Below are 230,686 nucleotides of genomic sequence, written 5' to 3' on the forward strand. Positions count from 1 at the left end.
ATTTTCAGGAAGGGGCTACAACATCCAGAGTATCTGCGGAGCACCGACCCATGATCCGGCGGTATCCAGGATAACCATTAAAACCAATGCAACCCCGCCCCAGCTTGACGAGATTATGAAGCAGCTCAACCGCCTTATTGATGTCATCAAGCTCCGCGACATGACCCATGACGAAGCGGTAAGAAGAGAAATGGCGTTGATAAGTGTTGCCGTCACTCCAAAAAACAGAACAGAGCTGGTGCAGACTGTTGAAATCTTTGACGCCAAAGTGGTAAGTGCCGGCACTGATTCTTATATTGTAGAGGTGACCGGCACTGAAGGAAAAATTGATGCCATGATAAAAATATTGCGCCCCTTGGGTATCAAAAAGCTTACCCGCTCAGGCATACTTGCGCTGTATAGAGAACTGGACGAGACCCATATGGATAACTAGCCAACGGCACTTTCCGCCTTTATTCTCTCTTTGTTTCAGGAGATTGCTCTTTCTTCTGAAACAAAGGTTTTATGTACAATTTGAACACAAAATAGACAATAATGGGAGCAGTGCAGACCGTGACCATGCCAAATGGGTTTTCAATATAGGCATTAATACTTTCCATGTAGCGTGTAAATTGATCCATACACCTCTCCCTAGTTGTGTGTCTGCGTAGATTTTTTAAACTTTTTATTGATGGCAGCTTTTCATATAGCGCACGTCATGACAGTTTGCCACTTTATCTTTAAAACTGCAGAGAAAACATACGCTGTAGAGCGCATCCCTTTCTGCTACAGGATAGCTTACCATGGATAATAAACACAAATTTAATTTTGTTTACACCATCATTGCTGTTTTCGGCATTCTTCTTCTTCACGAACTCTGGGTCCAACAACAAACCATACAGCCGGTTCCTTACAGTGAACTGGAAACGCTGCTCGAACAGGGGAAGGTTGCCGAACTGACTGTCCGCGAGAAATTTATAACCGGTCAACTCTACGAACCTGACGAACACGGTAAAAAAATCGTTGTCGCCAACCGAGTCGACCCTCGCCTTGCAGAGCACCTTTCCAAATACCAAGTTCCTTACACGCAGGTTAACGAAAGTAAAGTGCTCGTGACCCTGCTCTCCTGGATTGTCCCTGCCCTTGTTTTTGTAGGCATCTGGCTCTTTATCATGCGCAAATTTGCTGAGAAACAAGGCATGGGTGGCGGCTTTATGAACATTGGTAAATCAAAGGCCAAGATCTATGTTGAGCAGGAAACAGGGGTCACCTTTGAAGATGTTGCAGGGGTAGAGGAGAGCAAAGAAGAGCTTGAAGAAATTATCAACTTTCTCAAAGCACCGGCTGATTACGGCAAACTTGGGGCCCGAATGCCCAAAGGCATCTTGCTGGTTGGCCCTCCGGGTACAGGAAAAACGCTTCTTGCGCGCGCTGTTGCCGGGGAGGCTAGTGTTCCTTTTTTTTCCATCAGTGGCTCCGAGTTTGTAGAGATGTTTGTTGGAGTTGGAGCAGCACGCGTCCGCGATCTGTTCGAACAGGCCAGAAAATCGGCACCGGCGATCATCTTTATAGATGAGCTGGATGCTCTTGGTAGATCCAGAACGGCTGCAGGCATGGGCGGCAATGATGAAAGGGAGCAAACCTTGAACCAGTTGCTGGTGGAACTTGACGGGTTTGACCCAACCAGCGGAGTCGTTTTGCTGGCTGCTACCAACAGGCCCGAAGTGCTTGACCAGGCATTACTTCGTGCCGGACGTTTTGATCGTCAAGTCCTGGTCGACCGGCCTGACAAAACAGGCCGAGTAGCCATCCTGAATGTGCACATGAAAAAAATCCAGTTAGCCAAAGATGTGGATGCCGGGCAGATTGCAGACCTGACAACCGGCTTCTCAGGAGCAGACCTTGCCAACCTTGTCAATGAAGCTGCCTTGCTTGCCACAAGACGCCATGCTGAAGATGTATGCATGGTCGATTTTACCCAGGCCATTGAACGAATAGTAGCAGGCCTTGAAAAGAAAAACCGACTGCTCAACCCAAAAGAGCGGAAAATCGTCGCCTACCACGAAGTTGGCCATGCCCTTGCAGCCTTGGCCTTACCAGATATGGACCCTGTTCATAAAATATCTATCATTCCAAGGGGTATAGGCGCATTAGGCTACACTCTACAACGTCCCACCGAAGATCGTTTTTTAATGACCAAAGAAGAACTGGAATACAAAATCTCTGTCCTTCTTGGCGGGAGAGCAGCAGAACAGATCGTATTTCATCATCTTTCCACCGGTGCTTCCGATGACCTTCAGCGGGTAACGGATATTGCCCGCAGCATGGTCACCAAATACGGCATGGACGAAACTCTTGGACATGTGGTGTACGAGGAGAGTAAACAAACCTATCTTGATCAGCAGGGGCATTTGGGGACCAGCATGAACTGCAGCAACCAGACAGCGGAGCAGATCGACACTTCAGTGCGAACCATTATAGATGCAACCTTCACCAAAACCATTGAACTCCTTGAAAACAACAGAGACATTCTTGAAAAATGCGCCCAGGAGCTTCTGACTAAGGAAACCCTGGTTGAGGAAGAATTGCGCGAACTGACCAAAGACTTAAAACGGGTGAGTCCGAATGTCTCATGAACCTTTTGACTCTGAACTCAATCAATTGATATTATTACTTTAAAAGTGATTGCACAATTAACAGTCTGTTTTTCGGTTTAGATCAAAAAGTGCCCCCTTCGGATTAGTTGAAAGCCTGGCTACCAGCGGAGTAGCCAGCGAAGGGTAATGATCGGTTCAATGCTTCGCAGGACCTGCAACGGATAGTGGGTACCGCGCCACCATATTCCTTTGTCCTTAAGGGTTACGACAGTTGCCTTCACTGAAATATACAATAAAATATACGGGGCAAGGAACGCGAACAGGCTGCAACCAAGAGAAACCAGCATCCCCCGAGCATTCATGACAAACGCGCACCAGCGGCAACAGACTGCAGCCGCGCACAGTATTTGCGCAGGCCCGTTTAACACGAACATTCCCCAAAAAGGCAGAATACTGAACCCGATGATAACGGCTGCTCCGGCAAGGGAGAAGAAAATATTATAATTATAGAAGGCAAAAACATTCTTCATCAACCCCTCTACCATTTCCCCGAGATCAGCGTACCAGTTGACCGAAACAAAGCGTTCTCCGCGCAGGCACCCCTGCCTGAATCCAGCCTGCTTGATAATTTTTCCTAAAATAATATCGTCTATGGGATGCATAGGGTTGCGCGCATGCCCACCAACAGCCAGATAGGCATCCCTGCGGACTAGATTAAAAGCACCAATCCCTATAAAATATTTACTCCGAGGATCTGAGACCTTCCATGGCTGCAATACAAGCAGCAGGCCGGTCATAGCCTCCACTATCACCGCATTCAACAAACCACCAGGTGTAGTATTTCTAAAAAGGAGGGTCAAGTGGTCAAGCTGTTGCGCTTTCATCCAGCACACTCCCCTTGCAATGGTTGTTTTTTCAAACCGGATATCTCCATCCGTGAAAAGGAAATACTCTCCAGATGCCTGGGAGGCCCCAAGCTGCAATGCGTGATTCTTCCCCAGCCAGCCGCCTGGCAGCGTCTCGACATGCAGGGTCTTTACCTGGGGATGCAAAACGGCAAACTGCTCTATTACCTCACCGGTCCTATCAGTGGAGCGATCATTAATGACCACAAGCTCAAGGCTCGGATAGTCCTGGGCCAGCAGCGTAGAAAGAGTCGTGCCAATATGTTCACCTTCGTTGCATGCAGGGATGATGACCGATACTGTGGGTGTCTCGTCACTGCCGGCTTTGCCGCAAGGGACAACGTTTTCCAGCCGCAGTAATTTTCGACTGCAAATCCAGGAATAAATCAGGATAGAGAGTGCCGACCCCAATGCCACCGCTGCCCAGAAAAGCATCAGGCTCTACCACGAGTAGGCAATGAATCATTAGGGCCGGGCTGGGCAAGGCCCCAAACGGGTATTTGCTCTACATCCGAAAAAATAACCGACACTGCTTGTTCTGTTCGGATTAACCCAGACATGTTCCATTGATTATTCATAGATGACGACCGCTCTCAGCAAAAAAAAACGGCCGGGATCAACCGACCGTAAGTATCATAAGAAAAAACCGACAACACAGTTTCTTTTAGCCCATAGCTGACTTTGGTAAATAAGGGGTCAAGTCTTTTTCATACTTGGTAAGCACCTTAAATCCACCCTTTTCCAACGCCAGTACAGCTTTTGCGCCTTCGTCTCCAGCTATACGAAGAACCAGATGGGTCACCCCTGGATGATCTTTGGTGGGCCAGCAGAAAAGACTCTGAATATTGATATGTTCCTGACTCAGAATATTCGTCACCTCAGCCAGCCTGCCAATGCTGTCGTCGACAAAAACCCCTAAACGCACACTATCATCGCTCATCCCGATGGCCCTGAGCAAAACCTCCATGACATCGGTACTGGTAATAATACCAATCAGTTCGCCATAATCCGTTACCGGCAGCGCACTTATATTATTGGTCTGCATGATATAGGCAGCTCGTTCAATGGTTGTATCCGGCTCAACAGTTATAACGGTTTTCACCATGATCATGCCTACCTCTACTTTCTGCAGCAGATAGTTCAACTCATGGGTGGATAGCGCTGTTGCAGGGGATGCCCAGTTCTGTTTTAAATCCCTGTCGGACAGGATTCCAACCAGCTGCCCTTTTTTATTGACCACCAATAAGTGATCTATGGATCGTTCAGCAATAAGATCACGAGCTTCAACCAGGGTGGTTTCCGGGGTAACAGTCACCAGGTCTGTGTGCATTATTCTGCCAATATACATAGTAGTCTCCTTGATTATTAGTGGTGGCGAGCCTGAGCTAGATTAAACGTTATACCTGAGCCCGTTGATTTACTGTCTTTTCGCCCAATCTTTTCGTTATGCTGAAAAAATAATCCTCGGAATATCAACTATATGCCTGTGGTTATTTTTTAAGCATGCCTTGACCTTGAACGAAAACCCTAGTAAATCAACAGACTCATACCTACACTACAAAAAAATACTTCTTCTAACCAAATCCAAAATTGCTTATTACCTTATCTTTGTTGTTATCATAACACCACTTTCCGGATGTCGAAAACGAATTTCTCCCCGAAGTTGCTTTGGATTTACAGGTTTGGAAAAGTGCATCTTCAATATATGGTTTCCTGGGCCGGCATGCTTAAAAAGCCATTTTACGGAGGACGCTCCTTGTCCTTTGCCGGAAGGACGAGGATTGGCGGAGAGGAGTTCTATCCCTTGGGGCAAATGCTGGAGCACGATAAACGCCATGGGTGGTGGCTCCGAAACCTTGATCTTTATTGTGACATGCTGCCCCCCCCCATGCAGGTATGATCCTGACACATCAGTTTTTGCATGCAGCACAAGTGGGGTCAGTAAAAGCCCTATGAAAACAAGGAAAAATATTCGCCTGATCATTGGTTGTCTCCTTGTGATTGACGACTTCCCGGATCGGGAACAAATGTTTGTTTATGTTCATCCCAGCGATATTTTCCTGCAAGCCACAGGCTTTCCAGATCACTGAAATCGACATCAATATTCCCAGGCAATGAGTAGTGCTCATATGCATCCAGAATTTCATTATCGGTAAGAGTAAAATCCTTATCTGTATCTGCCCAGTGAGCCATTTCAATGCGCACCGACTGCAGACCGACAATCCGGGTTCCTTTCTTATTCACCTTGCCGGAAACACAATCACCTGCAAAGCTCAACAGTTCTCCCAGCTGCATCCCTTGATCAGGATGCACCATGTACAAGAAAGCAGCCTCACCCTGAACAAGCCGACCAATCCAGCGAGGATTTTTACCATACTCCTGCATAGTCGAAGGCATGATTGTTTTTATGGCTGTAGCAGTTGCTCTGCCGGTAATAGTTTCCCGGAGCAAAATCGGGGTATCTACCGAGGTGCTTGCTTTAAGCCTGATAATAACAGGAAAAGAGAGGTTAGGAGCGGTATGAGGTGGCAGGATTCTGGTGGCGGCAACAGTGGGTTGCCGACTGATTTTCATCCAATAATATCCACCAAACAGCACCATCAGGATGACAAAAAGTGCACCAGCAAACACCCCTTTTTGAGAAATAAAAAGCGGTTTACTCTTTTCAGTTCTCCATTCTTGCTGGCCGGTACGGATAGCATCTGCTTCCACTTGATCTGAATCAGCATGCTCAAGGATAGCCTCCAGTTCAACTCCCAGAGCCTCAGCTAATCGCTGTGCATTTTCATGTTTTATGGATGGGTATCTTTTATTTTCCCAGCGGGAAATCGTATCCGTAGTAACACCGACCACCGTCGCCAGGTAAAGCTGCGTCAGTTCCTTTTGTTCCCGAAACTCTCTGATGGCACTGCCGTTGATGTTGACGCTGCTCATGATTCCAGTCTTACAATCATTAATAGTGACGTTGTAAAAATACGGCGACCAACCTACCCGGAGCTGCTTGAAAAACAATGCTCATAGTTAGCTCTTTCGATGCACAGGTATGCCGCTGAGGCGCAGGCATTTCTTCTCTTTACGTCTTTTTCTCACCTATACCATTTCCTCCTTGATAGTTCCCGTTTTTATCACGATGTCGGGTCGACATCACCCTATATCGCCCCGAATGTCCATATATGTCGACTGACAGCTTTTTTTCAGTCCCTTAAGGTGTTGAACAGAAGAAGCCCAGTTCGCATGATCGACATGAACAATAACCAAGGAGGCACATTTCATGAAAACTACTCTCACAGCATTAATCATCAGTCTTACGCTTACAGTGGGGACAGGTATAGCCGTTGCCAAAAAGCTATCTTGTACCGTTGTCGAGGTAGGAGACGACATTGTGACCCTGCAATGTAAAAGCGTTGACGGGTTAACAGAAGGGGACACAGTAAAAATAAAAACCACTTCGAAAAAGAAGGCCATAGAAGGTTGTTAAACGTTAAAGATGCTCTTCAATTATCAGAACGCAAGGTGTAAATCATGAAAAACAGACGATATACAACATTACTGGCATCTGCTCTGTTGAGCTTTTTACTGGTATCACCACACATGGCCACAGCAGGTCACGGTAGACAGGGAGGTGGGGACAACTCCACCTTGAATATAGGGATTACGTTCCTCAACCCAGGTTGGTCCTCTCCTAAACATCGCGTGGTTGACCGCCGTGTCCACTACGTTCGAGACAGACACGGACAACCTGTCGTGTCCCATCGGGTCCATGTTTATGAAAAACAGCATAAACATGGACGTCACTTCCTTAAGGCAAATTGGTGTAAGCAACATCACCGTCACCACCGGCCCCACAACTACCACCGTCCACATCATTATTACTGGTAACCTTTCTTCCCATATTTTCCATGTCGAGTGCTGAACTCTTTCCGCACTCGACATTTTGATTACCGCGTTAGCATTAAGAGCTTTTTTTTTACGCACCGCACCTTGCCTGATAAAGAATTATGTCAATACTATATATGTATATCTCAACCGTTTAATTCCTTCTTGGCCAGGACAACAATGACCAGATACTTTTTCCTTACCGCATTTATTCTTGTCGCCTTTGTCCCCGTACATATCCAGGCAACGACCATCCTTTTTCTTGGCGACTCACTTACAGCAGGCTATGGAGTAGCAAGCGAGCAGGCTTATCCGAATCTTATCGAAAAAAAAATGAAACATGATTACCCGACACCGGCTCAGGTTATTAATGGCAGTATCAGCGGCTCCACATCCGCCAGTGCGTTATCGCGCCTCCGCTGGTACCAGCAGAGGCAGCCTGAGATTCTGTTTCTCGCCCTGGGAGCAAATGACGGGCTTCGAGGCCTTGACGTTAAGCAGTTGACTGCAAATCTGGAGAAAGTAGTCACAGTTGCACACCAAAATGACATGATCGTCATCCTGGCCGGCATGCAGATGCCTCCAAATTACGGCGTTGAATACACAGCAGCCTTCAAAAACGTGTACCCGCAGATAGCAGAGAAATTTCACCTCATTTTTGTTCCATTTCTCCTCGACGGTGTTGCCGGCAAGGCAACATTAAACCAGGCCGACGGGATTCACCCTAATGCTGCAGGCCACCGACACATCGCCCAACTCGTCTACCCATACATCCAGCAGGCACTCCAGCACCTTTCCCTTCTCCCCATAGCCCCTACAGCTTCTCAAGCCATCCGCCAATGATACTCAACGCGACTCAGCTCCACAAAGCATACCGCCAGCCAGGGAAGCCCGATCTGCAAGTGCTTACCGGTACTGACTTCACCCTTGACGCAGGCGAGACAGTCGCCATAACCGGACCTTCCGGAAGCGGTAAATCAACGCTGCTAGCCTTGTTAGCGGGCTTGGATCGGCCCGATAAGGGAACCATCTCTATTGACGGCAATGATATCACCAAGATGGACCAAGAGAGCCTGACAACGTTCAGGGGAAAAAATATTGGTATTATTTTTCAACAATTCCACCTCATGCCCCATTTGAGTGCTGCAGAAAACATCAGCCTTCCCCTTGAAATCCACAAAAGCGACAAGGTGGAGCAAAAGGTAGCATCCATATTGGATAAAACCGGCCTGACAGACAGGAAACATCATCTTCCCCGGCAATTGAGTGGCGGCGAATGCCAACGGGTAGCCATTGCCAGAGCCCTGGCCATAGAACCAAACCTCCTCCTTGCCGATGAGCCAACCGGCAACCTGGATACAACAACCGGAGCGACCATTACAGAACTCCTGTTTCAATTGGTGGAGGAAATCGGCATGACCATGGTCGTCGTCACCCACAATCCGTCCCTTGCCAAACGATGTGCAAGAAGCGTCACTCTTTCCCAGGGGAAGCTGGTATGACCCACTGGCTCAAACTGGGATGGCAGGATCTTTTCCGCCATAAACGGGTGACATTGCTGTTTATAGGCAACCTGGCAATAGGCCTGATCGGCCTGATAACCATAGGCTCCTTGGAAAACTCCTATATCTCCTATCTTAAACAGAGTCTCCAGGAAATCCTTACCGCCGACCTGATGATCTACAGCAGCAGGCCGATCGAGCAACAGGAACAGGAAATTATCGACACAGTTCTCGGCGATCAGGTCACAGTTTCCAGGCAGGTAGCCTTTTATAGCATGGTAAAAGGTACCAAGAAATCGGTGCTGGCGCGGATTGTTGCCATAGACGAAAACTACCCCCTCTACGGGGCATTCCATTATCCGGGTGATCAGCCTTTTCAAAAAATACGGCAGGCCTTGCTCGGGTCACCGCTGACAACAATGTCGCAACAGACTGCCGGAACGTTGTATTTGGACGAAGGAGACAGCGTACAGATTGGCCGGACCAGCTTCCAGGTTGCGCCTTTTTTTGACAAGGCCCCAGGTAGCGATATAACCACCATTGAGCTGGCCCCAAAAATTTTCATAGGCCTCTCCCAACTCAACAAAACAGGCCTGCTTCAATTTGGCAGTCGACTAAGCTACAGTACGTATTACCGTACCGCGAATAACGTTGATGCAAAGCATCTGGCAGACGTGCTGCGAAAAACCCTGGACCAGCATGCTGATGGAGCCTCCACCCTCAGAGTACTTGATACCCATAATATCAACAGCCGCCTCGGGAGCATTGCTGGTCATTTTTTTGGATACATGGGACTTGTGGGAACCGTAGCACTCTTTTTGGCCGGGATAGCAGCATCATATCTTTTCAGGGGCTATTTTCAAAGCAGAGTAAAAGAAATTGCCATCCTGGTGAGCCTCGGCGCGCAACGCCGCTACTGCATACTCCTTTTTCTGTTCCAGCTTGCGGTCATGGGAGCGCTGTCCGCTGTGTTGGCCATACTTATCACTTCGTGCATGCTCCCGCTCATCCCTCTCCTTTTTGCCGGCCTGCTCCCGGAAGGCCTGCACATTACGCTGCATAGCGGCAGCATGGTAATGGCCCTTGCTCTTGGGATTTCATGCAGTTTCCTCTTCTGCCTCCCTGAATTGACCAAACTGAGAGCGATCCAGCCACTTCACCTCCTCCATGAAGGTTCCGTATGGAATATGCCTGTAACGGCCTCCAGCAGGTTACTGTGGTGGCTCAGCCTTGTGCCGGCAATATTAACATTCCTGCTTCTTACCGTTTTTCTGACCTCATCAATGGTCCAGGGTATTCTTTTTACCGGGGGGGTGGCCGTCACCATGCTCTTTTTCGGTATTATCGGCAGGCTCCTTCTTACATGGTGCAAACATCTTTCAAATACCTTCCACGGGCTACCAAAAATCGCTCTGCGCAACCTGTACCGCAACCGTTTCCCTTCACTCTCCATCTTTATTACCATTGCAACCGGTGTATTTCTAATAAATCTCATCCCCCAACTCCAGAAAGGACTCGAACAGGAATTCAGCCACCCGATCGGCTTGAAAATACCGATTTTCTTTTTGGTTGATATTCAAGAAGAGCAAATAAATGGGCTCCAAGATTTTTTTAAACAGCAACCAAGCCACCTTTCCAATATCTCGCCCATGGTCAGGGGACGCATACGCTCGATAAACGGAACCTCTTTTCACCAACGCCGTATCGAGGCAGATCAGGAAGGAAGGGGCAGTTTACGAAGAACCGAATTTAACTTCTCAAGCCGCGATGAGCTGGACCCATCAGAGACCGTGATCGAGGGCAAGGAGCTGAGTACAAGCACCTGGTCTTTTCAAAGCGGTATTCCTTTTGAAATTTCGGTTGCTCAACGTTTTAGCAAACGATACGACCTCCAATTAGGCGACAGGATAGTCTTTGACATCCAAGGCATTGAGGTTGAAGGAATGGTCGCCAACGTACGCAAAGTACGGTGGAACAGTTTTCAGCCTAATTTCTTCCTGCTTTTCCAAAAAGGGGTGTTGGAAAATGCCCCCAAAACCTACCTGGCATCTATCAGCCAGGTTAGTCAAACAGACAAGCAACCACTCAAGGAGCAGATCGTTAACCAATTTCCAAATATTTCCGTGATTGACGTCGCCTCAACCATTACCAGCATCATCGAGCTGACCGAGCGGCTTATTTTTGCTATCAAATCCATAGCACTGCTGGCCATTGGTGCCGGTCTGATGGCGCTTTACTCCATCGCAGGCAATGAGGCATTTCGCCATGCCCCGGAGATTAACCTGCTCAAAGTACTGGGAACACGCTTTTCTGATATCCGGCTGCTGACTGTTCTTCAGTTTGGGCTGCTCGGCTGCACTGCCGGCGTTTTTTCTGTTTTTATCAGCACCAGCCTCTCCTACGTGGTTTCCTGGTATTTTTTTGATAGAATATGGGGCCTGGATATGTTCTCCAGCATATGGATTGTTCTCTGTACGACCCTCACCTGCATTTTCACGGCTGCCCTTGCCACCCGATCAGTTATCCGCCAAAACCCGGTTACCTTGCTTCATTGAAGTGTAGTATCGCGGCAAAAGTTTCCTTAGAGGCAACACCCGCAATCCTCCCAGCACCATTTGTCATCGCGTACCCCTTCGCAAGGAAGGAAAAACAACTTACACTCAAGATATGGCAGACCTCCGTCACCAAGAAAAAGTTGACAAAAAGAGAACTCCCAGTATGATCGTTTCCGTTTAACCCGAATTTCTCATGAGCATTTTGCCATTTGTTGAAAAACAAATCATTTCAGAGCTATGCATCAAAATTAACAAAATGCTCAATGCAGGTCAGTCCACGCGGTGCCATCTTCTTCAGTATTTTGGTAGTGAATATAGCCTACTATGATTCACTACCAAAAACTTTGAACCTGCCACCGCCTGAACTGATGACAAATCCGGGTAGCTAACTCCCTATTTACAAACGAACGAGACTGTCATGAAAAACAACCTTGCTGGAACACTTACCACTCTACTTGTCTGCGCAATAGCCGTAACCCTGCTAACGGAATTTCCGTCGCCGGCAGAGGCTGCAGTTAAATTTGGCCATGTAGCGCCTCCTTTTCATGGTCAATCAAAGGGTGTCGATGCCTTTGCCGCGTATGTAAAAGAAAAGACTGATGGCAGAATAGACATTGCCACCTTTCCGGCCGGGCAACTGGGCGGGGAGCGCTCCATGGCTGAGCAGGTACAAAGCGGTACCCTCCAGATGGCGACCATAACTACCGCTGTAATGCAAAACTTTGTCCCCCAGTCAGCGGTTATGGATCTACCCTTCCTTTTCCCCAACCGGGCAACGGCCTATGCGACCCTTGACGATGCGGAATTACAGGAAAAATTCTTCTCCTATTTCCCTAAAAAAGGATTCATTGCCATTGGCTGGACAGAAAATGAGATTCGTGACTTCTCCAACAGCATCCGTCCGGTTCGAACCCCCGAAGATATAAAGGGATTGAAGGTACGGGTCATGAACTCTCCTGTTTACCTGGACACCTTCAAGCAGCTGGGAGCTTCACCGGTGGGCATACCCTTTCCGGAAATCTACAATGCCCTGCAGACCGGGGTTATCGATGCCCAGGAAAATCCAATTCTCACCACGGTGCTCGCCAAATTTAGTGAAGTCAATAAGTATATCACCCTTACCCAGCATACGGTCACAGAGTGCGTTATCATCGTCAGCATTGATTACTGGGAAACACTCTCTGCCGGCGATCAGCAAATTTTTCGTGATGCCGCAAAAATAGCCATTAAAACCAACCGGGCGGTCAATGCAGAGTTGCACCAAAAGCTTCCTAAAAGCGGCATATCCATTGAACAGTATGCCAAACAAAACGGGGTCGAGATCATCTCCCTTACCCCCCAGGAGCGTGAACAGTTTCGCAAAGCCATGCTGCCGGTGTGGGAAAAATACAGAAAAAAAATCGGCAATGAGCTGTTTAACCTGGTGCAGGAAAAAATAAAGGCTCACAAACAATAACTAACAACAGCATAAAACAATTCCCATGGCCCAGGTTTTTCTTTTCCTGGGCCATATTTATGAGTCTGTTGATTTAATAGGATTTTCGTTCAAGATCAGGTAAGCGAAGACTCCGAGGCATGTTGTAAAAATAACCACAGGCATATAATTGATATTCCGAGGATTATTTTTTCAGCATAACGAAAAGATTGGGCGAAAAGACAGTAAATCAACTGGCTCATTTATTAAAAGATGTCCTGGAGTAGATACAGTGGCCGTTAAGAAATTCGGGGCCTTGCTTAATCGCCTGGAAGACACCGTTCTGGTGTGGACAATCCTTGGTCTGGCAATTCTAGGCTTTGTCCAGGTCGTGACCAGATATGTATTTAACTACAGTTTTACCTGGTACGAAGAGTTGGGACGCTACCTGGGAGTGTTTATCACCTTTCTTGGCGCAGCTATCGGGGTCAAAACCGGCAGCCATTTCACCATGGACCTTTTGGTCACAAAACTCGCAAAACCATGGCAGCAATTCCTGCAATGTGCCACCTCGATCCTGTCAGGCAGTTTCTGTCTCATGGTTGTCTATTACTCCTTTAAGATCGTCATCCGCATGCACGGATATGAAACGACGTCGCCGACCATGGAGATACCAATGTATCTCGCCTACCTGCCAATCCCTGTTTTTTCTCTGATAATGGGCTTTCGTTTTTATACAGCTGCAGTTCTCTTCTTACTTGAACTGAAAAAGGAAAACATACAGAGAGAAAAAATATGATTGCCATTATCTGTGCCTGCTTTGCGGTCCTTTTAGTGGCCGGGGTTCCCATTGCCATCATCTTAGGGATAACCACAGCCCTCTCTCTGACACTCTTTACCAGTACTCCGCTCCATATCATCGCCCAGCAATTGTTCAATGCACTGGACAAGTTTGTTCTCCTGGCAGTCCCTTTTTTCATTCTTGCCGGATCCATTATGACCCATGGCGGGATTGCACGACGTCTCATAGCATTTGTCAATGCCCTGGTGGGGTGGTTTCCAGGTGGCCTGGGTATGGCAGGCATCCTTGGCTGTATCTTTTTTGCAGCCATCTCCGGTTCGTCACCAGCCACTGTAGTAGCGATCGGCTCGATCATGATCCCGGCGCTCATCAAGGCCGGTTATGAGGAAAAGTTCTCCCTTGGCCTGATAACGGTCTCTGGTTCTCTAGGTATAGTTATCCCTCCCTCCATCCCCATGATCCTCTATTGCCTGGTGATGAATGTGTCTGTAGCCGAGATGTTCATGGCCGGAGTGATACCGGGAATGCTTATCGGGTGCGCATTGATTGCGTTTACCTATATCATTGCCAAGCGTTGTAACTGGAGAATTGAAAAAAAAGCATCCCTTACCGATATAGTAACCGCCGGCAAGCAAGGTTTCTGGGCCTTACTGTTGCCCTTGGTAGTCCTTGGCGGGATTTATTCAGGCCTGTTTACACCCACCGAGGCGGCTGCAGTCAGCGTAGTGTATGCCCTGTTTATTGAACTTTTTGTCTACAAAGAGTTCACATGTCGTGAAATAACTAGTATCTGCCGGCAGGCCGCTGTCCTGTCCGCTTCGCTGTTGTTTATTTTAGCCTGTGCCATGACCTTTCTCTGGCTGCTCACAGCAGAACAAGTCCCGCAGCAACTGGCAGACATCATTATCAACCACATTCACAGCCCGTGGATGTTTCTCTTGTGTGTCAATCTGCTGTTTCTAATCCTCGGCTGCTTTATGGATGATGTGAGCGCAATGCTCATCCTGGCTCCCCTTTTTTACGAGACCTTGAATCGCTATGAGATTGACCTGGTACACTTCGGCATCGTGATGATACTCAATATTCAAATGGGCATGCTCACCCCACCTTTTGGACTCAATCTCTTTGTAGCGTCCGGGCTCACCAAACGTCCGCTGGTAACCATTGCCCGAGGTGTTCTTCCCTTTTTAGGGATCATGCTGCTCTGCCTGATGCTGGTGACATATATTCCCAGTATCTCACTGTTTCTCCCCAATCTGTTGCTCCGCTGATAAGGATCGCCAATGCTCTCGGAAAATATCAAAAACCAATTGGTCGCTGTAGTCGGTAAGGACCGGTTCGTCGATGAAATCGAAATACTTTTCTGCTACTCCTATGATTCTTTTCTGGAAGAATCCCTGCCCGAGGTGGTGCTGTTTCCACAAACCACCGAAGAGGTCTCCGCTATTCTGAAGATTGCATCAGCAGAGGCCATCCCGGTAACCGCACGAGGGGCAGGAACAAGTGTTTGCGGAGCGCCGATACCGGTAAAAAACGGAATCGTGCTTTGCTTTTCCAAAATGAATAAAATCATTGAGATCAACACTCGTGACCGGTATGCCATTGTCCAGCCAGGGGTTATTAACGGAGACTTGCAGCGCGCGCTGGCCCCTTTTGGTTTTTTCTTCCCGCCCGACCCAGGTTCTATGGAATTCTCCACTCTAGGGGGCAATGTCGCCCTGAATGCCGGGGGACCACGCTGCCTGAAGTACGGTGTAACCGTTGATTATGTGCTGGGAATGCAAGTAGTCCTTGCTTCTGGAAAAATTATCCGGTTTGGCAGCCGAAATATAAAAGATGTCAGCGGCTACAAGCTCTCCGCCCTCTTCTGCGGCTCAGAAGGCACCTTGGGCATGGTCACCGAGATCATTCTTCGGGTTATTCCGGCCCCTGAAACCACCCAAACCTTGCTCGTCACCTTTGATGATCTGGACAACACTGCCCAAGCAGTCTCTGATATCATCGGCTCGGGCATTTTACCGGTTTCCATGGAGCTCATGGATAAAATGACCTTGAATGCCATCGAGGACTCCGTCCCGCTTGGCCTCCCCAGGGAAGCAGAAGGGTCGCTGCTGATTGAAGTGGATGGCATAAAAGAAGCCTGTGACCGGGAACGGGAACGTATTGTGGCTAAGGTTCAAAAACATGGAGCCGTGTCTGTGCAGCAGGCGCAATCAAGTGAAGACCGGGACCGCCTCTGGGCGGCAAGAAGAGCAGCTTATGGCGTGTTTGCCAAAATTGCGCCGGACATTCTTTCCGAGGATGTCACAGTACCGGTGAGCCGGGTACCGCAGATGATAAAAAAAATTAATGCAATCACCTCCCATTACAAGCTCAAATCAGGAGTGCTTGCCCATGCAGGAGATGGCAACATGCACCCATTGATCTGTGCGGACCGAAACAATAGTGAAGAATGGGAACGGGTAGAAAAAGCATTCCGTGAAATCTTTGCAGCTGCCGCAGAACTCAACGGGACGCTTTCCGGTGAACATGGAATAGGTCTTGCCAAGGCTCCCTTCATGCCGCTGATCATGGATGACGATACCCAGGACTTTATGAAAGTCATTAAAGAAGCTGTTGATCCCGGCCAGATACTGAACCCTGGTAAATTCGTATGAACCTTGAAAAAGGCGGTACCTGCGGGAAGTGCGGCATATGTTTAACGGTCTGCCCTGTTTTTAAGGTACTCAAAGAAGAACAGGCCTCGCCACGAGCCCGCATTCAGCTTATTAAGGCCTTTACAGACAACAAACTCACCTCCTCTCCCCTGCTCAAAGAGCTGATCAGCAAATGCCTGATGTGTGGTAATTGTGCCGCCATCTGTCCTTCCGGCGTGGATCATGAATCCCAATTTATGGAAATGCGCTCCCGGCTCAGCAAGCAGCAGGGCGAACGACTCGAAATAAAAGGGCTTGTGTATCTCCTGGCCAGGGAGCAACGTTTGCGGTTGGCTGCAGGCCTAGCCCGTCTCGGACAGGAAATACTCCCGGATTCTTTTCAAAGAACACACGACCTGGGCAATATCCCAATCCGTAAATACCCCAGGCTCAACCGCAAACCTTTCAGAAAAACCGTACCCGAGATCAATCCACCAAAAGGCAAACCAAGGGGAACGGTACTTTATTTTACCGGCTGTGCAACCAACCATCTCTATGCTGAAACAGGGGAGGCCACCCTGCACCTGCTCACAAGTATGGGATACACGGTGAGCATCCCTCAAAAGCAAACCTGTTGCTCCATCCCCATGTTGTTGCACGGCGGGGAGACCCAGGCACAACAAAACATTCAACAAAACATTGACTGTCTGCACCAACAGGACGTTGAAGCAATTATCGTTGACTGCCCGACCTGCGGCGCTGCCCTGAAAAACAAATTTCCTGCCATGATGCGAAAATACGGCCTGGAGGACGGCCCCGCAATGGAGGTAAGCGCCAAGGTTGTTGACCTGATGTCTTTTGTGTACGAGCGTCTCGATCAGCTGGACAGAAAAAAAACAGCCACAAAACTTACCGGGCAAAAGCCGGTTACCTACCATACTCCCTGCCACCTGAAAAACAACTTCACCTCAGCAGCACGGGTTTTAGAGACGATACCCGAGATAGAGTACCATCCTGCTGCAGACAGCACAGCCTGTTGCGGTGGCGGCGGCACCTTCTTTTATGAATATCCGGAAGTCTCAGCAAAGATGGGACGTTCCAAAATTGAGAATGCCCGCAAAACCGGCGCAAAAATATGGCTGACAGACTGCCCGGTTTGCCGCCTCAACCTTTCCGGTCAGCTCGATGATGGCGATACCATTACCATGATGCACCCGGCCATGTACATTGCCAAGCTTTTTGACGTATAACCTAAATCCTGCAATTGCCAAGTTTGCCGAAGGTGCGAGGCTGCGTACGATTAAAAACCATGGACGAAAAAACAATCGCTGAAAACATTCAGCACTCCCGCAAGCAGCAAAAGATGACCCTCCAGGAACTGGCCGACAAAACCGGCCTGACCAAGGGATATCTATCCAAAATAGAACGATCCAAGAAGGCACCGCCCTACTCGACTCTCAACAAAATTACATGTGCCCTGGGGGTAGAAATAACGGATATCTTTCAGAAAGACATTGGCACCACCCAAGAAAAACCTATTGTAATCGGCAAAAAAAAGGAAGGCAGGATCATCCGTGAAAGCTCCCGCTATGTCGGCTACGACTACATGGTTCTGGCTGCCGATAAACCAGGCAAAAACATGGAGCCCTTTTTCATTTTTGCGCCGTTTGAATTTCCCCAGATGTTTCGCCATGAAGGCGAAGAGTTTATCTATGTGCTGGAAGGGACCATGGAATTTAAATATGGCGAAAAAACCTACATTATGGAAGCAGGAGACCACTCTTATTTTGATTCCCGTACTCCACATACCGGACGCAGCATCGGTGACAAGCGGGCTAAACTGATGGTTGTAATTTACTTTTACAAGCGCAGGTAACCTTTACCCTGAAGTAAATGCGTTGCCTACAAGAGCATGATACACACCATGCTCATCATTTGATGGGGTCAACAGATATCTTTCCAAGAGTTCTTGAGGTGCATTGGCCACCACATAACTCAGCCGAGTAAAATCGAGCAAGTCTATATCGTTATAATCATTACCAATGCCTATTGTTCGATCAACTCTAAGATCGAGATATTCACACAGCCACCTTGCTGCAGCACCCTTTGACACACCAGGAGGATAAATCTCCAACCAGATGGAACAATGATCAAGAGGGGAGGTGGCCCGGATCACCTGGAATTGATCAAAACAGGCAGCAACCCTGTGAAAAAGAGAAGGATCATCTGGGAGTATAGCAATAATCTGCGCCGAACGTGCAGGCAACTCAGAGTTGCACCTTAACGGCCTGCAAAAATCCTGATAAGCTTCTATCCTTCTCTGGAAATCAGGATTGTTATTACCGCTCTGATGATAAACAAAATGATGGTTCTCCGGGACCTGGCCATGGACCATAAAGTCGAGCCCCTGGGCCATCAACCGACTGCTTATGGTCTGGATATCACTGTTGGTAAAGGGTCGGCAAAAAAGGAGTTGTCGAGTCCGCATTTCCACGATACCGGCTCCGGAAGAAACAATCAGATAATCAGCCGGAAAATCATCGGCAAGAACCTTTTGCAGGGAAAAATAAGACCTGCCGGTGGCAATTACCCTTAATACACCTCTGGCTTTCAATGCATGAAAGAGCTCAAGCGTTTGCCTGCTGACCTGTTTTGCAGAGTTTAACAGGGTTCCATCCAGGTCGGTAAAAACGATATCAAAATTCTCTGCCATATCTCCTCGTTAAAAACACGATAGAAAAAATCCTATGGGCATCTGGAGTAAATCAGCAACGAAAATTAACATGCTCCCAGCCAGGCTGCAACACCTTAGCCCGAGCCGGCTGCTCCTGTACGCCAGCTTTCCTCGTTCCGATAAAGACTTTCCAGTAAGTGATCAGCGAAACATTAACAAATCCCTTTTACAACGTGCTTGCCCATTGGGTTCAATTTTGGTAGAGAGACTCTCTTTTTTTCGACACTATCAATTCTTACAATTGCAGCTCTGAAAATACATAATTTTAGATGGTAGTTGTTTAATAACCAAATACATTCATTGCCTCAAGTTAACCTGAGATTATCCCATGAAATTCCACTCCATTCTTCTTGCACTGCTTACTGTTTGCACCTTAACTCTGGACCCTGCAAAGGCTGTGGAGGAACAAACCGCAGCACCCGAGCCTGAATTTACTAAACCGCTGTATAAACCATTTATTGAAAGATACGTTTTAGATGAACTGAAACAGCTCAGAATAGGCCAGCAAGAACTGGAAGTACGGGTCACGGAAAAAGTGGCAGGAGCCAAATTGGAGGCTTCTGACCGGGCGATTCGCTACACTGCTGATACCACTAACAATATTTTTTACATTATCACTGCTGCGGCAACCATGCTGGTGCTCTTTGGCTGGAAATCAGTACGCGACGTGCGGGCTTCAATGGAAGACATTACCACTAAAAAGATTTCGGAACTGGTTGAGGAATATGAAAAGCGACTGGCGGAAATCGAGAAAAAAATGAGAAAACGCTCTGAACAAATCCTGACCAACCAGGAACAAATTGCCCTGACAAATAATATCCACTCGTTATGGATGAGGGCCGGCCTGGAAAAAAGTGAACAGGAAAAAATCAACATTTACGATCAAATTCTTGAGCTACGACCAGATGATGTCGAGGTTCTGACCTATAAAGCAGATGCCCTGCTTGAAATCGGTGAAAAAAAGTGGGCCTTATCCCTGGCTGATCAAGCACTGGAACATGACAACGAATACTCACTGGCCTATTGGCAACGTGCATGCGCTAAATCGGAAATTGGCTTGGTGGACGAGGCAGTAGAGGACCTGGAAACGGCCATTGACCTTTCTGATACGTTAAAAGAAGAAGTCGCAGAAGAAAAATCATTCAAAAACTTAGCAGGCAATGAAAAATTTGAACAGATTCTCAGCAGTGCCGGGTAAGGGGTTCCACAGCGGATTGTGCAACCGTAGAGCCCATTTCCGGTCCAGGTATTCTTGAGCTACTGTACACTTGATTGCTTCTTCCTGAATGCGCTAAGTTTGTTTTTATATCCTTCAGCATCTCCGTATTCGAGAAATGAATGATATCTTGAGTGGGGATCCTTTGTTTTTTTTGCATGCTTTATCGGGCACCAGAATTCTTCAGTTTTTGAACCAATTTCGAGTGCATAGGAAAGAAGCCCATTTGCGTAGCCGCAGTATATGCAGTTGGCTTTTTCTATCATATTGAGGTAGGCAAGGTGCTGCCTGTCAACTATAACGTATTCACTTCTCTTCACTTTTTTAATCTTATAAACAGGGAAACAGATAAACTGGTAGAGTGTCAGGACTAGGTCGAGCAAAAAAAGCGGAAGCGCTAGTGAGTAAATGACGGGGCTGGTCAGGACAAACAGGAAATTTGAATCACTGAAGTAATGGTACACATTTTCTTTCAAAGCCTTATGGGTGGCCAGTGCCCCCTCCTGAAAACGTATTTTTCCACGTTCTACCCTGTATCTAAACTGTTGCTGGATATTGCTTAGCTCATTTTCAAGCTCAAGGGACAATTCATTTTCCAACTCTTTGATACGCAAAATGAGTTCATCAATTCGTTTCATCATGGTTCCCTCGATAAAGGTGTTGATAATGAGCGTCCGTTATAGTGCATAAACCAGGACATCTCCATGTTTCATCATAGCAAAATTTGCAGCCGGACAACAGCAAGCAGAGACCTGTGTGAGAAGAAAAGTAATAATTGCCGCTACCCGTAGCTGGTCTTTTGTTCTTCACTTCTCTGTCAGAGTCCAAGTGACAACAGACATGTTCCCTTGTATAGTCACGGCCTGGCTAGAGCTCGGAACATATTTATTTTTTTTGCTGTCCCACATTTACACGCATCCTTAAAAGAGCAAAACATGCATGGAATCATCACGCTCCTTCCTTTTCTTAAAATTCTAAGTACATTTATTCTCATCCTGGTCTGTATTCGCTTAAAGCTTGGTCTCTGGCTGTCTGTGCTCGGCGGCGCCCTTTCAATCGCACTCCTCTTTGGACTTGGTGCAGGGGAATGGCTGCAAGTCAGTGTTGCCGCTCTCGGCAAAGAAAAATTCCTCTTTCTGGTGTCCATTGTCGGCCTCATCCTTATACTTTCCGACGGACTTGAGCGATCGGGACAGTCGCAAAGACTGATGGACGCCCTTTCCGGATACCTCCACGACAATCGGCTGCGTCTTATATTTTTTCCTGCACTGATAGGTCTGCTGCCCATGCCCGGCGGAGCTGTTTTTTCCGCCCCTATGGTCAAGGCAGTATCAGCGGATATGCCTATTCAGAATATTGACCGCGCAATCATAAATTACTGGTTCCGCCATGTGTGGGAACTTGCATGGCCGCTTTATCCAGGAATAATCTTGACCGTGGCCCTTGCCGAGATTCCCCTCTCAGCTTTTATCTCCAAAAGCTGGCCAGGTGTGGTTGCCATGTTTTTGTTCGGCTGGCTTTTCCTCCTCCGCCCAGCTACTCGGGGTAAATATTTTTCCGAAAACACAGTCGATGTCACCAAAGAGCGCAACATCAAGCGAGTACTCAAAGAGGCGACACCATTGCTCATCGCCATAGTAGGGGCAATCGGTCTAGAGAGCATCCTTGCCCGGTTCGCACACCATATCCCCTTTGAATGGGGGGTACTGGCAGCCCTCTGTGTAGCGGCTATGAGCGTTATGATGCAGAATAATCTTCGTGGTGATTACCTTGTTCACATCCTCACCAAAAAAAGCCTCTGGTCAATGCTTGCTGTTATTGCTGCTATTTTCATTTTCAAGGACACCATGCAGGCCGCAGGAGTGGTCGAAGCAATGGCCGAAGCGAGTGGTGAAAAGGCAGCCCTCTTTGCAGCAGCCATTCTCCTTCCCTTTCTGGTCGGGATGGTCTCCGGAATCAATGTTGCCTTTGTCGGGGCGACCTTTCCCCTCCTGCTTGGTCTGCTTGAAATTATGCACCTGCAGCATCAAAGCGTACCTTACCTTATCCTTGCCACTTTCAGTGGTTTTACCGGGGTTATGATTTCCCCCATCCATATCTGCTTTATGCTCACCTGTGAATACTTTGCAACCGACCTAGTTGCCACCTGGAAAAAACTGGTCCTTCCCTGTACCGGTTTTGCACTAACCGGCATTGGCTTATTTTTCATTCTTATTTGATAATATCACACGTGCTGTGATATTCTGTATAGAAAACACAGCTCATCCAAGGAGTTCCGTTATGATTGACTTGCCCATTTCACCAGTACTGGTCTGGTTTTTGATAGGCATTGCCTTTTATGGCATTGAACTGGCGCTACCAGGCTTTGTCGTTTTCTTTTTTGGTATTGGTGCGTGGTGCACGGCTCTTTGCGTGTATATATTTGATGTATCGTTGGCGACTCAACTTGTTCTCTTCCTGACGACTTCCGTTCTTTCTCTTCTCGTGCTTCGCTCATACCTGCAAAATGTCTTTTTAGGAGGCGCAAAGGAGGAAGAAGATAGCCTTAATCTCAATTCCGCTCCCTCGAATGGGACAGTAACAGAAGAAATAATTCCACCGGCAGAGGGTAAAGTTAAATATGCGGGTTCTTTCTGGCGAGCTTCAGCAGAAGAATATATTGCTGTCGGCACGGTGGTCAGGATAGTCGAACAACACGACCTTCTGGTAAAAGTTTGTCCTATAACTCAACAAGGAGAAGAATAATGGATAATATGCTCGTTGGTGTTGGAGTGCTGGTTGCTTTTGTTATTGTTGTCTTAGTGAAAACAGCTGTCGTAGTCCCACAGCGTAGTGAATTTGTGATCGAACGGCTGGGAAAATATAGAACAACTCTGGAAGCTGGTTTCCACATCCTCATTCCTTTCTTGGACAAGGTGGCATACAAACGAAGTCTTAAAGAAGAGCCTATTGATATTCCGGCACAAACCTGCATCACCTCAGACAACGTTACCATGGAGGTTGACGGGGTCCTCTACCTTCAAGTCGTTAACACCAAACAATCTGCCTATGGTATTGATAACTATCATTTTGCGGCAGCTCAACTTGCTCAGACAAGTCTTCGTTCGGCCATTGGTAAAATTAGTCTTGATAACTCCTTCGAGGCCAGGGAAGTGTTGAACCAGCAAGTGGTTAATGCTCTGGATGAGGCTGCCCAGAATTGGGGGGTCAAGGTGCTTCGTTACGAGATAAAAGACCTGCAGCCGCCACGATCCGTGCTTGATGCCATGGAAAAACAGATGAAGGCGGAACGGGAAAAACGCGCAGATATTGCCAGATCAGAAGGGGAACGCCAATCATTGATCAACCGGGCCGAGGGAGAAAGGGCTGAGGCAATTGCTCTGTCTGAAGGTGAAAAAATGAAAAGAATCAACGAGGCAGAGGGGCGTGCCGAAGAGATACTCAAAGTTGCCGAAGCAACTGCTGCGGGTCTTCGCAGTGTCGCCGAGGCATTAAGCGCCCCTGGCGGTCATGAAGCAGCTAACCTGGATGTTGCCAAAAAATATTTGGAAGAGTTCGGAAAACTGGCCAAGGAAAATAATACCATGATCGTACCCGGCAACCTCACCGATGTCTCTTCCATGGTTGCTACCGCCATGTCTACTCTTGATCATACCAAAGTAAAAAAGGCTGCAGAAAACACTACCGCCTGATTTGTCCGCCTCGCTTCTCTTATAGTACAAGACTCTCCTGCCCAAGGGCCTTTTAGAAAAAAGGCCCTTTTCCTTTCTTTACTTGTATTTACATCAGCTCTATGATGATGTATATTTACGTCTCTTCAGTAAGAATAGTTTTCATTACCACCATAACAGATCGATGCAAGGGACAATTTTTGCCATAAAACGTTATGCACTGCATGACGGGCCCCATATACGAACGACTATATTCCTGAAAGGGTGCCCGCTTTTCTGCAGATGGTGTCATAACCCTGAAGGAATCAGTCCGCAACCACAGCTCGTGTGGTCTGCTGACCGATGTATCGGGTGCAGCACCTGTATAACTCGCTGTCCACACAAGGCATTACACTTGACCAACGAACAGATGGAACGTGATCTTGAGCGCTGTGACGGTTGCGGTGAATGTGTCCGCCTCTGCCCGGCTCTGGCGCATGAGGCAAATGGATGGCAGGCAACTGTTGACGAGGTCGTAACAGAGATTAAAAAAGATATTCCTTTTTTTGATCAATCTGGCGGCGGCGTCACTTTTTCAGGCGGCGAGCCCCTGATGCAGCCCACATTCCTCCTTGCCCTGCTTCAAGAAGCCGGAACACTTGGCATCCATCGCGCAGTAGATACCTCAGGTTATGCTGAACGGGAAGTGATCAGCACCGTTGCCGAGCATACCGACCTGTTTTTATATGACATCAAACACATGGACAACAACAAGCACCGTCTATACACAGGGGTGGACAATCGAAGCATCTTAGACAACCTCCGGTACTTGCATAACAAGGGGGCAAAAGTCCAGGTCCGGTTACCGCTTATACCCGGAATTAATGACGATCATGAAAATATTGTCCAAACCGGTACCTTTCTCCGTGGCCTGCCCCAAATAAACGGGCTTGATGTACTGCCATACCATCCCTCTGCTAAGGCTAAATACAACAAACTGCATCTCAACTACCCTGGCGAGCACATCCAGGTCGCAGACCAAGCATACATTCAGGAAATCGTTCATAACCTTGAGCAATTTGACCTGTCAGTTCGAATAGGTGGATAACCATGAACCAACGCATTGAGCAGCTACGAAAAGAAAGTTTTGAAGCACGACCTACCATCTCCATTGAAAGAGCATTGTTGGAGACAGCGTTCTACCGCGAAAACAACGGCAAATATTCACAACCGGTTTTGCGGGCCCTGTTTTTCAAACATTTATGCGAAAACAAGACGCTTTATATCGGTAAACACGAACTGCTGGTAGGTGAACGCGGACCGGCCCCCAAAGTTGTGCCAACCTTTCCCGAACTGACGTGCCATTCCGCTGACGATTTACAGGTCCTCAACAACAGGGCCATGACCAATTACGATGTCAGCCAACAGGATATAACGATTTATGAGCAAGAGGTCATTCCCTACTGGCAGGGACGCTCAATGCGGGACAGAATATTCAGTAATGTTCCCCAACAATGGAAAGACGCGTATGAATGCGGCCTTTTTACCGAGTTCATGGAACAACGGGCTCCGGGGCACACGGCTCTTGACGGTTCCATCTACCACTATGGTATGCTTGGCCTCAAAGAACGAATTGCAGATCGCATTAAACGGCTTGACTACCAAAACGACCCTGAGGCAGCTGACCGCTTTGAACAGCTCACAGCCATGGATATCGCCTGTGACGCTGTCATTCTCTTTGCCCACCGTCATGCACAACTTGCAGAAAAACTAGCCGCCAAAGAGCGAGATACAGTTCGTAAACAGGAATTACTCACCATTGCCCAGGTCTGCCGCAGGGTTCCTGAGTATACACCACAGACCTTCCATGAAGCGATCCAGATGTACTGGTTCACCCACCTTGGTACCATAACCGAACTCAACGGATGGGATGCCATGTCACCGGGTCACCTTGACCAGCACCTTGCCCCTTTTTACGAAAAAGAGCTGGCAGAGAACACGCTCACCCGTGAACAGGCAAAAGAACTCCTGGCCTGCCTCTGGATTAAAATCAACAACCAGCCTGCCCCGCCAAAAGTTGGAGTTACAGCCAAGGAAAGTGGTACTTACAACGATTTTACCCAGATCAACCTTGGCGGACTGCTCAAAAATGGGAGCGACGGAACCAATGAGGTTTCCTATATTGCTCTGGAAGTGGCTGACGAATTGCACTTGCTCCAACCGCAACCCTCAGTACACATAAGCAGCAAGACGCCGGACCATTTTCTCAAGGCTGCCTCGCGGGTAATCCGCAAAGGCTATGGCTATCCATCCATTTTTAACACCGACACCGTTATTATGGAACAGGTGCGGGTGGGTAAATCCATTGAAGACGCGCGTGAAGGCGGCACCAGCGGTTGTATCGAAACCGGTGCATTCGGCAAGGAGGCCTATATCCTTACCGGGTATCTTAATGTGCCGAAAATCCTTGAAATAACCCTGAACAATGGACGAGATCCATTAACCGGCAAGCAGGTTGGTTTACAAACAGGCGATCCCAGAGCATTTACTTCCTACGAGGCGCTCTACGATGCCTTCACTCAACAACTGGAACACATCGTCGCCCTCAAGATAGAGGTAAATAATTATATCGAACGAATGTATGCCAAGTATTCTCCGGCACCTTTTTTGTCTGTGGTCATCAACGACTGCATTGAAAAAGGCAAGGACTACTACGACGGTGGCCCGCGCTATAACACCAATTATATCCAATGTTGCGGCATCGGGACCATCACCGACAGCCTGTCGGCAATTAAAACCCATATCTTTGAACAAAAAACTTTTTCCTGGGAGCAACTGCTTGACGCCCTGGCCAATAATTTCGCAGACAATGAACCGCTTCGACTGACCCTGTGGAACAGGACTCCCTTTTTCGGTAATGATGATGATCGGGCAGATACTATCATGCAACAAATATACAACAGCCTGTTCACCGCCATTGACGGTAAGCCCAATACCAAGGGAACGGAGTATCACCTCAACATGCTTTCCACCACCTGTCATGTCTATTTCGGAAAAATGCTCGGTGCCACACCCAACGGCAGGTTTGCCCATCAACCCGAGTCCGACGGCACGTCTCCCTCCCATGGAGCAGACCGAAAGGGACCGACAGCGGTGGTTAAATCTCTGAGCAAAATGGACCAATCAAAATCCGGCGGCACCCTGCTCAACCAGCGTTTTCTGCCCAGCGTGCTCGCCAGTGAACAGGATCTTGACAAACTCTGCGGCCTTGTCCGCTCCTATTTCAATCTGGGCGGGCACCATGTTCAGTTCAATGTGGTCGATACCGCAACCCTTCGAAAAGCGCAACAGACCCCGGATGAGTATCGAAACCTGCTGGTCAGAGTTGCTGGATACAGTGACTACTTTGTCGATCTTGATCTCGACCACCAGGAAGAAATCATCAAACGAACCGAGCAAGAGCTATATTAACCAGTAATCCTGAAGCGGAGCCCCTACATAGAGCGTTCTCCCTTCTGTACTGTGGACCAGAATGCCTTGATCAAAGGATTATCCATGTTCTTTTTCGCCGTGCAAACACCGATGGTAAAAGGTGTCAAGATGGGTGCATTTTCCAGAGTAACAACTTCATGGTGGATCAGGCTTTTCTCCAGGACAAGCTTCGGAATTACCCCTACCCCGTACCCCAGCCCAACCATGGTCAACAGGGCCTCGTTTCCCGCAACCTGGGCATACACATTGGGCTTTATACTGTTTTCCCGAAACCATTTGTCCATCCGCACCCTGCTCAACCCTTTTTCCGGGAGGATGAGAGGTGTGCTTTCCCAGTCAATTTCCCCCTCTCTATAAACAATAAGCTCCTGGTGACCTGCAGGAGCGACAAACACCAACGGTGTCCTGATGATCTCAATGAAGGTTATAGAGGCGGGAAGTTTTTCCGGCAGCGCCGCAATGGTTACATCAGCGGCCTTATTTTGTAATTGATCCAAAGCCATGGCCGCATCTCCTGTCTGCAGATGGAGTTGGATTCCTGGAAAATGGGCCCTGAACGTCTTGAGTATTGCCGGCAAAATACCATTGGCCGCGGTCACAGAACAGTAAAGGGAGATATTTCCCCGCAGTTCCACCTCTGCGGCCAACCTGTTTTGCAGCGCATTCCACCGCTGTTCCGTTTCCTCAGCATACTCCTTAAAGAGCATACCCGCCGGCGTGAGTGATACGGACCGCCTGTCCCTGCGAAACAGCTGTTTTCCTACTTCCGCCTCTAGACGCTGCACCAGGCGGGTGAGGGTTGAAGGCGTCATATGGTACGCCCTGCTGGTTTTACCAAAATGAAGTGATGCAGCCAGCGAATTAAATATCTTTATGCTTCTAATATCCATGGCAGAGTACAAGATGTGTGCTTAGCCCGAATTTCTCATGAACTTTTTTATTTTTGATTACGTACAAAACTCAGCCAATTATCTATCGAAACAGACAGGGGACTGATTTTATTTCTCTTTTTTAACCCGGGAGACAGATTAATTTTCATAAAAAACCATGAAAAAAAATCAGTCCCCTACCTCAGTACTGAGAAATTTAGGTAAGCGAAGACTCCGATCTGTCTCCCGAGTCCCAAAAAAAAATGGCTGAGTTTCATGGGTAATCAGATTTTTATTTTAAACTCAATTAACTGATATTATTATTTAAAGAGTAATTGTACAATGAACAGTCTATTTTTCGTTTTCAATCAAAAAGTTCCCCCTTCGGGTCAATAGATTTTTCCGCAGGATCTGCGTTACAAGCCACTTGCGGTAGTGTACTATCGGAGTCTGCGCTTACCTGCTACGGGGCTTGTGCCTTGCCCTGCGAAAAACTTTATTGATGAGAAATCCGGTCTGAGTATACTGATACTTTTCAATAACCGTGTGTTGCCATAAAAGCAACACAGAATTGCAATCAATTCACTTTCCGCAACAGCAAATTGCATATATGTTATGCACAAAATATAACGTGAACTCAAACTGAAAGAATAAGGAGATTGAAAATGGGAGAAAATTATTTTAACACCCTGCCACTGCGCCTGCAGCTCGAGGAACTTGGCAAATGCCGTTTTATGGATGCCTCGGAATTTGAAGGTGTAGGTAAACTGCAAGGCAAAAAAATTGTTATTGTCGGCTGTGGTGCTCAGGGACTCCACCAAGGGCTCAACCTGCGTGACTCCGGTCTTGATGTTTCCTATGCTCTGCGCGACAGTGCCATTGAAACCAAGCGTCAGTCCTGGAAAAATGCCACTGAAAACGGCTTTGCTGTGGGTAATTACGATGCAATGATCCCTACCGCTGACCTGGTAATCAACCTTACCCCGGATAAACAGCACACCAACGTTGTCTCTTCTGTAATGCCGCTCATGAAAGAAGGGGCTTGCCTCTCCTATTCCCACGGTTTTAATATTGTCGAAGAAGGTATGCAGATCCGGGAAGACCTGACAGTTATCATGGTTGCCCCAAAATCTCCAGGAACAGAAGTACGCGAGGAATACAAGCGCGGCTTCGGCGTTCCCACCCTGATTGCAGTGCACCGTGAAAATGACCCTAAGGGTGAAGGCTGGGATATCGCCAAAGCCTATGCCTGTGGCATTGGTTCCGACAAAGCAGGCGTACTCCAGTCATCTTTTGTGGCAGAGGTTAAATCCGACCTCATGGGCGAACAAACCATTCTTTGCGGCATGCTCCAGGTCGGTTCTCTCCTCTGTTTCGATAAAATGATCGAACAGGGCATGGATGCCGGATATGCTTCTAAATTGGTTCAAATCGGATGGGAAACCGTCACCGAAGCACTGAAGCATGGCGGTATTACCAACATGATGGACCGATTGTCCAACCCGGCAAAAATCAAGGCCTACTATCTGGCCGAAGATATCAAAGAAATTCTTACCCCCCTCTTTGAGCAGCACATGGACGATATCATGTCCGGCACCTTCTCCTCCACCATGATGGAAGACTGGGCTAATGACGATGCCAATCTGCTCAAATGGCGTGCCGAAACCAGTGAGACTGCCTTTGAAAAAGCCGTTTCCACTGATGCTGCAATCAACGAGCAGGAATACTTTGACAATGGCATCCTGATGGTAGCCATGATCAAGGCAGGGGTTGAGCTGGCTTTTGACACTATGGTCTCTGCCGGCATCAAGGAAGAGTCAGCCTACTACGAGTCACTCCATGAGACACCACTCATTGCCAATACCATTGCCCGTAAAAAACTTTACGAGATGAACGTAGTCATCTCCGATACTGCTGAGTACGGCTGCTACCTGTTCAACCATCGCGCCCTGCCGTTATTGCAGGATTTCATGAAAGGTATCTCCACCGATGTCATCGGCAAAGGGCTGGATGTTACTGATAACGGTGTTGACAATATCGAGCTGATTAATGTGAACGAAGAGATTAGATTCACCCAGGTTGAAATGATCGGTGAAGAGCTGCGTTCTCACATGGGTGCGATGAAGCCAATCCTGTAATCCTCTCTATACTTTGCGCTGCTGCACAAGCAAACCCCCTTCAGCCAGAGGCTGAAGGGGGTTTTTCTTACCTCATAGAGTTTTTCATCCATCACTCAAAAGAGCGCCCCCCCAGATTGCCGTATCTGTGATAGTTATCACAGATGGACTGTTGCTGGAAATACTGGAGCAACTCCAGGCGCCCTTCCATAAACACCGGCGTCCTTGAAATATAAAAACCAATTTCGGCAGCAGCGGTAAATAATTCACCGGGCACCCGCTCCTGAGCAGCATACCGAATACGATCAATTGCCCCTATTCGCCCTGCCAATTCGCTATCGGTTTCCCGTAGTACCTTTACCTCCTGTAAAAGCTGCCGCCCATAATGAGTTTCAAGAAACCCGGTCACACTATTTTCCAACGAAGTAGGTATGCTCAGCGTTGTCCTACAGCCTGCCACCCTGGACGCTGCAATGCGGGCAAACGTTTCAAACGCGGAGTCTTGCGGATGAACGCGAATCACCATATTGGTAATCGGCCGGTAGCGCAGAATATTATCCTGGCCCCGCAGATGAAAATAATCCTGCTCCTGACCAAAACGCGCTTCCATATTATAGAGATAGCTATTGACGGCACTGATCAATTTTTCCACGTCTTCTCTGATATCAGCCATTTTTCCCCACTGAATCAGCTGCCGCCACTCCTGCGCTAACTGCAACAACTGGTAATCTTGGCCAAGACGTTGCTCTGCAGGGTGTGCGACCTCTTCAACATGCATAAACTGGGCAACATAGTCAGGACTACCAGCCTTTATTCCCGGCCCCAGTGCGGATTTCCCCATTCCACCAAATGGCTGACGCAAAACAATGGCCCCGGTTGTACCGCGGTTAACGTACAGGTTGCCGGCAAAGATCTTCTCTTTCCAAATTTCCTGCTCCCGGTGATCCAGGGTTTCAATACCCGAGGTCAGGCCATACCCGGTCTGGTTAACCAGCGAGATGGCATGCTCCAGGTTATCGGCACGCATAACACCAAGCAGCGGTCCGAAAAACTCTGTCATGTGGGTGTAACTTCCCGGCTGCACGCCGTATTTAATCCCCGGAGACCAGATAAAGGGGTTGTCGTCAACCATTTCCGGTTCCAGTGCCCATTCTTCGCCGGATTCCAAGGTTGTCAACCCGCGCTTGAGATCTCCACTGGGCGGTTTAACCAGGGTTGCGATTTTGCTGCTGAACGTCCACGCAGGACCAACCTTCCAACTGGCCGCTGCATCTACCAGTTGCTGCCTGAAGTGCGGATCATCATAAATGGTCTTCTCCAGTACAAGCAGGCTGGTTGCGCTGCATTTCTGGCCGCAGTTACTGAATGCTGAATGAATGACATTTTTAATGGCCTGGTCACGATCCGCCATATCGGTGACAATGGTCGCATTTTTGCCGCCGGTTTCCGCTGCAAGATAGACTCCCGGCGTCTGCTTCAGAATCTGGAGACCTGTATCCGTCCCACCTGTAAGAATGATGAAGTCCACGTCCTCACTTGCCGTCAGTAGTGGCCCCACCTTTGCGCCGGAGCAGGGAACAAACTGGAGGGTATTCTTTGAAATGCCTGCACGCCAGAAGCACTGGCATAAATTCCATGCCGTCATCACCGCATCCGATGCAGGTTTAAATATCACCGTATTACCGGCTGCCAGCGCAGTCACCACTCCTCCGCAGGGGATGGCAATGGGAAAGTTCCAGGGAGAAATAACCAAACCAACGCCCCGGCCTTTGACTTCTATATTCTCCATATCGTCAAGTTGTCTTGCGGTCAGAGGATAATATTCTGCAAAATCAATAGCCTCAGACACCTCCACATCGCCTTCCGTAAAAATCTTTCCAGTGTCGCCGGCTGCCGTACCCAACAATTCTCCTCGAGCTGCCCGCAATTCAAAAGCAGCCTTGGAAAGCGCCTCATGCCGCTCCTTGGCAGATAATGCTCGCCAACCGTCAGGATCCTGCTTTGCCGTTTCAATGGCTTTGAGTGCGTCCTCTTTGTTTGCTAAGGCAAATTGGGCCACACACACCTGCTGCTGTGGATAGTTAGGATCAATCACGTCCTTGATGTCACGACCCTCGTATACCTCCTCCCCGCCAATCACCACTGGAATCTGCTGAGGGGTATTGCCGGCTGATTGCTTATACTCCTCTCTGATACCCTCAGCCCACTTTCGATTGGCCGCCAGGGACCAATCAGTATCAGCCTCATTGACAAATCGGTTGGAAAAATACGTGGAAGCCGACTCGGAAAAGGTTTCCGTTGACCGGTCCTGGATCCGATTGGGTCCGTCCTGCGCTTGCTCTTGATACGAACAGGAGCTGAGGAAACTCTTTTTAAGATAGGTCCATTCGTTGGAGCCTACAGAAAGATCCGGTGAATAGCGTAAAAAGTTTTCCGGCGCAGTATTCTCATCCAGGCGGCGAATAAGGTAGGCAATGGCATTAATGAATTCATCTTTCGAGGCCACCGGGGCATAGAGCAACACGTCACCGTCCCCCTCACTCAGTGCCCTGCGCACATGATCAGCCATCCCTTCAAGCATCTCAAAATAGAAATAGGGATTCAGATTATTTTTCTTGGCCAGTACAGCGGCATAGGCAAGTTCAAAAAGATTATGGGAAGCAACGCCAAGATTGACGGCTTTAATATTCTCTTCCTCCATGCCATAGGTAACCATCCGCTTGTAATTGGCATCCACCTCAAGCTTGTTGTCGTACGGAGCAAGCGGCCAGTTAAAGAGAGCTGATTCAAGTTTTTCCATCTCCATATTAGCGCCTTTCACGATTCTCAACTTGACCGGCGCACCACCGTTTGCAACTCTCTCTTTAGCCCAGTCGGTCAGCTTTCGCTGCATCCCGAAACTGTCGGGCAGGTAGGCCTGGAGAACAATCCCACCGGAATAGTCTTTGAATTCTTCCTGACTCAACGTCTCAGTAAAAGCGGTATAGGTAATTTCCAGATCCCGGTACTCTTCCATATCCAGATTAACAAACTTAGGTACCTTGGTTCCATCGGGGCGCACAAAGTAATTAACCTTGGCTACTCGATAAATCGCAGCCAGTCTATCTTTTAAGATTGCAACAGTCTCGTCAAAGGCCAGAGAATTGATCTGGGAGTAGATGGTGGAAATTTTAATCGAAATATACTCAACATCCGGATCTTCCATATCTTTGATATAGGTTGCCAGACGATGGCCGGCTTCCTTTTCACCAAGAACAGCCTCACCGAGATGATTGATGTTCATCCGGATGCCCTGACCTTTGCGCTTCTGCAGGTGAGCATGCAACTCTTTATGCTCTCCAGGAATAATAGCTCGACTACTGCCTGCCCGCATCTGATCGATCATGGTCGGCACAGCCAGTGAAGAAAAATGTTTTCCCACCCCTTTAAACATCTGGATAAAAAGTTTTTCTATGCGACTGAAAAACTCGGGAACCCCTTCCTCATCAATCAGGTGGCTCATCTGATCTGCAACCCGCTTCGAGTTGTGCGATCGAAAACTCTGATCGATCATTTTACTGAGGAGTACCTTGTCATTAGGATTCGTCAGGAGCCTTTTCATCTGGTCCTGAATATGCTTCTCTTCCTTGGTTAACAGTTCATTGGCTCGGTTCTGCCATGATTCCGCCAATGCAACGGCCTGAGCATAGATTTCTTCATTGTGAGTAGCCATCCTGAAACTCCCTTCAGCTCTATACGGATTACAGTTAAATGGGTTAAACTAGCCCGACTTTCCCATAAAATTTTTAATTTTAAACTCAACCAATTGATATTATTGCTTAATGAGTAGTTGCATATTTGACAGTCTGTTTTTCGCTTTAAATCAAAAATTTTCCCCTTCCGGTCTAGCGTTTCTTCTGTTTCATATATTCGGCAAAACGGCGTACATGCTTCTTTGCCATCCTGCTTGCAGTTTCACTGTCATGATTAGCAATTGCGTCAACAATAACGCGCAGATCCTGGTAGTTTTCCTCCAGTTCATGAGGCCCTACAAATAAAAACTTGTCATAGTACCGGCCAATATTTGTATGCACACTGGTGAGAACAAAACTATACAGTGGATTACCCGCAATTTTGGCAATGGCTTGATGGACTTTTTCATCCACGCGAACAAAGCTGCCCCATTCTTTTATACCCTGTTCACGGCATTTCCCGGCTTCTTCCATCAGTGCCTCAAGCTCTTTGCAGTCCAAAGCAGATGCCCGCTGTGCTGCCAACCCACTCACGGCGCCCTCCACTCCTTCACGAAATTCAGCCAAATGTTCCAGAGAAACAGCATCCGACTGAATGAGCATGGCAAGGTTTTCTGCGATAAGCTCAGCGTTGGCATCCTTGACAAACGCACCGCCGCCGGCACCAAGACGAATTTCAATAAGGCTCTTCTGCTCTAATATACGTAATGCTTCCCGCAAGGTTCCCCTGCTGGTCTGGAACATTTCACACAGGTGTCGCTCAGCAGGCAGCTTACTCCCCTTGGGTATTTCACCACTGAGAATGGCTGTCTGGATCTGATCCACGACATCCTGATAAACACGTTTTTGCTCGGCCTTATGGAAGATATTTTTCATTGGTTGCTTGACACAAGTAAAATTTTTTATAACATTATAATGGTTAAACCATTGATGTCAATGAAATGCGCCACCAATCCAGACAAAATGTTAGCAGGCGCAAGCAGTACTACAAAGTATTTGCCATAAGAATTGCTTCAGAAGCGCATAATCCGGTTTGAAAAAGAGGGGGTACCAACATCGGCGATGTTTCAACCAAAGTGACATATAGGCGAAATTGCAGGGGCACCCTGCTGATAAATTTATACAGCAAAAAAGTAAAGAATATAATATCAGTAGAGTCGCTGTATGCAGTTTACGACAACCTTTTAAGAGCAAAAACCTTAAAAATCTGTAGGGAAGACGAAAATTAAATAACAGTGCGTTACCACTTAGACTGAACTACAGATAAACAAACACTTGACGTGGAGGAAAGTATGTTGCGAAAAAGAGCTTTGTTTATGTCTTTACTGAGTTTTTCCCTTTTTGCGGGAACAGTAAATGCCGAAGATGTACTGAAAGTGGGTGTTCAAGCGCCGATCACCGGCAGCTATGCCAATGAAGGACAGGGTATTGAAAACGGTGTTCGCCTGCTGGCCGAACAAATCAATGCCAAGGGCGGTGTGCTCGGTAAAAAGATTGAAGTTATTACCTGCGATGATCAGGGAACCGCAATGGCTGCAGCGATTTGCGCCAAAGACCTGGTCAACAAAGGCGTCAAAATGGTTATTGGTTCCTACACTTCCACCTGCGCTGAAGCTGCGCAAAAAACATACTTCAAAGCCGGTGTACTGCAAACTTCGGACGGCACCGCCGACAGCCTGACCGAAAAGGGCTATTGGACCTTCCTGCGAAACTCCTTTCCAAACAGTGCGGAAGCCGAATTCGCAGCCAAATACCTGGTTGAAGTCAAAAAGTACCAGCGTATTGTTGTTCTCTCCGACTTCTCCACCTATGCCGACGGTCTGGCTAACGCCACTGAAGAGGCAATCAAGAAGCTGGGCGGCAACGTTGTTTCGCGCGACAAAATCAAGGCTGACTCCCAGAACTTCACCCCGGTCCTGACCAATATCAAGTCCAAAAAACCTGACGCTATCTTCTTCGCCGGATACTATTCGGATGGTGGTCTGCTGCGTGCCCAGCAGGTTGCTCTCGGCATCAAGGCCGACTTCTACGGCGGCGACGCCAACGATAACCCAGACTTTGTCAAGCTGGCCGGTTCTGCTGCCAAGGACGCTTTCATCATTAACGTTCCTGAGCCCGCTGCCCTGCCGACTCCTATTGCCAAGTCCTTCATCGCCGATTACCAGGCAAAATACGGTGAAATGCCTCCATCCATCTGGGGTCTGATGAATATCGACGGCATGCGCGCCATCATCCACGCCATGGAACAAAACGGCGACTTTGACACCAAAAAAGCCGCTGATTACCTGCACAACATGGACAAGCCTCTGGACGGCATCACCGGTCCCATCGCCTTTGCCAAGGATGGAAACCGCAAGGGCGGCGCCTACGTCGTCAAGCGCATCCAGGAAGACGGCAGCTACTCAAACGAGTACGTTCAATAGCTGACGCATCGTTACACAAAGGGCGGGAGAAACTTTTCTCCTGCCCTTGCTTTGCCCTGAAATCACCACCAGAAAAAACCGGAACCTCTGCCCTTCAGGCGCGAGTAGAGGACAAAGCCCTCCTCCCCTGGCTCTAGAAAGGCAGCAGTCATCAACCCCGGAGAAATTTTTTATGGACATTTTTCTGCAACAGCTTGCTAACGGCCTGACCATCGGCAGCATGTTTGCCCTGGTTGCGCTCGGCTATACCATGGTTTACGGCGTCATGAAGCTGATCAACTTTGCTCACGGCGACATGGTCGCGGCCTCAGCCTTTGTTGGCCTGACCATCTATACCCATGTCATGGGCCAAGCCACATCGCTCTTTGCCGTCATTACCATTTTCCTACTCTCTGCCGCTTCCATGGCCTGCGTCGGTATTATTCTCGAACGGGTCGCTTACCGCCCGCTGCGCACTGCCCCCAGACTCTCGGCCGTGGTTTCTGCCCTGGGTGCCTCAATGATCATCCAGAATGGTATCATGCTCATCTGGGGACCGCGCATGCGTATATTCCCAGAACTGGTACCGCAGGTTTACTGGGATTTCGGCGGCGTTGTCATCAGCCTGATCCAGGTCATCATCCTGATCCTGTCCTTGGTTCTGATGGTTGCCCTTTACCTGTTCGTCGAAAAAACCCGCATGGGCGCAGCCATCCGGGCCTCATCAATCGATCAGGATGCAGCTAGACTCATGGGGATCAACGTCAACAACGTCATTGCCCTGATCTTTATCATCGGCTCCTCCCTCGGTGCTGTCGGCGGTCTGTTCATAGGGCTCTACTATCGCGGCATCACCTTCAACATGGGCTGGCAGTACGGCCTCTACGCCTTTATCGCGGCGATCATGGGCGGCATCGGCAACATTCCCGGCGCCATGCTCGGTGGCATGCTCCTCGGCCTGTTCAATGCCTTTATCTCCGGCTATGTTTCCAGTACCTGGGCCGACGCCTTTACCTTTATCCTGTTGATCGTAATCCTGATTGTCCGTCCCACCGGTATTCTTGGTGAGCGGGTTGCGGAGAAAGTCTGATGGAAATACTCAAACGTTTCAGCCTTCCTGTCTTTATTGTTTTGATGGCAATCCTGCCTCACCTGCTTAACGATCGCTGGCAGGCGGTCGCCATCACCTTTCTGGTGTTCACGGTCGTGGCCCTGTCCCAAGACATTATTCTCGGTAAGAGCGGTATGTTCCATATGGGACAAGCCCTGTTTTTCGGCATGGGTGCCTATGCCACGGCCATCCTCAACAGCCAATTCGGCTGGCCGATTCTTGCCACCATCCCGGTCGCCATCCTGGTTCCGGCCCTGTTCGGTATTCTGCTTGCAGGCCCCATCGTTCACTTGCGCGGTGACTACCTGCTGGTCGTCACCATTGGCTTCAATATCGTCTTCGTGCAGGTTCTACAAAACAATCTCGGCGGTGTCACCGGCGGCCCCAACGGCATCTTCGGCATCGATTCCTTAAGCTTTTTCGGCACTGAGTTGATGAGCCAGATCGCAGTCTATTATTTTGCCTTTATCGTGCTGCTTATTACCTTCTGGGTCATGCACAATCTTGAGGGCAGCAAGGCGGGCCGCGCTCTGCACTATTTGCGCGAAGATCCGTTGGCAGCGGAAAGTATCGGCATTAACACCCGCGTATACAAAATTTTCGCCTTCAGCCTGGGTGCCGGTCTGGCCGGCCTGGCCGGAACCGTTTTTGCCACCCAGTACGCAGCGGTCAGTCCTGAAGCCTTCGACTTTATCCAGTCGGTCCTTTTCTTCAGCATTGTCATCGTGGGCGGTTCTTCGATTCCGGGAATCCTGCTCGGGGTGTTCGTGATGTTCGTTCTGCCCGAGATTTTCCGCGAGTTTGCGACTTGGCGTTATTTCATCTTTGGCTTTGCAATGATCCTGGCAATGATTCTGCGTCCCCGTGGCATCGTCCCAGCCACCTTTGGCAAAATTCCAAAGTTTTTGATCAAGGGAGGCAGCCATGGAGCATAATGAACTGATCCTGACCAACGTCACCAAACGCTTCGGCGGCCTGACCGCTGTCGATGACCTGACCATGAAGGTCGAAGACGGCCAGATCTACGGCATCATCGGCCCAAACGGAGCCGGCAAGACCACGGTCTTCAACTGCATTACCGGTATCTACAAATCAGAAGAGGGCTCGGTTAACTGGCGCGGCGAGGAGATTCGCGGCCTGACCCCGTACCAGATTGTTGACCGCGGCATTGTCCGAACCTTTCAAACCATCCGTCTATTCAGCCAGATGTCAGTGGCCGAGAACATCATGAGTGGCCGCCACATCAAGAGCAAGCAGAGCTGGTGGCACGGCATTATCCCCACGCCGGGAAAGGCTCGTGACGAGATGGAGAACTGGAAGAAGGTCGAGGAACAGCTCGATTTCTTCAAGCTGAGCGAATTTGCCGCCACGCCAGTAGGATCCCTGCCCTACGGCATTCAGCGCCGGGTCGAGATGGCCAGGGCCATGGCGGTCAATCCGACCCTGCTGATCCTTGACGAACCGGCTGCCGGGCTCAATGACAAAGAAACTCTGGGACTACTTGAAACGATCTTCAAGATCCGTGACAAAGGGGTCACCGTGTTGCTGATTGAACACGACATGGATATGGTCATGGAGGTGACTGACTACCTAACGGTCATCAACTTCGGCCGCAAGATCGCCGAAGGAACACCGACGGAGATCCAAAAGGACCCGGCCGTTATCGAGGCCTATCTTGGAAGTGAGGATGACGATGAGTAACGACGCCCTGTTTGAAATAAAAGACCTCGAAGTCTCCTATGGCAGTATCGCCGCCATTAAGGGAATTTCTCTTGAAGTGCGCAAAGGGGAGATCGTCACCATCTTAGGTGCCAATGGGGCCGGTAAAACCACCACCATGCGCACTATCAGCCAGCTACTCAAGGCCAAGTCGGGCTCAATCACGTTTAAGGGCCAGGAGTTGACCCAACTGCCAGCCCACAAGATCGTTCAGCTTGGTATCAGCCACTCGCCCGAAGGTCGGCGGGTGTTCGGCATCCTTACGGTGGAAGAGAACCTGATGCTCGGCGCCTTCAGCCGCAGTAAGATGAATAAAGAGACCTTGAAATGGGTCTATGAGCTGTTTCCGCGTCTTGAAGAACGACGCAAACAGCTGGCCGGTACCCTCTCGGGTGGAGAGCAACAGATGCTCGCCATCGGCCGATCGTTGATGAGCGACCCGGAGATGTTGTTGCTTGATGAGCCTTCTTTGGGTATCGCCCCCATCCTGGTCAAAGCGATTTACGAGCAGATCAAAGAAATCGCCAAGAGGGACGTTACCGTCCTGCTGGTAGAACAAAATGCCAAGGCTGCATTAAAGCTGGCTGACCGAGGCTATGTACTTGAAGTCGGAAAAATCGTCTTTTCCGGAACCTCGGCAGAGCTGCTGAGTTCACCGAAAATCCAGGAAGCGTATCTGGGCAAAAAAAGGCATTAAGAGAGACAAACCGTATCAATCATCACGCAAACTACACATCAAACCGGTACCAATCATGGTGCCGGTTTAGTCTATCTCAACAACCTGCACAGCCCCCACCTGCTTGACACCAGTCCAGGTGATCCTTGCTCCTTCAACAATACCGATAACGTCACCCTTCCTTATATAGCCCCACTCTTTTGCCAATACCATTGAACGGTGCACCATTTCGTTGCGATTGAGTTCCTCCCTGATAATCAGCGGAAAAATATTATTATACAGACACGCGTGGCGAGCGATATGCACGGACTTGGTTATCAGCAGGGTCGGCACCCTTCTGTTCCACTTGGAAAGCGAAGGATAAAGAACGCCATCAGGATCAAGTAAAAGGGTGGCTCGTATATTGGCCAGACTGGTAATAGCGGCAAGAGCGGGATTAACCGAGGTATCACCAGTCACCTGCCGATAATGCTCAGGAGATGTATCCTTATATTGCTCTTCCTCGCAAATAATGGAAGCCATGGTTCGCACCACATTCACCGGATCCACCCCGACAGCTGTCTCCTGAGAGAGCATTACCGCATCTGTACCTTGCTTGATAGCCATACTCACGTCAGTGACTTCAGCCCTTGTCGGCCTTGCGTTGGTTGTCATCGAATCAAGCATTTGCGTGGCAGTAATAACCGGCGTACTCTGTTCCCAGCACAACTGGATAATTCGTTCCTGGATTCGCGGCACCCTTGCTGCGGGTAACTCCACCCCCATATCTCCTCTGGCAATCATAATAGCATCTGAGACAGCTATAATTTCCTTAATGTTCTGCACGGCCTCGGGTCGTTCAATTTTGGCAACGACCTTGATATTACGCTTACCTGATCGGTGGATGAACTGCTTGACCTCATTCACTTCATCAGCCGTCCGTACAAAAGAGAGTGCCACATAATCTACAGAATGAACCAGTCCCCACTCCAGATCCTGCCAATCTTTCTCCGTAAGACTTGGCAGTGATAGGTCGGTTGAAGGCAAGTTGATCCCTTTACTCGATTTCAATGTTCCCCCACAAACCACCTCGCATTGAGCTTCTTCGCTGTTTGCTGTTATAACACGCAGCTCAAGCAGACCGTCATCCAGGAGAACAGGGTCGCCTGGACGCAGGTCACCGAGTATTGACGGCATTATGGTAGAAAAACGTTCAGTGCTCCCTGTGATCGCTTTTGCCTGGATCGTGATTTTGGCTCCCACTCGCAGCCCTATGGATCCCCCCACCATGGGACCAGTCCTGATCTTAGGTCCGCAGAGATCCTGGATTACGGCAATGGGTTTGTCCCACAGATTTTCGGATTCCCGAATGGCACACAGGTTTTGTCTGTGTTGCTCATAAGTGCCATGGGAGAAATTAAGCCTGGCCACATCCATCCCGGCAAGCATCATCTTCCCCAACACATCAGGAGAATCGCATGCAGGCCCGATCGTGCAGACAATACGAGCCATCTTGTTGACACTGGTATGCGATTGGGGGGTAATAGTTGCAAGCACGGCAAACAGCGCTTCAAAATCAACAGGTTTAGAAAAAACATTGACAACGTTCCGACTCTTACTCAGCCTGTGGATAATGTCCGCGTCTTCAGAGGCCGCGGTGATAATAATCAGTGGTAATTGAGGACAAATAACCTGGATGGCATCAATAAATTTAAATCCATCCCAATGGGGCATCCGGATATCACTGATGATGGCATCATAGGCATTGGATGCTGCCAATTGAAAGCCCTGGTGACCATTGGTAACAGCCTCGACCTCGTACCCCGCCTTTTCCAATCTTACTTGTAATATTTTCTGAACAGGTGCATTGTCTTCCAAAATAAGAATGCGCATAGCGGATGCTCCGGCAATGAGTTACTGATTGAATACATATATTATTTATAGCATAGTGCAATCATCAGCAGATTGGAAATAGAACACTTACGAAGGCTTCTTTTCGGCACCAACAGCCTCTCGCAAAAAAATGGAAGAGCAACTGTATGAGGGATGATATGAACGTAATAATGGATCTTTGCCTGGTACCCATCGGGGTTGGTGTTTCCGTCTCAAAGTATGTGGTGGCTTGCCACCAAATCCTGGAGGATGCGGGGCTTAAGACAGAACTTCATGCCTATGGCACCAACATTGAGGGTGAATGGAATACGGTAATGGATGCTGTCAAAAAATGTCACCAACAGGTCCATTCCATGGGAGCCCCCAGGATAACGACCACCATCAAACTCGGTACCAGGAATGATCGAGAACAGTCCATGGAAGACAAGGTGCAGAGTGTTCGAACGCAAATGCCCTGACCGGCCGGGACCGGATTTTTCATAAAATGAGAAAATGCTCATGAGAAATTCGGGTTATATCTCACTCAATGCAAGGAGGAGCAAGAGATGCAAGTATCCAAATTTGGAAAAAACAGTGTTTTATTACTTACAGGAGCGTTGAGCATGCTCGCCATTTTCCTGCTCACTGGAGCAGTTACCCAGGCTCCTCCTGGAAAATACGAGATGGAGGTAGTGGTCCGAGACCGAAGTACTCAAATTTACGTGCTCGACACAACAACAGGGGCAGTCAAATGGGTGGATGCAATGAACACACCTTTTGAACAAATGAAGGGAGACTGACTTACGACTGCCGCCAACAAAGCGTTTGCCTTTCTTTGCAGGCAACTGCCTTACACTTAGTTTTGCTTAAAACCTTCCGGCTTACACGGCCCGTATGTTGGTTCGGCTGGCGGAAAAACCTCGATCTTACCTGGCTCCGCTATTCTGACTGAGGTCAAATGCCATTTTGCATACCAGTACCCAGCAGCTGTACCATCTGGAGCCTTGATCACAGCACCGGAGAAAGTGCACATGCTGTTTCGTTGTTGTCTGGTGTTGTTTATCAAGGAGGCTAGTTGCTGCTCCGGTTGCTTAAGCGATGTCCAGAGGCGTGATACCAGCTGATACTTTTGCTGTAGGGCAATAATGGCTACCGGTGATTGCTGGCGCCCATAATAATAATAATTGTGTCCTGGAATAACTGTTGCCGACGAAAAAAGTTTCTCCACCGCACTGTCGACAACGACCTTTCCCCGAGGAGCGGAGGCACACCCTAAGAAACAAGCAGGAGCGACCAAAACCAGCAACAGATGACAGATGATGTATTTCATACCCATAAACCATTTCCTATAGTTGTGAATGCTATCGTCCAACCCTTTATCAATAAGTTACTAAGTTGACGCCCTACACCACCATAGCCAAGAGGATAGAGATGCCGAAACACCATTTTATAAGACATTTGATAATCATCGCCCTGCTTTTAGTGCTTTTCGGATGCAGCCCTTCAACCAAGATTACCTCTTCATGGGTACAGCAACCTCCCCCCGCAGCAAGTATAAACAAAATCCTTATTATCGCTCTTTCCAGAGATACAACTTCTCGCAAGCTCTGGGAAAACAGTTTTGCAGAACAATTTGTACGTAGAAATACGCAGGCCATTGCCAGCCACACCATTACCGAAGAGCCCATAGCACCGCAAGAGGAGGCTATTCTACAAATTATCCAACAGTCAGGTGCAGATACGGTGCTGATCACTCACTTAATTGATAGCGAGACAACAACCAAGTGGCATCCAGGAACTGTCCACTATGAACCATCCTTCTATTCGGGCATGTATGGCTATTATGGCCACGCCTATCAGGCGGTATACAGTCCGCCAACAATAACCACCCGAACAGTTGTAAGCCTGGAAAGCAATATGTATGATGTCGCCACAAAAAACCTTGTCTGGGCGGCCCAATCAGCCACAGTTAACCCCAAGCTGCTGAAAACTGATTTTGATTCGGTGGTGAAAACACTCATGACAGATCTACAGCGAAAAGGCATGCTGAATTAAAAGGAGGGTCCCTTGATTTTGTTGTTTATCTGCTCACCCCAGAATAAACACATGGGACCCCGTCGTTAAAGGGTAATGTCCTCACAAATGATTCCCTCTTTGGATGTTGGAAAAAGTCAGGACGTGGCCCGCCTTCTTAACGCTGACATATTTTTTATTCTTTTCGGAAGAGATATTTTTCATGGGATACACTTTATAGATCCCCTGATTATCACCCACCAAATAACCACAGGAAGGGCCGCTCCCCCACACTCGTACATTATTTATAACACACAGAGTGTCATCCTTGTTCACAGACCAATTAAAAAACTCGGTTTCACCATCAGGATGTTGGACACGAATGGTTCCATCAGCAGCAAAATAGGCTGCATAAGAAAGGGTCTTGCCTGTTTTTTTATTTTTTTTAGCTTCAGTTACCTTTATAGTTGTATCCATCAACAGCGAGGATATTTCCCCTGCTTTCAAAACTGAATCCATGGCAAGGGATTGCGTGCACCATACGAAAAACAACAAAACAGCGCTTATACAACCAATTATTTTTCTCATCATTTCCTCCAGTTTAACGTAGAGTACCACATTGTAATAACAGATAGTTATCCTCTCTCTTATCCGTTATCACAGATCGATCGTAACTGCCAATAATTATTATTATCTCGCCCAGCCCTGATTTGAATTCTACCTTGCAGGCGGAGCTGAAATGACAATACTCCTTGGCAATACGACGGAAAATACCTTGTGAATATCGTGCTCAGGAAAAATGAGCTTAGAAAAACCTATAAAACAGGAAAAGGCCCTTAGCAAATTTGCTAAGGGCCTTTATATATGGCGTCCCCAAGGGGATTCGAACCCCTGTTGCCGGCGTGAAAGGCCGGTGTCCTGGACCTGACTAGACGATGGGGACAGGTCTTTATGTTAAATGGTGGGTCGTGCGCGGCTCGAACGCGCGACTCTCTGCTTAAAAGGCAGATACTCTACCGGCTGAGTTAACGACCCTCCGGTTGGAGCGCTTTTTTTTACATGTTTTTTTTCACTGTGTCAATATAAAGTACGACTATTCACACGAAAAATTTTGGTGCTCAGGAAATGGATGGAAAAAGACGTTATCAGTTTTGCTTCAGCCCCCATGAATATATGCTGTATTCATTAACAACTCCCCCCTTTCGATGGCTTCCAAATCTGCATTCGCCGGCCAATGGCAAATTTGCACCTCAAAGAATGAGCTCATGAGGAAATGATCGACAAAAAAAATGATCAGGAAAAAATGAAGTAGAAAAATCCCATAAAACAGGAAAAGGCCCTTAGCAAATTTGCTAAGGGCCTTTATATATGGCGTCCCCAAGGGGATTCGAACCCCTGTTGCCGGCGTGAAAGGCCGGTGTCCTGGACCTGACTAGACGATGGGGACAGGTCTTTATGTTAAATGGTGGGTCGTGCGCGGCTCGAACGCGCGACTCTCTGCTTAAAAGGCAGATACTCTACCGGCTGAGTTAACGACCCCCGTTTGGAGCGCTTGTTTTTACATGTTTTACCCAGGCATGTCAATATAAAAAGCACACTCCCATTGTTTTTTTTTACTTACCCAAAAAAGCTTTTTCTAAATACCTTGTTCCCCTGGAACAGGTTTGCTATATTTTTAAGTATTACCATCTTGGACGCTATCAAGACATAATAGACCAATACAAAAGGATTACAAAAGGTTATGGGACTTATTTCCGGTGCTGCATCGTTCACCAGGTTTTCAGTTGTGGGCGAGCTGCCCGATCATTTTTGGGACTTTGTAGCCGATCGGGTAGCTGCAAACAGTTTTCGCGACATTGACGACACCATAGATGAATACTCCATTGGCTGGGTATCTGTTGCCGATATGTTTGATGCTGATTTTGCCTACAGCTCCTATGCTGCTGGAGATTATGTAGTGCTGACCATGCGCACGGACGAACGAAAGGTTTCCCCTGCTGTGCTAAAAAAATATACGATGAAGGAAGAAGCACGTATTAAACGGGAAAAAGAAATTCCACGCCTCAGCAGGGCAGCCCGCCTGGAGATAAAAGAGCGCATTCGCGCTGAACTTATCCGCAAATCCGCTCCCATACCTGCCACCTACGACCTATGCTGGAACCTCTCAGAAAACACGCTTCTTTTCTTTTCCACCAGCAAAAAAGCCATCGCACTACTGGAAGACCTCTTTAAAGAAACCTTTGCAATGTCTCTTATTCTGCAAATTCCCTGGCTGACCGGCTTAGACATGATCAACGAAGACGCGACTGAAAATTACGAAGCAATGCGTCCGGCAGTCCTCCTCTAGTAGATTTCCACCGCACCTAACACCGAACGGAGACACCATGAACAGCATTATCCTTGCAGTCATTGCCATTATGGTCGTACTTGGCGCCACCTTGTTGGTGAAAAAAATAAGCAGTAAAAAAACTGAGGAAACGCTCCCCACCTCAACCGGTGAGCAGGATACACAAGAACAAGAGGCAATAAAAGCCAGCAAGGAGCAAGAAGAAGCGGCACCAGCTCAAGAACCTGTTGAGCAAGAGGAGCCCCAGCTCGTTGAGCCGACACCGATCTTTCAGGAAGCATCGCCGGCACCTGTGGCTGAAAAGAAACTGCAGGAACCAGAGGAAGTCGCCGAGGAAATACCTGTAGAAACTGAAAAAGTTCAGTCCATGGAGATGGAGGAGACTGAAGCTTCTCCCCTTGACATAGAGTTGGAGTCGGAAGAAGCAGCCCAGCCGGCAGAAACGATTGTCTCCCCAGTGAGCCTGGAAATGGAGAGCAGCCCTCTCCCGGAAAAAACCGAGACAGGAGAGCCCGAGCCTGGGCAAGAACCAGCACTCCATCCGGAAGCTGATGAGCAAGAGGCAGCGATTCTTGACCAAGGTGCGCCTAAAGCAACAGATGCCACTGACGAACCGGCAAAGAAGGCTCAACCCGCCCTCGACATTATAGAACCGGAAGAGCCTGATGCAGTCAAACAGGAACAGATCGCTGAAGAACCGGTTTCTCCCGCTGTGGCAGAGGAAGAACAGCAGGAACCAAAGCGGGTCGATGAACAATTAACGACAGAACCTGCATCGGCGACGCCCATTGACACAGAGGAAATTGCAGCTCAAGTCGCGGTTGCCACCATAAAGCTGACCCTAGAACAATATGCAGAGCGACTCAACCAACAGGAAGAACAACAGCGCGAAGCCCTGCAACAGGCGATAGCAACTCAGCAGGACCAAAAAAGGGATACCCTCCAGCGCGAGCTGGTGTTGATGAACGAAAAACTTGCGGTGCTTGATGAAAGCTACCAGGAGGAACTTTCCTGCTATGACAATGTGCTCCAGGCACTGGAAGAACTAGAAAACAGCCTTGGACAGGAGGCCGTTGCTCAAGCAAAAAACGACCTTATCGCCGGCAGACCTGAAGCAGCAGAATCACTGCTGGCTGACCTAATGAATGCATCAGGTACCGCAAAAGGTGTTGGAGCTTTTTACAGCGGCATGCTTGCAGAACATCGATTCGACCTTTTGACAGCTCTCCAGCGCTACCAAACAGCAGTGGAAGCAGACAGCGAGAACTCCGACTACCTTTATGCTGCAGGACTTACCGCTCGACGACTTTTCAAATACAATGATGCCGTGAAATGGCTGGAGCAATATGTAACCATCTGTGCCGGGACGTATAAGGACGATCCGGTCCTGCTCGCTCAAGCCAAGCGCGAACTGGCATACACCTACGTGACCAGCGGTCAACATAAAAAAGCAGGTCCGATGTATAAAGACGCAATGACGGGGTTTAGTAAACATTTAGGACCGGAGAGCCCGGAAATGGCCATCAGCTGGTTCCAGATTGGAGAACTCCAGGAAACGCTGGGAGAATACGACAAGGCAGCGGCACTCTATAAAAAAGCCCTTGCAATCCTGGAAAAAAAGCAAGGCAAAGATCATCCAATGCTCACCGGCGTGCTGGACAAACTTGCGGCCCTTTGCATGGAGCTGGAAATGGAAAAGGAAGCAGTCCCTCTTTATGAACGTTTGGTTGCCATACGCAATAAAACACTCCGCCCCAACCATCCTCAGCTAGCAATGAGCCTTAACAATCTTGCGGAGTCATACCGGCTGCAAAGACAGTATGCTGAAGCAGAGGGATGCTACCAGAAATCCCTTTCTATTGCAGAGCAGACCCAAGGCAAAGACCATCCAAGTGTGGGGGCAATTCTCCAGGAGCTTGCCAAATTATGCTCTAACCAACGTAAAAATGACGAAGCAGAGAAATATCAGACCAGGGCTACGGCTATTTTTGAAAAAGCAGTGGCTGCAGAGGAAAAACGGTCTAAAAACACTTCTCTTTCTCTGGATTTATGATTAAGTGCAGGGCATTTTAATAATCCCTCACACCGACTATAGGGTATCTTGAGCAAAAAGAATTTTCGCCAACGCTTGAAGCAAACGAAAAAAAATGCTGCAAGATGACCTGAACATGATGAGTTAAAACTATGGATCTTGTCGATCTTATACAGGAAAAGCGCTTCCTTGGTCAGGAATTCCTGGCCTGGCTATGGTACAAATCCGAAGAACGAGGAGGCAGTGTTGAGCTTCCTGAAATTGGAGATATCCTGGTCGTCTTTGAAAAACATATGCTGCTGGAATACGGCGAAGGCGATGCCAGCGAAAAAGTAATCTGCCGAGGTCTGCAGACTGAGCTCAAAGAAGCCCGTGAGGGAATGCGGCTTGCTAAAAAACCAGAACAGGCAAGGCTGCGCATTGCCCGCGGTGATCACGAGTACGGGGTAACCCTAACTGCAAGCGTAATGGAATTTCGGAATGTCCGCCTGCCGAAAACCGCAGGAACAGAAGACGGCAACGATGCCGACAGCCTGGAAGGGCAGATCCTGGAAAGAATTGTCCTGTTTGAAGAGCTGACTTTTCTTGTCAACGAACTTTTTCGGATGTTTATCAATATCAGAGTGTCTGATAGCCAGTGGGCCGAGGAACTGATATTAATACGTCAATGGGTTGGAGAAGGACTCACGTAAAACACATAAGCATCCGTTTTTCATGTACTAAAAAAACGATATATACACGAGTAGGAATTTCATGGAATTTGAAACCGTAATCGGGCTGGAAGTCCATGCCCAGATGAAAACCAAGAGTAAAATATTTTGTGGATGTTCAACCGAATTCGGCGCACCACCCAACACCCACACCTGTCCTGTTTGCTTGGGAATGCCCGGTTCCCTGCCAGTACTCAACAAGCAGGTCGTTGAGTCAGCCATCAAACTCTCACTGGCAACAGACTCGAGCCTAAACCGCGAAAATATATTTGCTCGAAAAAATTATTTTTACCCGGACCTGCCCAAAGGGTATCAGATTTCACAATTTGAGCTGCCCATTGCCGAACACGGCAAACTGGAAATAGACGTCGACGGTACCTTGAAAAATATAGGAATCACCCGGATCCATATGGAAGAAGATGCCGGAAAATTGGTCCATGACGAGCTGGAACCGGTTAGTTACGTTGATCTCAACCGTACAGGAACGCCGCTTTTAGAAATTGTCAGCGAACCTGACCTGCGATCACCGGAAGAGGCTGCAGCCTACCTGAAAAAGCTGCACGCCATAGTCAGGTATCTGGATATATGCGACGGCAACATGCAGGAAGGGAGTTTTCGTTGCGATGCCAACATCTCCCTAAGACCAATGGGGCAAGAAGCGTTGGGCACCCGGACCGAACTGAAAAACATGAACTCTTTCAAGAATGTTCAGCTTGCCCTTGAGTACGAAATAAGGCGTCAACGAGATGTCCTCCTTGATGGCGGCAAGGTCGTCCAGCAAACCCTTTTATGGAATCCGGACAAGAACCAGACCGAAACCATGCGCGGCAAGGAAGAAGCCCACGACTACCGATATTTTCCAGACCCTGATCTCGTCCCCGTGGTTGTTGACAGTCAATGGATCGACACCGTTCGCAAACATTTACCCGAACTACCCGACAACAGAAGAAAGCGTTTCACCGATGAACTGGAGCTCAGCGACTATGATGCCGAGATATTAACCAGTTCACGTGAATTGGCGGATTATTTTGAAGCAGCCCTTGGGGAATATAGCAACGCAAAAAAACTGGCGAATTTTCTTGGCACCGAGCTGCTGCGTGAATTCAGTGCGGAAAATATTGATGCCTGCCCTGTCAAGCCTGTTCAGCTCGCTCGCCTGATGAACATGATCGAGGACAACACCATTTCAGGCAAAATCGCAAAAACGGTATTTGCGGAAATGCTTGAATCCGGAGCAGATCCTGATCTGATCGTCAAAGAAAAAGGCTTAGTACAAATGAGCGATGCAGGTGAACTGCAGGCCATTATCCAAGAAATAATTGCCGCCAACCCCGGACAGGTTCAGCAGTTCCGTGAAGGCAAAACCAAGGTTATAGGCTTTTTTGTGGGCCAACTCATGAAGCGTACCAAGGGAAAAGCCAACCCTCAACTGGCCAACAAGCTTTTCCAACAGGAACTCAATAAACAATAGCTGTTGAACAGTGGACAAACAACAGTGGCAGGAAAAAGGCAAGGGCCATCGTCAACGCTTGCGCGATAAATTCCTGGAGCAAGGGATAGCAGCCTTCTCAGACAGCGAAATCATCGAGCTGTTGCTGAGCTTTGGCACGCCCCGTTCCGACTGCAAAGATCCGGCGCGCTCTGCCCTTGAGCATTTTGGCTCACTACCGGCGGTACTGGACGCTCCAGCTGCTCAATTGCAGGAGATAAAAGGATTGGGGGCAAAAAACATCTTTGCCCTCCAATTCATACAGGCAGTTGCCAGACGTTACCTGCGACTTCGCCTGGCTGGAAAACAGTATATCAGCTCATCAAAAGAGGTTGCCGACTACCTGATCCACACCATGCGCGGCTTAAAGCGCGAGGTACTGACAGTTGTTTTTCTTGATGCTGCCCATGCGATTATCGACACTGAAATTGTTGCTCAAGGAACAGTAACCGTTAACACCGTTTACCCCAGAGAACTCATTGCAATGGCACTGGAATACAATGCCAGTGCCATGGTCATCGCACACAATCATCCCTCGGGTAGCCTCCAGCCTTCCCCCCAGGACAAACAGCTGACGACCTCCCTTCATCTTGTCTGCTCGTTCATGCATATTCAGTTACTGGATCATATCATTGTCGGCTCTGGTGAGCGAGTGTTCAGCTTTGCCGACCATGGGCTCATGGATTCGATCCGTGAGCAGTGCAAAGGCACACTGGCCCGACTTAACCAGCATGGATAAAACCGGTCCAGGCGTATACCTGCACGTCCCTTTTTGTTTAAGTAAATGCAGCTACTGCAGCTTTTACTCCTGCACAGCAACCGATACAGGTATTCGGCAATATCATGCAGCCGTACTTAAGCGGTTGAACACTCTTCGCCACCACGCTCCCTGGAAATCCCTCACCTTTACCACCATTTTTTTTGGCGGAGGAACCCCGTCCATCCTCCCGGTTCCACTGCTCGCTGAACTGCTCGCCCGTATCAAAGAAAGCTTCTCTATCACCAGTGATCAGGCTGAGATTTCCATTGAAGTCAACCCTGCCACCATTGACCAGGAAGGGCTGGGCAAACTTCGCCACGCCGGCTTTAACCGGCTTTCCATAGGTTTTCAGTCTCTTGATGACCAGCAGCTTAAACGTATTGGTCGCCCCCATTCAGCAAATGATGCCCTGGAAACGTATGTGGCGGCAAGAAAAGCCGGCTTTAGCAACATCAGCATCGACCTCATGTATGGTCTGCCCGACCAAACGCCTGAACAATGGAAAAAAATACTGGGCCAGACCATGGAGCTTAAACCGGAACACATATCCATGTACGAACTCACCCTTGAGCCTGGTACGCCTTTAGCCTCTGCTGTCGACAGGGGAGAAATATCCCTGCCCGATGAAGATGCAGTAATGGAGATGATGGAAATAACCCGGGAAACTATCAGCCACTCGCCTTTCAAACGATACGAAATTTCAAATTACGCCCGTCCTGGGTTCCGTTGCCGGCACAACCTTAATTACTGGAATAACGGCAGTTACCTGGGAATCGGACCGGGAGCTGTTTCTGCCTTTGAAGGAAAAAGGTGGAGCACCAGGGAAGATCTTGCTCAATTTTTAGATGCTACAAAAACACCTCTCTCCATAGAAGGAGAAGAGGAGGTGCTGAATCATGAGGCCTATTTTCGCGAAACCGTTGTAATCGGTCTCCGCTTGACAGATGGGATAGATCTGAAAAAACTGCATGATCGATTCAGCATTGATCCAATGACCTACTATGACAAAACACTAACCCACCTGATTGCGCAAAAACTGCTCAAACTTGAAGGCTGGAATCTCAGTTTAACCAAACATGGGCTTGCGTTGGCCAACACCGTTATGGCAGAACTGGTATAGTAATTTCAGTTGATGCAGCTCTCCTATTTTCAGGAACGTCAACATCTTTAACAGCAGCTCCTCCTTCCTCCTTTTGCCCATCTTCCCCTCTTTTTCTGTTCTTCCGGGGAAACAATGACAGCATAGCGGTCTTGGGTATCTTCTTCTACAGCATCAAAGAACATCATCTGCAGCGTAGCACTTCTGCCTGCCCTGCCGGCTTCTTTTTTGAGAAACGTAGGGCTCACCGACGACCCCAGTTGCAAAAGAAAAAAAGCAAAAAGTTTTTTTCATCATGCTCTCTTAAATAATAAAGGGTAGTTTAATCGGTGAAAATCATAATTAATGCCAGTAGGCTTAACACCAGAGCCATAAGGAGGACAAGTAGATGCAATGTGAATGTACGGTGCTATGTGAAAATTCAGTTGCCGGCTCATTAGGATTCATCGGCGAGCATGGATGGGCTGTCCACATCAAAGCGGGCGACAAAAATATTTTATTTGATACCGGCCAGGGATTAGGGCTGATCCATAACAGCAAACTCCTGGATATTGATCTGAAAAAAATAGACGCCATTGTCATCAGCCATGGTCACTATGACCATACTTCCGGGCTGCCGGATGTCCTACACATGACAGGCAACAAACAAGTATTTCTCCACCCGGATTGTTTCACCAACAGATACTGGACCAAGGATGGCGAGTGCAGAGAAATCGGCATTCGCTACAAAAAAGAGTACCTGGAATCACTGGGTGCTGTGTTTGTGCCCAATACCCAGTTGACCGAAATAGCTGATAATGTATTCCTTACCGGCGAAATACCTCGAGTCTCTTCATTTGAACAACCTGACCCCTTCATGAAAATAAAAGGCCCGAAAGACGAATGGCAACAGGACAACCTTCTCGATGATCAATCCCTGGTGATGCGTACCGACAAAGGACTAGTCATCATTCTTGGCTGTGCCCATGCCGGCTTGATAAACATCCTTACCCATGTCAACAAACAGTTTCCAGGAGAGAATATATATGCAGTCTTTGGTGGGACTCACCTTGGCTTTGCCGATGATGAGCAGTTCGAGGCCACGGTAGCAGCACTTGACGACTTCAGTATTCAAAAGATAGGTGCTTCCCACTGTACCGGCCTCAGCAACACTGCCAAATTGCACCATCGATTCGGTGAGCGTTTTTTCTTCTCTTCAGTAGGGTGCCGATTCAATTCCGACTGAGACCAATATGAATCATCATTCACCGCCATTATCCGGTTTTTCCAGGAAAAAATAACTTTATTCAGCCTGCCTCTTGCCTTTGTCCCGCGAGCGGAGTAAAAAAGGATGGCTGTGAACGTTAGGTTCCATTATCTCCCATATATCGGGAGATAATGGCCCGACGTCATGTTGTTTTCTAGTGCCCGGCCACAAATGGTATTTAGGCCCGACAGCAGCGTTATGCTTACAATTTTATCCTCGCAGGTACGCGGAGACTCCGATATCAAACATATGCCTGTGGTAAAATTGAAAGCATGCCTTGCTTTCAAACCAAAATTCTCATTTCCGGCAGACACTATCTAAAAAGGGGGGTGAACCTTTTTGAATATCCCGGTTTGTAAACAACCGGTTCCACTTTATTCAACGAACAAGGAGTAACATCATGGCAGACTTTGTGTACCAAGATCCGTTCCCACTGGGAAAAGATGAAACCCAATTCAGAAAGCTCGAAGGGTCTGAAAAATACGTTTCTGTAGAAGAGTTCAATGGTGAAAAAGTGCTGAAAGTTGCACCGGAAGGCATCAAAGAACTGTCCAACACGGCAATGCGTGAAGTATCCTTTTTACTCAGGCCGGCTCACAACGAAAGTGTTGCGAAAATTTTCAGCGACCCTGACGCCTCTGACAATGACAAACAAGTGGCTCTGGCAATGTTGAGAAATGCGGAAGTCTCTTCAAGCTTTGTCCTTCCTTTTTGTCAAGACACAGGTACGGCGTGTGTTGTTGCGAAAAAAGGCCAGAATGTATGGACAGGATGTGACGATGCCGAGCAGATTTCAGCAGGGGTCTACACCACGTATACCGAAGAAAACCTGCGTTACTCTCAGAATGCCCCGTTGAACATGTATGATGAGGTAAACACAAAGTGCAACCTGCCTGCACAAATTGATATCTACGCGACGCAAGGCGATGAGTACAAATTCCTTTTCATTGCCAAAGGTGGCGGCAGTGCCAATAAAACCTATCTCTATCAGGAAACAAAAGCATTGCTCAACCCAGGAACTTTGAAAAAGTTTCTGATCGAAAAAATGAAAACCCTGGGCACCGCGGCTTGTCCTCCTTACCACATCGCTTTTGCCATTGGTGGCACCAGTGCTGAATCCAACCTGAAGACAGTCAAACTTGCTTCCGCCAAGTACCTTGACAATCTCCCCACCAGCGGCAATGAGCATGGTCGCGCGTTCAGAGACCTGGAACTTGAAGCAGAGCTGCTTGAAGCTGCCCAAGGACTTGGCCTCGGTGCTCAGTTCGGCGGTAAATACTTTGCCCATGACATCAGAGTCATCCGCATGTCTCGTCATGGGGCCTCCTGTCCTGTGGGTATGGGCGTGTCCTGTTCCGCAGACCGTAACATCAAGGCCAAGATCAACAAAGACGGTTTCTGGCTTGAACAAATGGATGCAAACCCTGGTCGTCTGATTCCAGATGAATACCGAAATCGTGATTCATCACAGGTGGTCAAGATCGACCTGAACCAGCCCATGGAAAAAGTGTTGGCGGAATTGACCAAGCATCCGGTTTCAACCGCACTCTCCCTGACTGGAACGATCATTGTTGGTCGCGATATCGCCCATGCCAAATGGAAAGAGTTGCTTGACAGCGGCAAACCATTGCCTGAGTACCTGAAGCATCACCCTGTTTACTATGCCGGCCCGGCTAAGACACCCGAAGGTAAGCCTTCCGGTTCTTTCGGCCCAACCACTGCCGGCCGTATGGACTCCTATGTGGATCTGCTTGAGAGCAAAGGCGGTGCAATGGTCATGATTGCCAAAGGTAACCGTTCTCAGCAGGTAACAGATGCCTGTAAAAAGCACGGCGGATTCTATCTTGGCTCCATCGGTGGCCCTGCAGCACTGCTGGCTGAAGAGAACATCACCAAAGTAGAATGCCTCGATTATCCTGAATTGGGCATGGAAGCAGTGTGGAAAATTGAAGTTGTGGACTTCCCTGCTTTTATCCTGGTTGATGATAAGGGCAATGACTTCTTTGAAGGATTGTTATAATATAGTGTAATAGATTACTAGTCCCGGCGGATTTCTCTGCCGGGACTTTCCCTTCATTGGTTACACTATGGATGATCTGAAGACTTCCGAAGCCTGGCGGATTTTCCGAAGCCTGGCGGAATTAACAGACGGCATTGAATCCCTTAACGATATCGGCCAAGGCGCCTCGTTTTTCGGAGGTGCTCGTTTTAAAAAAGATTCACCCTATTACCAGGCTGCAATGCAAACGGCCTCCCTGCTCACTGCAAAGGGATTAACCATTATCACCGGCGGCGGGCCCGGCATCATGAAAGCTGCTAACCGTGGATGCATTGAGGCTGGCGGCACCTCTGTCGGGCTCAATATTGAGCTCCCCCGCGAGCAACATCCCAATCCTTTTCAAAGCGTCAGCCTCAATTTTCGTTACTTCTTTATTCGCAAACTCATGTTTGTCCGCTATGCCATGGCCTCTATCATTTTTCCCGGCGGCTTTGGTACCATGGATGAATTTTTCGAATCTCTTGCCCTGATACAGACAGCAACATATAAACAAAACACCCTCACCGCAATTGCGGCACAGCGCTGTTTCTTTTTCAACAGGCAACAGAATCAACTATTTCAATAATCACCATAGAGAGGCTAGCTGATGGCGTCTGAAAAAAGAAAATTCACTCGTATCCCGCTCCCATTTGAGCTGACTCTCATCCTTGAAGACGGCTCCTCCCACAAAGTAAATCATTTTGATAACGTCAGTGTAGGGGGTTGCCTGGTCTCACTGCAGCCCGAATATGCAGATCACACAACATGTACCGTAAAAATAGAGCTAGGTCAGGATCAAGAACAGGAGCCTACCATCCTGGCCCATGGCAACATTATCCGTCACAATGATCACCAGCTGGCAATCCAGTTTACCTCAATAGACCCTGACAGTCTCTTTCACTTGCAAAATCTTATCCGATACAACTCGCCGGATCCCGACAGGGTAGACAGTGAAATACAGCTGCACAAAGGGATACTGTAAGGCTTTTAGCTGTTGAGTGATCACTAGGACAACGCTTTACGGATGTAATCAATGGACTGCCGTTCTTTTTCCCGGGAGTATAGCCGGACCGGCGACAAGCAGCACTATCCCTACAAAAAGCAATCCCATCCCAAAATATTCCATGACCATTAATCGTTCGTGGAGGACAGCGATCCCCAAACATGTTGCGGTCAGGGGCTCAGCAAGGGACAGGGTAGCGGCAGTACCGACATTGACATCTTTCAACCCTTTGGCAAACAACCAATAGGAAACGGCGGTGGTCATGATACCTAAGTGGAGCGCCACAAGCAGTCCACCGGACGAAAAGATCCAGGAAGCATCATAGAGAAACAAAAAAGGTGCCAATAAAACTGCTGCCAAAGAAAAAACCAGAGCAACGACCGCATCCGCAGCACACTTCTCAAGCAGCCCCTTCATGGTGACCGTATACCCGGCATACGAAAAGCCGGCACCTGCGGCAAGGAGTATACCATTAAAATCGGCGTGCAGCCCCTTTCCCGGCAACACCAGCAACAGACAACCAGCCACTGCCATCAGGGTGGACAGGCCCCACACAATTCCCAGCCGTTCCTTACGAATAAAATATCCTAAAATACCAGCAAAAACAGGCGCGCTGCCTATGGCAACCATTGTTCCTACGGCGACACCTGTCTTGGCAACGCCTGAAAAAAAACACAGCTGATACGCTGCTACAAAAAAAGCAGAGACGCCAACCAGAAATACCGACCACTCACCCTCTTTTCGAAAAGAGCCACGGAAAAGAGAAAAAGCCAGCAGCGCCAACCCGCCAACAGCCAGCCTGGCCGCTCCAACAGATAGTGGATTCGCTTCAGCCGGCGCCAACCCCTGGGTAGTCCCGGTCGTGCCCCAAAGCATTGCGGCCCCTAGAATAAGCCAGACACCCGCGAGTTCCTTCTTTTTGCTATGTGTTGACAAAAAAGCCTCCCTTTCTCCACTTCACCAAAAAAAAAATTCCTTCCCTCTCTTGAGCAGCCTTTACTTACCTTATTACGGGAACAGGGTAAAACTTTTTCCCCGGGAAGGACCAATTAGAAAGAAATTGTGGCATAACGTGTGTCTATGTCAAACCACAATAATAATGTTTCATCGCTTCCCGAAAAATATGCTGCATATAGGCGACAGGCATATATTGATGCACTACTTGCCGGCACTCACAATCTGGCTGCTGGTTTTTGTGTTAATGGTAAAATACAGGAAACGTTTGCCCTTTTGGCTTTGAGGTGGCTTCAATCTAGTATACATAAGGTTCCTTATACGATAGATCATATGGGCCAATATAACCGGGTTCTCGACAGCAAAAAAGGAATGGAACGACATCGCAGTGTAGACTCGCCGAAGTTATGATCGGAAAGGGTGCTTGAAGAAACGAAAAATGGAGGGCTATTTAATGAATAACAAATGTAACTATTCAGCGAAGATCTAAAAACTGTCAATTTACCCCGAACTGTAACTTTTCAGCAGTGCTCCAAATGTTCACAAGCTGACCGATTAGCAGATAAGCCCCGACTTCGGTACATCGGTATGCTGAGCGGGCAGATCGTGGAGAGTTGGGGTGCTGCTGAATAGTTACTAACAAATAACCTCGCTTTCCCCTCTGTCGGTAACTGGTTAGCAACGTTCCAGAGGCGTACAATCATCCGGGATTACGAGTAATACTCCTTTTTCCTGACTGATCGTACGCAAAGGTGAGTATAGACGCCGTGAAGTGCAGCTCAACAGTTACCCGAAACAGCTCATAAACACTTTTCTGATTACGTACAAAACTCAGCCAATTCTCTACCGAAACAGACAGGGGACTGATTTTATTTCTCTTTTAAACCCGGGAGACAGATCGAAGTCTTCGCTATCTAATTTTCATAAAAAACCATGAAAAAAAGATAGCGTAGACTTCGATCAGTCCCCTACCTAAGTACTGAGAAATTTAGGTAAGCGAAGACTCCGATCTGTCTCCCGAGTCCCCAAAAAAATGGCTGAATTTTATGGGTAATCAGAAATACTTTTGTATCCCATAAACACATGACGCTATGATCGCACTGAGTAAATAGACATTTAAGGAAAACATACCACTAAACAGAGAGGCCCCGAGCACCTGTAGCCGCTCGTTAAAAGAGGCATCACCGCGGACAATTCTATGCTCTGCAATACCCAGGCTTATTGTCGGCCGTTTTTTGTATAAAACTTTTGTGAACGCCGACAAAAATGCTCGTATGGTTAGAACTGCTAACAGTACAGGCCATGCTATCGATACCCACTCCATGTTGCCCTCCTTTTGTTTTTTACCTTCCCCCACAACTCAAACAAAAAACCAAGCACAGCAATACGCAACGCATACCAATAAATTTACAACTTGCCATACTCAATGGCAATCATTGATTTTATACGAACAGCCGGCCCGAGGAAGGGATGCGAAAAGGAAGATCCGACAGCGTAGGAGCAGCAGAGAGTATACCGCTCTAAAAATCGTAGAAAAATAGTCCTCGCCTTTTTCAAGTACATTGCAACAACGGCGTGAGAGAGACGAACACCGAATATTCACTGTCGAACTCCAGGCTTTACAACGGTTAGCAATCCTTTTACTCTCCCTAAAAAAAACAGCCCTCCACAGAAATCCGGAAACAATATCACCAACAAGAAGCATACAATGAACATCAGCAAAAAATATTTTCTTCATTTCGCATGGGTTTTCGTCGTTAGCCTCCTCCTGGCCACAGCATCGCCTGCGACCACAACCTTTCACCTCACGACCACAAACGCTGTACACGATATTGAATGTGATTACCTGGAAATTGACAACAATCAGGTCATGTGTACAGCCAACAACCTCCTTATCACCTATGATCTCACCAAAGTAACAAGTGTGAAAGTCATGTCACCGGACAAATCGTATTATACCCAGCGCTTCACCCCGGAGACGATAACTAAAATCAACAGTCTCAATTATGAAAAATTATCCGGCACCAAGGCAACACATGCTGAGACCTCGCCTCTTTCAGCGACAGCTCACCACTTATCCCTTGACTCTTTCCAAGAGTTCTTCCAATCGTTAAAAAAGCGATACACCAATCAGATTGCCACCAGCACGTTGCACCTTATCCTGGTAGGGGCAGGAGTTGTTCTATTTGTCATTGGCGGTATCTGGTACATCATTGAAACATTTCGCACAGGCATTGTATGGGGCCTGAGCTGCTTGTTCCTCCCGCTTGTTTCCTTGATTTTTCTTTTTGTGCATTGGAAAGTTGCAGCTAGACCTTTTTTGGTATCAATGCTTGGTATAGCACTGCTCGTTTCGGGGACACTCTTTGTGCCTGCAAGTGAGGCCATCCCAAACATTCATACATCGCTATCGACTCAACGGGTAATCAAAAAGGCAACCTCTGGGACCTATCAATGCAAGGGCAAAGTGTATTGTTCGGAGATGACATCATGTGCCGAGGCAAAATTCTATCTGCGCAATTGCCCCGGCACAAAAATGGATGGCAACCATGATGGCATTCCCTGTGAAAAACAATGGTGCAATGAGTGAAAACGAACAAAGCCAATCACTTTGCGCGTGATTGGCTTTGTTCAGCAACAAAAAAATATACATTTTTCAATGAAGAACGAATTAAATACCATCCTCAAGAACAGAACCCGGCCCGGCTAACGGTCTAAAAGTTTTCTTGGATGAACCGCAAAAAGGACATTGCCAATCATCGGGTAAATCCTTAAAAGCGGTGCCGGCAGGTGTATTTGTTTTAGGCTCTCCTTTATCTGGATCATAAACATAGCCGCAATTGCTTACCTGACATTGATACATATCTTTAGGGTCAGCCATTTACTTCCTCCTCTTATGAATTTATCTAAAGGATCACTGATCAAACACTAACAATATTTATTATCAACAACAAGCCTAAAAAGACTCGTAACTATTTAGCCTGGATTTCTCATCAGTTCAGGCAGTGCCAGGTTCAAAGTTTTTGGTAATGAATAGGTAAGCGTAGACTCCGATAGTCGCCTATATTCATTGCCAAAATACTGAAGAAAATGGTGCTGGATGGACTGACCTTTGGTGAACATTGTGAAAAACTTTCAACTTCATCTTAGTTTGTATAACATATAAAAATTATTTGTAATTTGACAGATTGCCACAATTTTCATGAGGAATTGGGTTAGAAGCAACCAGGTCCGATACCCTATCAAATCGTTCTACTTCAAACCCGGCAATCCCAACCTCTGGTTTTTTACCCTGCAGCAGTGCGCTGACAACCTGGCCAACCATTGGCGAAAGGGCAAAACCATGTTTGGAGAAACCGCAGACATGGAACAAACCCGGCACCTTGTTTGAGTACCCAATAATTGGAAAATGATCAGGGGTTTCACCATCAAGCCCTGCCCATGAACGAACAATGGTTATATCATCGGTGACAGCAAAAAGATCGTAGGCGACTTTGGCGCAGGCCTGCAGTTCATGAAAATTCATACGGGTGAGCCCTTTTTCCATGTCAACATCTGCCAGATAACCACCACAGATTAACAAGGTTCCATTTCGTGCCTGATTAAACCACAGCTTTCTCCCCTGTACGGCCACAAAGGGATGCAGCAATCTCGGCATTCGTGCTGTAACTAAAACACTTGCGCCAACAGGCTCAACAGGTAACGTATCACCAATCATATGGGCCAGCTTACCTGCCCAGGCACCAGCGCAATTGACAACCTGCTCTGCGTAGAGTTTGCCTTGCGAGGTGGTATGCACACAAAATCCATTTTCAACTTTCAAGCAGGCTGAAAAGGCATTTAATTAAGACACTCCTGCTACTCTCGGTAATGATACAGGATTACCCCTGCCACTTCTTCCTCAAACGCCTCTCCGAACAAAACATTGAGCCCTCACCGTTCCCACTACCTCGGCAAAAAAATCACCACGTCTGAGCACAGACAATTTCCTCATACCTTGAAAAACAATTGAATTATACGGATGACAGCTGTATCGTTCAATTCATTGAATTTATTCTATAAGTGTCATTTTCAACCACAATGTAGCAGACCATTAAGTTCTCTGTGCAAGGACAATGCATGGCATTGCAGCGAGTCAAGAGACAATCACTGCATTTTTCCCTTCCTTAAAAGCGAGAGTGTCTGCATATCGCGTGAAACATGTTGAGCGATAAATCAGAATAGGAATCATCATGTGTAACAACACACACTTCGTTACCTCTTTTCTACTGGCTGGTCTATTGAGCAGCCTCTTATGCACACCGCTTTCTTCCTCAGCCGGCAACCAAATGACCCCAGGCGACCCTATGGTCAAGATCACCACAATGCCTACAACTCTAGATCTAAACAAGACCATGGCGAAGATAAGTGCGGACGTAGTTAAAGAGACTGGGCTACCTGAAACGTTTGTGACCTATTACTGGCAATTTTTCCAAGACATGTACTGTCCTGGATGTGAAAAAGCTGGTGTAAAAGAGGTTGTCTTCATTGACCTGTACACACCTGGCTTTCTGGACAGTAAGGATAGGCAAATCTTTATGACCAGCTTAGCCAAAGCAATCGCCACTCACACTCCATATGGAATCAAAGACATCTATCTTCACACCCACATAGCCGAAAAGGACCAATTATTTATCATGGGTGATATAATTACCAATTGGAAGCAGGTTGGAGGCCCGGACGACGGTAGCGACATTAAATAATGAAGCAACCGTTAGAGTTCAAATAGAGTGGAAAGATGTTGACTTTGACCGGGGAGGATTTTCCTACGTATTCTGTGTAGAAACCTTCACAGAAAGTAATGATAATTTGCAGAGACTGCAGACCGAGTTGACATTACCAGAGATGATCTTTATTCTGATATTTACAACAGTACTGTTTTTCTGGTGGCTGATTATTGCCCCACAGTAAACAGGAAAGTTGGACTCTTCGTCTGATTGCAGTTCCATTGGAATGGGACTAACATTTACGCTCCCTTAGGAGGAAAGGATGGGAATCTTATCATGGATAATTATGGGACTGATAGTTGGTGCTTTGGCAAAAATGATAATGCCCGGTGATGATCCCGGTGGATTCATTGTCACTATCCTGATAGGAATAGCTGGTGCCTTTGTAGGAGGATTTATAGGGTCAAGACTTGGCATCGGTGATGTTACCGGCTTCAATTTTGGAAGTATTGGTATCGCAATTGGTGGAGCAATTCTGCTCTTATTTGGATATCGACTCATTAAAAAATAATCCGGGGCATCTCTTTTGGTTTAAGTCAAATTCGATTTTCTCGTGCTTCCTTACCTTAAACCGCCTGAGTTCCATGTAAATTTCAGTTTCTTTTTTCAGGCAAGGGTAACCCGTCGATCATCGCATGCCGGTCAGGCAATGTCTAGTACCAGGAAAAAAGCTCTGCTTGAGGATAATTTAGAGACAAGCCACAGTAAGCAGCGAAGTTTTGGTGGCTAGCATGGTGGCGGTTTTAACTCAGCCCCATGAGCTTTTAACGTAAATCCTGTAAAGAGCACCTCGCTAACCCCGCACTATACTAGGCTAAAAATTCAGTGCATTGGGAGTAGGCATGCCAAATTGTTTTATTTGCGCCCTGGTCTGACAGCTCTTCGTATATTTCCTGTTTATATCTGATCTCTAAAACTCCAGATATCTCCTATAAATATTGCAAACCACAACTCCAAGAGGAAACAAAAATGAACGACATCATAAAAATAATATGTGCGATTATCCTCCCACCGCTGGCAGCTTTTCTCCAGGTAGGGTTTGGTAAACATTTTTGGATTAATCTCGTGCTAACATTTTTAGGTTTTATACCTGGAATGATTCATGCCATCTGGATAATTGTGAAGAATAAACAATAAATAAACAAGCAGCATTGATTTGCACGGTACGACAACAATACCCAGAGGGCGAACATGTTTTTAACAGTTGATTATTCCAAATGTAACCAGGACGGTCTTTGCGCACTCGAATGTCCTGCTAAAATCATTGCGATGGATGAGAAAGGTCCCGTGGTGATTGAGGGAGGCGAAGATACGTGCATACACTGCGGGCATTGTGTTGCTATATGCCCAGAGGCCGCGCTCAGGCTTGACTTTCTCTCACCAGAGGCATGCAGAGTGGTGGACGAGAAGCTGCACTTACCACCTGATCATGTTGACCATTTTTTGAGATCACGACGATCCATCAGGACCTATCGAAAAAAGGCGGTTCCACCGGATGTGCTCGAAAGATGTCTCTCTCTAGCAGCTGCAGCTCCGACAGGGAGCAACAGGCAATCAGTCAAATGGCTGGTAGTGCATGATAAAAAGGATGTGCAGACAATAGCTGCGCATGTCATTGACTGGATGCGACACGTCCTCACCCATGCTCCTGAAATTGCTGCCCGTCTCAATATGCAAAAACTGATTGAGGCATGGGAAGCAAATATTGATCGAATTTGTAGGGATGCCCCTCACCTCATTTTTGCATATGCGTTAAAAGAAAACGGTATTGCCAAGGCGGATTGTGATACTGCCATCGCCTATTTGGAACTTGCCCTTCCCTCCTTTGGATTAGGCAGTTGCTGGGCAGGATATGTAACGTTCGCGGTTACTCAGTGGCCTCCGCTTGCCGCCTTTCTCGGTGTACCAGATGATCACCAGGTACATGGGGCGGTTATGGTGGGGTATCCTAAATTTACCTACAAGCGAATACCTCCGAGAAACAAAGCTAACATCGTCTTCTTTAAGGAGTAGGCGGGAAGAGCAAACAACAACTTGCCGATCGTAAATTTGACCTACAAAATGAAGAGGATCCATGGCTGAGTATACCGAAAAGAAATGTCCTGAATGTGGCCAACAATTACGGTTTCCAAATGACATAGGGGGAATGCTTATGGCCTGTCCTTCATGTGGGCAAAAATTTTCTTCTGACTTTAAGCTGGGTAACGCCAAAGGAAACGCATCTCAAGGAATAGTAATAACAGTCTTTGAAATGCCGTATAAGATAATGAGCAAGTTTGCCCGGTTTTTTCTTTCTAAATAATTAGGCCATCTTGCAAAGTAAGCACCACTTGTCGAAGACCGCTATACTTGTAAGAGAGGCTACCAAGGGGAGTACAATGAAACAATTAGCCTGTATGGGAGACAGCATCACCGAGGGGGCAGATTTTGTTAAAGGCCACACCTGGCCTGCTCTTGTTGGCAATGCCTGTGCTCTGGATGTTACAAATTTCGGCATCGGCGGTGATACCACGCCAGGGATGCTTGCCCGGTTTTACCCGGAAGTGATACAGCTCAAACCCGACTATGTGTTTATTATGGGCGGCACAAATGATCTGTGGTGGGATTGGGAGGTGAAAACAATCCTGGGAAACATCTTTTCAATGTGTTTTCAGGCGAGATACCATGACATCACCCCGATTATCGGCCTGCCGATACCTGTTGACGTGGAATCTGCCAGGAATACTGATTTTTCCGGTCCGCTTCAAGGGTATGAAAGAATGACGGAAATGCTGACAGAGCTGGTTGACAAACTTACCACCTATGCTACCGACAGTGAAATACCTGTGGTTGATGTACACCGACCTTTCCTTGGCGACGATCAACAAGCTATAAGCACTATGTATCTGGATGACGGACTCCATCCCAACCAGAAAGGACACCAGCTGATTGCTGCCGGCATCATACGCTCCTTGAGAGAAATATTTCGTTTTTAAAAGAGGTTAGTCATGAATCACACAATTCCACAAAAAATCATCAACTTAATGGCCCCTGTCGCAGAGGAGCTTACCGTGGCCGATGTACGTATCGGGCTGGTGTATACAAGCGTGCGTCTTGATAACGGCAACACAGGCGTTGCATGGACAGGTCAAAAGAGTTCAGGCGGCTGCGGCCAACAACCAAAAGCAGGAACACTTGTCGGCAGACCGGCTGGAGAACTGCTGCAAATGCTGGACATCGCCGATAGTCCCCTTTCCAAAACAATCGGTCTTGCCACTGCCAATGCCCTTACAGCGGATATTCCCAGTCCGGAAACGGTTTCCGATGAGATTTTAGAACTTATTGATATTCAGCCATCTGAGCATGTTGCCATGGTCGGTTTTTTTGGCCCATTAGTACCACGTCTTCGCCAAACCGGCTGCCGGCTAGATATCCAGGAACTGAAAAACGACAAACCCGGCACCATTTCTCCTGATGCGGGTCGCTCCTCGTTGGCCGCATGCGATGTTGCCCTCATCACTGCCACATCCATAGTCACCGACACCATAGATGAAGTGCTTGCCGATCTCGGCAATGCCCGTGCCGCAGTTGTCCTGGGCCCTTCATCCTTCATGCATCCAGAGGTTTTCTTCGGAACACCGGTAACCCATATTGCCGGGGCCAGGGTACGGAATCCGTCAGCTGTGGAAAAGATTATTTCTGAAGGCGGTGGAACCAAGATCCTGAAAAAGCATATGGATTTTGAAACCATATGCCTTAATCCCTGAAACTTGCATCCTGTATTGACCGACAACCTTCTCAGAACACCTTCCTAGATCAGCAAAGATGGGCAGGACAAATAGACACTTACATGGTATAGAGTAAGTTTTTTCCCAGATCGAATATGGAGTCATCTTTCTCAACAACCATCAACAAATAACTTACGATTACAGAACAATGAATTTTATCGAAGAATTAACATGGCGTGGCATGATCCACGACATGAAGCCAGGAACCGAAGAACAACTCCAAAAAGAGATGACATCAGCCTATATTGGGATTGATCCAACTGCTGATTCGCTCCATATTGGTCACCTGGTAAGCGTGATGATGCTCAAACATTTCCAGATCGCCGGCCATAAGCCATTAGCGCTTGTCGGGGGGGCAACCGGGATGATCGGCGATCCGTCGGGGAAATCGTTAGAACGCAACCTGCTCGACGAGAAGACTCTCCGTCATAACCAGGAATGCCTGAAAAAGCAGCTCGCCAAATTTCTCGATTTTGAATCAGACGCACCCAATGCCGCTGAGCTGGTAAACAATTACGACTGGATGAAAGACTTCAGCTTTTTGGACTTTATCCGCGATATCGGCAAGCATATTACCGTCAATTACATGATGGCCAAGGACAGTGTAAAATCCCGTTTGGGCGAAGATGCCAAGATGGGAATGTCCTTTACCGAGTTTTCCTACCAGCTGGTGCAGGGAACCGATTTTTTACATCTATACAAAGAAAAAAACTGTAAATTGCAGATGGGCGGATCTGACCAATGGGGGAACATCACCACCGGCACAGAGCTTATCCGTCGCAAAGAAAGCGGTGATGCCTTTGCCCTTACCTGCCCGCTCATAACCAAAGCTGATGGCGGTAAATTCGGCAAGACGGAAAGCGGTAACATCTGGCTTGATCCCAAACTGACCACACCCTACAAATTTTACCAGTTTTGGTTGAATGTGTCTGATGCCGATGCAGAGAAATATATTAAAATTTTCACGCTTCTCAGCAAACAAGAAATCGATGAACTGGTAAAAGAGCAGGAAGCTGCACCGCATCTTCGGCCATTGCAGAAACGGTTGGCAAAAGAGGTGACCTGCATGGTTCATGACGAACAAGAGTATGAGAAGGCTGTGGAAGCCTCTCAGATCCTTTTCGGCAAAGCAACCACAGAAAGCCTGGCAAAGCTGGATAAAGAAACGTTCCTGGCAGTGTTTGAAGGCGTACCGACTTTTGAGATTGACCGGGCCAAACTCGATGCCGGCGTACCGATCATTGAATTACTTGCCGCAGAAACGGCTGTTTTCCCTAGTAAAGGCGAAGTGCGCCGGACGATAAAAGGAAACGGACTCAGCCTGAACAAAGCAAAACTGACTGATCAGGACTACTCGGTCAGCACCTCGGACCTGATCAGTGAAGCATACGTGTTGGTGCAGAAAGGCAAGAAAAATTACTATATTATCGAAGCGGTTTAATCTGTTCTAGCCTTTTTAAACTTTTTGCAGGCTACCTCGAAATATTGCTCCACCTCTAACAATAACGCCCTGCGGTATTTGCCTCAGGGCTTTATTGTTTCTACATTTCTTTTTAAAGCACTTGAGCAGAAAAAAAGACTGCCGCTCTCCCTCACAACGAACCCTTTTAAAGAATACAAGGACCACTCATGAACATTGCCATAACAGCAGACGGCGCTACTCTGGACAGCACCGTTTTTAATAAATTTGCCGAAACACCGTATCTGCTTATCGTTAATGTTGATACCATGACATGCACCCCCATCGCGCATACCTGCAGCCCCGGCTCAGATGAGGAGCTGGCGCAGACCGTTCTGAAGCATCGATGTGAAGCGGTGATTACAGGCAAATTCGAGAAAAGAGCTTTTAATGTGCTGGCAGATGATGGTGTCACCCGCTATGCTGCCGCAGATATGTCTGTACGCGAATCCCTGGAAAAAATGGATAAAAGACAGTTGGAGTTTATCCGCAATCCAGATGGCACAGCCACCTGTTCCGGTGACCATCATCATTAATGGTCACCTGTTATCGTTCTGGTTTGCACGAGATAGCAACCCACTGTCCCTCTATAAGAATAAGCTGATATGGAAAACAATACCGCCACAGATACGGTTACCCTGCTTGATGGGGGTATCGGCAGACAGCTCTTACAGATGGGGGCACCGTTTCGGCAGCCGGAGTGGTCAGCCCTCGCCCTTATAGAGGCACCACATTTCGTGCGCCAGGCTCACGAGCAATTCGCCCTTGCCGGCAGCGACATCTTAACCACCAACAGCTATGCCGTTGTTCCCTACCATATAGGCAAAGAACGTTTCGTAGCCGATGGCTCTTCCCTGGCAGCTCTCTCCGGCCAACTGGCACATGATGTAGCCACACAGTTTGGTTGTCAAGTCGCAGGCTCATTGCCTCCTCTTTTTGGCTCTTACAGGCCGGATCTCTTTGTGGAGGAGAAGGCGCACGCTCTGTTGCGGGTACTGGTCGATGCGCTCGATCCTTATGTTGACCTGTGGCTTGCGGAAACGTTGAGCGCAATAGCCGAGGCAAAGGTAGTGTTGGATATGCTGCTAAACGACAAGCGACCCGTTTGGATTTCCTACACGCTTCAAGATGGTAATCCATCGCCGGCGGGTAAGCCTCAGCTCCGCTCCGGCGAATCGGTGCCCGATGCCGTACAATTTGCAGCTGAACATGGAGCAGCAGCAATCCTTTTTAACTGCAGCCAACCGGAAGTTATGGCACCGGCAATTGATGCCACCCAACAGGAGCTACACCATCTGGGGATCAATCTGCCGATTGGTGTATATGCCAACGCATTCCCTGCCCAACGCAAGGATGCACAAGCTAATTTGTCCATCCAGGAAGTCCGTCAGAATATCGATCCATCCGGCTATGCAGCATTTGCTGCTGGCTGGCACCAACAGGGAGCAAGGATTATTGGTGGATGTTGTGGTATTGGCCCGGAACATATTGCAGTCCTGCATACGATGTTTAAAAAAAATGTGTAACCTCTCAGCAGCAACTCTTTTTTAAACGTGTTCATTGGGTACGTTCCTCTTATCACATAGAAACCTGTCCTCAAGCGGTAAAAAATCGTTAACCACGAGAAAAAAATATAACCAACCACGTTGAAAGTGATTAACCTATCACCTTGTATTCCCGAACTAACAAGGTGAGAACAACCGAATAAAAAAAAATTATATAACATAAAGAAATTCCACAACTCTTTGCAAACCTTTCTCCAATAAAGTCCGTTGTCAGCAAAAACCAAGAACCCTATCCAGGCTCCTGTCAGGAAAAGTAAAATGCCATGCGTGATGTATCTTTAACACCTTTCAGAACCTATTATTTTTACCTGTGGCTTATTGTCGGCTTCATTGCTCTTCTCCTTTTTACCAGCTGTGCCTCCATTGCTCCCACAGAAAGACTTTTCCTTGGCCAAAACAAGAGTTTGCTTGCTGTCACGGACGGTACTTGTAACAAAACCAGCCTTCCACCTGCGAGCTGGATGGAAATGAATGCACAACAGGCGCTAGATCCCAATACAATATCTCTTCTTGGTTGGAATATATACAAAGGACAACGGGAAGGCTGGCAAAAGGATTTGTTGGAGTTCAGTACAGTGGCCGATATTATCCTTCTGCAGGAAACAGTATTAGACGATGTATTAAAGGATATTTTTGATGATCAAGAAATGTACTGGAGCTTGAATAATGGGTTCAGATATAAAGGCAGGGAGGCCGGTGTCTTAATCGCTTCTAAAATACAGCCATTGAGTCAATGCGGCATGCGGCACCCGGAGCCAATCACAGTTATCCCGAAAACAATCCTGATCAGTCGCTTCAGCATCCAGGGGACCTCGGAAGAACTGTTAGTGGCAAACATCCATGGTATTAACTTTAGTACAGGACTTGGTAGCTATACAGAGCAATTGATGTCTTTGCAGGAGGTCCTGCAAAGACATCAAGGCCCCATTGTACTGGCTGGTGATTTTAATAACTGGAGTGAAGGGAGAACCGCGGTAATAGAGCAATTGACAGAGGCACTTTCTTTGAAACCATTACTCTTTTCACAGGGGAAAAAGACGCTTTTCCTGGGCCAACCACTTGATCATATCTTTTACCGGGGACTTATACCCGTTGCAGCCAATATTCAATCTGTAGAGACTTCAGATCATAATCCCATGATGGTGACGTTCAAAGTCTCCCAGTAAAGATGATAATTGCGAGGTGAAAAATACTATGCACTATGCTATCGCTGCTCTTGTCGTGTGTCAGACCGTTTTATTCTCTCACGTTTGCCGGGCAGATGAACAGGAAATACAATACTTGCTGACCACTCTTTCCACGAGCGAATGTACCTTTTCAAGAAATGGCAAACAATACCAGGCTGCAGAGGCTTTCAGTCATTTACAGAAAAAGTATTCGCACGTGAAAAAGCGTATCCATACAACGGAAGATTTTATAGAAAAAGTGGCAACAAAGAGCAGTTTATCCGGAAAAAAATATGAGGTAAATTGTACAGAAACAACTCGACCAGCAGGTAAGTGGTTGTATGAAATTTTGTCTGACTACCGAAAAAAAGGACAATAGAATAATAGCTGATTACGTAAATTAGCCAGTCTCTTACTTCTGAACCAATGGCAGAATTGGCGCACAAGCACGTATGGTAGTTTTCACTATCCTCTTCCCACCAAAGCGCACCCGTTGCAATAGCCCTGTTTCTTGTTAATTTTATAGTAGTAACGAGTGAGAAAAAGCGTCTGTATGCCTACTGGCTGAAGGAAGCTACTAAGAGACCTGCAAATTTAACATCCACAATCAACTATGGAAAATAAATCAAATCGAGCGGCAATGGAGTTTTCCCTCAATTATCAAAGCAATGTTGCCACACATACCGACAGATGGTTCGTTGAAAAAATAGACTTCTGGCGGGACTTCTTTCCGGGAAATATGGAAGAAGGCGTTAAAAACCTCCATGAGCATGAGACATACTCGGAAAATTTTGCTCCGGGAACCCTGGTTCCTCCTTTTTTGGAACGTAATATAGTTCAGTTCCCAAGTAAACTGTTTGCAATGCCGGGAAGCGGAAAACCAATACCTCCGTCTCCCGGCAGATTTTATCCAAAAGGATTTGCCTGGAAAGGCCTCAATACATTTCCCGAAGATATGACCCCATGCAGGATAGTTGATGTAACGGAGACGACCCTGACAGCAGACATCAATCACCCTCTTGCCGAATTTGCCCTCACCATTGAGGCAAAACTTAAAAAACATCTCAATCCAGTTACTCAGCGGGGTGGATCGATACACGATATCGCCGAACTGATAACCGCAGACGGGCCGGGAATGCAAGTCCCGTCCACTTCGTTTAGAGACGTTCTTGCTCACCACTATCCCTTTGGCAGAGAAAACGAAGCAGATGATACTTCTTTTTACGCTTCTCCGCGGCTCGTGCATCATCTTGATCAAACGGCACGTCAGCATGTCCAAAACACCTACCAGCGGCTGCTGAAACCAGGAGAAAAAATACTCGATTTAATGAGTAGTTGGCAATCACATCTACCGGATTCACTTCGAGATTGTGATGTCACTGGGCTTGGTCTCAACGAAGAAGAATTGAGGCAAAACAAACAGCTTTCAAGCTATACACTGCACAACCTGAACAACCACCCTGAACTGCCTTATCCAGATCAGTCTTTTGATGCAGTTATTTGTACGGTCTCTATCGAGTACCTGTCTCAGCCTTACGAGGTGATGAAGGAAATCAGCAGAGTGCTGAGAAAAAACGGAACCTGTATAATTATCATCTCTGATAGATGGTTTCCAGGCAAGCAAATACTGCCGTGGAGCGATCTCCACCCGTTCGAACGGCAGGGCCTGGTTGTCGACTATTTCATCAGCCGGAAATCTTTTTCTCACCTGCAGACGGAATCCATTCGAGGCTACCCGAGACCCGTTGATGACGCTCACTTCATGTCAATGCGGTATGCTGACCCAATCTTTGCGGTCTGGGGAGTGAAAACGAGTTAACTAAACATCCTCGCACATGTATCGCAGCAGACAACATCACATACAGTTAAACAATAAATTACATGCGTCAAGAAGCGTGTCAAAAAGATAGATGAGCCTGTGGATTTACTAGATTTTTATTCAATGTCAGGTTAGCGAAGACTCCGAGAGATTGGGCGAAAAGGCAGTAAATCAACTGGCTCCTAGATTTCCACCTCAAACCAAGGCATTTACAGAAATCAATGTCGAGGTGGCGAAAAAGAATTTTCTCCGCCAGCCACCTGTTGCCATTTAAAATCAACAGCACTCTCACTCCATTACATTTTGGACCTTGTTTTTTAAGTTGTTTTCATAGAATGAGCTTGATATCCTTGTAGGAAGAAAGGCCTCAATCTTGAGTATAATGCTGGACAATACTGTCTTGATTGCGGTCGAAACAGAGCCGGTTATAGTGGCTTATTTTTTATTTCACAGCGCATCCCTTTTATCCCGAAAAGGTCTCGTTGCCCAGCCCAGAGCAATTCGAGCTAAGGGGTGCGAGCATTATGCTGCAATATCCCGGCACTGTTGAAAAGTCTTTGGCTTTTGAAGCATAATACTGCACCGATTATGTAGACATCGAGGACAGCCGCTTTCCTCCCTGTATTTCCTCTCCGAAGAAACCTTTAGCGTGCAATACAAAAATCGGCAGGAGCGTTGCGTCCAGAGGGACAAAATGCAGGCGGCTACTCATATAATTTACTCAACTGTAGGTAGTAACGTGGCAATATACGAATATAGTCTTGAAAAGGATACCCTGATAATCCGAACAGGACATGGCCAATTCAAGTACAAAATAGAGAACGCAGAATTGCTGAATATGGCAGATAAAATTGCCAGTGAGGTTATCAGCGAGCTGCAAAGAATTGATCACGGAAAACGCTCGATCAGGGATGACTTGAGTGATTATGCGAAGCTGATGCTCGCCACACTCAACATTTGCGAAAAACATATTACCCTGAAAAACAAATACGAGCAGCTAAACCAGACCGTTAAATCAATGAAGCAGGTACTGTCCAACCTGGATCCTGCAAATGATCCAGTGGCAGCAAAACGTCCAGAGCAGAGCTCAAAAACAAAGTATACGCCCGTCCAGCCTGGTACAAAACCAGACCCATCAAAAGTAGTCCAAGATCGCCCCAGCGAAACCAGTACCAACAAGACAAATCACCAGCCGAAAACCTACATTTCCGGACAGTCGGCTCATCCGGCAACTACATATACGAAGACAGATATTGCACCCGCCACAGTTTCAACCGCCCCGGCAATCAAACCCGACAAAACAGCCACCACCACTTCGCCGATAGATCCACGACCTGCTAAAACCAGCGTTTCCCCTGCTCCCAGCGAAGCAATTGAGAAGAAAAATGTCTCTAGTGCCGAACAAACTGCAGACACAGGTCCGTCTTTAAGCAAGGAGAGGCAAAGCTCTTTAGGAAAGGACAACTCAAGGGAACCATTTCCATCAATCAATCCTTCGGCATACCACCAAGCCGGAGCTGTGGCTAAACGCACCTTACAATCAACAGCGGATGCACTGCCCACGCACCTTGCTCCAGATGTCCCACTGCCCCCCTCACCAACAGCACCCCCAGAGAAACAGCAAAAAGCCGACCAACCTGCGCATGCCGGTGGGGTTACCCAAAGGTTAGCCTCCAGCGACGGAGAAATGACTTCTGTCTCCAACGACGCTACATCTACCCAAGCCGTCCAGGACTCCACAGTTCCTGAAATGCCGGTACAACTGGAGAAGGATGAGAAAGAGGAAAAAATTGTACCCTCCCGACAAGAGAAGAATTCGGTGCTCGCAGCAAGCCATGACAAAAGCGATAGTATTGCAAAACAGTGGCCTCGCAAGCCATACCGGCATACGCCTTCTTCCCATCAATCATCATTACCTAGCTCATTGCCGGGCCAAGCCGTTTCTCCGCCACCAGCAAATAATTCCGCCCACCAGGGTGTATCTCATCCTTCCCTGTCTCAGGGGAGCAAAGCCCCAGAGGAGAGGAACAACGCCAAATCAATCTCTTCACCGGTTGTCAAAAAATATTCAGTAACCGCTGCCACCGGCTCGATAACAAATGACTCCCAGGTGAAAAAAGAAGTCTCCGCGGAAAAAATAGCGGAAACTTCTCTACCGTTACCTGACTCTGCCGGACGGGATCCGGTATTAAGCACTGAAAAAACGGCGCTCACAGAAAAGCCCATTACCCCGGAACCAGACAAGAAGGACAGCCTTACAAAGCAGCCCCTGTTAGCCTCTCTTGCCGAGGAGGAGCCAGTATCAACGCCCACGGTTGTCCCTTCAGCTTCCTTTTCGTCAGCCGAAGACGACTCTGAAGAAACGAACGAAGGTACTCCAGCTCCACCCTCGTCATATATCATAAACACTCCTGACCAGACCAATAATCAACCCTTGCCTGCAGAAACACCTTTCTCCGATGCAGGAGAATACGTACTTCCTCAGCTTTCTTTTCTCAAAAACACCAGTAGCGAAAGCGAAATTGATCGAAAACGAATCCGTTCAGACGCTGAACTTCTTGAGAAAAAACTCGGCTATTTCGGTATTAAGGGCGAGGTCATGGGTATCTCGCCGGGACCGGTCATCACCACCTATGAATACAAACCGGATCCAGGGATTAAGATCAGCAAAATTGTTAACCTGGCTGATGATCTTGCTTTGGCCCTGAGTGCTTACAGTATCCGTATCGTAGCCCCCATTCCCGGCAAGGATGTGATGGGCATTGAAATCCCTAATATCAAAAAAAGCCTTGTCCCTTTTATTGATATCGTCACCTCCGAAGCGTTTACCCAGTGTCCCTCAAAAGTACCCATTTGTCTGGGCAAGGACATTATCGGCAACCCGGTTGTGGTGGAACTTGAATCCATGCCTCACCTCCTCATTGCCGGGGCGACTGGTACGGGGAAAAGTGTAGGCCTCAATGCGATGATCACGAGTATCCTTTATAAGGCATCGCCTGACGAAGTAAAATTTCTGATGATTGACCCCAAACGGATTGAGCTCTCATTTTATAATGATATCCCTCACCTGTTGACCCCGGTGATCACAGATATGAACAAGGCCAATATCGCCCTTCAATGGATGGTTCGAGAGATGGACAGGCGCTATAACCTGCTGGCCCACTTCCAGGTCAGGAATATTGAGCAGTTCAACCAAAAACTTGTCACGTCCTCATCCCCCCAGTACGATGAAGATGGAGAGAGGCTGGAACCTCTCCCCTTTATTGTCGTCATTATTGACGAATTGGCAGACTTGATGATGACCGCTTCCCGGGACATAGAGTTTTCCCTGACCCGCCTTGCACAAATGGCACGTGCTGCCGGCATTCACCTGATCCTTGCGACCCAGAGACCTTCGGTGGATGTACTGACCGGCATCATAAAAGCTAATTTCCCAACAAGGATCTCGTTTCAGGTCTCTTCAAAAACAGACTCCCGAACTATTATCGATTCCAATGGGGCGGAAACGCTGCTTGGTAATGGGGATATGCTCTTTGTGCCTCCGGGTACAGCAAGACTGACCCGAGTGCACGGCACCTATCTTTCCGAAGATGAACTCTCTGACATTACATCATTTATAAAACAACAGCGAAAACCTGAGTACATCTTTGACGTGATCACTGAGCAGGAGCCCGACGAAAGCGATTCCAGTAGTACTATGGATGATGAATATGATGAAAAATATAATGAAGCTCTGGAGGTGGTACTCACCACCCGTCAAGCATCAATATCCAGCATTCAGCGAGCCTTAAGGGTCGGGTATAACCGCGCAGCCAGAATCGTTGATCTCATGGAAAAGAAAGGGGTTGTCGGCCCTTCGGACGGCGTCAGACCACGCAAGGTGCTGACGAATAATGTGAATATGATGTAAAAAACCATGGGACAAAGGGATTGACGGAATCGTCCACCTTGGATGTGGTATCAACCCTGATTTCTGATTAGTTCAGGCGTGCCGGGTTGATAGTGCTGTATGAACTGACCTTCGGGCTAAGTTCAAGGCCCTGCTGATAAAATTTATTGTTGCTATGCTGCTGTTCAGGCGGGGTGGTATTATCTCTGCCGATTAGAGGTTACGGAGAGAGCAGGATCTTTTTGTAGTCTTCTTTTCAAGCGGAGTCGTTGCAAATAGGTGAATGGCGCATGAGTTGCCGATTTTTTGCCTGGCCCTGTTGCCTCGGGCAAAAAGAGCAGGTCGGCAATATGGAACGTTGGCATGATCCGTTCGAGGAAACTACAGCAGCCGGCGCAGTAGGTTACCACTATGCGACCTTGGCTTTCCTTTGCTCGCATGTTTGCCCAGCCCTTGGCAAAGGAAGGACGGACGGCATTCACCGTGCCCCCTTCACCGCAACAGAGCGTGCGACGGCCCCGGTGCTTCATCTCGACTTGCTCCAGGCCCAGACCGGTCACCAGTCGACGTACGGACTGCTGCACACCATCAGCATCTCGCATAGAGCAGGGATCGTGAACACTCACCACGTTCCATGCGTTTACCATTGGTACAGCTGCCTGTCCCACCTCCAGAACCTCGTAAACTGTCTGCACTTCCAGGCCTTCACCATACTGCTGAAAAATCTTATAACAGTTTGGACAGGCAACCAGAACACGCTGGACTCCTTGCCGCTGAAGGCTTTGGCGCAACGTATCAAAAGCTGCGACAAAGTGCTCTTGCCGCCCAAGATCGTGGGAGGGTTTACTACAGCAATTGAGCACCATTCCAATTTTTGGGATGGTACGCTGTAGATTCTCAAAGATGCGAAGTGTGGTTGCCATGCGACTACCGGGCAGATTACAGCCGGGGAAGAAGACGGTATCACAGCCATTGGGGATTCCCTGCCAGGAGAAAAGCTTCGATCTTCCAACGTTCTCGTAGTTGAGAATTTTGCGGTAGGTCGATTCGCTGAACCGACCGCTTGTAACGCATGCCCTTCGCAAGTCCAGAAAGAGTTTGCCCGGGTCGAGTTTTTCCGGACAAACTGCAGTACAAAGGCCGCAAAGACTGCATTCGTAAGCCATTGCCTGGGCTCCCTCATCGGTAAAATCATAATTTGCAACAATTGCTTTGGGGGTGCCGTAATGGCTCAGGAAGGCACAATTTTTAACGCATGCCCCACATTCGCTACAATGATTTTCAATTTCGGCTAGCTGGTTGGATATAGTTGCCGGAAGCACCGATGGTTTGGTTTTCGCCTGTTGCCGTTGTCGGCTCGTTTGTCGTGTACTTCTCTGCCAAACAAGCAAGCGTTTGGCTATGAGCGGGAAAAGACCTATGAGACCAAAAGCGACCAGCAAACCGGGCGATAAAATTGCAGCCGGAGAATCTATCAGTCCCAATTGGTTGCCGGCATTAACAAAAAGGAATGTTCCCGGCAGCATGCCGAGTTGCGAAACCCAATAAAAAGTGGTCAGACGAAGTGTTGTCAGCCCCATGACCAGGTTGATGATAAAAAAGGGAATGACCGGCAGCAGTCGGAGAGAAAAAAGATAAAGAGCACCCTCATTATGTAAGCCGACATTGACCCGTTTCAGCTTGTCGGCAAATCGCCGTTGCACCATATCCCGGAACAAATAGCGGGAAAGGGCGCATGCCATGGTTGCCCCGATGGTGCTGGCAAAGGACACCAGCATGGTCCCGGCCAAGGTGCCGAAAATCGAGCCGGCAACCAGGCCGAGCACGGCTGCTCCTGGGAGGTTGAGGATTATAACGGGCAGGTAGCAGGCGAGAAAACCACCAACCACCAGCCAGGGACTTCCGGCATAAAGCTGCTGGAGCGCTAACTGGTGGGATTTGACCGCAGCAAGTGTCAGTTCATAATGCAGGCCGGTACCGAAGAAAACCGAAAAGGCTATGACGATCCCCAGTATCAGGATCCCTTTCAGAACCATGCTTGAGAAAAGCGATTTCTTCGCTTGTACCTGGGGTAAATTCATGAATGACTTACTTCGCCTCGGTGGCGAAAGGCCAATTGTCTACGCCTTTCTCAAGGATCAGCAACCGGTTCTCAGCAACGCCATTGGCTTTGTAAAAGTCATAGGTTCTCTTGGCACCTCCACCGCCCCGAGGGCAGAGGACAATTACATCATCCTGGCTCTTGCGAATCTGTGGCAGCAAGCGGCTCAAGGACGCACGCTCTTCATCGGTTTTCACCGGGTAGGCATTTGTTTCAATCGAGCCTGGGATGTGCGCTTTGGCAAATTGCTCAACCGGACAGATATCAACCAGGATCATGGGTGAATTTACCTCGATGCGTTTTTGCAGATCGTCAGGGGAAATAAAGTTGTATTTGCCGGACAGAAATGCAGAAGCGGTTGACGCACAAAACAGGAATGCGACAAGACAGAACAAACTTTTTTTTAACATTTTTATTTTCTCCATTTTATTTTTCATTAGTTGCATACAGAAGGTTTGACGGCGACTTCCTTCGCACCAAGCTACGATTAGTAGCACAGATTACCCTATAAGTAAAAAAGGTAATACCTATCTAATGACGATGTTTTATAGCTTATAAGGATAGAACCGGCATCGAGCAGATTGCCTACAACACCTTTGCCATTGTTGTGTCCCGAAAAAGTAAAATCATCCTCCAAGATGGGAAAAAGATGAGGAAAAAATTCAACACGATGAAACAACATCGTCCCGATGCAACGTTCGCTCTCAAAACCACAGCTCCGACCTGCAGCAAAACAAAAGCTTTTATCGAGAATGGGAGATTTGTATTATCCCTGTGCACCAAGAGCGCCCTTAAAAAACGGCAGGCGACCATTTGAGAGGTTGATTAAATCTCTTTACTCGAATATTTTTCCGGTAATTCTCCGTGCTTTACCCCTTCACTATTCTCAACATTGGATTGATATGACTACATTACACATAGCTGCTATTCGCAGCATAGCCGATTCTGTAATCATTTTTAAACGTGGCGAGGCCTTACACCGTAACGGGGCGTTTAGGGAAATTAATGGCAACAATGCTCCTGGTCACTACACCTATGAGGTGGATGGAAATTACGGTGATTACCGTACAGAAATCATTTTAAACAATGGTATCAAGGCTCAATGCGATTGCCCATATCCAGGCAGTGGCTGCAAACATATTATCGCAATTCTCCTTGAATTATTTGACAGGCAAGAAAGAAAAAAGCGAGGGGATGAAGAAGCCAACGAGCAAGTAATAGAAAAGGAATATCTTACCTATGAAGAGATAAAAGCACAGGCCCTGGAAGATCGTCTTCGAAAAAGCCGCAATGAGGAGTTTGCGCTCACTGCAGGTGATATGATCAAGGGAGATCACCTGGTGACAACAAAGCGGGGCAAGCAGTACCAAGTCACCCTGCATGATCCTGCTGGCGGTCACGGACACTGCTCTTGCCCTGATTTCCTCACCAATAAACTGGGGACCTGTAAACATGTCATTTTCGTGAGTGAATTCTTTCAGGCAAAAAAGGCCTTTACCAAAACAGTGGAAAAGGAACGCTTTCCATACATTGATATCTTTTGGGATAGCGCTAACGGCCGAATACGTCTTTTCCATGAGCAGCAAACAGATCACATCGAACCTGAGCTTGCAGAACTTCTTTCCGAGATTTTCGATGCAAACAATCTCTTTGCTCAACCCTCGACAGCAGACTTCATTCCGTACCTTGAGCAACTGGAACACTATAAACAGGTCCGTATCCAGGAACCTGTTATGCACAAGCTCGCGCTTAGTGCGCTGGAAACTGAGCTGGAAACTGCTGCCGCCCACAATACCATTCGCCCTTCAGATTATCTTAAGGTGGCACCCTATCCATACCAGGAACAGGGCATATCATTTGGTCTCTATAAAAAAGCGGTATTAATAGGCGATGAGATGGGCCTCGGTAAAACACTGCAGGCCATAGGACTCGGTGTTCTCAAAAAGGAGATTTTTGGTTTCCAGAACATTCTGGTTGTAACGCTCAGTTCGCTGAAACAACAGTGGCAGCGGGAAATAGAGCGTTTCAGCAATGAAAAGGGGTGTATAATTAATGGTTCTGCCAAGCAGCGAAAAGAACAGTACCGAAACGACACAAGTCTCTTCAAAATTACCAATTACGAAGCAGTGCTCCGTGATGTAACCATAATCTCTCGTCTCAAACCGGATCTGATTATCCTTGACGAAGCACAGCGTATTAAGAACTTTGAGACCAAAACGGCTGAAGCCGTAAAAAGCCTGCCTCGTCAGCACGCAATCATTTTGACCGGTACCCCACTAGAAAACAAGCTGGAAGATGTTTATTCACTGGTGCAGTTCCTTGATCCCAACCTTTTAAGCCCCCTGTGGCAATTTGCCGCTGAACACTTTTTCTTAAACCCCAAGAAAAGGGGGGATATTCTCGGCTACACCAATCTCAATAAACTCCATGACAAACTACAGCCATTGGTTATCCGGCGCCGTAAGGAAGACGTGCTTGATGAACTTCCCGAGCTGATAGTTAATGAGTATTTTATCGACCTCTACCAAGAGCAGGCAGAAATCCATGCCGGCTATTCTCAAACCCTTCTCCCTATACTAAACAAGAAGTTTCTCACGCCCATGGACCTGCGACGCATACAGGTGCTGCTCCTGAAAATGCGCCAGGTATGCAACTCAACCTACCTGATAGACAGAGAGACCAATCTCTCGCCAAAACTTGACGAATTAGGGAACATCCTTGAAGAGCTGATCCAAAAAAATGGACGCAAGGTGGTTATTTTCAGTGAATGGACAACAATGACGATGCTCATTGGCAAAGATCTTTCCCGCCGATCCATTCCTTTCGTCGAATTATCCGGCAAGGTACCCGTGAAAAAGCGCCAAGCCCTCATTGATGAGTTCAGTACCAACCCAGACTGCAAGGTGTTCCTCTCCACCGATTCCGGAGGAACCGGTCTAAACTTACAGGCCGCAGATTGCGTGATCAATTTTGAGTTGCCATGGAATCCGGCAAAAATGAACCAACGAATCGGCAGGATTAACCGGATCGGCCAAAAAGCGAAATGTATCAACGTCATTAATCTTATTGCCAAATACAGCATTGAAGAACGTATCATGGCAGGGATTAAGCTGAAAGGAGAGCTGTTTAACGGTGTTTTTGATGGTGGTGAAGATGAGGTGATGTTTTCCCGTGAAAAACGACAGGAAATGGTCGATCAGCTGCGAAAAATGATCGGCGAAGAGGTTGAAGAAACAACAATGGTGAGTGCCCCCTTACCTGCCGAAGAACTGGCCGAAGACACCCCTCACTTTCTTAACCCGGAAGTACTCAAAGAAGACGTTGATTATGTGGGAGAGGAAAACGAGGCAGAGTTGGAAATGTGCACTGCAGAGGAAAAGCCAGAATCCAGGCAGGAGGCACAGCCTCAGGAGCAGATGGAAGAGGTACTCAACCAGGGCATGGGATTTATCAGTGGACTTTTAGAAATGGCCACAGGGCAAAAACTTTCCACCGCCAAAGACAGCGATAAAATGGTGACCCTGGATAAAGAAACAGGTGAGGTTACCCTCAAATTTACCCTGCCTGGTTTTACCAAGAATGGATAAGCAGGGGACGGGATTCGGGAGACAGATCGGAGTCTTCGCTTACCTAAATTTCTCAGTACTTAGGCAGGGGACTGATCGAAGTCTACGCTATCTTTTTTTCATGGTTTTTTATGAAAATTAGATAGCGAAGACTTCGATCAGTCTCCCGGTTTTAAAAGAGAAACAAAATCAGTCTTCTGTCTGTTTCGGTAGATAATTGGCTGAGTTTTGTACGTACTCAGATTCAAAATAGTAATCGTTCATAGCACCCAATTTTCACCCACGATCCGTCCACTACAGGGTGGATAAGCGAAGCGCATCCACGCGGAATCCTCTGAGGGTTAGCAACCTTGGTATTTTCGTCAAACTGCGGCCTCTGGTAAACGATCACCCAATATAATGGATTAATTCCACCCTGCCCCGATTAACGTAAAAAAATGTAAAATATGAAAAAAGTAACAATTTATACTGATGGTGGTTGTTTGGGCAATCCCGGCCCCGGTGGATACGGCTGTGTACTCTTATATGGCGAACATCGCAAAGAACTATCAGGTGGCTTCAAATTAACAACCAACAATAGAATGGAACTCTTAGCCTGTATTAAGGCACTGGAGGCATTAAAGTTCGAGTGTAACGTGACTGTTTACAGTGATTCCCAATATGTTGTGGACAGTATTGAAAATGGCTGGGCCATAAAATGGAAAAGGAATGGATGGAAAAGAAATAAAAAAGATAAAGCTGAAAATCCTGATTTATGGGAATGCCTCCTTGACTTATGTGAAAAGCACAACGTTAAATTCGAATGGGTAAAAGGGCATTCCGGAAACACCGAGAATGATAGATGTGATACATTGGCAAAAGCAGCTTTCAGTAGCGACGATCTCTTTGAAGACAAAAAATATACAGAATCTATTTCCGATAAAAACAAAAATACAAATCTGCCTTTATTCCAATAGTTCAGCGAATAGCAAATTGGCCAATAATGGAAAAAGCTGTATGAGTGCAGGGCAAAATGAAAATTAGTAAGGACTGGAATTTTGATGAAATCATAGACCGGAGTAATACCGGTTCCGTGAAATGGGAACCCGATATTTTACAAGCGAAATTTGGTAGGGGCAGAGAACATTTGCTTGCCATGTGGGTGGCGGATATGGATTTTAAATGTCCGACTGTTGTTCGCACTGCCATGGAGAAACGTCTGGCGCACCAGATATACGGGTATACCACGCTTGATCCAGGATACTACCAAGCAGTGATATCGTGGTTTCAGCGAAAACATGGCTGGAAAATCAACCAGAAATCCATCCTCACAAGTCCGGGAATTGTCCCTGCAACCAACTATGTTATCCAGAGGTTTTCCAATCCTGGTGATAAAATTTTACTGCAGTCCCCGGTTTATTATCCCTTTGCTGCCGGCATCAGAGCCAATGGTCGGCGAATTTGCGATAATCCTCTGCAAATTGTTGATGGCTGTTACCGGATGGACTTCCAGGATCTGGAAAAAAAAGCTGCCGACCCGAGAGTGAAAGTGGCCATTTTATGCAGCCCGCACAATCCGGTAGGCAGGGTGTGGTCGGCCGCGGAACTGGAACAGTTCGGCCGGATATGTATCAAACACAATGTTCTTATCTTTGCCGATGAGATTCACTGCGACCTCATTATGCCCGGCTATAAGCATACCAGCTTCCAGACGTTGTCTGAAGAATTCGCATTCCATTCCATTGCAGCCAATGCTGCCAGTAAAACCTTTAACCTGGCTGGGCTCTCACAATCCAATTTGATCATTCCAAACCAACACATCCGGGATGATTTTTCCATTTATTACGAAACGCTCGGGATTGGACCGGGCGGCACAGGCACTCTGTTCGGAGCCATTGCTACCCAGGCAGCCTACAACGAGGCAGAACCCTGGCTGGATGACCTGCTTGTATATCTTCATGCTAACTACACCTACCTGAAAAAACGTCTAGAGGAAGAAATCCCGGGAATCCGCGTGCATGCCCTTGAAGGAACGTATCTCGTTTGGGTAGACTTCAACGGCTTAGGTTGTTCACCAGAAAAGGTTTCCCACATTATCGAAGAAAAAGCTGGACTAGCGCTTGATCATGGAGATTGGTTCGGAGAGAATGGAGCTGGATTTGAACGATTTAATATCGCTTGCCCAAGGTCGGTACTGGAAAAAGCCCTTGATTCACTTGTGCGGGCATTCAATTAACCGGCATGGCCATACAACACCTCTCACCTGAGCGCGCTGTGATATATGTGTATATTTGTATTCTTTTTATGGGATTATTAATACTTAAGCCAGCAGCAGCATGATGCGGCCGCTGGCTATACTCTCTTAGGAGTTATTTCAGAACAGCTCCCTAGTTAAAAAACCCCTCGAGTACGTTCTTCCCGATCACAGTACCGCTCTCTTGCTGCAAATGGGCAGCCTTCAGTGTTTCCGCACTGATTTTCCCAAGATTATTGGTCACCGTGGAAATCAGCATACCATCGTCAATAAGCTCTGATACTCGGTTCAGCAATGCATGCTGTTTTTCGATATCATCGGTTTGGAACATCGAGCGGGTAAACATGAATTCCCAGCTAATGGTCAGGGCTTTTTGTTTACCCAATGTAATATCCAAAGAAAGAGGATCATCAATCAGCGCGATATGGCCACGAGGCTTTATAAGCTCGATGATGGCTGAATAATGCTGGTCTGTCGCAGTAAGCGAGGCAACATAGCGAGGTTGAAGGCCTAAAGCCTTCATTTGATCGACAAGTGACTCACGATGGTTGATCACATGATCCGCTCCCATTTTTGTGACCCACTCAGAGGTTTCTGGACGAGATGCGGTGGCGACAACGGTCAGGCCAGTGAGTTTTTTAGCCAGTTGAATCAAAATCGACCCAACCCCGCCTGCGCCACCAATAATCAGCAGACTCTCGCCTTTTCCTTCCCCTTCTTTAATCCTCAGGGCGTCAAACAACAGTTCCCAAGCAGTAATAGAAGTCAGCGGCAAACCGGCTGCTTCGGCGAAGCCAAGGGATTTCGGTTTTTTCCCAACGATTCGCTCATCAACGGCATGCAGCTCGGAATTTGTACCCGGCCGGGTGAGATCTCCAGCGTAAAAAACTTCATCACCCACTTTAAATTTGCTGACTTCGCTCCCTATTTGCCGAACAACGCCGGCAGCATCGTAACCAATCACCTTGGGACCTTTTTCGGGCGCCATATTGGTACGTACTTTCACATCTACAGGATTGACCCCAATTCCCCTGACTTCGACCAGCAGATCACGTGCCCCGACCTCCGGTGTTTCTGCTTCAAATTCGATCAATGCATCCGACGCGGTGATTGGCCCATTCTTGATGTATCCAATTGCTTTCATATGTTCTCTCTCTTCGTTTATGCCCAACAAGCTCTTATCAAAGGTAACCGCAAAATCCTTGCACGATGATTACACGTCACATATCACGATTATCCATTACCTGGTGAAGCGTTACTCAACTCACATACGAGCAACTATAGTCATCGCTTGCCGACAAGTAAAATTAGTTGCCTGCATTAAAACACTTAACAATACAAAGAGCCCCCCATTCCATCTAACTTGACCATGATCCCTGAAGAGAGGTAGCATTACACATTTGAAAGTGCCTTTTATAATGGAGGAGCACCTCATGCTCAGCGTCGATTGACATTACAAGACCGGACATGGTTGATAATGGCGCTGAGATAGCCAAAAAACTGTTGGGCCTCACTATCTGTTGGATTAGTTTTCTGCCGTTCTTCATACTTCATAAACAGCTGGATCAAAACCTGTTCATGCTCCTCTTGCTCTAACTCGCCAAGTATTTCCCATAGATTATTTGCGTCCATACCATCCCCCTTCTTGAAAAACTTTCATAACTTTTACCGTTCCAGTGATGTCAACACCATACACTAAAAGTTTGTTGAAAAATATTGGCAAAAAAAATCCGCCTTTTCATATGAACGAGACGGTTGAAGGCGGACCTCGATCATCGGCTTCCAAGATGTGGTACAGCATCGTATAATCCTATTGTACATCAAAATGTAATCTTACATTACCTCCCAAAAGAGTGTTTTAGTCTTGATCATTTCATACTTCCTCTGTGTAGGATGATCGCAGAACGGCCAACACATACAATTAATTGGTGGTTCGAAATGTGTACACACACCTCTTCCGTCCCCTGATCCATCCAACCATGGGGTAAGGTGATTCTTTTTTCTGATGAGTAACATTATGAAGATGATTTTTACGGAGGCGTTAGCGGCTATTATTGAGATGGGTATAGTCTTTTCGTACCAATTCCAAGGGAAGCGAAACACCATAACCTACTAACTCAAATTGGAGAATTCTCCAACTCCATGAGAAGCATTACAAAATAATATTCGTTATTTTGAAAGAATTGAGGGGTAAAAATTAGCTAATTGAGTATAAAAAAAGAGCATATTTGTAATTGTTAACAAAGTGAGTGCCCGCTAATATTTTTCCATTGAGGCACTCTCATAATTATATGTGAACCTTGAGACTCATCTGGCTCCCATTGTTCAAACACTTCCGAAAAGTGAGGTTCGTTGTCCTGTTTTCCGACAAAGATAATAAATTCCATAATTTCGGAAAAAAGATCCCCTCCCTCCCCTCGAGACTTCTTCACGCAAAACAAGCTAATACTATGAAGTAACAAGGAAAAACATCTTATTTTTCACTCGGCACATATTATGCTAGAGCACAATAGATACAAGATGACTGGGTGCCATTTTTTGAATTCCGGTTTTTCGCTATGATAAAAAGTGGACATGTTGCCCCTGTCCAAGGTATCCAACCAATATTCTGAATACGTAGCGGGATGTTTCAATTATTCCGAAAAACAAAATAACGAGTTAAGTCAAAAATAAAGGTTGATTTAAAAAGCTAAACCGATGGCCCCCAAAACGGGACTACCTCTTAATATGGAATTGTTAGATATGAAAAAAGTATGTGTAAGTTTTGGTAACGGATGCCCTCGAAGTTTACAAGATGCGACACTAATAGTTAAATATTTTCGAATGAATGGGTGGGAAATAACTACAAAGTTTCAACACGCAGATATTGTCGTTTTATTTGGATGTGCTTTCACCCAAAAGTACGAAAATGAGACTCTTGCGCTGCTAAAAGCAGTAAACAAAAAAATGAAAAAAGGTAATAAACTTATCCTGAGCGGTTGTATTTCCGGCATAAACCCTGAAAGAGCAGTTGAAGCCTTTAATGTCATTGCTTTGAAACGTAAACAGTTTAATCAGCTAGATGACATCATTAATGCGAAGAAAAAAATTAACGAAATCCCCCTGCCAAATGATTTCAGTGAATACCAAGAGGATCTTTTTAATAGTTTCTCTGCTTTCGATAAGTTTCTTGTTGAACAGGATCTGCAGTCATTAAGAACGTCGGCTAACAAAATATTCCACACCCTCAAAAATAAAGGCTTTTCTTCTCTGAAAAATAAATTCAAAAAAGTGGTAGTCCATGGACCACAAGAGGAAAGTATTTCCTACAAAGGGGAGGCTATCTATAATATACGAGTTGCAACGGGTTGCCTGGACGAATGTAGTTATTGTGCTATCAGATTTTACTGTGGTTCTGTGAAATCTGTTCCCTTAACAGAACTTCTAAAAATCTTTGATGAAGGGCTAGCTAATGGGTATACATTATTTCGTTTGTTGGGAGAGGATGTGGGGTGCTGGGGACAAGATATCGGAACAGATATTACGGAACTCTTGAGTGAAATGATGAAAAGAGATGCTACTTTTCGCCTTATTATCGATGATTTTAGCCCAAGATGGTTGAATCAATACTTTCCGGTATTATCAGAGCTTATCACTAGAAATAAATCTAAATTCGAATACATAGGGATACCTGTCCAATCGGGAAGTGATAAAATTCTGAAATCAATGAAAAGATTGTACAAAGCTAACGAAGCGTTAGAATGTATTAGTTCTATTCATGCAAAGGTTCCTGAGTTGAAACTTGGCTGCCATATACTTATCGGTTTTCCCGGCGAGGAAGAGACAGATTTTGAGGATACAATTAATTTTGTGAATGCGGCAGGATTGAGTAATATTATTGTCTACTCATATTCTGACAGACCTCATACAAAAGCATCGTTATTGACAGACAAAATCACAGATAAAGTAATTCAAGATCGAATGCGACGTGCTAAAGCTGCCATAGCAAAGCTTAATCAATAAAACTAAATCAAAAAAATGGCTCATCAGGTAAATGTGTCCTCTATAAAAAGGACATAGAGCAAGACTTTTTTGCTGGTGAATCAAACAACAAGGTGGTCCACTTTATTCCGCCAGTCCATCGATTGGGTCGGTCGTCAACTGTGGATACCAAATTATTCATGCCGTAAGCAGTTTTTCGTAATATTTTCTTTCAAAGCCAACTGGCGAAAAGAGACCTCGGCCTCTTTTGCTTTCTTTATCTACTACGACAATTTAATAGGGTAATAAAAAAACAGACATCTTCTTCAATAATGAGACACCAGCCTATACGACAAAAGTTCCCCAAAAGCTATCTTGCCAATATTATCAGGGATGATCATCTTCGTCACTACACCAACTCTGATATCGGGTTTGAGTTATTATTTTAAGGTGATTAAATGCGACTGACACTATTAATAATGTTCACATTATCGATATTAACACCAGAGATAAAAGCAACCACATTTCATCGTTTACCCGGCCAGCTAAAGCAAATGCAAACCTGCACCGGAGCCACCTACTATGTTTCCAACAATGGTAGCGATGCTGCTGACGGTTTAACTCCCGGCACTGCTTGGAAGACTATAAGTAAAGTAAATAGTTCTTCTTTCCTCTCACCTGGAGATTGCGTACTGTTCAACCGTGGTCACACCTGGAATGAACAGTTAGTCATCCCATCTAGCGGTAATATTGCAGGTGGTTACATTACTTTTGGCGTCTATGGCTCAGGCGCTAAACCTTTACTTGATGGTTCCGGAGTCAATTTAGCAAAACATGCGGGCCTGATACAATCATCAGGTAAAAGCTATATCATCATAGATGGCTTGCGCGTGCAAGATGTCGGGTATGTGATTCCCGGTGGTGACTCTGCTGACGGCAATGAGAACCATGGTATCAACTTTGCAATCGGAACAAGCCACGGGATAATAAAAAATTGCGAGGTTAGCAATACCGAAGCTGCCGGAATACGTGCCCACGGATCAAAGAATATAGTGATCGCCGCAAACGAAGTGGAATTGGCATGTGTAAGGAGCAAAAGTGAAAGTATATCTATCTCCGGCCGCTCGCATGACATCGAAGTGATGTATAATAAGGTTCATAACAACGGAGCCACCGGTCCTGGATACGGTGGTTCTGGTATAGACATAAAGGGTGGCTCATACAACGGTAAGATTCATCACAATGAAATTTACAACCTACACAGTGTAAATGGGATCTACGCTGATGCCTGGAATAAGTTGACTACCAATATTGAAATATACAACAACTATGTTCATGACTTCACCGATGGTGGCACAGGTATCCAGACAAGCTCTGAGCAAGGCGGCACTCTTGATAACGTGCTTGTACATCACAATATTATTGAAAATATAAGGACGGGTTTAATGATACACCCAGGTCGTGCAGGAAAAGCCGACCCTATTCAGAACATATACGTTTATAACAACACAGTTGTAAACTGTGGTCCTGCTTCGCCTGCTTCGGAAGGCGGATATTTTATACGGAACCCTGACGCCTCTAATGTCAATATAAAGAATAATATTTTTAGCCAAAACGTTGGTTATCAGGTTGGCTTTTCTACAACGAGCATGACAATTCCAGATAGGGCCGGCTACAACATCGAGAATAATGTCATGCATGGAACTATCAACACACCGAATGTATCTAGTGTGGATGGAGTTGCAGGTAACAACGCAATACTTTCTGACCCACTCTTTATCAGCGCGAGCGATTTTCACTTGCAAACTGGCTCACCCGCTGAGAATACGGGAAAGGCCTCAGTCTGGCAAGGAATACCAAATATAACAGACTATGACGGGAAGGCTATAACCGACGAAAATGGAAACATTGTAACTCCTGATGGAACAGTTAACTGCGGGGCTTACGAATAACAGAAAGAGGTGGGCCCGAAAATTTGAACAAACCTTTTGTAAAGGGCCTGCTACCTATTTATAAGCTATGGGTACAAAAACGGAGCAAAGAGAGAAAAAACATTGAAATGTTCTATAATTTTGCATTGTCTTTATTTTGTTGTTGACTCCTTCAGGGCCCACGCGGATAGACTGTCCACATCAAAACAGGTCAATATTCCTTCAAAATGCCTTTACATAGTCTTCTCAAATTTCAACAACTTGTCTATACCAAAGCTTCTAGCCATCTCTATCCAACGCCACAGTTGTCATTCAACTACATTGCTCATGTAGCTATTGATCAAGCCCGACTTAATCCCAAATGTTTGAAAACATCAACAATAGTCAGGAACATGAGAAGGTTGAGCACATACCTTACTAAGGACTTGGTGTATTTGAAGTGAAGATGGGCAAAACCAATCTCTACTCGACGGATCGTTTCGCACTTGGGATTGTTTTCAGGACTCCAGAGCATCTACCGTTATCTCGACTAGGAGAACACCTAAACTGAAAGTGGCGGCTGATCTTCAAAATACCTCTTTTTTCATTTGGCCATAAAAAGAATTATGGGACCAATAAGGGTGGCACGTTATATATAAATACATGTCATATATCTTTGATTAAAGAGACACAATAAATTTGAGGAGCACGCTGTTACTACGGTAATCATTCGCCTCTATATCTGAGTCTCGAGTTTCATAAATGTAGCTTAGCCTTGCCGTCATCCACTCTTTCAAATTAAATTGGATAGATGGGGTAATTTGAAAATAATCATCGTTTCGGTCATCCCGATCTCCTCCCTGGTAATCTCTCCTGCCAACACGAGCAACCAGGCCAGCCAAAATTTTAGATGTAATGTTCTGGCGATAACCGAGCCTCAAGAAATTATTCCGTGTATAGCCGTAGTTATTACTATCAGATACAAATATGTTACTGGCACCTAAGAGCGTTAAGGAAGTTTTTTCGGTGATATTATATTGAATTCTAAGGTCCCCTGCAGGTTCGCTTGCATCCTCAGCATCTTCTGCATCACGTGATCTATGAACGTAACCTAAGCGTGCGCGGAGGCTCGTTTTCCCCGATGGTCGCCATTGCATACCCGCATAAAGGTTATACTGATCAGCATCGTTTTCTGTTGCCGTATCAAAGGATAACCGAACGTATTCACCGTTGAGAAAAACAGAAGTTTTCGGTGAGTATTGATAGTTTAAATACAGGGCACCAGCATTATCAGTACGGTCACGGAAAGCTCTTTCCGGTCGTTCATAGTCCAGGTAAAAATTAGAATAGACACCTTCGACGGAAAGCTTTGGGTTGAAATCGTAATCAGCCGAGAGAATCAGCACGTTGGAGTTATATGTCTGCAGGACACCATCGAGGGAACCGTCTGACCGGAAAGTATCAAACGAGTAGATATACTTGTCAATCAACTCAAAAGTTAAATCATCAGAGAGTGCATAGGAAATCATTCCTTCAGCGGTATGATTAGTGGTGTCATTTTGGCCCTCCGAAGAGTAGCTGATTATATCGGCCTCGTACAGCGCGTAGGCCTGAAATTTCTTTTGGATATTACTTGGCTGAAACTCAAAAGCCAAGCCGCCAGGGGCGGTGTTTGATGGGTCGATGTTAAGCACAATCTCTTTGCTTCGAGGCGTTGCAACCCAAAGCCCAGGTGAGATTGTTGTATAAAAGTCCTCCTTCTCATTGTCTTTGGTATTGAAAATGTTGTCTGAATATCCTCCCTCTACCGATAGAAAAGGGTGAATGTATCCAGTGGCAGCGTTAAAGGTTTGTTGAATGGTATCATTTATTGATAATTCTTGTACCTGGACAGTATCATTTGTCGCAGGTGGCAGCTCAGATTCGCTTTGAGCATGATGGGGAAAGATTACCATAGAGCAGACTGTCGCCAGCAGTGTAACCTTCGCGGTGCAGCTACGAGTAGAATCAATTTGTTTGGAGTTACTAATCTTCTTCATCAAAATTTTCACCATAACCTTTTCATAATCATTGAGGTATCGGTATCGTTTTTGATACAGTCCTTCCCCAGCGTCTACAGCTCTTCGTTAAACTTATTGAGAAAACGATTGCCAAGCCCTACCCCTCCTCTCACTCATGGTACAATGGCAATATAAAATTGTCTCCTGCTCTCCTTCATCAAAAATTTCCTGACCGTTGAGAACGCATTGGGTGTTGCTTTGTTACGACAACAAATGCTACATCATCAAATCGCCGGCATCAAGTACCAACCCAGGGGGTACTTTTTGTACGCGCGCCTTTGAGCTAACCTTTCTATATCACTCCAAGATAGTCAACAACTCTCTCAGAGTAAATTTTGACAGCTTCATTACCCAATAGCAATAGAATTGTAGTGGCAAAACATTTCTGTCGGTAGCCCCGCTGGGCACTCCGACACTGTGGGAGCCGATGAATATACTGTACCCCCTTCAAGCAACAAACAACAAGAATGACACAGCTGAACTTGTCAAGATATAGCCTATCCAACTAAAATATCAACAAATATGTAACCTTGAAAGGTGAAGGGGGAGCAGGATTGGAAAAAGGCGCTATTTGATAAAGAGCTCAAGCACCCAGTCATTATTACCAAACCGACAACAACCAATCAAAACGAACCGGTGCAGGTTTAATTCCCTAATTCCCAAGCAAGGATTTGAATTACTAGGGCGACAGTTGGATTACCAAGACAGCCATCGGATTACCAAGACCTCCTTTGGATTACCAGGAAACAGGATCAGAATTTTTTGCTGTTTCTGTTAATTAACCATAATAACAAGATAAATAAACTTTTTAAATATCTGGCACGCCCTCTGCTTATATGATGCCAATTGTAAAAAATAGTCCACCGGGAATCCAGGAAGGAAGATTTTTCTACCAACAGTTTCACGTTCCCAACACAGTAATACTTACATTGCATAAAAAAAAATGAAGAAAAAAACACTGCTTTTCCTCTCTATGTTATTTTTCGTCCCGGCCATTTCAACAGGGGCCGAACAGTACAGCCTGGATGTACAATTTGCCTTTAGCGCACCTAGCTATTCGACAAAACAGCTGCGCGGCTATCGACTTTATATGGATGGAAAACAAGTCTGCACAACAACCAATGCCAGCAGTTCCAGAATAACCTGCAATGTCAGCTCCGAAGAAAGTACAGGCTATTTAACCCTCACAGCCTACTACTCCGATAATTCTGAGAGTCCGCCATCGCCTTCTTTTCCTTTTACCTTTGGCACAACTTCTGGAACGTCAACTGACCCAGATACTTCCACACCAAAGCCGCCAATTGCTGTGGCGTCTACCTCAACAGCAGCGGGCAATGCACCGCTCACTGTAAGCTTTAACGGGAAGTCTTCAACGGATTCCGACTCATCTATAGTAAGTTATAGCTGGACATTTGGTGACGGCTCGCAAGCTAACGGTGCTACCCCATCCCACACCTATACAACGGCTGGCACTTATTATGCTAAGCTTACGGTTGTCGACAGCCAGGGCCTCTCTTCCAGTGCAACGACCCCTATTATCGTGGCCCAAGCCCCCTCTAGTGGCGGTGGCGGTACAACTGACCCAGGCACTGGCGATGGTGACACGACAGACCCTGGCACAACTCCTCCATCAAACAATTTAGACTTCGAAGTGGGCAGCCTGAGCATTAATCATAATTGGGTGAGAGTACTTTATAAAAACAGTTACAATCAGCCGATTGTTGTTGCCGGGCCTCCAACTGTTAATGGTTCGGCTCCATCTGTAGTAAGAATCCGCAATGTGGACCAGAAAGGCTTTGAAATACGCGTTCAGGAATGGGATTACCTGGACGGCTATCATTCCAAGGAAACTGTAAGCTATATGGTTATAGAAAAAGGTACATACACACTGGGCAACGGAATAAAGATGGAGGCCGGAAGTTTTAATGGCTCCAAATCACTTAAACAGGTGTCCCTGCAGCAGACATATGATCTCACCCCTGTCATTATGACCCAAGTTATGACTGAGACTGAAAAGGATGCGGTGACAAACAGGCTGAGTAGTATCAATAAAAATTCTTTCCAACACAAACTCCAGGAACAGGAAAAAAACCAGACTGCTCATGCTGCCGTTGAAACCATCGGTTACATCGCTTTTGAACCTGGAATGGTGCAAGTGAATGGCCTCATGTTTGAAACGGCCCTGGTACCCAATAATGTCAACCACAACTGGCTCAGCTTAAATTACAAAGCTGATTTTTCATCTAAGCCCTTCTTCTTTGCGGGTATGCAAACCACTTATGGTGGTGACACCGCAGCGGCGAGGATTAGAAGTACATCACAAACAGGCACCCAGATAAAGGTTGAAGAGGAACTGTCGAAAGATACCGAAATAACACACGGAAAAGAAGTCATGGGCTACTTTACTATCGGTGCAGCAAACTGAGGCAGTGGCGCCTATAAAACAAGAAACAACTAAAGACAATCAAATTTCTTCAAACACATCTAAAGTGCTTTGCTAAAATAGGACACGGAGACATCTCATGAAAGCTTTAACTATGGGAATTTTAGGAATATTTCTTTCCGCAACAGCTACATTTGCTGCGACTTGCACGGAGCAATTTTCCTGGATACCAAATACTGGCGCAGATATAAAAGGATATAAAATCCATTATGGCTTAACAAGTGGCGGCCCATATACAGGTTCGGTGGATGTTGGTAACCCAACCCCTGTTAATGGACGCATGATAGCGGTCGTGCCAAGTCTTACTTGTGGTAAAAATTATTATTTTGTCGCAACCTCCTACGATAAGACAGGTACGAAAAGTAATTATTCAAATCAGGTGAAGCTGTCGGTCACTGCACCTGATTCAAGTGGTAGCAACGCGTCATATCCGCTTATAATAAATGTTGCTTCGGATTAGATCCTTTTGGATTCGCAGAGGAAAAAAAAATGTCTTTAAAAAATTTCAAGCAGATAAAAAAAACAATAGTAATAAATTTTTTATTTCTAACCTTTTTTTGCCATGTCCCATTTTCAACACTCCATGCGCAACCGGGATACCCCAAAGACCTCCAGCCGCGAGGTAATGGCAACACCTACTTTGTTGCCAAAAACGGCAATAACAATTCCAGTGGTTTAACCGCTGCTTCTGCATGGGCGACTATCAGTAAAGTGAACAAGTCTCGTTTTTCGCCTGGTGATCGTATTTTGTTCAAACGTGGTGACACGTGGAAAGAGCAGCTAGTAATCCCGAGCAGCGGTTCGGCGAGTGGTGGCAGTATCACCTTTGGGGCATACGGAACGGGAAATAAACCTGTCATTGATGGTGCTGGTGTTAATCTATCAAGAAACCATGGACTGATTAGGGGCAGCGGAAAAAATTATATCATCATAGAAGACATTCGAGTGCAAAATGCTGGGATTGGTAAAGCCGCTGAGAATACAGGTATTGGGTTCTATGGTGGTTCGTATATCACAGTACGAAACTGTGAAGCATACAACACAGAATCGTCGGGACTGAAGTTTAATACATCATCCCATATAACGGTAGATGGAAATGAGATTTCTAAAGCCTGCAGGAATAGTAGGAGTGAAAGTCTCTCTTTGTCAGTTATAGATACCTTTGAGGTCATGAATAATACTGTCTACGATGGGGGTACTGCTGCAGGAGGCGGGGCCGGAATAGATGCTAAAGACGGCTCCCACGACGGCAGCATACATCACAATGAGGTGTATGGCATCAATGGCGCTAACGCTATATATGTAGATGCTTATGGCAGGTATACTTACAACATTGAAATTTACGCTAATTATATACATGACACAGATGGTGCAGGTTTTCAGATAGGCTCTGAATCTGGAGGGTTGCTCAAAAACGTATCCGTTCACCATAACGTCGTGCATAATGCCTTAAGAGGAGCGATAGCGTTTCATAATAAATATCCTGCCTCAGGAGCAGTGCAAGATATTTTTATATACAACAATACCTTTTACCAAAACGGAACAAATGGTACCGGACAGTATGGTAATATTAGAGTATGGGATCAATTGATTGATAATCTAGTGATCAAAAACAATATTATGGGCCAAAATCATAACTTCCATGTCGGTATACACACGGCTACTGGCCCAGCACCATCAAAATACACAGTCGGTCACAATGTCCTTTCTGGAACCCAGAAAAATGCCGGAGGGTTTGCCGCTGTTGATGGGAGTAATTCCATAAAATCCGACCCCCTCTTCGTTAACAGTAGTGCTGATAATTTTCGCCTCCAGTCTGGTTCACCAGCGAAAAAGGCATGTGATAATTCAGTGTGGCAGGGAACTCCAAATATAACGGACTATGATGGCGTAGCTTTAACAGACGAAAAGGGAGCTATTGTCGCCTCTGTCGGAAAAGTGAGCTGTGGGGCGTATCAATAGACGTGGGACTCTTACTCCCCCCTTCCGGGGGGACCTCTTTTGGTCATTCAATTTTCCTCCGTCTGAGTAAACTCACTCAAACGGAGGAAAATGCTTTTCGGAAATACCTTATCCAACCCTTTCCAGAAACCAAGAATACCGCCATCTATAGCTAGCTGTGCTGAATGTCTCACCCCGTGAGCTTTGATGCGCAACGACAGCCAAGATCAACTTTACTCAAACTTTCCAGCCATCTTTAATGGCTAAAAAATCTTCTCTTCCTAGCTCAGTAGCACCAATAATACACTGCTTGACAGCATCGCTTCAGATGCTAAATATACACCGTCGGCCCATATATACTCATACCCTTTACTTTCCACCTTTCGCACTCTTACACCATTCCACAACGACTGATTGTTGATGTTAACAACAAGCCCTTTGCGGGAGTACCAAGAAGAACCTGCAAGGTTTCTTGAAAGTCATCTGTTGATATACCCCAGAAATAAAGCCAGGGGAGCCGAATTGCCTACCACTCTTATCACAATTTTCGAACTCTGATTTTAACCTAACCTATTCAGGCTTGAATCTCTCGCTCAGGCAAATAGCCATTAAGAACTACTTGTTAGCACACTTGCTTATGTCTCACCCAATCACCACTTTCGATCATATAAGGCTATTGCCCTGAGTTTCAATTCGGTGAACCTCCTCCAAGAGGCTGTTGAAAAAAACATTTGATCAAAACTGGCTTAGCAGAATGACAGTGTGATGATCTTTTCCGTAATTTATAGGATAGTTGCGCTATTGTAACTGAATCCTTACGCGGTAGGTGAGCATCTACCTAAAACAACTCTATTTGGCAGGTTCGTCAGGTAGAGACAGTCACCCAAGTGGCAGAGATCTGCGTGAAATGGGTATTTATGAAACACTTTAAGCAATTGGAAGACAAAATCTGTCGCCACAAACAGACACGCCTAGATTTAAAGCTGGATTAAGAGATAATTCTAGATTTAAATTACCATTCGTCTTCATCAATTTACGAACTTACGAAGCCTCAAATAGGTAATGAAGTTCTGCCCAGAAATGAACGATTCCAGAATCGTTTTTCCGGGAACTGAATTGCGCATGGTGGACGAAATGGTATTGATTTTAACTCTCATAGATCCTGAGTCCAGAACCAATAGGGACAATGGTTACGTTGGGAAAGCCACTCTTTGTATCGGTCCCAAAATCATATGTTATAGATTTTTCACACACACGAATAGCTAGTGAATGTGTAAACGACGAAAATCATGTTGCTAAAAGAAGACACAGCTGCCCTTATGATAGGTTTTACTACAGGAATTTTTCCTTCTGCCGAGAATGTCTCGAAAACTTCGAACTGTGAAAGCCGAGGGGCACCTGTTTTCGAAAACACATTGTTATGCCGGTTGGATAGCCACAAGAGGCTCTTCATTTCTGCCGTTTCAGTTTACGAGGCTCAGCATGGCGCACGTATGATTCGTACCTGATGAGTTGTCATAGAAAATAGCTGTTATTTAAAGCATCCATTTCAAGAGCAATAATTGCAAAATTCGCAAGGCGTCATGTTTAATAACTCTTAGGTTCAACAGGCTTTGCCGGGAGACAACAGCTTGCCGGTTCCTGAAAAATAAAGAAACCTACAGTTTCGTGGGCCGCTCAAACTCACGACAGGAAGGCTTCAGTGAACAACGTAAACAGCTGAGGTCACACGAAGTGTGAATCTAAGATCATGCAGCATAGACACCTAAGTGCCAGAGAACATCGCTCTATAGCAAACTCTTAAAACACCTTGGAGAAATTTTCCATGACCTTGAATTGTGCAAGTAATTACCTTTCTTGCGCATTAAATACCCAACAGCATGTGTGCTATCGCCAATCATTTTGGCAAATGATAAAAATCTATAGGGTTAAGACCCGATCTCTGAATTCAGGCACCATATGTCACTAGGTTCCTTGAACGTTCGGCATCACGGCAGCGCAAGAAAAAATGATTTCTTCTCGTTTTACTTAGCGAAAAGCCGCAGATAGGCTTGTTTGTAATTGTTGTTAGAGCACTGGCTCCTTCTGTCTTCAGGGTTATTTCTAGGCCCATGCCTTAACATGCCTTCATCATACTTAAACACTTTAAGTTAGGAGATTAAGCACTAGTATCAATGTGTACCTTTATTTATCATTCCTGCTAAGATAACTTGCTATGAAATAAATGATGTTGATTAGTATGCGGTTGAAAATCTCTGGCATAGATTTTTTTATTCACGGATCGCATTGTGAAATGCGTAAAATAAAAACTGTGTTTCTAAAAGAAAACAAGGCTGCACCTCGCCAACCATTTTAATGGCTGAATTTTATATTATTTACCAATGCAATACTTTCATTTGCTGCGCATTGCACGGGGCACCCCTCTTGACATCTAGATAATGGAACAAATTATGCATACTAAATTTATTGTATCATGGTTTAACAAATGGTGTCACATTCACGTTCAGTGAATGAATGTTGGTACTCAGGTCGCCTACCCCCTCTTAATGGGCGCATGGTAAAGGCAGTGGCGACTCCGGTTTGTGATAAATATTATTGGTGCAACCTCCTGCAGGAATAGGGGGGCAAAAAGTAATTATTCAAATCAGGTAAACCTGTTAGTAATTACAACAGGTTCAAGTGGTGGCGATAAGCCATACCCGGATATAAATACTACTTCGGATTAGATCCTCTTGGATCTGCAAAGGAGCAAAAAATGCCTTTAAAAAATTTTAAACAGATGAAAAAATCAATAATCACATTTTTTTTATTTCTAATCTTTTTGTGTCATGCCCCATATTCTATACTTTATGCTAAACCGGGACCTCCGACAAATCTCCAGCCACTAAGTGTTGGTAAGACATACTTCATCTCCAAAAGTGGTAATAATAATGCTAATGGTTTAACCCCTGCTACTGCGTGGGCAACTATAAGCAAAGTAAATAATTCTCGCTTTTCGCCTGGTGATCGTATTTTGTTCAAACGTGGTGGCACTTGGAAGGAGCGGTTATTAATTCCGAGCAGCGGATCAGCTAGTGGCGGTAGTATCACGTTTGGGGCATACGGAACAGGAAATAAACCTGTCATTGATGGTACGGGTGTTAACCTACCAAGAAATCATGGACTTATTAGGGGGCTCTCGAAAAACTATATCATCATAGAAAATATTCGAGTGCAAAATTCAGGGATTGGTAAAGCTGCCGAAAATTCAGGGATTGGGTTCTATGGTGGTTCGTACATCACGGTACGAAACTGTGAGGTATACAACACAGAATCTGCGGGAATTAAATTTAATGCATCATCACATGTAACGATAGATAGTAATGAGGTTTCTGAGGCCTGTCAGAATAGTAAAAGCGAGAGTGTTTCTTTAGCAATCGTAAATACATTCGAGGTCAAGAATAACACTGTCCATGATAACGGTGGCAGTGCAGGCGGTGGTGCTGGGATTGATGCCAAAGACGGTTCGCACGACGGCACAATACATCACAACACAGTGTATGGTATTAATGGTGCTAACGCTATATATGTGGATGCATATGGCAGATACACTTACAACATTGAGATTTACGCTAATCATATACACAATACAGACGGAGCAGGCTTTCAGATAGGCTCTGAATCCGGCGGGTTGCTCAAAAATATATCTGTTCACCACAACATCGTGCATAATGCCCTCAAAGGGGCGATGGCGTTCCATAATGTATATCCTGCTTCCGGGGCGGTGCAAGATATTTTTATATACAATAACACATTCTACCAAAACGGAAAAAATGGTGTCGGGCAATATGGTAATATTAGGATTTGGGATGAATTGATTAATAATCTAGTGATCAAAAACAATATTATGGGGCAAAACTATAATTTCCATATAGGTATACATCTCAATACTAACCTAGCACCATCAAAATACACAGTCGGTTACAATGTTCTTTTTGGAACTCAGAAAAATAACGGCGGGTTTACCGCTATTGATGGTAGTAATACTATAAAGTCTGATCCCCTCTTCGTTAATAGCAGTGCTGGTAATTTTCGCCTGCAGTCTGGTTCACCAGCGAAAAAGGCATGTGATAATTCAGTATGGCGGGGAACTCCAAATATAACAGACTATGATGGCATAGCTTTAACAGACGAAAACGGAGCTATTGTTGCCTCTGGTGGAAAAGTGAGCTGCGGAGCGTATCAATAATAGTGGCGCTTTTACTCCTCTCTTCCAGGGAATTTTTATATCTCATGGCTAGGCGGGTTTTCTCCGTTTGAGTTAATTTACTCAAACGGAGAAAAATGCCAATACATGCTGGCCCATTATGCCATGATGCTCTAGTTTATAGTATTCTGGTGAGCCCACATACATAGGTTGCTTGAGCCCTCACCAGAGCAGGATTTAAAATATGACGTTCCATGACGTTCCATCGCATTCCCATTTGAAGTAATCCAGATTGTTTTCAAGATCACCTGTCACAGACACTAATAAAACAAGAGACTTCATGGAAAAGGTGAGAGCAAATCAGAATACACCGTCAATAATTTTTTGTTATGCTCACCCAAGGAATAGTCCTTTTCCAGCTTTTCCCTCGCAGCCTTGCCCATTTGGAAGCGAAGCGTTGAACTTTCCACAAGAATGGTCATCTTCCTTGTCAGTTCTTGAACATTCCCCATTTCGAAAAGAAGACCCGTCTTTTCATCTTCAACCTGTTCCGGAATTCCACCTATCCTGCTACCGATAACAGGCTTGCCAAAGGCCATGGACTCAAGCACCACCATCGAACAATTCTCGTACCACTCCGATGGCACCACCACAAAAGCGGCATTGGTTATGATATCATGCAAGGTCTGACCACTCTGATAGCCGAGGTATTCAACGGTAGGATAATCTATTCGCAACTTATCTTCCAAAGGGCCGGTTCCAACTATCTTTAACGGCAGCTCTGCAGCAACGTTTTTATGGGCTTGAAGCAACGTTTCTATGCCTTTTTCTTTGGACAGCCGCCCAAAATACAGTGCATAGCCTTGATCGGAAAACGTAGCCTGGTACTTACCAGTATCTATCCCGTTGCGCAGCACTTGAATTTTATCTGTAGCTATGCGCTTGGCTGTCAAATCTGCTAAAAAACTGCTGGGAGAAAGAAAGCGATCAACCCCGTCGTAGCTCCTTTTCCATTTATGCCAATAAGCCTCTATCGACAACAGTAACCCTTGTAGATGTGAGTTCTGACAATTTAAAATAAAGGGTTTCCAAAAAGATTTCCCTTGGCAGGCATCACATATTTCACCATCTTTTAGTGCAATATAGCTGGGACAGATTAATTTGTAGTCATGCAAGGTTACTACAACTTTCATCCCATACTTTTTCAATAAAGGGATGATAGAAGGGGTAAGCTGGTGGTAAATATTGTGCAGATGAGCAATATCAGGTTTTTCCTGAATAATTAACTGTTCAAGTTTACTTACCGCCTCTGAACAATGAATAAAAGAAATTGCCTGCCCAATCTTGTCTTTCAAACTGACACTATGTTGAAAGTCAATTTTTTTAATGAAAAAATCAGAATACGGGGAGGCAATATTTCTCTCATCCTGCATAGAAAAGTCTATAACATGGTGACCTTTTGCAAGGAGAAATTCACGTTCCTGAAAAAAAACGGTTTCGGATCCGCCGTTTAGGTGGAAAAATTTATTGACGAGAAGAATTTTCATTGATTGATACTTAATTTTTCAGCTAACGAGGCAGTTTGCAGTAAATACAAATTCAGGCAAAATGCAGTAACGCATGGCAATTTTTTCCGTACTGTCCATGAATGGCGTTGTTTTCTCTTCACTCTCACCTGCGGATTTTTATCCGATGTTTTTGGCTGGTTTCAAGACCGCTGGTTACACAAATAAGGCTATATTGAGTTATGTGTATGTTTAGAGTCCACGCAAAGAGGATAGATAATCGTGTATTAAAACAACCCTGACAAATTGCTCTTAACGCCTATACTCCCCGCAAAAAATCGCATAAGCTAGCTTATCAGCATCACTACGCCGACTTCTCCCCTTCACTTTCGCGATTGACATGCAAAATATCAATGGGTGAACGCTCATCAATGGTTGTAACGAATCAATTTCTTTGAGATATAAGAGATTGGATTTTTTACACGGTTCATGTTAAGCAAAAAAGCCATCGTTAAATGTAGCGGGAAATAACACAAATAAAAAAGTAAAGAAAAAAGACCTGTTTTAGCATGAGTAAGCGGGTACCCTTCTTCCTTTATCAATTTTCCATTGATTTTTTCAGAAATGAAAATTTCTGTCCTGGACAATCTCTTTTGCCAATGATTCATTACCTCACGGCGTATACCTTTTTTTCCTTCATCAATTTCATTTGAGGACATCGATACATCCACGTTTAACATGCCGGTTTCAAACTCAACGTCTATAAAACTACAGAGTTTTTGGACTACAGGTTCAGAATTTTCTAATAATTGTTCGAAGTGTAGAGTATGAAATTTATTAAGAGGCAAATCTTTTTGTGCTCTTTTCCCAGCTTCAATTCCTTTTTTCCAGAGGAGTGATGTGGTGATAGGGTGATAGTTAAAAAATGTCCTTACAATTTCACGGAGAGGTTGTCGAATTTTTTTTGCAGCTTTCCATTTATTTTTTTGAGAAAGCAGTACTGCTCTGGGATCACGAACAATATTAATAAATTTTGCATTTGGGAATAATTTCAAAATATCTTCAGTATAAAAAATATGAGATGGTGTTTGGTCACCGCAAATATTTTTACCTTTCTTTTCTGCAGCATATTTAAATAAAAAGGCAATCAAAGAAGAAAATGTTTTACATTCTGCACAATGAGCAAAGATATTCTGAGCTTCATTTAAGTACTCTTGATATTCGTTTTTATAATTAATCCCTTTATATTCAACGGTCAGGAACAAGTTGATTAAATGTATTTTTTCCTCTTGATCAAGCTGAGCAAAAGATTTACGTTGCTCCTCGTATGACGTCAAAAAATGCGTTTCATTTAAGATATGTACCTGTGTATGTTTGCTTAAAACTCGTGCTAATAGCGTAGTGCCACTTCTGGAGTTGCCAACTATAAAAATTGGGGAGAAAGACATATTACTCCTTAACTTTTAGGGTTGTGTAACTACCCACCTATGCGTGCCCACCAAGGGGTAGCATTTTTTCTACTCGAAACTGATTAAGCATCAAATGAATATCCAAAAAGTTCAATTTCTTCTCTATATATCCTACTGATCAGGTCTCTAGTTTTAGAGTCATAAGCTTCCTGATAATTATCGACCCCCCCTTTAAGTTCATGCGGTAACTTGAGGGATTCAATTTTCATTAAATTACAAGCTTTTTCAAAATCATTAGCTAGATTTTCAAATCGTCCAATGTAATCAAGAGGAATATCTCCATTGTAGTTTTTTATCCAAAAAGTTTGAGCCCTTAAACATTTTTTGTACTTAAAACGCTCTAAAAAATCATAATAGCTTATCTCTCTGGATATTCTCATTTTTTTTAAATGAGAATCATCTCTCATTACATTCTTGTACCATGAATACGCCCGCGCCCAGGGATTACGCACTACAGTAAATTTAAAATAATCGGCGTATTGCTCCCTTGATACGGTATATCTGCTTCGCGGATTTGGTGAAGGTTTAATTTGTCTCCAAAATCGTTTTATAAATTCCTTACTATTTTCTTTGGATGCAAAACATCTTGAATTAATAGGTTCTAGCATTCTGATGCTTCTATGATCCTGTTTATTGTCTCCAGAATACTCTTCGAAATGCCCAAACGCTTTTTCTATACTCGTACCTGCGCACTTAGGGATGTGTATGAATATACACTTATGCTTATGCGAAATCATATTAATTACCTCCTCACCTTTTACCCCTGTATGGCCCATTTATTTTGACAATCGAACGGGACGTTAGTGATTAAATTGAAATGGCCTGCACCTTTTTGCGCCACATTCGTGTTTGAAGGAACGTATCCTTAAAAAAAATCGATGAGTTTAATTCGTTTCCAGCTATGTTCCGCTGAAAAAAAAAACGACATTGAAAGTGTTTCAATATAAATATTATATCGAGACGAAATACTCGAAGTGGAGGATTCATAGAAATTAATCAACTAAAAAATTGATCAAAGTTTGCTTCATAACTTCTTGTCATCGTAGACAACGTGAATCCCTTCAACAGGAAAGCCCTTGCCTTGCTCCCCATTTCCCGGGCTTTTTCCCGGTTTTTCGCGAGCCATGTCAAGTGGCTGGCTAGATCATCAATCTGCCCAAAGGTGTATAGAAAACCGGTTTCTCCATCTTTTATCTGCTCATCGGCACCACCACTTATTGCCATAACGAGTGGTTTTTCCATAGCCATGGTTTCCAAGGCAGCCATGGAAAAAGCCTCCGAACGTGAGGTAATAGCAATGCAATCACAAAGAGCTATATAGGGACGGACGTCTTGCTGGAAACCAGTAAAGGCAACATCATCCAGAAGGCCAAGTTGACCGGCAGCCTTTTCAATATTTCCTCGTTCAGGACCGTCTCCAATTAACAACCCTTTGATTTGGATACCATCCTTTTTTACCAGGGCTAATCCTTCCAGAAAATCTATATGGCGTTTTACAGGATTCATTCTGGCGCAGATGCCTACAACAAAGTCATCTTTAGAAAACTGCAAAGACTCTCGCAAACGATTTTTCTCTGGTAAAGTGAACCGAGCAGGATTAAAAAAGGCGGGGTCAATGCCGTTGTAAATGACGGTTGAGATAGATTTATGAATGCCATTGTTCAAGTACCAGTACTGGGCTTGGTTGTGACAGACAAAAATTACCTTATCGACACTGTTTATACATATCCTATAAATATATTTTTTTGCCTGTACCCACAAATTAGGCAGATGAATATTGTGGTGAATAACAGTGATAACCTTTGTTGAGATATTTCTAAATATAAGCCTGAGTAGGGAAGTATAGAGTAAAGGGTATTCCTCGACACATACAACGAGTTGAACACCATGAGTTGATATTATTTGATGAAGTTTCTTCAGGACACTGAAATCTAACTTTCCTTTTCGTGCAAAGCATTCACAGGTAAATAAATCTTTTGTTTCAAGGCTTGGTTTTAGATCCTCGACCTCAGCAAGGTATACCAGACCTACAGAATATTTTTCCCTATTTAATCGGTTGATCAGGTGGATAGTCTGGCGTTCAGCACCACCGACTTTCAAGGAATTCATAAAAAAAAGGATTTTGACTGGTTCCATAGTTCTGTTTACCCGTGCAATGTTTGTGCGGATGCGGGAGAATGTATGAAAAGTGGAGCTGAAAAAATCTTCTTGCTACATTCCATGGTTATAACCATCACTGCAAAGACTGCACAAACCGTAAGAAGAGAAAAAATAAAGATACAACCCATTGCAAGAAACAAATCTACCTGTGAAAGTAAGATAAGCTCAAATAAATCGTGAAGGTCTTATGCCTAACAGCAAACCTCCTCGTTGTTAATGCAGAATGACGCAACCCTTAAGGGGAAGCAAACGGTCAATGACTGTTTGCTTCCCCCTTTTACTCATCGAGTAACTCAGAGTAAATTTTCACATTTTTGTCGGCAACATTCTTCCAGTTGCATGCAACTTTCTTCATTTCCTCAATATTTGATTTAGTCTCTTGCTGTGTTGCGGGGTCAGCAAGTATTGAGCAAATTGACTGTGCAAGGTGCTGGTGGTCACCTGGAGGAACAATGCAACCGGTCTTTTCCTGCCAGATATACTCCGGTAAACCTCCGGTGTTGGTTACGATAACAGGTTTTCCAAAGCCATAGGCGGTTAACACTACTCCACTCTGCGAAGCATCAATATAAGGACAGGCAACGAGGGTTGCCTGTTGAAACAGTTTCGCAAGCAGATCATTGTCAATATAGGTGTCAAGCACCTCAAATTTACCACCATTAGCAAGGGGCGGCAAAAGCGGTAGGCTATAACCGTGAACAGGTCGGCCTGCAATAACAATACGAACCCCCTTAACCTGTTGTGCAATAATGGGTGCAGCTTGCACCAGCACTTCAATACCTTTATAGTGGGATAATCTGCCGAAAAACAAGACTGTTCGACCATCATCCTGCAAAGGTGTCTTGATCCACTGACAATATATATTATAAGCCGCCAAAGGATTATGCACGACCCTTGCTGAGCTTACTTTCGGATATCTTGCGAGAAAAGTCTCTTTCATAGCAGCGCTATGGAGCAGGAATCGGTCTACAAACGGGAATGTTATTTTACGAGCTAATTCTTTACGCCAGCTTTCTTCCCCACTATGGCGGATCGGGTCGTGAACGGAGGAAACAAGGGGTATATTCCTAAGCCTCCATATTGCCGATGCTGTTCTGGGTACTATGCCATCAAAATGGATGATATCCGGTTTTATTGTGCGACAAAAATTCATTGCCTCGAGGTTGACTTTCCATGTCGAAGGATGAAAACTTTGGGGGCAATTATGAATAACTAGCGTTACACTGGCGCACTCAGCCAGATAGGAAACATAGAGTTTTTGGAAGTTAACTTTAAAAAAAGTTACCCCGTCAATCAAACCCGTTTGCAGCTTTTTATCACCTATATCAAATATAGAACTTTTCCTGCTTTCTGGCGCTATTTCCACAACAAGGTGTAATTCAACCTGCTTGGCTAATTCAGCAGCATATTCCAATGCAAGGTCTAAATAACATGGCCTAGTGTAATAAACTACTCTCATACTGGCACCATTTCAAAACTAATGATCTCAAAAGAAAAAATGACCGAGCGGCATGGAGACTGTTTCCGTATCACCATAGCTTTAATTACAAAATTTTCTTTCGGAAAAGTGTGACAATATCTTTTGATAATTTTTTGTCGTCAGGACTTAAGCCGACACTATTCAAAATAAGAACATAAAGCACACAGAAACAAATGGAAGCGATAAATGCTCCAGCGATTGTTGAATCTTGTAAAAGATTACGAGCAAATAAAATTAATAATAAAGAAGATGTTGCAAGAATAAGTGGTGGAAGAATCCACTTATCAAAAATAAAAAAAGAGTATATTTCAGAAACAATAGCAACTCTTAAAATGTTTGCCATAAACAATGCAATAAGTGTTGCTACTGCTGCACCTACAATACCAAATTTTGGTATCAACAAATAATTCAAAAATACATTCAAGAAAAGTGCAAGTAACAACACTGGAAATTCAAACTTGTACGACTTTGTCATTGACAACAAAAAACCAGCAGATGAAAAAATTGCAGTAACTAATTGACCACTTGCTAGGATAACAATAGTTATTGCAGGAAGAGTAAATTCTTTACCAAATATAAGTAGCAAATCCTTACCGAAGAAGGCAAAAATTAAAAATAAAGGGAAAGAGCCAATCGCCATCCAACGGGTATGTTGTCGGATTGCAGAAGCCATCCCTTTATAGTTATTATCAGCAGCCAATTCTGCAATTGTAGGACCAAGCATTTTATTAAAAGAACCGTTGAAGACAACAATAACGGGGACTGTAAGTTGTATAATCGCGTATTTTCCTATTTCTTCTGCTCCATTAAAATACCCGATCATGAAGCTGTCCATTTTAGTTAGCAACAGGTTAACCGAACTTGTGATTGCTATCATAAATGAATAACGCCAGTAGCTGCCAATATCTATCTTCGGTAATAGTTTTGGAGAAAAAAAATAAATTTTAATCCGTTTTTTTGCATCATAAATCAGATAACATATAACAAACAAAAAAGATAACAGTGTCCCCCATATTACAGCCCATAAATCTACAAAAAATATAAAAAGTATTAAAATAATCAACAATCTAGATACAGGCTGAAGAATACTCTCCACAATTACGCTTTGCTGAATTCTAAAATAGGCTCTGTTGAGACCGATATAAATACGAAAAACAGCTAAGAGCGGAATCAGGATAACCATTACACTGAATACTGAGTTAAACTGATCGTAATGGTAAACGTTGTTTGATAAATAGTTACTGCCCCAGAGCCAAGCCAACAAGACGAAAGAAAAAGATAGTGCTCCTGAAATATATAATGCATGAGCTATATAGCTGGCTTGCAATAAAGCATTATCTTTGTTCTCGCGAATCTTTCTGATCACGCCAAGCTCAAAACCGGAGCGACTAAGTATACTACTAGTCTGGCATAAATTTCGACACAATACAAAAAGGCCATAATTGTTTGGCCCAATTGTGCGTGCGACAATAAGTCCAGACACGAAAGCTATAATTTGAGAGACTATACTACCAGCGCTTGCTAGTAAACCTATCTTAAACTTTTTTGCAGACTTAACAGAGTCGCCCCTGTTTTTACTTTTGTGCATATTTTTTAGGAAATAGCTGACTAGTTCGCCTGTAAATTACCCTGAGTAATTTATAAAGAAAATAACGTAGAGTGAAGAGTGGTTGTCGTTTTTCTTTTATTGTTTCTTCTGCGAGCTTAATCGAGTCATAATTGGATATATATTTATTAGGAGGAGGAGCAACTTTTTTTGAATTAAGCCAAGCAGGTTCAATAGGATCTAGTTGCAAAAAGTTATAAAGCTTGGCGCAATAATCTTGGCCAGTCAGAATGTCTTTTTCATATGAAATTTCTAAAAAATTATTTGTTTCTTTAAGGCTTTGCAGTGTTTCGACTATTTCTATGTTAGTAAGCAAATATTGGCTATATCTCCCCTTGTCAACTGTAATACTTGACGATGGTCTATTGTTTTCCTTTATCCAAGAATGAAATTTCCCAGTTTTCTTAGCTCTCAGTATAGATCCAAATTGCGCAAGAACATCTTCTCTAACAATAAGGATGATATAAACATCAGAAAACGATGATTTAATTTGCTCCACAAACTTTTTTGCCTTCTCAACTGATGCAACTGCGCATTTAATTCCAGCAGCCGTTGTTGCTGAATCGGCATTTAGCAACGCCAGTAAATCATAAATTTTTCTGGGCCCTTGAGCTTTTTCATTGGGAAGATCACTCCCAAATGTAAAAGCAGAAATTCCTTTTTCAAAAAGCTCTGAAATTTTCACCTCATCATTTAGGGCTGATACATGTGGATGGCCTCTTAAAAAAAGGTGCGTTACAGTAGTGCCACTTCTCGCCGGCCCTATTATAATATATTTCTTAATTTCCATTTGAATCAAATTACCAAATATAGTTTTAGCTAATCGATTTTTTTTGACACTTGGCGTTACTGAAAACAGCATACATAATAATAAATATTACAGCATTCCTGCTGTCTGAAGTCGTAAACAGTGTAATGTAACACAGGGCGAAAACTATCATGGCAAAACTTGCCGACACAACAATCCCTGAAGACTTGCCATGGAAAGAGTACAAGAAACACCTCATCATCTTGGCAGCGTTTCCCAAAAAGAAAATAATCAACCCAACGAGTCCCAATATGCCGGTTTCGAACAGAATTTTAAGATAACCACTTTCCGGTTGCCCAGGAACATATCCCCCTACAGCTTTTTTTGCTCGCAGGTTTGGGTCAGTACGCATTAAAAACTCTTGATAATTTCCAGGCCCAATACCTTTGACGGTATGGGCTTTAAACAAATTCAAGTTGTCGCGCCAGAGGTTAAGCCTGATATTTGCAGACTGTTCTATTCTCAGCATTCTGGCACCAAGTGAAGAAGCAAAAAAATTAGAGGTTATCTTGCCGGAAAAAGCCACCAGAACAAACAAAACAAGAGGGACAATAAAAAGTAGCTTTTTTTTCAATTGATTATTGCGATTAAAAAAGAATATGCCAATCAGTGAAAAGAAAAAGCCACTAAGTATGGAATTTTTTGATACTGTCAGCAATAGTGCAGCACAGGAAACTAACAAGCTAAACTTTACAAGGCGGGTAATTTTGCGCCCTAGTGGAACATTCTGGCATATTAGCAAAATCAAGAAAGTGCCACCTACCGCCAAAAACTGCCCTGCTTTTTGTGGGTCCTGAAAAAAACCGCCATATCGATATACATTCGCCCCCTCTACAAACGCATTTAGATTTTTCGATGCACCAGATAAGTTAATTCCTGTTACACGTTCAAAAAAAATTGCCAGGGAGACGAGTGTCAAGGCTACAGCTAGATACTTGACAATATTAACGAATGCATCTTTTTCCGACAAATATGCGTGTATAGTAATAAAAAAAACATAGCATAGTAATATTTTAAAAAAACTTACCGCCGAATCAATTGGAGATATACCCAAAAAGACAGCAGGAAGTACAGATATAAAAAAAACAAAGGCTAGTTTATCTGGAATTAATTTAATGGTTTTTTTTCTCCAAAATAAATCGTGGAGCAACATCAAAAGAATGGCAATTAAAATAATATCAAAAGCACTAAACCCAAGTCTTTTAGGTGGTATGGCAACTCCTAAAACTGGTATTATTATAAGGAGTAATGTTCTAGTAGTAACAAAAACATTTGGCCTCAATGCAATAAAAAATCCACAACAAAGCAACAACAAAAGTATAGTAACTTTTAAATATGAAAATGCACCAAAACTGGTGAAAAAATTAATGACAAGAAGATTTCCTAAAGCTACGCCAGCCATTAAGCATAGGAGCACGAACTTATTGGTGCCAATATCAACAAGAATGTTATTATTTTTCATTATGCAAGTCAGTATGATAGAATTTTTTATTTACAACACAGCACGTGACATAGCAGGTCAGATTTTTTTTGTGTGATTTTGAGTAACCTTTTTATAAATAGCAACAGTCTGTTCGGCAATCTTCAGCCAGTTGTATTTTTCATTAATTTGCAGTTCGTAGCTGAGCCGTTCTTTTTCTGAAAGGCCTTTTTCCAACAAAAGCTCTATTTTCTCCTGGAGCTCCTCCACATCTCCGCATTTGAAAAAACGTTCCGGGGACAGTGCAACTTCCTTGTTAGCTGGAATGTCAGAGACAAGAACAGGTAACTTATACCCCATGGCCTCAAGCAGAGCTATAGGCAAGCCTTCATGATAAGAAGGCATGACAAAAATCTTGGCATGAGTGTACACCTGATTGAGCTCTTCTCCTGTGATATAGCCGGTAAGGATAATCCGATCATCGCTAGCAGCCATTCTTTTCACCTTTCGGCTGTATTCCGTCTCATGGTCGGCATCTCCTGCAATGACAAGCTGACAACTTCTCTCAACCTGCTCAAAAGCCTTTATTAGATCAAGAAGCCCTTTTTCCGGCACGAAACGGGCCACAGCCAAAATATAATTACCCGGAATGATACTCTGTTGTACAAGAAAATCGGTACTCACGCTTTTTTCGGGAACAGAAACACCATTATACACAAGATTTGCTTCCCGCTTACAACGCAGGGCAATTATCTTACTAATAACCTTAGAAATTACAATAACTTCATTGGCAAATTTCCCGCCGAGATACTCCCCAAGACGCAACGTGGCCTTGGCCACTCCGCCCCATTTCTGGCGATCATAATCAGGGCCATGGTCGGTGAAAACTACTTTCAACCGCAAGAGCCTGGCAAAAGGCACCAGGAGTCCCGGTCCAACTGCATGGATATGGACAAGATCGACGTTCAAAAGCCTGGCCCTGATTATCGCTAAAAAGGTATGGACAATTGCCTCCAGGTGTTTTTTGGAAGGAGCGGGAATATGTTCTAGAAAAACTCCAGACCATTCCTGCTTTGGGAGAATTACATAGGGTCTCCGGGTAGCCACTATCACCTCGTGGCCCATGGCAGCAATGATCGGATACAACTCTTGACAGTGCGTTTCAACACCTCCGGGGATATCCGGAATTCCTCGCGTACCTGTGACAAAAATTCTCATAAAAAACAATTCTATTGAGTCGGCCCGATGGGATCGAGACAAATATTTTGATCTTTATTCTTCATGACCTTCAGTTTATTCATGGCCACCCATTTTAAAGGGACGAAAATCCGTTTCTTCATGGCTGGGGATGCGGAACCTATCATCCAGCATTGCTTGTCACAGTTTTTTACCATTTGCCGAATTTTTTCAGATTGTTCACTCTTCCAAATGGTGTCAAAATCCTGTTCATGCAGATTACCCATAATCATCGGATGATCAGAGCCATTGCAGGGCAGAACATTACCTCTGGGGTCAACAAAGAACATATCCGTTCCCACCTCGCAGGGAAGGGCCCTTCGCTGCCCTCGAGCTTTTCTCGCCAAACCCATATTGAAATATGCCCGAAACCAGTTTTTCGGTTTACTTGTTTTCAGCAATTCCACAGCGATATTCTCAAATGCTTTCGCTACCTTTTCCTGATCTATATATTTGTTATCGCTGGTATGGAAATAATAGGAATTATGAGTGGTTGCTGTGGCAAACTCCAACCCCATCGCATTCGCTAGACGATAAAGTTCAATCATGTCGTCAGCGTTACGATCCGAAACAGTCATTCCAAAGCCGATATCCTTAATCCCCATTCCGTATAATGTCGTCAGGGTACGTAATCCGTGATCAAAGCCGTTTTTAATTCCCCGAAGTTCATCGTTGGCGGCTGGTAGCCCTTCAATAGAAACGCGAATACCAATTTTATTTCCAAATTTTTGAAAGAGGGAGGTTGTGCGTTCTGTAAAATATCCATTAGAACTGATAACCAACCGTTTGGTCTTGGCAAGAGCTTTGCTGACAATCTGCTCTATATCGCTACGTAAAAAGGGCTCACCACCAGTAATATTAATAAAATCCAGGTCTGCTGGTAGTTTATCCACAAGTTCGGGCGAAAATTCTTCATTTTTCCGGCTCGGGTTTTTCCAGGTATTACACATATAGCACTTAGCATTACATCGGTAGGTAACAATAAGGCACGCTTCCATAATGCCACTTCCTTCTTATATTTTTTCAGATTTATTCAACTTGTTTTACCTGCTGATCAATACGATTATTAGTATCAACAACCTGTCTTGAAGTTTTCCTAGTGACGAGGACGTTTTTAATCTTTTCCTGCATAGCTAATTGCCAAAACCTGCAGCCTGACACATACAGGACAAACTTGTAATATTTCTTCGGGAGAGCAAAACGAGGTATATTAAACAGATCCGTATAGGCTGAGTTAAAAAAACCGCGTTCAGACGAACAGGCTCCCATAAAATTCGTTCTTTTTAAAATAGAAATTGTATCTGCCGTATAATCACCGAGCAAGCCATTAGGATAGCAAAATGCAATAGGATTTGAATTTAGTCTTTCTCGAATAGTATCAGAGCTCACTTTTATTTGCCATTCTTGCTCAGCCAAACCAATACGAGATAAGACAGGATGAGCAACAGTGTGCGGCTGAAAATCTATGTTATATTTTTTCATTTCGCGAATATCTGCCCAACGCAAGGCCGAATACTGTTTGGGGGGCTCATCTGGCAAAACAACATCAAGCTGCTCTGATAATCGCTGCAAACAGGAGAATACTTGAGACAATGAAAATAACTTAAAAATCTGAACCACTAATCTAATCGCTGCTCGCTTTTCTTCCTGCGACTTCACCTTTAAAGTTAGTGTACTGCTATTCAAAGTTATTTCAACTTTACTTTGCTCGGTATTATTAAATAAATATTCGACCTGGTCCCACCACATCATCAACTTATTCTCGACAAGACCAGTTGTTATAAAAACAGTTGCAGGAAGCTTATATTTTTTAAACAGCGGGAAAGCTACATTTTTAAAATCTATATAACCATCATCAATCGTAAAGCAGACAGTCTTGTAGAACTCTTGATTTGCTTGAGCTGACAGGATCAGATTTTTAAAAGATAAAACGGTATAATTGTTCTTAACGAGATAATCAAGATAACTCTCCAAGGTTCCAGACGCTAGAGCTGTCGATGTATTCAAGTAACCTATTGATGAATCTTGAAAACGATGCATCATAAACACAACAACTCGATTTTTGGTATACTTATTAAAAATACGTAACAGGCACCTTGAATCAAATAAACCCATAGTATGTATTTAATCTGAAGTTATTTGCTTGCAATCCACAAATACATCTCTCTAAGTTTGGCTTTCATGACGCGATCCACATGCCTTGAATGTAAGCTCTCCATTTCTTTGTGTCAGTAGACAGTCTATCGCCTCAGGGGTTCTTGGTAGAATCAAGACGGAAAAGCTGTTTTGTTCATCTTGTCGCACTTCGTTACCTTCCTTCAGCGAGAAAAAGAACCTTGCAGGTCTTTAATAAAATTTTGAAATCATTCCAGAGATTCCAATTGTCAATGTATGCAAGGTCAAGTCGCATCCATTCCTCAAATGACGTTTCATTTCGTTTGGGTTGGGTTTGCCAAGTACAAGTGATGCCTGGTTTCATGGAGAGGCGGCGTCGATGCCAGGTGTCGTACTCGTTTACTTCAGATGGTATAGGCGGCCGCGGCCCTACAATACTCATCTCTCCCTGAAGAACATTGAAAAGCTGGGGAAGTTCATCAAGCCCGGTCTTACGAAGAAATTTTCCGATATAGGGGATGATTCTCGGATCATTAGTAATCTTGAAAACCGGACCATCCGCTTCGTTCAACTCTCTTAACTGATGTAGCTTTTTTTCGGCATCCTGCACCATGGTGCGAAACTTATAGACACGAAAACGTCTTCCATTGACGCCACAGCGCTCCTGACTGAATAAAACCGGACCTGGATCAAATATTTTGATCATGCCAGCGATTATAAACATTAAAGGTCCAACTAAAACGAGACCAACAGCAGCAATGCAATAATCAAAAACGTGCTTGAAAAATAATTTCACCTCGTTGCGTGGGGTTGTATGCAAGGCCATGGTTGGAATCCCGACGAATTCTTCAAAATCGATGCGGGCCACGGCAGGACGATACATGAGATGATGAAGTTGCCAGTCAGGGATAATTCGAACAGAAACACCCATTTCTTCAGCAAGGGAAACATATCTTCCACCTTCGAAAATTTCGGAAAGAGGCATGGCAAAGATAATTTCATCGATGATCGTTGTTTTAAGGAAAACATCGAGGTTTCTTATGTTATCCAGCACCTTGACTCCTCTTGCAACCTCGCTACCGACGAGACCATCCTCTATTTCAATACACCCATGGATAGTCAGGTTATGATCATCGTCTGCCAAAATTTTACAGATGACTTCCTTGGCCCGTTCCTTTGCGCCTACGATAAGAATATGCCGTTTGAAATGAGGCTTATCCGTCCTTCTAAATCTTGCGGCATAAATAATGACCTTACTCAAGGATAAAAAGAGAATATTGATACAAAAAAAGAGGCCAAGTTCCAATCGGCCCACATCATGAATTTTCAGAAGATAAAGAATAACGATTAGCATGACCAATGCCGCTAGAATTGCTTTAGCAGTCTTTCTGATCGAAGCACTAAGGGAACAACGGGAATAAATAAAGCCATATCCCCCCCAGAAACTAAGGGATAAATACCAGCACACTACCACAAGGAGGGTTACAAGGAACAGATTATGATTTTTGACAAAACCAGTGCAAACTCCAAGTGTGCATAATTCTTTCAGAGAATGGGCTACCCAGAAAGCTGTAACTGACAGACCAACATCCACTAGCTTATGTAAGTTTTCAAAAAATACCTTTTGGGGCTTTGTCATGGACTTCCACCTCAAGAGAAAAAGGGTTTCCAGGGAGGATTAATTATATATTAATATAGTTAGCAAAATTCATGCTATAAAACATATAAGTATAAATTTCTCGCTGCATCTAACCAATATAACAACAGTTAATCGTTATTTCTTTGCTGATTTCACCTGGTGATCTTGAGATTTGAGTTAAATTTTAATTCAATTTTCCGCCAAACCGAATAATTTTCCGGAAAAATCTACAAAATTATGCTTTTTTTGTGGAATTCACTTCAAAAATGGTTAGCGTCATCGCTAAGGGCCAGTCTCCTAGATATATAAAAAGCACAACGGTAACAGATTTAACGACTAAGATATTTTTCTTCGAAACCGTTAAGTTCATTCGAACAATAGGAACAAGTGACTAGATACAACATGGTCGACTTTGCAGCATGCTGGCGCGATTTATCGAGCGCCTATAGGCAAATTCTGCAACCAACCATTATCTTAAATCTGATTACGTACAAAACTCAGCCAATTATTTACCGAAACAGACAGCGGACTGATTTTATTTCTCTTTTAAACCCGGGCGACAGATTAATTTTCATAAAAAACCATGAAAAAAAATCAGTCCCCCACCTAAGTACTGAGAAATTTAGGTAAGCGAAGACTCCGATCTGTCTCCCGAGTCCCAAAAAAATGGCCGAGTTTCATGGGTAATCAGAATCTTAAAAGAGAGCCACTTTTCACTCTACAGCCTCTTCTCCCGTCCCTTTTCAAAGAGAAGGGACGGGAGTAATATTTAAATCTGTACCGATGATCGACATGGAGACGTACGCTTAATCCGGAAGCACCCCACCACCACGGAGAAGACCTTCATTTCGACATTAGCCCCGATACAACCTTTACTCATTTATTCTTTTATAAGTTGACCCGGCTTACCTGTTAAGCAAAGCAGCAGCTCCCTGAACCATCGATATAGCCCTGCTCAAGACAGTACCAGTGCTATTTTTCCATATGCCACCCTCATTATTCCAACCAGGCATCAGCAAGGTTAATTTGATTGACTGGAAACAAATTCCGGTTTTTCGGAAGCAGAGACATCTCCCCCTTACAGTTACTCTCGTCATATTATCACAACCAATTAATATATATACATATATCAATTACATTACATCTTGGCACACTTTGTGCTTTTCACATTTAGTTGCACTCAACTCGATATGATGTAGGATAGTTTTGCGCCGAACTTTTTTGTGACCGCTTGAAAATAATAATGCTTCATGAAACAAGGCACGCATCAGGCTAATGTGCCGCAGGCCTTAGTAATTATTCCTAAATGCAGTTTTTATGGGGAGGTAACAGAGTGATATCAGAAGTAAAGTATCTTAAAAAAAGGCCCAAGACATCTTTGTTCTTATTCCATAAGAATACTGTTTGTAACAGCAACCATCTCCGCATAGTGTTTTTTGTATTCATAGTGTTAGCATTCCTCACGACTCTTGCGGGAGCAGAGATAAGCTTTACTGAAACTACACAAGAAGCTGGACTAACGTATACCGGGCCCACTTGGGGTGCACAATGGGCGGACTATGATGGGGATGGATGGCCAGATATTTTTGTTACCAATCATGAGTCGAAAGTACCGAGTCTATATCTCAATAAGCAGGATGGCACATTTGAACAGCTTCCTGATAGCATTTGGGATCAACCCGCATTTCCTTGTGACACTCACGGCGCCGCATGGGCAGATTTTGACAACGATGGAGACCAGGATGTGTATATCGGTGCCGGCACTTGGAACGACTACAACCATTTTTACATAAACGACAATGGAGGTCTTTACGAAAGTGCTGATGCATACGGCATCTCATATATTTTAAATCGGGGGCGTATGCCATTGTGGCTTGATTTCAATAACGATGGCTTTTTGGATATTTTTGTAAATGGGTTCTCAATGAGAGGCGAAGGGTATGCTGCCTTTTTTCAACAAAATGCAACTGGGTTTGAAGATGTAAACTCTCTCGTAGGGTTTGAGGGACAAAATGTTGCCTATTCCGTGTTTTCCGATATTACGGGCGATGGAATTTTGGATATAATAGCTACTGATGATTCAGCACCATTTCCTACCCATGTCCTTGACATAACAACCTTTCCCTTCACGGACGTTCGGGATCAAGTATTTTCACAGGACACTGGATTTGGCATGGACGCAGCCTTTGCAGATGTCAACGGAGACCTGCTGCCGGATCTTTATACGCCAAGAAGCGGAGGGGGAGACCAAGCCGAACAAGTAACACCCACTAAAATAGCAGCGTCTATTATGACCGAAAATTGTGGGTGTCAAAAAGGAATAACATTCGAAACCGATAGCAACCTTGAACTTCTGACACTTCTTTTTTCATTAAGACTAAGATGGGCTGACCATCCCATACGTATCGGTTCTGCAGGACTCCTTGCTGAAAACTTCCAAGTCGACCTTGCCCCCGATGACCCGCGAATATGGGGGTACGCACCTCGTATCCCTGTTTATTTAGAACTATCGCCTGACGATCCCAGGGTGGCTGGCATGCCTTCCTATGATCCGGGCGTTGATGATGGTGTATATATCGGCTTTAATAGGAATACAAATGTATGGACAATTGTATCTTCAGTCCCTTTTGACGATAGCTTTCAGTGCAGATTCATCGCCGAAACCGATGGTGGTCAACTATCTGATTTAACTCATTTGAATCTTAATACCTTCGACCCGGCTGTAGACGCACTCTATATCCACAACGGAGTACAGCTGGAAGATAGAACAGTACAAAGCGGAATCAACAAGCATTTAGCCGGAAGAAGCGTTGTCATAGCTGACTTTGACAATGATATGGACCAGGATATTTATGTGGTAAATGCTTTACTTGTTGAAAATACACCTAACATTCTCTATGAAAACAACGGCGCAGGTGATTTCATTGAAGTCCCTGCTGCAGGAGGAGCGGCAGGAACCTCGCTAGGTCTTGGGGATCATGTAGTCACTGCTGACTACAATCGTGATGGTTTTCTGGATTTATTCGTCACAAATGGGAGGTACCCACCACCTTTTGATCATTTAGGGCCAATTCAACTCTTTAAAAATAACGGAAATAATAATCACTGGATTGAAATCGACTTAGAAGGCACGGTTTCCAATAGAGACGGTATTGGTGCAAGCTTGTTTGTCACCGCAGGTGGGGTAACTCAGTTGCGTGAGCAAAATGCTGGTATGCACAGGGATTCACAAAATCATATGCGCATCCACTTCGGTCTTGGTCAAAACTCGACTGTAGAGCGTTTGGAAGTAAACTGGCCAAGTGGGATTGTTCAGGTAATAGAAAATATCTCGGCTGATCAGATCCTCAGGGTTGTCGAATCTTCGGGAGGCCCCCAACCACCTGTAGCGGTAGCTGATAACGCCAGTACAGATATGGACACCGCAACGACTGTGGATGTACTGGTTAATGACTACGATCCAAACGGTGATATACTGACCATTATTGCAGTGGATGACCCAACCAACGAGGGAGGGAGGGCCAGTATCAATAATAACGGCACACCGATAGACCCAAGTGATGACTTTATCGACTACACACCACCGGCGACTTTTTCAGGTACGGACACCTTTGGTTATACAATTGCTGACGACACCGACGGCACAGGTACTGCAACCGTAACCGTTACTGTAAACGACTTAGAACCCGTTTGCCAGCCGTATGGTGAGCCGACTTATGATGCAGCAACAGAGGACGGCGTTTTCCTATGGAAAGAAGGTAATGTCTGGCACTTAAGAGCTATAGCAGGATTCACTGGATGGCAAAGGTATGCCGGCAGTATAGTTTCAGATATGGACTTTGTCAGTGTAACGCCTGTCAACATTGAGCAATGGGATACCTTGGACACCTCCGATCCTCAATCGATTTCATTTATTATCAATATGTCGGGACCTTGGTACGACGGAATTGATTTCGAGGTTCAGGCTGGTGCCACTGTCTATTTTAATGTTGACGCAGCGAGTGGGAATACCACTGATCTGGTATTTATCGGCGGAGAGAGGTGCCCGATAAATCAGCTTCCCTATCAGCTTACCACAGACTTAAACACACAGCCAGTAGCGATCTTTACGGCCGATCCTACTTTGGGTGAGGAACCACTAGTAGTGGACTTTGATGCTTCTGGAGCATACGACCCGGATGGTTCAATCGTATCCTATACATGGGACTATGGCGATGGTACAGGCAGCGGCGTAACATCGAGTCATACATACAACACACCCGGCACCTATAACGTTGTCCTCACGGTTACCGACGACGATGGTTCCGCCAACACGGCCAGCCAGACTATCACGGTAGGCACACCAAATAATTGTGATCCGTATGGCGATCCGGTTTACGACGCAGCAACAGAGGATGGAGTCTTTCTGTGGAGAGAAGGAAATATTTGGCACTTGAGAGCTATAGCAGGATCTAGTGGGTGGCAAAGGTATACTGGCAGCATTATTTCAGATATAGATTTTGTCAGTGTAACTCCTGTCAATATTGAGCAATGGGATACCCTGGACGCTTCCGACTCCCAAAAGGTTGAATTTATAATAAATATGTCGGGGCCCTGGTACGACGGGATCGATATCGAGATTCAAGCTGGTGCCACTGTCTATTTTGATGTTGACGCGACAAGTGGGAATGCCTCCGATCTCGTATTTATCGGTGAAAACCGATGTGCTATAGATCAGCTGCCCTATCAGCTTCCTTAACATATCCCAGCTAGCTTCACAGATAACCAGGCGATCACGGTGGAAAAACAGCGACCGTGATCGTCATGACAGGAATATAAAATAATTGCAAGCCGCATGGAGCGCCGGATTATGATTAAGCAAAGTGGATAGAAAATTTTATGGAAAGTGGGACTTGTGGGTTGTAGCAGGTCCTAGAGGATGGTAATAGTATAAAGGCAGCAAAGTAACCGGACAACACTTACCAAGGTTAATTTTATGATCAGACACATTCTTCTTAGTTTTCTTTTTCTTCTTCTATTAGCTGCTCCGGCAATGGCGCAGGATTATGTTGTTGAAGAAGATGATGTCCTCAAAATAACTGTTTACGATCATGATGATTTAACCACAATGGTCCGTGTTAGTGGGGATGGAACAATCAATCTTCCATTGCTGAACAAGGTGAAAGTTGCCGGTCTTACCAGCACTCAAATTTCCGATAAAATTACAGCACTTTTTGCAGACGGCTATGTTATCAACCCCCAAGTTAATGTGTTCGTCGAAGATTTTAGAAGTAGAGTAGTTTATGTGTCAGGGGAAGTTAACAAACCTGATGCGTATAAGTATGAAAAAAATATGACAGTTATCAAAGCGATTACAAAGGCTGGGGGTTTTTCCAACAAAGCTTCAAAACAAAGTGTAACCATCATTCGCAAATCAAATGGCCGCGAGCAGGTTGTTGATAAAGTGAAGATGGATGAACCGATACTGCCAGAAGATCTTATCCTAGTGCCGGAGAGTTTATTCTAATGCAAAAAGAAAAGGAAATACATTTAAGTGATTATTTAAGGGTCATATGGAAAAGAAAAGGGATTGTGGTGACCACTTTTCTTCTCACCTTAATCGTTGTGGGTATTGCCACTTTTACCGCCACCCCTATTTATAGGGCATCTACTCAGATATTGGTGGAAAAAAGTGATCCTGCACTTCTGAACAATAGATCTTTTGTAAAACGATACGAGCCACAATTTTTTCAAACTCAAAGCCAAATAATTAAGAGTCAAAATGTCACCAAAAAGGTGGTGGAAATTCTAGATTTGGAGACCAACTATGAAACTTATTTCCCTGCAGGAAAGAGTAAACCCTCACTGGTGAAGGGCACGGTCACCTATATAAAATCAATGATTGCTGATTTGTTGCCATCTGATTCTGCAGATAAAGGTCAAAAAGCCTTAGCTTCCACAGGTGAGGAGCAGAAAAAATTAACGGCTGACAGTCTTGCCTCTATCATAAAAAAGAATGTTGTTGTCAAACCGGTTGCAGACAGCAGCATGTTGGACATACATTATAAATCTGAAAATCCTGAATTTGCAAAACTCATTGCTAATACCCTTCCCCAGGCATATACGGAAGAGATTATGGCTATTAATCTCAACTCTTCCGGCTATGCCATCAGAGGGATGACAAAAAAAGAAGACATCGAAAAGAACAGCCTGGCTCAGTCTGAAAAAGCCCTTCAGGCTTTTATGAAGGAGAATGACATAATCACAGTCGAGAACCGTATAGCGATTATTCCCCAGAAGCTTGCAGATCTTAGCAAGAGGATGACAGAGGCAGAAGCCAAGCGGGAAGAACTGGAAGCTTTGCTGAACCAAATTGCCGAGCTGAAGAAAAACAAGATCAATGCCGATACGATCCCTATTCTCGCAAAAAATAAGGTGCTGCAGTCGTTACGGGACCAGATCTTGATATCAGAGCAACACATCACCGAACTCTCACAAAAATATGGTGACAAGCATCCTGTCATGATCAGAGCACGGGCTGATTTAAAAAATTTGCAACGAAAAAAATATCAGGAAACAGAAAAAAGTATTCAGGTCATCAAAAATGAATATGACCTGGCCCAAAAAAATGAGTTAAATGTTAAAAAACTTCTTGACCAAACAAAGAATGAAGTCCTTGACCTGAATGAAAAATTCATCCAGTACGGCATTCTCAAGCGAGAAGTAGACGCAAACAGGGCTCTCTTTGACAATTTGAACTTACGCATTAAAGAACAGGGGGTCACTGAATATACGCAGCAGGTAAATGTGTGGGTTACCGAGCAGGCAGGATTACCAGAATTCCCAGTATCTCCTAAAAAGATGAGAAACATGATTTTAGGTGTTATCTTGGGCCTATTGGGTGGGGTAGGCCTTGCCTTCTTCCTAGAATATTTCGCCACTGCAGCAAAAGAATCCAATTGAGTTATGCTTGAAAGTAGTGCTTGAGAGGGCGATATAACAAATATATATGACGTATCCTGTTGGGAAGAGTGGCACACAATTTAATTCCAACAAAAAGGATACGTCATAAGCCAAAGCAAAATTATTGAGTTACAACTTTCAAGCATAACGTAACTACCGCTGTTTGATTATTTTACAATAATAAAGCACATTTCATCTTGACGAAAACTGTAACTCTAGCCCGCCTTTCACAATCCGCGACATTTTTCCTTGAACCACCAGTTCCTTAATCAAGCAAACAGACACGGTATTTTGTTATTTATTGAGACGGACAACAAGAGGTGAGGGCTTGTAAAATTTACAGTTACCCTATTTATCCTCGAACTTATAACCAAACGTTTCGATATCCTTTTTATAAATTTTGGCCACAAAATCTATTGATTCAGCGTCATAGTAATCAGTAAATTTTTTAAAAGTATTTCTTCGATAATTAATACTTAATTTGTCTCTTGCAGAACGAAGCATCTTCATCGGATGATTGTCCCTCCTGTTAAAAATACTTGTAGATTTGTTTCTGTGGAGGAGAACTCTCTTTTTTATATTTAGTTTTTCACAGACATAAAAAAAATCTTCCTGCAACGTCTCGAACCTGCCTACAAAATCTACCAACAGATTTCCCTTCTCGTCATGTAAAAAATCATATTGCGGAATAACATGGCAATACTCATCATTCCAGGATGGTTTCGGAAAATGTTCAAATAAAAATTCCTTAAATGAGTATTCATGTGCATGCATGCGGTACCTGTATTCAGAAACGAGCCTGTCCCACGGATTGCGTACAAATGCGAATTTGAAATAACTATCGAATAATTCTTTGGGAATACGATCATATTTGATGTAGTCAGAAGCTCGGAGATGAGGAGGCGGTGGATCGAATTTATAATCGTCAGGCTTGAATGACAACAGCAACTGATCAGTTTTATTATTATCTTGGGAAGCGTTTACAATGCCCCATAAGCTAGTGCCAGCAGTTTTCGGAATATGAATAAATATACATTTATGAAAGTGGGAAACCATCTTTTGCTCATCCGGTAAACATGTACGTGCTGAAAAAGGGTTTTACTCTTGTAATGGTGCATAAAAGCAGCTGAACAAATTGAACGACATGCCTTCTTTTAGGGCAACTACTCCCCCCCATCTGGGTCTATCTCTACGATTTCACCAACCAGGGCAAGTTGAATTGCTAGAGAGGGTTGACACCTCCGCTTACCATGTGGCCTGCATGCTAACTTGAGATTCGGCAATATGCCCCGGTGTAACGTTGACGCCTAAAACAACCAGATATTTTCTGCCTAACCTTTGCCATACGCATATCCCTTTCAGCCCTGTTATTTGTGAAAGAAACATGAGGTTGCTTGGCGGTAACTACTTACATCCTAAAAAAACTTGACAAATTTTTCCATGAAAATTTTCTACAATTCTGATTACTTAAAAATGCCCACCCTGAAACCCGGCAATTGATGCTGCTTATTGCGATCATTGTACATTTGGCAATTTTTTCGTTATTAGCCGCTTAACAAAGCAAGCATGGGTTGAACTAGCTAACTTTTCAATTACCAACCATAAACGGGCGGCTCTCATGCTCCTTGGCATTTTGCTTTGAGTCCTCACCCCATGAGTTACCTCGATGGCAGCCCTGACGTAAAATCAGCAACATACTTCTGCCTGTATCGTTTCACAAATGCTCAATTGAGCATGATTGACGAAATGTCCGCATATCAACTTAACTGGTGAACCTAAATGCAGCGCCAGTCGTTTCCTAGTTGTACAAAAATCAACCATGACAACATAGCTGAAAGTTGCTTTACCTATAGACCCAAATGCGAACGCGAACCTCTTCTACGTCCTCGTCGCTCCAGCCACGCCGTACAGTTATTCTCTTGTTTGTCAGATGAGTCCACCAGGCACCATTGTGCACATTATTTTTATGTAGTGAGCCTTTGATAAAATCAGTCCCTCCATAATGATACTGATGCACTCCCAAGGCCCGACTGCGAAATTGAAGGTCAACAACATAGGTATCAGGGTTGCCCCCCAAATTGTGGTCAATATTGATACCTTTATCCGTTCCCACAAGGATCCCCTGTTTGGATACAATCACCCAGCCGCTATCATAAGCCGGCCGAGGAAAAGGAGCGCCACCCTGAGGACCGATGTCGCCGCGGATAGCACCGGTGACAAACAGATCGCCTTCAATAAAGGCTGCCGGCCCTTTGCCTTCATTTCTGGCCCGTACGCCTGCGTGGCCAGGTTCGTCGCTTTGAGTTACCCCTAGCAAGCCATCATTTCCGCCGCTGATTCCTGCTACGCCAATACCTTTCGAGCTATGACCGAACACGCCGCTTTTATCGTGGCTCCCGGTACTGCCGACAACGCCATCGTTACTCTCACTGTGGCCGAGCACGCCATTGCCATGGGCGGTATGTCCAATGACCGCTGGAGCGTCTGCGGCACCAGTCCAACCGACGACGCCCGGTTTTTCATAACTGCGCCCAGTCACGCCAGATCCAGCCTGACTGTAGCCGTACACACCGCTTTTTTCAGCACTTCCTGTCCAACCGACCACCCCGTTATTCGTTTTACTCTCACCTTTTAACCCGGGAGGTTCACCCGTTGACTCCGACACCAAAAACAAAAGAAAGACGGTAAAACCAAGTGCAAGGGCTTTGAATAGGCGAATGTGGATATTCATGATCATCGTACACCTCCTCTCAAATGCAACGGACTCTATTCATGATATGGACTTTGCCTAACACTCTGCAATTTCGTGCTTTGATATTTTCAAGGATCGCAGTCTCATATCATGCATTATAAACAAAGCAACTATGCAAAGCATATTATATGCCACAACCGAATAACCTTCATAAGCATCTTTGATTATTTGAAAAAAAACAACTTCTCCCTTAAAACTATTCACCGTTCAACGGAAAAGTGGTGCATTTGAAGCAAGTATGGTGGTGGTTTTCAACCAAACACCAAAATGGAAGCCAATACGCTCATTGTATACATTCGCCCAGAGAACGCTTTTATCTCACCCACGTTGGCAAGGTTAGTTGGTCAACTTCCAGCAAACATTATGTCTAAAAGCAAGGATCACATCGGGGTCACGAAAATTTCATGCTATACATTTTCAAAGTAGCCAATGGTTGTAATCGTCGTGCACCGACAAAAACATGAAACAGCTACAGTGAAACAAAACCAACCTCATGGGCTGAGAAAAACTAATCAGCCTGATCTTGGCACGGAAATCATTCACTTAATTTTGACTATGGCTAACAACAAAATGAATCTGTTCCTTTTTTGAGTCTCAACCATTCCCGCTCTTCCCCGAGCTTCTCTTACTGGGGCATTATGCCCCTGTGGGGTGGAATGTCCCAATTTTATTCATTTATTAAAGAATATCTCTCTCCCTCTATACTATAAAATTCAAGGTATCTATCAAAGCAGGCAAAAACATGCTGGATCTCATGGCCAATCAGATATTTTTTAATGAAGTAATACATGCTTTGTTTTTGACGACCAAATGTGCAAAGCAGGTAATTCATTATTTTTATTAATTAAATTTCAAACAACCAAAAAGCACCAATCAATACAACAGGGCAGAGAGCGCTTCCAAATAATCATTCTCATATTTCACTTTATCTTCAAAAAAATTATGCAGTTACTTGCTCCAGTACTGCTTCACAGTCCTGCTCTCGTCCATCCATAACCGGGGCATACTGCCCCAATGTTTGATCGTACAAAAATCATTTCACTATTTTTACCTTTTCCTTCTAGTAAATTCCGGGCACGGATCTCCGCACAACACGGTTTAAAAATAGAAAAAATCGGATTATCAAATATTTAAACAGAGCGACTCTTTGACGGCACGTATGTTGCTAGCCTTAGAAGCATATAGCATCTTATATGTCTCATTTACAAAATGAGGCTAAACGTAAAAGTCGACATCGGCATAATCCCGTAATCCTTAAGATTACAAAAATTTGCCGTCCTTAACGATGGAAAGAGAGGGTATTTGATAGAAATTGCGGGTGCTCGAAAGAGCCGACTGCAAAGAGAAAACTGAAAAAGATGGTGGCGTCTCTGTCTTACCAGCGAAGAAAAAGCGCGACCTGATCCCTTTCGCCTTCTGCTCTTGATTAAAATCATCAATGAGAAAAATCTGGTCATCCTGTTGACCGGTAAAATGCCCAGGTCATTAAGACCGAAGCTCGACCATGAATGTCAAATTATGCCCAGGTAAGTGGAATCACCTCACTGACGAGTAATCTAATATAACAGTACTGTAGGTTCAATCTTCGTTGCAGGTTTAACGAGGTTCATTCGTTTTACAGGTCGTTACATTAACTTTTTCAGAGGAGTGTCAAAATGGCAAGTGACAAATTAGGTAATCCAGCAGTTGTCGGTTTAGCGGGGTTTGGAATCACAACTTTACTGCTCCAGTTCCACAATCTAGGTTTTACAGGGACTGGAATAGTTTTTTGTGCCGCCATGATGTTTGGCGGAGGCGCACAGCTTGTTGCAGGCTTTCTGGAGTTTAAAGCCGGCAACAATTTTGGATTTAGCGCTTTTGTCTCATACGGGGCGTTCTGGCTGGCTTTAGGCGCGATCTGGTTTATAGCAGATTTGCAAGGAGCTGGTGTTGGTGCCATAGGGCCACACCTGAAAGTTTCCGGACATGATATAGGCATATTTCTGTTAGCCTATACTATTTATACAGCCATTATGTTTTATGGCTCTTTACGAATTCATCAGGCCATGGCCTTCACGTTCCTTACCTTGCTCATTGGGTTTATCGGCTTGGATTTAGTGTTTTTAGCAGGCATGAAGAATCTGCTGACAATCACAGCCATAGATCTGATTATATGTGCCGGCGGAGCACTGTATATGATGGCAGCGATAATTTATGCTGATTTATCTGGAAGGTCGATTTTACCAGTTGGCAAACCAATCCTTCGGTAGCGTTTTCCAAATAAATCACGACCTGTAAGACGTTAGGGTGCCTTGAAAAATTAGATATTACCTCCAAGGTCAGATAAACCATGAGTCCGAAGCATGCGCGAGACTCGGGGAGACTGGGCGGCATAGTAATTTTCCAAGGTGGCTTTTCCTTTTATTTGTTGTTCAGCTACCGTACAGTAAGCGGATAAGTTGTACGTTCGTTGAGTATATTATTGATTTGATGGGGGCTCGCCCCTCTTTTCCTTCTCCCCCTGAAAAAAGAGGGGCAGCGTCCCACCAGACCGAAACTTACCTTTGTTTCACATCACCTGCGCCGGCCACTGCAATTTTTCAAAAACAGCTTGCCGCTGTAAACGCTGATATTACAATGCTCCTCTCTGTGTGATACGCTCCAAATGACTGAAATGGTTTTCATGACTAACAGCAGTTTAACGCACGGCTACCGTTAGGAACGTTCTACTCACACGTGCGTCTTTTCACCTTCGCTAGGTAATGTTTTTAGCAGGTTCTCCAACTGCTTTACATGACCTTGTTCTTCTGAGATAATAATGTCTAAATGTTTTGAGGCCTTTTCGTCGTCAAGAAACCCTCGCAGGAACTCGTAGAACATCACCGTATCTTCTTCGAACTCACGACATTGCGCTAAAACACTGCTGAGTTGTTCGGCACTACTCAGGGATTTTTGTTCAAGCGAGAAGGTGCGACTCTTGACCATCTCCTCCAGCAAGCCCCTACCCATTGCCTCCATCTTTTCCTGTTCCTCAGTCTTGTTGCACTTTTTGAGTTCAAGCGCCTCAAACCAAAGCAGGTGACGTTTCTCTTCATCCGCCATCCAGAGAAGTAAATCAGCAATATTTTTATCGGCTGTTTCTTTGGCTGCCGCCCGGTATGTTTCTTCGCCGTTACGTTCGATCTGCACGGCAATGTTACGTATATCTACATCTGTAAACATATTGAAACCTCTTGATAAAATTTACCTCTATGCGAATTGTGCACTGATTGCGCATCTCCATATTACGCCAGGTTGAATGTTGTTGCTGTAAATATCCTTTTATTCGCAACGCACCGGTTGAGAAAAACACGGCTGCTGCGCATCAATCTTGCGATTAACAGATCCAACAAAAAAACCATTTGCCATACTTGCTCCCAAGGCGGGACAGCTGAGTATTTAGCCAACTACAGAGCAGGCATTGCGAGACACCTTTTACATAACGAGCCTGGAGAAGAAAATACGTCTATGAGATATATTCCTTCTCTCTTGAGGGTGTCTTGAATAATGAGATTTTTCAATCGAGGTCAGGTAGGCCCCTACTCTGAGGCATGCGAAAAATTTTACCACAAGCATATACACAATATCGGAGTCTTTGCTTGCCTCCGAGGATAACATTTTGAGCATAACGCCGAGATAGGCAGAAAAAGCTATTATCCAAAATGCCCTTGAAATGCTATCCCCAGAATTGGCTTTATTTAAATACCCTTGATGCCCCCCAGGTAGAAATAAGTTGGGCGTCATCACTCTCTTCCAGTGCAGGGACCAAAATCTCGAAGTACTCTTTTTCACCAACCTCTCCACGATTTGTCTTACCCTTTAGTTCATAGTAACCCCGGAACTGATAGACGGGATCCAGTGTCTCTTGTGCATAGATACCTGGTCGTGCATAGTAGGTTGTGCTTACTTGTTCGATATAGATATTCGTCTCTATGTCTGTTTCCCCATCTTTTTCAGGCGGCCAGATACGCTTGAAATTTTCAAATGCTTCCATTGGGCTTATGATAGAAAATTCACCTTCATACTTGATCTGGCGCCAAATCAATGAACAGCCGATTACCTTCCCGTTTTCACCAAAAACCACTCCTGCTTTTGCGCCTGGTCCCCTAACGAATGTATTGTCGATTTCAAAACCATAGACAACAGCGATCGCCGAACTGCCTGAATCAAGAACCTCCCCCTTCTCATCGAGTTGTTCAAATGCATAAGGGCGAGTACCAAGAAGCCTTGCACCCTCAGGCAAGAGACCGTTCTCTGACAACACAGATTCGGCCTTCTTGATTGCCTCACCTGCCAGTGGTAATTGTGCTGCTGTTCTTTCAGCATCAAGTGCGTCATTATCTGAATAGCGGATAGAACCGGTTCCATTCTGATGAAAAACCTCCAGGCTACGATTGCCCTGCCTCACCATAAATCGCTTCTCATGTTTTTCGACAGGGGCATCAAGCTGAAAAGCCATTGCCAGTTTTGCAACCTCGCCAGCATTGTTGATAATAGGCTCCTGGGTGGCGAAACGTTTCATCTTCGCCGGCTCACCCGGCAGCTCTGCAGTGAGGTGAAATACAGATCTCACCGAATATCTGGATCTGGGCGGTTCTTCTTGGGCAGAGGCAACCATGGCGAACGGGAAAACCAATAAACAATAGAAAAGTATTGCAATAGCCGTTTTTGATATCGTATTCATAGCTTGTCTCCATGAAATGATTGATTGTCGGGCTTTGCCCTAGAGTGTGGGCCAGCTAAGATATCGGTAATATTGCGTAGAGGGGTCCGGATCACTACTGACGGTTCCATATTCATGGATGTGGTCACCAAGTGTGTCGCTGCCGGTGCTTGCCGCTCTCAGGTAGGCTCCCTCGTACAGCGGCCCTTCTGTGATCTCGGTGGCTTTTCTCCACGCGGTTCTGACGCTGTATATTGTGCCGTCATAAGCGCCGGTGAGATGTTGGGCAAAGATGCGTCCGCGGGTCCCACTGTCAGTGGCAGCGGTGCGAAAACCGAGGATATAATGCAAGCCATGCATAACGTCCGAGTTGGCCCATCGCTGGGTGAGCGTATAGGTGACATCAGCACCATCAGTATGTTTTGCCAAAGCCGAACAGACATCCAAAACGATCCATTCAAGGTCATTATCTCCCCAACGTGGTTCTTGCGAGGAAGGAATAGAAGCAAGTACCCAGTCATCATTTGCATCGACACCAAATGTAAAACCACCGCCCCGGCCCACACCTGTCGGCACAGTTCCTCCCCCTGCGCCATGTCCTGAAAAATAAGCGAAGTCGACATTATCAATCCAGGTGGAAGCCATTCCACCCAACGAATCGCGCTTAAAATGCTTCTCCCATGCTGCAGCATCTTGTTGATGGAACTGACCCTTCCAATCAGGATGGGCCTTTATGATGTCGTAAAAACCCTGAGCATTAATATGGCGATTGTAGACGTTGGCCTTGCCAACAGGTGTGTAAGTAACGACGGACTCAACGCCAACCCGGTTAGCACATGCTGCAATGAAGAAAATGAACAGTAAAGTGGACAATACGCGAATGTAATACATGATTATTCTCCTTTGTGTATGTTCCCCCAATACAAAAAGCCGGACTACCTTTTTACAAAGGCAGCCCGGCTATCTTTAGAGACCCGCAGCTTTCCGTCCCTGCCTTCCGGCAGGTTTGGCTTTATCTTATGCCACTTTCATCTATATCTACTTTATTTGAGTATATGACAACGCCTAACCAGAACACAAGACAACATCGTGGTACCCATGTCTAAAGTGTCAACAATTTGCCTGAAAAGCGTTGGGACGCAACACCTCTGCAGATGAAACAAAACTGATTTTTGATGTTGGTGTGCTTTGGCAATATCAAATATTCTGGCCTGAAAACCAATCAGCTCCAGTTAAAAGCTAACAGCACCATCAGTATGTTTTGCCAAAGTCAGCTCTGAGCAATGCTCCGACGACCTCCTTAAATCAAAGAGTAACAAAATAGATAACTGCACTCCTCAAACTTGCGTTTTCAGGAGAAATCTGAGACCGGCTTGCAAAGCCGCCTGGGAGGCCGGCTGACAGGAATCCGTTTTTTTCGCGTGTGCCTACACTATTGCAGCATCTTTTTTCACGCTATGGATACCAAAAACATCGCTTGGATAGGCAAATGCGAGCTGTCTTAAAGTTGATTTTGCTCCCCGGAGCAGTTCATTTAATTGGTAAAAATGGTGACTTTCGTTGCGAACTCAGTCCTTGTATTTTACTCATGACCGACCTGTTTTTTTCGCCTGGGTTTAATCACATGCCAACTCCACTACGCGCTCTATAATGAGAGCCGGCACACATATTTTTACATGGACTCGATACGACCCGGTGCCAGTGATACATTAACATCATTTTTACCTGAGTCTTTTTCAAGGAACGAAAGCAACGCTCAATAACCTTTTCATGCAGAATATCCGTGGCTTCATAAAGCTGGCGTAGTCTGAAATGACCACACTCGCGGAGGCAAACCGTATTGAGCCACCTCTCCCACACGCCGGGCTTAGATTCTCAAAGGAGGGATGAGCAAGAAACAGCGCTATCTCATTAAAGAACAATTAAAAAATATTGGTGAAGGATTCGATGCTGCCAGACTTGGACAGATTTTTTAGCGCTTCCAGTCTCATGGAAAGGGACAATTCAACAATATGCCGGAAGACTTCATCGCTAGTACTATGGCAAGAAAGAATCCCTTTAGGATTTATCTAATTCCTTAACCGAACAGCAGCGTTTTCATGTAGCGTAAAACTATAACACCTTTATAAAAATGGTAAGAGTACTGTAGAGTGTTTTCCCCTCTACAGTACTTGTTTTTTTTAATTACCGAAACCAAAGCCCTTTAAAATGCTTTTACCCTGTTCCTTGACTGATGTACCGAGATCTTTAGTCGGATTCATCTTTCCTGCCTCATCATCAGGATTGATCAATGCTTTCATAATGTCTTCTTTTTTAGGAGCAAGCTCTAAGGCCATATCTTTGATATCAGGACTGAACTCAGGACTTTTGAAAGTCCCCTCCACAAGTATTGGCACCATGACTCCTGACCTTTCTTCTGTATCCCCCTGCCCTTTAAGGGTACCGACAAATTTAGGTTTAACCCTGAAATTTAGCGTTTCCCTTGCTAGATTGGCATTACCTGTCATGGCTAGCCTGAGCAGAGGTGAACTGAGACTGGTTCCATTCGTGTTAAAAACACCGTTAGTAAGAGTGAATGGCACTTTTAATTCCGCGAAATCAGTTTTTGGTTTTATGGAAGTTTTTCCAATATCGGAAAAACTTGTCTGAATATTACGAGCCATACCCGCAATGTCTACACCTACAATGGCGCCATCGCTGAAAAGAAGATCCCCTTTGCCGTTCAGTGTGCGTTTGAGCATCTCAGGGGTATCCCCATCGAGTTGCAGGGATACATTGGTATTTACCTTACCTTCAAGGACATCTTTTTTGATACTGTCTCTTAACAACGGACCAACCTTAATATTTTTGGTCATCAGCTCTATAGTGACTTTTGGTCTTTCGCCTTGAACGTTCAACGATGCAATGGTTGTGAGGGTGCCTTCATAGAGAGCAAGTTCAAAGGGATCAAGGTCAAACAGACCATCCTTGCCGCTGACTCCCATTTTAATGTTTTCAATCTTTACCCCCTTGGCTATCAGCTGATTGGCCTTAACTGTACCATTTACCACCAGGCGTCGTAGCGGGCTGTAGTCAATCCCTTTTCTCTTCACATCTTCGCCGTTGATAGTTGTTTCTTTCGGAGAATCCACGACTGCATCATGTTCCTTAACAATTACAGGTGGCAGGTATCTGTCAAGATTTATTGAGTCGAGATTTATCTCAAAATTAATATTGGGTTGTGATATTTCCTTAACCGTCAGTAAAAAATCAAGATTGGAGTCATCAAGGGTGAGCAGACCATCGGAGATATTAATTTCGGTGGGTGTTCCCGCAAGTTTCAGCTTAAGAGATATTTTTTCCAGTACCTTGGAGTCAGCTGTCTTAACTGGAAATTCTTGGTCGAGGGCTGCCATTATTTGTCTTGGAGAAAAAGAAGCTACATCCAGTCCAACATCAAATTTTTTATTACCAATAAGATCTTTAATACTTCCCTGCGCACGAATTTTAAGTTGATTAAGGGCCTGCATGGTCAGATCAAAGTGCAAGGTGCCCTTATCTGGTTGCTTACCAATAGGACCAATTTCCCCTTGCAGAGCAATAGGTTGAGCATCTACATGGGCGTCAAAGTCAATACCAATGGGGTTATCCAAACTAATGTTGGTAAGACGAAGGTTGAGACCTGAAATTTCTTTATTTGTCTTAGTTAACTGATCCTTAAAAATTACTCGCCCATTGGTGATGGCAAATTCACCAACAACCAGTGATTTGATAGGAAGGCTGCTAACAGTAGCAGGTTCTGCTTGCTTGTGGTCTTTTCCAGCAGCAGGAGCAGTTGGCTTTTTCTTGTCGCTCTGGCCAATTCCCATCCAGTTCGCCTGACCGTCACTTTTTCTCTCCAGATAGAACTCTGGCCCATCTAGAATAAATTTTTTAACTTGAACTTCTTTGGAAAGCAGTGGCATGGCCTTAATTCTGGCTTCAAAGGATTTAATCTTGATGAAAGAATTATCACTATACCCTCCGGGGTTGCCAACTGAGAGATCAGAAAAAGAAAGTGCCACCCAGGGAAAAAGAGAAAGGTTAAGTTTTCCTTCTAGGGTAACTGGGCGTCCGGTTACTTCACTGATTTTTTGTTCGATTTGCGGTTTGTACGACTGGACATCCACAAAAATTGGGATAATTAGGGTCCCAGCAACAATTACTGTGACCAGAATCATGATGAGAATAAACAACCATTTAAGGATTTTTTTCATATAGCAACTCCAATTGACACATGTAACCTTTTGTTATGCAATGTAAATATCTTCTTGAACAGCAAGATATGTCTTCAGCATCCTTAGCTATTACGAATCCTATCTCAAATGGTATAGAGGATACAAATACTAAGTGAAATAATTTTGGTAATTGACGAAATCTATGTCTAATTTTTACTATTTATTGATACTAAAAAAACATTGACAATTTCTTTTACTATCAATTTTCATAACAATTCAATTCGCAAATAATCCAGCAATATCGATTGGATTGCCATATCAAAGCACCACTAAAGGTTCATTAGCCTTGGGGTTTACATATTTACTGTTCACACCTAACTACACCTCAATTACCCACAATTGAACTCAGCAAATTTTACCATTCCGATCAGATCAGATCAGGCGCTCAACAATTAATTGGACGAACAAGATTTCCGAAAGATATTTTCAGGTTGCCAGAAAAGCAATACAGGGCGTTTACAAGACTACAAACTGTAACACGGCTGGGATACGAAAAAAGCCACCTACCCGAAAGGTAAATGGCTCATTTCTACATAAAACCATGGTCAAGGCGGTAGGATTCGGACCTACGGCCTCCTGCTCCCAAGGCGTCTGACGCACATTTTCAGCACCTCCGCAACCACTTTTTTTTAAATAAAATTAACAATTTGCTAAAAAAAGCAATTCCGTTTTACCCCCACTTATTTCGGTTTATACGCATCTATTTTGATTCAAACGTCTAAAAATCGTCTAATGATCTTCTCCAAATCAAAGCGCAATAGCCATTGACTTTGTTATCATTTATGATAACACTTAAACATAAAATAGAACATAACTTTTTACAGTGATAAGGTCGAGCAAGCGATTCTATCATTTCCACCTGGGATTTTGACAAACTTCCTTCACATCGCAGAGATGATAGAAGAGTTCGGCCCAGCACTTGGCTTACCTTACACCAAAGCAATAGGTGAAGGACTGTTTGAGATCAGGGCTAAAGGAAAAGAAGTGATTGGTAGATCTTTTTTCTGCACTGTTAAAGGTAAGGAGATAATTATCATTCACTCATTCATCAAAAAATCTCAAAAAACACCCAAAAAGGAATTAGCAACTGCCAGGAAACGACTGAAAGAGGTAAAACCATGAGAACATCATTAAAAGATTTCAAAAAGAAAGCATTACAAGACCCAGAAATCAAAAGTGAATACGACCGATTGTCTCCGGCTTACGAACTCAGAAAACAGCTTATTAAAATTCGTAAAGATGCCGGGTTCACTCAAGAGGAACTGGCTGAACTTCTTCACACAAAAAAGAGTAACATTTCCCGGCTTGAAAATGTGAATTCCAAGATCTCTCCAAAGCTATCAACGATTGAGGAATATGCACGAGCTGTCGGATATAAAATGGAAATTAATTTTGTTCCACAATCATAGAGATCTAAGCATCTGCTCCGTTGTATTTTCCGGATGGTTGAATGACAGATGAATTAAAAAACCTAAAACAGCAACTTCAAGATGCCTTAGCTGAAATAGAAAAGCTGCGTACCGAAAATGCACGGCTTAAACAAACTGTCACGTCCCCTAGTTCCACACCAGTCATCAAGCCAAAAGTAAAAGTTCACCAACCGGTTTCAACCTCTTCTAAAATACATTCTCAATCGTCTGCTGAGGAGAAGATTGCACTGTTCAGGCAACTATTTCGTGGAAGGGAAGATGTTTATCCCAAACGCTGGGAATCAAAGAACAACAATTCTGGATATTCCCCGGTTTGCAGCAATGAATGGAATCCGGCTTATTGTGACAAACCTCGCACAAAATGTAATAAGTGCCAAAACCGTCAGTATGTAGCTGTTACGGACAATGTGATCTATGACCATCTTGCAGGAAAGCGAACTATCGGTGTCTACCCATTATTACCAGGAGATTTGTGCTGATTTCTTGCTGTTGATTTTGATGGTACAGAATGGGTTGATGATGTTTCAGCATTTTTAGATACTTGTCATTCTCTAATAGTTCCAGCAGCATTGGAACGCTCCCGGTCTGGTAGAGGAGGACACATTTGGATTTTCTTCAATGAACCAGTACAAGCATCACTTGCAAGACAACTCGGTAGTGCTATCCTAACAAAAACGATGGAGAGAAGGCACCAGATAGGACTCAAATCCTATGACCGTCTATTTCCTAATCAAGACACAATGCCCAAAGGAGGTTTTGGCAATTTGATTGCTTTACCTCTGCAAAAAGCTCCAAGAGAAAAAGGAAATAGCGTATTCCTTGATGGAGACTTCCAACCATTCCCAGATCAATGGGCGTACCTTTTTTCAATAGAGAAATTCACTCCAGAAAAAATCGAAAAGCTTGTTTCACAAGCAGCAAATGAAAAATCAGTTCTTTGTATAAAAGGCAGCACACTTGAAGAAGATAATGCCGAAGACCCATGGACACAGCCACCCTCTGGTGCCCAGAAACTATCTACAGCAAACTATCCAGTACCGAAACAGATCTCAATCGTTCTTGGAGATTTAATTTACTTTGAGAAAGAGGGTTTATCAGCTGGCTTACAGAACCAACTGATCCAACTGGCTGCATTTCAAAATCCTGAGTTTTATAAAGCACAGGCAATGAGAAGATCCACTTACAATCTAAGCAGAATTCTATTTTGCTCAGAAGAGTTTCCAAAACATATCGGGCTACCACGAGGCTGTTTTCCAGATGTAGAGAACTTATTCAACAGCCTCGGAGTCGAGATCAAGATAATCGACGAACGTTTCAAAGGGAAACCTTTACGAGTAGGCTTCAAAGGCAAGCTCAGGACACAGCAAAAGCATGCTGTAAAAGAATTACGAAAACATGACATAGGGATACTCAGTGCGGCAACTGCATTTGGCAAGACTGTTGTTGCCGCAAAACTGATTGCTGTGAGAAAGAGAAACACCCTTGTCCTCGTACACCGAAAACAGCTAATGGACCAGTGGAGAGAAAGACTTTCAGTATTTCTAGGAATTGAACCAAAAGAGATTGGCCAACTAAGTGGAAGTAAAAAACATATTACAGGCAAGCTAGACGTTGCTGTCACCCAAAGCTTATGCCGGAAAGGTGTTGTGGACGATATTGTCGCAGAATATGGACACGTAATCGTCGACGAATGTCACCACGTTGCAGCTCTAAGTTTTGAGCAACTGATGAAAAAGGTGAAAGCAAATTACGTCCTAGGGCTAACAGCTACGCCAGTCAGGAAAGATAGCCATCACCCAATCATTATCATGCAATGTGGACCGATCAGATACAGATATAGTAGCAAGGAGGCAACTGCAGACAGTACGTTCAATCATTTTGTAAACATTAAACAAACTGGATTCCATGTCCCATTTGAAAATGAACAACCAGCTCTCTATGAAATTTATCAAAAACTCATTGCCGATAAAACCAGGAATGACTTGATCTGCGAAGATATTCTTGAATCGCTTAAAAGTAACCGCTCTCCCCTGTTACTCACAGAAAGAACTGAGCACCTTCAAATCATAGCGGATCTTTTAGAAGGTAAAGTGAAAAACATCGTCATCCTTAAAGGTGGAATGAGCAAGAAGCAACGAGATTCTGCCTACGAACAACTGAAAAATATCGATAAAGATGATGAGCGTATTATCCTCGCAACTGGCCGTTATATTGGTGAAGGTTTTGATGATGCAAGGCTCGACACCTTGTTTTTAGCTCTCCCTATTTCATGGAAAGGAACGATTCAACAATACGCAGGGCGACTCCACCGTCAGTATGATGGGAAGAAGGAAGTGCGTATTTATGATTACCTGGACGAGTCAATACCAATGCTTGCAAGGATGTATAAAAGAAGACTCAGTGGCTACAAATCTATCGGGTATGAGATTACTGAACCGGGAAACACTACTTGAAAATTAGCTCCCCTGCTACTTGGGGTCGCGGGGTAGGAGGTCTCAAACTAATAGGCCCACAAGCAGTATCACCACTTACACGTTGATATTACAGGAAATAATCATCAACACAAAAAACTGGAACAAGCGACACCCTGCCTCGAATTTCCACAAAAAAGAAAAAGCCGAACAGCATGTAACTGTTCGGCTTTTTTACTTATAAATGGTCGGGGCGGTAGGATTCGAACCTACGGCCTCCTGCTCCCAAGGCAGGCGCGCTAACCAGGCTGCGCTACGCCCCGACTCGAAGTGCTGTTCACTGAGAGCCCCGCTTATCTACTCTGTTGAGAAAAAGATTGCAAGCATTTTAAGCTAACTTATTTCATTTTTTTGACTGGACTGAATGCAACCTGTAGAAAACATCCTCGCTCTTTTTAAAACTGGCCGGCTTGCCCTATTGCCCCACATACGATTTCAGGGTCTCTTTAGCCAGCTCATACACATTTTGCTCAAAATGATTCAACAAATCGAGTCAGCTTTTCACAAATGCTATCTGCAGGGATACAATAAGTGGTTACCGGTGATAATTAAACTGCAGCTCCCCCCGAGGGAAGCCTTGACTTCCCCACCCAGCACTAAATACTCAGCAGATGACAAAGAGAAAAAGCCCTCCTGCGCTCACCCATTGCCTGTTATGGAAGCGCCCTTAGCGAAAATATCTGGTAAAGCCCTGATAATATGAGATTCCCTAAACTTTACAGACATAAATATCCTTTCATTTTCAGGCTAAAGCCAACCTGCACAGAACTAAAAATTGATTTTTATGAATAGCTAAGCATTTTTTCTCTTGACGTTCTCTCTCTGTCGGGATATATACCCCACTCACAATTTGACAGTTTGCAGCATCAAACATTTGTTCCTTGGTAGCTCAGCTGGTAGAGCAGGTGGCTGTTAACCACCTTGTCGGGGGTTCGAGTCCCTCCCAAGGAGCCAATTTTAGCCCGGTCATTTATTGACCGGGCTTTTTTTTGCTTTTGATTCCGTCCGCAAAATTTCCCCGCCACCGGCAGTCTCATTCCATCCTTCGCTTGCGCATCCACCGTAAGAGTGGTATCAACCGTTCTTTTATGGTAATTGCTCACAGGTCACCCATCTTCGGGTGATCACGATTGTCCGCATAGAGGGGCTATAGCTGCCAATCGCCCTTACCCAAATCTTGGCAACCTGAGAGCAGTTACAGATTTGAAACTAGTGAAACCAGGGATTTACATACCCGTGAGTTGTCACCTTTTATGTTGAGTAGTAACAAATCTTTTTTCAAAGCTTATCAACAACCCCATTTCATACCATGAGTACATACTGTATTGGCATCGACACCGGAGGGACCTTTACCGATGCGGTCCTCCTGGACACGGCAACGGGAAAGGTTGCCCAACAGGCTAAAGAACGCACCACCCATCATGATTTAAGTATTGGCGTTGCCAAAGCGCTTACCAAGCTTTTTGCCGCAGACATTGCGCCGGAATCTGTTACCCAGCTTGCGGTCTCCACTACATTGGCAACCAATGCAGTTGTGGAAGGGCATGGGGCACGGGTGGCACTGTTTGTCCTGGGCCATGTACGCCATTTTAAACTTCCCATAGTTGCCAACATCTTTCTCAAGGGTGGCCATACAATTACCGGAGAGGAAGACCAGCCCCTTGACATGGAAGAGTTGGTAGACATGCTGCAGGGTTTGCGCAACGAAGTTGACAGCTATGCGGTGTGCGGTGCCATGTCGATTCAAAACCCTACCCATGAGCTTGTAACGGAAAAAGCCATATCACTTGTGGACCCTGGAAAGCCTGTTTTTTGTTCACACCAGGTTTCCACCCACCCTGGAATGCTTGAACGATCTGCAACAGCCTGCCTCCATGCCAAACTTCAGCCGCTGATGGTCAGCTTTCTGTCATCCATCCAGCGAGCAATGCTCGCCCTTGGCCTGGAGTGTCCGGTTACCATTATATGCGGCGACGGGACAGGTGCTTCTCTGGAAAAAACTGTTGCGCGCGCTGCAGTCACTATGGCCAGCGGTCCTGCCGCCACTGCACGATTCGGTGCAGCAAGTGAACATAAAACAGCATTGATCGTTGACATCGGAGGGACAACAACCGACATCTGCCTGGTCAAAGACGGCGCACCAACCATGAGCAAGGAAGGGTGCCGCATAGGGCAATGGCGCACCCATGTTGATGCCGTAGACATGTACACCGCAGCCGGAGGCGGTGATAGTCATATCAAGTGCGACCGCAAAGGAGAGATTTCGCTCCACCCTTACCGGGTACAACCACTGGCAATGACCCCAGACCTGCCTGATCCTAAGCAGTGGCTCAAGACCGGTAAAGATGCCTACCTGGTTCTTCCAGTGGAAACAAACAAGGACCAGCAGCTCGCAGACCCTGTTGTCCAATACTTGGCGGCTAATGGACCTGCCAGCCCCAGTAAGATTGAGATGGCAACAGGCATCCAGGGTATTGCTCTGGAAAAAAAACTTGAACGACTTGCCTATGACCAGCATGTTATTCTCGCTGGGTTTACGCCAACAGATGCTTTGCATGCCATGGGCCTTCTTTCCATCGGTAATGCAGCTGCAAGCCAGGCAGGAGCCAGAGTACTGGCCGCTGAAATGAGTCTGTCACCGGAAGTTTTCTGCAAGCAGTCAGTTACCACAGCCGGCAATGCGATTGAAAAAATAATTCTGACCTATCTGGCGCGCACCACATGGTCCATGGAGCAGGCCGCAGTGCTGCTCAACAAAAAAAGTAGCGATTTCTTTTCCATTCACTTTTCGTTGGATCTCCCCATAATAGGCATTGGCGCCGCAGCAAAATATTTTCTTCCTGAAATCGCCAAACGTCTGCACACCACAGTTACTTTTCCTGAACATTTTGAAGTGGGCAACGCCATTGGCGCGGCACTTATAGGAAAAGAACAGGGCCACCCGAATTACTCATGAGCATTTTGCCATTTTTGAAAACACCTAATTTCAAAGTCATGCGTTAAAATGAATAAAGTTCAAAATTAACAAAATGCTCACCAGAGGATTGATACATCCCCCCTGCTTCTGCTCATCTTCCGCAGAGAAAGCAGACAGGGTGGAATTTGACGAAAAATTGACAAGTTCCTCTCTTTTTAAACTACCTGCGAATTTTCTTTTTTTAACCATCTAAAATTACAACAGAAAAACAACGACTTCATCTTGGCTCACAATGTGCATGCCCCTGTAGTTCCAACTCTTCACCCTCTTATGTATAAAGACTACAAGGAATGTATATGAAAGCAAGATACGCCCTGCTCACAAGTTGTTTGACGTGTTTGATTTTCTCTCAGGCCAGTGCCGGAGAACAAGGCAACATTGGAGTCGGTGTCAAAGCCGGTACATTAGGGATTGGAGCAGAGGTCGACCTCGGGCTAAACGAAATACTGCACCTTCGGGGCGGTGCCAACTACCTTCAATTTTCTTTTGATTCGACTGTCTCCAACATTGATTATGAAATGGAACCAGAGTTTAAAAATGCTTCTCTGCTTCTGGATGTGTATCCATTTTCTGGCAGTTTTCGTATTACCGGTGGCGTTTTCATCAACAACAACGAGATTGCCCTGACCGGTTCTCCTCGAGAAGAATTCTGGGGAGACAGCACAATTCCCTCAAATTACAGCAGCGTTGTTGATCCCTTAAAAGACTCCATCAAGCTCAATGGCACAGTAGAGTTCAACACCTTTGCCCCTTATGTAGGTATCGGCTGGAACAGCAATGTAGAGCAGGAAAGAGGTTGGGGGGTTTCCTTTGAGATGGGAGTGCTTTTTCAAGGCGCACCAACGGTCTCCAGCTTAACGCTAGCAGCAGCACCACCACTTGACGCATACACTGACAATCCAATCATCTTACAGGCCCTTGAGCATGAAAAAAAGGCCATTGAAGAAGATTTAGACAATTTTCAATACTATCCCGTAGCCTCTCTTATGTTTCATTACACTTTCTAAACGGCTTGAATACATCAAGCCCCCGGTCAACCCTGCCATATAAACAGGGGCAACAGGATATCCTCAGCTTGCCCCTGTTACATCAAAACTAACATTACCAGACAGTTGGATAGCCGAACTCCAATAACTTCCATCTAAAACTCCTTTACTCAGCCCATTAGCCGCACCTCTATTGCCGTCCTGCCCTTTACATTCACTTGCAACAGATTATTATGGAATGATTATCATTAATGCTAAGGAAATCAAAACACAACCCTGTCTCAAAAGACCATTCCCATACAGTGAATACCCTTACCTACGAATAGAGCCATGGAACATTTTTTAAGTCAACTTGAAACAACGCTCCAGACATCACTGCTACTCTCCATTGGCATAGCCTACCTGGGCGGGTTACTGGCAAGCCTCACCCCCTGTATCTATCCAATGATCCCCATTACTGCCGGAGTGGTCGGCCATTCAAATATCGGTGGATCGAGAGTCAGAGGTTTTTTACTGTCAGTTACCTATGTTTTCGGCATGGCAATCACCTATGCCGGATTGGGAATTTTTGCTGCTGCAACCGGCCGTTTTTTCGGGACAGTAAACAGCCACCCGCTGACCTTTCTCCTGGTGGGCAATATTATCCTCCTTTTCGGCCTCGGCATGCTCGATGTCTTTACCATGCCCTACTTCAGCCATAACATTACCGCCAAGACCAAGGGTTTTTTCGGCGTGTTTTTTGCGGGTATTTTATCGGCATTTGTTGCAGGTCCATGCACAGCTCCAGTTCTGGGGGTACTACTTGCTTACGTGGCAACCACTCAAAACATTTTAACTGGTGGCCTGCTGCTCTTTATTTTTTCTTTTGGCATGGGGACAATACTCATTGGAGTCGGTACCTTTTCCAGCATACTGGCAGCCATTCCAAAATCAGGCTCATGGATGGCCACAATTAAAAAAGCCATGGGCTTTATCATGATTGCCCTGGCTGAATATTTTTTCATAAAAGCTGGAATGCTTTTTATTTGATGCCTATCATTTTGTTTCATCTACCACCAACTACTAGGAAACGAGGATAACTCCATGCGCAGAAGTCGTGTTCTTATTTTTCTTTTCGCTTTTCTTGTCATTTCCCCTGCCTTTGCTTCAGCAATACAACTGGGAGAAAAGCTTCAACCGTTCAAGCAAAAAGACTTGAACGGCAATGTTATCGACATGAGTACAATCATTGGCAAAAAGCCGGTGATGCTTGTTTTCTGGGCTTCCTGGTGCCCTAACTGCAAAGTAGAGGCGCCAAAAATTAACCAGCTGGTAGAAAAATATAAAAAACAGGGAATGGAGTTTATCGGCATCAACATCGCCGTCAACGATTCGATCAAGAGGGCGCGCTCGTTTGTGAAAAAAACAGACATGGCATACCCGACAGTTTTTGACGCAAACAATGCAATTACCCAGCAATATATGGTTCGCGGAGTGCCAACTATTCTGGTTGCGGACAGCAACGGCAGGGTGCAGTTCAGAAATTACGGTGCGCCCGATATAACAGAGGCAAACTTCAAACGATTGATGGGGAAAGAGTAGACTAAACGATCTGCGCCAGGTTTACCCCCCGGCGCAGAGCACGAACACTCATGAAAAAAGGAGCTTATGGCTCATCTTCTTCACTGACCATCTTATAGACTTGCTGCACTTCAGGAGGAATGGAACGGGGACGGCCGCTTGCTATATCGCAGAAAATAAAAAGCGTCTCAGCCCTGGCAATCACTGTATCATCGGCAGGCCGGTAAAACTTAAATTTACGAAGCGACCTGAATTTTTTAATTTGGTTAACCCAGGTGTAGACGATTAATGTATCTCCGGCATAACTCGAGTGCAGATATTCTATGGAATGAGAACGTATAATCCAAGTCGCACCGTATTCCACATATCGCTCATAAGGCCATCCCAAGGATGCAGAATGGGCCATTGCCGCATCCTGCATCCATTGTATATAGTGAACATTGTTGACATGCCCATTGGCGTCAATGGCCGATTGGTCAACAACCAGTTCTGAGGACCCGATGGCAGCCATTACTCTTGTCCGTTTTCCATAACTAACCCTGTAAGATTACGACCAGTTGCCGAATCCAAACGCTGCAAGGCTCGGTGGTAGCCGACCAAAGCCTGTGCCAGTCGTCCGTAGGTGGTGCTCAGATCCCGTTGCGCCTCATTAAGCCGTACCAAGGAGGCTTCCCCTGCCTCATATTCATTTTTTGCCAGATCACGGTTTTCTTCGACTAAACCAACTGTTTCCCGCTGTAGCCGGACCTGCTCCTGGGCCGCTTCGAGCAGGGCAATGTCCTGGCGGATTTCAGAAGCGACCTGGTTCCGTAAATTAAGCAGAGCGTAACGGGCTTCTCTTTTTGCCTGTTTCGCTTCAGCCAGGCGAGCCTTGTCTGCTCCTCCGGCAAAAAGGTTCCAGGCGATATTGACTGAAACGCTATTGCCAAAATCATCACCGGTAACGCTTACATCACCCTGCCTGGCGCCATTCACCGCACCAGCAAGCTGAACGGTCGGATAAAAAGGCGCTTCAGCAAGACCAGTGCCTGCTTCGGCCTGTTTAACATTCAATTCTTGGCGACGTACGTCTGGACGAGCAACAAGCGCTTCTTGGAGAAGCAGTTCAACATTTTCCTCAAAATTTTCAGTGACAAATTCACGGTCCAAGGCTTCTAACCGAACATGGTCTGGAAAGGCTGCGTCAGGTATACCCATCAAAGCCGCCAAACCATACCCTGCCGCTTCAAACTCTCGTTGATTCAGCATCAGATTCGTTTCAGCAGAGTTCAACTGCACTTTAATATTCAGCACATCACCCCAGGGACCGGCACCGACATCGTATCGGTTCTGCGCATCTTCCAATTGTCGTGTGTAAAAGGCTTTATCTGCCTTGGCAATATCAACATTTGTCTGAGCAAGCTGGGCATTCAAAAAAGCCTCTGCAACTGATACCACCAACAGCCTTTGCGAATTGAGCAATCCGGAGATGTTTGCTTCTTCATCGTAGCGAGCCTTTTTTTCGTTAAAATTACGAAAAAAACCATCAAACAGGAGCCAGGTTGCCTGGAGACCAGTACTAAAATTGTCATTTGTTCTATCAGCGGTGGCTCCATACAATGAGGCTAACGCCTGACTAGTCTCGTATGCGCTGTCTGAAAGCCTTTCTTTCTGACCAACAGCGGTCAGGTCGACACTTGGCCACCATGCGGCAACAGCCTGATTCACCCTGGCTCTAGCCTGCTCAATCCTTGCCTGGGCAGAGACCATATCCGGGTTGCCTGCAAGCGCTATTTCCTGGGCAGTACGCAAATTCAACACTTCAATCCCGGATAAATCCGGGACTTCCACCTGCTCTTCTGTTGCCTGGGCCTTCATGCCGACAAGCGACAGGCAACAGGCAACTACCAGTATATATTTTTTCATTTATTCCTCCTGTTTACCAACTCTCCTGGTTGAGGATGCCACCCCACGCAGGGATTAAGAATCATCTGTCCATACCATGAGCACCCTTCAAGTCCAAGACTTTTCAAAAGCAACACATGACATAAAAACTAATAACAACATCAATTCATTACCATTCTATCTTCCCTTCTCAATGCAGCAGGCTCTACCTCTTCACGCTTCGGCCAGCTACCGGTTTTCACCCTTCTCACCCCTCTGCGCATATCATTGACAATGACCAACAAGCTCGGAATCAGCACCAGGGTAAGAATGGTAGCAAACATAACCCCTGCTGCCAGGGACAGCGCCATGGGAATAAGAAATCTTGCCTGCATATCAGTTTCCATGATCAGGGGAGCCAAGCCACCCACCGTGGAAACCGTGGTCAGAAAAATCGCCCGAAATCTTCTTCGCCCAGCCTGTTTAACAGCCTCTAGAAAAGGCATACCTTCGGCGACATTTTCATTCACCCGCTCGATAAGCACAATCGCATCATTGACCACCACCCCGGTCAGAGCAACCATTCCGAAAATAGACATTATAGAAAGATCGTAGCCCAGAGCAAGATGTCCAAGCACTGCCCCGATAATCCCGAAAGGTATGGTAAAAAGAATCACCATCGGCTGAATATACGAACGAAAGATGGTGGCAATGATGACAAAAATACCTATGATTGCCAATGGAAAGGTGACCCTGAGACTGTCAAACGACTCACGTTGATTTTTTTTCGCCCCCTGTAAAGATATCTTTACGCCTGGGTGCTCTTCCATAAGCCGGGGAAAATATCCTTTATCCAGTTCGGCAAAAATTTCATTGGCATTAGCCCTTTTCGCATCCACTTCCGCAGTGACGGCCACTCTTCGCAGCCCATCCGTGCGCGTAATGGTTGAATACCCTGCGGCCTTTTCCAGGTCAGCCACCGACAATAGCGGCACTTCTTTCCCGCCGGGCGTTCTGATCCGCATCGCTTCAAAACCGGCAAGGGTACTGCGCTCATCCTTTGTGTACCGCACCTTCACTCGAATATCGTCCTGACCGCGTTGCAGCCTGAAGGCCTCTTTACCAAAAAAGGATGCATTGACCTGCTCGGCCAAGTCATTGACGGTCAGGCCTAGCGTCCGGGCCTGGGGTTTGAGCTGGAGGCGCAGCTCGTTCTTTCCTGGGCTGAAATCGGAACGTACCTGAAAAACGCCGTCAAAAGTGCTGAGCTCCTGCTGCAGATTGTCTGCAGCATCATTGATTTCTGCCATATCATGCCCCTGAAGCCATACTTCAATCTCCGCTCCAGCCGGTCCTGCAGACAACCCTTCAAAGGTCAGTGACTTTACTCCCGGAATCGCACCTATTGCCTGCTCCCACTTCACCATCAGATCGTTGGAATGAACCCCACGGTATTCGGACCCAAGGAGCAGGACCTGGACTGAACCAAGATTAGGTCCAACTCTGCCCATGGTATTGCTCAACGTCTGCCCGACCAGGGAAAGACGTTTTTTTATCATCGGCTCGCCAGTCAGTGTCGGTGTCGTATCAGCCACCTCTACAAACGCAGTCTCGATCCGTTTCAGTGCATTTAGTGTTACTCCTGGAGGCGTCCCATCAGGGAATTCAACAGTGGAAGTAATGACAAATCCATCAATTTTAGGAAACACCTGAAATTTCACCAACCCTGCCTGAACCAGCCCCAAGGTAAGCAGCAAAATGGACAAGGCTGTTGCCAACGAGACATAGCGCCAGCGCAGTATATGATCGAGCAATCGCATGTATTTGCCGTCGACAAACCGCTCCATCCCCCTTTGCATGAACTGTTGAAAGCCTACAAGCCCTCTTGATACAGGATTTTTATATCTTTTGGGCCGGCTCATATCCGGCAAATGACTCAGGTGCGCCGGTAGTAGAAAAAGACACTCCAGCAGAGATATCAACAGGCAGGAGATAACCACTGCCGGCAAAATAGCTATAAACTTCCCCATAACACCGCCAACCTGGGAAAGTGGAAAAAAGGCAATCACACTGGTGAGAATGGCAGCAATAACCGGCATGCCGACTTCGTCCACTCCATCTACCGCAGCACGGAGGGGTGGTTTGCCTTGCAGGCGATGCACATAGATCGCCTCTCCTACTACTATCGCGTCATCGACCACAATCCCCAGCACCATAATGAAACCGAACAGGGAAATCATGTTGATGGATTCACCCATCATCCACAGCACAAAAAAACCACCGGCAAGGGAGATGGGAATACCAAGCCCTCCCCAAAAAGAAAGCCGCAGATCCAGGTAGAGCCAAAGCAGAAAAAAGACCAACGCCATCCCGATAATGCCGTTTCTGGCCAGCAGGTTCACCCTGGCTCTGAGAATTTCGGTATTATCATAAAATTCCACCATTGATATCCCGGGCGGCAGCATCTGTTGCTTGGTGGCAACATAGTCGGCTACCGTATTGGAGATCTTCAGGGAATCCTCTTCCGTTGTTTTAAAAACCATCACAAAAACCGACGGAATCCCGTCGATAAGCGCTTGAACAGGATCCTCGGTAAACCCGTCATTAATTTCCGCCAGCCGGCCCAATCGAACAAGTTCGCCATTTTCCCCGGTTAAAATAACGATCTCAGCAAGCTCTTCGCCGGTATATTTACGCCCTACGGTTCTTACCCGTATTTCTTCGCCCTGGGTCCGTATTGTTCCCCCATGGAGATTAAGGCTGGAACGGCGTATAGCATCAGCTACTTGCGCAAAATTCAATCCATATTGCTGGAGCCGATGTTCGGCAAGCTCAATGGAAATTTCAAAATCCCTGGAACCAAACACCTCTACCTGGGAAATACCGGGCAGTGCCTTGACCTCGTCCTTGACCTCGTCGGCCCACTGTTTGAGCTGTTTTTCAGTCACGTTGCCGGAAAGCGCCAGCATGGTCACCGACTCGCGCATTAGGACTTCAGTAATAACCGGCTGTTCTGCATCCAAGGGAAAGGTAGAAATTGCATCCACTTTTGACTTTACGTCATTAAGCACCTTAAGCACGTCATATCCGCCCTGAACCTCGAGAGATGCAGCGGCCATATTTTCCGAGGATTTAGTGGTAAACTGCTTAATCCCTTCAACCGACTCCAATGCCTCCTCAATTTTTATGCTGATCCCCTCTTCAACCTCTTCAGGGTCGGCCCCGGGATAGGCAACATCAATCGAAATCAGATCCAGGGAAAACTGAGGAAAGGACTCGCGAAGCATATTGGCCCCTGCCAAACCGCCGGCTATAAAAATCATGATCAACGCAATGTTGGCGAAAACCGTATTTCCCGCAAAAGCGGCAAGCACCTTTCTCATGGGGTCTTTCCAGAAACAGAGATGTTGACAAGTGAATGCTCCAGGGGATTTTCCAAGCGGGTAATAATTACGGTATCCCCTGGGTTAAGCCCGCCACTGATGTATGCGTTGTGGCCTTCCATCCGTAAAACCGTAACCGGAGAGGTCCGGAGACGTTCTTCTACCACCGTATACACAGTATGCTCATTGGTCACCGCCTGCCGCGGCAGGATATATACCCCCTCAAGAATCTTTCCCGGCACCTCCACCTTACAGAACATGCCTTCTGTTAAAGGAAAGGGGGCACTGCTGTTTGGCTGTAGCCTGACAGCCACCACTAGGGTTCGTGTTTGCTTATCAAAACGCACAATTCGATCAAGCCAACCTTTGCCGCTAAGGCTTTCATTTTCGGTCCAGGTAATCCCGCAAGGTACGCTTTCCGGTCGGCCGAACCAATTGACCGGCCCGCCACTGGTCTTTGCCTGCAGCTCTAGCCAGTTGGCAGCCTCCCTGCTGTCTAAAGCGACCTGTACCTCCAGAGTACTGTCATCAACAATGGTTACAAGTTGCTTGCCGGCGGTGACATATTCATCTTTTTCCACACTGACCTCTACAATCCGACAGTCAAACGGAGCGCGAATGACACACCGCTTACGACGTAATTCTGCAAAATCACGGTCCTTCTCTATCTGACGCATCTGGTTGACAATAGAGTTTACCGCCGCTTCTGCCTGCTCCAGACTTGGCAGGGTACCTACTTTATTTTTGCGATAAAGCTGGGTTAATCTTTTCAGTTCATTTTCAGCAAGGGTAAGGTCCCCCCTCAGTGTCTTTAGCCTGGAGAGTGCTGTTTCGTAATCAAGTTGAAAATCCTGCTCATCGAGATTGATCAGTACAGTGCCCTTGGCAATGGTCCTCCCTGCTTCCAGTTGCTCATGAGTGGAAACCACCCTGCCCGCCACCTCAGATGAAAGCACCACCTTGGTTGTTGCTGTTATCTCCCCGAATCCCCCCAGCATTACACGCCTGTCTGTTGGCTGGGCCTTCATCACCTCTACAGCCAGGACACGTTCTTTGACGGGTTTCATCTGCGGCGGCTGTTTCAGCTTTTTTAAAACGAAAAACCCGCCGCTCCCTGCACCGAGAACAAGCAAGACAACCAACAGACGAATAAAGATAGATGGTGAACGCTCCTCTTTATTGCTCACGAAATTCTCCTTTGGTTTTCTCTGAGTACTCCCCGTTTTGCACGGGTTCCAGAACTTGCTCGACTTTGGTCAGCACTTCTTCCCATTTTTGGGCAATTTCAGGACCAACATCCTCCAACAACTGAGTAAACACATGCAGCACTTTTTCTTCCATGGCATCCAAACATGCCTTTTCATCAGGGCTCACCCGAATAACGACTTTGCGCCGATCCTGTTTTGACCGATCTCTGGTCAGAAGACTACGATCAACCAGCTTATCGACCATAACAGAGACCGAAGGAGGGGAAACATTTAACTTTTCTGCAAGCTCTTTTACCGTGATCTCACCTTGATGACGAACGGTCATCAGCAATTTAAACTGGGAAACAGATAACTCTAACGGCCCTCCGCCGCCCTCGGTTTCAGTTTCCAAACGGGCAAAGGTGGAAAAGATGTGATGCTGCACCATCTTCCCAACCTTGAATATGTACCTTGCCTGCTCCTGGGATTCTCTTTGCACTGTTTGCGACCTCTGCTTGCTTAATAAATATAATAATTAGAATGTCTAATTATTAATCAGGCAAATAATTGTCAACTGTTTTTTAATAGTGTCCAGCAGTAATAAAACATCTTCGCTCCTTCCTTTCAGTGGTACTGCCAAGGTATTAGGCTTGACTTTTGCGTTCCCATTTGTTCAGAACATTCGTTTTCCTTCATTCATCCAAGGCGAACTCTACCCCGGAGTCCTCATCAACACTTTGCCATCTTTGAATTAAGTTTTATTTTCAGGATGATACAGTGAAAGCAAACGAGATATAAAGGGAACAGAATGTTCACCAAGGGCTAAAAACAATCATGAAAATTAAAAATCTCCACCTCCTTGAAGGCCTTTGCCAATTACGCCTGACAGGCCCTATCATTCTTGCCCAACTTTCGCAAACAGCAATGGGATTTGTCGACACCATCATGGCGGGCAGGGTGAGCCCTGTTGATCTGGCAGCAGTGGCGGTCGGAGCTTCCATTTTTACACCACTGTTTCTTTTTATGGTTGGTCTGCTTTCTGCTGTTATGCCGCTTGTTGCCCAAGCGCATGGCAGAAGCGATGCAAAGGGGATGCGCACCGCAATGCAGCAAGGGCTGCTTACCGGTGTAATTACAGGGATAGTATTAATGTTCCTGCTCATGTCTATTTCACCTTTTCTGATATGGATGGATGTGGATGCTGCTGTCATCCCCCTCACCGAAAAATACCTCTTTGCCGTTTCCCTGGGATTTCCCATAACCGGCCTTTTCCTGGCATTGAGAAATGGGAGCGACGGCTTTTCCAAGCCACGACTTTCCATGTTTGCTGGGTTTGTAGGGTTGACGGTAAACGTGATTGCCAACTACATATTCATCTATGGGAAATTCGGCATACCTGCCATGGGCGGGGTCGGGTGCGGCTGGGCAACCTCCCTTTCCATGCTCGCCATGTTTATTGCCATGGCCTTCATGTTGAGCAAAAACCGCAGCACAGCTTCCCTGGGCCTCTTTAACCACCTTGCCCCGCGCTTGATACGAACCATCCACATACTTCTTTTTCTCGGCCTCCCCATAGGGCTCTCTCTGTTTGTGGAATGCTCAATTTTTGCTGTCATTGCCTTACTTATCTCAAGGCTTGGAGCAGAGATCGTTGCTGCCCATCAGGTGGCACTTAATTTTACCTCTCTGCTTTTTATGGTGCCATACAGCCTTTCCATGGCACTCACTGTACGAGTCGGCTTTACAATTGGCAGACAACAAAACAGACGGCTGGCCAGGGTAGTGAAAAGCGGCCTGACAATTGCCCTTTGTTGTGCGATCATCACCTGTCTGTTTATTATCACCTCGGCAAAATATATTGCCGCAATGTATACACCGGATCCAGACGTCCAGGCATTGGCAGCATCCCTGATGATTTTTGCCGCCTTTTTTCAACTACCCGACGCCATTCAGATTAACTGCGCAGGAGCCTTGCGAGGCTTCAAGGATACCAAAATTCCTATGGTACTAATGGTGGTGGCGTACTGGGGTATAGGGTTGCCGGTAGGATATATGTTGGGTTTAGGGGAGCTGGGTGGCAGGGAACAGGGCCCTGAGGGATTCTGGATCGGCCTGATCTGCGGCCTTACGGCATCTGCCTTTTTCCTGAGCAGACGCCTCCATAAGCTGTTAGTAGAAAAAACTGCCCTGATGCAGCAAAATGGCTCTGCGCAGAAAGTACAGTAGGGACGGAAATCAAAAGGGAAAAATATACAGGGTTGATTAATATAAACCGTCCATAACCTCCAGACACATGTCGGCCTTATTGAGTGTGTAAAGATGAACACCGGGTGCGCCACCTTCCAGGAGTTCTTTTACCTGCTGCCTGGCATAGGCGACTCCTATTTTATAAACAGCTGCATTGCCGCCTTCATCGTTTGCCTTCATCAAGGCATTCACAAGCTGTCCAGGAACTCGGGCATTACAGAGCTGAAGAATAAACCTGAGAGACCCCATATTGCGTATGGGCAGTACTCCTGGAACAACAGGCACGTTGATTCCTCGATGCCGAAGGCGCTCCACATAATCAAAATAGACCCTGTTATCAAAATAGAGCTGGGTAATAATAAAATCCGCACCACTGCTCACTTTCTTCTCCATTACATCAAGATCCCCGGCAATGGAGGGCGATTCCACATGCGCCTCTGGAAAACCTGCTACTCCAATCCCCAGTTGCGGGCAACGCTTACGGACATATGCTACTAAATCAGAGGCATGGGGAAAGGTTGAAAAAAGCTCTTTATCTGTACCTGAAAAATCTCCGGGCCGATCTCCCCGCAGTGCCAGCACATTATCGATACCCATTGGTGCCAGAGCTTGTAGAAAACCATCGATCTTCTTCTCATCTGCTGCAACACCGGTAAGGTGCGGCATCACTTCAACCCCGCATTCCTCAATCAGTTTTTTACAGATTTCCAGGGTATTATCCTGTGTCGAGCCACCGGCACCATAGGTGACAGAGACAAACGACGGATTCAAGGCCTTTAATTTAGTTGCAATGTCCAGAAATACAGGCCACTCACTTTGTGATTTTGGGGGAAAAAACTCTAAAGAAACACGAGGTTCAGAGTTCTTAATTATCTCGGGAATACGCATAATGACTCCAAATAATATTATCCTGCCGACACACCTGTGTCGCATACAACATAGCTCAACAAAAAAACAACATATGAACAACCCCCATCGATTTTGTCAAGCAAGGTAGAAAAGGACTGCCTATCCAAAAAGCAACAGCTTGTATTTTTTTTCAAAAAAAAACGGAAAAAGAATTTACAAATGTATCAAAAGTTCTTATGAAACGTGTCTAATATATTTAACGTAACAGAGGAAAGGTTAGGAAAAGAGATTGTGACACAGCAACAAGCAATCAAAATACTTATGCTCAGCCCCTGCTATTGGCTGCTGAGCCCTGCTGCTCGCAAAGAGCTGGTGCTTGAGTATTGTGCTGAGTATGATGCTGTTGCAGCTAACCTTTCCAAAGCAAAAAAAGAGAGCGAGAATAACACCATAAAATTGTAGTCGATTGTAACCCAGCGATTATTCTCCTGGTCGATACCACACCTCGTACCCTCCATTCTTGTAACTCTTCAGCGAAGATCTAAAATCTCTCAATCTACCCCGAGCTGTAACTGTTCAGCAGTGCTCCAAATGTTCACAAGCTGACCGATTAACAGATAAGCCCCGACTTCGATACATTGATATGCTGGGCGGGCAAATCGTGGTGAGTTGGGGTGCTGCTGAATAGTTACCCATTTTGTCCAGACTCTTTTTGCTCACTGCCTTTTCCGGCTCACTCTCGAGCTCCCTTTTCCCCTTGCTACCATATTTCACACGCAATGGAACGATGACAGTCAGCTTCGGCATTATTTACGCCTGCGGCCCCCGGTCCCCCACAGCGGGTCTTCTCCAAAACGCTCCTGCCACCATTCCTCAGGATCATATTGGTCGACCTCGGCCCTGCCGGGAGAAGTCAAAGGAAATCGGTACTCCGCACAATATTGCATGAGTTGCTCATAGGCTGCGGTGAGCTGATACATTTTGTCTGCATCACCTTGCCCCGTGCCATCGACACTGTCGGGATGATATTTTTTCGATAATCGATGATAGGCACGTTTAATTTCCGCCAACGTGGCCTCATCGCCAAGGCCGAGAATATCTCTGGCCCGTTCAATCGTCGCCCACTTGCTTCGGCTCATATGCTTATTCGCTCTTTTTCTTCCAACTCTTCTCTGTACCGGAAAGCAAACGACCTATATTCTGATAATGCTTTCCCCAAATAAGGACAACGATAAAACCAGCTAACAAGATCTTCCAGGTGGATGCTCCCAAAAGCAGCAACAGGCCAACAATCGCAGCGGAACCGAGCAAAGAGCCCAAAGATACAAAACCGGAAAAATAAACTGCTACAACAAAAATCAGCAGACAGCCAAGAATTGCAATCGGAGATAGAAAAAGAAAAACGCCCAGTGCTGTGGCGACCCCTTTCCCTCCTTTAAAGCCCAAATAGATGGGAAACATATGGCCGACTACAGTTGCAGCACCGCAGAGGGCAACAACCAAATGAGCATTGGCCTTCCCTTCCATGAGCAGAGTTGCGATAAAAATTGGCAGGAACCCCTTTAAAACGTCACCGCAAAGGGCTATTACACCCATTTTTTTGCCAAGCAAACGTGTTACATTGGTAGCACCGATATTTTTACTTCCCTGCTCACGAATATTAATACCGCTGCCGCGAGATACCAATAAACCGAAAGGTATGGCACCAATGCAATAGGACAAGACAATATATAGTATTTCAACAAAACTCATGATAGTTTTTTTCTATAAAATTTGGATCAAAAAACTTGATGACCTGTAAGCAATTACAGGTGTTAGGTATACTAAATCAAAGAGGTATCACCCCCTTGAGTAGTTACGCTTCAGCCTTTATTACGCTTGATCACCAAATTGAGTTCACAGGCCGCAGCATAGGCCGCAATTTCTTCCTGCAACACCTCTACATACGGACAATCTATAACTGCCAGCAACGTCCTGCGCAACCGTTGAGCAATGATCTCCCCATCTTCACCGGTAACAGGTTCCAAAATATAGGAAAATATTTGTGGCCTTCGACAGACCTTCGGTCGATCGATATACACAGTGCATCGACCGGTTTGCGATTCAAGATTGGGGCAACTACTCATTTTCGGCAGGATAAGGCTCCACCCCTTTTGCCAATGGACAAGCGCTGAAGTTGTACGTGCAAAGAAATCTGTCCCCTCAACCTGGAGAGGAGGTTCATCCATGGCATTACATTGCTTTGCAGCAACTGTTTCAATCTTCTCCACTGCAAACAAATCAACTTCGCTCTCGCGCAGCGGGATCTCAAAAAAAGCCTGTTCCATATCCCGGTCAGGACCAACGCAGCACAGCGTGCACCCACATGGCCCGCAGAGTGCGCTGTTAATCGCCTCGAGCTCCATGGTCAGGATCTTCTGATCGACCAAGGCTGTCCTAGCGGTTGTCAGGTCTACCTCTTCCCCGTTCTCTGTAATTACCGGCCACGATGGCTCAGCCCCCTGTTGTAGTGCCAACAGCGTCTCCAACTGCTCAAGATAGGGTTTGAGCAGTTCTGCCGGTTGGTCATAACGGGCATACGCAGTTTCAATAGGGTCAGGCAGTTGTTCTACTATCTCGGCAACGGTTGCAAAATCTCCGGTCAGCAGAAAAAACTCTACCATTGAGACCAGTGGCAGCACTGGTTGTTTCAGTAATTCCAGCCCTTGTTTCAAATTTTCTTTTTGTACCATACATTCTCTCATCTGCTTTCAAAAGGGCTCAAACCCTACACAATTATAACCAGGAAGACAAGCGGCTGCCCCTGCCATCCTTTCCATTGCCTCTCTTGGCTTTACAGCGCCGGGGAAAATGGTTACATATAAGACACGATGGCAATATATACACCTGTTTTTCTCCAAAAAACTAAAGCAGTAACGTAGAAATTCTTCCCCCACAATCCAATGGCACTCCTAGAAATTATTACTTATCCCCACCCTGTACTCCGCGAAGAAGCAAAAGAAATCACCGTGTTTGACGATGAGTTGAAAAAACTTGTCCAGGATATGAGCGAAACCATGTACGATGCGCCAGGCGTCGGGTTGGCGGCTAATCAGGTTGGCGTAGCGCAGCAGGTTGCACTTGTTGATCGCTCGGAAATCCCTGACGAAAAAAAATTCTTAGTCCTTGTCAACCCTGTTATCTCCGATGGTGAAGGCAGTATTGTCGATGAAGAGGGTTGCCTGAGCGTGCTTGAATGCCAGGCAAAAGTAAAACGATTCCAAAAAATTCATGTCACAGCCAAAGACATCGACGGTAATCCCTTAGAATTTGATGCTGAAGACCGATTCGCACGCATCATCCAACATGAAGTGGATCATTTACGTGGCACCCTTTTTATAGATAGGCTCTCTTCCCTCAAGCGCACCCTGTACAAGAAAAAGCTGAGAAAAATCCTTCATCAGCAGGCATAAGGCAAGCGTCTCTACTGGCTGCATATGCTGTAAACAAGCTTCTCTCCATCTTTACCTATCCACTATTTTATGACCTCCCCTTTACGCATACTTTTTATGGGCACCCCTGATTTTGCGGTCCCTTCCCTGCAGGCTTTGCTCGACGGTCCGGATCAGGTCGTTGCCGTTGTCTGTCAACCGGACAAAAAAAAAGGGAGAGGCCGAAAATTGCAGCCGCCTCCTGTCAAGGTTACAGCAACAGAGGCAGGCCTGTCTGTACTGCAGCCGGACAACATCAAGACTGATGTATTTTTCAAACAGGTTGAAGAAATCGCGCCAGACCTGATTGTTGTTGTCGCCTATGGCAAAATCCTTCCCGCATCACTGTTGCGCTTGCCCCCCATGGGAGCTATCAACGTCCATGGGTCACTGCTGCCGAAGTACCGGGGCGCTGCCCCCATTCAGTGGGCTGTACTCAACGGCGAAAAAGAAAGCGGTGTGACCATCATGCAGCTGGATGAGGGAATGGATACAGGTGATATTCTTTACCCGGTCGCCATTCCTATTGAAAAAGACGACACCGCAGGCACCCTGTTTGATAAGCTTGCCCATCTTGGTGGCCGGACACTTGCCAAGGCGGTCGAGCTGATGAAGCTGGGGCAACTGTCACCAATTCCTCAAGATAACACTAAAGCCTCCCATGCCCCTATGCTGAGCAAAGCACAAGGACATATTGATTGGCAGCAAACAGCGGAAAGTATTCACTGCATCATCCGTGGACTCGACCCCTGGCCGTCTGCCTACGGCTTTTTAAACGACAAACGATTCCGTTTCTTCGCACCGGAGCTGGTGGCAAAAAGTTCCACCGAGGCTCCTGGAACGGTCTGCCAGGCTGATGCCCAGGGACTGCTCATTGCCACAGGCAGCGATTATCTCCGTATCCGTGAAATCCAACCGGAAGGAAAAAAACGGATGAGCGTCCAGGCCTGTCTTTGCGGGACCACTATTGTACCTGGCGACCTGTTCACATGATGAAGCGCATTTACCTCGACTGTTTCTCCGGTGTCAGCGGCAACATGTTACTTGGTGCCCTGCTTGACGCAGGTGTCCCGCAAAAGCTACTCCAAGACACCCTGCAACAGCTCAACATAAAGGGATTTGAGCTCAATATTGAGCACCTCCAAATCCAAGGTTTTGCTGCATGTCGTGTGAAAGTCACCACCGATGAACACCATCCTCACCGGCACCTTGCTGATATTAACTCGATTCTGGAAGCCTCCAGCCTGGAACCAGCGATATCAAAAAAGGCAAAGGCAGTGTTTCATCGTCTGGCAGAAGCAGAGGCGGCAGTCCATGGAACCACAGTTGAAACCATTCATTTTCATGAAGTTGGAGCAGTGGACGCTTTGGTGGACATCGTTGGCGCGGTAGCCGGTTTTTATTTTCTGGGTCCGGCGGAGATTACCTGCTCTCCATTACCCATGCCCGGAGGTTGGGTACAGTGCGCGCATGGCGAAATACCTCTGCCCGCACCGGCAGTATGCAAACTGCTCAAAGACGTACCCGTATACGGTGAATCTCTGCAACAGGAATTGGTCACTCCCACCGGCGCAGCTCTGGTAACGGAACTGGCAGCAGGCTTTGGCCAAATGCCGGCTATGATCCTCCAAAAAACCGCCTATGGTGCCGGAACCATGCAGCGGGCAGATTCCCGCCCCAACCTGTTGCGAATCCAGGTTGGTGAAGCCTTGGACGTTATGGAGTCGCAGCAGGTTGATATCCTTGATACCCATATTGACGACTGGAACCCTGAACTGTGGCCCCATACCAGTCAGCTGCTGATGGATGCAGGTGCCCTTGATGTCTGCCTGATCCCCATACAGATGAAAAAAGGCCGACCCGGCTTCCTTGTGCGGGTGGTCTGCTCCCCTGCCGACACGCTTCAGCTGAAAAACTGTCTGTTCACGGAAACCAGCACCATCGGCATTCGTTGTCGCCGAGAAAGCCGGTCAACCCTGATGCGGGAGCCGGTAACCGTGGATACGCCCTGGGGCCCATTAAAGGCTAAAAAGATTCATCGACCCTCTGGGGTAGAAATCTCTCCTGAGTACGAAGCATGTCTGCTGGTGGCCCGACAACATGGCATCGCTTTGCAAACGGTGTATGCTGCTGTACGGGACTGCCGGCTCAACTCTTTTTTGACGGACAAGTAAATGGATAAAGTGTTCATGTTTATCGCCACAGGGGCCTACAGCGGATACTTGCCCAAAGCACCTGGAACATGGGGGTCTGCGGTTGGTGTATTTGTATGGCTGCTGCTCTATCGGCTGCCGCTGCCCACCTATTTACTTGGCGTTGCCATTTTATTTGTTCTAGGTGTTATCTCTGCCGGAGCAGCCGAAAAGATTGTCGACCATGGCGACCCCGGCCTGGTTGTGATTGATGAAATTGTAGGCCAGCTGATTGCCCTGGCTACCATCCCGTTCCAACCAATACCGATCCTCCTTGCCTTTATTCTATTCCGTATTTTTGATATACTTAAACCCTTTCCGGTAGGTTGGTTTGACAGTCATATCCATGGTGGGTTAGGCATCATGCTCGATGATGTCTTTGCCGGACTGTATGCACTCGTTATTCTCAAATTCGGTCTTTATTTTTTCGGGAATTGATCAAAATGGGTAAAATGCAGCCATGACAAAAATCATCGATTTTCATACCCACGCATTTCCTGATGCCATTGCTGCCGGCGCCATCGCCTCTCTGGAAAAAAGCGGCAATATCAAGGCATTTCTTAACGGTACCATTGCCAATCTGCTCCAAGCCATGGATCAGGCAGAGATCGAGACGTCGGTTATCTGCTCCATAGCCACTCGTCCCCAGCAGTTCCAGCCTATTTTGGATTGGTCTCTGGCCATACGATCCCCACGGATTATCCCCTTTCCTTCAATCCATCCTGCTGATCCGGAAATCCAATCGCGACTACAGCAGATCCATGAACTTGGCTTTAAAGGAATCAAGCTGCACCCCTATTATCAGGATTTTTTTCTCGATGACCAGGCATTGGCTCCACTTTACCAACAGGCAGCGGAACTAAGGCTGCTGGTAGTGGTGCATACCGGTTACGATATAGCCTACCCCAGAATCAGAAGAGCCGATCCACAACGCATCCTCAATGTCATTCGCCAATTCCCTACTTTACAACTTGTCACCACCCATTTAGGTGGTTGGGAAGAATGGGACGACGTCAATGCCAAGCTGATCGGCAAACCAATATATATGGAGATTTCCTTTGCCCTTGATTTTCTGGAGCAGGATTACATCAAAAAGATGCTCCTTTCCCATCCACAGGAATACATCCTTTTCGGCTCGGATTCACCATGGGCTGACCAGCAAACCAGCTTAAACATGCTCAGAAAGCTCAATCTCCCACCGGAGGTTTTCTCTGCAATCACCAGAGAAAATGGGGCCAGACTTCTGGACCTGTAAAAAAATAGAAAAAAGGAATTTCCTGGCGACAACAAGAAGAAACACAGGACGAACAAAGAAAAACAGCCAAGAGGGGGACGGTGACAGCCACCACATGGCTGCCACCGAAAAAAATCAGCTTAAGGCACTACTGATACGATCCATAGCTGTGATAACATTTTCACGGGAGTTAAAGGCTGAGATACGGATATAGCCCTGGCCACATTTTCCAAAGCCTGCTCCAGGGGTACAAACAACCCCGGCTTTATCGAGCAACAAGTCAAAGAAGTCCCAGGAATCACGATCACCCCAAATCCAAATATACGGCGAATTATCTCCGCCAACATATTCAAATCCCAGCTGGCCGATGGCTTTGCCAATGATCTTGGCATTTTCCAGGTACCCATCTATCAGCGCTTTGGTCTGCACCTTGCCTTCAGCAGAGAAAGCAGCTGCGGCTGCACGCTGTACAGGGTAGCTTACCCCATTAAACTTGGTGCAGTGACGCCGATTCCAAAGAGCGTGCAATGCGTGCCGGCCTCCTTTCTGGTCATATGCCATGCACTCTTTCGGCACCACAGTATAGGCGCAGCGGGTCCCGGTGAATCCTGCTGTTTTTGAAAGGCTGCGAAATTCGATAGCGACCTCGCGCGCACCTTCTATTTCATAAATGGAATGGGGAAGACTTTCATCACGGATAAAGGCTTCATAGGCGGCGTCAAACAAAATAAGCGCTTTGTTATCCCTTGCATAATCAACCCATACCTTCAGCTGCTCCTTGGAAATAGTTGAACCGGTCGGGTTATTTGGAAAACAGAGATAAATCATGTCCACCTGCTCCTGGGGCAGATCAGGGACATAGTTATTTTCCCTGGTCGACTCCAGGTAGACAATCCCGTCATAGCGGTCATCATTATAGCCACCGGTTCGTCCTGCCATCACGTTGGTATCAAGGTAAACAGGATACACCGGGTCCGGGATAGCCACCCGCGTATCAAGAGAAAAAATCTCCTGAATATTACCAGAGTCGCATTTGGCACCATCGGAAACAAAAATCTCATCACTATTGACTTCAGCACCGCGGGCCTGAAAATCATTGGCAACGATTGTTTCACGCAAAAAATCATACCCCTGCTCCGGGCCATACCCACGGAAGCCCGCTTCGGTTGCCATTTCATCAACAGCATCATGAAAAGCCTTCACACAGGCAGCAGGCAACGGGTTGGTAACATCACCAATACCGAGTTTGATCACGTCCTTATCAGGATTATTTTCCTGAAAGGCGGCCACTCGCTTGGCAATGTTGGAAAAAAGATACGATGCCTGCAGTTTTAAGTAATGTTCGTTGATTTTTATCATGCAAAAGGTCCTGTTTTGTTTCGTTGTTATTTATTGCCGAGTTCCTCAAAAAAATACTCACTGCTGTGCATTTTTTCAGCATTCAACTCCTCTTTGTGGAGTTACAGCATGCCGGGAACATCGTTTTTCCTGTCTCTCTTTGCCTGCTTAATCGTTGCTAACACACTTGCCGAAATCCTATCCATGCCGCGATTGCATTACAGCTCAACTTTCACCCGATCGCTGAAATCGTATCCATCGGTGGAGAGATCATAGTCCATCCGCCCTCCCTCAAGCCTGAAGCCGGGACCTTGTAAGTCCACATTACCAGGGCTGACGGCCATTTTCGTAGCATCGTAATAATGGAGGAGATCTGTATACAGCACCTCCTTGGTCTCTGGTTTGCTGATCACCACATCATCAATGAGGATAAGATGCCGGTCATCGATGAAGTATTGCCCTTGACGGCTAACAATATGGGTTGGTGCTTTGTCCTTCCCAATGTAGCGGGCATTCACGACTTCCATCTCGATGATACGATCAGTTTTCCCCGTTTTTGCACGTTCTGCGTTGATCAACCACTCTTCCTTACCGTTACTGGTCAAGGTGATCGTAATCGTATCCATTTGAAACTGTTGAGAATTCGTAGCCTGACCGCCAACTTGCTGCTGACCAAACTCACCACGTGGTTTCAGAAAATCAGCCACTACAGGTTGCCAAACGGGACTGGTGACAAACAAGACAAGTGGCACCACCCAGAGCAGGTCGCGCGGTTTTTTCATCATCTGTCAAACCTGGCAAACATCTGTTGATAGGTACCCTGTGACTCCATGATAAGGTCACAAACTTCACGGACGGCTCCCTGACCACCGTTACGTTTGGTAAGATAATGGACCCGCTGCTGGATCTCCACCCTCGCATTGGCAGGAGCGGCAGCAAATCCGACCCTATTCAAAAGCGGTAGGTCAACCCAGTCATCGCCCATGTAAGCAGTATGCATTGGACGAAGGCCTGTCTTTTTCAACACTTCTTCATATACCGAAAGCTTATCAAATTTCCCCTGATACACATGGGTTATTTTGAGTTCTTCCGCTCTCCGGGCAACAATCGATGAATTACGGGCAGTAATAATACCAACTTCAATCCCACTCTCCTGCAGTAGCTTGATGCCAAGTCCATCCTGGGTATGAAAACACTTGGCCTCTTCTCCACTTCCCGTATACACAAGGGAACCATTGGTCAAGACACCGTCAACATCAAGCAGCAGCAATTTGACTTTTTGCGCCTGTCCCAGCGCAGCCTGCCACTCTTTAGTTCTCTCAACGGGGGCGTTCCGTTTCATTGCTCTGGTCCGCAGTGCTTCTGTGAGCTGACAATCCGAAGGATAGTCACCTGGATTAGCCGGCGAACAACCATCAGATATCATCAGCAACTCCTTCGACTGCGTTACGAATTTTCAGCAGTTCAGTCAACAATGGCTCAACATGTTCAAGCGGCAGCGAGTTAGGTCCGTCACACAAGGCCTTGTCAGGGTCAGGGTGGACTTCCATAAACAAACCGTCTATACCTGCGGCCATGGCAGCCCTTGTCAATGGAGCGATGAAATTTCGCTGTCCGCTGGAAGACTTGCCGGCTCCTCCCGGCAGCTGCACCGAGTGGGTAGCATCAAAAACAACAGGACAGCCAAGGGAACGCATCACCGGTAGAGATCGCATATCAACCACCAGGTTGTTATAGCCAAAGCTGGCACCCCGTTCGGTGAGCAGAATTTTCTCACAGCCACAGCCTCGCAGTTTATTGACTACATGCTCCATGTCCCATGGGCTTACGAACTGTCCTTTTTTGACATTGACCACCTTGCCGGTTTTTGCCGCTGCTGCCAGCAAGTCTGTTTGCCGGCATAAAAAAGCAGGTATCTGCAGGATATCGAGACTATCAGCAGCAAGCTCTGCATGGGCGGGTTCATGAATATCAGAAACCACAGGGATGCCCATCTCTGCCCTGAGTTGCCCCAGCTGGCGCAACCCTTTTTCCGGACCTGGGCCACGAAAGGAATCCAGAGAGGTTCTGTTTGCTTTATCAAATGAAGCCTTAAAAACATAGGAAATACCAAGCCGGGTGGTAATACTCTTCATTTCCTGGGCAATTTCCAAGGCCAACTCCGGTGATTCCAACACACATGGCCCAGCCATAAGCAGCAACGGTTGACATGGACCAATACTAATGGTTTTCCCTGCAAAAGGATTAAAAACGACGTTTTTCATAATTGACTGTCTTTATCCAACAAAGTAACTATTTTTTATTGTCCAAAGCCGCTTTGATAAAGGCCTTGAACAATGGATGCGGTCGCATAGGCTTGGACTGAAATTCAGGATGAAACTGACAGCCGAGAAACCAAGGATGATCAGCAATTTCAACAATTTCAACTAAGGTATTGTCCGGTGAAGTCCCGCTGATGACCAGCCCGGCTTCTTCCAGTGGTTCACGAAAGTCGTTGTTAAATTCATATCGATGACGATGCCGCTCACTAACCTCTTCCTGCTGGTAAGCATCCGCAGCATGGGTGTTTTCATGCAGAACACATGGGTACGCGCCAAGACGGAGTGTACCGCCCATATCCGAATGCTCATCTCTGGTTTCTGTTTTCCCAGTTCTAAAGTCGTACCATTCCGTCATCAAATAAATAACCGGGTTGGTAGTAGCACTGTTAAATTCAACCGAATGGGCATCAGCAATCTTTGCAATGTTGCGAGCAAACTCAACCACAGCTAGCTGCATGCCAAGACAGATACCCAAAAAAGGCACCTTATTTTCCCTGGCATAGGTGATAGCCCGAATTTTCCCTTCCATACCTCGGCTACCGAATCCACCTGGAACCAGAATGCCGTCGCACCTTTTCAAACTCGAATCATCAGGATTCTTTTCGAGATCTTCAGCGCTGATATACTCCAGTTCAACCTTGGTATCATTGCCGATACCTCCATGCACCAGAGCTTCATGGAGACTCTTGTAGGATTCGGTGAGATCAACATACTTACCAGTAATACCTATGGTAACAGTGTGCTTGGGATTTTTGATTTTATGAACCAGGTCTTCCCAAGGTTTCACATTGGGCGCACCGGTCCAGATGCCAAGTTTTTCCAGAATCCTGTCATCAACCCCTTCGGCGTGGAGCTTTAAAGGCACTTCGTAAATATTATCAACATCCACCACGGAAATAACGTACTTTGCTTCTACATTACAAAACAAAGCGATCTTTCTTTTCAGGTCGTCGGTGAGCGGTGCTTCGGTACGGCACATGAGAATATCCGGCTGAATACCGGACGCGAGTAGTTCTTTTACCGAGTGCTGGGTGGGCTTGGTCTTGACCTCACCCGCTGTCTTTATATAGGGCACCAGAGTTAAATGAATAAACAAAGAATATTCCTTGCCAAGATCTGAACGAAGCTGGCGAATTGCCTCTATAAAAGGTAATCCTTCGATATCGCCCACAGTACCACCAATCTCAATAATGGCGACATCCACCAAGCCATCGAGCTGAAGGACAGCTTCTTTGATTTCATCAGTGACATGGGGAATAACCTGCACCGTACCGCCAAGATACTCTCCACGACGCTCCTTCATGATCACGGAATAATAAATCCGACCTGAAGTATAATTATTCTTCTGGGCCATCACTGCATTGGTGTAGCGCTCGTAATGCCCCATATCCAGATCGGTTTCAGCACCATCGTCGGTAACGTAGACCTCCCCGTGCTGAAAAGGATTCATGGTTCCAGGATCTACATTTATATAGGGGTCCAGCTTCTGGAAGGTAACTGTCATCCCTCTGGACTCGAGCAACGATCCAATGGCAGCTGCAGACAGGCCCTTTCCTAAAGAGGAGAGGACACCGCCGGTAATAAAAATAAATTTCGTCTTTTTGCTTAACGGTTGCTTCATGCGTTCACCTGATCAATTCTGTAGGGGGGAAAATAAGTCAGCCGGCGGCTGTCATTTTTTGGCTGGAAGAAAACTATACACGATCTGTTGCCGGTTGACAATACAAGGAGGGCGGGGTAAAGGCATAATTCCGTGACCATAGAAAGGTGTGCCTCATCATATCCACCATTTGTACGGAACCTGCCAGTCGCCGTTTTTCGAACTTCTTCTAATTTCACACACAAAAACATACTGTTATGCAGAACTACACCACCAACATTGCCCGTGAAATGACCATAAAACAGGGCCAGGTAAGCGCAGTGTGCGAACTGCTTGACAGCGGAGCAACCCTGCCCTTTATAGCCCGTTACCGAAAAGAGTCGACAGGTGGTCTCGATGAGATTCAGATTGCTGCCATCCGTGATCGCCTTGAACAGGTCAAAGAGCTCAATAAACGACGCGAAAATATCCTCAATTCGCTCAAGGAAAGAGAATTGCTCAACCCTGCCCTTTGTGCATCTGTTGAGGCGGCACAAACTCTAAGCGAACTGGAAGACGTCTATCTTCCCCATCGGCCAAAACGTAAAACCAAAGCTGCCATTGCCAGACAAAAAGGGCTGGAGCCTATGGCTAGGGCCTTGTTCAACCAACAGTCTGATATTCCTCGACCGGAAACTTTTTTAAACCAGGAGCATGGTCTGCTCATCGCAGAAGATGTCATGGCCGGCAGCCGGGATATTATTGCTGAATGGATGAGCGAAGACAGCGGCACCAGGAACAAACTCAGGCAGTTGTTTGCCACCAAAGCGATCATCACTTCACGCGTCATAGAAAAAAACAGAGAGAACGGTAAAAAGTTTCAAGATTATTTCGATCGCCAGGAACCCGCCGTAAAGATACCAGGCCATCGCCTGCTGGCAATGTTCAGGGGAGAACAGGAAAAGATTCTCCGCCTCACCATCCGCCCGCCGGAGCAAATCGCCATGGAGTTATTGCATACCAGATATGCAAGGCGAAATAGCGTTGCTGACCAACAGCTCCAACTTGCGGCTGCTGACAGTTACAAGAGGCTGCTTGCGCCCTCGCTGGAAAATGAACTCCGTGCCCAGTTAAAGGATCAGGCAGACCAGGAGGCTATTGCTGTTTTTTCCGACAACCTCACAGAACTTTTGCTGGCTCCCCCTCTTGGACAAAAGTCAGTCATGGCACTGGACCCCGGCTTTCGAACCGGGGCCAAATTGGTCTGCCTGGATCGCCATGGTGCCCTGCTCCACCATACAACTGTTTTTCCGACTTTATCGCACAAGCAGCAACAGGAAGCTGCAGCAACAGTGCAGACACTCTGCAAGCAATACGCTATCGAGGCAATTGCCATTGGTAACGGAACTGCCGGCAGAGAAACAGAAGCCTTTATCCGCAGCCTTGGCCTTCCGCCAGAGATCATCGTGACCATGGTTGACGAGAGTGGGGCTTCGATCTACTCCGCATCGGAAATTGCTCGTGAGGAATTCCCGGATCATGATATCACGGTTCGCGGTGCGATTTCCATTGGCAGGCGGCTACAGGATCCCTTGGCAGAGCTGGTCAAGCTGGACCCACAATCCATCGGGGTAGGTCAATACCAGCACGATGTGCAACAGAAGGCGCTGCAACAAGGACTTGATGATGTGGTGATGCGTTGCGTTAACATGGTTGGAGTCGATGTCAACACAGCCAGCCGATCTCTGCTCACCTATGTGTCGGGCTTAGGACCAGGTCTTGCGAAAAACATCATTGATTTAAGAAACAAACAGGGAGCCTTTACCTCCAGAAAGGCCCTTATGCAGGTACCTCGCCTGGGGGCGAAAGCCTTTGAGCAATGCGCTGGTTTTCTGCGCATCAGCAATGCTGCCAACCCACTGGACAACTCTGCCGTCCACCCGGAAAGATATGGCCTGGTGGAACAGATGGCTAAAGACGCCGGCTGCAGTGTCCGCGACCTGATTGCGTCTAAGGAGCTGCGTCAGCAGATAGACATAAACAGATATATTACCGCAGAGGTAGGTAAACCTACCTTGCAGGATATTCTCGCCGAGCTGGACAAACCCGGCCGAGACCCACGAACCTCCTTTGCCGCTTTTACCTTTACCGAAGGCATCAATACCATGGAAGACCTGGAGCCGGGAATGGAGCTACCTGGAATAGTGACCAATGTCACCAAATTCGGTGCCTTTGTCGACATCGGCGTCCATCAGGACGGCCTTGTCCACATCAGTCAACTTGCCGACAAATTCGTTAGTGATCCCAGTCAAATAGTAAAAGTTCGTCAACATGTCCAGGTCCGTATCCTTGAGGTTGACATTGCCAGAAAACGGATCAGCCTGTCCATGCGGAAAGACAGGTAAAAGCGCTCTTATTTTCAGGGGATTAACCGATTTCCTCTGCTGCAGGAGCCTGTTGGATAACAGGATTTTTTCTCAAATCAGGTAAGCCCCGCCTCCGAGGCATTTTCAGGAAATAACACCGATATGAGAGAAAAAGACATTCTTCGTTAGACTCCTACCCGGTAGAGAGCACATCAGCCAGCTGTTGCCGACGATAGTCGAAAATCCTGTTCAGGGTTTTCTCTATATGCACCCAATGGAGTACGGTTCCAAGTGGACCGAATGGCGGCTGATAATGGACCCGGTCTAAAAGGAGAACGTGGTCTCCCTGTTGCTGGATCTCGTGATAATGATACCAAAAACGATAGGGCCCCAGTCTCTGCTCATCAACAAATGAATGGTGCTCACGAATGTGCTTAATCTCTGTAACCCACCCATGGGTGCCCATGAAAGGAATGCTCACTCGGTATTCTACGATGAGCCCGTTGTACATGATGTCCGGGGTATCTGAAACAATTTGAAAACGAAGATCCGGGGGCGTAATCCGGTTCAAATTAGCGGGATTCTGTAAAAAATGCCATGCCTTGTCAAGGGATGTGCTCACCTGTTGCTCTCGTTCCAGTATATACATGCGCAACTCCATTAAAATGTTTTTTTTTCACATCACAATCATCTTCTCAACGCTCTACCTTTTTGCGACTAGGAACCTCAGCCCCATAAAGAGAGCGTCGGATGTTCGGCCACTGCTCGGATGATATCTGTCCGAGTAACGATGCCCACGATCCGGTCAAAATTATCGACAATGGGTAAACTGTTGAAGTGGTAGTCATTGAGCACCTGGGCTACCCGGCGAATATCTGAAACCGGGTCAGCTGTTATTACCTTGGGCGACATTATTTCCGACAACGGTTTATCAGCAGGTCTGATAATAGTCTCACCGTCGACAATCATCTCCTTGAGTAAATCCTCTTTGGCTAACATTCCAGCCAGCAGCCCCTTATCACTGAGTACCGGCACCTGGCTGATTTTATTTTTCCATAATATTTCCCAGCAGTCCTCAGGTAAAAAATTATCGCGTACCGTGATAACCGGAGATTGCATGACCTGGTTGGCATGATAAATGGTCCGTTCCTTTGGGAGCTGCAGGGTTTTCTTGTAAGCACGGATAGCGGATTGTGAGACAGACGAGGCAAATTGTTGCTGCTGCTCCTCTTCTGCTTTACGTCGATGGGAAGAAAGAGTGGATCTAACGCTATTAACTCGATATAGTTGCTCAAGTGAATCCCTGAAGCTTCGACCTGTTACATCATAAATGGCAAACATGTATTTTTCCCTCAGGTTAAAAACAGACAAACAAAAATTATCTGCCTTATAACAAGATAATCAGCAGGAAGTACTTATCAATCCCAACCCCCACCATAGCATATGAATACATCGATCTATAGAAATCTAGGTATGGAACTTGTTCGGGTTACCGAGGCAGCAGCCCTTTCCGCTGCAGCTTTTATGGGCACAGGCGACAAGGAAGGGGGTGACAAGGCTGCAGTAGATGCCATGCGGGCCGTCCTGAAAAGTGTGGATATGCACGGCGTGGTCATCATCGGTGAAGGTGAGAAAGACGAAGCGCCGATGCTGTTTAATGGAGAAAAGGTTGGCAACGGCAACGCACCTCGTCTTGACATTGCTGTTGATCCGGTTGAGGGTACCAGACTCCTTGCCTATGGCAGGCCGAATTCCATCGCAGTCATCGCTGCCTCTCCGGAAGGCAGCATGTGGGATCCAGGCCCCTCTCTGTATATGGATAAAATCGTTGTCGAAAAAGCGGCCGGAGAGGCGATAGATATCACCGCGCCGGCTGCCGATAATCTGCATAACATCGCGCAGGCCCTTCATCGCCACGTAACCGACCTTACGGTTTTTGTGCTCGATAAGCCACGCCACACAAAGCTCATAGAGGAGATCCGAAGTACCGGCGCTCGTATTTCTCTGCACACTGACGGGGATGTAATGGGAGCCCTCATGGCTGCGGTACCGGGCACAGGAGTGGATGTGCTCATGGGGATTGGTGGCACTCCGGAAGGGGTTATATCTGCCGCTGCAGTAAAAGCACTGGGCGGCGGCATGCAGGCCATGGCTGCCCCCCAACTTGCGGCCGAGAAAGAGGCCCTTGCTGCGGACAGCACTTTTCTCCCAAACCAGGTTCTCCAGTTAAACGACCTCATCCATTCCGACGATGCCTTCTTTGCTGCCACCGGCATCACTTCCGGTTCTTTTCTTGAAGGCGTCCATTTTGACAGGGCTGGAGGCGTCACAACCCACAGTATAGTCATCCGGGCCATAACCGGTTCAATCAGACATATCAAAGGCATCCATCAGCTCAACCCGGAACACGTCTTTGGGGAGCAGACCAAGTAACCCGGCAACAGTATTTATGAGTCGTGGCAAACTCCATCAACCTGAGCGACTGGCCGCTCAGGTTGATGGGCTGTTCCTGGAAAATGTGGCTCAGGCAGTCAGTTCCTTCACCACTGCCCGCATAAAATCCGGTAAATCATCAGGGGTGCGACTGGTGATTATCTTTCCATCAACAACCACGGCCTCATCCACCCAGTCGGCTCCGGCATGAATCAAATCATCCTTAATGGCGAAAAAAGAAGTCACCCGCCGGCCTTTGAGGACCTTGGCTGACGCCAGCATCCAGCCTGCATGGCAGATCGCAGCCACCACTTTGCCTTGCTCTACTCCTTCGGCAACGAGCTGTACCATGGCAGGATAACGACGCATCATATCCGGGGCAAAACCACCGGGGATGATGATACCGTCGAAATCTGCAGCCTTAACATCATCAGCAGAGACATCCTGCTGCACATCGGTTCCGGGCTTACCGTTATATGTGTCAGTTCTTCCCGAACCGACAACCACGACCTCGGCCCCTGCCTCTAAAAGACGATAATAGGGGTACCAGAATTCATAGACGTTGAACAGTTCTTCCACCAAAATCGCTATCTTCTTACCTGCACACTCCATACACTCCTCCTTGGGTTAAGATATCCTGCAAAACGTGGTTACACTCCTCGCTACAGTACTTAAAAATTTTTCGCAGCCTCCCTGAGGCCAACCTGGACCTGATCATTGAACCAACAATCAAGAAAAGCTGCATTTTGGGCTGCCGCTTCCTGTAGATAGCGCTGCCTGACAGGCTCCGTATAATTGGCTTTGATGGCAGCAAATGCCGCTGGTTGTAATTTTGCCATGGCAGCAACTTTTTCCACAGCTGCTTGCTGAAGAGTCTCGACAGGATGCAATTCATCAACCAAGCCAATTGCTTCAGCCTCAGGCAGGGACATAAACGCACCACTGTACATCATGCGGATCGCTCGTCGCTCTCCCACAACCTGTTTGAGCAGCATGTCGGGTAAAAAAGGAACCGGAATGCCCAAGGTAATCTCGTTCAATCCGATTTTCCGACTTTCACTGGCTGCAAAGCGGTAGTCACTGGTGAGCGCCAGAATATTCCCTCCAGCCACGGCATGACCGGCAACAGCACTGACAGCGGGCAATGGAAATATATAGAGATCGAGAATAAGCTGATTAAACTCTTCCCAAAATGCGGCCATCGCTGCTTGGTCTAATTCAATTAAAGCGGGTAGGTCAAGACCGATAGAAAAAAATTTCTCACCACCGCATAAAACCAGCCCTTCGGAATCAAACTGTATCGTTTTCAGCGCTGCAGAAAGCTCTTTAACCATTTGCGGGGATATTGCGTTGGTAACGCCATTATTCAAGCTTAGCACAGTAATATTGCCTTGCTTTGCCACCTCTATCGTCTTTACCATAGCTACCCCTCAAATCTGAATTTATTATATAATTTGGTGTGCTTGCAGGATAAAATATCCCTTGCCAAGGCCACTGTAAAAAAAATAACAGGAAAAAATCATTAAAAAAGCTGCGCAAACAAAAATAAGCCTCCGATAAAAAGTATCGCTAAAATATCGTTTCCCTTTGGCAACTCCGAAAGAAATAAGGCTGTACCAGGCAAGATCGGCCAAAATATGGCCTGTAAAAAAGGCACCAATCCCCAAAAAACCAAATTTGGCGGCATACATGATATAGCCGATGCCGATCGTGGCCCACCAGATGAACCAATACGGGTTGGAAAGACTGAGCAGGATACCGGCCAGAACAAGGCTCCTGGTTTGCTCTTGGTTGTCGACATCATGAAGCTGCAAAGTAGGCAGCTCTTTTATCATCGAGCAGGCCATCCACAATAAAATAATGCCACCCAGCAGGGAGACGACCACAAAGACATCATCCCTGGTAAAAAAAGGCGCAAGGCCGGCCAGCAGGGCAACAACCAGCGTAAGCTCCAGCAACCCGTGGCCAAAGATCATCAAAGGACCTGCCACCACGCCTCTGCGCGTGCTTTCACTCACGGTAACGGTAAGCACCGGCCCAGGCATGAGAGCGCCGGACAAGGCCAGGATAAAAGAAGTGGAAAAGATGGTAATCAGAGAAAAGAGCATATTTACTCTCACATTTTTTTGGCAATAAAGCTAAACTTTACCCATCATATATAAAAAAACACCTATATTCTAACGTCAGCAACCTATTTTATCCAGGTGTTACCATGATCCCATCTCTCCAATACCTAGACAGATATCGTAACGAAGGAACCAGAACCTATAGCAAGCATTCAGCGTACACTGAGGCGAAGGAACTGTATCGCCCCAATGCATCGCAGAAAAATTTCATTGTCAATGCTTTTGCAATACCGCGCCAGGACCTCCTGATTTATACCGCCAATCCTCCCCAGGAGCTCAGCGTCTCTTATCTTGGCAAGGAGAAGGCCCTCTTCTGCATTCACCCCCAAGTGCTTGAAGAATATACCACCGACCCTTACGTGCAAGCTGTTATAAAAACCAGTAAAAGCAGACGGAAAATAGAAGTTATTCCAAGCTCTTCTACGAGAACACTCTACGTCAAGTCAGCCTTCCCCCACGCTATAAAGCTTCACTTTCCTTTTCGCGTTTCCCGCTACAATAGAAAAATGCGCGATGAGGTGATTGAACAGGCGGTCAATGTCTCCCGCGATATGGAATACGGAATAGATAACTTTGACCCTACGTTTGCCTACCTTCGGGAAGTAATCGGCATCTCGTACGCTAACCTTAATACGTCATCATCCCGTGGGGAAAACTGGGGATATCTGATACGCGACATGCGCCCTTTCCCCGTCTGCCGGGAAAAGAGAGCATTGATTCCAGGCTTTGCACTATACGGCAAAGATTTTTTTACCGCTGAACAAGCCCCCCTTCTTTATAGCCTTATTGATGCAGCAGATCCTGTGGAATTTATTCTTGGCCGGATAATGCTGCCCATCATACACCATTGGGTGCAGTGCTTCAGCACCTTTGGCTACATGCTTGAACCCCATGGGCAAAATGTGCTCCTGGAACTGGATGATGAGCAAAATATCACTCGCATAGTGCATCGAGATTTAAGCGTAGGCATAGATATGCGCCGCCGTCAGGACCTACAGATTTCGTCTACCCATCTCAATCAGTATAATCGGATGGATTATGGCCAATTTCTCAGTATTGCCTATGATATGTTCATGGGGAGCCACTTTTTTGATCGGATCGTTGCCTGCTGCCGCGAAAAATTTCCAGGACTCACAGATGAAGATTTTCGCAAGCCCTGCCGCCAGACATTTGAAAAAATATTCCCGGAACATAGAAAATACTTTCCGGCAACCATTCATTATTTCAGCGAACAAAGAGATCGATACAACAAACCACTATACAAGGATACAGGCAAAAAACCTCAGTGGCGCCCTTGAATGGAAAATAGCTACAATCCGTCACTGTTCAGCAGTGCTCAAGGTGATTTAGTGGTATATTATTTTTTTACGCTTAACAGCACCTTCAAAAAAGGACAATTATGACAGTAGAACAAGCAAACTTAATCGCTACAGTGATAGGCCTGCTCGCAGTCTTCGGTATTATTGTAATGTTTTCCTCTCTAGGTAATTCCAAAAAAGATGAGGCTATCCCCCTTCCAACAGGGCCTCTTCCAACAGGAGCGGCAACACTTATTGTAGGCTCGCCGGTGTGTGAAAATGCAAGCTGGGTGTGGAGATATGCATCAAGCATGGCTGACAACAACGTGAAAAAAGCAGAGGCGGCGCTTAAACATTGCACTATTATTACAACAGCCAGCCCTATTAACATCGAAGCCTGGAGTGACAAACAGCGAATAGCTAAAATAACCTATAACGGTTCCGTTGGCTTCACCCACGCTGGGGCTGTTGAGTAAAAACCATTCAAGGCACCCGACGTAGTTAGACCATGGCAATCTATTTCACAGATCTAAGCAAACGGAGGTCGGGCGAGAGTCATCTTTCAAAAAATAAGATGTGAAAAAGTATTGATAGCCTGTTGCCATAAACCCTTTCCTTCTTTCCTTCATATTGCTTTCATTTTTTCCTTTTACCTTGTTTCCATCGCCGAATTATTTCGGGAACATCAAGAATCAGGAGAAGAAAATGAAAGGTTCAACACGAGGATATATAGCTCTTTGCTTTTCCATCTGGTTTGTCTCGCTGATCATTGCCAGTGCCGCGTGGCTCAATACACTAGCGGAACTGGAGACACCTATAGCCATGCCTGTTCAGGCTGGAGAGCAGTATGCAAATATAGGCGGCACCACCATACATGTACCTGCCAACAATCACAAAAATTTCAAGCGGATTTAAGGGTACTTTGAAAAAACAAGTTTCCGATCAAGGTCAGCCGGGCATCTGTTCAGAGGAACACAATGATGCTATCTTGAAGGATTTCCACCGGGTTCGATCTCCTGTCGTTTTGCGCTTACATTGTTATGCTCAACATTTTTTTATATATTTTTTCATATCTTCAACCAGCCTTACATGTGTGATTAGCATCACTCATAGTAAAGCTTGACAACCCTACACATTAGAATTAACTAATTTAGTATATTCTAATTTAATTTATACGCCATTATGGAACAGATTGACCCTAATAAATTACAAAAAAATGCGAAAAAGGCTGCCGGCCTGCTTAAAAGCATGAGTCACCCAAGCCGACTGATGGTGCTTTGCCATCTGATGAATGGGGAATGCCCAGTGAGTGTACTGAACAAGGCTGTCCCTTTAAGTCAGTCGGCTCTATCGCAGCACCTGGCAAGTCTACGTGATGCCGGTCTTGTGGAAACGCGGCGTGAAAGCCAGATCATCCATTACCGGCTGAACAGCGAGGCCGTTGCAGATATACTGCAAGTCCTTTACCGCATTTACTGCAAACCGAAAAATGAGGAGGAATTGACATGAGCGGACAATTAAACTGGTTTAAAGGAGGCCTTTTACTGGGAGCGGCCTTTCTCTTCGCTGTCGCATTGGTGAAGCCCATCGGGGTTTCCACTCAATTTGTCATAGCTGACGGCATTATATGGAATCTTTTTTCCGATACCATCGTCCAGGAAAATCCAGAAAGGAAGACAGGCTATTCCAGCCCAAACGCCTACCTGGACAAAAGCGACGGTAAATACGCGAAAAATATAGCAAATCCAATTAACTACAGCTTTATTTTTGTTCTTTCCATGATAGCAGGAGCATTCTTATCATCCAAGTTGGGCGGCCCCACCCCCAGCGCACAAGACCGCCAAGCCCCCCAAGTCTGGCGACAGCGCTTCGGGGAAAACCCTCTCGCCCGTTATATAACAGTATTCTTTGCCGGAATTCTTGTGCTTTTCGGTGCCCGTCTGGCCGGAGGCTGCACCAGCGGCCATATGATGAGCGGCATGATGCAGACATCCCTCAGTGGATATCTGTTTGCCCTCGGCGCTTTTGCTGCAGCCATTCCGGCAGCCATATTAATCTACAAGAGAAAATAAGAGATTTATCATGGATACTCTACTAGCGATCATCCTTGGAATTTTTTTCGGTTTTGCCCTGCAGCGGGTGGGGGCAAACAACCCTCAAAATATAATCAACATGCTGCGCCTCAAAGATCTGCATCTCATGAAAGCCATCTTTTTTGCTATTGGCATCAGCAGCACTCTGCTTTTTCTGCTTATGGCCGTCGGCATCATCGATAGCGGACACCTCTCAGTGAAAAGCAGCTACTTTGGCGTTATTCTCGGCGGTGCACTGCTCGGGCTGGGATTTGCCATAGCGGGCTACTGCCCCGGCACAAGTCTAACTGCTCTTGCAGACGGCAGGAAGGATGCCCTCTTTTTTGTCGGCGGCGGACTGGTTGGCGCCCTGGTATATACTCTGGTTTACGGCACGATCGAAGAGACCTGGCTGTTCGACAAGATTGCAGGAGGCAAGGTGATGCTTGCAACCGGGTCTGAAAAATTTGAACCACTGCTGCCTATGATTCCCGGCACCTTGCTGGCCGTAGCCATTGGTATTGTTTTTATGCTTATCGCCTGGAAATTACCGGAAAAAATCTGATACCGTTTTTACCCCAAAGCCCATTCTTTGGACGGGCTTTGGGATATTTTCCGATGATAATTACCTTTTTAAAATGCTCAACACCAACGATGAGGCCAAAAAATGTATAGACGTATGATTATGTTATTTCTTGCAGCTTTACTCGCTATTCCGACCATTGGAATTGGTTCCGAGATCTCTAAAAATATGTTTATTGTCGTAACAACAGACGATCCAATTACCCAGTTGATGTCAATGGTGCTGGCCACACAGACATCGAAAAAAGGAGCAACGGTGGATGTCCTTCTTTGTGGAGAAGCAGGTTCACTGGCTGTCAAAAATTCACCGGAGGTACTTTTAAAGCCAAAAAACATATCCCCGCAGATGCTACTGAAAAATCTACTTCAAAATGGCGTTAGTGTAGAGATTTGCCCACCATATTTGCCGAACAAAGAAAAAACAACAGCGGACCTAATAGATGGGGTGGCTGTTGCAAAACCATCTCAGGTAGCGGATAAACTTCTTCGGAAAGACACACAAATTTTAAGTTATTGATGGATGGTGGTTCAGCCACGTCCATCGCCTTTGAATAATGCAAATAAGGCTATAACGCGCTGAACCATCTCACTTTTTTAAAGTCTACCAAGACTATATTAGGCAACTATCCAAAAAAATCTGGTCACTTACCACTCCAAATCACAGGCTGTTTGCCCCAAAGGGTGTAGGCACTTTTCCCTGCTTTTTTGGAATCATACAGGGCCATATCTGCTTTTTTGAACAATTCACCGAAGTCTCCAACACCGGCATCAATGGCACCCCCGATACTGACAGAAATATTGGTATGCGGAAACTTCCGGGCAACTTTTGCTGCAAACCCTGCCAACAGGTGCTCTGCCGAATCTTTCGGCCGGTCCTCACCATCAATTTCGGTAAGCATAATGGCAAATTCATCGCCGCCAAGACGAAAGAGATTGTCAGCAGAAAACAGCTGCAGCAGCAAGTTGGAAAAGGCTATCAGCACTCGGTCTCCTTCATCGTGACCATGTCGATCATTGACTTCCTTAAAGTTATCGAGATCGGCGAGCAACAGTGCCGTCCCTGGTTGACACGGGGTTTTCCTCATAAAATCCTGAAGACTGCGTCGGTTATTCAATTTGGTTAAATGATCGGTGTTGGCATCGATGAGCAGCTTGTTTTTGTATTGATGCTCAAGAGTTACATCGATAAAAAGATAGACATGGCCTGCCAGCACGTCAAATACATCCAGCAGTTTTTCGTCATGAATTTTTAAAACTTTATTTTTTGAAATAAGCAACGTGCCGTCAGCTTCCCTCTCAATAAGCCATCTCTTACTGCGAGTATATGATTTGGATTCATCGATCAAAAAATCAACTTTTTTACCGATAAACTCGGTACGATCAAGAACAAAGATATCGATAAATTTTTGATTAACACTCGTAATATTCCTGTCTTTGTCGGTTACCATGACAGCAAAAGGCAGGCCTTCAATCAAAATATTGAGCTCGATCAGCAAGTTCTGCAAGTCAGTTACATCGTGAGCAAATCCAACCGTGCCGATAACCTCACCATCGATGTCAAAAATCGGTGATTTATAGGTTTTAAATTTACGAAGTTCATCACCGCATTTCACCGTTTCATCAAACAAACAGGTTTCCTTTTTATTGAGAACAATCTCTTCAGAATCTAGGCAAATAAATTCCCCCTGGGTGTATTCATCTGGTTCAATATCCCAAATGTAGTAATGCCCGCGGCCTTCTACCTGAGCCTTGGTCTTATTGACGGTGCGGCAGAAACTATCGTTGACTTTAAGGTGGGCTCCTCGGGCATCTTTGTACCAAATAAGCTCGGGCAGACTGTCTATCAGGGTATCCAGATATTTTTGACCCAGGATCACTTCTTCCCGTTCTTTAAAACGCCTTAAGATCCCGGCAAAGGAGGACTGGAGTTTATCATCAGCAAAAGGTTTGATCCAGACTTGGTCAAAGAGATGGTAATGCTCTGCTAAAACAGGAAAGCTATTGCGGGTAAAACAACCTATCACGGCAACTTTGTCATTCTTGATTGTCTTAATACGATCCAAGGACTTGGGGGCAGCGGTGTCGAAATCCAGGATAATGACCGAGTAGTCGCTAAAGTCGATTTCATCGACATTATGTGAACAAAGAAACTGATGGGAAAACCTTTCCTCGGGTTCCACTCCCTGAAGAATCATTTCGAGTTGAGGATCATGAGTTGCAATATAGATTTTTAGTAACCGATGATACATCGCTTAACCCCTCGGCAAAAAAAGCAAAAAAGTATTAAATATCAGACGCATCCAAGGATGATGTAAATTTAAAAAAATATACTCGCAAGAAATCCGGAGAACAGGCCGCAGCATCCATGAAAATTAAATCTACAAAATTCTATCCGAAAATAAGGCTTTATTCAAATTCAAGGTATGTAAATAAAATTTAGGGTCCGCTATCTATGATAGCTTCGCCACTTTAGAAAGCGGGGGAAAAAACTTTATTAATATAGAAAGATGCCTCTTGGGTAGGAGCACTTCCTGTTTATCACTATTTTTTAGAAAAATATGGTCATATTTTGTCTGTGCAGAATAGATTTAGCCGCCCTGTTTGTCTATCCTGTCTAAGGCCCCTGACCACTTCTCAGTTGCCAGGCTAGAAAGAGATATTTGCAAACTGTTGTTAATGAAGAAGGTGAAACAGAAACCTATGGCATAGTCGGCAATGACAGCAGCGTCAGCAAAATTTTGCTATTGTTTTATAGATGAAAAATTGAGGCATTAAAAAGTAAAATAAGTTTTTCGGAGTTACCTAGTGAGTATTAGACAAAAATATACATATCACTTGGGCGATGACTACAACAAGATTCATAGGAATGCCCATTGCATCCTTCCTCGGTACATGGGAGAACACTGACGACCACATTGAAATCTTCAAATATGTTAATTATTGTGGTTCCCGACATGAACACTTTCATTTGAATCATTAATAAGAGGTAACCTTATGCCATACAGTGATGCTGCACACGACCTTCTTGCTGAATATAAATTACTTGAGGAACAAGAAGCTGCAGCAACAAAAAATATGAATGAATACTTACAAAAGGGTGGAGATGACATTTTCAACTTAACGAAACTCTCTGAAAAAATGGAACAAGTACACTTGACCAAGATACAAGTGTACGAGCAATTGCAACAATACAGGATCGATGAGGAATGAAACCATCATCTCAACGACTTCCCTTTTAAAAGGGGCCATGGGTAAAGATTTTGGTTTGCAGGTCAGTGGCACAGGGGTTGGTCAGCACAGACTCCCAACAAAAAACACTCAGTTCAAAAAGACACTAGAAGTCTTGATATAACGGGAACTTTCGGAGGAAATCGTTCCCCCCTGCATCAATAGAGAATTAAGCCGTGGGCTGTCCCCAGATGATGTACTTCAATACTATCAATGGTGCCATGAAGCAAATACCGGCAACATGGAAGGTATTTGCAGCTTTGGAGGTTCAATGTATGATGGCAAGTTGGGATGAAAAAAAAGCGTTCAGGACGCTGGGATTGAAATGCGATGAACGAAACAATACCATCATTTTTAGTAGTCTTATTCCTTGTACCAGCACTTTTGGTAGAGGTGGATAATAATGACTAAAGACCTCACCACCTCTTTAGTTGCCCGGGAAAATGTCCTTAATTACAGGCCAGGAAATACCTTCTGACCTAATCATGCTCAGCCTGTATAACCTTGAACACTTTATATTCAGCTAGATAAGCAGAGGTCAATACCCCTGTATACGGGGGGTATCTTGAAGGTTTAGCTTCCGTACCCCAGGGTATACAGAAAGGGCCACCCTGTATCTACAGAATCGATACTACAGAGTGATACTCAATACCTGGCCCGTGTTGACTCTGGAGTCAGTTGATTAGTTCTACAGGGGATCAAGAAGGTCGGATGATGTAGAGTTCTGTCTGGTGCAACAGTAGAGGGACAAGTGAAAGTCAACGAACAGGAGGATAGACAAAACAAAGATACAACTTGCTTCACTATAGCTTAACCAAGCTAATAGGAGGCTACTAAAGAGTGTATAGTGTGGGTTGGAGAGAATAGCAGGGCTGAAATAAAAAAAGGAGTCAAATCGAAACGATAAGACTCCTTAGTACAACTGGCACGCCCGGAGGGATTCGAACCCCCGACTCTCGGATTCGAAGTCCGATGCTCTATCCAGCTGAGCTACGGGCGCACGCGAGTTTACGGTCTATTCGGATGCGTCCACATGGACGCGAGAATTTAACTTTACTGCCTGTTCCTTTAGGTAACCAGCTGCAAGGTGCTGGTAGATCCCTGTGGTAACAGGTGAAGAATGTCCCATCATACCCTGTAGGGCTTTTAAGTCAACCCCCGCGACGGTAGCATTCGTTCCAAAAGAATGTCTTAATAAATGATGATGCACGTGTCTGTCAAGTCCTGCTTTCACTGCAGCACGATCTAGCGCCTTTTTTATTGAAAAAAACGGCTTTTTCGTCTTACTATTGACGGAAAGGTATCCGTCAATGTCTTTTTTTGCAAGCAGTTCAGCTGCTAGCCTATCAGTGGTAATAGGTACAATTCTCTCCTTGCTCCCCTTCCCCACCACAAATATTAGTCCGGTTTCAAAATCAATATCCTTCCGTTGCAGAAAACGAGCCTCAGACAACCGCAACCCTGTATCTGCCATTAACATAACCAACAGCCTATATTCTGGCTCAATCGCTTCTATAATGCCTGTAACCTGCTCCTGTGTTAGTGGACGTGGTTTCCTTGGTGTGGTCTGTTTTTTGGGAAAACTAGAGATCCTGAAAGGTAAAGCTTCACAATGGCCGTACTCAACCGCCCACCGGATCATACTTGAAAAATAAGATAGCTCTTTGTTGATAGTTCGCTTCTTAGCACCTTCCCCCAAACGAAGAGACTTATATTGTTCTATTAGGTCAGGAGAAAAGTTTTTTGGCCGTAGTGGCCCAAAGATAGGTAACCAATGACTCATGGCCCCCTTTGCATCAATAACAGTAGTTACAGCTGCATAATTCTGATAGTAGGCCAGCCAGGGAGTAGTTAACTCTTTCACGGTCATGGTTGACTTTACTTTATAAGTGGACCCAGTCATCAAGGCCGATTCAAAGGCGCATGCTTCTTCATACGCCCCCTTGAAGGGTAACCTTTTACGCGGTCCCTTCACACCATCTGGGCGGCAATCAATAACCCACCAACCTTCACCTTTTCTTGGATGCTGTCGTACACTCATATTCTATGATCTACTTTGATTTTTGATAAGACTGTTTTGCATGCCATCGTTGCCCATGTATCTTGCTGCAAAATCTCTGGTCATATCTGTTTCCAAAGAATGGTTGGTGACACCAATCACAAATCTTTAAAGGTATCTGCTTTAATGAAAGATCGCGTTTCTTTATATATTCTTCGAGAGCATCAAAAAATGCAGGAACGAAAAAAGCATCATCATCAACTGGTGCAGGTTCTTGTACGTTAGAAATAAAATGAGATTCCTTTTCCTTGTCAGGACGTAGCTGAAATTCAACCTGCCCTAACATTTCCTTTGGTTTACTGTAAGTATGTATAATCCTTTTGCCGCCATGTATTATTATATCAAACTCTACCCCCCCGTTAAGTAGAGAGGAAACAGCACGTACCAAATTAACTAGTTCCCCACAATGATTCGCACAAAATTCGGCAAGTTCTTCAATACCGAGTTGACCAGTTCCAGCAGCTTCCCCCGATTGAACACAAACTTTGGCACTAAAAGTTCCTTCTTTGAGTGCCAATAAAAAAATCAACTCACGATCTTCTTTTTTTTCAGCAGCAGCGACCTTCGCGCACATAACCAAAAAAGAACGTATATTCGACTTTTTAAGCTTTACAGCCATCACACCCCCTATATTTTTATTGTCCTTTAAAGCCAAAAATAACATTTATTGCCTCAAAAAACAATATTTTTTATTTGACAAACTTTAAGCCAACATATATTGTTGGCTTAAATGATCAAAATATAAAAAAATGGATAATTGAGGCAAATAATGAAAAACCTACGGCTAAAGGCAAGAATTATAGAGCAACATGGAGCTCAGTTTCGTTTTTCAGGCAAGTTGGGAGTTAATGAGTCAACAGTCTCTCAAGTGATCAACGGCAAGCACCACCTGCCACCTGATGAAAAAAAGAGATGGGCCAAAAAACTTCAATGCCAGGTTAGCGATATTTTCCCGCAATAATGAACACTCACCTTGGCAGTATAGAAAGGCGCCTGGATACTATAGAGGCATTACTCCGGCAATTGCTAAACCCTGCTCAGTCACTCTCAGCAGAAGCAAAAGCCGAGGCAGTAAGAAAAGCACTGGCAACGGGTGACAAAAAGATCCTTCGGGAAACGATGAAACAAATTAACGGTGAATAAATGACCACCAAAGAACAGGAACTCAGGCAAGCAGCAGTGGCAAAGGGTTTGGTGCCCTTCAGGTTCAAAATGCCACAAGGTGCAAACTCATCTTGCTATCTGTTTTTCATTAAAACCGACTCAGGCAAGTTGTTGAATAATGGCGAATCATTGGACCTGGAAGAAGCGATTGAATTCGTAGAGCGCAACCCAGGACCAAGGAAGAAACCTACAAAAGCGTGACGATTACCCCGGAGCCATAGGGGAACCGGGACATGATTTAACAGAGCGGCAAACATGACGAAACAAGCAGCAACAGCATTACTGGAGCAGAATTTTTCTGTAATCCCTGTACACCCTGCTAATCACCCAACCAAGCCAAAAGCCCCTTTTGGAAAATGGAAACAGTACCAAAAGGAAGCAATGCTTTTAGGGCAGGTTGAACACCTATTTAACGATAATGAAGATATTGCTGTTGTCTGTGGAGCTGTCTCTATTGGTTTAAAGTGCATCGATTTTGACAAGCCAGAGTTGTTCCCCATTTACATGGAGGCTCTGCAAAAAATAGATTCTGAGCTTGCTGAATCTCTTGTTGTTCACAAAACCCCTTCCGGTGGATACCACCTTTTTTATCGGTGCCTTTCTGCGGTAGAAGGGAACCAAAAATTGGCAACCTCTGCAGATAGTAAAAAGGTCTATATTGAAACGCGGGGTGAAGGCGGGTACGCCCTTATACCTCCGTCACACGGCTACAAAGCGGTAAAGCACTCCCTCCTGTCTATTCCTGTCATTAAACCAGAGCAAGACCAGACTATTACAAACCTTGCAAAGTCATATTCTGAAAAACAGGAACAACCCGAATATTCAAAGAATCAAACTGGTAACGGACTAAAGCCCGGTGATGATTTCAACCAGCAGAAAACCAATGAAATCCCATCCATGCTTGAAAGTAATGGTTGGGCCTGTGTTGGTAGCGGTTCAGGAGGCAACGACTATTGGAGGCGACCTGGAAAAGACAGAGGAGTAAGTGCCACATACAACAATGGTTGTTTTTGGGTATGGACTACCAGTACCAATATACCGACAGGCCCGCATGATGCTTTTGGACTGTATGCGTACTTTAAGCACAATGGTGATTTCTCTGCAGCTGCAAAAGACCTTGTAGCACAGGGTTATGGAGATAAACCAGAAGCAAAAACAGAGATTCATCAAGCTATAGATAAACTCTGTGACCTAGATTCAATAGAACGAGAGTTAGAAAGAAAACGAATCTCCAAAGAGTTTGGTATTCGCACAAAGGCTATTGATGAGTACTTGGCAACCAAGACAGAAGACACTGAACAAGGCGCGAGTAATGAAGAGATTGTTACAGATGTTGAGCCTTGGGAAAAACCTGTTAATGGTGCTGAACTTTTGGATACCTTGGTTGCTAACCTCAAGAAGTATGTTGTTCTTGTTCCAGGAGCAGCTGAAGCGACTGCTTTATGGGTAGTATTTACCTATTGCTATGATGCTTTTCGCATAATGCCACGATTGGGTTTTGTTTCTCCTGAAAAGCGATGCGGCAAAACCACTCTTCTTGAAACTGTTTCAGCATTTGTAAACAAAGCCCTTCTTGCGTCTAATATCAGCCCGGCTGCAATTTACAGGGTTATTGAAAAGTGTAGACCTACCCTGCTCATTGATGAAGCCGATACTTTTCTCAAGGCCAATGATGAATCGCGCGGTGTTCTGAACTCTGGTCACACAAGAATTAGTGCTTTCGTGGTCCGTGTTGACCCTGAGACACTTGAACCTGCCAAGTTCTCTACCTGGGCACCAATTATCATCGCAATGATTGGCCGCTTACCTGACACCCTTCATGATAGGTCTATCATCATAATGATGAGGCGAAAACTCAAGGGTGAACACAGAGCTAAACTGGATATTGACTTCCAGGAAAATTCGTTAGACACCAGGCGTAAGTGCAAAAAATGGGCTGTAGATAATTTTGACACCCTCAGGGCAATCAGGGCAGAGGTTCCACCAACTGGTAATGATCGTGCTGACGATAACTGGCAGCCACTCTTTACCATCGCAACTGTTGCAGGGGGTGAATGGTTAGAAAAAGTCAAAATAGCTCATGCACAGCTTATGAACATTGTGCCGGAAGATGATTCCATCGGCATGAAACTGTTAGGTGATATTCAAGCGATCTTTCAGTGGAAAAAGTCAGATCGTATTTTTTCAGAAGAGCTTATCAACCTTCTTATCAGTAACAAGGAAGCCCCCTGGGGTGAATGGAAGCATGGTAAACCCATCACGCAAAAAGTTCTTTCCGAACTGCTAAAAGACTTCGGCGTTAAGTCAAAAAAACTCAGAATTGGGGCAAGCACAAAGCGGGGTTACCACCTTGACACCTTGCAGGATGCCTTTGATAGATACCTTACACCCCCTCCTACCCCCTCTCAAAGTGGAACACCAGAACAAGTCAACAATATCAACAGGTTAGATCAAAAACAAAGTGGAACACAGGGCAAGCATGTTCCACTTCAAAAAGGGCTTAACCTGCTGAAACCATTAGATTGTTCCAATGTTCCACTTCAGAACCCCTATTTAGGGGGGAGCTGTAATAAAAAAACAAAAAATGAAATTTATCAGGAGGGGACGATATGACCGCAATTGATCTTATCAAAGCATTACCGGAAATGAATATCTGCCTTTGGACTGATGGCGAAAACATCCGGTACAGATCACCGGGCGCATTGAGCGAGGAACTGACTGAAAAGCTACGTGACCACAAAGGGGAGATTATCAACCTTCTCAGCAGTCAAGCAGAGGCTTTCCTTGTCAAAGGTTACCAGTGTGATTGTGGGAACAATCTGTACATACCAAAAGCATATATCTGGAGAGGGTTACAGGATGAGCCAAGAAGCGGTTACCAGTGTGTTTCATGTGGGACACGCTACCGCTTTATATAAAAATACCCTCTGTGACTGATGTCGACCACAGCGGGTATTTAACTCACCAAGGTATGTCGCAGCCACAGGGGGCAAATAGATAAAGGGCTTGAAACCTTCAATACATCAAAATTAAGCATTCATGGCCAAATGGTCAACGGGCCGGATAACCCGGCTATTTAATAACTCGCAACAGGAGGATTTACCATGTCAGAGCAAATCACAATTACCACAAAACAAGCGGACTATATTGAAGCACTCCAAGAACTTGCACTCCCTGGAGTGGCAATCATTGACCTTATCGGAACGACCATTGCCGATCATGGAAAAATAGGGCTGGAAGAGTTTGAGGCACTGGCACAGGTTAGGCGGAATCTACGGGCCATTAACGATATAGCCTTTAGGTTGGGTACGGAATGCTACAATGTGACCGCATCGAATGCCGGATATCCCCGCGCAGGAAACAAACCACAACAAGAGGATTATGAGCATGGAAAAAGATGAACTCAAAATCAACATTGGTTTTCGCGAGCACTGTGCGGCTATCCAGCAGAATCTAAATGGCATCGTTCAGATTGCTTGGGATTGGAGCAACCATACAGCCAAGAAGGAAGCATCGTAAAAAATACTACCACCCGGCTGCATAAGTGGCCGGGTAAACATAACCACAAGAGGTGAAACGGCATAGACAAGAATACAAGTAGAGCGGCAATAACAATCAGTAGACAATCAAAACAGCGAGTTATTAAAAATGGGAAAAATAAGTTTGATGAATGCCAAGTGTGACGAGTTGACGTTCAACTCAAAGGTGCAGTTTTTAAAGGATGCGCATACCCCCACCGGCTTTGAGATGGAAGCATATACCGGAGCTCCAGTTGTTCGACACTTGGGAAGGCTGTCTATCAGTATTGAAGGCATCACGGCTAAAGCGCAAATGCCAATCTTCCGGGACCACGATCCCAAGCAAATCGTAGGGTATTCCACAGGGAATAGCAAGTCAGGTTCTTTTAAGGTTAAAGGCGTTTTTTCAAAGTCAACAGACGCAGCCAAGGAAGTCATCAGTCTAGCACAGGAGGGATTCCCCTGGCAAGCTTCCATAGGTGTTAAACCAACGTCAATTGTCGAGGTAGAAGACGGTAAGTTTATGAAGGTAAACGGGCATCAGGTTGCCGGGCCTGCAGAGGTGTGGGTTGAATCAGTAGTATTTGAAACATCTTTCGTACCATTGGGTGCTGATTCAAGTACCAGTGCAGATGTTTTTTCAGAAATAAAGCGAACAGCAGGAGACAAAATGCCACAACTACAGACCTTTGAACAATTACCAGTTGAAGAACGTTGCAAGCTTGATTGGGCCAATAAGCCTGGAATCCGGGCAGAGTTCACGGAGTTTGACACCTACCTTGCGTACATGCAGGGCGTTGATAATGGGAGCATCAAGGAAACCATCAAATCATGCCAATCAGAGCGCATTACTATTTAACACGGAGAAAATATCATGTTCGATTTTAGCGCAGTAAAGAGTACAGCAAGCAAAATAACCAAGCAAGACCAAGAATATTCCAACAAAATCATTGAGCTGCAGCAGAAGCACCAGGAATTGCAAACGCTACCACTCCCCAAAAAAGACTTGGTAGATTTCCTTTTTGAGCATGTTGATGAAAAAGGAAAAGGATATGGCAACAGGTTTAAGCACATGATTGATGGTGTTCTTCAGGGTAACCAATCAAGCCTGAGAGCGAGTGGTAATCTTCCTGTCTGGGCTCCCCATGCTGGGGCTACCAATTATCCTTTGCCAGAAGCTATCTGTTACTTATTCAGTGATCAACTGAGGGAGGGGCTGAAGAAAGCAGTCGATGAGCTTGATTATCCCAAAGTTGTCGGCCCCACCAGAGCAGAGAGAGCTAAGCAGATAGCGAAGGTTGAAAAGGATATTGAGAAGTACACCAAGCTGCAGGAGAAATTACGGGCTGATGCTAAACAGGTAGGCTTGAGTCTCACACAGTCTCTGACTGCTGCACCAGCAAAAAAGGCTAAGCAACCTACACTTGTAAACTGAGGTAAAGACAATGACAGTCACCCAAAACAAAGCATTTGATAAAGCGTTCAACAAGAAAGCGTTCCGCTCATGGAAGTTACTCCGTGACCAAGAAGACAAGCCACTCACCATTGATGAGCGTAAAGAGCTTGAGGACTTTTTGAAAGAGATAGGTGCGCTCGATAGTGCATCAGTGTTTAAGCATACAATCAAGCTCGTTGAATCTGGCATCAGGCTTGTTTAGCAGTCACGTAACGTAATGGCAGCAGTGAACAACATAACCCCTTGTGGCTGCCATAGACAGTCAAATAGCTATCGCTTGATTGTCATCGTAGCAAGGGGAGCGGGGTTAATGGAGAACGCATGGTAAACCATCTCCAAGGCAGTAAGAGATTCTGCAAGCCGCTCGACCGGGTTTATCGAATACTAAGTGGGGGCTTCGGCTCCTGCTTGGTGTTTTCTAGTCAACAAGCTGTTCGGGTTTAACCCCCATGACGAAAGCGACGTGTTTTAAATCATCACTCATCTGGTTATCACCATTCTCTAGTTTAGAAAGGGCTGAAAAACTGAGGTGTGACCTGGCTGCTAAATCCTGCCACCCTAACCCGAGGTATCGGCACCAAGCCGTTAGCAGGTTCCAATCATTTTCAATCTTTAAACCCATAACCGGATAGGGGATATGCACACTGTTGTTTTTAGTCATCCACCACTCCATTAAAACAAGAGTTAATTTAGGTAGGAATCATTGGACGAAATATACAGAAAAAAAGAACAAAACAAAAGGAATATAAAAAGAGCGTGAGTCTTACCAGCGCGTTGAACTGAGGGTGATTCGGGATTTCGATCCTTCTCTAATTACAAAAAATTTCTAAGGCTACTACTACTTATGATCGTAAACAGAAAAGAACTTGCTGATATTTTTGGCGTAGCAAACACCACTATCGACGCATGGGTAAGCAAAGGTTGTCCAGTGATTGAAAAGGGTACACGTGGCAAGGCGTCAAAATACGACACTGTAGACGTGTTTAACTGGCTTAAGCATGACGGCAACGAAGATATAGACCTACAGAAAGAGCGGGCATTATTGGCTGCAGAACAGCGCAGGAAAATTCAGCGTGAAAACGACATAGCAGAGGGATTAGTCGCCCCGGTATCACTCTTATATGATGCCCTGGAAAAAACAGCGGCTCAGATAATCCCTATTTTTGAATCACTCCCGTTGATGATGAAACGCAACTGGCCTGAAATAACCGGGGACCAAATAACCCTTGTCAAAAAAGCAATCGCTGAGTGTCGAAATGCCGTAGCCGACGCAGAGGTAAACCTTGACGGTTGAAAATTGTCACAGCGCAGCAGAGTGCCTTGAATGGGTTAGGTGCTGTCGTTGTTATTGTCGTAGATAAATGCTAGCCAGAAGTAGTCAGTAAACAGAAACAATCCTATGAAAAAACACCTTATAAGAGAATTAAAGCTGACGGCATACATCATGTTGTGCCACAAAGTTTTACACTGCCATACTGTATCGAATAAAAAGATATTACCTTGATATAACCTTCACTTTTACCTATAGTGCTGATAGTAGTAATGACACTTTTTGTGTTAAGGAGAGAAAGAATGGCAAAAATATACGACGTTGCAGCATACATCCTTGATAAACAAGGAAAAATGACGACGATGAAACTTCAAAAATTAGTCTATTATTGTCAGGCGTGGTCTTTAGTTTGGGAAGAAAAGCCGATTTTCAATTCCCCTTTCGAAGCGTGGGCTAATGGACCTGTTGCCCCTCAACTCTACCATGAGCACAAGGGGGCATATCATATATCCTCTATTTATAGAGGAAATTCTTCGAATCTTACCGATACAGACAAAAATACAATTGATGCTGTATTGGAATTTTATGGTAACAAGTCATCACAATGGCTAAGCGACCTAACTCACCAAGAACAACCTTGGATATCTGCTCGCAAAGGATACTCCCCAGGTGAGAGAAGTTCCCAGGTAATTTCCCTCGCATCAATGCATGAGTATTACGATAGTCTTTAATCCCCGTGGCAAAACAGAAGCGACCAAAAGCCAATTACAACCCTACTCCGAAGAAACAACCCAAAAGCCTCAATCTTCCTAATTACAATAGCGCTAATCCTTCTTGGCGCTTTTCCAAATTAGAGTTAGCCGATCCCTTTGGCTGGCATACAATCGACACCGACTTGCTGCACAGAATACGCGAACAACTTCAAGCGTTTGAATCAATGACGTGGAACGAGATATTAGTTGTCGGCAAAAAACACCATCACTCTATTCCTGTCTATAAGCTTTGCGCAGAAGCACAAAAACGATTACACGCACTAAAACTAGACGATATCGAAACATTAATATCTTTGAAGATGACTGGTGTGGAAAGGATTTGGGGAATACGTCAGCAAAGTAGTTTACTGCTTCTATGGTGGGACCCAAGTCATCAGATATGCCCGTCAAAGAAAAAGCACACCTAGCTACCATACTTGACGATGGCAAATCCAATACTTGTAGAACCTGTGGTGCAGAATGTAGAAATTGTAGCCCATTTCTATACAGCTATTATTGCGGCATTAACTGGCGGACTAATAGCTTTTATTAGTGCTTATTTTGCTCAAAAAAGAGCTGATGAAAGCAATACTGCCCTTGCCCAGAAAAGACTCCAAAATGAAAAATTAATCGCTGAAATAGATTTTAAAAAAGAAAGGCTTGAGTCATTAGCTATTGTTGCCTCAGATATTGTTCAATGGTTAGACGACCATAGAGTACAAAGCGTCTATTACAGGAAAGATACGGGTGGATCTAAAGTTAATCTCCTTGATATTTTAACCGTGTTATACTTTCCTCAATTACAAGACGAGGTATTAAAACTAATTAATTCATACGATAAATATCGACTCTGTGTAGAGTTAGTAAGTAATACTTACCACGACAAGGACCAAGATTCTTTTGAACGTTATCCTACCAAAAAAATAGCGGATAACTATCTGGAAGAAAGAGAAAATGAAGTAAAAAAACAGTTGAAATCGCTAATTGAAAAGGTCAAAGAAGAAGCAATAACGCTCACTAAAGAAAAATCGAAAATTTCCCTAAAATAAAGCCATCGTAACACATGGACGCAAGTGGTCCCAGCTTTTACCAGATAAATATAAAATTCGCATAGTTAAAATAGAGAACAAATGATTCGAAGTCCGATGCTCTATCCAGCTGAGCTACGGGCGCACGCGAGGTTGGATACTTAATATTTGGAAACCAACTATATTACTTATTCGGTGGCGGAAGTCAACTCTGTTTCACTCAAAAACATGAAAAATATGCTGGCGGTTATATCCTGTTTATCCCTGGAGGAGTATCGGCGGCTGTTTGTTTACTTGGCGCAAGGCTGTCAGCAAAATTTCCGGATCAATATACGCTGCCAGGCGCTTCCTGTTTTTTTCGAGCACAGGGAAGGCTTTAGCCGATATTTTTGCCGCTGCTGCATCATACCCGTGCTCCAACTTAATATAAACCCCTGCCGCCCGGATCATTGCCTGGAGCAACATTTTTTCGTCGCCTGCAGACGCTAACCAGGCATGTTCTAAAATTTCGTGCACTTCAAAAAAAAGGCCCAGATCCCACAGGACAAACCCCTGCCAGAGAGGATCGGTATTCTCACTGGCAGCGATCACCCCGAGGGCCTGCTCATACTTCTGCAGTCGCACATCGATGTAATCGAGATAATACCTTTCCAGCTCGCGGCTCCTGAATTGCTCTGCCACCTGTTGCGCAGGCACAAGACTTTTTTTCTTGAGTACATCCACCAAGGATTCGGATAACGCGTTGCGGATATCCCGACTCAGCCGATCCATAAACGGTTCAAATATTTTTTCTTTCATTGCGGTAAGAAAAATTGAAAATGGATAAATGAGCGCATTGCTTTACTGTTTTTTAACCGATCGCTACGTTACGTTGAAAAAATAATCCTCGGAGGTAAGCGCAGACTCCGATATCAATTATATGTCTTTGGTTATTTTTTCAGCATGCCTTGATCACGAATAAAAAACCTAGTAAATCAACAGACTCATAGATATAGAGAAGGTTTTACAGTAAACATCACACCAATTTGTACTGCTCTTTGAATAAAAAACAATAAAAAAATAGCCGTAACTATTCAGCAGCACCCCACGGAGTCTGCGCTTACCTCTCTCCACGATCTGCCCGCTCAGCATACCGATGTATAGCTAATCGGTCAGCTTGTGAACATTTGGAGCACTGCTGAACAGTTACAAATAGCCTTACCTGGTTATGGATAAAGATATGACACCCTTTACATAGATGCGTAGCATTTCATAAGACCATACCTTGTTTACAACACAATAGAGCCCACCATTGTTCCTCCTCCAGCATATACTAGGCGGAACGAGACTTTTCCCATCAACTGCTAACAGCTCCAGGTACCATGCCTTATCTCCTTCTTATTCTTACCACCCTTTTCTGGTCAGGTAATTTTGTTCTCAGCCGGGGGATGCATGCCTCTATACCACCATTGGGGCTTTCCTTCTGGCGGTGGTCAGTTGCCCTTCTTATCCTCTGTTTTTTTGGAGTTCATCACCTGTGGAGGGAACGTACAATCGCCCAAGATCATTCCCGGTTTATCGTTATCCAGGGACTGCTTGGCGTGACAGGATTCAACAGTCTGATCTACCTTGCAATGCAATCAACCACCGCAATCAATGCGGTTCTGGTTAACTCGTGCGTTCCCATTCTTATTGCCCTTGCTTCGTGGCTCATGTACCGTGACTTGCTCACTCCACGCCAGATACTGGGGGTATGTGTATCGCTCTGCGGTGTTCTTCTTATTATTGCCAAGGGACAACTTGCGACCTTACTCCAGGTCGATTTTAACCGTGGTGATATCTATGTGCTTATTGCAGCGGTCATGTGGGCTTTTTACTCTGCCAATCTGAAGCGCTATCCACCTGACCTGCACCCCTTTGCCTATCTTTCCGCCATCGTCATCGTGGGGCTAATCGGTATTTTTCCTTTTTACCTGCTGGAACTCTTTCAGGGCCGATACATCCCACTTACCACGTCCTCCATCGTGACCATTATCTATGTCGCTCTTTTTGCATCTGTTCTTGCTTTTATCTTCTGGAACCGCGCTGTCCGCACCATTGGCGCAAACAAAGCCGGGCCATTCGTTCACTTGATGCCTGTTTTCAGTACCATTCTTGCTGTCCTGTTTCTGGGAGAAAAACTCACCGCTTTTCATCTCCAGGGGATGCTGCTTATCTTCAGCGGCATTATCCTGACTACTTTTCGAATCAGGCAGAAAGCATAACCATGCGATTTATTCACACCTCTGACTGGCATATCGGCCACCGTCTTTATGGCCAAAAACGCTACCAGGAATTTAAACAGTTTCTGGACTGGCTGATCACGTATTGTACCGAGCATCCAGTTGATGCGTTGCTTGTAAGCGGTGATATCTTTGACTCAACCACGCCCGGTAACAGGGCACTGGCACTGTACTATCGGTTTCTCCACCGCATAGCGCATACGAGCTGTCGCAACGTCATCATCATTGCCGGCAACCACGATTCTCCCACCCTGCTGGATGCTCCCAGGGAACTCCTCAGCCAGATCAATGTGCATGTTATCGCCTCTCCGCGCTATCAGCCCGAAGAGCAAGTCTTTTTTTTACAAGGAGCAGACGAAACCGATGCAATGATCGTCTGTGCGGTCCCGTTTCTCCGAGATAGAGATATACGAAGTGCCGTTGCTGCAGAAGATATGGACACCAAATCTAAAAAACTGCAGGAAGAAATTCGCAGCCATTATCAAAAAATCTGTGCTGCTGCAGAAAACATTCGCAACCAACATGGATTCCCCTTGCCCATTGTGGCCATGGGGCATCTGTTCACTGCCGGCGGCCAAACCGTTGATGGAGATGGGGTCAGGGAACTCTATATTGGCGGCCTTGCCCATCTGCATAGCAGCGGTTTCCCTGAATGCATAGACTATCTGGCACTGGGTCACCTCCATATCGCGCAACGGGTGGGCGGAAAAGAGCAGTACCGATATTGTGGTTCTCCTCTTGCCATGGGATTTAATGAAGCTGAACAGAAAAAATACATCCTTGACGTCTCTCTTTCGCCAACCGAACTGCAGGTCACGCCTGTACAGGTTCCCTGTTTTCAAGACCTGGTAAGGCTCCAAGGCGATCTCGCCTCCCTGACAGATTCCATTAAACAGCTGGCGGAGCAAGAAAGTGCTGCCTGGCTGGAGCTTTGCTATAGCGGTTCAAGTGATCCCGGCAGGCTCAGGCAACAGCTGCAGGACGCTGTAGAGAATACATCGTTGCACATTTTGAGAATACGCACCAACCACAGTGCTGCCGTTCACCTGCAACAGAAAAAACCAACAGAATCGCTCGATGATCTAAGTGTTGAAGATGTCTTTGAACGTTGCCTGGCAAGCACGAATTATACGCCGGAGCAATGCACAGACCTCCGCCTGACCTTTCAAAAAGTGGTTGCATCGCTTGACCAGGAAGACATTGACCATGGGTAACGAACAGCCATGAGAATACTTAAAATACACCTGCGCAACCTGAATTCCCTGACCGGCACCTGGTCCATTAATTTCACCGTTCCGGAGTACACGGCTGATGGCATCTTTGCCATTACCGGTCCCACGGGTGCCGGTAAAACCACGTTGCTGGATGCGATCACCCTGGCCTTGTTTGGTTGTACACCCCGGCTAGGCCGGATAACCAAGGCCAACAATGAGATCATGTCACGCGCCACTGGCGAATGTTACGCAGAAGTTGAATTTTCCACGACTGCCGGCACATTCAGATGCCACTGGAGTCAGCATCGGTCCCGTCGCAGCAGCACCGGCGAACTGCAACAGCATAAACATGAAATTGTCGATGCTGAAACAGGCAAGGTGCTGGAAACAAAGGTCAGGGACGTTGGACTGCTGGTCGAAAAGCTGACCGGACTTGATTATGAGCAATTTACCCGCTCAATCCTGCTTGCCCAAGGCCAGTTTGCTGCCTTTCTCAACGCTGATGCCAGCCAACGGGCTCCCATTCTCGAACAAATTACCGGAACGGAAATCTACAGCCGTATTTCTATCAAAGTCCATGAACGAACAGCAGAGGAACGAAAAAAGACGGACTTGATCCGTGCAGAGACCGGCATGATCACAGTCTTATCAACCGAAGAGGAAAACGAGCTCAATCAGGCACTTAATGCCACGGTATCCTCGGCAGAAAAACTCCAGACAGACCTAAGACGTGTCACCTCATCGATCCAGCTGCTACAGGCAACCGAGCTCGCCGAGGAAGCACTACTGGTAGCACGTAATAAAATGATGGAATGGCATAAGCGCATGCAAATGGCGACTCCTGAGCTGCAACGACTTGAACGGGGACAGCAGGCTCAGCAGGTAGAAAGTGATGTAAAAACACTGCAAAAACTGCAACAAAAAATCCTTGCAGAGCAAGCTGCTCTGAAAAAATGCGGCCAGGCGTTGCGCGATAAAATACAGCAACGAGATAACATTGCCAAAACACTCTCCACCAACGAACAGGCCGTTACCAAAATCCTGAGTCAACAGGAAGAGGCTGCAGAAACTATAAAAAATGTTCGGCTTCTGGATGAAAAGATTTCGGAAAAAGATCTCCTGCTCCAGACACAAGCAGTAGAAATGAAAACGCTGCGCCAAGAACGACAACAGCTGCACACTGCTGAACAAAAACTGACCGCAGAACTTGCCGAGATGACCGGCCGCCAAAAATCAGCTGATCACTACCTGGAACAACAGGCTGTGGACGGTACCTTGGTTGAGCATTTTGAAAACATCAGGCAACAGTGCACAGAACTGATCCAACTGGATAAAAAGCACAAGCAGGAACAAAAGAAAAGCATCCACCTGGCGGCCCTCCTGAAAAAAGCCAAAGAGGACCTCACCACTGTCCACACACGCTGTGCCAAGGCAAAGCAAACACTGGACAACAACCAGTTGGGCCTGGAAGGATATACGAAGAAAAAATTGCATCTGCTCGCCGGCGAGTCACTAACCACACTCAACGACAAAATGGAGGAGATCGTCTTCCAAGAACAGATGCTCAAAGAACTGCAACGACTGTTGCCGCAAAAAGCCATGCTTCAGGAAGGGATGGTCAAGCAAAAGGAGCAGCTGACAGCCTTTGAACAACAGACCATCCAACTGCAGCAAGCACTTGCAGCGAAGACCGCAAAAGAATCGGAGCTTAGCCGGCAGCTCCAACAGCTGGAAAAAAAACAGGAGCAGCACCTTCTCGTTGCCGATCTCGAGGCAGAACGTCAAAAATTGCACCATGGGCAGCCATGTCCACTATGCGGTTCGGTTGAGCATCCCTGGTCAGTCAATACGCCGCCGGTGGAAGATCAAAAAAATAAACTGCAGGAGGCCAGACAGTTACTCCAAAGTACGCAGGAGGCCATGTCAGCAGACCGAGCAAGCTTAAGTGCGATAAGCAAAGATATCCACTATACCCAGCAGGCGCTTACTCTGGCCAACAAAGAATACGACCAAGCCAATAGCCAGATAGAGGTCTTGCAGGAAAAGCTCCAGCTGACAGCCAAGCAAATAACCACCTTGAAGCAGGTGAATGATCACCATCAACAGACAACCGATCAGTTCCTGCACCTCAAGAAAAGGTTGCAGCAAATCCAGAAAATTGATGAGAGCCTTCTTCGGCTGCAGGCGAAAACAGACAAAACAAGCCGGATGTATAATGATGCTCGGCATGCCCTGCAAGATGGTGAGCACAAAGTGACCAGTGCTGAAAAAGACCTCCACCAACATGCGCTTATGGTGAACGAGGCAGCACAGTACCAAACCGATAAACTGAGCCAACTCCATCAACAACTGCACCCCTTCAACGTAGAGCCATGCCCGACCAACGGCCTGCCTGCACTCCTTGCAACACTTGAGCACAGGCGCAATCGGTGGAAAAATACTGTCCATGAGCACCAGCAACTGGACCTTGCCATCACCAAACACAGAGCTGAGATGGACAAAGTCCAGGCCAGCCTGGCAACCCTTGATGCCGGAATGAGAAAGGCAGGTGTAGCCTTTGATGAATTAAAGGGAAAAAGGGAAAAAGAGTATGCTCAGCGGGTCCGGCTTTTCGGTAAAAAAGACCCTGACGCTGAAGAACAGGAATGGAAGAAAAAGAAGGCCAAGGTTGAGTCGGAAAGGGAGAAATCAAGACAGCTGTTCCTGGAAGTAGAGAAAACAGTCTCTGGACTGACCGAAAAGCAGCTCGCCGTTAAACACAGCCTGACAACGTTTTGTGCAGAGTGTGGACAGCAGGAACAATACGTCACCCAGTTGCTTACTGCCAAAGGATTTTCCAGCCTCAATGAGTACCAGGAGGCGCTGCTGCCCAAAGAAGAACTGGCCGCTCTCTCTGCTCGTAAGATGGCACTAGACAAAGAACAGTCAGAGACCGCTCATCGTTTGCGGGAAAAATCACTGGAACTACTGCAACTTAAGAAGCAGGACCCAGGTGACAAGCCCCTTGAAACGCTGCTGGAAGAACAAATAGCGCTCACTGAAGCCTTTGAACAGTTACAACAACAGATAGGAGCTGTCAGGGAAAAACTGCACAAAAACACTGCTGCCAAAAAGGCACTTCAGGATCGGCATGATGCGCTCAATGCGCAGCAACAGGAAGAGAGCCGTTGGGAATTGCTCCATCAGCTCGTAGGGTCTGCCGATGGGAAAAAATTTCGGGTTTTTGCCCAGGGAATAACCTTTGACCTGCTTATTCGCCATGCAAACGCCCACCTGGAAACCATGAACGATCGTTATATTCTGCTCCGCGACCCTGCCCAACCGCTGGAACTGCAGGTGCTGGATAATTACCAGGCTGGCGAAATTCGTTCCACCAGGAACCTTTCCGGCGGTGAAAGCTTCATCGTCAGCCTTGCCCTTTCTTTGGGACTCTCGTCAATGGCCAGCCATAATGTCCAGATCGATTCCCTTTTTCTTGATGAAGGGTTCGGCACCCTTGATGAAGAAGCTCTGGATACGGCGCTCCACACCCTTGCCGGTCTACAAAGAGAAGGGAAGCTCATTGGGGTTATCTCCCATGTTCACCTGCTGCAGGAAAGAATCAGCTTGCAGATAAAGGTCATACCACAGGCTGATGGTACAAGCCTGCTTGTTGGACCAGGCTGCAAACAGGTAGCTTGAATCCGACTTTATAGTGCCCTGAAACTTCCTCTGCTCTTCCTTGGACAAGGCACTTTTTTTATAACTGACAGCATGGCGGTTCGTAGCTACCCGGCTACAAACGGTCATACTCTGCGCTAGCTATTATGGAAGTCGGCTCTTTGCCAACGGCAACCGTGCTGAGGGTCAATATGGCTGGGTGAAAAATGATCTGGATCAATTAACTTACAATAATTCATACGGACATTTTCGAGAGGGCGACCTGAAAATCCAATCCCTCATGGCAAATGCCTATTATGATATTGACACCGGCTCGCAGTGGGTACCTTTTATCGGTGCGGGCATAGGATGGGCCAAAGTCGATCTTAACACGCCGGCACTGCCTTTAGGGGACAATGACAATGTCTTTGCCCATCAGTTCATGGCGGGTGTTTCTTATGCGATTGACGACCGATGGGCTGTAGACGCACAATATCGTTTTTTCGGTACTCAGGATGCTACAATTCAAGACGCAGATTTTAGCGTGAACAGCAATAACCTGCTGGTTGGTTTGCGATACTCCTTTTAAAGCAGACCGCAAAAAGAGGTGGTCAAAAGCGCTGATTTCTATCAGCGCTTTTTTAGTCACACAATGGTCAAGCGCAGCTCTTTTCAGCCAGTTTCTTGTTTTCCCTCACCTTTCTCATCACTTTTGCCCTCTCTAACCGGCATAGTTTCCTCATCGAGCGGTTGAAAAGCGACCCCGACCTCAGGCAGGTAGGCGTGAAAAACATTTCCGTAAATTTCCCATAAGGTAATGAACAAGGCTGCCACAATAGGGCCGATAATAATCCCCAGGATGCCGAACATGCTTATACCGCCTAAAGTCCCGAAAAGAACAAACAAATCATGCATTTGGGTATCTTTGCCGACAAGACGTGGTCGAACAACATTGTCCAGATTGCCGGCAACAGCACCGCAAAGAACCAGTAAAACCACCACCCCAACATAATTGCCGGAAAGAGCGAGGATAATTAAAGCCGGCAACCAAACAATAGCGGTTCCAAAGGCAGGAATGATAGACATCACGGCCATAACGGTGCCCCAAAAAACCGGGCCGTGTATACCGGCAACGGCAAAGGCGATCCCGCATATGGATCCTTGCAGGATGCCAATGATCAATGTCCCCTTGATGGTGGCACTTGCCACCGAGGTAAAGCGCATGAGCAACACCCGCTCATCACGGTCCTGCAGGGGAAGAAAATAGAGGATCCGTTCCAGCAGAATTTCCCCTGAAGTAAAGAAATAAAACATGGCATAGAGCATAATAATACTGCTGAACACCGCATTGACCGTCAGCTTGGTTACCGAGGAAAGACTGTCGATCAAAAAAGAGGAAATATTACCGACAAGCTCCCCGGCTTTTTCTATAATAACATCCCTATACACCACTATATGTTCATAATAGGGAATGTTTTCCATATATCCAGCCAGCTGACCGGGCTCATTGATAAAACTTTGGACCCAGGGCGTTATCGATTGGCTAACACTGACAGCCTGGGCAACCACCACTCCGATAAGGAGACTGAGCGGCACCAACACCAAGGCAACAATGCCGCAAATCATCATTACAGAGGCCATGTGCTGCCGGTTGTTGAGCTTACGGCTCAGCCACCTGTGCATCGGACTACTCATGGCGCAAAAAAGACCTGCCATAAAAAGCGGCATCAAGAACTGTTTGATCATGCTCAAAAAAAGGAGCGATATCCCTGCCACAAGGACCAACAGAACAAGCTTATTGATTCGTTCTTTTTTCATTGCAGTTGTCGTTTACGTAAACAGGAGGCTCAGGGGCATCGGCACCCAGCCGGCCAACGAGCACCACCTCTTTGAGTTTAAGTGGCTGTGGTTTGTTCTGCAGCCTTTATCAAGGCACTGGTCAGCCTGGTCAGATCTTCTGCAGCTATTATGTAGGGCGGCATAACGTAGAGCAGGCGACCAAAAGGCCGTATCCAGACCCCCTGTTCGACAAAAAACTGCTGCAATCTGGCCATGTCTGTTGGTTCTCTTGTTTCAACTACACCGATGCCGCCCAGCACCCGGACATCTGCTACCGTATCCAGTTCTCTGGCCGGTTCCAGCTCTGTTTTCAGCTGCTGCTCTATAGCCAAAACCTTTTCCTGCCATGGGTTGTCCAACAGCAGGGAAATGGAGGCACAAGCCACGTTGCACGCCAAAGGGTTGCCCATAAAGGTCGGCCCATGCATGAACACACCTGATGGCCCCTGGCTAACGGTAATCCCAATCTCTTCGGTAGCCAGGGTCGCGGCAAGCGTCATGTAACCACCTGTTATTGCTTTGCCCACGCACATGATATCCGGGGAAACCTGGGCATGATCAGCGGCAAACATTTTACCGGTACGTCCAAATCCGGTCGCGATCTCATCAAAAATAAGCAACACATTATAGGTGTCGCAGAGAGTCCGCAATCCTTTGAGATATTCGGGATGGTAAAACCACATACCACCAGCACCCTGGACAAGCGGTTCTATGATAACAGCTGCCACTTCATGATGATGCCGTTCAAGCATCTGTTCCATTTCAGCCAAATCCGCCTGGTTCCACGGTTCATCAAAGCGGCATGTTGGCTTGGGGGCAAAAAGCTGTTGTGGGAGTGATTTCTCAAAAAGAGTGTGCATTCCCGTCACAGGGTCACAGACCGACATGGCATGGAAGGTGTCCCCATGGTACCCGCCACGGACGGTCAATAGCCGATGCTTGTCCGACTGCCCTTTACTATGCCAATACTGAAGAGCCATTTTCAACGCGACTTCCACACTGACAGACCCCGAGTCACAGAGAAAAACCCTGTCCAGCGTGTGTGGGGTGATCTCCACCAACTTTCTGCCAAGTTCCACTGCCGGGCCGTGGGTCAGGCCACCAAACATGACATGAGACATCTTGTCCAGCTGCTCCCGTGCAGCCTGATCAAGCACTGGATGGCAATAGCCATGGATAACCGACCACCAGGAAGACATACCATCGATCAATGTCCGCCCATCTTCCAGGGTAATACGAACACCGCTGGCTGAAGCCACCGGAAAAACCGGCAAAGGGTCAATCATGGACGTATAAGGATGCCAGAGATGCTGACGATCAAAGGCAAGCATACTTTGTTCAGACATGGGCATCGTCTCGTTCAAAGGTATAGCCCAGGGCTGAGAGCTGCTCCAGGTCTCCTGTAATTCCGGAACCGGTTGTGGTCAAATAGTTGCCGACAATCGCTCCATTGGCACCAGCAGTAAAGGCGCGGTACTGATCCTGTCCCAGCTGCTGCCGTCCTCCGGCCATCCGAATAATAGCATCGGGATTGATGAGCCGGAAAAGGGCGACCACGGTCAACACATCATCGGTTGTCAACGGCTCTAAATCGCCCAGAGGGGTGCCTGGAATCGGTGTAAGAATATTCACTGGAATGGATTTTATGCCAAGTTCCCGCAGTTCAAACGCCAGGGCAATTCTATCGGCCATGGTTTCTCCCATGCCGATAATACCGCCCGAGCAAAGCGACATCCCTGCTTCGCGGGCAATGTTAAGGGTTGCCACTTTTTCGTCCCACGTGTGGGTGGTACAGACCTGGGGAAAAAAGTCCTTATTGGCTTCAAGGTTGCAGTGGTAGCGGCTCACACCGTTTTTTACCAGCTCTGCTGCAATTTCTTTGTCCAGCAACCCGGAAGAGGTACAAAACAAAAGCGAGGTGGCTGCAGCAATGTCCTGGTACAGGCCGGCAAGTTCTGCCGCTGTTTTCCTGTCCAGACTGCGCCCACTTGTGACCAGAGAGAGTCGATGTACAGCGTGGTCATCGTTATCCTTGGCTATGGTCAACGCTTCTTCGCTATCAATAAGGGTGTAGGTATCGATTCCGGTATGGTGCCGTGCGGACTGGGCGCAGAATCGGCAGTTTTCTGTGCAGTTGCCACTTTTGGCGTTAATAATGGAACAGAGGTGAAAGTGGTTGCCCATTAAACGGCTACGCACCCCATCTGCAGCCTGGTAGAGGGCTTCCTTGTCAGCAGACACGGCCAATTCCATGGCTGTTGCCTTATCGATCCCGGCGCCGTTTACTATTTCATTTTTCAGTTGCTCAAGTGGTGTACTCATTATTGCTGCTTCTCCTGCGTGACTATTCAGCTAAAATCACAAAATTGCCTTTGCTGAAGCCTATAACTGTTAAGCAGTGTCCAAGGTGGGATGCTCTGCTGAACATTTACGCTCCTGCTATTTCAGGCATGATTCTATGTCCTGGGGAGGACCGTTAACGATCATTTCGGCAATGGTCAGTTTAATTTTAGGGTAGAGATGGCGTACGTTTCCCAGTAATTCAGACTCCAACTGTGCCATCTGCCTGTAGAGCGAGGTTCGCTCCATGGCCGGAGCGTCTGTTTCTTCTTTATAGTTTTCCTTCACTATTTCCTGGCACCTGAAACAACCGGGAAATCGCATCTGCTGCCCATCGGGGCGAGTAAGCAGTGCAGGAACACCATGGTTTCTGCAAATCATCAGCCGATGCTTATACAGACCGCACAGTTTGTCGTCCAGCAGTGGACATTTTAACTGGGGACGTTCTCCTTTTGCCAGCAAGCGCTTGCTTTCCTTCACATACGCCTTGGCTCTGGTCACGACTCGTTCCATGGTTTCCTTATCAAGGGCTCGAAGCCCTTCCCACAGATAGGCCCACTCTACGTAGGTATAATGCTGAAAATACGAATCACAGCAGTTATCAGGACATCCTTCGCAGGTAAGCGGGATCTGCTGTGCCACGATATCGTATTCCGCAGCCATAGCCTGGTAAATTTCCGCAATTTTGCGAGAAAGTTCCGGCTTCAGGGTTAATTCACTCATTTGATTATCCGTTTATCGGGGCTCCTCAAAATATTGTACCTGATAGGTTTGTACTTCCAACCCATCCGTTTTCCAGGCAGTTGGTGCAAGCCCGGCCTTACTACAGAGATGACTGAGAAAAGCTTTCGGATCAGGCAGTTGTTTCCACACCTGGGGCAGAAAGGTGGCTCCGACTCCCCCTGGAGCACGGAGAATAAGGCCATCTATTTCCGGTCTCAGCTTATTTGCCAAGTCGTCTCCATCACTATACGCCATGTCCTGCGGTTCACTCAGCACTGAAACCTCTATATGGAGATCTCGCAGCTCATCAGGGGACACTGGTTGAAAACGGCTATCATGGAAGGCAGCGTTCAAGGCGTGGCGTTTGATACCTGCAAGGATAGATTCCACCCCAACCAGGCTACCAATACACCCTCGCAAAGCTTCTCTTTTATGAAGGGTGACAAACACGCCACGCTTTTCCTGAAATATAGGGTCTGCCAACTCTTCTTCGCTTACCGGATCACTCTGGGGGAGGTTCAGGTGCTCTTCAATCTGCTGCCTGACCAGCCGCACCAGCAACCGGCCTTGCGTTTCGGTCAACATATCCTCTCCTCACTGTTGTGGGGCACACATTTAATGGGCTCCGTACTCTATTGCACTCTCCCGCCCTGTCAACCGAAATATAGGAAACCGGCACAGGGTGACGAAGGTGGTCGCTATCAGCAAAAATTATTGACCGGCATTGAGTCCCTGCAGAGAGAGTTCGCCTATACTTTCAAATGGTATTTTCCGGGTAAAGCTTCCCGTACCGAGACGGATATTACCAACCAGCTTGTAACTTAATGACTGCGGAGCAGCCGATGCACTGTTAGTGCTCTGAATAAGACCAACCACGGAAGAAATCATATTCATCATGGAAGCATAGACACTCACCGGCACCAGTGCAGTACCATAGGCGGGGATTTTCTGGGGAGAACTGGCAATACCCTGGGCAAAGTGACGGCCATCAATTTCCAAGTCACAATCCACCCCACGTATATCAAGTGGCACATCATTTGGGTTCATCACCCGCAGTTGCACAAGAAAAGCAGTTTCCATGCTCTTCATTTCCTGCACCTGGATATCGGCAATGGAAATTTTTGGTTTTTCCTGAATCTGCCCCAGCCCGGCACAGCCGCCGATCATCAGAAAGAGAAGGACAAACATCCATTGGGCCGGACACTTTAAAAAATTCAATGGCAGCATAGGGTTCCCCTTTAGTTGTTGAGTTTAAGTGATGTTCTACCACGGATGCATCAATTGTCAACAAGCTAAGAATAGTTGACCTTACCCTCTATAACCATTACTGATTCCAGACAAACAAAACAAACACTTGACGAAAAAAGCATGGAACGAAAAATACAATTTCAGGAAAGCATCTACACCTACCAGATAGACTTTAATCGGCATGTGAGCAATATTGCTTATATTCAATGGATGGAAATCGGTCGTTTAAAACTGCTTGAGGCTGTGGGTATGCCTGTCCATAAAATAGACCAAAAAGGGTTTGCTCCCGTACTCATAGAAACCCAAATTCGCTATAAACGACCTCTCTTTCTTGGTGATACGGTTGATATCAAGGTGTGGTTATCGGAAATAACCCGGCTGCATGCCTGGATGGAGTTCAGCTTTCATACCCCTGCCGGCAAGCTGGCGGCACGGGGACGGCAAAGAGGGTTGTTCATTGACCTGCAAAACCATCGGCCAATGCGCCTGAATGAAGAACAACTTTCTGCTTTCCTGCCCTTTGTTAAACAGGTCACCTAAACGCTTTTGGTGCAGGTGGAGGAGGGAGGTTGAATACCACAGGAAGCATGGCCAACCCGTAAAGTTGGTGCACATGCCTCCTGGTGCGGTCACCGTATATTTTACCGTTATTTAGCTGCTGGATAATAGGCCATTAACGCCTCAATACTTTTCTTCAAAGCCTGTCCATATTGAACATCAGCATGCTGCTTTGCCTCCATCGCCGCAACAATAACCGCATGATGCTTTTTCAAACGCTCAACATAGTCATCCTGACTCATCTTAACCCGCTGGGTAAGAAAATAATCGCTGATAGTGGCAATCACCTTTTGCGCGTGCTGCTCCTTGTTCATCACCCATCGAACAAGTTGCTGCTGTGACTGCGCATCGCTCTTTCCTGCCAACTCAGTGATCAAAGTAGCCGCCTTGGTCACCGTCACAGCGTCTTCCAGCATCAAATGCACCCGTGCATGATCATCATAAATACCGCACGGCACCTGGCAATGAGCAAATACGTTTTGTGACCATAACACCCCAAAGGACAAAACAAAAAATAAGGTCAGCGTAACGGTCGTTTTCCTCATAATTCCTCTCATAATTTCCTCCTGGATGGTATTGAACATTGAGTTGTCATTCTCCATACCTGTAATAACGAATAAAACATTCGGCAACATGAAGCGAGCACATCATTTTTTATAGAGCCAACCAGCAAAACGTCTTTTCTTTTTCGGCCCATCCGGTCTTCTCAACAACATCCTATTGTTAAATTGCGCTCCCACACAGAACGTGCTACCTCTTCAGAATATAAACATCTTTTCTTTGTGGATACATATCAGTTCAAAAAGGTGCAGCAGATGAACACTTCTTTTTCTCCTCATACTTTTGACTTTACCACAGCAGGCCGGATTATCTTCGGTACCGGCACCATAACCAAGCTACCTGTACTGGCAGGTCCTTTTGGTAAAAAAGCGCTCATCGTTTGTGGGGCCGACCCTCAGCGCATTGCACCCTATGTAGAAAACCTCCACCAGGAAAACCTGACAACCATCCCTTTCTCTATCTCCGGAGAACCAAGCATCAGCGTAATTGAGGCTGCGGTTGAACTGGCGCGGAGCAACCAGTGTGAAATGGTCATTGGAATTGGTGGAGGCAGTGTACTTGATGCGGGAAAAGCGATTGCCATACTGTTGACCAATCCAGGCGCCCCGCTTGATTATCTGGAAATTATAGGCAGCGGAAAACCACTGACTCACAACCCAGTGCCATATATTGCAGTGCCGACCACTGCCGGGACAGGTGCCGAAGTAACAGCCAACGCTGTAATCGAATCACCGTCCCATAGGATCAAAGTCAGTTTACGCAGTCCATCCATGCTCCCCAGGATTGCCTTGGTAGACCCTGCATTAACAATCAACATGCCTCCTCGACTGACTGCCTATACCGGTTTGGATGCGTTGACCCAGGTAATGGAACCCTATGTTTCACACCTGGCTACCCCTATTACAGACATCTTTTGCCGGGAAGGTATAAAACTGGCATCACAGGCACTGGTGGTCGCTTTTGACAACGGCAATAATCTGGAAGCGCGAGAATCCATGTCCCTGGCAAGTCTCTACGGCGGCTTAGCACTGGCTAATGCCAAACTTGGCGCGGTACACGGTTTTGCGGGGCCTTTTGGCGGCATGTACAAGGCCCCCCATGGTGCGGTTTGCGCGGCTTTACTACCACATGTGATGGAGGCGAATATCCATGCACTTCAACTCCGTACACCAACTCATCCAAGCTTATCCCGTTACCAAGATGTCGCCCGCCTGCTGACTGGCAACAGACAGGCAGATATCATGGACGGCCCGGCTGCAATCAAAAAACTGACGACCGCTTTCTCCATCCCCGGTCTCCAGAGCTATGGTTTGCAGCCTGAGGAAATGGAGTTGCTGATCGAAAAAGCTGAGCAGGCGAGCAGTATGCAAGGCAACCCGATCAAACTCTCCCGGCAAGAGCTGGAAGCAATCCTCAACGCGGCACTGTAAATACAGTGCATACTCTCTCCCATCTTTCATAGAGTATGATGGACGTTGGACGAATAAAATAAGCACGTTTTAGACAAGCTCAACACAATGGAGCAAAACATGGCTGACAGTCTCTATATTGGAAGTCTTGAAAAAGGCAGCGGCAAACTGGTGGTAACCCTGGGGATCATGGAAATGTTGTCCAGGCGAGTCGAGCGCCTTGGCTTTTTCCGACCTGTTGTCCCCGGCAATGGCAACTTTGACAATGATATCAGCTTGATTAAACATCGATACCATATTCATCTCACCCCGCAACAGATGATTGGTATTACCCATGAACAGGCCCGAAACCTGCTCGCTGAAGGCGATGAGCGACGCCTCTACCGGACCATTGTCAGTAAATACCGCGAAGCCCTCGATCAAACAGATTTCCTTCTTTGTGAAGGTCCAAACATAAGTGGCCTTTCAGAGGCATTTGACTACGATATCAGCATTCGCATTGCTCGGGAACTCGGTACGCCCACCCTTTATGTTTCAAGTGGTCATGAGTGCGATATGGAAGACATCATACGTAACATACAGATGGCGGACAACACCATAGCCCAACACCATTGCGATTTGCTGGCGATCATCGTCAACCGTGTTGCACCAAACATTCTGGTGCAGGTGACAGAGTCACTCACTGCCCACTTTGACCAAAAATATTTAATCTCGGTGCTGCCTGAAGTTGATAGTCTCCGCCAGCCCACCATGGAAGACATCACATCGGCATTGGGAGCAAAATATTTTTCAGGAGCAAAAAATCGACTGCTCAGGGATGTCGGTAATATAACGGTTGCTGCGATGAGCATTAATAACTACCTGCGTCTCCTTAAAGAAGACGACCTGATCATCACCCCTGGTGATCGACCGGATATCATCCTGGCCACCCTGGCAGCCATTATTTCAAAAACCTGTGCCTCAGCAGCTGGCCTCATTCTGACCGGTGGCATACTGCCGAGTGCATCGATGCAAAACCTGCTGAAAGGAATGAAAGAGTCAACCATTCCCATCTACAGCGTTGCAACAGACACCTACCGAACGGCCATGCAGGCCAGTGAAGTACCAGGTGTGCTCCGTGCAACCAATGAAAAGAAAATTGCCAAGGCCCTGGGTATGTTCGAATCCCACGTTGACACAGAGGCGCTGGAGCAAAAAATCGTGCATACGGTTCCAATCGTCATTTCGCCACTCATGTTTGAATACTCTCTTTTCAAGCGTGCCAAAACCATTAAGCAACACATTGTGCTCCCGGAAGGTGACGATGACAGGATTCTCCAGGCAGCAGAAATCCTTCGGCTTCGTGACGTGGTAGACCTCACCATTCTCGGCAATGAAGAGCAGATCAGAAACCGTTCCGCACAACTCGGTCTCAAGCTCCAAGATGTTGCCATTATTGATCCGCACACTTCAAACCTGCGAGAAAATTATGCGCAGACCCTGTATACATTACGCTGCCATAAGGGGATGACCCAGGATTTTGCCTACGATCGCATTACCAATGTCAGTTATTTCGGGACTATGATGGTGCATGAAAACATGGCGGATGGTATGGTTTCCGGAGCAGCGCATACCACCCAGCACACGATTCAACCTGCTTTCCAGCTCATCAGGACGGATCCAAATGTCCTGATGGTTTCCAGCGTCTTTTTCATGTGCTTTGACACCAAGGTACTGGTGTATGGAGACTGTGCTGTCAATCCCAACCCAGACAGCGAAGAACTTGCCGAAATAGCGATCAGCTCTGCCAATACGGCAGCCATGTTCAACATACATCCTGTTATTGCCATGCTTTCCTACTCGAGTGGAGCGTCTGGGCAGGGAAGTGATGTCGACCATGTACGGAAAGCAGTCGCCATTGCCAGAAAAAGACGACCAGACCTTAACATTGACGGCCCGCTCCAATATGATGCCGCCATTGATCCGACAGTTGCCCGCAAAAAGATGCCGGACAGCAAAGTGGCCGGCAGGGCTACGGTTCTGATCTTTCCGGATCTCAATACCGGCAACAATACCTACAAGGCGGTACAACGTTCTTCAGGTGCTGTAGCCATTGGTCCTATACTGCAAGGCTTGAACAAGCCGGTCAATGATTTGAGCAGAGGATGTTCAGTAGCAGACATTATCAACACCGTTGCCATAACCGCCATCCAGGCGCAAGCAACACAGCAGAAAAACTAAATGTAGCCATTCCCCCTTATGACTTTGACAGCAAGACGCCGGTTTCCAGAACTGCTTATCCTTTGCGGAGCGTTCCTTATCTCTTTTTCAGCAGTCTGGGTAAAGCTGGCCAATGTCCCGCCCATGGCCTCAGCTTTTTACCGGGTCTTTTTCGGCTTCCTTTTTCTCGTAATAGCCACCGCATGGCGCGGCGACTTAAAAAAGCCGAGCCCCTATGTCATCAAGTGGGTAGCACTCTGCGGCCTGCTGTTTGCCATGGATCTCTTTTTCTGGCATGCCAGCATCGGCTACATAGGTCCAGGCCTGGCAACCATTATGGGCAATTTCCAGGTTTTTTTTCTGACTGCCATCGGTTTCTGGGTATATGGGGAACAGCTTCGATTACGATTTCTACTTGCCCTCCCCCTTGCTGTAGGTGGACTCTTCCTGGTGATTGAAATCCCCCACCTCCTTACCTGGACAAACACCACAACCGGCGTGATGTTCGGTCTGCTGACCGCCATCTGTTACAGTGGTTTTATATTGAGTTTAAAAAAAATCCAATCCGAGGATCAGCAGCAATCATTTTTCTACAGTCTCATGGCGGTTTCCCTGGCAACTTCCTTTTTTTTGGGAATAAGCATGACCACTACCTCCACCTCCTTTGCTATCCCTTCAACAGTTAGCCTGCTTGCGCTACTTGGTCTTGGTCTCTTCAGCCAAACAGTTGGCTGGACGCTTATTACCTACTCCATGCCTAAGATACGGACTTCGCTCACCGGATTCATCCTGCTCCTCCAGCCGGCTCTTGCCTTTATCTGGGACGTAGTACTTTTTGATAGATCCACTGCTTTTGCCAACTGGATAGGGGTCAGCCTGATTCTCAGTGCTATGTATATGGGGATGACAGGGAAGGGAAAAAAGATTAAACAGCCAGCAGCAGACACTCACTAACTTGTAACTATTATTACCGGATAAGCACATGACAGATCACACACTGGGCATGAACGAGCTCATGAATGAAATAACCGCCGTCCTGAAAGCGGCAGACGATAAAGATTACGATACAATATACGACTATCGGGCCTCCATCATTTCCATGTATGCACAGGCAATGGTCGAGTTTCATTTCCAGGAAAACCAGTTGGAATGGCTCAACGATATCCTCCGTGCCACTGAAAACAACGAAATAGCAGAATGCCGCCAGCTCCTGGAACAGGCCACTGACATTGATGATATTTTTCTTGGTTCTCAGTTTGCAGCTATGATGGCCGGGTGTTTTCATCACGACGAACTCATGACCGTTGTCCAGGCCGTCGGACTGCAGGCACTCCTTGAAACGATCAAGCAGCAAAACAGCCAGGAAACAATCAATTAGCGATGATATCAAACCATTAAACCGAGTTGTTTATATCCCATGAACAGACTTAGCTGGCAGGCTGTCTTTTTTGATTTTGACGGCGTTATTGCAGATTCTGTACAGGTAAAGACCCAGGCCTTTGCCACCATGTTTGCCCCCTATGGACAACAGGTAGCGCAACAAGCCGTCGCTTACCACCTTGCCAATGGCGGCATGCCCCGTTTCAAGAAATTCATCTATTACTACAAAGAACTCCTTGGGATGGATATTGACCAGACAACCCTTGAGCAAAAAGGAAAAGAATTTTCAGCAATGGTAATGGGAGGAGTTATTGCGGCAGAACTGATACCTGGTGCCCTTGCCTGCTTGCAGCAGCTGCAGCAGCAACACATCCCTGCCTTTGTGGTATCAGGGACGCCGCACGAGGAAATGGAGACCATTGTCCATGAAAAAGGACTTAGCCATTACTTTCTTGAAGTACACGGGTCTCCACGCACGAAAACCGTTATAGTGGAAGAAATCATCAACAGACATGGATTCCTGCCGGAGAAGTGCCTTTTTATCGGCGATGCCCTGGCTGATCATACTGCTGCCGTCAATACCGGCACGGCATTCCTGGCAATCAAACGGCCCGGCTCAACAGTGGATTTTCCCGATGACACGATTTTATCTGCAGAGGTAAGGCTCGACCTTCCCTCCTGAAACACCTTCGGATATACCTCTTTCACTATCGACGTTCTTTACTGAAATAGGCTTTAAAGGCGGCCACAGTACTGGCAATCGCAGCTCCGTCAAGATCAAGGTGGGTTACCAGCCTGACTCTGTTTCCCGAGCTGATCAAGATGTTTTGTTGCCGCATAAATTTCTGCAAAGGTCCAGCATCAGCAGGATCAAGGTCAACAAAAACCATGTTGGTCTGTGTCGGAGCAAAGTCTACCCTAATTTCTTCTACGGCTTCCAATCCCTGTGCAAGCATTTTGGCATGGGCATGGTCCTCCTCGACCCGCTCCAGGTGGTGTTGAAGCGCATACACGCCTGCTGCGGCAAGAATCCCAGCTTGACGCATTCCTCCACCGAGCATCTTTCGCCAACGACGGGCCTCCTGAGTAACCTCCCTACTACTGCATAGAACAGACCCCACTGGTGCTCCCAATCCTTTGGAAAGACAAACAGAGATAGAGTCAAAGGAAGCAGCGATCTGGTCCATCGGCACCTTATGATATGCAGCAGCATTACACAGGCGTGCACCGTCTAAATGGAGGCAAAGATTATTTGCATCGGCACACTCGCGTGCCTGTTGCTGATACTCAAGCGGAAGCGCCATTCCATTATGGGTATTTTCCAGACAAAGCAGGCGCGTGCGCGCAAAATGGACATCAACCGGTTTCACCACCCGAGCAACCTCGTCCAGATCAAAGGTGCCGTCAACTTGAAAATCAAGCGGCTGCGGCTGGATAGAGCCCAGCACGGCAGCGCCCCCGCCTTCATACTTGTATGTATGTGCCTGCTGGCCGACAATATACTCATCACCACGCCCGCAATGGACAAGCAGCGCGAGGAGATTGGTCTGGGTTCCGCTGGCGGCAAAAACAGCCGATTCAGTGCCAAGCATCTCAGCGGCCAATGCTTCTAGACGGTTAACCGTCGGGTCTTCTCCATACACATCATCACCGACCTGGGCTTCGGCCATGGCCAGCCGCATCTCCCTGGTCGGTTTGGTCACAGTGTCACTGCGTAAATCAATAATATCCATATTCACTTTTACCTAAATCCTGCACGTCGAATGTTAAAAAAATAATTTCTACTTTAAAAAACAGCTATTGAGCAGATAATTGATTTGAATTTCTATTCACTATATGGGTGAACCCTACTTTTTCTGACCTTCAACGCCCTTCGGGATCGGCAATTACAGGATTTACTTTAAGGAGCCACCAAAGGTTTCGATAATCGTATGCGCACCGTCCAGACGACAGGCCCGCATGTCAAAATCATGGTAAAAGGTAAACCAACATTTTTTCTCACTATACTCTTTAAAATAGTCCAGCTTGCGCTCAATTACATCCAGGGGAAAATTGTCATAAGCCATTACCCAAAGCGGGTTAGTATGGTGGTGAGTGGGAAAAAGGTCACCCATATGGACCGCGCACCCCTCGCTCCCATCCATGGCAATAATCTGGTGTCCGCGTGTATGGCCGCCGCTTAACCTGACCGTTACCCCAGGTGTGATTTCCCGGTCACCGTCAACCAATTCAATTTTTCCACGCTGTTCAAGCTCGGCAAAGTTCACTGGAAAATACGTATGAGCAGCCCTGATATTGGGCGCACTAATATCTTCCCATTCCTTTTGCTGGAGAATATACTGTGCATTGGGGTAGGTAGGCTCGTAGGAGCCGTCATCCATGACCATGACCGCCCCTCCGGCGTGGTCGAAGTCGCCATGGGTGAAGATCACCGCATCAATATCTTCCCGCTGCATTCCCAATGCACGCAGCTCTTCAATCACTGCCCATTCCCGGGTAACCCGAAATATTTTTTTCTGTTTTTCGGTCAGCTTATTACCGAGTCCGGTATCAATAATTATGTTGGCATCCGGGGTTCGCACCAGCAAGGGGTTATTGATCAAATCAAAGTAATTCTCAGCATCAGGGGGACATTGCTTGCTCCATAGGATTTTGGGGACCGCACCGAACATGGCGCCCCCATCGAGCTGATTAAATCCGCCACAAAGCCAAGTAATACTTATTGACCCAAGGTCTAAAACCGGTGGTTGTGCCATGGTCCAGTCTCCATAAATCAAGGTTATAAAAACAAAATATTATGCGTACATTCTTCGAAAAAAACACATTGCTACACTCTCCTTCGCTTTCCCGGCTCAAGAAATACTTTTTCCCAACATCTGCTTGGTAGAGTAAATATAGGTGAGTGTGGCTATTCGAGGTTCAAGCAATCAGAAAACGGTCAAATTCAAGGATATGAGAGTGAAGAATATCCTGCAACATAACTGGAACGGACTCCCGTGAAATAGTATTATTCTGCAGGCTTTGCTTGATGATCAGCAGTTCTTTGGTTAACTGCTGGTGCTTGGCGAGATGCTGAGCTGTCATGTTGTAACCACGTTCTTTGGCAATCGTTTCTTCGTTGCTAAAATGCTGGAGAGTTACATCGATAATATTTTCCAGAAGCGTACTTTCCAGCTCACCCGGCTCACTGTCAAGTACGGAAAGCATGAAATCGATATTTGCATGCTCCTGATCGATGTCGATGTCGCCCACAGTATAAATCGAATACCACATAACGATTCCAGCCTTTGGCATGATAGTTATGAGTGTCCGTCCCTATACCATTACTATAGAGATAACGAACAAAATTTCAACCAACAGTCCAATAAATGGGGTATTATCTCTCCCAGCCGGAAAAAAACGCTGCATCAAAACGATGCCTCCTTCAGCATCTTGACAGCTATAGCTGTAAGGTGTATCTGTGGACAAAAAATAAGAACCTCAATCAGTTTCAGTTATGCAATCATGATCCTGCAAGAAGAAATACACCGTCTCAACCATTCAATCCAACAACAAATTATAGGCCAAGAAAAGCTGGTGGAACGACTCCTAATCGCTCTGCTTGCTGATGGGCACCTCTTGGTTGAAGGTGCACCGGGACTCGCCAAAACCAGAGCTGTTCGCGTACTCAGCCAGCGGTTGGAAGGCGATTTCCATCGAATTCAATTTACGCCGGATTTACTGCCCGCAGACTTGACAGGAACAGATATTTTCCGCCCCCAGGATGGATCGTTCTCCTTCCAAGAAGGCCCTCTCTTCCACAATCTTGTCCTGGCAGATGAAATTAATCGTGCCCCGGCAAAAGTACAGTCAGCACTGCTTGAAGCCATGGCTGAACGACAGATTACTGTAGGCTCCACCACCTACCGCCTGCCGCCGCTTTTCCTGGTCATGGCAACCCAAAACCCCATCGAGCAGGAAGGAACCTACCCACTGCCGGAAGCCCAGTTAGATCGTTTTCTGCTCCATATCACGGTTGACTACCCAGACATTGAATCCGGCCGTGCCATTCTCCAACTTGCCCGTGATGAGGCCAGATCAAACCGTCCTGCAAGGGAAACCCCTCCCATTGTTAGTCAACATTCAATTTTTGCAGCCCGGGATCAGGTCCTGAACACGCACATGACCGATTCTCTGGAAGAGTATATCCTCCAACTCATTCAGGCTACGCACAGCTCCACGACAGGTAGCCTCGAAACTGACCGTTGGATTCAATACGGAGCAAGCCCGAGGGGGGCCATTGCTCTGGATCGATGCAGTAGGGCCCTGGCCTGGCTGCGTGGCCGTGACTATGTAATCCCAGAGGACATTCAGGATATTGCCTGGGATGTGCTCCGCCACCGCATCCTGCTCACCTTTGAAGCAGAAGCAGAAGGCATAACACCGGATAAGGTTATAGCCCATATTCTCCAGCAGACACCCTTGCCATAGTACTCACCGGTCGAGCAATAACGGATATACGTCGAACATTCCATGTTGACACCTAGACTTAGAAAAACCGCACAACAACAGGAAACCGATTACGCCAATCCGGCATCACTGGTCATTGATGACCTTGTGGCTTACAAGCGCTTTGAAAAAATACTTCCCCTGCAGTCAGATACTATTCGTTCTTTGCAATCGGGAAGTTTTTTATCGCCCTTTCGTGGACGCGGTATGGAGTTTACTGAAGCACGTCCCTATCAGGCAGGCGACGACATCCGTCATCTTGATTGGCGCCTGACAGCACGAATCGGCAAGCCCCATTCCAAAGTGTTCCAGGAAGAAAGGGAAAGAAAAATTTTTCTCTGGGTAGACCTACATCCTGCTATGTTTTTTGCTACCAAGGGGGCTTTTAAGTCGGTGATTGCAGCCCATGCAGCAGCACTTGTTGCATGGAATGCGGCTCAACAGGGCAATCGCGTCGGCGGCATCATCACCTCACCCGACCATCACACTGAGGTCCGTCCCTTGCAAGGGAAAAGGGGCGTTCTCCATTTTTTTCAGCAGTTGGTCCAGCATCCGGCATGGCAGCACCCGAAAAAAGGCTCATTCAGCGCACCGGGCGACACGTTTCTACGCCTCAGACGGGTAGTCAAATCCGGGAGCCTTGTTTTTCTTTTCAGCGATATGCGCAACATCACCAGTGACGATGAAATGCAGCTTAGCCAAATAGCCAGACACAATGATATCGTCCTCTGCCATATTCACGATATCCTGGAAACCATGCTCCCCCCGGCAGGAAGATATAAGGTTACCGACGGTGACCGGACAACCATCATCGATACTGGCAACGCACCCTTTCGTCGCCAATATGCAGCTTCCTTTGCCCTGCGTAGTGAGTATCTGCGCGCTCTGTGCGTAAAGCAGGGATTACACCTGATTTCCCTCGCAACCAATGCCGATCTGGTGCAAACCATCCGTAATGGGCTAGGGAGGCATTAACCCGATGAGCACTCCTGCTTCACTCCAGTCTCTTGGGACTTCGCCACCACTTCCTTTGAAAGATTACCACCTTCCGCCTCCGGTCTCCTGGTGGCCACCGGCCGTAGGATGGTGGATGCTACTCCTGCTCGGGGCAGTCATCGTGGCTCTGCTGTACTTGCTTTATCGACACTACCGGAGACAGACATGGAGAAGGAACGCCTTCAAAGCACTTGAAAAAATCCAAAACAACTATCAGCAACAACCGGACAATCACGTTCTGGCCGCACAGGTTTCCATTTTTTTACGCAGAATATGCCTGACTCGCTTTCCCGGTAACAACGGCAGCTCTTTAACCGGCTCAGAATGGCTTCTGTTTCTTGATAGCTGTCCCGGTGAAAAAAAGAGTCATCTCAAATTGTTTCATACTCCTATGGGCGAACAACTCCTGGAAGCAGCCTACAACCCAAAGGCTGAGCTGGACGGAACAGCACTGCTCGATGTCTGCCGCCAGTGGCTCGTTGCGCTTCCTGCAAGACCATGGAGGAAGAATGCTGCAATTTGAATGGATTTGGATGTTGGCGGCACTGCCTTTTCCTTTTCTCATCCGCCGCTTCATGCCGTCTGCTGACTCTACCGAGGAGGCGGCTTTACAGGTGCCGTTTGCAGAAGACTTTTCCGTTTACGCCGACCGTAGTGGCAAGATTTTCAGCAACACATCTTTTTTCCTGCTGGCCGCATTTTTCTGGGTGCTGTTGCTCATCGCTGCCGCTCGGCCGGTATGGCTTGGGCCTCCCATTGAGATACAGGTCTCTGGTAGGAACCTTTTACTGGCTATTGACCTTTCCGGGTCTATGCAGACCGAAGATTTACAGCTCAGCAACCAGTATGTCACACGTCTTGAGGCAACCAAAAAAGTTGCCGGTGAATTTATTGAAAGACGGACAGGTGATCGTATCGGCCTGCTGCTCTTTGGCACCCAGCCTTACCTCCAAGCTCCACTGACCTTTGACAGGAAAACAGTACAAACCTTACTCAATGAAGCAGCAATAGGGCTTGCCGGAGAAAAAACAGCCATCGGAGACGCCATTGGTCTGGGGGTAAAACGGTTGCAGGAGTTGCCCGCAAAAAATAAAGTTATTATTCTCCTTACCGATGGAGCCAACACTGCAGGAACTGTCGATCCTGAAAAAGCTGCTGCATTTGCCAAGCAGGCCGGGATCACCATCTACACCATCGGTGTGGGAGCCGATGAAATGCTCGTTAACTCATTGTTTGGCAAACGACGGGTCAACCCATCGGCAGAGCTTGATGAAAAAACACTTTCCAGTATAGCAACCATCACGGATGGTCACTATTTTCGGGCAAAAGATACCAGTGAACTGGAAAAAATTTATGCATTGATTGATGATATGGAACCTGCACTGACCGGCAATCAGTTCTTCCGTCCCAAATCTGAATTATATGTGTGGCCACTGGGAGCTGCACTGTTGCTGGGCCCCTTACTGGTTCTTGCAAGAGGCCGCAGATGAACGAATTCCACTTCCTCCGTCCATGGTTTTTCAGCCTGCTTGTGCTCCTTATCCCTCTGATCAGGCATATTATAGTGCAGCAGGCGGCAAGCCGTGCATGGCAGCAATGGGTCGATCCCGCTCTGGCCCCCCATGTACTCAAAGGTTCCACCAGATCCAGCAAAAAAAGAACAACCATTGCGTTGGGACTTTTTTCCCTGATTGCCGTCACCGCCATGGCTGGGCCTGCATGGCGCCAAAAAGAACAACCTGTCTACAGAAGCATGGCCTCGCTTGTTTTGGTGCTGGACCTTTCCCAGTCCATGGATGCAGCTGATATAAAACCAACCAGACTCGAACGGGCAAAGCTGAAAATCCTTGATGTACTCAGACAACGACAGGATGGGCAGACAGGTCTCGTTGTCTACGCAGGCACCCCGTTTACAGTATGTCCTCTCACACCCGACATGGCAACCATTGCCATGCAGGTCAAGGCCATGGATTCCAGCCTCATACCGGCACAGGGGTCCCGTCCCGATCTGGCAGTGGCCAAAGCCGCGAACCTGATCAAACAGACTGGGGACAAAAAAGGAGACATTCTGCTCATAACCGACGGTCTGGGATCTGTTTCCCCGGAAAGTATTGCCGAAAAAGCTGGAAATTACCGTGTGTCCATCCTGGGTATGGGTACCATCAAAGGAGCACCGATCCCGCAAGCGCAAAAGGGGTTCCTTTATGACCGGGAAGGCAACATGGTACTGACCAGGCTCGAGCCCTCCCCTTTACAGCAGCTGGCAAAAATTACAGGTGGTCGTTATCACCGCCTCAGCAATGATGACAGCGATCTCATCGACCTGGTCGACCCACTGCAGGCTGACCATCGCATTGCAGCTGCCGATACAACCAGGCAACGTACTGTCCTTTATCAGGATGAAGGCTACTGGCTTATTCCCTTGTTGCTCCCCCTTGCCCTGCTGCTTTTCCGCAAAGGCATCCTCATTCTTCCATTTATTCTCGTTATTGGACACCCCCAGCAAGGAAGCGCTATTGAGTGGCATGATTTGTGGCGCAATAAAAACCAGCTGGCTACTGAACGACTCAACGAGAAATCACCGGCAGAGGCGGCCAAAATGTTTACTGATCCGAAATGGCAGGCTGCTGCTCATTACCAGGCTGAAGAATATGAAAAAGCTTTGCAGAAACTGCCGGAACCGAAGACCAGCGATGCCCACTATAATCAAGGTAATATTCTTGCCAAAATGGGGCGCTATGAAGAAGCCTTGGCAGCCTACCAAAAAGCGCTGGAAATGAATCCGAACAATGCTGACGCTAAGTACAACAAAGAGTTGTTAGAAAAAGCCCAGCAACAGCAGCAACAGCAGCAACAGCAGCAACAGCAGCAACAGCAGCAACAGCAGCAACAGCAGCAACAAAGCGAAAGCCAAGGGGCCGAAAAAGACAAGCCCCAAAATAGAGCAGAGCAGGAAAATAAAGAAGAAACCGGCAGCGCCTCAAATCAACAGAAAAACAACCACCAGCAACAGGACAAACCAGCTGAACAAAAGCAGGAACAACCACCTACCGCACCAAAAGAAAAAAATCCTGCAAAAGAAGAAGCTGAACAAGACCAACTCCACGCGCAGACTGATACAGATCACAACAAAGACGAGCAGCAAAGGCAACAGGAACAGTGGCTTCGCACTATACCTGATGATCCTGGAGGACTCTGGCGTCGAAAATTTCGCTACCAGTATCAACAACAACATCCGAAACAGCAAGAACAACAGTTATGGTGAACAGGTTATCTCTTTCCCTCTTCCTCCTTTTTCTGTCACTGTGCGTTTTTGACAACGCATTTGGCGGGCTAATCACTGCCCGTGTGGACAGAAATCCGATCGTCATTGATGAGTCAGTAACGTACCAGCTCATCATCAATGATCCATCTGGAAAAGAACCGGATTTTTCTCCCCTGAACAAGGATTTTGAAATCCTTGCCCAGGGCAGCAGCACCAACATGCAGATCATCAACGGCACAAGCAGTCGTTCCAAGCAGTACCAACTCAGCCTGATGGCCAAGAGAATAGGCAAGCTGACCATCCCCCCCATCGCAGTGGGCAAGGAACAAAGCAATGCAGTGGAACTGATTGTCACCACGGCTCAACCCTCCGGTACTACGGCAGGTAATCAGGATTTCTTTCTAGAAGTTCGCGCTACACCGGAAAAACCCTTTGTCCGGTCCCAGGTCCTGCTCACAGTTCGCCTCTATGTAGGGGCCTCCCTGGCAAGCGGCAGTCTTTCGGAACCAGAACCTGAAAATACCACCGTGCACAAACTTGGTGATGCTCGCGAGTACACCACCACCCGTAATGGACGCAATTACCGGGTCAATGAACGTCGCTATGCATTATTTCCCCAACAACCTGGGCAGCTGGTTATTCCACCACTCCTTTTCCATGGCCAGGTAGGGACACGTTCCACCTCTTTTTTCGATCCCTTTCCCAAGGCCGGAGCGACCAAAAGAATACGATCCAAGGAATTACGGCTGGAGGTTAAGCAAAAGCCTGCTCAAGCAACTCTGCCCTGGCTACCGAGCCAACAACTCACAGGAAAAATGGAACTTAACCAGACCACCGGTGAAATTCGGGCAGGAGAGCCAATCACCATCAACTTTGCCATCAACGCGGCAGGATTACCGGCAGCCAGATTGCCCGAGCCCAAATTGCCGCTAGACAAGACGGTTCGCCTTTATCCTGACCAGGCAAATTTTGAAAATACTCTCACTGACAGAGGTCTGACAGGGGTCCTGACTCAGAAAATCACATTGATTCCGTCTCAGGCAGGCGAAGTAACTCTCGCTCCTCAGCCAATTTCCTGGTGGAACACGACAACAAATACGCTGCAACAGCTCAGCTTTGAGCCTCTTACTCTCCAGGTCCTGCCGCCGATTGCACCGGTAAGGGCACCGATTGATTCGCCGGCACAGATAGCGACACCGATTTCTCCGGAAAAAGTCCCTGCAGCCGCTCCGCAACCATTCTGGACGAAAGGAGGAGGCTGGTTCTGGACCAGTATAGTACTTGCTTGTTGCTGGCTGCTTACCCTTATTGCCTGGTGGAAAAAAGGCACAGCCGAGCACAGCAGGGACTTCGATCAAGCCACTGACACAAACAACACAGCTGCCATACGTACCCTTGAAAAACAGCTCCACAAGGCATGTGCGGCAGGCGAAGCCGAAGCGGCCCGTAAGCTTCTCAACCAATTGACTACCAGCCAGGAAACCAGAGGGGCTTTACAGGATGCCGTTGCGCAACTCAATGCCTACCTTTATGGAGGCGCAGGGAATGGAAACCAGTGGGATGGAACTCTGCTCTGGCAGGCGTGGAAAAACCAACACAGGCAAAATGACAATACCACTACTTCCGTCCCATCGGATGGTTTGCGGCCCCTGTATCAAAATGGCTTGAAACAAGAAAATCGTTAAAACCAAACACCTAATAACGGGCTGCAGCCTGCTCATAAGCCTTTTTAATCTCTTCATTAAAACAGACAAAATAGACTGCAGAGATCGTGGTTTCCTGTTGAAGATGCCCATGGACCACATCATAGGCAATGGCACAGGCCTTTTCTACGGGAAAACCATACACCCCGCAACTGACAGCGGGAAAAGCTATTGAGCGCAGCTGGTACTGCTCGGCAAGAAGCAATGCATTACGATAACATGAAGCAAGCAGTGCTGGTTCATTGCTGCTTCCTCCTCGCCAGATCGGTCCGACAGTGTGGATAACATAACGCGCCGGCAGATTGAATCCAGGAGTTATCTTGGCCTCTCCCGTAGCGCAACCTCCAAGCGGAATGCACGCATCAAGTAACTCCGATCCAGCTGCGCGATGAATGGCACCGTCCACCCCCCCTCCACCGAGCAGGGAATTATTTGCAGCATTGACAATTGCATCCACTTCCATGGCGGTGATATCGCCGGTAACAATATTTATGGTCTCCATACACCCTCCATTCACGTAACGTTTCTTCTTTTTTCAAGCATTCACAAATTATAATAGCAATTTTAGGCCACCAAGCGTACACTTAGGTGCATTCGTTTTAGAACTCTGGCCTCTACATATGGATTTATCTGAAACAATTGCATCGAAGACACAATACTATTGCAGGTCTGTTGTATAGAACACCTCTTCACGAAGTAATCCTACCAACGAGTTCCCGTAGTATCTTTTGATCGCACAAACAATATGTTAGCAACTGCATCTCTGGTTGCCCGATGATATATAAATTCGATAACTGAACGAGTACAATGAACACAAACACCTATCGCGAGATTCCTTATAATTTCACCTCAGCAGATGACAGGCTGATTATCAAACACCTCTTTGGCCAAAACGTCTGGTCAGACCTGGAGGAGCTTCGCAGCCAACGGGTAACAGGCCGCTCAGCGCGTCTGGTCATGCGATTCATGGGAGATCTGTTCATTTTACGTCGTAACCCCTTTCTCTACCAGGAACTGATCGATTCCCGCAGCCGACGACTTCATTTTTTCAAAACCGCTGAAAAAGACCTTTCCATCATCAAAAACACTGCACAGCGAGTCGGAGTTGACTATAGCCGAAGCAACAAGGTCGTCAATCTGGTTAATCAATGTCTTGAAAGGCTGAAAAAGCTCAACAAAGAGATCAGCGGTGCAAAAGCCAGCCGTGAAAAAATCCAAAAAAAACTAGGTGCGATCATTGGCCGGGACAATGTCTGTTTTGACCCCTTTTCCCTGATGAGCCATGCCACAGATGCGACGGATTGGCGTCTGTATCTGCCGCTTGCGGTTCTTCGCCCTGATGCCGAAGAGCAGGTAGCACCCCTTTTAAAAACCATCGAAGACATGGGACTGCACGTTATCCCCAGAGGTGGCGGTACAGGGCTGACCGGCGGCAGTGTACCGGTGGGCGACAACTGCGTGATCATCAATACGGAAAAACTCAACCATATATCTCCCATAACCTACCGCAGCATTGCAGACGACAGTCAAGAAAAGGTACCTGTTATGCATCTTGAGGCAGGTGTGATCACCCAGGATGCCATGGCCTTTGCAGACAAAGAAGGGCTCGTTTTTGCTACTGATCCTACCAGTGCATGGGCTTCAACCATTGGCGGCAATATCTCTGAAAATGCAGGGGGAAAGACAGCGGTTCTATGGGGAACCGCCATTGATAACATCCTCTCCTATAATATCGCCATGCCGGGGGGAGAGTTGTTTACAGTACGGCGGATCAATCATCCTCTGCGTAAAATCCTGCCTGATGACACAGTCGTGTTCGACATCCACAACAGCAGGGGCCAGCAGGTTAAACGCATTGAGCTCGGTGGTGACGATATTCGTAAAAAAGGATTATGGAAGGATATTACCAACAAGGCGCTCAAAGGCTTACCAGGAGTACAAAAAGAGGGTACCGACGGGGTGATTACGTCAGCAGAATTTATCCTCTACAAGGCCTACGAAAAGAAAATGACCTTTTGCCTGGAATTCTTTGGCAAGGATATGGACGAGGCAAGCCGGGTTATTGTTGAAATTTCTGAGGAACTGACCAACCAGGGACAGGAAGCGCTCATGGCTCTGGAGCATTTTGACGACGAGTATATCAAGGCTATTAATTACAAGTTCAAAGCTGCTCGAAGTGAAAGCCCGAAAGCTGTACTGCTCATTGATATGGTTGCCCACACCGATGAACAGCTTGAAAACGGTCGATCACGTCTGGTTAAACTGCTAGAGCCTTTCGTCAACACAGAAATCTTTATTGCCAAAAATGCCGATGAGGCCGCCCGATTCTGGCGAGATCGCAAACAGCTCGGCGCAATCGCCGCCCGTACCAACGCCTTTAAGCTCAATGAAGATATAGTCCTTCCACTGCCGGCCCTGGCTGAATTTGCCCGCTATGTTGATGCGTACAACATAGAGGAAGACATTTACAACAAACAGCACTTTATTCATGAAACCCTTGCCTACCTTGAAACAGCAGACCCTATAGAGGATCCTGACTGGCTTGTGGCCAAGATGCCTAAGGCCGAGGAGCTGTGTCATCAGACCCTGGCAAAACTTGAGCAGCGTACTGAAGAATCAATCCGCAACCACGCTTACATCAACCAGCTCAAGGCAGACTTGCTTGAACTGTTCCGCGGATACAGCAGGGTTAGCTCCAACATTGAAAAAATTTATAAAAATGTTCGGACAAAACGAATAGTCATCGCCACCCATATGCATGCTGGTGACGGCAACGTACACGTCAATATACCGGTTTTTTCCAATGACCGCTTCATGATGAAACGCGCAGAAAAAACCGCTGAAGATATCATGGCCAAAGCCATGGAGCTCGACGGAGTCGTAAGCGGTGAACATGGTATCGGTATTACGAAAATGAAATTTCTCGATGATCAACGAGTAGAAGCCCTGAACCAATACAGGCAGGAAGTTGATCCCAAAGGAGTGATGAATCCTGGTAAGCTCAATGATCGGCAAATCATTGAAAAGGTCTTTACTCCATCGTTTAACCTGCTCGAACTTGAGGCGCGAATTCTGCAGCATGGGTCTCTGGAAACACTGGCATCCAAAATTTCCCGCTGTATCCGCTGCGGTAAATGTAAGGCAGATTGCTGTGTCTTTTTTCCCGGTACCAACCTTTATTTCCACCCGCGCAATAAAAACCTGGTCATTGGTGCCCTGATTGAAGCCCTGCTCTATGACATGCAGCGCTCGCGTTTTCCTCGCTTTAATCAACTCAAATACCTGGAAGAGATTGCAGACCACTGCACCATGTGCAGGAAATGTCTTGCACCCTGCCCAGTTGACATCGACACGGCTGAGGTTTCTATTTTAGAAAGGGAAATTTTGGGAAGCCTTGGCTATAAACACTCTCCACCGCAAACCAGGATGTCACTGTATTACCTGAAAAATAGAAATAAACTGTTTAATGCTGCCTTCCGCAAAACGGTTGTTCAATGGGGTGCTGCGGTTCAGCGCCAGGCTGTAACACTTATGAAAAAAGCCCCTGAATCCATTACAACCAAAAACTGGAAACCGCTGCAGCTGTTGCAGTCGCAGATGGCACCCGCTTCAAAAAAGACCCTGCACGATATCCTGCCGACCTGCACTAACAGTGAGACGCTCCTTATCCATCCGCCTGCGGCGAAAAGCGATAAAACTGTGTTTTATTTCCCAGGCTGTGGTTCTGAACGCCTCTATGCGGAAATTTCCATGGCCTCGGTCTATATTCTGCTCAAAAATAATATCAGGATCGTACTTCCTCCGCCTTTCCTCTGCTGCGGATTCCCGGCAAAAGTAAACGCAAAGAAAAAGATGCATGGTGAAATCAGCCTGCGTGACACTATTATTCTCAGCCAGATTAGAGACATGCTGGGCTACATCGTTTTTGATGCGTTTGTGGTCAGTTGCGGAACCTGTAGGGAAGCCTTAAACGAGATGGGGGTTGAGGATATTTTTGACTGTAAAATTAACGACATTTCCCGATTTGTGCTCGAAAAGGGAAATGCAGAAATCCCAACCAATGGTGCAGGCAGTTTCTTTTACCATACTCCGTGTCATGACTCCATGGAAGGAAGAGGAGTGGTAGCTATCCAGACTGCACTTGGCAGCCAGGTAACAGCAGTACCAAATTGTTGTTCCGAAGCCGGTACCATGGCTCTTTCCAGGCCTGACATTTCCAATGCGATGCTGCTCCGTAAACGGCAGGCTATCGAACATGCCCTGGAGAAGGAACAACCCACTGAAATCCTGACCAACTGCCCCTCGTGTATCTCCGGGTTAAGCAGAAATACCGCATCACTCAATCTGCAGCCCATACATTTCGCAGAAAAGCTGGCAAAGACAATTGGCGGCAGCTCCTGGCAAAAAGAGCTGCAGACCCTATTGGGTAATACGGAAATCGTTACCTTTTAGTAACGATGAAGCCGATCTCCGGAGAAACCATACTCCGGAGATTGTGCCCATATTACTCGGCGCCGGCTATGATGGGGCGGGAGGTACAAAACGCCCATGGGGCCATGTCGGTGTCGCAACGGCAACGCCAAGATTATACTTAATCAGCCTGTTACGCAACTCAAGCAATTGATTCACCAACGCTGCTTCAACTTGCGCATAGGCGGCCTCGTCAGCTATGCGCTTCACCACAATACCAAGTAATTCAGTGATTGCATTGCCCACCGAATTTTGACTGATGGTGACAATCAACCGTCCTTTATCATCCCGATAGATAAGCTGCTTATACGCAGGCTGCCAACGAATCTCATTGGCAAAGGCCGGATCTTCCAAAACCTGTAAACGCAGCATCCTGGCAGCCTGATGAAACTGATCACTGAAAAGCAAAATGTTGTCGATTTGTTTCGGAAAAGTGGCAGTGGCAGGTATTCTTGTATCTTCTGCAGCGACCAGCGCAAAAAAAACTCGATAAAAATCAAGGAATCCCTTGAGCACCATATCGTATTCGTGCCAAAATTTGCCCCTGCCAAGTGATGCAGCGCCGCCGACAACCTCCCAGCTTGGTAATCCCTGTGGGTAGCCGGTTATGCGCAACTTCCCCTCTTCCGGGGGGATGGGCCGCAATACTTCCAAGTCCAGCTCTGCAAAAAAGCGAAGATACACCTCACTGAGATATTGCAAAAACAATCCATTTTGGCCGCTGTCGGTCAAATTCGGGTTATCAGGTGCGGCATGGGGTGCGTTGGCCAGCATGGCATTTTCAAACACCATAAAATGGTTATGAATCATCCGCACACTAGGCACTCCTGGTTTATTCAACGGCCAGGTTGCATCCAAACTGGCCTCACCGCAAAACACGAGGTGCTCTGTTGGGTCAGGATACTTTTCCAACATATATTGGAAAACCACCTTGGTCATTCGGCTGAAAACAATATTTTCCTCCCGTGTAAGCTGATCGCGTCGGACCGGTCTACCCATGGGGTCGAGAACTTTTTGGGAAGTATCGAAAATAATGGAAGTATCAAAAAGATTGGAATGCCCGATGGCCTTACGATAGAGGAGAAAACCCTCTGGATTGCGCAGCAGTCCATTTTCCCTTGCTAAGTGACGCAGATTACAAGGACTGTTAAAAAATTCCGTTGGCGCAACATCTTTTGGGATATCCAACGGGATTCTACGATGGGGGACAATAAGTTCGCGGGGTGCACCTGTCGTCATATTCTCCTCACACGCTGTGTTTATGAAAAAGAGGCTGCAATGAGCACTGCTGGAAAATCGAAAGAAAGGAGATCTTAAAAAAGAGTACAAAACAGCCTGATGGGCGTCAATAGCTTTGCCGGCCTTCCTCGGATAATACAGGTTTCCCTGCTTTTTCTCATTATTTTCTTCAATCCTGCCCAGGATCGATTACAATTGGCAGTTCAACTCGTTACAGGAACTGCCAAGAAGAATACTTCAGGCAACAATATTTAGAGTAAAGGACAGGGATTCTTCAAAGCATATTATCTGCTCTGCCCGACCACATATTGGCACCATCCTGCCCCGATCAATACACTTGCCCTTTTTTTGGCTGCAAGCCTTCTTTTTTCATACCCCTCTCCGGCCTCCATGCGGCGCAGTGTACCGGCACCACCCATGGAACGCCTTTTCGGGGTAAACAAATGACAACATTTATCCCGGAGGAAGATATCTTTTATGCTTTCTCCTGCCATAACATGCAAAAAAAGGAATACGGCCTGGTCATTGACTGGATTGATCCTACAGGTACCCTCCGCGGACAAACAACTGACCACATCATCGTTTCTGAAAATACTACACAAATTGACAAAATCTATGCAGTAAAGTTACCGAAAAAAGGGCGCGTTTCCAGGATGCTCACCGGCTCACGCTATGGCGACGAGCTCTTCGGTACCTACCTGGACCTATCGTGTCCACCTCAACGGTACCTTGCTCAATAAAGGGCATTTTTCCATTCACTAAAAAAAAGGGAGAAGAATGAAAAATCTTGCACTCACAGTTTCAGCCATAGCCTTGTTATTACTCAATGGATGCAGTGACAGTAATGTTACCACCGAAGACATCATTCAAAATTGCGATATTATTTCAGGTACCTACAGCGGACATATAGCGATACCTCCTGTACAAGGAACCATGCGAGCGGAACAATTAACAACTTCATCATCAGTGATGGCTGCAGCTCGGAAATACAGGGTTTTATCCTCAGCGCCAATGGGCGTGTCACCCTGCTCAATGATAACAGTGGTGATTCCTTTAGCGTACGTGCTGACACTCCTCCCGGATCGACCTGTGGTGGCCTGACAGGCACCTGCAACAAAACCGGGACTAACGCCTATCACTGCACCTATACCTGGGACCAGGGAGGCGGCGGATCAATAGATGTCAGGCGCTAGCCCGAATTTATCATGAGTTTTTTTATTTTCGACTTAACCTTTTGATATTTATAGAAAATACGGTAGCGCTAAAAAAACAGCCTGTTTTTTCGTCGATAATCAAAAAACTCACCCTCCGGGTCAGCGGATTTTTCCGCAGACTCTTTGTTGCAGGCCATTTGCGGTAGCTTACTACAGCTGCGTGTCCTGCGCCTCGATCTGCGAAAAACTTCACTGATGAGAAATTCGGGCTGAGTAACAGCTAAATGATTTACAATGGTCGTTTGTGCTCAAAATCTGCACAAACGACCGTCTACCACACCTTATTTGGAGGAGTACAGTTTATAAAGAGCCTGGGTACCGTAGTCCTCACCACCAGCCTCGGCCAGTTTGACGTAGAGGCTTTTGGCAAGCTTCAAACCGGGAACATCGAGGCCCATGCTGTCGGCAGCCTCTATGGCGATAGCCATGTCCTTTATAAAATGCTTCACGTAAAAACCGGGGGCAAAATCCCCGGCTATGATCCGCGGTACAAGATTGGATAGGGACCAGCTCCCAGCAGCACCGCTTTCTATACTCTTGAGGACATTTTTTGGGTCAAGACCGGCTTTCTCTGCGTAAGCAAAGGCTTCACACACACCCATCATACCAGCGGCAATGGCTATCTGGTTGCACATTTTCGTGTGTTGTCCACTTCCAGCGCTTCCTTGGAGTACAATATTGGTTCCCATCAGCTGAAAGAGCGGCAAAACGGTATCAAACGTTTCCTGGTCACCGCCCACCATGATCGAAAGGCGCGCATCACGTGCCCCAATGTCTCCCCCTGAAACAGGAGCATCAAGCGCATGCACCTTCCTGGAAGTTGCTGCTTCAAATATTTTCATGGCCAGATCAGGGCGTGAGGTGGACATATCGACCACATATGTCCCAGGCTTCATATTCATCAGTAGCCCCTGTTCCCCGAAATACACGGCTTCTACATCCGGTGGAAAACCAAGCATGGTAAAAACAACATCGCATTTTTCAGCCAATGCCTTTACAGACTCTGCCCAAACAGCTCCAGCTGCGACCAAATCATCTGCACTTTTTTTAGTGCGGGTATAGATGTGGAGCGGATACCCGGTACCAAGTAGGTGCCCGGCCATACTCTTACCCATCACTCCGATGCCAACAAAACCTATTGTCGTCTTTTCCTTGCTCAATTTCATATGTTGCTCCAGATAATTGGACTATAAACGCTTTCCTAAACTCACCACATCATCACATTGATAACCAAGTATTCTATAAAAATCCAGCACCTTGATATTGCTGCTTCTCACCTGTACATTCACCTCAGAGTTATCTTGGCGTTGATATGAGCGAATAACGATGACTCACCCTTATGCCCTGCTGGTCCTTCCCGGTCCAGCCGGAAGAGTTGCCAGAAAAAGCCTGGATAATGGGACAAGAAAAACAACAAACATAAACGCTAACAAAGCAAAAGTAGGACGCAACCCGTAATTGTCTGCAGCCAGACCGACCAGTGGCCCCGTGAGCACAAACAAAAAACGGAAAACCAGACTATGCAGAGAAAGGATACTGGCACGGTTTCGGCGACTGCCGGCATGTTGCAGATGATTACGCATTATTGGGCCCTGCAATCCGCGCATGGCTGTCAGCACGTAGTAAAAAAGAAAACTCCACACCCCTGTCAGCATACTGAGTCCGCCATACCCGACTAAAACCAGCAACACAAAAAGAGCGATCAGCCACCTGTCCCCCAGCACAAAGCGCAAGCGATGACTGATAAGGGAACAGCAGGCCACTGTCATGTTGGCACCAGCCCATGCAGGTCCGAACCAAGCTACAGGTACCCCGCTCTCCTGCATATAGGGTTGGATAAGCCAAACTGTATAAAAAGAAGCAAGCCCCAGCACAGCACCGAAAATGATGGTTGCCCGCACATGGCGGTTTTCCCGCAGCGCGTATCGACAGGTTTTGAGCGCCTCTGCAAGATGGGAATGGATGTGCGTTTCTCCTTCCACAGCAGGCTCTTTCATGCTCAAGCACAGCAGGAGTGCAACAAACCACACAGCTATTTGGCCGACAAAAGGGAAAAGCGGCCAGGCTGCATACATCACTCCGGCAAAGAGCGCTCCCGCAGCCTCACCGGTCTGAGCAAAGCCGGTCATACGTCCATCAAACCGGGCATAGCCGTCTTCCTGTTGCTGACTACGCAGGGTCTCAAACAGTAAGGCACTGTCTGATCCGCTGATGAATGCCCAGGCACATCCCAAAATAATTTCGGCCAACAGGACGTGCACAAAGGTATCGGCAAAAAGATAGTACGTCCACCCAATGATGGCCAGCATCGAAGCCATTATCAATGCGACCCGGTACCCTAAACGATCACTGATATACCCGGAAGGATACTCAAACAGGACACTGGTCCCGGAAAATATTGCCTGCAACAATAAAATGTCAGCCAGAGAAAGACCAATCTGATCCTTCCAGAATAGGGTAATAATCGCCATGGGAAAAAGGGTCATCTTGAGAAAGGAAAAACAATACAACTTGCTGACATTTCCTTTCACCGACCTATTCTGTACGTTCATTTGCCTCGAATCTTTTTTGGAGGGTGAATCAAAGCAAAGAGAGGAGCCACTTAATGACAAGCCCAACAGAACGAAGCAGCAGGATAACCACACGCTTTGCATAGCCAAACACGGTACGCGTCACAGAATCATGTTCTTTGTCTTCTTTCCCATATTTGAGCAAGGCGTCAATCCTAGCTTCCGGTGCGGGATGACTGGAAAAAAAGGTATGCCGGCCGGGTAATGCTGCCAACTTTTGAAGGGCCGAAACAGCTGCGCCCGTATCATACCCCTTATCAGTAAGCAGCTTCACGCCGTACCGGTCGGCCTCACGTTCCTCGTGCTGGGAATATTGGGCTGAGGTGAGCTGTTCAACCAAACCACCTACCATTGACCCGGCAAGCTGACCGATCTCATTCTGTTGGGACGCGAGTCCCTTTCTCAGGGCACTTGCCGCATAGGCAAGCACCATTTTTTCCCTGGAGTGCTTTTTGATTACATGCCCCATCTCATGGCCGATCACAAACAAAAGTTCCTGATCATTC

At 46.3% G+C, this 230,686-nt stretch carries 203 protein-coding genes, 7 tRNA genes, 3 pseudogenes and 1 riboswitch (2 of these 214 cut by a window edge); of the genes and pseudogenes, 126 read left to right on the plus strand and 87 right to left on the minus strand.

Annotated features, from left to right (window positions below; translation table 11 throughout):
- Positions 1-433, plus strand: the 3' portion of a protein-coding gene (gene ilvN, locus ACHZCY_RS09305; protein WP_205223955.1) for an acetolactate synthase small subunit. The gene continues 74 nt to the left of window position 1, outside the view; the window shows 433 of its 507 coding nt (coding positions 75-507); the start codon falls outside the window, past its left edge; the stop codon is at positions 431-433.
- A 19-nt stretch (positions 434-452) separates the two neighbouring features.
- Here ilvN and ACHZCY_RS09310 read toward each other — a convergent pair whose 3' ends face one another.
- Positions 453-620, minus strand: coding sequence for a hypothetical protein (locus tag ACHZCY_RS09310; protein ID WP_205223954.1), 168 nt, complete (start codon positions 618-620; stop codon positions 453-455).
- Between the two features lie 162 nt (positions 621-782).
- Between ACHZCY_RS09310 and ftsH the strand changes: the two genes are divergently transcribed.
- Positions 783-2,615 carry an ATP-dependent zinc metalloprotease FtsH gene (gene ftsH / locus ACHZCY_RS09315; protein WP_205223953.1) on the plus strand — a complete coding sequence of 611 codons (1,833 nt, stop codon included), beginning with the start codon at positions 783-785 and terminating at the stop codon, positions 2,613-2,615.
- A 119-nt stretch (positions 2,616-2,734) separates the two neighbouring features.
- On the opposite strand, the gene ACHZCY_RS09320 is transcribed toward ftsH, so the two are convergent.
- From ACHZCY_RS09320 to ACHZCY_RS09335, 4 genes are all read right to left on the minus strand, one after another.
- Complete coding sequence (locus tag ACHZCY_RS09320) at positions 2,735-3,916, minus strand: glycosyltransferase family 2 protein (RefSeq protein WP_319548701.1); 1,182 nt, start codon at positions 3,914-3,916, stop codon at positions 2,735-2,737.
- A 229-nt stretch (positions 3,917-4,145) separates the two neighbouring features.
- The gene (locus ACHZCY_RS09325) at positions 4,146-4,829 is read right to left on the minus strand and encodes a CBS and ACT domain-containing protein (protein ID WP_205223951.1); all 684 of its coding nucleotides are present in this window, start codon (positions 4,827-4,829) and stop codon (positions 4,146-4,148) included.
- 249 nt (positions 4,830-5,078) lie between these two features.
- The gene (locus ACHZCY_RS09330) at positions 5,079-5,465 is read right to left on the minus strand and encodes a hypothetical protein (protein WP_319548702.1); all 387 of its coding nucleotides are present in this window, start codon (positions 5,463-5,465) and stop codon (positions 5,079-5,081) included.
- On the minus strand, positions 5,462-6,415 hold the full coding sequence (locus tag ACHZCY_RS09335; RefSeq protein WP_319548703.1) for a helix-turn-helix transcriptional regulator: 954 nt from the start codon (positions 6,413-6,415) through the stop codon (positions 5,462-5,464). Before ACHZCY_RS09335 ends, ACHZCY_RS09330 begins: the two co-directional genes overlap by 4 nt.
- A gap of 337 nt (positions 6,416-6,752) precedes the next feature.
- On the opposite strand from ACHZCY_RS09335, the gene ACHZCY_RS09340 reads away from it, so the two are divergent.
- The 11 genes from ACHZCY_RS09340 to ACHZCY_RS09390 all read left to right on the plus strand — a co-directional run bounded on the left by ACHZCY_RS09340 (position 6,753) and on the right by ACHZCY_RS09390 (position 18,142).
- Positions 6,753-6,959, plus strand: coding sequence for a hypothetical protein (locus ACHZCY_RS09340; RefSeq protein WP_319548704.1), 207 nt, complete (start codon positions 6,753-6,755; stop codon positions 6,957-6,959).
- A gap of 44 nt (positions 6,960-7,003) precedes the next feature.
- Positions 7,004-7,360, plus strand: coding sequence for a hypothetical protein (locus tag ACHZCY_RS09345; RefSeq protein ID WP_319548705.1), 357 nt, complete (start codon positions 7,004-7,006; stop codon positions 7,358-7,360).
- Positions 7,361-7,537: 177 nt separating this feature from the next.
- Positions 7,538-8,200, plus strand: coding sequence for an arylesterase (locus ACHZCY_RS09350; protein ID WP_319548706.1), 663 nt, complete (start codon positions 7,538-7,540; stop codon positions 8,198-8,200).
- Positions 8,197-8,859 (plus strand): ABC transporter ATP-binding protein, encoded by a 663-nt coding sequence (locus tag ACHZCY_RS09355; RefSeq protein ID WP_319548707.1) that lies wholly within the window; start codon positions 8,197-8,199, stop codon positions 8,857-8,859. Before ACHZCY_RS09350 ends, ACHZCY_RS09355 begins: the two co-directional genes overlap by 4 nt.
- Entirely contained in the window at positions 8,856-11,414 is a 2,559-nt protein-coding gene (locus ACHZCY_RS09360) for an ABC transporter permease (RefSeq protein WP_319548708.1), read from the plus strand. The genes ACHZCY_RS09355 and ACHZCY_RS09360 overlap by 4 nt, the downstream gene beginning before the upstream one ends.
- 418 nt (positions 11,415-11,832) lie before the next feature.
- Positions 11,833-12,870, plus strand: coding sequence for a TRAP transporter substrate-binding protein (locus ACHZCY_RS09365; protein WP_319548709.1), 1,038 nt, complete (start codon positions 11,833-11,835; stop codon positions 12,868-12,870).
- Positions 12,871-13,120: 250 nt separating this feature from the next.
- Complete coding sequence (locus ACHZCY_RS09370) at positions 13,121-13,627, plus strand: TRAP transporter small permease (RefSeq protein WP_319548710.1); 507 nt, start codon at positions 13,121-13,123, stop codon at positions 13,625-13,627.
- Positions 13,624-14,901, plus strand: coding sequence for a TRAP transporter large permease (locus ACHZCY_RS09375; protein WP_319548711.1), 1,278 nt, complete (start codon positions 13,624-13,626; stop codon positions 14,899-14,901). Before ACHZCY_RS09370 ends, ACHZCY_RS09375 begins: the two co-directional genes overlap by 4 nt.
- Positions 14,902-14,913: 12 nt before the next feature.
- A complete protein-coding gene (locus tag ACHZCY_RS09380) occupies positions 14,914-16,287 on the plus strand; it encodes an FAD-binding oxidoreductase (protein ID WP_319548712.1) in 1,374 nt (457 codons plus the stop codon).
- The gene (locus ACHZCY_RS09385; protein ID WP_319548713.1) at positions 16,284-17,516 is read left to right on the plus strand and encodes a (Fe-S)-binding protein; all 1,233 of its coding nucleotides are present in this window, start codon (positions 16,284-16,286) and stop codon (positions 17,514-17,516) included. Before ACHZCY_RS09380 ends, ACHZCY_RS09385 begins: the two co-directional genes overlap by 4 nt.
- Before the next feature lie 59 nt (positions 17,517-17,575).
- Positions 17,576-18,142 (plus strand): helix-turn-helix domain-containing protein, encoded by a 567-nt coding sequence (locus tag ACHZCY_RS09390; RefSeq protein WP_319548714.1) that lies wholly within the window; start codon positions 17,576-17,578, stop codon positions 18,140-18,142.
- A gap of 3 nt (positions 18,143-18,145) precedes the next feature.
- Here the strand turns inward: ACHZCY_RS09390 and ACHZCY_RS09395 are convergent, their stop codons facing one another.
- The gene (locus ACHZCY_RS09395) at positions 18,146-18,979 is read right to left on the minus strand and encodes an HAD family hydrolase (RefSeq protein WP_319548715.1); all 834 of its coding nucleotides are present in this window, start codon (positions 18,977-18,979) and stop codon (positions 18,146-18,148) included.
- 349 nt (positions 18,980-19,328) lie between these two features.
- Between ACHZCY_RS09395 and ACHZCY_RS09400 the strand changes: the two genes are divergently transcribed.
- Positions 19,329-20,198: a TPR end-of-group domain-containing protein gene (locus ACHZCY_RS09400; protein ID WP_319548716.1), complete on the plus strand. Its 870-nt coding sequence runs from the start codon at positions 19,329-19,331 to the stop codon at positions 20,196-20,198.
- A 59-nt stretch (positions 20,199-20,257) separates the two neighbouring features.
- Here ACHZCY_RS09400 and ACHZCY_RS09405 read toward each other — a convergent pair whose 3' ends face one another.
- Positions 20,258-20,857 (minus strand): hypothetical protein, encoded by a 600-nt coding sequence (locus ACHZCY_RS09405; RefSeq protein WP_319548717.1) that lies wholly within the window; start codon positions 20,855-20,857, stop codon positions 20,258-20,260.
- Positions 20,858-21,151: 294 nt separating this feature from the next.
- Here ACHZCY_RS09405 and ACHZCY_RS09410 point away from each other — a divergent pair, with 294 nt between their 5' ends.
- The 5 genes from ACHZCY_RS09410 to hypD all read left to right on the plus strand — a co-directional run bounded on the left by ACHZCY_RS09410 (position 21,152) and on the right by hypD (position 27,337).
- Positions 21,152-22,435 carry a DUF401 family protein gene (locus ACHZCY_RS09410; protein ID WP_205222788.1) on the plus strand — a complete coding sequence of 428 codons (1,284 nt, stop codon included), beginning with the start codon at positions 21,152-21,154 and terminating at the stop codon, positions 22,433-22,435.
- Between the two features lie 61 nt (positions 22,436-22,496).
- A complete protein-coding gene (locus ACHZCY_RS09415; protein WP_205222789.1) occupies positions 22,497-22,961 on the plus strand; it encodes an NfeD family protein in 465 nt (154 codons plus the stop codon).
- Positions 22,961-23,908, plus strand: a complete 948-nt coding sequence (locus ACHZCY_RS09420) for an SPFH domain-containing protein (RefSeq protein WP_319548718.1) — start codon at positions 22,961-22,963, stop codon at positions 23,906-23,908. Before ACHZCY_RS09415 ends, ACHZCY_RS09420 begins: the two co-directional genes overlap by 1 nt.
- 163 nt (positions 23,909-24,071) lie before the next feature.
- A complete protein-coding gene (locus ACHZCY_RS09425) occupies positions 24,072-24,974 on the plus strand; it encodes a glycyl-radical enzyme activating protein (RefSeq protein WP_319548719.1) in 903 nt (300 codons plus the stop codon).
- A gap of 2 nt (positions 24,975-24,976) precedes the next feature.
- On the plus strand, positions 24,977-27,337 hold the full coding sequence (gene hypD, locus ACHZCY_RS09430) for a trans-4-hydroxy-L-proline dehydratase (protein ID WP_319548720.1): 2,361 nt from the start codon (positions 24,977-24,979) through the stop codon (positions 27,335-27,337).
- Between the two features lie 23 nt (positions 27,338-27,360).
- On the opposite strand, the gene ilvY is transcribed toward hypD, so the two are convergent.
- Entirely contained in the window at positions 27,361-28,248 is an 888-nt protein-coding gene (gene ilvY, locus ACHZCY_RS09435) for an HTH-type transcriptional activator IlvY (protein WP_319548721.1), read from the minus strand.
- A gap of 644 nt (positions 28,249-28,892) precedes the next feature.
- Here ilvY and ilvC point away from each other — a divergent pair.
- Positions 28,893-30,365: a ketol-acid reductoisomerase gene (gene ilvC, locus ACHZCY_RS09440; RefSeq protein WP_205222794.1), complete on the plus strand. Its 1,473-nt coding sequence runs from the start codon at positions 28,893-28,895 to the stop codon at positions 30,363-30,365.
- Positions 30,366-30,456: 91 nt separating this feature from the next.
- On the opposite strand, the gene ACHZCY_RS09445 is transcribed toward ilvC, so the two are convergent.
- Positions 30,457-34,056, minus strand: coding sequence for a bifunctional proline dehydrogenase/L-glutamate gamma-semialdehyde dehydrogenase (locus ACHZCY_RS09445; protein ID WP_319548722.1), 3,600 nt, complete (start codon positions 34,054-34,056; stop codon positions 30,457-30,459).
- Positions 34,057-34,228: 172 nt separating this feature from the next.
- Positions 34,229-34,951, minus strand: a complete 723-nt coding sequence (locus tag ACHZCY_RS09450) for a FadR/GntR family transcriptional regulator (protein WP_319548723.1) — start codon at positions 34,949-34,951, stop codon at positions 34,229-34,231.
- A 416-nt stretch (positions 34,952-35,367) separates the two neighbouring features.
- On the opposite strand from ACHZCY_RS09450, the gene ACHZCY_RS09455 reads away from it, so the two are divergent.
- From ACHZCY_RS09455 to ACHZCY_RS09475, 5 genes are all read left to right on the plus strand, one after another.
- On the plus strand, positions 35,368-36,498 hold the full coding sequence (locus ACHZCY_RS09455) for a branched-chain amino acid ABC transporter substrate-binding protein (protein ID WP_205222797.1): 1,131 nt from the start codon (positions 35,368-35,370) through the stop codon (positions 36,496-36,498).
- A 172-nt stretch (positions 36,499-36,670) separates the two neighbouring features.
- Positions 36,671-37,567, plus strand: coding sequence for a branched-chain amino acid ABC transporter permease (locus ACHZCY_RS09460; RefSeq protein WP_319548724.1), 897 nt, complete (start codon positions 36,671-36,673; stop codon positions 37,565-37,567).
- Positions 37,567-38,523 carry a branched-chain amino acid ABC transporter permease gene (locus ACHZCY_RS09465; protein WP_319548725.1) on the plus strand — a complete coding sequence of 319 codons (957 nt, stop codon included), beginning with the start codon at positions 37,567-37,569 and terminating at the stop codon, positions 38,521-38,523. The genes ACHZCY_RS09460 and ACHZCY_RS09465 overlap by 1 nt, the downstream gene beginning before the upstream one ends.
- The gene (locus ACHZCY_RS09470; RefSeq protein ID WP_319548726.1) at positions 38,513-39,289 is read left to right on the plus strand and encodes an ABC transporter ATP-binding protein; all 777 of its coding nucleotides are present in this window, start codon (positions 38,513-38,515) and stop codon (positions 39,287-39,289) included. The genes ACHZCY_RS09465 and ACHZCY_RS09470 overlap by 11 nt, the downstream gene beginning before the upstream one ends.
- Positions 39,282-40,004, plus strand: a complete 723-nt coding sequence (locus ACHZCY_RS09475; RefSeq protein ID WP_205222800.1) for an ABC transporter ATP-binding protein — start codon at positions 39,282-39,284, stop codon at positions 40,002-40,004. Before ACHZCY_RS09470 ends, ACHZCY_RS09475 begins: the two co-directional genes overlap by 8 nt.
- A 66-nt stretch (positions 40,005-40,070) precedes the next feature.
- Here the strand turns inward: ACHZCY_RS09475 and pyk are convergent, their stop codons facing one another.
- A complete protein-coding gene (gene pyk / locus ACHZCY_RS09480; RefSeq protein WP_319548727.1) occupies positions 40,071-41,855 on the minus strand; it encodes a pyruvate kinase in 1,785 nt (594 codons plus the stop codon).
- A gap of 158 nt (positions 41,856-42,013) precedes the next feature.
- Here pyk and ACHZCY_RS09485 point away from each other — a divergent pair, with 158 nt between their 5' ends.
- Entirely contained in the window at positions 42,014-42,313 is a 300-nt protein-coding gene (locus ACHZCY_RS09485; protein ID WP_319548728.1) for an MTH1187 family thiamine-binding protein, read from the plus strand.
- An 87-nt stretch (positions 42,314-42,400) separates the two neighbouring features.
- Positions 42,401-42,634, plus strand: a complete 234-nt coding sequence (locus tag ACHZCY_RS09490; protein ID WP_319548729.1) for a hypothetical protein — start codon at positions 42,401-42,403, stop codon at positions 42,632-42,634.
- Between the two features lie 56 nt (positions 42,635-42,690).
- Here ACHZCY_RS09490 and ACHZCY_RS09495 read toward each other — a convergent pair whose 3' ends face one another.
- The gene (locus ACHZCY_RS09495) at positions 42,691-43,170 is read right to left on the minus strand and encodes a hypothetical protein (protein ID WP_319548730.1); all 480 of its coding nucleotides are present in this window, start codon (positions 43,168-43,170) and stop codon (positions 42,691-42,693) included.
- Positions 43,171-43,265: 95 nt separating this feature from the next.
- Here ACHZCY_RS09495 and ACHZCY_RS09500 point away from each other — a divergent pair, with 95 nt between their 5' ends.
- On the plus strand, positions 43,266-43,889 hold the full coding sequence (locus ACHZCY_RS09500) for a DUF4136 domain-containing protein (RefSeq protein WP_319548731.1): 624 nt from the start codon (positions 43,266-43,268) through the stop codon (positions 43,887-43,889).
- An 81-nt stretch (positions 43,890-43,970) separates the two neighbouring features.
- Here the strand turns inward: ACHZCY_RS09500 and ACHZCY_RS09505 are convergent, their stop codons facing one another.
- The 5 genes from ACHZCY_RS09505 to ACHZCY_RS09525 form a co-directional block, all read right to left on the minus strand.
- Positions 43,971-44,438: a hypothetical protein gene (locus ACHZCY_RS09505; RefSeq protein ID WP_319548732.1), complete on the minus strand. Its 468-nt coding sequence runs from the start codon at positions 44,436-44,438 to the stop codon at positions 43,971-43,973.
- Positions 44,439-44,712: 274 nt separating this feature from the next.
- Positions 44,713-44,790: transfer RNA gene (locus ACHZCY_RS09510), tRNA-Glu, on the minus strand.
- A 16-nt stretch (positions 44,791-44,806) separates the two neighbouring features.
- Positions 44,807-44,882 (minus strand) — tRNA-Lys (locus ACHZCY_RS09515).
- A gap of 334 nt (positions 44,883-45,216) precedes the next feature.
- Positions 45,217-45,294 (minus strand) — tRNA-Glu (locus ACHZCY_RS09520).
- 16 nt (positions 45,295-45,310) lie between these two features.
- Positions 45,311-45,386, minus strand: a tRNA-Lys gene (locus ACHZCY_RS09525).
- 202 nt (positions 45,387-45,588) lie between these two features.
- Here ACHZCY_RS09525 and rdgC point away from each other — a divergent pair.
- From rdgC to hemW, 6 genes are all read left to right on the plus strand, one after another.
- Positions 45,589-46,194, plus strand: coding sequence for a recombination-associated protein RdgC (rdgC, locus tag ACHZCY_RS09530; protein WP_205222806.1), 606 nt, complete (start codon positions 45,589-45,591; stop codon positions 46,192-46,194).
- 37 nt (positions 46,195-46,231) lie between these two features.
- Positions 46,232-48,247: a tetratricopeptide repeat protein gene (locus ACHZCY_RS09535; protein ID WP_319548733.1), complete on the plus strand. Its 2,016-nt coding sequence runs from the start codon at positions 46,232-46,234 to the stop codon at positions 48,245-48,247.
- Positions 48,248-48,378: 131 nt separating this feature from the next.
- Positions 48,379-48,918 carry a hypothetical protein gene (locus ACHZCY_RS09540; protein ID WP_205222808.1) on the plus strand — a complete coding sequence of 180 codons (540 nt, stop codon included), beginning with the start codon at positions 48,379-48,381 and terminating at the stop codon, positions 48,916-48,918.
- Between the two features lie 61 nt (positions 48,919-48,979).
- Positions 48,980-50,407 carry an Asp-tRNA(Asn)/Glu-tRNA(Gln) amidotransferase subunit GatB gene (gatB, locus tag ACHZCY_RS09545; protein ID WP_319548734.1) on the plus strand — a complete coding sequence of 476 codons (1,428 nt, stop codon included), beginning with the start codon at positions 48,980-48,982 and terminating at the stop codon, positions 50,405-50,407.
- A 10-nt stretch (positions 50,408-50,417) separates the two neighbouring features.
- Positions 50,418-51,164, plus strand: coding sequence for a RadC family protein (gene radC / locus ACHZCY_RS09550; protein ID WP_205222810.1), 747 nt, complete (start codon positions 50,418-50,420; stop codon positions 51,162-51,164).
- The gene (hemW, locus tag ACHZCY_RS09555; protein WP_319548735.1) at positions 51,118-52,305 is read left to right on the plus strand and encodes a radical SAM family heme chaperone HemW; all 1,188 of its coding nucleotides are present in this window, start codon (positions 51,118-51,120) and stop codon (positions 52,303-52,305) included. The genes radC and hemW overlap by 47 nt, the downstream gene beginning before the upstream one ends.
- Before the next feature lie 47 nt (positions 52,306-52,352).
- Here the strand turns inward: hemW and ACHZCY_RS09560 are convergent, their stop codons facing one another.
- A complete protein-coding gene (locus tag ACHZCY_RS09560) occupies positions 52,353-52,532 on the minus strand; it encodes a hypothetical protein (protein ID WP_319548736.1) in 180 nt (59 codons plus the stop codon).
- 140 nt (positions 52,533-52,672) lie between these two features.
- Between ACHZCY_RS09560 and ACHZCY_RS09565 the strand changes: the two genes are divergently transcribed.
- The 4 genes from ACHZCY_RS09565 to ACHZCY_RS09580 all read left to right on the plus strand — a co-directional run bounded on the left by ACHZCY_RS09565 (position 52,673) and on the right by ACHZCY_RS09580 (position 56,550).
- Positions 52,673-53,509, plus strand: a complete 837-nt coding sequence (locus ACHZCY_RS09565; protein WP_319548737.1) for an MBL fold metallo-hydrolase — start codon at positions 52,673-52,675, stop codon at positions 53,507-53,509.
- 421 nt (positions 53,510-53,930) lie between these two features.
- Positions 53,931-55,550 carry a fumarate hydratase gene (locus ACHZCY_RS09570; protein ID WP_319548738.1) on the plus strand — a complete coding sequence of 540 codons (1,620 nt, stop codon included), beginning with the start codon at positions 53,931-53,933 and terminating at the stop codon, positions 55,548-55,550.
- Positions 55,551-55,617: 67 nt separating this feature from the next.
- Positions 55,618-56,154: an LOG family protein gene (locus ACHZCY_RS09575; protein WP_319548739.1), complete on the plus strand. Its 537-nt coding sequence runs from the start codon at positions 55,618-55,620 to the stop codon at positions 56,152-56,154.
- Positions 56,155-56,175: 21 nt separating this feature from the next.
- On the plus strand, positions 56,176-56,550 hold the full coding sequence (locus tag ACHZCY_RS09580; protein WP_205222816.1) for a PilZ domain-containing protein: 375 nt from the start codon (positions 56,176-56,178) through the stop codon (positions 56,548-56,550).
- Between the two features lie 48 nt (positions 56,551-56,598).
- Here the strand turns inward: ACHZCY_RS09580 and ACHZCY_RS09585 are convergent, their stop codons facing one another.
- On the minus strand, positions 56,599-57,507 hold the full coding sequence (locus ACHZCY_RS09585) for a DMT family transporter (protein WP_319548740.1): 909 nt from the start codon (positions 57,505-57,507) through the stop codon (positions 56,599-56,601).
- Between the two features lie 144 nt (positions 57,508-57,651).
- Between ACHZCY_RS09585 and ACHZCY_RS09590 the strand changes: the two genes are divergently transcribed.
- Positions 57,652-57,936 (plus strand): hypothetical protein, encoded by a 285-nt coding sequence (locus ACHZCY_RS09590; RefSeq protein ID WP_319548741.1) that lies wholly within the window; start codon positions 57,652-57,654, stop codon positions 57,934-57,936.
- Between the two features lie 1,918 nt (positions 57,937-59,854).
- Positions 59,855-60,115 carry an excalibur calcium-binding domain-containing protein gene (locus ACHZCY_RS09595; protein WP_394713426.1) on the plus strand — a complete coding sequence of 87 codons (261 nt, stop codon included), beginning with the start codon at positions 59,855-59,857 and terminating at the stop codon, positions 60,113-60,115.
- Positions 60,116-60,196: 81 nt separating this feature from the next.
- Here the strand turns inward: ACHZCY_RS09595 and ACHZCY_RS09600 are convergent, their stop codons facing one another.
- The gene (locus ACHZCY_RS09600) at positions 60,197-60,406 is read right to left on the minus strand and encodes a rubredoxin (RefSeq protein WP_205222821.1); all 210 of its coding nucleotides are present in this window, start codon (positions 60,404-60,406) and stop codon (positions 60,197-60,199) included.
- 288 nt (positions 60,407-60,694) lie between these two features.
- A complete protein-coding gene (locus ACHZCY_RS09605; protein WP_319548743.1) occupies positions 60,695-61,324 on the minus strand; it encodes an NAD(P)/FAD-dependent oxidoreductase in 630 nt (209 codons plus the stop codon).
- 433 nt (positions 61,325-61,757) lie between these two features.
- Between ACHZCY_RS09605 and ACHZCY_RS09610 the strand changes: the two genes are divergently transcribed.
- The 14 genes from ACHZCY_RS09610 (at position 61,758) to ACHZCY_RS09675 (ending at position 75,977) form a co-directional block, all read left to right on the plus strand.
- Entirely contained in the window at positions 61,758-62,267 is a 510-nt protein-coding gene (locus tag ACHZCY_RS09610; protein ID WP_205222834.1) for a hypothetical protein, read from the plus strand.
- A gap of 286 nt (positions 62,268-62,553) precedes the next feature.
- Entirely contained in the window at positions 62,554-62,802 is a 249-nt protein-coding gene (locus ACHZCY_RS09615) for a GlsB/YeaQ/YmgE family stress response membrane protein (protein WP_205222835.1), read from the plus strand.
- Positions 62,803-63,260: 458 nt separating this feature from the next.
- The gene (locus ACHZCY_RS09620; protein ID WP_205222836.1) at positions 63,261-63,428 is read left to right on the plus strand and encodes a YqaE/Pmp3 family membrane protein; all 168 of its coding nucleotides are present in this window, start codon (positions 63,261-63,263) and stop codon (positions 63,426-63,428) included.
- A 54-nt stretch (positions 63,429-63,482) separates the two neighbouring features.
- Complete coding sequence (locus ACHZCY_RS09625; RefSeq protein WP_319548744.1) at positions 63,483-64,304, plus strand: nitroreductase family protein; 822 nt, start codon at positions 63,483-63,485, stop codon at positions 64,302-64,304.
- Between the two features lie 61 nt (positions 64,305-64,365).
- Entirely contained in the window at positions 64,366-64,593 is a 228-nt protein-coding gene (locus ACHZCY_RS09630) for a hypothetical protein (protein WP_319548745.1), read from the plus strand.
- A 76-nt stretch (positions 64,594-64,669) separates the two neighbouring features.
- A complete protein-coding gene (locus tag ACHZCY_RS09635; protein WP_319548746.1) occupies positions 64,670-65,266 on the plus strand; it encodes a GDSL-type esterase/lipase family protein in 597 nt (198 codons plus the stop codon).
- A 12-nt stretch (positions 65,267-65,278) separates the two neighbouring features.
- Positions 65,279-66,037 carry a DUF364 domain-containing protein gene (locus tag ACHZCY_RS09640; protein WP_319548747.1) on the plus strand — a complete coding sequence of 253 codons (759 nt, stop codon included), beginning with the start codon at positions 65,279-65,281 and terminating at the stop codon, positions 66,035-66,037.
- A gap of 169 nt (positions 66,038-66,206) precedes the next feature.
- Complete coding sequence (gene tyrS / locus ACHZCY_RS09645; protein WP_205222841.1) at positions 66,207-67,499, plus strand: tyrosine--tRNA ligase; 1,293 nt, start codon at positions 66,207-66,209, stop codon at positions 67,497-67,499.
- Positions 67,500-67,687: 188 nt separating this feature from the next.
- Positions 67,688-68,053 (plus strand): NifB/NifX family molybdenum-iron cluster-binding protein, encoded by a 366-nt coding sequence (locus tag ACHZCY_RS09650; RefSeq protein ID WP_319548748.1) that lies wholly within the window; start codon positions 67,688-67,690, stop codon positions 68,051-68,053.
- Positions 68,054-68,122: 69 nt separating this feature from the next.
- The gene (locus tag ACHZCY_RS09655; RefSeq protein ID WP_319548749.1) at positions 68,123-69,043 is read left to right on the plus strand and encodes a homocysteine S-methyltransferase family protein; all 921 of its coding nucleotides are present in this window, start codon (positions 68,123-68,125) and stop codon (positions 69,041-69,043) included.
- Between the two features lie 302 nt (positions 69,044-69,345).
- On the plus strand, positions 69,346-70,248 hold the full coding sequence (locus tag ACHZCY_RS09660; RefSeq protein WP_205222844.1) for an endonuclease/exonuclease/phosphatase family protein: 903 nt from the start codon (positions 69,346-69,348) through the stop codon (positions 70,246-70,248).
- A 28-nt stretch (positions 70,249-70,276) separates the two neighbouring features.
- On the plus strand, positions 70,277-70,627 hold the full coding sequence (locus tag ACHZCY_RS09665) for a DUF5329 family protein (protein ID WP_394713396.1): 351 nt from the start codon (positions 70,277-70,279) through the stop codon (positions 70,625-70,627).
- A 234-nt stretch (positions 70,628-70,861) separates the two neighbouring features.
- Positions 70,862-72,067, plus strand: coding sequence for a methyltransferase domain-containing protein (locus ACHZCY_RS09670; RefSeq protein WP_319548750.1), 1,206 nt, complete (start codon positions 70,862-70,864; stop codon positions 72,065-72,067).
- Positions 72,068-72,806: 739 nt separating this feature from the next.
- Positions 72,807-75,977 carry a DNA translocase FtsK gene (locus ACHZCY_RS09675; RefSeq protein ID WP_319548751.1) on the plus strand — a complete coding sequence of 1,057 codons (3,171 nt, stop codon included), beginning with the start codon at positions 72,807-72,809 and terminating at the stop codon, positions 75,975-75,977.
- 179 nt (positions 75,978-76,156) lie between these two features.
- On the opposite strand, the gene ACHZCY_RS09680 is transcribed toward ACHZCY_RS09675, so the two are convergent.
- A complete protein-coding gene (locus tag ACHZCY_RS09680; RefSeq protein WP_319548752.1) occupies positions 76,157-78,037 on the minus strand; it encodes a VTT domain-containing protein in 1,881 nt (626 codons plus the stop codon).
- Positions 78,038-78,044: 7 nt separating this feature from the next.
- Positions 78,045-78,467: a rhodanese-like domain-containing protein gene (locus ACHZCY_RS09685; protein WP_205222848.1), complete on the minus strand. Its 423-nt coding sequence runs from the start codon at positions 78,465-78,467 to the stop codon at positions 78,045-78,047.
- A 492-nt stretch (positions 78,468-78,959) separates the two neighbouring features.
- On the opposite strand from ACHZCY_RS09685, the gene ACHZCY_RS09690 reads away from it, so the two are divergent.
- From ACHZCY_RS09690 to ACHZCY_RS09700, 3 genes are all read left to right on the plus strand, one after another.
- Complete coding sequence (locus ACHZCY_RS09690; RefSeq protein ID WP_319548753.1) at positions 78,960-81,644, plus strand: SNF2-related protein; 2,685 nt, start codon at positions 78,960-78,962, stop codon at positions 81,642-81,644.
- 425 nt (positions 81,645-82,069) lie between these two features.
- Complete coding sequence (gene rnhA / locus ACHZCY_RS09695) at positions 82,070-82,579, plus strand: ribonuclease HI (RefSeq protein ID WP_319548754.1); 510 nt, start codon at positions 82,070-82,072, stop codon at positions 82,577-82,579.
- A gap of 56 nt (positions 82,580-82,635) precedes the next feature.
- Positions 82,636-83,838 carry a MalY/PatB family protein gene (locus ACHZCY_RS09700; protein ID WP_319548755.1) on the plus strand — a complete coding sequence of 401 codons (1,203 nt, stop codon included), beginning with the start codon at positions 82,636-82,638 and terminating at the stop codon, positions 83,836-83,838.
- Between the two features lie 151 nt (positions 83,839-83,989).
- Here the strand turns inward: ACHZCY_RS09700 and ACHZCY_RS09705 are convergent, their stop codons facing one another.
- Both ACHZCY_RS09705 and ACHZCY_RS09710 read right to left on the minus strand, forming a co-directional pair.
- Entirely contained in the window at positions 83,990-85,000 is a 1,011-nt protein-coding gene (locus ACHZCY_RS09705) for a zinc-binding alcohol dehydrogenase family protein (RefSeq protein ID WP_319548756.1), read from the minus strand.
- Positions 85,001-85,293: 293 nt separating this feature from the next.
- Positions 85,294-85,488 (minus strand): hypothetical protein, encoded by a 195-nt coding sequence (locus tag ACHZCY_RS09710; RefSeq protein ID WP_319548757.1) that lies wholly within the window; start codon positions 85,486-85,488, stop codon positions 85,294-85,296.
- A 1,095-nt stretch (positions 85,489-86,583) separates the two neighbouring features.
- Here ACHZCY_RS09710 and ACHZCY_RS09715 point away from each other — a divergent pair.
- Positions 86,584-87,858: a radical SAM protein gene (locus tag ACHZCY_RS09715; protein WP_319548758.1), complete on the plus strand. Its 1,275-nt coding sequence runs from the start codon at positions 86,584-86,586 to the stop codon at positions 87,856-87,858.
- Between the two features lie 416 nt (positions 87,859-88,274).
- Entirely contained in the window at positions 88,275-89,768 is a 1,494-nt protein-coding gene (locus tag ACHZCY_RS09720) for a right-handed parallel beta-helix repeat-containing protein (protein ID WP_319548759.1), read from the plus strand.
- 638 nt (positions 89,769-90,406) lie between these two features.
- On the opposite strand, the gene ACHZCY_RS09725 is transcribed toward ACHZCY_RS09720, so the two are convergent.
- Complete coding sequence (locus ACHZCY_RS09725) at positions 90,407-91,780, minus strand: outer membrane beta-barrel protein (RefSeq protein ID WP_319548760.1); 1,374 nt, start codon at positions 91,778-91,780, stop codon at positions 90,407-90,409.
- Between the two features lie 949 nt (positions 91,781-92,729).
- Here ACHZCY_RS09725 and ACHZCY_RS09730 point away from each other — a divergent pair.
- The 4 genes from ACHZCY_RS09730 (at position 92,730) to ACHZCY_RS09745 (ending at position 100,398) form a co-directional block, all read left to right on the plus strand.
- Positions 92,730-94,211, plus strand: coding sequence for a PKD domain-containing protein (locus ACHZCY_RS09730; RefSeq protein ID WP_319548761.1), 1,482 nt, complete (start codon positions 92,730-92,732; stop codon positions 94,209-94,211).
- 97 nt (positions 94,212-94,308) lie between these two features.
- Positions 94,309-94,689: a hypothetical protein gene (locus ACHZCY_RS09735; protein ID WP_319548762.1), complete on the plus strand. Its 381-nt coding sequence runs from the start codon at positions 94,309-94,311 to the stop codon at positions 94,687-94,689.
- 29 nt (positions 94,690-94,718) lie between these two features.
- Positions 94,719-96,191 carry a right-handed parallel beta-helix repeat-containing protein gene (locus tag ACHZCY_RS09740; protein WP_319548763.1) on the plus strand — a complete coding sequence of 491 codons (1,473 nt, stop codon included), beginning with the start codon at positions 94,719-94,721 and terminating at the stop codon, positions 96,189-96,191.
- Between the two features lie 2,734 nt (positions 96,192-98,925).
- Entirely contained in the window at positions 98,926-100,398 is a 1,473-nt protein-coding gene (locus ACHZCY_RS09745) for a right-handed parallel beta-helix repeat-containing protein (RefSeq protein ID WP_319548764.1), read from the plus strand.
- A gap of 296 nt (positions 100,399-100,694) precedes the next feature.
- On the opposite strand, the gene ACHZCY_RS09750 is transcribed toward ACHZCY_RS09745, so the two are convergent.
- The 12 genes from ACHZCY_RS09750 to ACHZCY_RS09805 form a co-directional block, all read right to left on the minus strand.
- Entirely contained in the window at positions 100,695-101,903 is a 1,209-nt protein-coding gene (locus ACHZCY_RS09750; RefSeq protein ID WP_319548765.1) for a glycosyltransferase family 4 protein, read from the minus strand.
- Between the two features lie 386 nt (positions 101,904-102,289).
- Positions 102,290-103,309 (minus strand): sulfotransferase family protein, encoded by a 1,020-nt coding sequence (locus ACHZCY_RS09755; RefSeq protein WP_319548766.1) that lies wholly within the window; start codon positions 103,307-103,309, stop codon positions 102,290-102,292.
- 83 nt (positions 103,310-103,392) lie between these two features.
- A complete protein-coding gene (locus ACHZCY_RS09760) occupies positions 103,393-104,067 on the minus strand; it encodes a sulfotransferase family 2 domain-containing protein (protein ID WP_319548767.1) in 675 nt (224 codons plus the stop codon).
- Positions 104,068-104,326: 259 nt separating this feature from the next.
- On the minus strand, positions 104,327-105,466 hold the full coding sequence (locus ACHZCY_RS09765) for a glycosyltransferase family 4 protein (protein WP_319548768.1): 1,140 nt from the start codon (positions 105,464-105,466) through the stop codon (positions 104,327-104,329).
- A gap of 301 nt (positions 105,467-105,767) precedes the next feature.
- Positions 105,768-106,949 carry a glycosyltransferase family 4 protein gene (locus tag ACHZCY_RS09770; RefSeq protein ID WP_319548769.1) on the minus strand — a complete coding sequence of 394 codons (1,182 nt, stop codon included), beginning with the start codon at positions 106,947-106,949 and terminating at the stop codon, positions 105,768-105,770.
- Positions 106,950-107,034: 85 nt separating this feature from the next.
- Positions 107,035-108,558, minus strand: coding sequence for an oligosaccharide flippase family protein (locus ACHZCY_RS09775; RefSeq protein ID WP_319548770.1), 1,524 nt, complete (start codon positions 108,556-108,558; stop codon positions 107,035-107,037).
- Positions 108,545-109,366: a sulfotransferase gene (locus ACHZCY_RS09780; protein ID WP_319548771.1), complete on the minus strand. Its 822-nt coding sequence runs from the start codon at positions 109,364-109,366 to the stop codon at positions 108,545-108,547. Before ACHZCY_RS09780 ends, ACHZCY_RS09775 begins: the two co-directional genes overlap by 14 nt.
- A 25-nt stretch (positions 109,367-109,391) precedes the next feature.
- Positions 109,392-110,846 carry an O-antigen ligase family protein gene (locus tag ACHZCY_RS09785; protein WP_319548772.1) on the minus strand — a complete coding sequence of 485 codons (1,455 nt, stop codon included), beginning with the start codon at positions 110,844-110,846 and terminating at the stop codon, positions 109,392-109,394.
- Between the two features lie 57 nt (positions 110,847-110,903).
- Positions 110,904-112,022 carry a glycosyltransferase family 4 protein gene (locus tag ACHZCY_RS09790; protein ID WP_319548773.1) on the minus strand — a complete coding sequence of 373 codons (1,119 nt, stop codon included), beginning with the start codon at positions 112,020-112,022 and terminating at the stop codon, positions 110,904-110,906.
- Positions 112,023-112,033: 11 nt separating this feature from the next.
- The gene (locus ACHZCY_RS09795; RefSeq protein WP_319548774.1) at positions 112,034-113,038 is read right to left on the minus strand and encodes a radical SAM protein; all 1,005 of its coding nucleotides are present in this window, start codon (positions 113,036-113,038) and stop codon (positions 112,034-112,036) included.
- Between the two features lie 31 nt (positions 113,039-113,069).
- Positions 113,070-114,083, minus strand: a complete 1,014-nt coding sequence (locus ACHZCY_RS09800) for a polysaccharide deacetylase family protein (RefSeq protein ID WP_319548775.1) — start codon at positions 114,081-114,083, stop codon at positions 113,070-113,072.
- A 265-nt stretch (positions 114,084-114,348) separates the two neighbouring features.
- Complete coding sequence (locus ACHZCY_RS09805) at positions 114,349-115,794, minus strand: sugar transferase (RefSeq protein WP_319548776.1); 1,446 nt, start codon at positions 115,792-115,794, stop codon at positions 114,349-114,351.
- Between the two features lie 1,447 nt (positions 115,795-117,241).
- Here ACHZCY_RS09805 and ACHZCY_RS09810 point away from each other — a divergent pair.
- From ACHZCY_RS09810 to ACHZCY_RS09820, 3 genes are all read left to right on the plus strand, one after another.
- Positions 117,242-120,532, plus strand: coding sequence for an FG-GAP-like repeat-containing protein (locus ACHZCY_RS09810; protein ID WP_319548777.1), 3,291 nt, complete (start codon positions 117,242-117,244; stop codon positions 120,530-120,532).
- A 237-nt stretch (positions 120,533-120,769) separates the two neighbouring features.
- The gene (locus ACHZCY_RS09815; RefSeq protein WP_319548778.1) at positions 120,770-121,300 is read left to right on the plus strand and encodes a polysaccharide biosynthesis/export family protein; all 531 of its coding nucleotides are present in this window, start codon (positions 120,770-120,772) and stop codon (positions 121,298-121,300) included.
- Positions 121,300-122,736: a GumC family protein gene (locus tag ACHZCY_RS09820; protein WP_319548779.1), complete on the plus strand. Its 1,437-nt coding sequence runs from the start codon at positions 121,300-121,302 to the stop codon at positions 122,734-122,736. Before ACHZCY_RS09815 ends, ACHZCY_RS09820 begins: the two co-directional genes overlap by 1 nt.
- Positions 122,737-123,084: 348 nt before the next feature.
- Here the strand turns inward: ACHZCY_RS09820 and ACHZCY_RS09825 are convergent, their stop codons facing one another.
- From ACHZCY_RS09825 to ACHZCY_RS09835, 3 genes and pseudogenes are all read right to left on the minus strand, one after another.
- The gene (locus tag ACHZCY_RS09825; RefSeq protein ID WP_319548780.1) at positions 123,085-123,792 is read right to left on the minus strand and encodes a sulfotransferase family protein; all 708 of its coding nucleotides are present in this window, start codon (positions 123,790-123,792) and stop codon (positions 123,085-123,087) included.
- 208 nt (positions 123,793-124,000) lie between these two features.
- Positions 124,001-124,120, minus strand: a pseudogene (locus tag ACHZCY_RS09830) (IS66 family transposase); the annotation flags it as partial.
- Between the two features lie 459 nt (positions 124,121-124,579).
- Positions 124,580-125,473: a hypothetical protein gene (locus tag ACHZCY_RS09835; RefSeq protein ID WP_319548781.1), complete on the minus strand. Its 894-nt coding sequence runs from the start codon at positions 125,471-125,473 to the stop codon at positions 124,580-124,582.
- 1,670 nt (positions 125,474-127,143) lie between these two features.
- On the opposite strand from ACHZCY_RS09835, the gene ACHZCY_RS09840 reads away from it, so the two are divergent.
- Positions 127,144-127,737, plus strand: a complete 594-nt coding sequence (locus ACHZCY_RS09840; protein ID WP_319548782.1) for an acetate uptake transporter — start codon at positions 127,144-127,146, stop codon at positions 127,735-127,737.
- Positions 127,738-128,197: 460 nt separating this feature from the next.
- On the opposite strand, the gene ACHZCY_RS09845 is transcribed toward ACHZCY_RS09840, so the two are convergent.
- The 4 genes and pseudogenes from ACHZCY_RS09845 to ACHZCY_RS23620 all read right to left on the minus strand — a co-directional run.
- A complete protein-coding gene (locus tag ACHZCY_RS09845; RefSeq protein WP_319548783.1) occupies positions 128,198-128,689 on the minus strand; it encodes a ferritin family protein in 492 nt (163 codons plus the stop codon).
- 511 nt (positions 128,690-129,200) lie between these two features.
- Positions 129,201-130,190, minus strand: coding sequence for a hypothetical protein (locus ACHZCY_RS09850; protein ID WP_319548784.1), 990 nt, complete (start codon positions 130,188-130,190; stop codon positions 129,201-129,203).
- Positions 130,191-130,229: 39 nt separating this feature from the next.
- Positions 130,230-131,060, minus strand: coding sequence for a DUF6345 domain-containing protein (locus ACHZCY_RS09855; protein ID WP_205224858.1), 831 nt, complete (start codon positions 131,058-131,060; stop codon positions 130,230-130,232).
- Positions 131,061-131,116: 56 nt separating this feature from the next.
- Positions 131,117-131,190, minus strand: a riboswitch (cyclic di-GMP riboswitch).
- Positions 131,191-132,724: 1,534 nt separating this feature from the next.
- Positions 132,725-134,404 (minus strand): annotated as a pseudogene (locus tag ACHZCY_RS23620) (AsmA family protein); the annotation flags it as partial.
- An 831-nt stretch (positions 134,405-135,235) separates the two neighbouring features.
- Here ACHZCY_RS23620 and ACHZCY_RS09870 point away from each other — a divergent pair.
- The 4 genes and pseudogenes from ACHZCY_RS09870 to ACHZCY_RS09885 all read left to right on the plus strand — a co-directional run bounded on the left by ACHZCY_RS09870 (position 135,236) and on the right by ACHZCY_RS09885 (position 138,308).
- The gene (locus tag ACHZCY_RS09870) at positions 135,236-135,547 is read left to right on the plus strand and encodes a type II toxin-antitoxin system RelE/ParE family toxin (RefSeq protein WP_394713428.1); all 312 of its coding nucleotides are present in this window, start codon (positions 135,236-135,238) and stop codon (positions 135,545-135,547) included.
- The gene (locus ACHZCY_RS09875) at positions 135,544-135,834 is read left to right on the plus strand and encodes a helix-turn-helix domain-containing protein (protein WP_319548786.1); all 291 of its coding nucleotides are present in this window, start codon (positions 135,544-135,546) and stop codon (positions 135,832-135,834) included. Before ACHZCY_RS09870 ends, ACHZCY_RS09875 begins: the two co-directional genes overlap by 4 nt.
- A gap of 41 nt (positions 135,835-135,875) precedes the next feature.
- A pseudogene (locus tag ACHZCY_RS09880) lies at positions 135,876-137,624 on the plus strand (TOTE conflict system archaeo-eukaryotic primase domain-containing protein); the annotation flags it as partial.
- 39 nt (positions 137,625-137,663) lie between these two features.
- On the plus strand, positions 137,664-138,308 hold the full coding sequence (locus tag ACHZCY_RS09885) for a DEAD/DEAH box helicase (protein ID WP_394713429.1): 645 nt from the start codon (positions 137,664-137,666) through the stop codon (positions 138,306-138,308).
- A 203-nt stretch (positions 138,309-138,511) separates the two neighbouring features.
- Here ACHZCY_RS09885 and ACHZCY_RS09890 read toward each other — a convergent pair.
- A tRNA-Pro gene (locus ACHZCY_RS09890) sits at positions 138,512-138,589 on the minus strand.
- A gap of 615 nt (positions 138,590-139,204) precedes the next feature.
- Here ACHZCY_RS09890 and ACHZCY_RS09895 point away from each other — a divergent pair.
- From ACHZCY_RS09895 to ACHZCY_RS09915, 5 genes are all read left to right on the plus strand, one after another.
- Positions 139,205-139,280, plus strand: a tRNA-Asn gene (locus ACHZCY_RS09895).
- Positions 139,281-139,635: 355 nt separating this feature from the next.
- On the plus strand, positions 139,636-141,282 hold the full coding sequence (locus tag ACHZCY_RS09900) for a hydantoinase/oxoprolinase family protein (RefSeq protein ID WP_319548789.1): 1,647 nt from the start codon (positions 139,636-139,638) through the stop codon (positions 141,280-141,282).
- A 317-nt stretch (positions 141,283-141,599) separates the two neighbouring features.
- Complete coding sequence (locus tag ACHZCY_RS09905; protein WP_319548790.1) at positions 141,600-142,310, plus strand: hypothetical protein; 711 nt, start codon at positions 141,600-141,602, stop codon at positions 142,308-142,310.
- A 309-nt stretch (positions 142,311-142,619) separates the two neighbouring features.
- Positions 142,620-143,318, plus strand: a complete 699-nt coding sequence (locus ACHZCY_RS09910; protein ID WP_319548791.1) for a cytochrome c biogenesis protein CcdA — start codon at positions 142,620-142,622, stop codon at positions 143,316-143,318.
- 54 nt (positions 143,319-143,372) lie between these two features.
- The gene (locus tag ACHZCY_RS09915; protein ID WP_205224182.1) at positions 143,373-143,870 is read left to right on the plus strand and encodes a TlpA family protein disulfide reductase; all 498 of its coding nucleotides are present in this window, start codon (positions 143,373-143,375) and stop codon (positions 143,868-143,870) included.
- Positions 143,871-143,934: 64 nt separating this feature from the next.
- On the opposite strand, the gene ACHZCY_RS09920 is transcribed toward ACHZCY_RS09915, so the two are convergent.
- From ACHZCY_RS09920 to ACHZCY_RS09940, 5 genes are all read right to left on the minus strand, one after another.
- Positions 143,935-144,360, minus strand: coding sequence for an acyl-CoA thioesterase (locus ACHZCY_RS09920; protein WP_205224183.1), 426 nt, complete (start codon positions 144,358-144,360; stop codon positions 143,935-143,937).
- Positions 144,360-145,754 (minus strand): TolC family protein, encoded by a 1,395-nt coding sequence (locus tag ACHZCY_RS09925; protein ID WP_319548792.1) that lies wholly within the window; start codon positions 145,752-145,754, stop codon positions 144,360-144,362. The genes ACHZCY_RS09920 and ACHZCY_RS09925 overlap by 1 nt, the downstream gene beginning before the upstream one ends.
- A gap of 140 nt (positions 145,755-145,894) precedes the next feature.
- Entirely contained in the window at positions 145,895-149,095 is a 3,201-nt protein-coding gene (locus ACHZCY_RS09930; RefSeq protein WP_319548793.1) for an efflux RND transporter permease subunit, read from the minus strand.
- A complete protein-coding gene (locus ACHZCY_RS09935; protein ID WP_319548794.1) occupies positions 149,092-150,282 on the minus strand; it encodes an efflux RND transporter periplasmic adaptor subunit in 1,191 nt (396 codons plus the stop codon). The genes ACHZCY_RS09930 and ACHZCY_RS09935 overlap by 4 nt, the downstream gene beginning before the upstream one ends.
- The gene (locus ACHZCY_RS09940) at positions 150,272-150,781 is read right to left on the minus strand and encodes a MarR family winged helix-turn-helix transcriptional regulator (RefSeq protein ID WP_319548795.1); all 510 of its coding nucleotides are present in this window, start codon (positions 150,779-150,781) and stop codon (positions 150,272-150,274) included. Before ACHZCY_RS09940 ends, ACHZCY_RS09935 begins: the two co-directional genes overlap by 11 nt.
- A 335-nt stretch (positions 150,782-151,116) precedes the next feature.
- Between ACHZCY_RS09940 and ACHZCY_RS09945 the strand changes: the two genes are divergently transcribed.
- Complete coding sequence (locus ACHZCY_RS09945; RefSeq protein WP_205224188.1) at positions 151,117-152,508, plus strand: MATE family efflux transporter; 1,392 nt, start codon at positions 151,117-151,119, stop codon at positions 152,506-152,508.
- A 36-nt stretch (positions 152,509-152,544) separates the two neighbouring features.
- Here ACHZCY_RS09945 and ACHZCY_RS09950 read toward each other — a convergent pair whose 3' ends face one another.
- Positions 152,545-153,417 carry a methylenetetrahydrofolate reductase gene (locus tag ACHZCY_RS09950; RefSeq protein WP_319548796.1) on the minus strand — a complete coding sequence of 291 codons (873 nt, stop codon included), beginning with the start codon at positions 153,415-153,417 and terminating at the stop codon, positions 152,545-152,547.
- Between the two features lie 252 nt (positions 153,418-153,669).
- On the opposite strand from ACHZCY_RS09950, the gene ACHZCY_RS09955 reads away from it, so the two are divergent.
- On the plus strand, positions 153,670-153,840 hold the full coding sequence (locus ACHZCY_RS09955; protein ID WP_319548797.1) for a hypothetical protein: 171 nt from the start codon (positions 153,670-153,672) through the stop codon (positions 153,838-153,840).
- Between the two features lie 344 nt (positions 153,841-154,184).
- Here ACHZCY_RS09955 and ACHZCY_RS09960 read toward each other — a convergent pair whose 3' ends face one another.
- From ACHZCY_RS09960 to ACHZCY_RS09970, 3 genes are all read right to left on the minus strand, one after another.
- On the minus strand, positions 154,185-154,517 hold the full coding sequence (locus ACHZCY_RS09960) for a J domain-containing protein (RefSeq protein WP_205224191.1): 333 nt from the start codon (positions 154,515-154,517) through the stop codon (positions 154,185-154,187).
- Positions 154,518-154,521: 4 nt separating this feature from the next.
- The gene (plsY, locus tag ACHZCY_RS09965; RefSeq protein WP_319548798.1) at positions 154,522-155,130 is read right to left on the minus strand and encodes a glycerol-3-phosphate 1-O-acyltransferase PlsY; all 609 of its coding nucleotides are present in this window, start codon (positions 155,128-155,130) and stop codon (positions 154,522-154,524) included.
- 110 nt (positions 155,131-155,240) lie between these two features.
- Positions 155,241-156,110, minus strand: coding sequence for a YkgJ family cysteine cluster protein (locus tag ACHZCY_RS09970; RefSeq protein WP_319548799.1), 870 nt, complete (start codon positions 156,108-156,110; stop codon positions 155,241-155,243).
- A 210-nt stretch (positions 156,111-156,320) separates the two neighbouring features.
- Between ACHZCY_RS09970 and def the strand changes: the two genes are divergently transcribed.
- The 5 genes from def to ACHZCY_RS09995 all read left to right on the plus strand — a co-directional run bounded on the left by def (position 156,321) and on the right by ACHZCY_RS09995 (position 160,295).
- On the plus strand, positions 156,321-156,830 hold the full coding sequence (gene def / locus ACHZCY_RS09975) for a peptide deformylase (RefSeq protein ID WP_319548800.1): 510 nt from the start codon (positions 156,321-156,323) through the stop codon (positions 156,828-156,830).
- A gap of 69 nt (positions 156,831-156,899) precedes the next feature.
- A complete protein-coding gene (gene fmt / locus ACHZCY_RS09980; RefSeq protein ID WP_319548801.1) occupies positions 156,900-157,841 on the plus strand; it encodes a methionyl-tRNA formyltransferase in 942 nt (313 codons plus the stop codon).
- The gene (gene larC, locus ACHZCY_RS09985; RefSeq protein ID WP_319548802.1) at positions 157,838-159,022 is read left to right on the plus strand and encodes a nickel pincer cofactor biosynthesis protein LarC; all 1,185 of its coding nucleotides are present in this window, start codon (positions 157,838-157,840) and stop codon (positions 159,020-159,022) included. The genes fmt and larC overlap by 4 nt, the downstream gene beginning before the upstream one ends.
- On the plus strand, positions 159,023-159,478 hold the full coding sequence (locus ACHZCY_RS09990) for a phosphatidylglycerophosphatase A family protein (protein ID WP_319548803.1): 456 nt from the start codon (positions 159,023-159,025) through the stop codon (positions 159,476-159,478).
- 22 nt (positions 159,479-159,500) lie between these two features.
- A complete protein-coding gene (locus ACHZCY_RS09995; protein ID WP_319548804.1) occupies positions 159,501-160,295 on the plus strand; it encodes an amidohydrolase family protein in 795 nt (264 codons plus the stop codon).
- Positions 160,296-160,409: 114 nt separating this feature from the next.
- On the opposite strand, the gene ACHZCY_RS10000 is transcribed toward ACHZCY_RS09995, so the two are convergent.
- The 5 genes from ACHZCY_RS10000 to ACHZCY_RS10020 form a co-directional block, all read right to left on the minus strand.
- On the minus strand, positions 160,410-161,633 hold the full coding sequence (locus ACHZCY_RS10000; protein ID WP_319548805.1) for an LL-diaminopimelate aminotransferase: 1,224 nt from the start codon (positions 161,631-161,633) through the stop codon (positions 160,410-160,412).
- Between the two features lie 197 nt (positions 161,634-161,830).
- Positions 161,831-162,397: an LPS export ABC transporter periplasmic protein LptC gene (gene lptC, locus ACHZCY_RS10005; RefSeq protein ID WP_319548806.1), complete on the minus strand. Its 567-nt coding sequence runs from the start codon at positions 162,395-162,397 to the stop codon at positions 161,831-161,833.
- Positions 162,394-163,038 carry a KdsC family phosphatase gene (locus ACHZCY_RS10010; protein ID WP_205224200.1) on the minus strand — a complete coding sequence of 215 codons (645 nt, stop codon included), beginning with the start codon at positions 163,036-163,038 and terminating at the stop codon, positions 162,394-162,396. The genes lptC and ACHZCY_RS10010 overlap by 4 nt, the downstream gene beginning before the upstream one ends.
- Positions 163,028-163,876, minus strand: coding sequence for a 3-deoxy-8-phosphooctulonate synthase (kdsA, locus tag ACHZCY_RS10015; protein ID WP_205224201.1), 849 nt, complete (start codon positions 163,874-163,876; stop codon positions 163,028-163,030). Before kdsA ends, ACHZCY_RS10010 begins: the two co-directional genes overlap by 11 nt.
- Positions 163,877-163,904: 28 nt before the next feature.
- Positions 163,905-165,554 (minus strand): CTP synthase, encoded by a 1,650-nt coding sequence (locus ACHZCY_RS10020; protein WP_205224202.1) that lies wholly within the window; start codon positions 165,552-165,554, stop codon positions 163,905-163,907.
- Positions 165,555-165,790: 236 nt separating this feature from the next.
- On the opposite strand from ACHZCY_RS10020, the gene ACHZCY_RS10025 reads away from it, so the two are divergent.
- The gene (locus tag ACHZCY_RS10025) at positions 165,791-167,917 is read left to right on the plus strand and encodes a Tex family protein (protein WP_319548807.1); all 2,127 of its coding nucleotides are present in this window, start codon (positions 165,791-165,793) and stop codon (positions 167,915-167,917) included.
- Positions 167,918-168,071: 154 nt separating this feature from the next.
- Here ACHZCY_RS10025 and ACHZCY_RS10030 read toward each other — a convergent pair whose 3' ends face one another.
- A complete protein-coding gene (locus tag ACHZCY_RS10030) occupies positions 168,072-168,527 on the minus strand; it encodes an SRPBCC family protein (protein WP_205224204.1) in 456 nt (151 codons plus the stop codon).
- A 77-nt stretch (positions 168,528-168,604) separates the two neighbouring features.
- Positions 168,605-169,219 (minus strand): CBS domain-containing protein, encoded by a 615-nt coding sequence (locus tag ACHZCY_RS10035; protein WP_205224205.1) that lies wholly within the window; start codon positions 169,217-169,219, stop codon positions 168,605-168,607.
- A gap of 102 nt (positions 169,220-169,321) precedes the next feature.
- Between ACHZCY_RS10035 and glpX the strand changes: the two genes are divergently transcribed.
- Positions 169,322-170,311, plus strand: a complete 990-nt coding sequence (glpX, locus tag ACHZCY_RS10040) for a class II fructose-bisphosphatase (RefSeq protein WP_232371188.1) — start codon at positions 169,322-169,324, stop codon at positions 170,309-170,311.
- Between the two features lie 90 nt (positions 170,312-170,401).
- Here glpX and ACHZCY_RS10045 read toward each other — a convergent pair whose 3' ends face one another.
- Genes ACHZCY_RS10045 through ACHZCY_RS10055 form a run of 3 tightly spaced genes read right to left on the minus strand, consistent with a single transcriptional unit; the run spans position 170,402 to position 172,419 of the window.
- On the minus strand, positions 170,402-170,923 hold the full coding sequence (locus ACHZCY_RS10045) for a type 1 glutamine amidotransferase domain-containing protein (RefSeq protein ID WP_205224206.1): 522 nt from the start codon (positions 170,921-170,923) through the stop codon (positions 170,402-170,404).
- A gap of 59 nt (positions 170,924-170,982) precedes the next feature.
- A complete protein-coding gene (locus ACHZCY_RS10050; protein WP_319548808.1) occupies positions 170,983-171,732 on the minus strand; it encodes an enoyl-CoA hydratase/isomerase family protein in 750 nt (249 codons plus the stop codon).
- A 24-nt stretch (positions 171,733-171,756) separates the two neighbouring features.
- Entirely contained in the window at positions 171,757-172,419 is a 663-nt protein-coding gene (locus ACHZCY_RS10055; protein WP_319548809.1) for a LysE family transporter, read from the minus strand.
- Positions 172,420-172,523: 104 nt separating this feature from the next.
- Between ACHZCY_RS10055 and ACHZCY_RS10060 the strand changes: the two genes are divergently transcribed.
- The 7 genes from ACHZCY_RS10060 (at position 172,524) to ACHZCY_RS10090 (ending at position 176,906) form a co-directional block, all read left to right on the plus strand.
- Complete coding sequence (locus ACHZCY_RS10060; protein WP_205224209.1) at positions 172,524-173,735, plus strand: IucA/IucC family protein; 1,212 nt, start codon at positions 172,524-172,526, stop codon at positions 173,733-173,735.
- A gap of 101 nt (positions 173,736-173,836) precedes the next feature.
- Positions 173,837-174,211 carry a hypothetical protein gene (locus ACHZCY_RS10065; RefSeq protein WP_205224210.1) on the plus strand — a complete coding sequence of 125 codons (375 nt, stop codon included), beginning with the start codon at positions 173,837-173,839 and terminating at the stop codon, positions 174,209-174,211.
- A gap of 229 nt (positions 174,212-174,440) precedes the next feature.
- Complete coding sequence (locus tag ACHZCY_RS10070) at positions 174,441-174,650, plus strand: hypothetical protein (protein ID WP_205224211.1); 210 nt, start codon at positions 174,441-174,443, stop codon at positions 174,648-174,650.
- A gap of 267 nt (positions 174,651-174,917) precedes the next feature.
- On the plus strand, positions 174,918-175,244 hold the full coding sequence (locus tag ACHZCY_RS10075) for an ArsR/SmtB family transcription factor (RefSeq protein ID WP_205224212.1): 327 nt from the start codon (positions 174,918-174,920) through the stop codon (positions 175,242-175,244).
- A complete protein-coding gene (locus ACHZCY_RS10080; RefSeq protein WP_319548810.1) occupies positions 175,241-175,807 on the plus strand; it encodes a YeeE/YedE thiosulfate transporter family protein in 567 nt (188 codons plus the stop codon). The genes ACHZCY_RS10075 and ACHZCY_RS10080 overlap by 4 nt, the downstream gene beginning before the upstream one ends.
- 10 nt (positions 175,808-175,817) lie before the next feature.
- Positions 175,818-176,372, plus strand: coding sequence for a DUF6691 family protein (locus tag ACHZCY_RS10085; protein WP_205224214.1), 555 nt, complete (start codon positions 175,818-175,820; stop codon positions 176,370-176,372).
- Between the two features lie 102 nt (positions 176,373-176,474).
- On the plus strand, positions 176,475-176,906 hold the full coding sequence (locus ACHZCY_RS10090; protein WP_319548811.1) for a hypothetical protein: 432 nt from the start codon (positions 176,475-176,477) through the stop codon (positions 176,904-176,906).
- Positions 176,907-177,030: 124 nt separating this feature from the next.
- Here the strand turns inward: ACHZCY_RS10090 and ACHZCY_RS10095 are convergent, their stop codons facing one another.
- Complete coding sequence (locus ACHZCY_RS10095; RefSeq protein ID WP_319548812.1) at positions 177,031-178,638, minus strand: sensor domain-containing diguanylate cyclase; 1,608 nt, start codon at positions 178,636-178,638, stop codon at positions 177,031-177,033.
- A 745-nt stretch (positions 178,639-179,383) separates the two neighbouring features.
- On the opposite strand from ACHZCY_RS10095, the gene ACHZCY_RS10100 reads away from it, so the two are divergent.
- Complete coding sequence (locus tag ACHZCY_RS10100; protein ID WP_205224218.1) at positions 179,384-179,599, plus strand: hypothetical protein; 216 nt, start codon at positions 179,384-179,386, stop codon at positions 179,597-179,599.
- A gap of 941 nt (positions 179,600-180,540) precedes the next feature.
- Here ACHZCY_RS10100 and ACHZCY_RS10105 read toward each other — a convergent pair.
- The 3 genes from ACHZCY_RS10105 to ACHZCY_RS10115 form a co-directional block, all read right to left on the minus strand.
- Positions 180,541-180,617 (minus strand) — tRNA-Arg (locus tag ACHZCY_RS10105).
- 15 nt (positions 180,618-180,632) lie between these two features.
- Positions 180,633-181,658 carry a tyrosine-type recombinase/integrase gene (locus ACHZCY_RS10110; protein WP_319548813.1) on the minus strand — a complete coding sequence of 342 codons (1,026 nt, stop codon included), beginning with the start codon at positions 181,656-181,658 and terminating at the stop codon, positions 180,633-180,635.
- Positions 181,659-181,668: 10 nt separating this feature from the next.
- Positions 181,669-182,340, minus strand: a complete 672-nt coding sequence (locus ACHZCY_RS10115) for a hypothetical protein (protein ID WP_319548814.1) — start codon at positions 182,338-182,340, stop codon at positions 181,669-181,671.
- A gap of 105 nt (positions 182,341-182,445) precedes the next feature.
- Here ACHZCY_RS10115 and ACHZCY_RS10120 point away from each other — a divergent pair, with 105 nt between their 5' ends.
- The 10 genes from ACHZCY_RS10120 to ACHZCY_RS10165 all read left to right on the plus strand — a co-directional run bounded on the left by ACHZCY_RS10120 (position 182,446) and on the right by ACHZCY_RS10165 (position 188,016).
- Positions 182,446-182,637: a helix-turn-helix domain-containing protein gene (locus ACHZCY_RS10120; protein ID WP_319548815.1), complete on the plus strand. Its 192-nt coding sequence runs from the start codon at positions 182,446-182,448 to the stop codon at positions 182,635-182,637.
- Positions 182,637-182,819: a hypothetical protein gene (locus tag ACHZCY_RS10125; RefSeq protein ID WP_319548816.1), complete on the plus strand. Its 183-nt coding sequence runs from the start codon at positions 182,637-182,639 to the stop codon at positions 182,817-182,819. The genes ACHZCY_RS10120 and ACHZCY_RS10125 overlap by 1 nt, the downstream gene beginning before the upstream one ends.
- Complete coding sequence (locus ACHZCY_RS10130) at positions 182,820-183,041, plus strand: hypothetical protein (RefSeq protein ID WP_319548817.1); 222 nt, start codon at positions 182,820-182,822, stop codon at positions 183,039-183,041. It abuts the gene before it with no gap.
- A gap of 54 nt (positions 183,042-183,095) precedes the next feature.
- Entirely contained in the window at positions 183,096-185,453 is a 2,358-nt protein-coding gene (locus tag ACHZCY_RS10135) for a DUF3631 domain-containing protein (protein ID WP_319548818.1), read from the plus strand.
- Positions 185,450-185,758, plus strand: a complete 309-nt coding sequence (locus tag ACHZCY_RS10140; protein WP_319548819.1) for a TubC N-terminal docking domain-related protein — start codon at positions 185,450-185,452, stop codon at positions 185,756-185,758. Before ACHZCY_RS10135 ends, ACHZCY_RS10140 begins: the two co-directional genes overlap by 4 nt.
- A 186-nt stretch (positions 185,759-185,944) precedes the next feature.
- Positions 185,945-186,241 (plus strand): hypothetical protein, encoded by a 297-nt coding sequence (locus ACHZCY_RS10145; RefSeq protein ID WP_319548820.1) that lies wholly within the window; start codon positions 185,945-185,947, stop codon positions 186,239-186,241.
- Complete coding sequence (locus ACHZCY_RS10150) at positions 186,228-186,359, plus strand: hypothetical protein (RefSeq protein ID WP_319548821.1); 132 nt, start codon at positions 186,228-186,230, stop codon at positions 186,357-186,359. The genes ACHZCY_RS10145 and ACHZCY_RS10150 overlap by 14 nt, the downstream gene beginning before the upstream one ends.
- A 129-nt stretch (positions 186,360-186,488) precedes the next feature.
- Entirely contained in the window at positions 186,489-187,217 is a 729-nt protein-coding gene (locus ACHZCY_RS10155; protein ID WP_319548822.1) for a hypothetical protein, read from the plus strand.
- A gap of 15 nt (positions 187,218-187,232) precedes the next feature.
- Positions 187,233-187,793: a hypothetical protein gene (locus ACHZCY_RS10160; RefSeq protein ID WP_319548823.1), complete on the plus strand. Its 561-nt coding sequence runs from the start codon at positions 187,233-187,235 to the stop codon at positions 187,791-187,793.
- A 10-nt stretch (positions 187,794-187,803) separates the two neighbouring features.
- Complete coding sequence (locus ACHZCY_RS10165) at positions 187,804-188,016, plus strand: hypothetical protein (RefSeq protein WP_319548824.1); 213 nt, start codon at positions 187,804-187,806, stop codon at positions 188,014-188,016.
- A 216-nt stretch (positions 188,017-188,232) separates the two neighbouring features.
- Here ACHZCY_RS10165 and ACHZCY_RS10170 read toward each other — a convergent pair whose 3' ends face one another.
- A complete protein-coding gene (locus ACHZCY_RS10170; protein ID WP_319548825.1) occupies positions 188,233-188,475 on the minus strand; it encodes a helix-turn-helix domain-containing protein in 243 nt (80 codons plus the stop codon).
- A gap of 183 nt (positions 188,476-188,658) precedes the next feature.
- Between ACHZCY_RS10170 and ACHZCY_RS10175 the strand changes: the two genes are divergently transcribed.
- From ACHZCY_RS10175 to ACHZCY_RS10190, 4 genes are all read left to right on the plus strand, one after another.
- Positions 188,659-189,108 (plus strand): terminase small subunit, encoded by a 450-nt coding sequence (locus tag ACHZCY_RS10175; RefSeq protein ID WP_319548826.1) that lies wholly within the window; start codon positions 188,659-188,661, stop codon positions 189,106-189,108.
- Between the two features lie 278 nt (positions 189,109-189,386).
- Positions 189,387-189,815: a Panacea domain-containing protein gene (locus ACHZCY_RS10180; protein ID WP_319548827.1), complete on the plus strand. Its 429-nt coding sequence runs from the start codon at positions 189,387-189,389 to the stop codon at positions 189,813-189,815.
- A gap of 5 nt (positions 189,816-189,820) precedes the next feature.
- Positions 189,821-190,264: a hypothetical protein gene (locus ACHZCY_RS10185; RefSeq protein ID WP_319548828.1), complete on the plus strand. Its 444-nt coding sequence runs from the start codon at positions 189,821-189,823 to the stop codon at positions 190,262-190,264.
- A 15-nt stretch (positions 190,265-190,279) separates the two neighbouring features.
- Positions 190,280-190,885 carry a hypothetical protein gene (locus ACHZCY_RS10190; protein WP_319548829.1) on the plus strand — a complete coding sequence of 202 codons (606 nt, stop codon included), beginning with the start codon at positions 190,280-190,282 and terminating at the stop codon, positions 190,883-190,885.
- 237 nt (positions 190,886-191,122) lie between these two features.
- On the opposite strand, the gene ACHZCY_RS10195 is transcribed toward ACHZCY_RS10190, so the two are convergent.
- Positions 191,123-191,662, minus strand: coding sequence for a DUF309 domain-containing protein (locus ACHZCY_RS10195; protein ID WP_205223386.1), 540 nt, complete (start codon positions 191,660-191,662; stop codon positions 191,123-191,125).
- Between the two features lie 563 nt (positions 191,663-192,225).
- Here ACHZCY_RS10195 and ACHZCY_RS10200 point away from each other — a divergent pair.
- From ACHZCY_RS10200 to ACHZCY_RS10215, 4 genes are all read left to right on the plus strand, one after another.
- Positions 192,226-193,107 (plus strand): DMT family transporter, encoded by an 882-nt coding sequence (locus tag ACHZCY_RS10200; protein WP_319548830.1) that lies wholly within the window; start codon positions 192,226-192,228, stop codon positions 193,105-193,107.
- A gap of 2 nt (positions 193,108-193,109) precedes the next feature.
- On the plus strand, positions 193,110-194,339 hold the full coding sequence (locus ACHZCY_RS10205) for an exonuclease SbcCD subunit D C-terminal domain-containing protein (RefSeq protein WP_319548831.1): 1,230 nt from the start codon (positions 193,110-193,112) through the stop codon (positions 194,337-194,339).
- 9 nt (positions 194,340-194,348) lie between these two features.
- Complete coding sequence (locus tag ACHZCY_RS10210; RefSeq protein ID WP_319548832.1) at positions 194,349-198,020, plus strand: AAA family ATPase; 3,672 nt, start codon at positions 194,349-194,351, stop codon at positions 198,018-198,020.
- Between the two features lie 106 nt (positions 198,021-198,126).
- Positions 198,127-198,567 carry an outer membrane protein gene (locus tag ACHZCY_RS10215; RefSeq protein ID WP_319550214.1) on the plus strand — a complete coding sequence of 147 codons (441 nt, stop codon included), beginning with the start codon at positions 198,127-198,129 and terminating at the stop codon, positions 198,565-198,567.
- 83 nt (positions 198,568-198,650) lie between these two features.
- Here ACHZCY_RS10215 and ACHZCY_RS10220 read toward each other — a convergent pair whose 3' ends face one another.
- From ACHZCY_RS10220 to ACHZCY_RS10245, 6 genes are all read right to left on the minus strand, one after another.
- Positions 198,651-199,796 (minus strand): AI-2E family transporter, encoded by a 1,146-nt coding sequence (locus tag ACHZCY_RS10220; protein WP_205223381.1) that lies wholly within the window; start codon positions 199,794-199,796, stop codon positions 198,651-198,653.
- A gap of 77 nt (positions 199,797-199,873) precedes the next feature.
- Positions 199,874-201,163, minus strand: coding sequence for an adenosylmethionine--8-amino-7-oxononanoate transaminase (gene bioA / locus ACHZCY_RS10225; protein WP_319548833.1), 1,290 nt, complete (start codon positions 201,161-201,163; stop codon positions 199,874-199,876).
- A complete protein-coding gene (bioB, locus tag ACHZCY_RS10230) occupies positions 201,156-202,139 on the minus strand; it encodes a biotin synthase BioB (protein WP_205223379.1) in 984 nt (327 codons plus the stop codon). The genes bioA and bioB overlap by 8 nt, the downstream gene beginning before the upstream one ends.
- 117 nt (positions 202,140-202,256) lie before the next feature.
- A complete protein-coding gene (locus ACHZCY_RS10235; protein ID WP_319548834.1) occupies positions 202,257-202,880 on the minus strand; it encodes a YkgJ family cysteine cluster protein in 624 nt (207 codons plus the stop codon).
- A gap of 12 nt (positions 202,881-202,892) precedes the next feature.
- Complete coding sequence (gene amrA, locus ACHZCY_RS10240; protein WP_205223377.1) at positions 202,893-203,465, minus strand: AmmeMemoRadiSam system protein A; 573 nt, start codon at positions 203,463-203,465, stop codon at positions 202,893-202,895.
- A 126-nt stretch (positions 203,466-203,591) separates the two neighbouring features.
- Positions 203,592-204,107: an LEA/WHy family protein gene (locus ACHZCY_RS10245; RefSeq protein WP_319548835.1), complete on the minus strand. Its 516-nt coding sequence runs from the start codon at positions 204,105-204,107 to the stop codon at positions 203,592-203,594.
- A 141-nt stretch (positions 204,108-204,248) separates the two neighbouring features.
- Between ACHZCY_RS10245 and ACHZCY_RS10250 the strand changes: the two genes are divergently transcribed.
- A complete protein-coding gene (locus tag ACHZCY_RS10250) occupies positions 204,249-204,668 on the plus strand; it encodes an acyl-CoA thioesterase (protein ID WP_319548836.1) in 420 nt (139 codons plus the stop codon).
- Between the two features lie 107 nt (positions 204,669-204,775).
- Here the strand turns inward: ACHZCY_RS10250 and ACHZCY_RS10255 are convergent, their stop codons facing one another.
- Entirely contained in the window at positions 204,776-205,321 is a 546-nt protein-coding gene (locus tag ACHZCY_RS10255; protein ID WP_232371105.1) for a superoxide dismutase, Ni, read from the minus strand.
- A gap of 180 nt (positions 205,322-205,501) precedes the next feature.
- Between ACHZCY_RS10255 and ACHZCY_RS10260 the strand changes: the two genes are divergently transcribed.
- The 5 genes from ACHZCY_RS10260 to ACHZCY_RS10280 all read left to right on the plus strand — a co-directional run bounded on the left by ACHZCY_RS10260 (position 205,502) and on the right by ACHZCY_RS10280 (position 210,917).
- Positions 205,502-206,677, plus strand: a complete 1,176-nt coding sequence (locus tag ACHZCY_RS10260; RefSeq protein WP_319548837.1) for an iron-containing alcohol dehydrogenase — start codon at positions 205,502-205,504, stop codon at positions 206,675-206,677.
- Between the two features lie 99 nt (positions 206,678-206,776).
- Positions 206,777-208,876, plus strand: a complete 2,100-nt coding sequence (gene pta / locus ACHZCY_RS10265) for a phosphate acetyltransferase (protein WP_205223373.1) — start codon at positions 206,777-206,779, stop codon at positions 208,874-208,876.
- A gap of 18 nt (positions 208,877-208,894) precedes the next feature.
- Positions 208,895-209,809: a DMT family transporter gene (locus tag ACHZCY_RS10270; protein WP_205223372.1), complete on the plus strand. Its 915-nt coding sequence runs from the start codon at positions 208,895-208,897 to the stop codon at positions 209,807-209,809.
- 28 nt (positions 209,810-209,837) lie between these two features.
- Positions 209,838-210,233 carry a hypothetical protein gene (locus tag ACHZCY_RS10275; protein ID WP_205223371.1) on the plus strand — a complete coding sequence of 132 codons (396 nt, stop codon included), beginning with the start codon at positions 209,838-209,840 and terminating at the stop codon, positions 210,231-210,233.
- 39 nt (positions 210,234-210,272) lie between these two features.
- Positions 210,273-210,917 (plus strand): HAD family hydrolase, encoded by a 645-nt coding sequence (locus ACHZCY_RS10280; RefSeq protein ID WP_319548838.1) that lies wholly within the window; start codon positions 210,273-210,275, stop codon positions 210,915-210,917.
- Between the two features lie 25 nt (positions 210,918-210,942).
- Here ACHZCY_RS10280 and ltaE read toward each other — a convergent pair whose 3' ends face one another.
- The 3 genes from ltaE to ACHZCY_RS10295 form a co-directional block, all read right to left on the minus strand.
- Positions 210,943-211,968 (minus strand): low-specificity L-threonine aldolase, encoded by a 1,026-nt coding sequence (gene ltaE, locus ACHZCY_RS10285; protein WP_205223369.1) that lies wholly within the window; start codon positions 211,966-211,968, stop codon positions 210,943-210,945.
- Between the two features lie 162 nt (positions 211,969-212,130).
- A complete protein-coding gene (locus ACHZCY_RS10290) occupies positions 212,131-212,991 on the minus strand; it encodes an MBL fold metallo-hydrolase (protein WP_205223368.1) in 861 nt (286 codons plus the stop codon).
- Between the two features lie 163 nt (positions 212,992-213,154).
- The gene (locus ACHZCY_RS10295; protein ID WP_319548839.1) at positions 213,155-213,508 is read right to left on the minus strand and encodes a hemerythrin domain-containing protein; all 354 of its coding nucleotides are present in this window, start codon (positions 213,506-213,508) and stop codon (positions 213,155-213,157) included.
- A 231-nt stretch (positions 213,509-213,739) separates the two neighbouring features.
- Here ACHZCY_RS10295 and ACHZCY_RS10300 point away from each other — a divergent pair, with 231 nt between their 5' ends.
- From ACHZCY_RS10300 to ACHZCY_RS10325, 6 genes are read left to right on the plus strand one after another with little or no spacing between them, the layout of a single operon-like run.
- Positions 213,740-214,705: an AAA family ATPase gene (locus ACHZCY_RS10300; protein ID WP_319548840.1), complete on the plus strand. Its 966-nt coding sequence runs from the start codon at positions 213,740-213,742 to the stop codon at positions 214,703-214,705.
- Between the two features lie 42 nt (positions 214,706-214,747).
- Positions 214,748-215,698 (plus strand): DUF58 domain-containing protein, encoded by a 951-nt coding sequence (locus tag ACHZCY_RS10305; protein WP_319548841.1) that lies wholly within the window; start codon positions 214,748-214,750, stop codon positions 215,696-215,698.
- 4 nt (positions 215,699-215,702) lie between these two features.
- On the plus strand, positions 215,703-216,242 hold the full coding sequence (locus ACHZCY_RS10310; RefSeq protein WP_319548842.1) for a DUF4381 domain-containing protein: 540 nt from the start codon (positions 215,703-215,705) through the stop codon (positions 216,240-216,242).
- Positions 216,229-217,209, plus strand: a complete 981-nt coding sequence (locus ACHZCY_RS10315; protein ID WP_319548843.1) for a vWA domain-containing protein — start codon at positions 216,229-216,231, stop codon at positions 217,207-217,209. The genes ACHZCY_RS10310 and ACHZCY_RS10315 overlap by 14 nt, the downstream gene beginning before the upstream one ends.
- A complete protein-coding gene (locus ACHZCY_RS10320) occupies positions 217,206-218,984 on the plus strand; it encodes a VWA domain-containing protein (RefSeq protein WP_319548844.1) in 1,779 nt (592 codons plus the stop codon). Before ACHZCY_RS10315 ends, ACHZCY_RS10320 begins: the two co-directional genes overlap by 4 nt.
- Positions 218,978-220,669, plus strand: coding sequence for a BatD family protein (locus ACHZCY_RS10325; RefSeq protein ID WP_319548845.1), 1,692 nt, complete (start codon positions 218,978-218,980; stop codon positions 220,667-220,669). The genes ACHZCY_RS10320 and ACHZCY_RS10325 overlap by 7 nt, the downstream gene beginning before the upstream one ends.
- A gap of 10 nt (positions 220,670-220,679) precedes the next feature.
- On the opposite strand, the gene ACHZCY_RS10330 is transcribed toward ACHZCY_RS10325, so the two are convergent.
- On the minus strand, positions 220,680-221,189 hold the full coding sequence (locus ACHZCY_RS10330; protein ID WP_319548846.1) for an O-acetyl-ADP-ribose deacetylase: 510 nt from the start codon (positions 221,187-221,189) through the stop codon (positions 220,680-220,682).
- A 305-nt stretch (positions 221,190-221,494) separates the two neighbouring features.
- Here ACHZCY_RS10330 and ACHZCY_RS10335 point away from each other — a divergent pair, with 305 nt between their 5' ends.
- A complete protein-coding gene (locus ACHZCY_RS10335) occupies positions 221,495-225,139 on the plus strand; it encodes a DUF3683 domain-containing protein (protein WP_319548847.1) in 3,645 nt (1,214 codons plus the stop codon).
- A gap of 66 nt (positions 225,140-225,205) precedes the next feature.
- On the opposite strand, the gene ACHZCY_RS10340 is transcribed toward ACHZCY_RS10335, so the two are convergent.
- Positions 225,206-226,396, minus strand: coding sequence for a hypothetical protein (locus ACHZCY_RS10340; RefSeq protein WP_319548848.1), 1,191 nt, complete (start codon positions 226,394-226,396; stop codon positions 225,206-225,208).
- A 284-nt stretch (positions 226,397-226,680) separates the two neighbouring features.
- A complete protein-coding gene (locus ACHZCY_RS10345) occupies positions 226,681-226,815 on the minus strand; it encodes a hypothetical protein (RefSeq protein ID WP_319548849.1) in 135 nt (44 codons plus the stop codon).
- A gap of 24 nt (positions 226,816-226,839) precedes the next feature.
- Between ACHZCY_RS10345 and ACHZCY_RS10350 the strand changes: the two genes are divergently transcribed.
- Both ACHZCY_RS10350 and ACHZCY_RS10355 read left to right on the plus strand, forming a co-directional pair.
- On the plus strand, positions 226,840-227,136 hold the full coding sequence (locus ACHZCY_RS10350) for a hypothetical protein (RefSeq protein ID WP_319548850.1): 297 nt from the start codon (positions 226,840-226,842) through the stop codon (positions 227,134-227,136).
- A gap of 37 nt (positions 227,137-227,173) precedes the next feature.
- Positions 227,174-227,497 (plus strand): hypothetical protein, encoded by a 324-nt coding sequence (locus ACHZCY_RS10355; RefSeq protein WP_319548851.1) that lies wholly within the window; start codon positions 227,174-227,176, stop codon positions 227,495-227,497.
- A gap of 394 nt (positions 227,498-227,891) precedes the next feature.
- Here the strand turns inward: ACHZCY_RS10355 and ACHZCY_RS10360 are convergent, their stop codons facing one another.
- From ACHZCY_RS10360 to ACHZCY_RS10370, 3 genes are all read right to left on the minus strand, one after another.
- Positions 227,892-228,776, minus strand: a complete 885-nt coding sequence (locus ACHZCY_RS10360) for an NAD(P)-dependent oxidoreductase (RefSeq protein ID WP_205223355.1) — start codon at positions 228,774-228,776, stop codon at positions 227,892-227,894.
- 171 nt (positions 228,777-228,947) lie between these two features.
- On the minus strand, positions 228,948-230,162 hold the full coding sequence (locus ACHZCY_RS10365) for an MFS transporter (protein ID WP_319548852.1): 1,215 nt from the start codon (positions 230,160-230,162) through the stop codon (positions 228,948-228,950).
- 28 nt (positions 230,163-230,190) lie between these two features.
- On the minus strand, positions 230,191-230,686 hold the 3' portion of the coding sequence (locus ACHZCY_RS10370; protein WP_205223353.1) for a M48 family metalloprotease. 347 nt of this gene lie beyond the right edge of the window; only the last 496 of its 843 coding nucleotides appear in the window; its start codon lies beyond the right edge, outside the window; its stop codon occupies positions 230,191-230,193.

Origin of the sequence: Desulfogranum marinum (assembly GCF_963675105.2) — a bacterium.
GTDB classification, from domain to species: Bacteria; Desulfobacterota; Desulfobulbia; order Desulfobulbales; family Desulfobulbaceae; genus Desulfogranum; species Desulfogranum marinum.

Excerpts from the sequence above, each read along its gene's own strand:
- ACHZCY_RS09310 (WP_205223954.1), bottom strand. The coding sequence starts at position 620 with ATGGATCAATTTACACGCTACATGGAAAGTATTAATGCCTATATTGAA.
- ftsH (WP_205223953.1), top strand. The coding sequence starts at position 783 with ATGGATAATAAACACAAATTTAATTTTGTTTACACCATCATTGCTGTT.
- ACHZCY_RS09320 (WP_319548701.1), bottom strand. The coding sequence starts at position 3,916 with ATGCTTTTCTGGGCAGCGGTGGCATTGGGGTCGGCACTCTCTATCCTG.
- ACHZCY_RS09325 (WP_205223951.1), bottom strand. The coding sequence starts at position 4,829 with ATGTATATTGGCAGAATAATGCACACAGACCTGGTGACTGTTACCCCG.
- ACHZCY_RS09330 (WP_319548702.1), bottom strand. The coding sequence starts at position 5,465 with ATGATCAGGCGAATATTTTTCCTTGTTTTCATAGGGCTTTTACTGACC.
- ACHZCY_RS09335 (WP_319548703.1), bottom strand. The coding sequence starts at position 6,415 with ATGAGCAGCGTCAACATCAACGGCAGTGCCATCAGAGAGTTTCGGGAA.
- ACHZCY_RS09340 (WP_319548704.1), top strand. The coding sequence starts at position 6,753 with ATGAAAACTACTCTCACAGCATTAATCATCAGTCTTACGCTTACAGTG.
- ACHZCY_RS09345 (WP_319548705.1), top strand. The coding sequence starts at position 7,004 with ATGAAAAACAGACGATATACAACATTACTGGCATCTGCTCTGTTGAGC.
- ACHZCY_RS09350 (WP_319548706.1), top strand. The coding sequence starts at position 7,538 with ATGACCAGATACTTTTTCCTTACCGCATTTATTCTTGTCGCCTTTGTC.
- ACHZCY_RS09355 (WP_319548707.1), top strand. The coding sequence starts at position 8,197 with ATGATACTCAACGCGACTCAGCTCCACAAAGCATACCGCCAGCCAGGG.
- ACHZCY_RS09360 (WP_319548708.1), top strand. The coding sequence starts at position 8,856 with ATGACCCACTGGCTCAAACTGGGATGGCAGGATCTTTTCCGCCATAAA.
- ACHZCY_RS09365 (WP_319548709.1), top strand. The coding sequence starts at position 11,833 with ATGAAAAACAACCTTGCTGGAACACTTACCACTCTACTTGTCTGCGCA.
- ACHZCY_RS09375 (WP_319548711.1), top strand. The coding sequence starts at position 13,624 with ATGATTGCCATTATCTGTGCCTGCTTTGCGGTCCTTTTAGTGGCCGGG.
- ACHZCY_RS09380 (WP_319548712.1), top strand. The coding sequence starts at position 14,914 with ATGCTCTCGGAAAATATCAAAAACCAATTGGTCGCTGTAGTCGGTAAG.
- ACHZCY_RS09385 (WP_319548713.1), top strand. The coding sequence starts at position 16,284 with ATGAACCTTGAAAAAGGCGGTACCTGCGGGAAGTGCGGCATATGTTTA.
- ACHZCY_RS09390 (WP_319548714.1), top strand. The coding sequence starts at position 17,576 with ATGGACGAAAAAACAATCGCTGAAAACATTCAGCACTCCCGCAAGCAG.
- ACHZCY_RS09395 (WP_319548715.1), bottom strand. The coding sequence starts at position 18,979 with ATGGCAGAGAATTTTGATATCGTTTTTACCGACCTGGATGGAACCCTG.
- ACHZCY_RS09400 (WP_319548716.1), top strand. The coding sequence starts at position 19,329 with ATGAAATTCCACTCCATTCTTCTTGCACTGCTTACTGTTTGCACCTTA.
- ACHZCY_RS09405 (WP_319548717.1), bottom strand. The coding sequence starts at position 20,857 with ATGATGAAACGAATTGATGAACTCATTTTGCGTATCAAAGAGTTGGAA.
- ACHZCY_RS09410 (WP_205222788.1), top strand. The coding sequence starts at position 21,152 with ATGCATGGAATCATCACGCTCCTTCCTTTTCTTAAAATTCTAAGTACA.
- ACHZCY_RS09415 (WP_205222789.1), top strand. The coding sequence starts at position 22,497 with ATGATTGACTTGCCCATTTCACCAGTACTGGTCTGGTTTTTGATAGGC.
- ACHZCY_RS09420 (WP_319548718.1), top strand. The coding sequence starts at position 22,961 with ATGGATAATATGCTCGTTGGTGTTGGAGTGCTGGTTGCTTTTGTTATT.
- ACHZCY_RS09425 (WP_319548719.1), top strand. The coding sequence starts at position 24,072 with ATGCAAGGGACAATTTTTGCCATAAAACGTTATGCACTGCATGACGGG.
- hypD (WP_319548720.1), top strand. The coding sequence starts at position 24,977 with ATGAACCAACGCATTGAGCAGCTACGAAAAGAAAGTTTTGAAGCACGA.
- ilvY (WP_319548721.1), bottom strand. The coding sequence starts at position 28,248 with ATGGATATTAGAAGCATAAAGATATTTAATTCGCTGGCTGCATCACTT.
- ilvC (WP_205222794.1), top strand. The coding sequence starts at position 28,893 with ATGGGAGAAAATTATTTTAACACCCTGCCACTGCGCCTGCAGCTCGAG.
- ACHZCY_RS09445 (WP_319548722.1), bottom strand. The coding sequence starts at position 34,056 with ATGGCTACTCACAATGAAGAAATCTATGCTCAGGCCGTTGCATTGGCG.
- ACHZCY_RS09450 (WP_319548723.1), bottom strand. The coding sequence starts at position 34,951 with ATGAAAAATATCTTCCATAAGGCCGAGCAAAAACGTGTTTATCAGGAT.
- ACHZCY_RS09455 (WP_205222797.1), top strand. The coding sequence starts at position 35,368 with ATGTTGCGAAAAAGAGCTTTGTTTATGTCTTTACTGAGTTTTTCCCTT.
- ACHZCY_RS09460 (WP_319548724.1), top strand. The coding sequence starts at position 36,671 with ATGGACATTTTTCTGCAACAGCTTGCTAACGGCCTGACCATCGGCAGC.
- ACHZCY_RS09465 (WP_319548725.1), top strand. The coding sequence starts at position 37,567 with ATGGAAATACTCAAACGTTTCAGCCTTCCTGTCTTTATTGTTTTGATG.
- ACHZCY_RS09470 (WP_319548726.1), top strand. The coding sequence starts at position 38,513 with ATGGAGCATAATGAACTGATCCTGACCAACGTCACCAAACGCTTCGGC.
- ACHZCY_RS09475 (WP_205222800.1), top strand. The coding sequence starts at position 39,282 with ATGAGTAACGACGCCCTGTTTGAAATAAAAGACCTCGAAGTCTCCTAT.
- pyk (WP_319548727.1), bottom strand. The coding sequence starts at position 41,855 with ATGCGCATTCTTATTTTGGAAGACAATGCACCTGTTCAGAAAATATTA.
- ACHZCY_RS09485 (WP_319548728.1), top strand. The coding sequence starts at position 42,014 with ATGAACGTAATAATGGATCTTTGCCTGGTACCCATCGGGGTTGGTGTT.
- ACHZCY_RS09490 (WP_319548729.1), top strand. The coding sequence starts at position 42,401 with ATGCAAGTATCCAAATTTGGAAAAAACAGTGTTTTATTACTTACAGGA.
- ACHZCY_RS09495 (WP_319548730.1), bottom strand. The coding sequence starts at position 43,170 with ATGGGTATGAAATACATCATCTGTCATCTGTTGCTGGTTTTGGTCGCT.
- ACHZCY_RS09500 (WP_319548731.1), top strand. The coding sequence starts at position 43,266 with ATGCCGAAACACCATTTTATAAGACATTTGATAATCATCGCCCTGCTT.
- ACHZCY_RS09505 (WP_319548732.1), bottom strand. The coding sequence starts at position 44,438 with ATGATGAGAAAAATAATTGGTTGTATAAGCGCTGTTTTGTTGTTTTTC.
- rdgC (WP_205222806.1), top strand. The coding sequence starts at position 45,589 with ATGGGACTTATTTCCGGTGCTGCATCGTTCACCAGGTTTTCAGTTGTG.
- ACHZCY_RS09535 (WP_319548733.1), top strand. The coding sequence starts at position 46,232 with ATGAACAGCATTATCCTTGCAGTCATTGCCATTATGGTCGTACTTGGC.
- ACHZCY_RS09540 (WP_205222808.1), top strand. The coding sequence starts at position 48,379 with ATGGATCTTGTCGATCTTATACAGGAAAAGCGCTTCCTTGGTCAGGAA.
- gatB (WP_319548734.1), top strand. The coding sequence starts at position 48,980 with ATGGAATTTGAAACCGTAATCGGGCTGGAAGTCCATGCCCAGATGAAA.
- ACHZCY_RS09565 (WP_319548737.1), top strand. The coding sequence starts at position 52,673 with ATGCAATGTGAATGTACGGTGCTATGTGAAAATTCAGTTGCCGGCTCA.
- ACHZCY_RS09570 (WP_319548738.1), top strand. The coding sequence starts at position 53,931 with ATGGCAGACTTTGTGTACCAAGATCCGTTCCCACTGGGAAAAGATGAA.
- ACHZCY_RS09575 (WP_319548739.1), top strand. The coding sequence starts at position 55,618 with ATGGATGATCTGAAGACTTCCGAAGCCTGGCGGATTTTCCGAAGCCTG.
- ACHZCY_RS09580 (WP_205222816.1), top strand. The coding sequence starts at position 56,176 with ATGGCGTCTGAAAAAAGAAAATTCACTCGTATCCCGCTCCCATTTGAG.
- ACHZCY_RS09590 (WP_319548741.1), top strand. The coding sequence starts at position 57,652 with ATGTCAAACCACAATAATAATGTTTCATCGCTTCCCGAAAAATATGCT.
- ACHZCY_RS09595 (WP_394713426.1), top strand. The coding sequence starts at position 59,855 with ATGCTTGGTATAGCACTGCTCGTTTCGGGGACACTCTTTGTGCCTGCA.
- ACHZCY_RS09600 (WP_205222821.1), bottom strand. The coding sequence starts at position 60,406 with ATGGCTGACCCTAAAGATATGTATCAATGTCAGGTAAGCAATTGCGGC.
- ACHZCY_RS09610 (WP_205222834.1), top strand. The coding sequence starts at position 61,758 with ATGTGTAACAACACACACTTCGTTACCTCTTTTCTACTGGCTGGTCTA.
- ACHZCY_RS09615 (WP_205222835.1), top strand. The coding sequence starts at position 62,554 with ATGGGAATCTTATCATGGATAATTATGGGACTGATAGTTGGTGCTTTG.
- ACHZCY_RS09620 (WP_205222836.1), top strand. The coding sequence starts at position 63,261 with ATGAACGACATCATAAAAATAATATGTGCGATTATCCTCCCACCGCTG.
- ACHZCY_RS09625 (WP_319548744.1), top strand. The coding sequence starts at position 63,483 with ATGTTTTTAACAGTTGATTATTCCAAATGTAACCAGGACGGTCTTTGC.
- ACHZCY_RS09630 (WP_319548745.1), top strand. The coding sequence starts at position 64,366 with ATGGCTGAGTATACCGAAAAGAAATGTCCTGAATGTGGCCAACAATTA.
- ACHZCY_RS09635 (WP_319548746.1), top strand. The coding sequence starts at position 64,670 with ATGAAACAATTAGCCTGTATGGGAGACAGCATCACCGAGGGGGCAGAT.
- ACHZCY_RS09640 (WP_319548747.1), top strand. The coding sequence starts at position 65,279 with ATGAATCACACAATTCCACAAAAAATCATCAACTTAATGGCCCCTGTC.
- tyrS (WP_205222841.1), top strand. The coding sequence starts at position 66,207 with ATGAATTTTATCGAAGAATTAACATGGCGTGGCATGATCCACGACATG.
- ACHZCY_RS09650 (WP_319548748.1), top strand. The coding sequence starts at position 67,688 with ATGAACATTGCCATAACAGCAGACGGCGCTACTCTGGACAGCACCGTT.
- ACHZCY_RS09655 (WP_319548749.1), top strand. The coding sequence starts at position 68,123 with ATGGAAAACAATACCGCCACAGATACGGTTACCCTGCTTGATGGGGGT.
- ACHZCY_RS09660 (WP_205222844.1), top strand. The coding sequence starts at position 69,346 with ATGCGTGATGTATCTTTAACACCTTTCAGAACCTATTATTTTTACCTG.
- ACHZCY_RS09665 (WP_394713396.1), top strand. The coding sequence starts at position 70,277 with ATGCACTATGCTATCGCTGCTCTTGTCGTGTGTCAGACCGTTTTATTC.
- ACHZCY_RS09670 (WP_319548750.1), top strand. The coding sequence starts at position 70,862 with ATGGAAAATAAATCAAATCGAGCGGCAATGGAGTTTTCCCTCAATTAT.
- ACHZCY_RS09680 (WP_319548752.1), bottom strand. The coding sequence starts at position 78,037 with ATGAATTTACCCCAGGTACAAGCGAAGAAATCGCTTTTCTCAAGCATG.
- ACHZCY_RS09685 (WP_205222848.1), bottom strand. The coding sequence starts at position 78,467 with ATGTTAAAAAAAAGTTTGTTCTGTCTTGTCGCATTCCTGTTTTGTGCG.
- ACHZCY_RS09690 (WP_319548753.1), top strand. The coding sequence starts at position 78,960 with ATGACTACATTACACATAGCTGCTATTCGCAGCATAGCCGATTCTGTA.
- rnhA (WP_319548754.1), top strand. The coding sequence starts at position 82,070 with ATGAAAAAAGTAACAATTTATACTGATGGTGGTTGTTTGGGCAATCCC.
- ACHZCY_RS09700 (WP_319548755.1), top strand. The coding sequence starts at position 82,636 with ATGAAAATTAGTAAGGACTGGAATTTTGATGAAATCATAGACCGGAGT.
- ACHZCY_RS09705 (WP_319548756.1), bottom strand. The coding sequence starts at position 85,000 with ATGAAAGCAATTGGATACATCAAGAATGGGCCAATCACCGCGTCGGAT.
- ACHZCY_RS09710 (WP_319548757.1), bottom strand. The coding sequence starts at position 85,488 with ATGGACGCAAATAATCTATGGGAAATACTTGGCGAGTTAGAGCAAGAG.
- ACHZCY_RS09715 (WP_319548758.1), top strand. The coding sequence starts at position 86,584 with ATGGAATTGTTAGATATGAAAAAAGTATGTGTAAGTTTTGGTAACGGA.
- ACHZCY_RS09720 (WP_319548759.1), top strand. The coding sequence starts at position 88,275 with ATGCGACTGACACTATTAATAATGTTCACATTATCGATATTAACACCA.
- ACHZCY_RS09725 (WP_319548760.1), bottom strand. The coding sequence starts at position 91,780 with ATGGTGAAAATTTTGATGAAGAAGATTAGTAACTCCAAACAAATTGAT.
- ACHZCY_RS09730 (WP_319548761.1), top strand. The coding sequence starts at position 92,730 with ATGAAGAAAAAAACACTGCTTTTCCTCTCTATGTTATTTTTCGTCCCG.
- ACHZCY_RS09735 (WP_319548762.1), top strand. The coding sequence starts at position 94,309 with ATGAAAGCTTTAACTATGGGAATTTTAGGAATATTTCTTTCCGCAACA.
- ACHZCY_RS09740 (WP_319548763.1), top strand. The coding sequence starts at position 94,719 with ATGTCTTTAAAAAATTTCAAGCAGATAAAAAAAACAATAGTAATAAAT.
- ACHZCY_RS09745 (WP_319548764.1), top strand. The coding sequence starts at position 98,926 with ATGCCTTTAAAAAATTTTAAACAGATGAAAAAATCAATAATCACATTT.
- ACHZCY_RS09750 (WP_319548765.1), bottom strand. The coding sequence starts at position 101,903 with ATGAAAATTCTTCTCGTCAATAAATTTTTCCACCTAAACGGCGGATCC.
- ACHZCY_RS09755 (WP_319548766.1), bottom strand. The coding sequence starts at position 103,309 with ATGTCTTTCTCCCCAATTTTTATAGTTGGCAACTCCAGAAGTGGCACT.
- ACHZCY_RS09760 (WP_319548767.1), bottom strand. The coding sequence starts at position 104,067 with ATGATTTCGCATAAGCATAAGTGTATATTCATACACATCCCTAAGTGC.
- ACHZCY_RS09765 (WP_319548768.1), bottom strand. The coding sequence starts at position 105,466 with ATGGAACCAGTCAAAATCCTTTTTTTTATGAATTCCTTGAAAGTCGGT.
- ACHZCY_RS09770 (WP_319548769.1), bottom strand. The coding sequence starts at position 106,949 with ATGAGAGTAGTTTATTACACTAGGCCATGTTATTTAGACCTTGCATTG.
- ACHZCY_RS09775 (WP_319548770.1), bottom strand. The coding sequence starts at position 108,558 with ATGCACAAAAGTAAAAACAGGGGCGACTCTGTTAAGTCTGCAAAAAAG.
- ACHZCY_RS09780 (WP_319548771.1), bottom strand. The coding sequence starts at position 109,366 with ATGGAAATTAAGAAATATATTATAATAGGGCCGGCGAGAAGTGGCACT.
- ACHZCY_RS09785 (WP_319548772.1), bottom strand. The coding sequence starts at position 110,846 with ATGAAAAATAATAACATTCTTGTTGATATTGGCACCAATAAGTTCGTG.
- ACHZCY_RS09790 (WP_319548773.1), bottom strand. The coding sequence starts at position 112,022 with ATGAGAATTTTTGTCACAGGTACGCGAGGAATTCCGGATATCCCCGGA.
- ACHZCY_RS09795 (WP_319548774.1), bottom strand. The coding sequence starts at position 113,038 with ATGGAAGCGTGCCTTATTGTTACCTACCGATGTAATGCTAAGTGCTAT.
- ACHZCY_RS09800 (WP_319548775.1), bottom strand. The coding sequence starts at position 114,083 with ATGATGCATCGTTTTCAAGATTCATCAATAGGTTACTTGAATACATCG.
- ACHZCY_RS09805 (WP_319548776.1), bottom strand. The coding sequence starts at position 115,794 with ATGACAAAGCCCCAAAAGGTATTTTTTGAAAACTTACATAAGCTAGTG.
- ACHZCY_RS09815 (WP_319548778.1), top strand. The coding sequence starts at position 120,770 with ATGATCAGACACATTCTTCTTAGTTTTCTTTTTCTTCTTCTATTAGCT.
- ACHZCY_RS09820 (WP_319548779.1), top strand. The coding sequence starts at position 121,300 with ATGCAAAAAGAAAAGGAAATACATTTAAGTGATTATTTAAGGGTCATA.
- ACHZCY_RS09825 (WP_319548780.1), bottom strand. The coding sequence starts at position 123,792 with ATGGTTTCCCACTTTCATAAATGTATATTTATTCATATTCCGAAAACT.
- ACHZCY_RS09835 (WP_319548781.1), bottom strand. The coding sequence starts at position 125,473 with ATGATCATGAATATCCACATTCGCCTATTCAAAGCCCTTGCACTTGGT.
- ACHZCY_RS09840 (WP_319548782.1), top strand. The coding sequence starts at position 127,144 with ATGGCAAGTGACAAATTAGGTAATCCAGCAGTTGTCGGTTTAGCGGGG.
- ACHZCY_RS09845 (WP_319548783.1), bottom strand. The coding sequence starts at position 128,689 with ATGTTTACAGATGTAGATATACGTAACATTGCCGTGCAGATCGAACGT.
- ACHZCY_RS09850 (WP_319548784.1), bottom strand. The coding sequence starts at position 130,190 with ATGAATACGATATCAAAAACGGCTATTGCAATACTTTTCTATTGTTTA.
- ACHZCY_RS09855 (WP_205224858.1), bottom strand. The coding sequence starts at position 131,060 with ATGTATTACATTCGCGTATTGTCCACTTTACTGTTCATTTTCTTCATT.
- ACHZCY_RS09875 (WP_319548786.1), top strand. The coding sequence starts at position 135,544 with ATGAGAACATCATTAAAAGATTTCAAAAAGAAAGCATTACAAGACCCA.
- ACHZCY_RS09885 (WP_394713429.1), top strand. The coding sequence starts at position 137,664 with ATGCAATGTGGACCGATCAGATACAGATATAGTAGCAAGGAGGCAACT.
- ACHZCY_RS09900 (WP_319548789.1), top strand. The coding sequence starts at position 139,636 with ATGAGTACATACTGTATTGGCATCGACACCGGAGGGACCTTTACCGAT.
- ACHZCY_RS09905 (WP_319548790.1), top strand. The coding sequence starts at position 141,600 with ATGAAAGCAAGATACGCCCTGCTCACAAGTTGTTTGACGTGTTTGATT.
- ACHZCY_RS09910 (WP_319548791.1), top strand. The coding sequence starts at position 142,620 with ATGGAACATTTTTTAAGTCAACTTGAAACAACGCTCCAGACATCACTG.
- ACHZCY_RS09915 (WP_205224182.1), top strand. The coding sequence starts at position 143,373 with ATGCGCAGAAGTCGTGTTCTTATTTTTCTTTTCGCTTTTCTTGTCATT.
- ACHZCY_RS09920 (WP_205224183.1), bottom strand. The coding sequence starts at position 144,360 with ATGGCTGCCATCGGGTCCTCAGAACTGGTTGTTGACCAATCGGCCATT.
- ACHZCY_RS09925 (WP_319548792.1), bottom strand. The coding sequence starts at position 145,754 with ATGAAAAAATATATACTGGTAGTTGCCTGTTGCCTGTCGCTTGTCGGC.
- ACHZCY_RS09930 (WP_319548793.1), bottom strand. The coding sequence starts at position 149,095 with ATGAGAAAGGTGCTTGCCGCTTTTGCGGGAAATACGGTTTTCGCCAAC.
- ACHZCY_RS09945 (WP_205224188.1), top strand. The coding sequence starts at position 151,117 with ATGAAAATTAAAAATCTCCACCTCCTTGAAGGCCTTTGCCAATTACGC.
- ACHZCY_RS09950 (WP_319548796.1), bottom strand. The coding sequence starts at position 153,417 with ATGCGTATTCCCGAGATAATTAAGAACTCTGAACCTCGTGTTTCTTTA.
- ACHZCY_RS09960 (WP_205224191.1), bottom strand. The coding sequence starts at position 154,517 with ATGAGCCGAAGCAAGTGGGCGACGATTGAACGGGCCAGAGATATTCTC.
- plsY (WP_319548798.1), bottom strand. The coding sequence starts at position 155,130 with ATGAGTTTTGTTGAAATACTATATATTGTCTTGTCCTATTGCATTGGT.
- ACHZCY_RS09970 (WP_319548799.1), bottom strand. The coding sequence starts at position 156,110 with ATGGTACAAAAAGAAAATTTGAAACAAGGGCTGGAATTACTGAAACAA.
- def (WP_319548800.1), top strand. The coding sequence starts at position 156,321 with ATGGCACTCCTAGAAATTATTACTTATCCCCACCCTGTACTCCGCGAA.
- fmt (WP_319548801.1), top strand. The coding sequence starts at position 156,900 with ATGACCTCCCCTTTACGCATACTTTTTATGGGCACCCCTGATTTTGCG.
- larC (WP_319548802.1), top strand. The coding sequence starts at position 157,838 with ATGATGAAGCGCATTTACCTCGACTGTTTCTCCGGTGTCAGCGGCAAC.
- ACHZCY_RS09990 (WP_319548803.1), top strand. The coding sequence starts at position 159,023 with ATGGATAAAGTGTTCATGTTTATCGCCACAGGGGCCTACAGCGGATAC.
- ACHZCY_RS09995 (WP_319548804.1), top strand. The coding sequence starts at position 159,501 with ATGACAAAAATCATCGATTTTCATACCCACGCATTTCCTGATGCCATT.
- ACHZCY_RS10000 (WP_319548805.1), bottom strand. The coding sequence starts at position 161,633 with ATGATAAAAATCAACGAACATTACTTAAAACTGCAGGCATCGTATCTT.
- lptC (WP_319548806.1), bottom strand. The coding sequence starts at position 162,397 with ATGATGAAAAAACCGCGCGACCTGCTCTGGGTGGTGCCACTTGTCTTG.
- ACHZCY_RS10010 (WP_205224200.1), bottom strand. The coding sequence starts at position 163,038 with ATGATATCTGATGGTTGTTCGCCGGCTAATCCAGGTGACTATCCTTCG.
- kdsA (WP_205224201.1), bottom strand. The coding sequence starts at position 163,876 with ATGAAAAACGTCGTTTTTAATCCTTTTGCAGGGAAAACCATTAGTATT.
- ACHZCY_RS10020 (WP_205224202.1), bottom strand. The coding sequence starts at position 165,554 with ATGAAGCAACCGTTAAGCAAAAAGACGAAATTTATTTTTATTACCGGC.
- ACHZCY_RS10025 (WP_319548807.1), top strand. The coding sequence starts at position 165,791 with ATGCAGAACTACACCACCAACATTGCCCGTGAAATGACCATAAAACAG.
- ACHZCY_RS10030 (WP_205224204.1), bottom strand. The coding sequence starts at position 168,527 with ATGTATATACTGGAACGAGAGCAACAGGTGAGCACATCCCTTGACAAG.
- ACHZCY_RS10035 (WP_205224205.1), bottom strand. The coding sequence starts at position 169,219 with ATGTTTGCCATTTATGATGTAACAGGTCGAAGCTTCAGGGATTCACTT.
- glpX (WP_232371188.1), top strand. The coding sequence starts at position 169,322 with ATGAATACATCGATCTATAGAAATCTAGGTATGGAACTTGTTCGGGTT.
- ACHZCY_RS10045 (WP_205224206.1), bottom strand. The coding sequence starts at position 170,923 with ATGGAGTGTGCAGGTAAGAAGATAGCGATTTTGGTGGAAGAACTGTTC.
- ACHZCY_RS10050 (WP_319548808.1), bottom strand. The coding sequence starts at position 171,732 with ATGGTAAAGACGATAGAGGTGGCAAAGCAAGGCAATATTACTGTGCTA.
- ACHZCY_RS10055 (WP_319548809.1), bottom strand. The coding sequence starts at position 172,419 with ATGCTCTTTTCTCTGATTACCATCTTTTCCACTTCTTTTATCCTGGCC.
- ACHZCY_RS10060 (WP_205224209.1), top strand. The coding sequence starts at position 172,524 with ATGATCCCATCTCTCCAATACCTAGACAGATATCGTAACGAAGGAACC.
- ACHZCY_RS10065 (WP_205224210.1), top strand. The coding sequence starts at position 173,837 with ATGACAGTAGAACAAGCAAACTTAATCGCTACAGTGATAGGCCTGCTC.
- ACHZCY_RS10070 (WP_205224211.1), top strand. The coding sequence starts at position 174,441 with ATGAAAGGTTCAACACGAGGATATATAGCTCTTTGCTTTTCCATCTGG.
- ACHZCY_RS10075 (WP_205224212.1), top strand. The coding sequence starts at position 174,918 with ATGGAACAGATTGACCCTAATAAATTACAAAAAAATGCGAAAAAGGCT.
- ACHZCY_RS10080 (WP_319548810.1), top strand. The coding sequence starts at position 175,241 with ATGAGCGGACAATTAAACTGGTTTAAAGGAGGCCTTTTACTGGGAGCG.
- ACHZCY_RS10085 (WP_205224214.1), top strand. The coding sequence starts at position 175,818 with ATGGATACTCTACTAGCGATCATCCTTGGAATTTTTTTCGGTTTTGCC.
- ACHZCY_RS10090 (WP_319548811.1), top strand. The coding sequence starts at position 176,475 with ATGTATAGACGTATGATTATGTTATTTCTTGCAGCTTTACTCGCTATT.
- ACHZCY_RS10095 (WP_319548812.1), bottom strand. The coding sequence starts at position 178,638 with ATGTATCATCGGTTACTAAAAATCTATATTGCAACTCATGATCCTCAA.
- ACHZCY_RS10100 (WP_205224218.1), top strand. The coding sequence starts at position 179,384 with ATGCCATACAGTGATGCTGCACACGACCTTCTTGCTGAATATAAATTA.
- ACHZCY_RS10110 (WP_319548813.1), bottom strand. The coding sequence starts at position 181,658 with ATGAGTGTACGACAGCATCCAAGAAAAGGTGAAGGTTGGTGGGTTATT.
- ACHZCY_RS10115 (WP_319548814.1), bottom strand. The coding sequence starts at position 182,340 with ATGTTATTTTTGGCTTTAAAGGACAATAAAAATATAGGGGGTGTGATG.
- ACHZCY_RS10120 (WP_319548815.1), top strand. The coding sequence starts at position 182,446 with ATGAAAAACCTACGGCTAAAGGCAAGAATTATAGAGCAACATGGAGCT.
- ACHZCY_RS10125 (WP_319548816.1), top strand. The coding sequence starts at position 182,637 with ATGAACACTCACCTTGGCAGTATAGAAAGGCGCCTGGATACTATAGAG.
- ACHZCY_RS10130 (WP_319548817.1), top strand. The coding sequence starts at position 182,820 with ATGACCACCAAAGAACAGGAACTCAGGCAAGCAGCAGTGGCAAAGGGT.
- ACHZCY_RS10135 (WP_319548818.1), top strand. The coding sequence starts at position 183,096 with ATGACGAAACAAGCAGCAACAGCATTACTGGAGCAGAATTTTTCTGTA.
- ACHZCY_RS10140 (WP_319548819.1), top strand. The coding sequence starts at position 185,450 with ATGACCGCAATTGATCTTATCAAAGCATTACCGGAAATGAATATCTGC.
- ACHZCY_RS10145 (WP_319548820.1), top strand. The coding sequence starts at position 185,945 with ATGTCAGAGCAAATCACAATTACCACAAAACAAGCGGACTATATTGAA.
- ACHZCY_RS10150 (WP_319548821.1), top strand. The coding sequence starts at position 186,228 with ATGGAAAAAGATGAACTCAAAATCAACATTGGTTTTCGCGAGCACTGT.
- ACHZCY_RS10155 (WP_319548822.1), top strand. The coding sequence starts at position 186,489 with ATGGGAAAAATAAGTTTGATGAATGCCAAGTGTGACGAGTTGACGTTC.
- ACHZCY_RS10160 (WP_319548823.1), top strand. The coding sequence starts at position 187,233 with ATGTTCGATTTTAGCGCAGTAAAGAGTACAGCAAGCAAAATAACCAAG.
- ACHZCY_RS10165 (WP_319548824.1), top strand. The coding sequence starts at position 187,804 with ATGACAGTCACCCAAAACAAAGCATTTGATAAAGCGTTCAACAAGAAA.
- ACHZCY_RS10170 (WP_319548825.1), bottom strand. The coding sequence starts at position 188,475 with ATGACTAAAAACAACAGTGTGCATATCCCCTATCCGGTTATGGGTTTA.
- ACHZCY_RS10175 (WP_319548826.1), top strand. The coding sequence starts at position 188,659 with ATGATCGTAAACAGAAAAGAACTTGCTGATATTTTTGGCGTAGCAAAC.
- ACHZCY_RS10180 (WP_319548827.1), top strand. The coding sequence starts at position 189,387 with ATGGCAAAAATATACGACGTTGCAGCATACATCCTTGATAAACAAGGA.
- ACHZCY_RS10190 (WP_319548829.1), top strand. The coding sequence starts at position 190,280 with ATGGCAAATCCAATACTTGTAGAACCTGTGGTGCAGAATGTAGAAATT.
- ACHZCY_RS10195 (WP_205223386.1), bottom strand. The coding sequence starts at position 191,662 with ATGAAAGAAAAAATATTTGAACCGTTTATGGATCGGCTGAGTCGGGAT.
- ACHZCY_RS10200 (WP_319548830.1), top strand. The coding sequence starts at position 192,226 with ATGCCTTATCTCCTTCTTATTCTTACCACCCTTTTCTGGTCAGGTAAT.
- ACHZCY_RS10205 (WP_319548831.1), top strand. The coding sequence starts at position 193,110 with ATGCGATTTATTCACACCTCTGACTGGCATATCGGCCACCGTCTTTAT.
- ACHZCY_RS10210 (WP_319548832.1), top strand. The coding sequence starts at position 194,349 with ATGAGAATACTTAAAATACACCTGCGCAACCTGAATTCCCTGACCGGC.
- ACHZCY_RS10220 (WP_205223381.1), bottom strand. The coding sequence starts at position 199,796 with ATGAAAAAAGAACGAATCAATAAGCTTGTTCTGTTGGTCCTTGTGGCA.
- bioA (WP_319548833.1), bottom strand. The coding sequence starts at position 201,163 with ATGTCTGAACAAAGTATGCTTGCCTTTGATCGTCAGCATCTCTGGCAT.
- bioB (WP_205223379.1), bottom strand. The coding sequence starts at position 202,139 with ATGAGTACACCACTTGAGCAACTGAAAAATGAAATAGTAAACGGCGCC.
- ACHZCY_RS10235 (WP_319548834.1), bottom strand. The coding sequence starts at position 202,880 with ATGAGTGAATTAACCCTGAAGCCGGAACTTTCTCGCAAAATTGCGGAA.
- amrA (WP_205223377.1), bottom strand. The coding sequence starts at position 203,465 with ATGTTGACCGAAACGCAAGGCCGGTTGCTGGTGCGGCTGGTCAGGCAG.
- ACHZCY_RS10245 (WP_319548835.1), bottom strand. The coding sequence starts at position 204,107 with ATGCTGCCATTGAATTTTTTAAAGTGTCCGGCCCAATGGATGTTTGTC.
- ACHZCY_RS10250 (WP_319548836.1), top strand. The coding sequence starts at position 204,249 with ATGGAACGAAAAATACAATTTCAGGAAAGCATCTACACCTACCAGATA.
- ACHZCY_RS10255 (WP_232371105.1), bottom strand. The coding sequence starts at position 205,321 with ATGTTGCCGAATGTTTTATTCGTTATTACAGGTATGGAGAATGACAAC.
- ACHZCY_RS10260 (WP_319548837.1), top strand. The coding sequence starts at position 205,502 with ATGAACACTTCTTTTTCTCCTCATACTTTTGACTTTACCACAGCAGGC.
- pta (WP_205223373.1), top strand. The coding sequence starts at position 206,777 with ATGGCTGACAGTCTCTATATTGGAAGTCTTGAAAAAGGCAGCGGCAAA.
- ACHZCY_RS10270 (WP_205223372.1), top strand. The coding sequence starts at position 208,895 with ATGACTTTGACAGCAAGACGCCGGTTTCCAGAACTGCTTATCCTTTGC.
- ACHZCY_RS10275 (WP_205223371.1), top strand. The coding sequence starts at position 209,838 with ATGACAGATCACACACTGGGCATGAACGAGCTCATGAATGAAATAACC.
- ACHZCY_RS10280 (WP_319548838.1), top strand. The coding sequence starts at position 210,273 with ATGAACAGACTTAGCTGGCAGGCTGTCTTTTTTGATTTTGACGGCGTT.
- ltaE (WP_205223369.1), bottom strand. The coding sequence starts at position 211,968 with ATGGATATTATTGATTTACGCAGTGACACTGTGACCAAACCGACCAGG.
- ACHZCY_RS10290 (WP_205223368.1), bottom strand. The coding sequence starts at position 212,991 with ATGGCACAACCACCGGTTTTAGACCTTGGGTCAATAAGTATTACTTGG.
- ACHZCY_RS10295 (WP_319548839.1), bottom strand. The coding sequence starts at position 213,508 with ATGTGGTATTCGATTTATACTGTGGGCGACATCGACATCGATCAGGAG.
- ACHZCY_RS10300 (WP_319548840.1), top strand. The coding sequence starts at position 213,740 with ATGATCCTGCAAGAAGAAATACACCGTCTCAACCATTCAATCCAACAA.
- ACHZCY_RS10305 (WP_319548841.1), top strand. The coding sequence starts at position 214,748 with ATGTTGACACCTAGACTTAGAAAAACCGCACAACAACAGGAAACCGAT.
- ACHZCY_RS10310 (WP_319548842.1), top strand. The coding sequence starts at position 215,703 with ATGAGCACTCCTGCTTCACTCCAGTCTCTTGGGACTTCGCCACCACTT.
- ACHZCY_RS10315 (WP_319548843.1), top strand. The coding sequence starts at position 216,229 with ATGCTGCAATTTGAATGGATTTGGATGTTGGCGGCACTGCCTTTTCCT.
- ACHZCY_RS10320 (WP_319548844.1), top strand. The coding sequence starts at position 217,206 with ATGAACGAATTCCACTTCCTCCGTCCATGGTTTTTCAGCCTGCTTGTG.
- ACHZCY_RS10325 (WP_319548845.1), top strand. The coding sequence starts at position 218,978 with ATGGTGAACAGGTTATCTCTTTCCCTCTTCCTCCTTTTTCTGTCACTG.
- ACHZCY_RS10330 (WP_319548846.1), bottom strand. The coding sequence starts at position 221,189 with ATGGAGACCATAAATATTGTTACCGGCGATATCACCGCCATGGAAGTG.
- ACHZCY_RS10335 (WP_319548847.1), top strand. The coding sequence starts at position 221,495 with ATGAACACAAACACCTATCGCGAGATTCCTTATAATTTCACCTCAGCA.
- ACHZCY_RS10340 (WP_319548848.1), bottom strand. The coding sequence starts at position 226,396 with ATGACGACAGGTGCACCCCGCGAACTTATTGTCCCCCATCGTAGAATC.
- ACHZCY_RS10345 (WP_319548849.1), bottom strand. The coding sequence starts at position 226,815 with ATGGGTGGTGCCGGTACACTGCGCCGCATGGAGGCCGGAGAGGGGTAT.
- ACHZCY_RS10350 (WP_319548850.1), top strand. The coding sequence starts at position 226,840 with ATGACAACATTTATCCCGGAGGAAGATATCTTTTATGCTTTCTCCTGC.
- ACHZCY_RS10355 (WP_319548851.1), top strand. The coding sequence starts at position 227,174 with ATGAAAAATCTTGCACTCACAGTTTCAGCCATAGCCTTGTTATTACTC.
- ACHZCY_RS10360 (WP_205223355.1), bottom strand. The coding sequence starts at position 228,776 with ATGAAATTGAGCAAGGAAAAGACGACAATAGGTTTTGTTGGCATCGGA.
- ACHZCY_RS10365 (WP_319548852.1), bottom strand. The coding sequence starts at position 230,162 with ATGAACGTACAGAATAGGTCGGTGAAAGGAAATGTCAGCAAGTTGTAT.